The sequence below is a fragment of the Rhodococcus sp. BP-332 genome (assembly GCF_019836065.1).
In the GTDB taxonomy this organism is placed as follows: Bacteria; Actinomycetota; Actinomycetes; order Mycobacteriales; family Mycobacteriaceae; genus Rhodococcoides.
In genome coordinates, this window is sequence record NZ_JABUEC010000003.1 from 568,260 (window position 1) to 798,390 (window position 230,131).

At 69.1% G+C, this 230,131-nt stretch carries 209 protein-coding genes, 1 tRNA gene, 1 other RNA gene and 1 pseudogene (2 of these 212 only partly in view); 126 read left to right on the forward strand and 86 right to left on the reverse strand.

Annotated elements, in window-relative coordinates; translation table 11 throughout:
- From HQ314_RS13860 to HQ314_RS13870, 3 genes are all read left to right on the forward strand, one after another.
- A protein-coding gene (locus tag HQ314_RS13860; protein ID WP_222650347.1) for a Gfo/Idh/MocA family protein crosses the window boundary here: on the forward strand, positions 1-1,092 show its 3' portion. 90 nt of this gene lie to the left of the window's left edge; only the last 1,092 of its 1,182 coding nucleotides appear in the window; its start codon lies off the left edge, out of view; its stop codon occupies positions 1,090-1,092.
- 169 nt (positions 1,093-1,261) lie between these two features.
- Positions 1,262-2,320 (forward strand): ABC transporter permease, encoded by a 1,059-nt coding sequence (locus HQ314_RS13865; RefSeq protein ID WP_222627218.1) that lies wholly within the window; start codon positions 1,262-1,264, stop codon positions 2,318-2,320.
- An 8-nt stretch (positions 2,321-2,328) separates the two neighbouring features.
- Positions 2,329-3,141 (forward strand): ATP-binding cassette domain-containing protein, encoded by an 813-nt coding sequence (locus HQ314_RS13870; protein WP_027503733.1) that lies wholly within the window; start codon positions 2,329-2,331, stop codon positions 3,139-3,141.
- Positions 3,142-3,295: 154 nt separating this feature from the next.
- Here the strand turns inward: HQ314_RS13870 and HQ314_RS13875 are convergent, their stop codons facing one another.
- From HQ314_RS13875 to HQ314_RS13890, 4 genes are read right to left on the reverse strand one after another with little or no spacing between them, the layout of a single operon-like run.
- Positions 3,296-4,279: a Gfo/Idh/MocA family protein gene (locus tag HQ314_RS13875; protein WP_307093433.1), complete on the reverse strand. Its 984-nt coding sequence runs from the start codon at positions 4,277-4,279 to the stop codon at positions 3,296-3,298.
- Positions 4,276-5,172: a sugar phosphate isomerase/epimerase gene (locus tag HQ314_RS13880; protein WP_027503731.1), complete on the reverse strand. Its 897-nt coding sequence runs from the start codon at positions 5,170-5,172 to the stop codon at positions 4,276-4,278. Before HQ314_RS13880 ends, HQ314_RS13875 begins: the two co-directional genes overlap by 4 nt.
- Positions 5,169-6,209, reverse strand: coding sequence for a Gfo/Idh/MocA family oxidoreductase (locus HQ314_RS13885; protein WP_222638733.1), 1,041 nt, complete (start codon positions 6,207-6,209; stop codon positions 5,169-5,171). Before HQ314_RS13885 ends, HQ314_RS13880 begins: the two co-directional genes overlap by 4 nt.
- Positions 6,209-6,988: an SDR family oxidoreductase gene (locus tag HQ314_RS13890; protein ID WP_222650348.1), complete on the reverse strand. Its 780-nt coding sequence runs from the start codon at positions 6,986-6,988 to the stop codon at positions 6,209-6,211. The genes HQ314_RS13885 and HQ314_RS13890 overlap by 1 nt, the downstream gene beginning before the upstream one ends.
- Before the next feature lie 76 nt (positions 6,989-7,064).
- On the opposite strand from HQ314_RS13890, the gene HQ314_RS13895 reads away from it, so the two are divergent.
- Positions 7,065-8,087, forward strand: a complete 1,023-nt coding sequence (locus HQ314_RS13895) for a LacI family DNA-binding transcriptional regulator (protein ID WP_027503728.1) — start codon at positions 7,065-7,067, stop codon at positions 8,085-8,087.
- Here the strand turns inward: HQ314_RS13895 and HQ314_RS13900 are convergent.
- Positions 8,046-9,287 carry an MFS transporter gene (locus tag HQ314_RS13900; RefSeq protein ID WP_222650349.1) on the reverse strand — a complete coding sequence of 414 codons (1,242 nt, stop codon included), beginning with the start codon at positions 9,285-9,287 and terminating at the stop codon, positions 8,046-8,048. The two genes, HQ314_RS13895 and HQ314_RS13900, sit on opposite strands and share 42 nt — an antisense overlap.
- Positions 9,288-9,469: 182 nt before the next feature.
- Between HQ314_RS13900 and HQ314_RS13905 the strand changes: the two genes are divergently transcribed.
- Entirely contained in the window at positions 9,470-10,687 is a 1,218-nt protein-coding gene (locus HQ314_RS13905) for an acyl-CoA dehydrogenase family protein (RefSeq protein ID WP_222638730.1), read from the forward strand.
- A gap of 64 nt (positions 10,688-10,751) precedes the next feature.
- Here HQ314_RS13905 and HQ314_RS13910 read toward each other — a convergent pair whose 3' ends face one another.
- Genes HQ314_RS13910 through sdhC form a run of 4 tightly spaced genes read right to left on the reverse strand, consistent with a single transcriptional unit; the run spans position 10,752 to position 14,170 of the window.
- On the reverse strand, positions 10,752-11,534 hold the full coding sequence (locus tag HQ314_RS13910) for a succinate dehydrogenase iron-sulfur subunit (protein WP_027503726.1): 783 nt from the start codon (positions 11,532-11,534) through the stop codon (positions 10,752-10,754).
- Positions 11,534-13,285, reverse strand: coding sequence for a succinate dehydrogenase flavoprotein subunit (sdhA, locus tag HQ314_RS13915; protein ID WP_027503725.1), 1,752 nt, complete (start codon positions 13,283-13,285; stop codon positions 11,534-11,536). Before sdhA ends, HQ314_RS13910 begins: the two co-directional genes overlap by 1 nt.
- Positions 13,286-13,297: 12 nt before the next feature.
- Positions 13,298-13,759, reverse strand: coding sequence for a succinate dehydrogenase hydrophobic membrane anchor subunit (locus HQ314_RS13920; protein ID WP_222650350.1), 462 nt, complete (start codon positions 13,757-13,759; stop codon positions 13,298-13,300).
- Between the two features lie 3 nt (positions 13,760-13,762).
- Complete coding sequence (gene sdhC / locus HQ314_RS13925; RefSeq protein WP_081821085.1) at positions 13,763-14,170, reverse strand: succinate dehydrogenase, cytochrome b556 subunit; 408 nt, start codon at positions 14,168-14,170, stop codon at positions 13,763-13,765.
- A 252-nt stretch (positions 14,171-14,422) separates the two neighbouring features.
- On the opposite strand from sdhC, the gene HQ314_RS13930 reads away from it, so the two are divergent.
- From HQ314_RS13930 to HQ314_RS13950, 5 genes are all read left to right on the forward strand, one after another.
- Positions 14,423-14,857 carry a cytidine deaminase gene (locus HQ314_RS13930; protein WP_027503722.1) on the forward strand — a complete coding sequence of 145 codons (435 nt, stop codon included), beginning with the start codon at positions 14,423-14,425 and terminating at the stop codon, positions 14,855-14,857.
- Positions 14,850-16,133: a thymidine phosphorylase gene (locus HQ314_RS13935; RefSeq protein ID WP_222650351.1), complete on the forward strand. Its 1,284-nt coding sequence runs from the start codon at positions 14,850-14,852 to the stop codon at positions 16,131-16,133. Before HQ314_RS13930 ends, HQ314_RS13935 begins: the two co-directional genes overlap by 8 nt.
- Before the next feature lie 43 nt (positions 16,134-16,176).
- On the forward strand, positions 16,177-17,634 hold the full coding sequence (locus HQ314_RS13940; protein WP_222650514.1) for an ABC transporter permease subunit: 1,458 nt from the start codon (positions 16,177-16,179) through the stop codon (positions 17,632-17,634).
- On the forward strand, positions 17,631-18,407 hold the full coding sequence (locus HQ314_RS13945) for an amino acid ABC transporter ATP-binding protein (protein ID WP_056447689.1): 777 nt from the start codon (positions 17,631-17,633) through the stop codon (positions 18,405-18,407). Before HQ314_RS13940 ends, HQ314_RS13945 begins: the two co-directional genes overlap by 4 nt.
- Positions 18,408-18,515: 108 nt before the next feature.
- A complete protein-coding gene (locus HQ314_RS13950; protein ID WP_261781724.1) occupies positions 18,516-19,586 on the forward strand; it encodes an adenosine deaminase in 1,071 nt (356 codons plus the stop codon).
- Between the two features lie 31 nt (positions 19,587-19,617).
- On the opposite strand, the gene HQ314_RS13955 is transcribed toward HQ314_RS13950, so the two are convergent.
- Genes HQ314_RS13955 through HQ314_RS13965 form a run of 3 tightly spaced genes read right to left on the reverse strand, consistent with a single transcriptional unit; the run spans position 19,618 to position 22,006 of the window.
- A complete protein-coding gene (locus HQ314_RS13955; RefSeq protein WP_222650353.1) occupies positions 19,618-20,505 on the reverse strand; it encodes a dioxygenase in 888 nt (295 codons plus the stop codon).
- Entirely contained in the window at positions 20,502-21,575 is a 1,074-nt protein-coding gene (locus HQ314_RS13960; RefSeq protein ID WP_222650354.1) for a maleylacetate reductase, read from the reverse strand. Before HQ314_RS13960 ends, HQ314_RS13955 begins: the two co-directional genes overlap by 4 nt.
- Before the next feature lie 29 nt (positions 21,576-21,604).
- Positions 21,605-22,006, reverse strand: a complete 402-nt coding sequence (locus HQ314_RS13965) for a nuclear transport factor 2 family protein (protein WP_222650355.1) — start codon at positions 22,004-22,006, stop codon at positions 21,605-21,607.
- A gap of 392 nt (positions 22,007-22,398) precedes the next feature.
- Here HQ314_RS13965 and HQ314_RS13970 point away from each other — a divergent pair, with 392 nt between their 5' ends.
- The 5 genes from HQ314_RS13970 to HQ314_RS13990 are packed head-to-tail and all read left to right on the forward strand — an operon-like array spanning position 22,399 to position 28,848.
- Positions 22,399-23,382: an ABC transporter permease gene (locus tag HQ314_RS13970; protein ID WP_261781654.1), complete on the forward strand. Its 984-nt coding sequence runs from the start codon at positions 22,399-22,401 to the stop codon at positions 23,380-23,382.
- Between the two features lie 47 nt (positions 23,383-23,429).
- Complete coding sequence (locus HQ314_RS13975) at positions 23,430-24,515, forward strand: substrate-binding domain-containing protein (protein WP_222650357.1); 1,086 nt, start codon at positions 23,430-23,432, stop codon at positions 24,513-24,515.
- A gap of 5 nt (positions 24,516-24,520) precedes the next feature.
- On the forward strand, positions 24,521-27,037 hold the full coding sequence (locus tag HQ314_RS13980) for an ATP-binding cassette domain-containing protein (RefSeq protein WP_222650515.1): 2,517 nt from the start codon (positions 24,521-24,523) through the stop codon (positions 27,035-27,037).
- Positions 27,038-27,076: 39 nt separating this feature from the next.
- On the forward strand, positions 27,077-28,051 hold the full coding sequence (locus HQ314_RS21765; RefSeq protein WP_222650358.1) for a zinc-binding dehydrogenase: 975 nt from the start codon (positions 27,077-27,079) through the stop codon (positions 28,049-28,051).
- A gap of 26 nt (positions 28,052-28,077) precedes the next feature.
- Complete coding sequence (locus HQ314_RS13990; RefSeq protein ID WP_222650359.1) at positions 28,078-28,848, forward strand: SDR family NAD(P)-dependent oxidoreductase; 771 nt, start codon at positions 28,078-28,080, stop codon at positions 28,846-28,848.
- A 21-nt stretch (positions 28,849-28,869) separates the two neighbouring features.
- On the opposite strand, the gene HQ314_RS13995 is transcribed toward HQ314_RS13990, so the two are convergent.
- Entirely contained in the window at positions 28,870-29,586 is a 717-nt protein-coding gene (locus HQ314_RS13995; protein WP_222650360.1) for a helix-turn-helix domain-containing protein, read from the reverse strand.
- 209 nt (positions 29,587-29,795) lie between these two features.
- Here HQ314_RS13995 and HQ314_RS14000 point away from each other — a divergent pair, with 209 nt between their 5' ends.
- From HQ314_RS14000 to HQ314_RS14025, 6 genes are all read left to right on the forward strand, one after another.
- A complete protein-coding gene (locus tag HQ314_RS14000; protein WP_222650361.1) occupies positions 29,796-30,842 on the forward strand; it encodes a zinc-binding dehydrogenase in 1,047 nt (348 codons plus the stop codon).
- Between the two features lie 8 nt (positions 30,843-30,850).
- Positions 30,851-31,936, forward strand: coding sequence for an SDR family oxidoreductase (locus HQ314_RS14005; RefSeq protein WP_308119405.1), 1,086 nt, complete (start codon positions 30,851-30,853; stop codon positions 31,934-31,936).
- Positions 31,933-32,703 carry an SDR family NAD(P)-dependent oxidoreductase gene (locus tag HQ314_RS14010; RefSeq protein ID WP_222650363.1) on the forward strand — a complete coding sequence of 257 codons (771 nt, stop codon included), beginning with the start codon at positions 31,933-31,935 and terminating at the stop codon, positions 32,701-32,703. Before HQ314_RS14005 ends, HQ314_RS14010 begins: the two co-directional genes overlap by 4 nt.
- 38 nt (positions 32,704-32,741) lie before the next feature.
- Positions 32,742-33,815 carry a 2,3-butanediol dehydrogenase gene (locus HQ314_RS14015; RefSeq protein WP_222650364.1) on the forward strand — a complete coding sequence of 358 codons (1,074 nt, stop codon included), beginning with the start codon at positions 32,742-32,744 and terminating at the stop codon, positions 33,813-33,815.
- Positions 33,812-34,714 carry an NAD(P)-dependent oxidoreductase gene (locus HQ314_RS14020; protein WP_261781655.1) on the forward strand — a complete coding sequence of 301 codons (903 nt, stop codon included), beginning with the start codon at positions 33,812-33,814 and terminating at the stop codon, positions 34,712-34,714. Before HQ314_RS14015 ends, HQ314_RS14020 begins: the two co-directional genes overlap by 4 nt.
- Before the next feature lie 61 nt (positions 34,715-34,775).
- Positions 34,776-35,117, forward strand: coding sequence for a DUF2200 domain-containing protein (locus HQ314_RS14025; RefSeq protein ID WP_222650365.1), 342 nt, complete (start codon positions 34,776-34,778; stop codon positions 35,115-35,117).
- 15 nt (positions 35,118-35,132) lie between these two features.
- Here HQ314_RS14025 and HQ314_RS14030 read toward each other — a convergent pair whose 3' ends face one another.
- The 4 genes from HQ314_RS14030 to HQ314_RS14045 are packed head-to-tail and all read right to left on the reverse strand — an operon-like array spanning position 35,133 to position 38,242.
- Positions 35,133-36,404, reverse strand: a complete 1,272-nt coding sequence (locus HQ314_RS14030) for a primosomal protein (protein ID WP_222650367.1) — start codon at positions 36,402-36,404, stop codon at positions 35,133-35,135.
- A 10-nt stretch (positions 36,405-36,414) separates the two neighbouring features.
- Entirely contained in the window at positions 36,415-36,930 is a 516-nt protein-coding gene (locus HQ314_RS14035; RefSeq protein ID WP_222650368.1) for a hypothetical protein, read from the reverse strand.
- Positions 36,927-37,922, reverse strand: coding sequence for a C40 family peptidase (locus HQ314_RS14040; protein WP_222650369.1), 996 nt, complete (start codon positions 37,920-37,922; stop codon positions 36,927-36,929). The genes HQ314_RS14035 and HQ314_RS14040 overlap by 4 nt, the downstream gene beginning before the upstream one ends.
- Positions 37,919-38,242: a type VII secretion target gene (locus HQ314_RS14045; protein ID WP_222627192.1), complete on the reverse strand. Its 324-nt coding sequence runs from the start codon at positions 38,240-38,242 to the stop codon at positions 37,919-37,921. The genes HQ314_RS14040 and HQ314_RS14045 overlap by 4 nt, the downstream gene beginning before the upstream one ends.
- A gap of 148 nt (positions 38,243-38,390) precedes the next feature.
- Here HQ314_RS14045 and upp point away from each other — a divergent pair, with 148 nt between their 5' ends.
- Positions 38,391-39,014 carry a uracil phosphoribosyltransferase gene (gene upp, locus HQ314_RS14050; RefSeq protein ID WP_056448013.1) on the forward strand — a complete coding sequence of 208 codons (624 nt, stop codon included), beginning with the start codon at positions 38,391-38,393 and terminating at the stop codon, positions 39,012-39,014.
- Here upp and HQ314_RS14055 read toward each other — a convergent pair.
- The 3 genes from HQ314_RS14055 to HQ314_RS14065 are packed head-to-tail and all read right to left on the reverse strand — an operon-like array spanning position 39,011 to position 41,668.
- Complete coding sequence (locus HQ314_RS14055) at positions 39,011-40,615, reverse strand: phospho-sugar mutase (RefSeq protein WP_222650370.1); 1,605 nt, start codon at positions 40,613-40,615, stop codon at positions 39,011-39,013. The genes upp and HQ314_RS14055 overlap by 4 nt on opposite strands.
- Positions 40,612-41,499 carry a purine-nucleoside phosphorylase gene (locus HQ314_RS14060; RefSeq protein ID WP_373425290.1) on the reverse strand — a complete coding sequence of 296 codons (888 nt, stop codon included), beginning with the start codon at positions 41,497-41,499 and terminating at the stop codon, positions 40,612-40,614. The genes HQ314_RS14055 and HQ314_RS14060 overlap by 4 nt, the downstream gene beginning before the upstream one ends.
- A 16-nt stretch (positions 41,500-41,515) precedes the next feature.
- The gene (locus HQ314_RS14065; RefSeq protein WP_197027699.1) at positions 41,516-41,668 is read right to left on the reverse strand and encodes a hypothetical protein; all 153 of its coding nucleotides are present in this window, start codon (positions 41,666-41,668) and stop codon (positions 41,516-41,518) included.
- Between the two features lie 89 nt (positions 41,669-41,757).
- Here HQ314_RS14065 and HQ314_RS14070 point away from each other — a divergent pair, with 89 nt between their 5' ends.
- Genes HQ314_RS14070 through HQ314_RS14080 form a run of 3 tightly spaced genes read left to right on the forward strand, consistent with a single transcriptional unit; the run spans position 41,758 to position 44,808 of the window.
- Positions 41,758-42,459 carry an enoyl-CoA hydratase/isomerase family protein gene (locus tag HQ314_RS14070; RefSeq protein ID WP_222650371.1) on the forward strand — a complete coding sequence of 234 codons (702 nt, stop codon included), beginning with the start codon at positions 41,758-41,760 and terminating at the stop codon, positions 42,457-42,459.
- 13 nt (positions 42,460-42,472) lie between these two features.
- Positions 42,473-43,645, forward strand: coding sequence for a M20 family metallopeptidase (locus HQ314_RS14075; RefSeq protein ID WP_222650372.1), 1,173 nt, complete (start codon positions 42,473-42,475; stop codon positions 43,643-43,645).
- Positions 43,642-44,808: a M20 family metallopeptidase gene (locus HQ314_RS14080; protein ID WP_027503703.1), complete on the forward strand. Its 1,167-nt coding sequence runs from the start codon at positions 43,642-43,644 to the stop codon at positions 44,806-44,808. Before HQ314_RS14075 ends, HQ314_RS14080 begins: the two co-directional genes overlap by 4 nt.
- A gap of 20 nt (positions 44,809-44,828) precedes the next feature.
- Here the strand turns inward: HQ314_RS14080 and HQ314_RS14085 are convergent, their stop codons facing one another.
- Complete coding sequence (locus tag HQ314_RS14085) at positions 44,829-45,296, reverse strand: gamma-glutamylcyclotransferase (RefSeq protein ID WP_027503702.1); 468 nt, start codon at positions 45,294-45,296, stop codon at positions 44,829-44,831.
- 161 nt (positions 45,297-45,457) lie between these two features.
- Between HQ314_RS14085 and HQ314_RS14090 the strand changes: the two genes are divergently transcribed.
- From HQ314_RS14090 to HQ314_RS14100, 3 genes are all read left to right on the forward strand, one after another.
- Positions 45,458-46,861: an NAD(P)H-quinone dehydrogenase gene (locus tag HQ314_RS14090; protein ID WP_027503701.1), complete on the forward strand. Its 1,404-nt coding sequence runs from the start codon at positions 45,458-45,460 to the stop codon at positions 46,859-46,861.
- A 176-nt stretch (positions 46,862-47,037) separates the two neighbouring features.
- Complete coding sequence (locus tag HQ314_RS14095) at positions 47,038-48,225, forward strand: PLP-dependent aminotransferase family protein (protein WP_222650373.1); 1,188 nt, start codon at positions 47,038-47,040, stop codon at positions 48,223-48,225.
- Between the two features lie 46 nt (positions 48,226-48,271).
- Positions 48,272-49,240, forward strand: coding sequence for a diguanylate cyclase (locus HQ314_RS14100; RefSeq protein WP_222650374.1), 969 nt, complete (start codon positions 48,272-48,274; stop codon positions 49,238-49,240).
- A 5-nt stretch (positions 49,241-49,245) separates the two neighbouring features.
- Here the strand turns inward: HQ314_RS14100 and HQ314_RS14105 are convergent, their stop codons facing one another.
- Positions 49,246-49,461 (reverse strand): DUF2945 domain-containing protein, encoded by a 216-nt coding sequence (locus HQ314_RS14105; RefSeq protein ID WP_222650375.1) that lies wholly within the window; start codon positions 49,459-49,461, stop codon positions 49,246-49,248.
- A 205-nt stretch (positions 49,462-49,666) separates the two neighbouring features.
- On the opposite strand from HQ314_RS14105, the gene HQ314_RS14110 reads away from it, so the two are divergent.
- The 3 genes from HQ314_RS14110 to HQ314_RS14120 are packed head-to-tail and all read left to right on the forward strand — an operon-like array spanning position 49,667 to position 53,244.
- Complete coding sequence (locus HQ314_RS14110; protein WP_222650376.1) at positions 49,667-51,250, forward strand: serine hydrolase; 1,584 nt, start codon at positions 49,667-49,669, stop codon at positions 51,248-51,250.
- Positions 51,247-52,554 carry a serine hydrolase gene (locus HQ314_RS14115; protein WP_222650378.1) on the forward strand — a complete coding sequence of 436 codons (1,308 nt, stop codon included), beginning with the start codon at positions 51,247-51,249 and terminating at the stop codon, positions 52,552-52,554. Before HQ314_RS14110 ends, HQ314_RS14115 begins: the two co-directional genes overlap by 4 nt.
- A 36-nt stretch (positions 52,555-52,590) precedes the next feature.
- A complete protein-coding gene (locus HQ314_RS14120; RefSeq protein WP_222650379.1) occupies positions 52,591-53,244 on the forward strand; it encodes a PadR family transcriptional regulator in 654 nt (217 codons plus the stop codon).
- 13 nt (positions 53,245-53,257) lie between these two features.
- On the opposite strand, the gene HQ314_RS14125 is transcribed toward HQ314_RS14120, so the two are convergent.
- From HQ314_RS14125 to HQ314_RS14135, 3 genes are all read right to left on the reverse strand, one after another.
- Positions 53,258-54,037, reverse strand: a complete 780-nt coding sequence (locus tag HQ314_RS14125; protein ID WP_222650380.1) for a DNA-formamidopyrimidine glycosylase family protein — start codon at positions 54,035-54,037, stop codon at positions 53,258-53,260.
- Between the two features lie 3 nt (positions 54,038-54,040).
- Positions 54,041-58,600 (reverse strand): ATP-dependent helicase, encoded by a 4,560-nt coding sequence (locus HQ314_RS14130; RefSeq protein ID WP_222650381.1) that lies wholly within the window; start codon positions 58,598-58,600, stop codon positions 54,041-54,043.
- 136 nt (positions 58,601-58,736) lie between these two features.
- Positions 58,737-59,339 (reverse strand): hypothetical protein, encoded by a 603-nt coding sequence (locus HQ314_RS14135; RefSeq protein ID WP_082544656.1) that lies wholly within the window; start codon positions 59,337-59,339, stop codon positions 58,737-58,739.
- 71 nt (positions 59,340-59,410) lie between these two features.
- Here HQ314_RS14135 and HQ314_RS14140 point away from each other — a divergent pair, with 71 nt between their 5' ends.
- From HQ314_RS14140 to HQ314_RS14150, 3 genes are all read left to right on the forward strand, one after another.
- Entirely contained in the window at positions 59,411-60,565 is a 1,155-nt protein-coding gene (locus tag HQ314_RS14140; protein ID WP_056447708.1) for an NAD(P)H-binding protein, read from the forward strand.
- 69 nt (positions 60,566-60,634) lie between these two features.
- Positions 60,635-61,345, forward strand: coding sequence for a CPBP family intramembrane glutamic endopeptidase (locus tag HQ314_RS14145; protein WP_056447710.1), 711 nt, complete (start codon positions 60,635-60,637; stop codon positions 61,343-61,345).
- A 34-nt stretch (positions 61,346-61,379) separates the two neighbouring features.
- Positions 61,380-61,844 carry an Lrp/AsnC family transcriptional regulator gene (locus tag HQ314_RS14150; RefSeq protein ID WP_027503691.1) on the forward strand — a complete coding sequence of 155 codons (465 nt, stop codon included), beginning with the start codon at positions 61,380-61,382 and terminating at the stop codon, positions 61,842-61,844.
- Here HQ314_RS14150 and HQ314_RS14155 read toward each other — a convergent pair.
- Genes HQ314_RS14155 through HQ314_RS14165 form a run of 3 tightly spaced genes read right to left on the reverse strand, consistent with a single transcriptional unit; the run spans position 61,832 to position 66,745 of the window.
- Positions 61,832-64,534 carry a molybdopterin-dependent oxidoreductase gene (locus tag HQ314_RS14155; protein WP_222650383.1) on the reverse strand — a complete coding sequence of 901 codons (2,703 nt, stop codon included), beginning with the start codon at positions 64,532-64,534 and terminating at the stop codon, positions 61,832-61,834. The genes HQ314_RS14150 and HQ314_RS14155 overlap by 13 nt on opposite strands.
- Complete coding sequence (locus HQ314_RS14160) at positions 64,531-65,343, reverse strand: xanthine dehydrogenase family protein subunit M (RefSeq protein ID WP_222650384.1); 813 nt, start codon at positions 65,341-65,343, stop codon at positions 64,531-64,533. The genes HQ314_RS14155 and HQ314_RS14160 overlap by 4 nt, the downstream gene beginning before the upstream one ends.
- Positions 65,344-65,347: 4 nt before the next feature.
- Entirely contained in the window at positions 65,348-66,745 is a 1,398-nt protein-coding gene (locus tag HQ314_RS14165) for an 8-oxoguanine deaminase (RefSeq protein ID WP_308119407.1), read from the reverse strand.
- Between the two features lie 113 nt (positions 66,746-66,858).
- Here HQ314_RS14165 and HQ314_RS14170 point away from each other — a divergent pair, with 113 nt between their 5' ends.
- On the forward strand, positions 66,859-68,412 hold the full coding sequence (locus tag HQ314_RS14170) for a PucR family transcriptional regulator ligand-binding domain-containing protein (protein ID WP_222650386.1): 1,554 nt from the start codon (positions 66,859-66,861) through the stop codon (positions 68,410-68,412).
- On the opposite strand, the gene pucL is transcribed toward HQ314_RS14170, so the two are convergent.
- Genes pucL through HQ314_RS14190 form a run of 4 tightly spaced genes read right to left on the reverse strand, consistent with a single transcriptional unit; the run spans position 68,394 to position 72,083 of the window.
- Positions 68,394-69,314, reverse strand: coding sequence for a factor-independent urate hydroxylase (pucL, locus tag HQ314_RS14175; protein WP_222650387.1), 921 nt, complete (start codon positions 69,312-69,314; stop codon positions 68,394-68,396). The genes HQ314_RS14170 and pucL overlap by 19 nt on opposite strands.
- Positions 69,315-69,318: 4 nt before the next feature.
- Positions 69,319-69,642 carry a hydroxyisourate hydrolase gene (gene uraH / locus HQ314_RS14180; RefSeq protein WP_027503685.1) on the reverse strand — a complete coding sequence of 108 codons (324 nt, stop codon included), beginning with the start codon at positions 69,640-69,642 and terminating at the stop codon, positions 69,319-69,321.
- Positions 69,639-70,148 carry a 2-oxo-4-hydroxy-4-carboxy-5-ureidoimidazoline decarboxylase gene (gene uraD, locus HQ314_RS14185; RefSeq protein WP_027503684.1) on the reverse strand — a complete coding sequence of 170 codons (510 nt, stop codon included), beginning with the start codon at positions 70,146-70,148 and terminating at the stop codon, positions 69,639-69,641. The genes uraH and uraD overlap by 4 nt, the downstream gene beginning before the upstream one ends.
- 30 nt (positions 70,149-70,178) lie before the next feature.
- Entirely contained in the window at positions 70,179-72,083 is a 1,905-nt protein-coding gene (locus HQ314_RS14190; RefSeq protein WP_222650388.1) for a solute carrier family 23 protein, read from the reverse strand.
- Between the two features lie 202 nt (positions 72,084-72,285).
- Between HQ314_RS14190 and HQ314_RS14195 the strand changes: the two genes are divergently transcribed.
- The 3 genes from HQ314_RS14195 (at position 72,286) to HQ314_RS14205 (ending at position 74,309) form a co-directional block, all read left to right on the forward strand.
- Positions 72,286-72,927, forward strand: a complete 642-nt coding sequence (locus HQ314_RS14195; RefSeq protein WP_056447722.1) for a pyridoxamine 5'-phosphate oxidase family protein — start codon at positions 72,286-72,288, stop codon at positions 72,925-72,927.
- A 287-nt stretch (positions 72,928-73,214) separates the two neighbouring features.
- A complete protein-coding gene (locus HQ314_RS14200; RefSeq protein WP_027503681.1) occupies positions 73,215-73,754 on the forward strand; it encodes an NTP transferase domain-containing protein in 540 nt (179 codons plus the stop codon).
- Positions 73,755-73,796: 42 nt separating this feature from the next.
- Complete coding sequence (locus tag HQ314_RS14205; protein WP_222650389.1) at positions 73,797-74,309, forward strand: bifunctional 2-polyprenyl-6-hydroxyphenol methylase/3-demethylubiquinol 3-O-methyltransferase UbiG; 513 nt, start codon at positions 73,797-73,799, stop codon at positions 74,307-74,309.
- On the opposite strand, the gene HQ314_RS14210 is transcribed toward HQ314_RS14205, so the two are convergent.
- From HQ314_RS14210 to HQ314_RS14265, 12 genes are all read right to left on the reverse strand, one after another.
- The gene (locus HQ314_RS14210) at positions 74,288-75,013 is read right to left on the reverse strand and encodes a haloacid dehalogenase type II (RefSeq protein ID WP_222650390.1); all 726 of its coding nucleotides are present in this window, start codon (positions 75,011-75,013) and stop codon (positions 74,288-74,290) included. The genes HQ314_RS14205 and HQ314_RS14210 overlap by 22 nt on opposite strands.
- Before the next feature lie 115 nt (positions 75,014-75,128).
- Entirely contained in the window at positions 75,129-76,922 is a 1,794-nt protein-coding gene (locus HQ314_RS14215; protein WP_222650391.1) for an acetyl/propionyl/methylcrotonyl-CoA carboxylase subunit alpha, read from the reverse strand.
- An 89-nt stretch (positions 76,923-77,011) separates the two neighbouring features.
- Positions 77,012-78,469, reverse strand: coding sequence for a condensation domain-containing protein (locus HQ314_RS14220; RefSeq protein WP_222650393.1), 1,458 nt, complete (start codon positions 78,467-78,469; stop codon positions 77,012-77,014).
- Between the two features lie 102 nt (positions 78,470-78,571).
- The gene (locus HQ314_RS14225) at positions 78,572-78,991 is read right to left on the reverse strand and encodes a SufE family protein (protein WP_037186768.1); all 420 of its coding nucleotides are present in this window, start codon (positions 78,989-78,991) and stop codon (positions 78,572-78,574) included.
- Entirely contained in the window at positions 78,988-79,875 is an 888-nt protein-coding gene (locus HQ314_RS14230; RefSeq protein ID WP_222627152.1) for a sulfurtransferase, read from the reverse strand. Before HQ314_RS14230 ends, HQ314_RS14225 begins: the two co-directional genes overlap by 4 nt.
- Before the next feature lie 82 nt (positions 79,876-79,957).
- Positions 79,958-80,638: a Maf family nucleotide pyrophosphatase gene (locus HQ314_RS14235; protein ID WP_222638696.1), complete on the reverse strand. Its 681-nt coding sequence runs from the start codon at positions 80,636-80,638 to the stop codon at positions 79,958-79,960.
- Positions 80,635-80,892 (reverse strand): acyl-CoA carboxylase subunit epsilon, encoded by a 258-nt coding sequence (locus HQ314_RS14240; protein WP_027506905.1) that lies wholly within the window; start codon positions 80,890-80,892, stop codon positions 80,635-80,637. Before HQ314_RS14240 ends, HQ314_RS14235 begins: the two co-directional genes overlap by 4 nt.
- Before the next feature lie 36 nt (positions 80,893-80,928).
- Positions 80,929-82,317 carry a condensation domain-containing protein gene (locus tag HQ314_RS14245; protein ID WP_222650394.1) on the reverse strand — a complete coding sequence of 463 codons (1,389 nt, stop codon included), beginning with the start codon at positions 82,315-82,317 and terminating at the stop codon, positions 80,929-80,931.
- Positions 82,308-83,738, reverse strand: coding sequence for a condensation domain-containing protein (locus HQ314_RS14250; RefSeq protein ID WP_222650395.1), 1,431 nt, complete (start codon positions 83,736-83,738; stop codon positions 82,308-82,310). The genes HQ314_RS14245 and HQ314_RS14250 overlap by 10 nt, the downstream gene beginning before the upstream one ends.
- On the reverse strand, positions 83,735-85,195 hold the full coding sequence (locus tag HQ314_RS14255) for a condensation domain-containing protein (RefSeq protein ID WP_222650397.1): 1,461 nt from the start codon (positions 85,193-85,195) through the stop codon (positions 83,735-83,737). Before HQ314_RS14255 ends, HQ314_RS14250 begins: the two co-directional genes overlap by 4 nt.
- Positions 85,196-85,253: 58 nt before the next feature.
- On the reverse strand, positions 85,254-86,129 hold the full coding sequence (locus HQ314_RS14260) for a glycosyltransferase family 2 protein (RefSeq protein ID WP_222650398.1): 876 nt from the start codon (positions 86,127-86,129) through the stop codon (positions 85,254-85,256).
- Positions 86,126-87,463: a glycosyltransferase gene (locus HQ314_RS14265; RefSeq protein ID WP_222650399.1), complete on the reverse strand. Its 1,338-nt coding sequence runs from the start codon at positions 87,461-87,463 to the stop codon at positions 86,126-86,128. Before HQ314_RS14265 ends, HQ314_RS14260 begins: the two co-directional genes overlap by 4 nt.
- Before the next feature lie 443 nt (positions 87,464-87,906).
- Between HQ314_RS14265 and HQ314_RS14270 the strand changes: the two genes are divergently transcribed.
- From HQ314_RS14270 to HQ314_RS14280, 3 genes are read left to right on the forward strand one after another with little or no spacing between them, the layout of a single operon-like run.
- Complete coding sequence (locus tag HQ314_RS14270; RefSeq protein ID WP_222650400.1) at positions 87,907-89,202, forward strand: glycosyltransferase; 1,296 nt, start codon at positions 87,907-87,909, stop codon at positions 89,200-89,202.
- Positions 89,199-90,545, forward strand: coding sequence for a hypothetical protein (locus HQ314_RS14275; protein ID WP_222650401.1), 1,347 nt, complete (start codon positions 89,199-89,201; stop codon positions 90,543-90,545). The genes HQ314_RS14270 and HQ314_RS14275 overlap by 4 nt, the downstream gene beginning before the upstream one ends.
- Complete coding sequence (locus HQ314_RS14280) at positions 90,532-91,929, forward strand: hypothetical protein (RefSeq protein ID WP_222650403.1); 1,398 nt, start codon at positions 90,532-90,534, stop codon at positions 91,927-91,929. Before HQ314_RS14275 ends, HQ314_RS14280 begins: the two co-directional genes overlap by 14 nt.
- A gap of 3 nt (positions 91,930-91,932) precedes the next feature.
- Here the strand turns inward: HQ314_RS14280 and HQ314_RS14285 are convergent, their stop codons facing one another.
- Positions 91,933-93,594, reverse strand: a complete 1,662-nt coding sequence (locus HQ314_RS14285) for an acyl-CoA carboxylase subunit beta (protein ID WP_261769639.1) — start codon at positions 93,592-93,594, stop codon at positions 91,933-91,935.
- Between the two features lie 77 nt (positions 93,595-93,671).
- On the opposite strand from HQ314_RS14285, the gene HQ314_RS14290 reads away from it, so the two are divergent.
- From HQ314_RS14290 to HQ314_RS14310, 5 genes are read left to right on the forward strand one after another with little or no spacing between them, the layout of a single operon-like run.
- Complete coding sequence (locus tag HQ314_RS14290; RefSeq protein ID WP_027506897.1) at positions 93,672-94,526, forward strand: biotin--[acetyl-CoA-carboxylase] ligase; 855 nt, start codon at positions 93,672-93,674, stop codon at positions 94,524-94,526.
- A 26-nt stretch (positions 94,527-94,552) separates the two neighbouring features.
- Complete coding sequence (locus tag HQ314_RS14295; protein WP_222647010.1) at positions 94,553-95,095, forward strand: PH domain-containing protein; 543 nt, start codon at positions 94,553-94,555, stop codon at positions 95,093-95,095.
- 9 nt (positions 95,096-95,104) lie between these two features.
- Complete coding sequence (locus HQ314_RS14300) at positions 95,105-95,788, forward strand: response regulator transcription factor (protein WP_027506895.1); 684 nt, start codon at positions 95,105-95,107, stop codon at positions 95,786-95,788.
- 12 nt (positions 95,789-95,800) lie between these two features.
- Entirely contained in the window at positions 95,801-97,126 is a 1,326-nt protein-coding gene (locus tag HQ314_RS14305; RefSeq protein WP_222650404.1) for an ATP-binding protein, read from the forward strand.
- Between the two features lie 27 nt (positions 97,127-97,153).
- Entirely contained in the window at positions 97,154-97,711 is a 558-nt protein-coding gene (locus tag HQ314_RS14310) for a TetR family transcriptional regulator (protein ID WP_222650405.1), read from the forward strand.
- 33 nt (positions 97,712-97,744) lie between these two features.
- Here the strand turns inward: HQ314_RS14310 and HQ314_RS14315 are convergent, their stop codons facing one another.
- Entirely contained in the window at positions 97,745-100,186 is a 2,442-nt protein-coding gene (locus HQ314_RS14315; RefSeq protein WP_222650406.1) for a cytochrome P450/oxidoreductase, read from the reverse strand.
- A gap of 165 nt (positions 100,187-100,351) precedes the next feature.
- Positions 100,352-100,942, reverse strand: a complete 591-nt coding sequence (locus HQ314_RS14320; RefSeq protein ID WP_037186749.1) for a GtrA family protein — start codon at positions 100,940-100,942, stop codon at positions 100,352-100,354.
- Between the two features lie 54 nt (positions 100,943-100,996).
- On the opposite strand from HQ314_RS14320, the gene HQ314_RS14325 reads away from it, so the two are divergent.
- The 5 genes from HQ314_RS14325 to HQ314_RS14345 are packed head-to-tail and all read left to right on the forward strand — an operon-like array spanning position 100,997 to position 104,030.
- On the forward strand, positions 100,997-102,289 hold the full coding sequence (locus HQ314_RS14325) for a 5-(carboxyamino)imidazole ribonucleotide synthase (RefSeq protein WP_222650407.1): 1,293 nt from the start codon (positions 100,997-100,999) through the stop codon (positions 102,287-102,289).
- Positions 102,282-102,800, forward strand: coding sequence for a 5-(carboxyamino)imidazole ribonucleotide mutase (gene purE / locus HQ314_RS14330; RefSeq protein WP_027506889.1), 519 nt, complete (start codon positions 102,282-102,284; stop codon positions 102,798-102,800). Before HQ314_RS14325 ends, purE begins: the two co-directional genes overlap by 8 nt.
- Entirely contained in the window at positions 102,797-103,237 is a 441-nt protein-coding gene (gene crcB / locus HQ314_RS14335) for a fluoride efflux transporter CrcB (RefSeq protein WP_222650409.1), read from the forward strand. Before purE ends, crcB (HQ314_RS14335) begins: the two co-directional genes overlap by 4 nt.
- Positions 103,234-103,620 (forward strand): fluoride efflux transporter CrcB, encoded by a 387-nt coding sequence (crcB, locus tag HQ314_RS14340; protein WP_222650410.1) that lies wholly within the window; start codon positions 103,234-103,236, stop codon positions 103,618-103,620. The genes crcB (HQ314_RS14335) and crcB (HQ314_RS14340) overlap by 4 nt, the downstream gene beginning before the upstream one ends.
- Positions 103,617-104,030, forward strand: a complete 414-nt coding sequence (locus tag HQ314_RS14345) for a hypothetical protein (protein WP_308119410.1) — start codon at positions 103,617-103,619, stop codon at positions 104,028-104,030. Before crcB (HQ314_RS14340) ends, HQ314_RS14345 begins: the two co-directional genes overlap by 4 nt.
- On the opposite strand, the gene HQ314_RS14350 is transcribed toward HQ314_RS14345, so the two are convergent.
- Entirely contained in the window at positions 104,011-104,724 is a 714-nt protein-coding gene (locus tag HQ314_RS14350) for a TIGR03089 family protein (protein ID WP_222650411.1), read from the reverse strand. The two genes, HQ314_RS14345 and HQ314_RS14350, sit on opposite strands and share 20 nt — an antisense overlap.
- A gap of 27 nt (positions 104,725-104,751) precedes the next feature.
- Entirely contained in the window at positions 104,752-106,188 is a 1,437-nt protein-coding gene (locus HQ314_RS14355; protein WP_027506885.1) for an LCP family protein, read from the reverse strand.
- A gap of 267 nt (positions 106,189-106,455) precedes the next feature.
- Between HQ314_RS14355 and rfbD the strand changes: the two genes are divergently transcribed.
- Genes rfbD through HQ314_RS14370 form a run of 3 tightly spaced genes read left to right on the forward strand, consistent with a single transcriptional unit; the run spans position 106,456 to position 109,368 of the window.
- Positions 106,456-107,364 (forward strand): dTDP-4-dehydrorhamnose reductase, encoded by a 909-nt coding sequence (rfbD, locus tag HQ314_RS14360; RefSeq protein WP_285188816.1) that lies wholly within the window; start codon positions 106,456-106,458, stop codon positions 107,362-107,364.
- Positions 107,365-107,374: 10 nt separating this feature from the next.
- A complete protein-coding gene (locus HQ314_RS14365) occupies positions 107,375-108,265 on the forward strand; it encodes a glycosyltransferase family 2 protein (RefSeq protein ID WP_222650413.1) in 891 nt (296 codons plus the stop codon).
- Between the two features lie 26 nt (positions 108,266-108,291).
- On the forward strand, positions 108,292-109,368 hold the full coding sequence (locus HQ314_RS14370) for a sugar phosphate nucleotidyltransferase (RefSeq protein WP_027506882.1): 1,077 nt from the start codon (positions 108,292-108,294) through the stop codon (positions 109,366-109,368).
- 54 nt (positions 109,369-109,422) lie between these two features.
- Here the strand turns inward: HQ314_RS14370 and HQ314_RS14375 are convergent, their stop codons facing one another.
- Genes HQ314_RS14375 through cofD form a run of 3 tightly spaced genes read right to left on the reverse strand, consistent with a single transcriptional unit; the run spans position 109,423 to position 112,302 of the window.
- The gene (locus tag HQ314_RS14375) at positions 109,423-109,980 is read right to left on the reverse strand and encodes an NUDIX hydrolase (protein ID WP_056447758.1); all 558 of its coding nucleotides are present in this window, start codon (positions 109,978-109,980) and stop codon (positions 109,423-109,425) included.
- 10 nt (positions 109,981-109,990) lie between these two features.
- On the reverse strand, positions 109,991-111,349 hold the full coding sequence (locus tag HQ314_RS14380) for a coenzyme F420-0:L-glutamate ligase (RefSeq protein WP_308119412.1): 1,359 nt from the start codon (positions 111,347-111,349) through the stop codon (positions 109,991-109,993).
- Positions 111,346-112,302: a 2-phospho-L-lactate transferase gene (gene cofD, locus HQ314_RS21415; RefSeq protein WP_027506879.1), complete on the reverse strand. Its 957-nt coding sequence runs from the start codon at positions 112,300-112,302 to the stop codon at positions 111,346-111,348. The genes HQ314_RS14380 and cofD overlap by 4 nt, the downstream gene beginning before the upstream one ends.
- Positions 112,303-112,905: 603 nt before the next feature.
- Between cofD and HQ314_RS14385 the strand changes: the two genes are divergently transcribed.
- Positions 112,906-113,136 (forward strand): WhiB family transcriptional regulator, encoded by a 231-nt coding sequence (locus tag HQ314_RS14385; RefSeq protein WP_197027846.1) that lies wholly within the window; start codon positions 112,906-112,908, stop codon positions 113,134-113,136.
- A 50-nt stretch (positions 113,137-113,186) separates the two neighbouring features.
- On the opposite strand, the gene HQ314_RS14390 is transcribed toward HQ314_RS14385, so the two are convergent.
- Positions 113,187-113,609 carry a metallopeptidase family protein gene (locus HQ314_RS14390; protein WP_051613606.1) on the reverse strand — a complete coding sequence of 141 codons (423 nt, stop codon included), beginning with the start codon at positions 113,607-113,609 and terminating at the stop codon, positions 113,187-113,189.
- A 167-nt stretch (positions 113,610-113,776) separates the two neighbouring features.
- On the opposite strand from HQ314_RS14390, the gene HQ314_RS14395 reads away from it, so the two are divergent.
- The 14 genes from HQ314_RS14395 (at position 113,777) to secA (ending at position 132,524) form a co-directional block, all read left to right on the forward strand.
- Complete coding sequence (locus HQ314_RS14395; protein ID WP_027506876.1) at positions 113,777-114,184, forward strand: DUF3499 domain-containing protein; 408 nt, start codon at positions 113,777-113,779, stop codon at positions 114,182-114,184.
- 136 nt (positions 114,185-114,320) lie between these two features.
- Positions 114,321-115,691, forward strand: coding sequence for a phosphomannomutase/phosphoglucomutase (locus tag HQ314_RS14400; RefSeq protein ID WP_222650415.1), 1,371 nt, complete (start codon positions 114,321-114,323; stop codon positions 115,689-115,691).
- A gap of 56 nt (positions 115,692-115,747) precedes the next feature.
- Positions 115,748-116,902 carry a tobH protein gene (locus HQ314_RS14405; RefSeq protein ID WP_222650416.1) on the forward strand — a complete coding sequence of 385 codons (1,155 nt, stop codon included), beginning with the start codon at positions 115,748-115,750 and terminating at the stop codon, positions 116,900-116,902.
- 49 nt (positions 116,903-116,951) lie between these two features.
- Positions 116,952-118,199 (forward strand): mannose-6-phosphate isomerase, class I, encoded by a 1,248-nt coding sequence (manA, locus tag HQ314_RS14410; RefSeq protein WP_222650417.1) that lies wholly within the window; start codon positions 116,952-116,954, stop codon positions 118,197-118,199.
- A gap of 178 nt (positions 118,200-118,377) precedes the next feature.
- Positions 118,378-119,805, forward strand: a complete 1,428-nt coding sequence (locus HQ314_RS14415) for an amino acid permease (protein ID WP_222628507.1) — start codon at positions 118,378-118,380, stop codon at positions 119,803-119,805.
- A gap of 154 nt (positions 119,806-119,959) precedes the next feature.
- Positions 119,960-121,120 (forward strand): alkane 1-monooxygenase, encoded by a 1,161-nt coding sequence (locus HQ314_RS14420; RefSeq protein ID WP_222650418.1) that lies wholly within the window; start codon positions 119,960-119,962, stop codon positions 121,118-121,120.
- Between the two features lie 114 nt (positions 121,121-121,234).
- A complete protein-coding gene (gene ahcY, locus HQ314_RS14425; protein WP_037186733.1) occupies positions 121,235-122,746 on the forward strand; it encodes an adenosylhomocysteinase in 1,512 nt (503 codons plus the stop codon).
- A 40-nt stretch (positions 122,747-122,786) separates the two neighbouring features.
- Complete coding sequence (locus HQ314_RS14430) at positions 122,787-123,470, forward strand: dTMP kinase (protein WP_222638677.1); 684 nt, start codon at positions 122,787-122,789, stop codon at positions 123,468-123,470.
- Between the two features lie 5 nt (positions 123,471-123,475).
- Positions 123,476-124,153 carry an MtrAB system response regulator MtrA gene (gene mtrA, locus HQ314_RS14435; protein ID WP_027506869.1) on the forward strand — a complete coding sequence of 226 codons (678 nt, stop codon included), beginning with the start codon at positions 123,476-123,478 and terminating at the stop codon, positions 124,151-124,153.
- Between the two features lie 28 nt (positions 124,154-124,181).
- Positions 124,182-125,867 (forward strand): MtrAB system histidine kinase MtrB, encoded by a 1,686-nt coding sequence (gene mtrB, locus HQ314_RS14440; protein ID WP_027506868.1) that lies wholly within the window; start codon positions 124,182-124,184, stop codon positions 125,865-125,867.
- An 11-nt stretch (positions 125,868-125,878) separates the two neighbouring features.
- On the forward strand, positions 125,879-127,648 hold the full coding sequence (gene lpqB / locus HQ314_RS14445; RefSeq protein ID WP_027506867.1) for an MtrAB system accessory lipoprotein LpqB: 1,770 nt from the start codon (positions 125,879-125,881) through the stop codon (positions 127,646-127,648).
- A gap of 48 nt (positions 127,649-127,696) precedes the next feature.
- Positions 127,697-128,359, forward strand: a complete 663-nt coding sequence (locus HQ314_RS14450) for a ComF family protein (protein WP_222650520.1) — start codon at positions 127,697-127,699, stop codon at positions 128,357-128,359.
- Positions 128,360-128,805: 446 nt separating this feature from the next.
- On the forward strand, positions 128,806-129,393 hold the full coding sequence (gene hpf, locus HQ314_RS14455; protein WP_027506865.1) for a ribosome hibernation-promoting factor, HPF/YfiA family: 588 nt from the start codon (positions 128,806-128,808) through the stop codon (positions 129,391-129,393).
- Between the two features lie 218 nt (positions 129,394-129,611).
- Positions 129,612-132,524 carry a preprotein translocase subunit SecA gene (secA, locus tag HQ314_RS14460; protein WP_222650421.1) on the forward strand — a complete coding sequence of 971 codons (2,913 nt, stop codon included), beginning with the start codon at positions 129,612-129,614 and terminating at the stop codon, positions 132,522-132,524.
- 30 nt (positions 132,525-132,554) lie between these two features.
- Here the strand turns inward: secA and HQ314_RS14465 are convergent, their stop codons facing one another.
- Positions 132,555-133,106, reverse strand: coding sequence for an Rv3235 family protein (locus HQ314_RS14465; RefSeq protein WP_222650422.1), 552 nt, complete (start codon positions 133,104-133,106; stop codon positions 132,555-132,557).
- Between the two features lie 253 nt (positions 133,107-133,359).
- Between HQ314_RS14465 and HQ314_RS14470 the strand changes: the two genes are divergently transcribed.
- From HQ314_RS14470 to HQ314_RS14490, 5 genes are all read left to right on the forward strand, one after another.
- Positions 133,360-134,784: a wax ester/triacylglycerol synthase family O-acyltransferase gene (locus HQ314_RS14470; RefSeq protein ID WP_222650423.1), complete on the forward strand. Its 1,425-nt coding sequence runs from the start codon at positions 133,360-133,362 to the stop codon at positions 134,782-134,784.
- Positions 134,785-134,832: 48 nt separating this feature from the next.
- A complete protein-coding gene (locus tag HQ314_RS14475) occupies positions 134,833-135,348 on the forward strand; it encodes a hypothetical protein (protein WP_222650521.1) in 516 nt (171 codons plus the stop codon).
- 100 nt (positions 135,349-135,448) lie between these two features.
- Complete coding sequence (locus HQ314_RS14480) at positions 135,449-136,564, forward strand: ferredoxin reductase (protein ID WP_027506861.1); 1,116 nt, start codon at positions 135,449-135,451, stop codon at positions 136,562-136,564.
- A gap of 143 nt (positions 136,565-136,707) precedes the next feature.
- On the forward strand, positions 136,708-137,973 hold the full coding sequence (locus HQ314_RS14485) for a fatty acid desaturase (RefSeq protein ID WP_056447798.1): 1,266 nt from the start codon (positions 136,708-136,710) through the stop codon (positions 137,971-137,973).
- A gap of 79 nt (positions 137,974-138,052) precedes the next feature.
- Positions 138,053-139,303: a fatty acid desaturase gene (locus HQ314_RS14490; RefSeq protein WP_027506859.1), complete on the forward strand. Its 1,251-nt coding sequence runs from the start codon at positions 138,053-138,055 to the stop codon at positions 139,301-139,303.
- Positions 139,304-139,322: 19 nt separating this feature from the next.
- On the opposite strand, the gene rsgA is transcribed toward HQ314_RS14490, so the two are convergent.
- From rsgA to HQ314_RS21420, 4 genes are read right to left on the reverse strand one after another with little or no spacing between them, the layout of a single operon-like run.
- Positions 139,323-140,300, reverse strand: coding sequence for a ribosome small subunit-dependent GTPase A (gene rsgA / locus HQ314_RS14495; RefSeq protein ID WP_222650424.1), 978 nt, complete (start codon positions 140,298-140,300; stop codon positions 139,323-139,325).
- An 8-nt stretch (positions 140,301-140,308) separates the two neighbouring features.
- Positions 140,309-141,595, reverse strand: coding sequence for a 3-phosphoshikimate 1-carboxyvinyltransferase (gene aroA, locus HQ314_RS14500; RefSeq protein WP_308119414.1), 1,287 nt, complete (start codon positions 141,593-141,595; stop codon positions 140,309-140,311).
- A gap of 2 nt (positions 141,596-141,597) precedes the next feature.
- Complete coding sequence (locus tag HQ314_RS14505) at positions 141,598-142,107, reverse strand: aminoacyl-tRNA deacylase (RefSeq protein WP_222638672.1); 510 nt, start codon at positions 142,105-142,107, stop codon at positions 141,598-141,600.
- Between the two features lie 26 nt (positions 142,108-142,133).
- Positions 142,134-142,262: a hypothetical protein gene (locus HQ314_RS21420; protein ID WP_261781656.1), complete on the reverse strand. Its 129-nt coding sequence runs from the start codon at positions 142,260-142,262 to the stop codon at positions 142,134-142,136.
- A 288-nt stretch (positions 142,263-142,550) separates the two neighbouring features.
- On the opposite strand from HQ314_RS21420, the gene HQ314_RS14510 reads away from it, so the two are divergent.
- Both HQ314_RS14510 and rsrA read left to right on the forward strand, forming a co-directional pair.
- Positions 142,551-143,177: a sigma-70 family RNA polymerase sigma factor gene (locus tag HQ314_RS14510; protein ID WP_037186858.1), complete on the forward strand. Its 627-nt coding sequence runs from the start codon at positions 142,551-142,553 to the stop codon at positions 143,175-143,177.
- Entirely contained in the window at positions 143,174-143,446 is a 273-nt protein-coding gene (rsrA, locus tag HQ314_RS14515; protein ID WP_027506855.1) for a mycothiol system anti-sigma-R factor, read from the forward strand. Before HQ314_RS14510 ends, rsrA begins: the two co-directional genes overlap by 4 nt.
- 64 nt (positions 143,447-143,510) lie before the next feature.
- On the opposite strand, the gene HQ314_RS21865 is transcribed toward rsrA, so the two are convergent.
- A complete protein-coding gene (locus HQ314_RS21865; protein WP_110293457.1) occupies positions 143,511-143,585 on the reverse strand; it encodes a 50S ribosomal protein bL37 in 75 nt (24 codons plus the stop codon).
- 139 nt (positions 143,586-143,724) lie between these two features.
- Between HQ314_RS21865 and HQ314_RS14520 the strand changes: the two genes are divergently transcribed.
- Positions 143,725-143,940 carry a biotin/lipoyl-binding carrier protein gene (locus tag HQ314_RS14520; RefSeq protein WP_027506854.1) on the forward strand — a complete coding sequence of 72 codons (216 nt, stop codon included), beginning with the start codon at positions 143,725-143,727 and terminating at the stop codon, positions 143,938-143,940.
- A gap of 52 nt (positions 143,941-143,992) precedes the next feature.
- Positions 143,993-145,507 (forward strand): sensor histidine kinase, encoded by a 1,515-nt coding sequence (locus HQ314_RS14525; RefSeq protein WP_222627108.1) that lies wholly within the window; start codon positions 143,993-143,995, stop codon positions 145,505-145,507.
- A gap of 76 nt (positions 145,508-145,583) precedes the next feature.
- On the opposite strand, the gene HQ314_RS14530 is transcribed toward HQ314_RS14525, so the two are convergent.
- On the reverse strand, positions 145,584-145,838 hold the full coding sequence (locus tag HQ314_RS14530; RefSeq protein ID WP_027506852.1) for a WhiB family transcriptional regulator: 255 nt from the start codon (positions 145,836-145,838) through the stop codon (positions 145,584-145,586).
- Between the two features lie 259 nt (positions 145,839-146,097).
- Entirely contained in the window at positions 146,098-147,063 is a 966-nt protein-coding gene (locus HQ314_RS14535) for a diacylglycerol kinase family protein (protein WP_027506851.1), read from the reverse strand.
- Positions 147,064-147,150: 87 nt separating this feature from the next.
- Here HQ314_RS14535 and HQ314_RS14540 point away from each other — a divergent pair, with 87 nt between their 5' ends.
- Positions 147,151-147,573 carry a hypothetical protein gene (locus tag HQ314_RS14540; RefSeq protein WP_027506850.1) on the forward strand — a complete coding sequence of 141 codons (423 nt, stop codon included), beginning with the start codon at positions 147,151-147,153 and terminating at the stop codon, positions 147,571-147,573.
- A gap of 27 nt (positions 147,574-147,600) precedes the next feature.
- Here HQ314_RS14540 and HQ314_RS14545 read toward each other — a convergent pair whose 3' ends face one another.
- The gene (locus HQ314_RS14545; protein ID WP_081821426.1) at positions 147,601-148,260 is read right to left on the reverse strand and encodes an acid phosphatase; all 660 of its coding nucleotides are present in this window, start codon (positions 148,258-148,260) and stop codon (positions 147,601-147,603) included.
- Positions 148,261-148,433: 173 nt separating this feature from the next.
- On the opposite strand from HQ314_RS14545, the gene HQ314_RS14550 reads away from it, so the two are divergent.
- Positions 148,434-150,005, forward strand: coding sequence for a DHA2 family efflux MFS transporter permease subunit (locus tag HQ314_RS14550; RefSeq protein ID WP_222650426.1), 1,572 nt, complete (start codon positions 148,434-148,436; stop codon positions 150,003-150,005).
- 96 nt (positions 150,006-150,101) lie between these two features.
- Positions 150,102-150,896, forward strand: coding sequence for a ParA family protein (locus tag HQ314_RS14555; protein WP_222627106.1), 795 nt, complete (start codon positions 150,102-150,104; stop codon positions 150,894-150,896).
- 3 nt (positions 150,897-150,899) lie between these two features.
- Here HQ314_RS14555 and HQ314_RS14560 read toward each other — a convergent pair whose 3' ends face one another.
- Positions 150,900-152,132, reverse strand: coding sequence for a PQQ-binding-like beta-propeller repeat protein (locus HQ314_RS14560; protein ID WP_222650428.1), 1,233 nt, complete (start codon positions 152,130-152,132; stop codon positions 150,900-150,902).
- A 16-nt stretch (positions 152,133-152,148) separates the two neighbouring features.
- The gene (locus HQ314_RS14565; RefSeq protein ID WP_222650429.1) at positions 152,149-153,819 is read right to left on the reverse strand and encodes a DEAD/DEAH box helicase; all 1,671 of its coding nucleotides are present in this window, start codon (positions 153,817-153,819) and stop codon (positions 152,149-152,151) included.
- Positions 153,820-154,139: 320 nt separating this feature from the next.
- Between HQ314_RS14565 and HQ314_RS14570 the strand changes: the two genes are divergently transcribed.
- Positions 154,140-154,871 (forward strand): ferritin-like fold-containing protein, encoded by a 732-nt coding sequence (locus tag HQ314_RS14570; protein WP_051613614.1) that lies wholly within the window; start codon positions 154,140-154,142, stop codon positions 154,869-154,871.
- Positions 154,872-154,980: 109 nt separating this feature from the next.
- Positions 154,981-155,214 (forward strand): DUF3107 domain-containing protein, encoded by a 234-nt coding sequence (locus HQ314_RS14575; protein WP_027506844.1) that lies wholly within the window; start codon positions 154,981-154,983, stop codon positions 155,212-155,214.
- An 83-nt stretch (positions 155,215-155,297) separates the two neighbouring features.
- Here HQ314_RS14575 and HQ314_RS14580 read toward each other — a convergent pair whose 3' ends face one another.
- The gene (locus HQ314_RS14580; protein WP_027506843.1) at positions 155,298-155,948 is read right to left on the reverse strand and encodes a TetR/AcrR family transcriptional regulator; all 651 of its coding nucleotides are present in this window, start codon (positions 155,946-155,948) and stop codon (positions 155,298-155,300) included.
- Positions 155,949-156,097: 149 nt separating this feature from the next.
- Here HQ314_RS14580 and HQ314_RS14585 point away from each other — a divergent pair, with 149 nt between their 5' ends.
- The 3 genes from HQ314_RS14585 to HQ314_RS14595 all read left to right on the forward strand — a co-directional run bounded on the left by HQ314_RS14585 (position 156,098) and on the right by HQ314_RS14595 (position 159,246).
- Positions 156,098-157,111 (forward strand): DUF3152 domain-containing protein, encoded by a 1,014-nt coding sequence (locus tag HQ314_RS14585; protein ID WP_051613603.1) that lies wholly within the window; start codon positions 156,098-156,100, stop codon positions 157,109-157,111.
- Between the two features lie 19 nt (positions 157,112-157,130).
- A complete protein-coding gene (gene moeB, locus HQ314_RS14590; protein WP_222647036.1) occupies positions 157,131-158,309 on the forward strand; it encodes a molybdopterin-synthase adenylyltransferase MoeB in 1,179 nt (392 codons plus the stop codon).
- Between the two features lie 82 nt (positions 158,310-158,391).
- Complete coding sequence (locus HQ314_RS14595) at positions 158,392-159,246, forward strand: TIGR02569 family protein (protein WP_027506841.1); 855 nt, start codon at positions 158,392-158,394, stop codon at positions 159,244-159,246.
- On the opposite strand, the gene HQ314_RS14600 is transcribed toward HQ314_RS14595, so the two are convergent.
- Positions 159,243-159,938, reverse strand: coding sequence for a FadR/GntR family transcriptional regulator (locus tag HQ314_RS14600; RefSeq protein ID WP_222650431.1), 696 nt, complete (start codon positions 159,936-159,938; stop codon positions 159,243-159,245). The two genes, HQ314_RS14595 and HQ314_RS14600, sit on opposite strands and share 4 nt — an antisense overlap.
- A gap of 87 nt (positions 159,939-160,025) precedes the next feature.
- On the opposite strand from HQ314_RS14600, the gene HQ314_RS14605 reads away from it, so the two are divergent.
- From HQ314_RS14605 to HQ314_RS14640, 8 genes are all read left to right on the forward strand, one after another.
- Entirely contained in the window at positions 160,026-161,342 is a 1,317-nt protein-coding gene (locus HQ314_RS14605; protein WP_056447820.1) for an MFS transporter, read from the forward strand.
- Between the two features lie 134 nt (positions 161,343-161,476).
- Positions 161,477-162,949, forward strand: coding sequence for a nitrate/nitrite transporter (locus HQ314_RS14610; RefSeq protein WP_373425225.1), 1,473 nt, complete (start codon positions 161,477-161,479; stop codon positions 162,947-162,949).
- Positions 162,946-165,111, forward strand: coding sequence for a molybdopterin oxidoreductase family protein (locus HQ314_RS14615; RefSeq protein ID WP_222650432.1), 2,166 nt, complete (start codon positions 162,946-162,948; stop codon positions 165,109-165,111). Before HQ314_RS14610 ends, HQ314_RS14615 begins: the two co-directional genes overlap by 4 nt.
- Positions 165,108-166,640 (forward strand): FAD-dependent oxidoreductase, encoded by a 1,533-nt coding sequence (locus tag HQ314_RS14620; RefSeq protein WP_222650434.1) that lies wholly within the window; start codon positions 165,108-165,110, stop codon positions 166,638-166,640. Before HQ314_RS14615 ends, HQ314_RS14620 begins: the two co-directional genes overlap by 4 nt.
- 47 nt (positions 166,641-166,687) lie before the next feature.
- A complete protein-coding gene (nirB, locus tag HQ314_RS14625; protein ID WP_222650435.1) occupies positions 166,688-169,201 on the forward strand; it encodes a nitrite reductase large subunit NirB in 2,514 nt (837 codons plus the stop codon).
- Between the two features lie 101 nt (positions 169,202-169,302).
- Positions 169,303-169,758 carry a nitrite reductase small subunit NirD gene (gene nirD, locus HQ314_RS14630; RefSeq protein WP_051613601.1) on the forward strand — a complete coding sequence of 152 codons (456 nt, stop codon included), beginning with the start codon at positions 169,303-169,305 and terminating at the stop codon, positions 169,756-169,758.
- Entirely contained in the window at positions 169,758-170,963 is a 1,206-nt protein-coding gene (locus tag HQ314_RS14635; protein ID WP_222628501.1) for a uroporphyrinogen-III synthase, read from the forward strand. The genes nirD and HQ314_RS14635 overlap by 1 nt, the downstream gene beginning before the upstream one ends.
- Positions 170,960-171,688: a sirohydrochlorin chelatase gene (locus HQ314_RS14640; RefSeq protein ID WP_081821423.1), complete on the forward strand. Its 729-nt coding sequence runs from the start codon at positions 170,960-170,962 to the stop codon at positions 171,686-171,688. The genes HQ314_RS14635 and HQ314_RS14640 overlap by 4 nt, the downstream gene beginning before the upstream one ends.
- Here the strand turns inward: HQ314_RS14640 and HQ314_RS14645 are convergent.
- Both HQ314_RS14645 and HQ314_RS21425 read right to left on the reverse strand, forming a co-directional pair.
- Positions 171,630-173,426 (reverse strand): NTP transferase domain-containing protein, encoded by a 1,797-nt coding sequence (locus HQ314_RS14645; RefSeq protein WP_156380533.1) that lies wholly within the window; start codon positions 173,424-173,426, stop codon positions 171,630-171,632. The genes HQ314_RS14640 and HQ314_RS14645 overlap by 59 nt on opposite strands.
- Positions 173,427-173,459: 33 nt before the next feature.
- Positions 173,460-173,594 (reverse strand): hypothetical protein, encoded by a 135-nt coding sequence (locus HQ314_RS21425; RefSeq protein ID WP_261769634.1) that lies wholly within the window; start codon positions 173,592-173,594, stop codon positions 173,460-173,462.
- 75 nt (positions 173,595-173,669) lie between these two features.
- Between HQ314_RS21425 and HQ314_RS14650 the strand changes: the two genes are divergently transcribed.
- Complete coding sequence (locus HQ314_RS14650; RefSeq protein ID WP_056447838.1) at positions 173,670-175,151, forward strand: PLP-dependent aminotransferase family protein; 1,482 nt, start codon at positions 173,670-173,672, stop codon at positions 175,149-175,151.
- Positions 175,152-175,158: 7 nt separating this feature from the next.
- On the opposite strand, the gene HQ314_RS14655 is transcribed toward HQ314_RS14650, so the two are convergent.
- Positions 175,159-175,461 (reverse strand): MGMT family protein, encoded by a 303-nt coding sequence (locus tag HQ314_RS14655; protein ID WP_027506835.1) that lies wholly within the window; start codon positions 175,459-175,461, stop codon positions 175,159-175,161.
- Positions 175,458-176,279, reverse strand: coding sequence for an alpha/beta fold hydrolase (locus tag HQ314_RS14660; protein WP_222627086.1), 822 nt, complete (start codon positions 176,277-176,279; stop codon positions 175,458-175,460). Before HQ314_RS14660 ends, HQ314_RS14655 begins: the two co-directional genes overlap by 4 nt.
- 112 nt (positions 176,280-176,391) lie before the next feature.
- On the opposite strand from HQ314_RS14660, the gene HQ314_RS14665 reads away from it, so the two are divergent.
- Both HQ314_RS14665 and HQ314_RS14670 read left to right on the forward strand, forming a co-directional pair.
- Positions 176,392-179,781: an ATP-dependent DNA helicase gene (locus tag HQ314_RS14665; RefSeq protein WP_261781657.1), complete on the forward strand. Its 3,390-nt coding sequence runs from the start codon at positions 176,392-176,394 to the stop codon at positions 179,779-179,781.
- Entirely contained in the window at positions 179,778-183,134 is a 3,357-nt protein-coding gene (locus HQ314_RS14670; RefSeq protein ID WP_222650438.1) for an ATP-dependent DNA helicase, read from the forward strand. Before HQ314_RS14665 ends, HQ314_RS14670 begins: the two co-directional genes overlap by 4 nt.
- Here the strand turns inward: HQ314_RS14670 and HQ314_RS14675 are convergent, their stop codons facing one another.
- The gene (locus tag HQ314_RS14675) at positions 183,135-183,566 is read right to left on the reverse strand and encodes a hypothetical protein (protein WP_222650439.1); all 432 of its coding nucleotides are present in this window, start codon (positions 183,564-183,566) and stop codon (positions 183,135-183,137) included.
- Positions 183,567-183,725: 159 nt separating this feature from the next.
- Between HQ314_RS14675 and HQ314_RS14680 the strand changes: the two genes are divergently transcribed.
- A complete protein-coding gene (locus HQ314_RS14680) occupies positions 183,726-184,796 on the forward strand; it encodes a TrkA family potassium uptake protein (protein ID WP_027506830.1) in 1,071 nt (356 codons plus the stop codon).
- An 87-nt stretch (positions 184,797-184,883) separates the two neighbouring features.
- Positions 184,884-185,759, forward strand: coding sequence for an NAD(+) diphosphatase (gene nudC, locus HQ314_RS14685; protein WP_222650522.1), 876 nt, complete (start codon positions 184,884-184,886; stop codon positions 185,757-185,759).
- A 20-nt stretch (positions 185,760-185,779) separates the two neighbouring features.
- On the opposite strand, the gene HQ314_RS14690 is transcribed toward nudC, so the two are convergent.
- On the reverse strand, positions 185,780-186,007 hold the full coding sequence (locus HQ314_RS14690) for a mycoredoxin (protein ID WP_037186837.1): 228 nt from the start codon (positions 186,005-186,007) through the stop codon (positions 185,780-185,782).
- 136 nt (positions 186,008-186,143) lie between these two features.
- On the opposite strand from HQ314_RS14690, the gene HQ314_RS14695 reads away from it, so the two are divergent.
- The 3 genes from HQ314_RS14695 to HQ314_RS14705 all read left to right on the forward strand — a co-directional run bounded on the left by HQ314_RS14695 (position 186,144) and on the right by HQ314_RS14705 (position 189,116).
- Positions 186,144-188,273 carry an ATP-dependent DNA helicase UvrD2 gene (locus HQ314_RS14695; RefSeq protein WP_056695803.1) on the forward strand — a complete coding sequence of 710 codons (2,130 nt, stop codon included), beginning with the start codon at positions 186,144-186,146 and terminating at the stop codon, positions 188,271-188,273.
- 89 nt (positions 188,274-188,362) lie between these two features.
- Positions 188,363-188,620 carry a hypothetical protein gene (locus HQ314_RS14700; protein WP_222647049.1) on the forward strand — a complete coding sequence of 86 codons (258 nt, stop codon included), beginning with the start codon at positions 188,363-188,365 and terminating at the stop codon, positions 188,618-188,620.
- A gap of 151 nt (positions 188,621-188,771) precedes the next feature.
- Entirely contained in the window at positions 188,772-189,116 is a 345-nt protein-coding gene (locus tag HQ314_RS14705; RefSeq protein ID WP_156380535.1) for a WhiB family transcriptional regulator, read from the forward strand.
- Positions 189,117-189,139: 23 nt separating this feature from the next.
- On the opposite strand, the gene HQ314_RS14710 is transcribed toward HQ314_RS14705, so the two are convergent.
- The 3 genes from HQ314_RS14710 to HQ314_RS14720 all read right to left on the reverse strand — a co-directional run bounded on the left by HQ314_RS14710 (position 189,140) and on the right by HQ314_RS14720 (position 192,916).
- Positions 189,140-190,450 (reverse strand): AarF/ABC1/UbiB kinase family protein, encoded by a 1,311-nt coding sequence (locus HQ314_RS14710; RefSeq protein ID WP_027506825.1) that lies wholly within the window; start codon positions 190,448-190,450, stop codon positions 189,140-189,142.
- A gap of 82 nt (positions 190,451-190,532) precedes the next feature.
- Positions 190,533-191,414, reverse strand: a complete 882-nt coding sequence (locus tag HQ314_RS14715; RefSeq protein ID WP_222627077.1) for a hypothetical protein — start codon at positions 191,412-191,414, stop codon at positions 190,533-190,535.
- 122 nt (positions 191,415-191,536) lie between these two features.
- On the reverse strand, positions 191,537-192,916 hold the full coding sequence (locus tag HQ314_RS14720) for a zinc-dependent metalloprotease (RefSeq protein ID WP_027506823.1): 1,380 nt from the start codon (positions 192,914-192,916) through the stop codon (positions 191,537-191,539).
- 133 nt (positions 192,917-193,049) lie between these two features.
- Here HQ314_RS14720 and HQ314_RS14725 point away from each other — a divergent pair, with 133 nt between their 5' ends.
- The gene (locus HQ314_RS14725; RefSeq protein ID WP_222650441.1) at positions 193,050-194,075 is read left to right on the forward strand and encodes a PDZ domain-containing protein; all 1,026 of its coding nucleotides are present in this window, start codon (positions 193,050-193,052) and stop codon (positions 194,073-194,075) included.
- Between the two features lie 17 nt (positions 194,076-194,092).
- On the opposite strand, the gene HQ314_RS14730 is transcribed toward HQ314_RS14725, so the two are convergent.
- Entirely contained in the window at positions 194,093-194,731 is a 639-nt protein-coding gene (locus HQ314_RS14730) for a PPA1309 family protein (protein ID WP_231476446.1), read from the reverse strand.
- A gap of 178 nt (positions 194,732-194,909) precedes the next feature.
- Between HQ314_RS14730 and HQ314_RS14735 the strand changes: the two genes are divergently transcribed.
- A complete protein-coding gene (locus tag HQ314_RS14735) occupies positions 194,910-197,906 on the forward strand; it encodes a UPF0182 family protein (RefSeq protein WP_027506820.1) in 2,997 nt (998 codons plus the stop codon).
- A 401-nt stretch (positions 197,907-198,307) separates the two neighbouring features.
- Here the strand turns inward: HQ314_RS14735 and HQ314_RS14740 are convergent, their stop codons facing one another.
- Positions 198,308-198,832 carry a transglycosylase family protein gene (locus HQ314_RS14740; protein WP_222650442.1) on the reverse strand — a complete coding sequence of 175 codons (525 nt, stop codon included), beginning with the start codon at positions 198,830-198,832 and terminating at the stop codon, positions 198,308-198,310.
- A gap of 462 nt (positions 198,833-199,294) precedes the next feature.
- Between HQ314_RS14740 and HQ314_RS14745 the strand changes: the two genes are divergently transcribed.
- Positions 199,295-199,371: transfer RNA gene (locus tag HQ314_RS14745), tRNA-Met, on the forward strand.
- Positions 199,372-199,470: 99 nt separating this feature from the next.
- On the opposite strand, the gene HQ314_RS14750 is transcribed toward HQ314_RS14745, so the two are convergent.
- The 4 genes from HQ314_RS14750 to HQ314_RS14765 all read right to left on the reverse strand — a co-directional run bounded on the left by HQ314_RS14750 (position 199,471) and on the right by HQ314_RS14765 (position 203,317).
- Entirely contained in the window at positions 199,471-199,680 is a 210-nt protein-coding gene (locus tag HQ314_RS14750; RefSeq protein ID WP_037186691.1) for a hypothetical protein, read from the reverse strand.
- 102 nt (positions 199,681-199,782) lie between these two features.
- Positions 199,783-201,003, reverse strand: coding sequence for an acyl-CoA dehydrogenase family protein (locus HQ314_RS14755; protein ID WP_056447862.1), 1,221 nt, complete (start codon positions 201,001-201,003; stop codon positions 199,783-199,785).
- Between the two features lie 31 nt (positions 201,004-201,034).
- Entirely contained in the window at positions 201,035-202,453 is a 1,419-nt protein-coding gene (locus HQ314_RS14760; RefSeq protein ID WP_027506817.1) for an acyl-CoA dehydrogenase family protein, read from the reverse strand.
- Positions 202,454-202,492: 39 nt separating this feature from the next.
- Entirely contained in the window at positions 202,493-203,317 is an 825-nt protein-coding gene (locus HQ314_RS14765) for an inositol monophosphatase family protein (RefSeq protein ID WP_051613595.1), read from the reverse strand.
- Positions 203,318-203,374: 57 nt separating this feature from the next.
- Here HQ314_RS14765 and prfB point away from each other — a divergent pair, with 57 nt between their 5' ends.
- From prfB to HQ314_RS14840, 15 genes and pseudogenes are all read left to right on the forward strand, one after another.
- Positions 203,375-204,490, forward strand: coding sequence for a peptide chain release factor 2 (gene prfB / locus HQ314_RS14770; protein WP_027506816.1), 1,116 nt, complete (start codon positions 203,375-203,377; stop codon positions 204,488-204,490).
- A gap of 66 nt (positions 204,491-204,556) precedes the next feature.
- Positions 204,557-205,381, forward strand: coding sequence for a mechanosensitive ion channel family protein (locus HQ314_RS14775; RefSeq protein WP_081821432.1), 825 nt, complete (start codon positions 204,557-204,559; stop codon positions 205,379-205,381).
- Positions 205,378-205,830 (forward strand): hypothetical protein, encoded by a 453-nt coding sequence (locus HQ314_RS14780; RefSeq protein WP_222650444.1) that lies wholly within the window; start codon positions 205,378-205,380, stop codon positions 205,828-205,830. The genes HQ314_RS14775 and HQ314_RS14780 overlap by 4 nt, the downstream gene beginning before the upstream one ends.
- Positions 205,831-205,883: 53 nt before the next feature.
- Entirely contained in the window at positions 205,884-206,573 is a 690-nt protein-coding gene (ftsE, locus tag HQ314_RS14785; RefSeq protein ID WP_027506813.1) for a cell division ATP-binding protein FtsE, read from the forward strand.
- A gap of 69 nt (positions 206,574-206,642) precedes the next feature.
- Positions 206,643-207,548, forward strand: coding sequence for a permease-like cell division protein FtsX (gene ftsX / locus HQ314_RS14790; protein WP_027506812.1), 906 nt, complete (start codon positions 206,643-206,645; stop codon positions 207,546-207,548).
- Between the two features lie 87 nt (positions 207,549-207,635).
- Positions 207,636-208,109 carry an SsrA-binding protein SmpB gene (smpB, locus tag HQ314_RS14795; RefSeq protein WP_027506811.1) on the forward strand — a complete coding sequence of 158 codons (474 nt, stop codon included), beginning with the start codon at positions 207,636-207,638 and terminating at the stop codon, positions 208,107-208,109.
- Complete coding sequence (locus tag HQ314_RS14800) at positions 208,106-208,975, forward strand: DMT family transporter (RefSeq protein ID WP_222650523.1); 870 nt, start codon at positions 208,106-208,108, stop codon at positions 208,973-208,975. The genes smpB and HQ314_RS14800 overlap by 4 nt, the downstream gene beginning before the upstream one ends.
- Before the next feature lie 69 nt (positions 208,976-209,044).
- A complete protein-coding gene (locus HQ314_RS14805) occupies positions 209,045-210,562 on the forward strand; it encodes an SDR family oxidoreductase (protein WP_051613594.1) in 1,518 nt (505 codons plus the stop codon).
- 62 nt (positions 210,563-210,624) lie between these two features.
- Positions 210,625-210,995, forward strand: a transfer-messenger RNA (tmRNA) gene (ssrA, locus tag HQ314_RS14810).
- A 122-nt stretch (positions 210,996-211,117) separates the two neighbouring features.
- Entirely contained in the window at positions 211,118-211,774 is a 657-nt protein-coding gene (locus tag HQ314_RS14815) for an alpha/beta hydrolase (RefSeq protein WP_222638647.1), read from the forward strand.
- A 59-nt stretch (positions 211,775-211,833) separates the two neighbouring features.
- Positions 211,834-213,132: an NAD(P)/FAD-dependent oxidoreductase gene (locus HQ314_RS14820; protein ID WP_027506808.1), complete on the forward strand. Its 1,299-nt coding sequence runs from the start codon at positions 211,834-211,836 to the stop codon at positions 213,130-213,132.
- A gap of 41 nt (positions 213,133-213,173) precedes the next feature.
- Positions 213,174-213,800: pseudogene (locus tag HQ314_RS14825) on the forward strand (DUF1365 domain-containing protein); the annotation flags it as partial.
- Between the two features lie 156 nt (positions 213,801-213,956).
- Positions 213,957-215,231 carry a cyclopropane-fatty-acyl-phospholipid synthase family protein gene (locus tag HQ314_RS14830; protein WP_056448067.1) on the forward strand — a complete coding sequence of 425 codons (1,275 nt, stop codon included), beginning with the start codon at positions 213,957-213,959 and terminating at the stop codon, positions 215,229-215,231.
- Positions 215,228-216,523 (forward strand): cyclopropane-fatty-acyl-phospholipid synthase family protein, encoded by a 1,296-nt coding sequence (locus HQ314_RS14835; RefSeq protein ID WP_222650446.1) that lies wholly within the window; start codon positions 215,228-215,230, stop codon positions 216,521-216,523. The genes HQ314_RS14830 and HQ314_RS14835 overlap by 4 nt, the downstream gene beginning before the upstream one ends.
- Complete coding sequence (locus HQ314_RS14840; protein WP_056447886.1) at positions 216,520-217,314, forward strand: DUF1295 domain-containing protein; 795 nt, start codon at positions 216,520-216,522, stop codon at positions 217,312-217,314. The genes HQ314_RS14835 and HQ314_RS14840 overlap by 4 nt, the downstream gene beginning before the upstream one ends.
- A 79-nt stretch (positions 217,315-217,393) precedes the next feature.
- On the opposite strand, the gene treY is transcribed toward HQ314_RS14840, so the two are convergent.
- The 4 genes from treY to HQ314_RS14860 all read right to left on the reverse strand — a co-directional run bounded on the left by treY (position 217,394) and on the right by HQ314_RS14860 (position 223,673).
- Positions 217,394-219,742 carry a malto-oligosyltrehalose synthase gene (treY, locus tag HQ314_RS14845; RefSeq protein ID WP_222650448.1) on the reverse strand — a complete coding sequence of 783 codons (2,349 nt, stop codon included), beginning with the start codon at positions 219,740-219,742 and terminating at the stop codon, positions 217,394-217,396.
- A 9-nt stretch (positions 219,743-219,751) separates the two neighbouring features.
- Positions 219,752-222,070 carry a glycogen debranching protein GlgX gene (gene glgX, locus HQ314_RS14850; protein ID WP_222638642.1) on the reverse strand — a complete coding sequence of 773 codons (2,319 nt, stop codon included), beginning with the start codon at positions 222,068-222,070 and terminating at the stop codon, positions 219,752-219,754.
- A gap of 80 nt (positions 222,071-222,150) precedes the next feature.
- The gene (locus HQ314_RS14855) at positions 222,151-223,080 is read right to left on the reverse strand and encodes an NAD(P)/FAD-dependent oxidoreductase (RefSeq protein WP_222650449.1); all 930 of its coding nucleotides are present in this window, start codon (positions 223,078-223,080) and stop codon (positions 222,151-222,153) included.
- Complete coding sequence (locus HQ314_RS14860) at positions 223,077-223,673, reverse strand: TetR/AcrR family transcriptional regulator C-terminal domain-containing protein (RefSeq protein WP_222650451.1); 597 nt, start codon at positions 223,671-223,673, stop codon at positions 223,077-223,079. The genes HQ314_RS14855 and HQ314_RS14860 overlap by 4 nt, the downstream gene beginning before the upstream one ends.
- Positions 223,674-223,739: 66 nt before the next feature.
- Between HQ314_RS14860 and HQ314_RS14865 the strand changes: the two genes are divergently transcribed.
- Positions 223,740-224,315: a DUF2567 domain-containing protein gene (locus tag HQ314_RS14865; protein ID WP_222647060.1), complete on the forward strand. Its 576-nt coding sequence runs from the start codon at positions 223,740-223,742 to the stop codon at positions 224,313-224,315.
- Between the two features lie 113 nt (positions 224,316-224,428).
- Positions 224,429-225,505, forward strand: a complete 1,077-nt coding sequence (locus tag HQ314_RS21770; RefSeq protein ID WP_222650452.1) for a GGDEF domain-containing protein — start codon at positions 224,429-224,431, stop codon at positions 225,503-225,505.
- Here HQ314_RS21770 and HQ314_RS14875 read toward each other — a convergent pair.
- On the reverse strand, positions 225,498-226,253 hold the full coding sequence (locus tag HQ314_RS14875) for an NUDIX hydrolase (protein WP_082544651.1): 756 nt from the start codon (positions 226,251-226,253) through the stop codon (positions 225,498-225,500). The genes HQ314_RS21770 and HQ314_RS14875 overlap by 8 nt on opposite strands.
- An 80-nt stretch (positions 226,254-226,333) precedes the next feature.
- Here HQ314_RS14875 and nadA point away from each other — a divergent pair, with 80 nt between their 5' ends.
- The 4 genes in view from nadA to HQ314_RS14895 are tightly spaced (at most 37 nt apart) and all read left to right on the forward strand, a layout consistent with a single transcriptional unit that may run on beyond the window.
- Positions 226,334-227,371, forward strand: coding sequence for a quinolinate synthase NadA (gene nadA / locus HQ314_RS14880; protein ID WP_222650453.1), 1,038 nt, complete (start codon positions 226,334-226,336; stop codon positions 227,369-227,371).
- On the forward strand, positions 227,368-229,008 hold the full coding sequence (locus tag HQ314_RS14885) for an L-aspartate oxidase (RefSeq protein WP_222650454.1): 1,641 nt from the start codon (positions 227,368-227,370) through the stop codon (positions 229,006-229,008). Before nadA ends, HQ314_RS14885 begins: the two co-directional genes overlap by 4 nt.
- On the forward strand, positions 229,005-229,874 hold the full coding sequence (nadC, locus tag HQ314_RS14890; protein ID WP_056447907.1) for a carboxylating nicotinate-nucleotide diphosphorylase: 870 nt from the start codon (positions 229,005-229,007) through the stop codon (positions 229,872-229,874). Before HQ314_RS14885 ends, nadC begins: the two co-directional genes overlap by 4 nt.
- Before the next feature lie 37 nt (positions 229,875-229,911).
- Positions 229,912-230,131: the 5' end (the start) of an SRPBCC family protein gene (locus HQ314_RS14895; RefSeq protein WP_027506797.1), read on the forward strand. Its footprint extends 248 nt past the window's final position; 220 of the gene's 468 nt are visible here — the first part of the coding sequence; it begins with the start codon at positions 229,912-229,914; the stop codon falls past the right edge of the window.

The window sequence follows — 230,131 nt, forward strand, 5'->3', positions numbered from 1 at the left end:
CGTCACCACTACCCCGCGCTCCGACCCCTGCCCGTTCTCGCGACCGTGGCCGACGAGGTGCCCGGCCGCGCCGCCGAGGCTGCCGAGCAGTTCGGCTTCGGCTCGTCCACCGAGTCGTGGCGCGACGTCGTGGCCGACCCGTCCATCGGTGCCGTGTCGGTGACGTCGCCGAACTTCCTGCACCGGGAGATGGGCGTCGCGGTGGCCGAGGCCGGGAAGCACCTCTGGATCGAGAAGCCCGTGGGACTGTCGGCGGACGATGCCCGTGCAGTGGCGATCGCCGCGGAGAAGGCAGGCGTGCAGACGGCAGTGGGCTTCAACTACCGCAATGCACCGGCCGTGGAGCAGGCGCGCGGCATCATCGCGTCCGGCGAACTGGGCGAGGTGACGCATGCACGCTTCCGGTTCTTCAGTGACTACGCGGCCCACCCGGACGGCGCACTCAGTTGGCGTTTCGAGCGTGAGCGCGGCGGCAGCGGCGTGCTCGGCGATCTGGCGTCCCACGGCGCGGATCTGATCTGGTACCTGCTCGGCGACATCGCCTCGCTGGTGGCGGACACCGCCGTCTTCATCCCGCAGCGTGCCAAGCCGACGGGGGTGACCAGCGGCCACATGCGCGCCTCGGGCGGTGAGCAGGGCCCGGTGGAGAACGAGGACTTCGTGTCCGCGCAGCTGCGCATGGCGACCGGCGCCCGGTGCGTCCTCGAGGCCAGCCGCGTGGCGGTGGGTGACCAGAACTCCTACGGGTTCGAGATCCACGGGACCAAGGGCTCGGTCTCGTGGGACTTCCGTCGGATGGGGGAGCTGCAGCTGGGCCTGCGGGCGGCCGGCGAGGATCAGCCGCTGTATCAGGACCAGCCGCAGTCGACGCTCTTCGTCGGTCCGGGAGCGGGCGAGTACGGCGTCTTCCAGCCGGGGTCCGCGTCCGCGATGGGGTACGACGACTTGAAGGTGGTCGAGGCGGCGCGCTTCCTGCAGTCGATCGCCGAGAACGCCTCCGTCGGCGCGACCGTGCGGGATGCTGTCCGCAGCGCCTCGGTGCTGGACGCGATGACGGAGTCGGTGGAGTCGGGAAGGTGGGTCACGCTCTAGCGGGTATGTCCGGCTGCAGTCCTAATGTCCGAACAAAGTATTGACTTATGGCTGTGATGCGTATTACATCGACATCACACGGAACGTTCGCCGCTCGCCTCCCTCACGGGGTGTCATCCGAACGAATGCTCCGCCAGCGCAGAGAATCCCCCGTCAGGTAAGGAAGTCCATGTCCACTCAGGCAGATCTCGATCTCGCCACGCATACCGTCGTGACCGACGAGCGGGTGAAGAAGCAGAAGCCGTTCCAGCGTCTGCTGGTCCGTCCGGAGATCGGTGCCCTCTTCGGCGCCATCATCATCTTCGTGTTCTTCGCCATCGTCGCCCCGCCGTTCCGGAGCCCCGAGGCCCTGGCCACCGTGCTGTACGCCTCGTCGACCATCGGCATCATGGCGTGCGGCGTGTCGGTCCTCATGATCGGCGGCGAGTTCGACCTGTCGACCGGTGTGGCGGTGACGTTCTCCTCGATCGCCGCGTCCATGCTGGCCTACAACCTCCACCTCAACGTGTGGATCGGCTCGGTCCTCGCCCTGGTGCTGGCACTGGGGGTGGGATTCCTCAACGGGTACCTGGTGATGAAGACGAAGATCCCGTCGTTCCTCATCACCCTGTCCTCGTTCCTGATGTTGACGGGCATCAACCTCGCGGTGACCAAGCTCGTCACCGGCCAGGTCGCGACGCAGTCCATCTCCGACATGGACGGGTTCGAGTCCGCCAAGAAGGTCTTCGCCTCGTCGTTCTCGGTCTTCGGTGTCTCGGTCCGCATCACCGTCCTGTGGTGGCTCGTCTTCACGCTCATCACCACCTACGTGCTGATGAAGACGCGCGTCGGCAACTGGATCTTCGCGGTCGGCGGCAACCAGGACTCGGCTCGCGCCATCGGTGTGCCGGTGACCAAGGTCAAGATCGGCATGTTCATGTTCGTCGGCTTCTGCGCCTGGTTCGTCGGCATGCACCTGCTCTTCGCCTTCAACACCGTCCAGTCCGGCCAGGGTGTCGGCAACGAGTTCCTCTACATCATCGCCGCGGTCATCGGTGGCTGCCTGCTCACCGGAGGTTTCGGTACCGCCATCGGTGCGGCCATCGGCGCCTTCATCTTCGGTATGACCAACCAGGGCATCGTCTACGCCGGCTGGAACCCGGACTGGTTCAAGTTCTTCCTCGGTGCGATGCTGCTCTTCGCCGTCATCGCCAACAACAGCTTCCGTTCCTACGCTGCGAAAAGGTGACACCTGACATGAGTGCAACCATCGAGACTCCCCTCGAATCGAACAGTGGCGGCAAGACCCCGCTGATCGAGCTGAAGAACGTCGGCAAGAGCTACGGCAACATCATCGCCCTCGGCGGGATCAACCTGCGCGTCGGCGCCGGCGAGGTCACCGGTGTGCTCGGCGACAACGGTGCCGGCAAGTCGACACTCATCAAGATCATGGCCGGCCTGCACCAGCAGACCGAGGGCCAGCTGCTCGTCGACGGCGAGGAGGTCAAGTTCTCCTCACCCAAGGACGCGCTCGACAAGGGCATCGCGACGGTCTACCAGGACCTCGCCGTCGTGTCCCTGATGCCGGTGTGGCGCAACTTCTTCCTGGGCCAGGAGCTCCGGAAGAAGGGTGTCTTCCGCACCCTCGACGCCGCCGCGATGCGCGCGACGACCAAGGAGGAACTCCACAAGATGGGCATCGATCTGCCCGACGTGGACGCCCCCATCGGCTCGCTCTCCGGCGGTCAGCGCCAGTGTGTGGCCATCGCCCGCGCCATCTTCTTCGGCGCCCGTGTCCTCATCCTCGACGAGCCGACCGCCGCGCTGGGCGTCAAGCAGTCCGGCATGGTGCTGCGCTACATCTCGGCAGCCAAGGAGCAGGGCTTCGGCGTCGTGTTCATCACGCACAACCCGCACCACGCGTACATGGTCGGTGACCACTTCGTGCTGCTCAACCGTGGCCGCCAGAAGCTCGACTGCTCCTACGACGAGATCAGCCTCGACGATCTCACCAAGGAGATGGCCGGCGGCGACGAGCTCGAGACGCTCACCCACGAACTGCGCCGCTGACGCTCGACTCCCGGGCCCCGCACCTCACACGAGGTGCGGGGCCCGTGTCGTGTCGGAACGCGCGCGCGAGTGCTCGTGAGCAGAACTGCACCGACGACGACGGCCCCGCACCCCGGGTTTTCGCTCATGGGTGCGGGGCCGTCGTTCTCGGGGTCTAGCGGAGAGGGAGACCTGCCGCCGTGTACGCGGCATCGACGAGCTCCATGGTGGCCACCGCGTCGTCGGCGTCGAGGGGGATCGGAGCGCCGCTCTGCACGTGCGCCGCGAAGGCCTCGAGCTGGTACTCGTACGACGGGCGGGTGCCGAGGTGCTCCACCGTCGTCCCCGACGCATCCGTGACGGAGACGCGGTCGTCGGTGTTCGGCTTGATGTGGTTGTGCGCGAACGCCGTTCCCTCGGAGAAGCTCAGCAGCACCGTGAACTCGTGCTCGGCGTGCTCCATCGAGTTCGTCACGGTGCCGGTGGCGCCGTCGGGGAACGCGAGTTCGATGGTCGACGTCGCGTCGACGCCGGGGTCACGTTCGGTGGCGACGGCGGAGACCACGCGGGGAGGCCCGCCGGCGACGTCGGCGAGCAGGCGGTGCACGTGGAGCCCGTAGCAGCCCAGGTCCATGACGGAACCGCCCGCGAGGTCGAGCGACCATCGCGGATCGTCGTCGGCGGGTGCGGGCATGGCCATGACGACCTCGACCCGCGTGAGGCGACCGAGGGTGCCGTTCGCGGCGATGTCCAGCAGCCGCCGCGTCACCGGGTGGAAGAGGTAGTGGAACCCCTCGACGATCACTGCGCCCGTCTCGCGAGCCACATCGCGCACTGCCCGCGCCTCGGCGGCGTTGCGTGCGAACGGCTTCTCCGTCAGGACGGCCTTGCCGGCGCGCAGCGCGCGCATGTTCCACTCGGCGTGCAGGGCGTTGGCGAGCGGGTTGTAGACGGCGTCCACCTCGGGATCGTCGATCACCGCGTCGTAGTCGTCGGCGACGCGCTCGACGCCGTACCGCTGTGCGAAGGCCTCGGCGCGGCCGCGATCGCGAGCCGCGACGACCACCAGTCGATGACCGAGTGCGTGAGCCGGTCCGATGATCGCCTGCTCCGCGATGCGCGACGCGCCGAGGACCCCGATGCGCAGAGGTGCCGTCACACCGCGGCCGTTCGGGCGGCGACGATGTCGTGGAGGTGCTGCACGCTGGCGACGACGTCCGTCACCGGGCCGCCCACCTCGCCCGGCTCCTCGGACAGGATGGTGTCCTGCTCGAGCACGAACCAGCCGGTGTATCCGGCGTCGAGGAGCGAGTCGACGACGCCGCCGATGCCCACGTCCCCGGTTCCGAGCGGCGTGTACATGCCGGCGCGGACCGCGTCGGTGTAGGTGAGCTCGCCGGCCTGGACCCGTGCTGCGAGGGCGGCGTCGACGTCCTTGAGGTGAGCGTGCGCGATGCGATCGGCTGCCGCGGTGGCCAGTTCGGCCGGATCGGTGCCGCCGATCATGAGGTGCCCGGTGTCCAGGCACAGCGGGATGGAGGAGCCGTCGAGCACGCGGTGCACCTCGTCGCGCTGCTCGATCATGGTGCCGACGTGGGGATGCACGACGGCGAGGATTCCCCGCTCGGCGGAGGCGGCGGCGAGACGATCGAGGTTGCGCAGCAACACGGTCCACTGATCGGCGGTGAGCGTCGGGCGGGCGTCGTAGCCCTCCTGGCCGGTGGACGCGGCGAGGACGATGACGTCGGCGTTCGCGGCCACGAAGCCGTCGAGCAGCGAGGCGATGGTCGGCACCGGATCGTGCGACTCCTCGTGCAGCAGAACGGGAGCGAAGCCCCCGACGGAGGTGAGGTCGTGACCGGCGAGCACTGCGGCCAGGGATGCCGGATCGGCCGGGAGAAAGCCCTCGGGACCGTTCTCCGTCGCGGTGAGTCCGGCGCCGCGCATCTCTCGGAGCACGCGGTCGTTGTCCATCTGGTATCCCCAGCCGGGGACCTCGCAGACGCCCCACGAGATGGGTGCTCCGGCGATACGTACGGGTGCGGCGGTCATGAGCGGACCTCTTCCAGGGTGACGGGTGCGCCGCGGCGCAGGGATTCGGTGGCGGCCTCGGCGATCCAGGCGACCTCGAGGGCGTCCTGCGCGGTGCAGGGGGACGGGCGGGTGCCGGCGCAGACCTCCAGGAACGCGGACAGCTCGGCGCGGTAGGATGCGGCGAACCGGTCCATGAAGAACCCGTGGGGAGTGTCCGACGGGAACAGCTCGCCGTGCGGGAAGAGCTGGGGCGCTTCCATGTTCCGGACCGGGGTGTGGGGATCCCAGCCGGCGACGACCGTGTCGTCCCGGCCGTGGACCTCGAGCCGGCAGTCGTAGCCGCGGCCGTTGTAGCGAGAGTTCGACACGACACCGACGGCGCCACCCTCGAACGTGAGGAGCACGGTGGCGGAGTCGACGTCGCCGGCGGCGGCGAACGCGGGATCGCCCTGGTTCGAGCCGGTGGCGAACACGGACACGACCTCGCGGCCGACGATCCAGCGCACGACGTCGAAGTCGTGGACGCTGCAGTCGCGGAAGATGCCGCCGGACTCCGCGATGTACGCCATCGGCGGGGGAGCGGGGTCGAGAGTGGTGGACCGCACGGTGTGCAGGAACCCGAGATCCCCACTGCGCACGGCACGTTCGGCGGCCGCGACGGCCGGATCGAACCGCCGGTTGAACCCGATCTGGACGGGCACGTCGGAGGTCGCGATGCCGTCGACCACGGCCTTGCTCTCGGTGGCGGTGAAGGCCAACGGCTTCTCGCAGAAGACGGGGATCCCGGCGTCCACCGCGGCCAGCAGCAGCGAGGCGTGCGCGGGCGTGGCGGCCGCGACGACGATGCCGTCCACGCCGGCGGTGAGCATCGCGTCGACCCCGTCGACCTTCTCCGCGCCGTACTTCGCGGCGACGGCGTCGGTGACCTCCGGCCGTCCGTCGGTGACCACGAGGCTCGAGACCCCGTCGAGTCCGGCGAGAGTCTCGGTGTGGAACGCACCGATGCGTCCCAGTCCGACGACTCCGATTCGCTGGTTCCGAACGTCGTTGCCCATCAGTCCTGCCCTCCTACTACCTGTTGATCCCATTCGATGACCGAGCCGGTGACGACGCCGCTGCGCGGCGACAGCAGGAACACCACCATGTCGGCGATCTCGTCGGGCTGTCCGAGCTTGCCCATCGGCATGCGCGCGGCCGCGTCGGCGGCCCAGTCGTCCGGCGCGTCGTGGAACGTCCTCTGCGTCACGGCTTCGCCCTCGGTCTCGGTCCAGCCGATGTCGAGTGCGTTGATGCGGATCCGGTCGAACCGGTGAGCGTGTGCCGCGTTCTTGGTCAGCCCCGACAGGCCGGCCTTCGCCGCCACGTACGGGGCGAGGTACGACTGCCCGCCGCGGCCGCTCACGGAGCCGATGTTCACGATGGTGCCGGGAGCCGAGCGCGAGAGCATGTCGCGGACGGCGGCCTGCATGACGAAGAACGGTCCCCGCAGGTTGACGGCCATGTGCTGGTCGAACAGCTCGGGGGTGGTGTCGAGCAGTGACCCTCGGGAGGTGAGTCCGGCCGCGTTGCACACGGCATCGACGCGGCCGTAGTGCTCGACGGTGCGCTCGACGCTCGCGATCGCCTCGGTGGGGTCGGCGATGTCGGCGCGCACGAAGGTCGCGTCGTGGCCGTCGGCACGCAGCTCGCGTTCGTACGAGGTGCCCACCTCGTCACGTCGGCCGCTGAAGGCCACGCGTGCGCCCGCGGCGAGGCTCGCTCGCACGACGGCGGCGCCCACACCGGACGTGCCGCCGCTGACGAGAACGACGGTGTCGTCCAGAAGAGTGCCCACACCGGGAAGTCTTGCGGTCCCGGCGCCGGTGATCAACACTCTGAACGCATCAAAAACACCTCGAGAGGACACTGCTGTGGGACATCGCTACAAAGTGCGGGAGATCGCGCAGCAGTCGGGCCTGAGCGAGGCGACCGTGGACCGGGTGCTGCACGAGCGGCCCGGTGTCCGGGAGGACACCCGAGCGGAGGTGCGCCAGGCCATCGCCGACCTCGACAAGCAGCGCACCCAGTTGCGGTTGTCGGGGCGCAAGTTCTTCGTCGACGTGGTCATGCAGGCACCCGAGCGGTTCTGTTCCCAGGTGCGGTCCGCCCTCGAGGCCGAGTTGCCGATGCTGTCACCGGCCGTGGTCCGGTCGCGGTTCCACTTCCGGGAGACGGAGTCGGTGCCCGCGATGCTCGAGACGCTCGACGGCATCCGCGCGCGCGGCTCGCACGGACTGATCGTCAAGGCGCCGGACGATCCGCAGGTGTCCGACGCGCTCGACGCCGTCGTGGCAGCCGGCATCCCGGTGGTGACCTACGTCAGCGACGTGCCGTCGAGCGCGCGCACCGCGTACGTGGGCATCGACGACGGCGCCGCGGGCGCCACCGCGGCGTACCTCGTCGATCAGTGGCTGGGGGAGTCGACGTCGAGCGTGCTGGTCACATTGAGCCACGACACGTTCCGCAACGAGGGTGAACGGGAGATCGGGTTCCGTCGGGCCCTGCGCCGCACGGCGTCCGGGGTGCCGCGGGCCGTGTTCGACATCGCCCGCAGCAGCGGACTCGACGACACCGTCGAGGACCTGGTGGTCGAGGCGTTGACGCAGCACCCCGACATCGAGGCGGTCTACTCCATCGGCGGCGGCAACGTCGCCACCGTGCGGGCCTTCGAGCGGGTGGGTCGTCGGTGCCGGGTGTTCATCGCCCACGACCTCGACGCGGACAACCGTCGGCTGCTGGCCGAGCGCTCCATCTCGGCTGTGCTGCACCATGATCTGCGTGCCGACGCGCGGTCGGCGTGCCGGTTGCTCATGCAGGCCGCCGGTGCCCTGGACGGTGTTCGGGACGAGCCGTCACCCGTGCACGTGGTCACTCCGCACAACACTCCCCGATGACGCGCTCCGGCCGAGGAGCCAGATGGCGAGTGCGGCGAGGGAGATCGCTGCCCCGGTGAGGCACAGCACCGCCCACCCACCGACGGAATAGCTGACGGACGCAGCGACGGAACCGAGGACGCCGCCGCCGAAGTAGCTCACCATGTACGCGGTGTTGAGACGGCTTCGCGCCGGCGGATCCAGGACGAACACGACGTTCTGATTGCTGATGTGCGCGCCCTGGGTGCCCAGGTCGAGAGCCATGATGCCGACGATCAGGACGACGACGGCCCACACGGCGGAGCTGCCCGATCCGAGGAAGAGCAGCGCCCAGCTGGCCAGCAGGATCGTCAGGCACAGCGTCGTCGCGCGCCGTCCGTGTCCCTTGTCGGTCATGCGCCCGGCGATGGGTGCCATCAACGCACCGGCGACCCCGGCGATGCCGAACAGGCCGATGACGGCGTCACCGTAGGAGAACGGCGGAGCCGCGAGCAGGAACGCGAGCCCGGTCCACAGCACCGAGAACGCGGCCATGAGGAGCGCGCCCAGAGCCATGCGCAACCGGAGCTCCCGGAGTTCGCGTACGAGCGTCAGGATGGAGCCGAGAATGCCGCGGTAGGTGTCGGTCACCACCGGGGTCGACACCGGGACGTACTTCCGCAGCACCACCGCGAGCAGGGCGATGGCCACGGCGGCCACCCCGTAGACCAACCGCCAGCCGCCCAGTTCGGACAGGAACCCACTGACGGTGCGGGCGAGCAGGATTCCGGTGAGCAGGCCGCTCATGACGGTGCCCACGGTGCGTCCGCGATCCTCCTCCGCGGCGAGGGCCGAGGCGAGCGGGACGATGACCATGGCGGCGGACGCTCCCACCCCGGCGAGGACGAGGGCGGCGGCGAGCATCGGGAAGCCGGGGGACACCACGGCGATGCCGTCCGCGACGGCGCAGATCAGGGCGGCGGTGACGATGAGGCGCCGCCGTTCGATCAGGTCGCCGAGCGGGACGAGGAACGCCAGACCGATGGCGTAGCCGATCTGCGCGGTGGTGACGAGGATCCCCGCCGTGCCCTCCTCGATGTCGAAGGAGCGGGCGATCGTGTCGAGCAGCGGTTGCGCGTAGTACAGATTCGCGACCAGGACACCGCAGGTGACGGCCAGCAGGAGGACCAGCCCGCGGCCGATGGTGGGTTCGGTCGTCGAGCTGCCCCCGGGTTCTGTCACCGCTCAACTATGGCCCCACCTCGTCGAGACCGCACAGCGGGGACGCCGGATACCTCGAGAACACCTCGAGATCCGTTCGACGGGTTCGACTGATCTCGGGACAGTCGGGGTATCCGTGCAGCACGGTGACAGACACAGGCGTCACCCGACCACTCGCCGGACGACCGACACAGGAGTCGCACATGAGCAAGCACGAACCGCTGGGACCTCTCTCGAAGGGGTTCCTCGCCGCGGACATGTTCGGCTACCAGGGCATTCTGACGGACGAGGAGTCGGAGACGGTCGGGGTGGTGCGTCGCTTCCTCGAGGACGAGGTCGCCCCGCGCGCGAACGAGTTCTGGGAGAAGGCGGAGTCACCGGTCCATCTGCTCCCGCGCCTGGCCGATCTCGGGATCGTCGGTCTGGAGTACGAGTTCGACGGTCGCGCGCCCGCACGCAAGGTCTTCACCGGGTGGCTGGGCATGGAGTTCTCGCGGGTCGATCCGTCCACGGGCACCATGTTCACCGTCCACAGCGGGCTCGCGATGAGCAGCATCGCCATCCTGGGCTCGGACGAGCAGAAGGAGCGGTGGCTCCCGGCCATGCGCCGCATGGAGAAGATCGGCGCCTTCGGCCTGTCCGAGCCGCACGGCGGTTCCGACGTCGCCGGCGGGTTGGAGACCACGGCGCGTCTCGACGGCGACCACTGGATCCTGAACGGCAGCAAGCGGTGGATCGGCAACGCCACCTTCGCCGACCTGATCATCGTCTACGCGAAGGACGAGGCGGACGGTGAGGTGAAGGGCTTCGTCCTCGAGAAGGGGGACGACGGCTTCCCCGAGGGGTTCCGTGCGGAGAAGATCGAGCGCAAGTACTCGCTGCGCGCGGTCGAGAACGCAGATCTGTACTTCGAGGACTGCCGGGTGCCCACCGCGAACAAACTCGAGCACGCGAACTCGTTCGCCGACACCGCCAAGGTCCTGTCCCTCACCCGCGGCGGCGTCGCGTGGGGCGCGGTCGGAGTGATGATCGGCGCCTTCGAGAAGGCGGTGGCCTACGCACAGGAGCGCGAGCAGTTCGGGGCGCCCATCGCGTCGTTCCAGTTGATCTCGGACCTGATCGCGCGCATGGCCGGCAACATCACCGCGTGCCTCGGGATGGCACTGCGGGTGTCGCAGCTGCAGGACTCCGGGGTGCAGCACGACGAGCACGCGGCACTGTCCAAGAGCTACACCACCACGCGATTGCGTGAGGTGGTGGGCTGGGCCCGAGAGATCATGGGGGGCAACGGCATCGTGCTCGACTACGACGTGATCCGATACTTCACCGATGCCGAGGCGCTGTACTCGTACGAGGGCACGTCGCAGATGAACAACCTCATCGTCGGCAGGGGGGTGACGGGGTACTCGGCGTTCGTCTAGTCCGAAGCGCACGAGAGCCCGCTCCTGCAGTGCAGGAGCGGGCTCTCGTGGTGGTGCGCGAGGATCAGCGTGCGAAGAGCAGTGCGCGCTTGACTTCCTGGATCGCCTTCGTCACCTGGATGCCACGGGGGCACGCGTCGGTGCAGTTGAAGGTGGTGCGGCAGCGCCACACACCCTCGACGTCGTTGAGGATGTCCAGGCGCTCGGGAGCGCCCTCGTCACGGCTGTCGAAGATGAAGCGGTGTGCGTTGACGATGGCGGCGGGACCGAAGTAGCTGCCGTCGTTCCAGTACACGGGGCACGAGGTGGTGCAGCACGCGCACAGGATGCACTTGGTGGTGTCGTCGAATCGCGCGCGGTCGGCGGCCGACTGGATGCGCTCACGCGTGGGCTCGTTGCCGGACGTCATCAGGTAGGGCTTGACGGCGCGGAACGCGTCGAAGAACGGCTCCATGTTCACGATGAGGTCCTTCTCCACGGGCAGACCGCGGATGGGTTCGATCGTGATGGTGAGGGACTTCGAGGAGTCCTTCGGGAGCATGTCGCGCATCAGGACTTTGCAGGCCAGACGGTTGACACCGTTGACACGGACCGCGTCGCTGCCGCACACGCCGTGCGCGCACGAGCGGCGGAACGAGAACGTGCCGTCCAGGTAGTTCTTCACGTACAGCATCAGGTTGAGAAGACGGTCGGTCGGCAGGGTGGGGACCTGGAAGCTGTCCCAGTGCGAACCCTTGTCGTCCTCCGGGTTGAAGCGAGCGATCTTCAGTGTGACCATCACTGCTTCGTCCGGAACCGCAGGCAGACCGCCCTTGTCTTCGGACTTGTCGATAGCGGGTGCGCTCATCAGTACTTACGCTCCATCGGCTCGTAGCGGGTCTGCACCACGGGCTTGTAGTCGAGGCGGATATCGGAGAGCAGACCCTCGCCCACCTTGTACGCCATGGTGTGGCGCATGAAGTTGACGTCGTCGCGCTCCGGGTAGTCCTCGCGGGCGTGTCCGCCGCGAGTCTCCTTGCGGTTGAGAGCACCGGCGACGGTGACCTCCGCCATCTCCAGCAGGAAGCCGAGCTCGACGGCCTCGAGCAGGTCGCTGTTGTAGCGCTTGCCCTTGTCCTGCACGGTGATCCGGCCGTAGCGCTCCTTCAGTCCCTGGATGTCGCTCAGGGCCTGCTTGAGGGTGTCCTCGGTACGGAAGACGGACGCGTTGTTGTCCATCGACTGCTGCAGCTCGGTGCGGATGGTCGCGACCTTCTCGTTGCCGTGATCCGAGAGGATGAGTTCGAGCCATTCCTCGACCATCTTCTGCGGAGCCTCGGGCAGCGGGGTGAAGTCGACGCTGTTGGCGTGCTCGGCGGCAGCGATGCCGGCGCGACGGCCGAACACGTTGATGTCGAGCAGCGAGTTGGTGCCGAGACGGTTGGAGCCGTGCACGGACACGCAGGCGCACTCGCCGGCGGCGAAGAGGCCGGGAACGACGTCGTCGTTGTTGCGGAGCACCTCACCGCGGATCTTGGTGGGGATGCCGCCCATGACGTAGTGGCACGTCGGGTACACGGGCACCAGCTCGGTGACCGGGTCGACGCCCAGGTACGTGCGGGAGAACTCCGTGATGTCCGGGAGCTTCTCCTCGAGGACGTCGGCGCCGAGGTGGGTCACGTCGATGTAGACGTAGTCCTTGTTCGGTCCGGCACCGCGACCTTCGAGCACCTCGAGCACCATCGAGCGGGCGACGATGTCGCGCGGCGCGAGGTCCTTGATGGTGGGGGCGTAGCGCTCCATGAAGCGTTCACCGTCCGCGTTGCGGAGGATTCCGCCCTCACCGCGCACGGCCTCGGAGATGAGGATGCCCAGTCCGGCGAGGCCGGTCGGGTGGAACTGGTGGAACTCCATGTCCTCGAGCGGCAGGCCCTTGCGGAAGATGATGCTCATGCCGTCACCGGTGAGGGTGTGGGCGTTCGAGGTGGTCTTGTAGATACGACCCGAACCGCCGGTGGCGAACACGATCGACTTCGCGTGGAACACGTGCAGCTCGCCGGTGGCCAGCTCGTAGGCGATGACGCCAGTGGCCACGGGGCCCTCGTCGGTCTCCGTCAGCGCGATGTCCAGTGCGTAGAACTCGTTGAAGAACTCCACGTCGTGCTTGACGCACTGCTGGTACAGCGTCTGGAGGATCATGTGACCGGTGCGGTCGGCGGCGTAACACGCACGGCGCACGGGCGCCTTGCCGTGGTCACGGGTGTGCCCGCCGAAGCGGCGCTGGTCGATCTTGCCCTCGGGCGTGCGGTTGAACGGCAGGCCCATCTTCTCGAGGTCGAGGACCGCGTCGATGGCCTCCTTCGCCATGATCTCGGCAGCGTCCTGGTCGACCAGGTAGTCGCCGCCCTTGATCGTGTCGAAGGTGTGCCACTCCCAGTTGTCCTCCTCGACGTTGGCGAGGGCAGCACACATGCCGCCCTGCGCCGCGCCGGTGTGGCTGCGAGTGGGGTAAAGCTTCGTGAGCACCGCGGTGCGGGCGCGCGGACCGGCCTCGATCGCCGCGCGCATACCTGCACCACCGGCACCGACGATCAGTACGTCGTAACGATGTTCCTGCATGTGCACTCTCCCCTAGCTGCCGGTGATGTTGGGGTCGAACGTGAAGATGACGTACGTGCCCAGACCCATGATGAGGATCATCGAGAGCACCAGAAGCGTGGTGAGCCAGAACCGCGTGGAGTCCTTGCGCGAGTAGTCGGCGATGACGGTCCGCAGACCGTTGCCGCCGTGCAGCTGCGCCAACCAGAGCATCGTCAGGTCCCACACCTGCCAGAACGGGCTCGACCAGCGGCCGGCCACGAAGGCGAAGTTGATGCGGTGAACACCGTCGTCGAGCAGCAACATGATGGACATGTGGCCGAGGACGAGGACGACGAGCGCGAGTCCGGAGAAGCGCATGAACAGCCATGCGTAGAGCTCGAAGTTGCCGCGGTTCTTCCGGCGCGGTGAGCGCGGATTGTCGAGGCTGGCGGGACGGTCGTGAGACGTTCCCAGCGTGCGTGCCTGCTTGGCACCTGCGTCGGTGGTCGCCATGGCTCAGTGCCCCCCGGTGAAGGTGTTGTAGAGGATGCGTGCCGCGCCCGGGATCATGACGACGAACCAGATGCCCAGGATGACCCACAGCATGAGGCGCTGGTACTGGGTTCCCTTCGACCAGAAGTCGACGAGCATGACTCGGATGCCGTTGAGTGCGTGGTAGAGCACCGCGGCCACGAGGCCGAGCTCCATCAGGCCGACGATCGGCGTCTTGTACGTGTCGATCACGTCGTTGTACGCCTGGGGATCGACGCGGACGAGCGCCGTGTCCAGGACGTGCACGAACAGGAAGAAGAACGTGACGACACCGGTGATCCGGTGCAGAACCCAGGACCACATGCCAGGGTCTCCGCGGTACAGAGACCGCGTGCGCTCCCGCGTCGGGGCGGCTTCGGTCGTGCTAGCCATCGAGTGCAGTGCCTCCAACATCATTGATGGACGCGACGAGCGAAGACGCCCGGAGAGATACCGGAGAAATCCAGCTCGATCGTGTGTGTGAAACGACTTCTTCGAACTCTAATCCCATGCTCGGACACGCACTAATTCGCGTTGGGCCTGGCGTTTCCCTGCCGACCGGAAGTTAGGTTTGCCTGTCCAATGACCTGGTGGGTCGCTCGGAGTTGCCTGCAGTGGCAGCCTCGACGTGACAGGATCGCCCCCATGCCGGAAGTCGACTGGAAATCCTTGCGCGACAGTGCTCGTGAGGCTATGACCCACGCCTACGCGCCCTATTCGAACTACCCCGTGGGGGCCGCTGCGACAGTGGACGACGGACGCATCGTCGCCGGATGCAATGTGGAAAATGTCTCATACGGTCTCGGGCTCTGCGCCGAGTGCGGACTGGTGTCGGCGCTGAATGCGAGCGGCGGCGGACGCCTGATCGCGTTCTCGTGCTGCGACAGTCGAGGCTCGATCCTGCTGCCGTGCGGCCGTTGTCGGCAGCTTCTGTTCGAGTTCGGCGGAGGCGATCTGCTGATCGACACGGCGTCGGGTGTGCGTCCACTGAGCGACCTCCTCCCCGAGGCGTTCGGCCCCGACGATCTCGCCGCCGGGCAGGTCTCGAACACCGCCGAGAAGGCGGTGACCGATGCCTGATGCCGTATCGGTGATAGCCACCAAACGCGATGGCCACATCCTTTCTTCGGACCAGATCTCGTGGATGGTCGACGCGTACACCCGTGGCGACGTGGCGGACGAGCAGATGTCGGCCCTCACGATGGCCATTCTGCTGCGCGGCATGACACGCGTGGAGATCCGTCAGTGGACCGACGCGATGATCGCGTCGGGCAGCCGCATGGACTTCTCGTCCATCTCGCGTCCCACCGTCGACAAGCACTCCACGGGCGGTATCGGGGACAAGATCACGCTCCCGCTCGCACCCCTCGTCGCGGCGTGCGGTGCGGCGGTGCCGCAGCTGTCGGGACGCGGTCTCGGCTACACCGGCGGCACGCTGGACAAGCTGGAGTCCATTCCGGGCTGGCGGGCCGATCTCACGGCCGACGAGATGACCCGACTCCTCGACGACCCCGCTGTCAGCGCGGTGATCTGCGCTGCGGGTGCGGATCTGGCCCCGGCGGACAAGAAGCTCTACGCCCTGCGCGACGTCACCGGCACCGTCGAGTCGATCCCGATGATCGCCGCGTCGATCATGAGCAAGAAGATCGCCGAGGGGACGGGCGCACTGGTTCTGGACGTGAAGTGCGGATCGGGTGCGTTCATGAAGTCGCTGGATCAGGCGCGCGAGCTCGCCGCGACGATGGTCGAGCTCGGCACCGACTCGGGCGTCAACACGGTCGCCCTGGTCACCGACATGTCCACCCCGCTCGGCCTCACCGCCGGCAACGCTCTCGAGGTGCAGGAATCCCTCGACGTCCTGGCCGGCGGCGGCCCCGCGGACGTCGTCGAGCTGACTCTCGCGCTGGCGCGCGAGATGGTCGCGGCCGCCGGACTCGACGGTGTCGATCCGGCCGACAAACTGCGCGACGGCACGGCCATGGACCGGTGGCGGTCGATGATCGCCGGACAGGGTGGCGATCCCGATGCGCCGCTGCCCGTGGCACGACATACTCACGACGTCGTGGCCGACCGCGACGGCGTGGTCACCCGTGTGGACGCCATGGCGGTGGGTATCGCCGCCTGGCGGCTGGGTGCCGGGCGCGAGCGGCAGGGCCAGCAGGTCCAGGCAGGAGCAGGGGTGCGCATGCATGTCAGACCGGGAGAGCGGGTGTCCGCCGGGAGTGTGGTCTTCACGCTGCACACGGACACCACGGAACGGTTCGACGGTGCGCTCGAGGCACTGACGGACGGATGGGCCGTCGGCGACGACGCTCCTGCCGTCTCGCCGCTGATCCTGGATCGGATCGGTACGTAGTGTGACGCGCGCTCGGTGGTCCCTCGTCACGCTGGTGGGGGTGATGCTCGCGATCCTGCTGGGCGCGTGCGGGTCGTCCTCGGACGAGCCGTTGATCGACACGGTCACCGACAACGGTGTGCTCGTGGTCGGCACGGAGGGCACGTACAGCCCCTTCAGTTTCCAGGGGTCCGACGGTGACCTGACGGGGTACGACATCGACGTCGTCCGCGCGGTCGGGGAGAAACTCGGCGTACGCGTCGAGTTCGTCCAGACGCCGTTCGACTCGATCTTCGCCGGTCTCGAGTCCGGCCGGTTCGACCTCATCGCAAACCAAGTGACCGTCAACGACGAACGGCAGGCCAAGTACGACCTCTCGCGGCCGTACACCGTCTCCGAGGGCGAGATCGTCGCGCGGGCCGGGGACACGTCGATCACCTCGCTGGCGGATCTGGCCGGCCGGACCACGGCGCAGTCGTCGACGAGCAACTGGGCCGAGGTGGCCACCGACGCCGGCGCTCAGGTGCAGGCCGTCGAGGGATTCGTCCAGGCGGTGACGCTGGTCAAGGACGGCCGTGTCGACGCCACCGTCAACGACTCGCTCGCCATCGCCGAGTACTTCGCGCAGACCGGGGACACGGGTGTCGCCGTCGCCGCCCAGACCGGGGACACCAGCCTGCAGGCCTTCGCCGCCCGCAAGGACAGCGGTCTGATGGAGCAGGTGAACACCGCGCTGGCGGAGCTGCAGGACGACGGCACGCTGGCGGCGGCCTCGGAGCGCTACTTCGGGTCCGACGTCGCGGTGCCGGATCCGCAGACCGCCGCGGCCACCGCCCCCACCGTCGAGGCAGGGGCCACCGAGTCGACTCAGGAACTGATCACCCGCAACCTGGTGCCGATGCTGAAGGCCACCGTCACCACGACGTTGCCGCTCACCGCGATCAGCTTCGTCATCGGTCTCGCGATCGCGCTGGCCGTGGCACTGGCCCGGATCTCCTCGATCCGACCCCTGTCGCTGCTCGCGCGCTTCTACGTCTCGATCGTCCGCGGCACGCCGTTGCTGCTGCAGCTGTTCATCGTGTTCTACGCGTTGCCGCAGTTCGGGGTGGTCATCTCGCCGTTCCCGGCGGCGGTGGTGGCGTTCAGCATCAATGTCGGTGGGTACGCGGCCGAGATCGTGCGGGCGGCCATTCTCGGCGTGCCCAAGGGCCAGTGGGAGGCGGCCGAGACCATCGGCATGGGGTACCGCACCACGCTGCAGCGCATCGTCCTGCCGCAGGCGCTGCGCACCGCGGTGCCGCCGTTGTCCAACACGTTGATCTCGTTGGTGAAGGACACATCACTGGCGTCCACGATCCTGGTCACCGAGCTGCTCCGCGTGGCGCAGCTCGCGGCGGCCCCCACCTTCGACTTCTTCGCGCTCTACTCGGTGGCCGCGGTGTACTACTGGATCATCTGCATCGTCCTGTCCTCCGTGCAGGGCAGACTCGAGACCCGACTGGACAGGTACGTGGCGCGATGACCGAGAAGCCCTTGATAGAGGCGACGGGACTGCGGAAGTCGTTCGGCGACAACCACGTCCTGCAGGGAGTCGACTTCACCGCCGACCGCGGCACGGTCACCGTCGTCGTGGGTCCGTCGGGCTCCGGCAAGACCACGCTGCTGCGCGGGCTCAATGCGCTCGACCCGGTGGACTCCGGCACCGTGCGCATCGGCGACGTGTCCGCGGACTTCGGTGAGCTGGCGTCGGCTCCGCGTGGCCGCGTCCGGTCGGCGACGGCAGCGCTGCGTGCACAGAGCGGCATGGTGTTCCAGAGCCACAACCTGTTCCCGCACAAGACGGTGCTGCAGAACGTCGTCGAGGGTCCCGTGATCGTGCAGAAGCACCCGCGGGCGGAGGCCGAGGCGGCGGGCAGGGAACTGCTCGCGCAGGTCGGTCTCACCGGCAAGGAGGACCAGTACCCGTTCCAGCTGTCGGGTGGCCAGCAGCAACGCGTCGGGATCGCCCGCGCACTCGCCCTGGCACCCGAGCTCATGCTGTTCGACGAGCCCACCTCGGCGCTCGATCCCGAGCTCGTCGGCGAGGTGCTGTCGGTCATGAAGAACCTCGCGAGCGAGGGCTGGACCATGGTCGTGGTCACTCACGAGATCCGGTTCGCGCAGCAGGTGGCCGACCAGGTGCTGTTCGTCGACGGGGGAGTCGTGGTCGAGCGAGGCACCCCCACCGATGTGCTGACGCACCCGGCGCAGGAGCGGACGCAACAGTTCCTCAAACGCATCCTCGACCCGCTGTAGGCGAGGGGCGCGAGGCGCGGCCGCGAACACTACAGTCGGGACATGGATGACGATCTGACGGTTGCTCCGGACAGCGCGGCACGACTGAGCGGTCCGGCACCCCTGGACATGCAGAACATCGCCCGCGCGCCGAAGGCGTTGTTGCACGACCATCTCGACGGCGGGCTCCGGCCGTCGACCGTGCTGGAACTGGCGAGCGAGTGCGGGTACGACGGGCTTCCCGCGTCGGATGCGGAGAGCCTCGGCCGGTGGTTCCGCGACGCCGCCGACAGCGGCTCCCTGGAGCTGTATCTCGAGACGTTCGCGCACACCGTCGCCGTCATGCAGACGGCCGAGGGCCTGCAGCGCGTGGCGCGCGAGTGCGCCGAGGATCTGGCCGCCGACGGCGTCGTCTACGCCGAGGTGCGCTACGCGCCCGAGCAGCACCTGGAGAAGGGGCTGACACTGGACGAGGTGGTCGAGCACACCCTGGAAGGGTTCCGCCAGGGCGAGAGCGCCGCCCGTGCGGCCGGTCGACCCATCGTCATCGGATGCCTCCTCACCGCGATGCGGCATGCCGCCCGTTCCCGCGAGATCGCCGAACTGGCAGTCCGGTACCGCGACCAGGGTGTCGCGGGCTTCGACATCGCCGGCAAGGAAGCGGGCTTCCCCCCGAGCCGGCACCTCGACGCGTTCGAGTACATGCGGGCGAACAACGCGCACTTCACCATTCACGCCGGCGAGGCGTTCGGCCTGCCTTCCATCCACGAAGCGATCGCGTTCTGTGGCACGGACCGGTTAGGCCACGGTGTGCGCATCGTCGACGACATCACCACGAACGCCGACGGCGCCCGCGAACTCGGTCAGCTCGCGAACTACGTGCGAGACAAGCGCATTCCGCTGGAACTGTGCCCCAGCTCCAACGTCCAGACGGGCGCCGTGGCCAGCATCGAGGAGCACCCCTTCGACATTCTGGCCCGCTTACGGTTCCGCGTCACCGTGAACACGGACAACCGGTTGATGAGTGACACCTCGATGAGCAAGGAGATGTACCGGCTCGCCAGGGCCTTCGGCTACGGGTGGTCCGACCTCGAGCGGTTCACGATCAATGCGCTGAAGTCGTCGTTCCTGCCGTTCGACCAGAGGTTGGCGTTGATCGACGACGTCGTGAAGCCTGGGTACCGGGTGTTGTTGGGGTAGGGGTGACGAGCAGTCGCCGGACGACCGGGCCTCATGTCCGCGCAGGTGCGAGCACAATGTCGAACGTGACGCGGGACCACGTGTCGTCCCCGAGATCGCGCCCGTCCGGCGTGGGTGTGCCGGCCGGTTGCTCGACGAAGTCCTTGATCAGCGAGTCCTTCACGCCGAACACGGAATCCCGGTCCAGTAGCTCGTCTCCGCTCACGAAGATGTGAGTGATCAACGTGCGTTTGCCGTCTGCGGTGACCATGAAGTGCAGGTGCGACGCGCGCATGGGTGATCGCCCGACGGCGTCGAGCATCCGGCCTACCGGGCCGTCGTGAGGAATGGGATACGGGGTCGGAGTGAGGCCCCAGAATGCGTATCGCCCCTCGGCGTCGGAGAACAGATGCCCGCGCGCAGCCACTCGTCCGTCGGAGTACTGCACGTCGTAGAAGCCGTCGTCGTCCGCTTCCCAGACTTCGATCCGCGCGTTCGGTACCGGCTTGCCGTCGGTGTCGGTCACGGTGCCCTCGACCCAACATGCCTGTCCCGGTGCGCCTCCGGAGATGTCACCGCCCGGGGGAGTGGCGGGTGCGTCGTCGACGAAGAAGGGCCCGAACACAGTCGCTTCCGTCTCGTGGGCGACGGCCTCGTTGTTGACCGTGACGGTCTGCATGGACGCACCGAAGACATCGGAGAGAAGAATGAATTCTTGTCGTTTGTCGTCGGTGATGTGCCCGACCCGAGTGAGGAACTCGATGGCGGTATTCCACTCCTCCTGAGTCAGGCGCACGTCACGTATGAAGGCGTGCAGGTGCTCGGTGAGCGACGTGAGCACGTCTCGCAGCCGAGGATCGGGCGCGTCGGCGAAGCTGGCGACGACCTTGTCCGTCAGCTCGCGTTCTCTCTGCTGCTGTTCGATCGACGTTTCGGTCATCGGGTGGCCTCCAGATCCGTCGACGTTCCCGCCCATGCGTCATGCAACAGAGCGGTCAACGACTCGGCGGTCACCGGTCGCGGGTTGGACGGGGGGACCGCCTCGAGAACGAGGTTCGCGGCGTCCGGTAGGTCCTTCTCGTTCAGACCGTAATCGCGAAGCGCGCGAGGAGCATCGAGGTCGGCGCGAAGTGATGCCAGGCCTTCTACCGCTGTCGCCGTGGAGAGGGCGGCGGCGATGCGCCTCTCGGCAACCGTTGCGTAGGGAGCGTTGAACTCGAGTACGTGTTGCAGAACCACGGCGTGGGTCTGGGCATGAGGCATGTCGTACGCCCCACCGAGGACATGGCAGATCTTGTGGTGCAGACCCGAACCGGCCGAGGCGAATGCCACGGCCGACAGGTAGGCCCCGTACAGAGTCTGCTCGTGGCCGTCCTGACTCGTGGAGTCCCGCTTGATGTGTCGTAGTCCGCCCGACAGTGCGCTGATGGCCTCGACGGCCAGTGTCGAGTTGATCGGGTCGGCCCGCGGCGCCCACATCGAATCGATCGAATGTGCCAGGGCGTTGAGACCCGACGCGACGCTCAGCTCCACCGGAAGCGTGAGTAGCGACATGACGTCGTAGATGACGGTCGTGGGGAGAACCCGCGCGTCGACACCCGTCGTCTTCCGTGACGCCTCCGTCATGCCCCAGACGTTCGTGGCCTCGGATCCCGCATAGGTCGTCGGAATGGCGACGATCGGTATCCCGGTGGTGAGGGCCACCGCCTTGGCGAGGCCGGTGGTCGAACCGCCACCGATACTGACCAGGAGGTCGACGTCGTGGTCAGCGGCCGCGGCACGCGCCTTCTCGGCTTTCTCGACCGGAACATGCGGTGCGACGTCGGAGTACATCAACCGCGGGGTGATCGATCGACAAACCTCGACGGCCAACTCGGCCTCCGCGGGTCCGGCGATCACCATGACGGAGTTCGAGCGCAGTCGCTCGACCTCCGAGGCGAGGTTGGATGCAGCTCGTCCTGCGCCGAACAGAACTCGTTGAGCGAGTGTGTCGTGGTCGAACTCGAGCACGGGTGCCTCCTGATGTCGTGGGAGTTCGGTCAGGATGCCGGTCGCGGCGTGGGCTGGTACGCCAGGAGAAGCCACGAGCCGTTCTCGCGCACCCACACGGCGATGCAGTTGTTGACCAGGTCCTTGTCCTTGCCGTTCGCAGTGATGCTCGCGTTCATCTCGCCGACCACGATCGCGGTGTCCCCGGACACCAGAACGTCGTCGGTGGGGTGGTCGATGCGGTGATAGACGTAGAACCCGGATTCCACCTTCTCCAGATACGACGCTACGGAATCGCGGCTTCCGTCGGAGTGGGTGTACACGAGATCGGGGTGGCACAAGCTACGGAAGGTGTCGAAGTCACCGTCGACCACTGCCTGGTAGCGGCGGTCCTCGAGGTCGAGTATCTCGGCCTTGACCGTGTCGATGTCCAGTACCCGGGGTTCGGTCATGGGGTTCTCCTAGAAGTCGTGCGGCCGAAACGATGCCGATGGTTGTCGACGTTATGGATCCGACCGACAAGTGTCAACTGTCACAGAACACCCGATTTCTGCCGCGTTCACCTCGCAGAGACAGGCCGACGATCTCCGTCCCGACGAACAACTTCAGAAAACTGCACTACAGATGCCATACGAACTGGTGAGAGTGACTGGTTACCCAAGCTCCTTGACAAGTGACTCAACGCACAGTTCAATCAGCACAGGACACGACATGCAGCGTTACTGGACACGCGTTCGTCGGAGCTCGACTCACTCACTCGCTCGATCAACGGAGACTTCTCGTGACATCAGACGATCAGTCGGGCACCGGCCCGCCGCCGGCCGGAGGACTTGTCAGGTCCGCCATGAGCGGACGCGCTCGGGGTGCTGTCGCGATAGGCATCGCCACGGTCGTGCTGTTCGTCATCAGCGCGATCGTGGCACCTCAAAGCGTCAGCGGTGGAGCCATTTCCGCGATGCTGCCCTTCGCGGCCATCCTGGCGGTCGTCGCCATCGGTCAGACGCTCGTCGTACAGCAGGGCGGTATCGACCTGTCCGTGCCGGGCGTCTTCTCGTTGTCCGTCGTCGTCGTCACCAAGGTGGCGAGCAGCGGGACGACGGGAGCGATCGTGATGGCACTGGTTGCAGCATTGGTCATCGCGGCGGGTGCCGGAGCAGTATCCGGTTTCGTCGTGGCGCGTTTCGACGTCGCTCCCATCGTGGCGACTCTCGGTGTCAACGCACTGTTGATCGGGGCCACCTGGGCGGTGTCCGGCGGAGCCGCTCGCCGTACCCCGAACGGTCTGTCCGACGTCATCGGATCCTCGTTCGCCGGCATTCCCGTGACCGTGCTGGTCGCAGTCGCTCTGACCGTCGTCGTCGGACTGTTCGTGCGGCTCACACCGTCGGGACGCAAATTCGAAGCCGTGGGTGCCAGTCCCCGCGTCGCCACCGCCGCAGGCATCAGGCCGCTCGGATACACCCTGAGCGCGTACTCCGGCGCGGCGGTTCTCTACGCGATCGCCGGAATCCTGTTGACAGGCATCGTGAACACACCGGGCATCACCGAGGGCAACACGTATCTGCTGCCGTCCGTCGCCGCCGTGGTCCTCGGCGGTACGTCGCTCCTCGGGGGCAAGGGCAGCGTGCTCGCCTCCTTGATCGCAGCGCTCTTCTTCACCCAGGTCGACCGTCTCGCGTCGACCCTCGGGCTCAGCTACGGCTGGCAGATCGTGATCCAGGCACTCGCTCTGGGTCTCGGCGTGGCCTTCCACAGCGGTCTGAATCCCGGGGTCCTCCGCAGACGCCGCACCGAAACAGCACCACGAGATCTGGTGTCGTCCGAGTGACACGACCGACCGCCGAACCGCTCACCCGCAACTCGAGGACGAATGCGATGACGTACAGAAACTCAGCCACCCGAGCACTGACGCTCGCCTGCGCCGTATCCATGGTGGCCGGCTGCTCGGTCGGCGGATTCGACACCGTGTCCGCCGACGAACCCCGGCCGACTTGGTGCGGCCCCGACTCCGCCATCATCGGCTTCGCCGACGGTAGCGGCGGAAACAGTTGGAAGAGAACCAACATCGAGGAGCTGAAGGACGAACTCGCCAAGTGCTCGTCGGTGACGGACTTCATCACCACGGACGCTCAGGGCGACACCCAGAAGGCGATCGCCGATATCAAGAGTCTCGGGGCCCAGGGCGTCGACGGCATGTTGGTGTTCCCCGATTCCGGTAAAGCGGTACTGCCCGCACTCCGCTACGAGTACAAGTCGGGAGTCGCCGTGGTTCCGTACCGTGTCTCTCCCGGCGGCTCGGAGGGGTCGGAGTACACGACGTTCGTCGCCGCGGACTTCAACGAGATCGGCCGGATCTACGGTGAATGGCTGGTCGAGTCGTTGCCGAACGGTGAAGGCAACGTCCTCTTCCTCGGTGGGCCACCCGCGAACTCGCAGGATCTCGCGGAATACGAGGGACTGCAGCAGGTTCTGGTCGATCATCCGGGAATCAAGCTGATCGGTGACCAGCCGTTCACAGTCACCAACTGGACTCCCGCAGAGACCCAGCAGGCTACGTCGACCATGCTGTCGCGCTTCCCCCAGATCGATGCGGTGATGACCGACTTCGCCGCCACCAGCATCTTGACCGCATTCCAACAGGCCGGTCGGCCACTGCCACTGTTGGCATCGGCGGATGTGAACGGATTGTCGTGCCAGTACGAGCAGTTGAAGGACGCGAATCCGGAGTTCCAGCTGTTGACCGTCACATCACAGACCTACATGGTGCGACTGGCTGTGCAGCACGTGGTGGCGGAGGCCACCGGAGGAGTCGCTCCCGAGTCGAAGATCGACGTGCCGAGGGCCTTCGAGGACTCGATCAGCGGTACTCCCTCCGCACCCGTATGCGACCCGACACTCCCCGAGGATGCCCTCCTCTCCAGCTCGCTCGATCCGCAACGTATCGGAGAGGTACTCCAGTGACCGACATGATCCATGCGAACTCCGCCACCCTGGCCACCCCGTATCTGCAGGTTCGCGGAGTCGGGATGACCTTCGGACCCGTCACCGCTCTGTCCGGCGTCGACATCGACGTCGTGCCCGGCCAGGTTCATGCCCTGCTCGGTGAGAACGGTGCCGGCAAATCCACACTCATGTCGATCATCTCCGGGACACTCACGCCCACATCGGGTTCGGTGAGTGTCGGTGGGATAGAGCGCACGGGTCTGACACCGGCCGAAGCACTGGAACTGGGAATCTCGATCGTCCATCAGACTCCGGCCCTGCTGCCTGACCTGACGGTCTCCGAGAACATGGCACTCGCCATTCCTCGCAGTCTCCGGCCGTCCGTCTTCGAGATCGGTCCCTGGGTCACCGAGAAGTTGGCCGCCGTGGGGTGCGTCGTCCACCCGGACACCAAGTGTGGTGATCTGCCGATCGCCGAGCGTCAGTTGATCGAGATCGCGAAAGCCCTTGCCACCGAGACCAAAGTGCTCATTCTCGACGAGCCCACGGCGCCGTTGGTCCAGGACAAGGTCGACCTTCTGTTCGAGCGGGTACGCAGTGTGGCTGCTGCGGGGGTGGCCGTCGTCTACATCACGCACCGCATCCCCGAGGTCCGAGAGTTGGCCGACACCATGACGATCCTGCGCGACGGACGCGTGCGCGGATCCTACGACCCGCAGACGCTGACGGACGACGAGATCATCACCCTCATCGCCGGACGCGACGTCGACGCGGTGTTTCCTCCGAAGCGACAAGGCCCGGCCGGTGACGGCCTGGTCGTCGACGCGCTGTCCGGCAGAGACTTCGACGACATCTCGTTCTCGGTCGGTGCGGGGGAGATCGTCGGACTTGCCGGCGTCGCCGGCAACGGGCAGGTGTCCCTCCTCCGTGCGCTCGCCGGTCTGACGCCGTCGACCGGTTCCGTCCGCCTGGGCGGTACCGAATTGTCGTTGACTTCCTCCGCGAACGCCCACAGAGCAGGAGTCGCCTTCATGCCTGCCGATCGTGCGGGCGAAGGTGTCCTTTCCGAGTTCTCGATTCGCGAGAACGCCGCGCTCGGAGCTTTCGGTCGCTTCCTGCGGAACGGCATCATCGATCGCGGCCGCGAGAGCCGGCTGACCACCGAGATGTCCTCGGCTCTGACCGTGAAGGCGCCGAGCGTCGAGACGCTGGTCGGAAACTTGTCCGGTGGTAATCAGCAGAAGGTGGTCCTGGCCAGAGCGCTTCTGGCACAGCCCACCCTGATTCTCGCCGAGGAACCCACGCAGGGTGTCGACGCCGGTGCACGCGCCGAGATCTACGCTCAGTTGCGGGCGGCCGCCGACGACGGCATGGCCGTCGTGGTCCTGTCCTCGGACGCACTGGAACTCGAGGGTCTCTGCGACCGTGTCCTCGTGATCTCACGCGGAACCATCGTCGAATCGCTGAGCGGTGACGACCTCACCGAACGCAACATGATGTCCGCGATGGTCTCGTCCACGGGACATCGAACCGAGAAATCCGAGTCCGACGACGCACGCGGCAGGGGATCCGTTGCGACGGCGCCGAGCCGTGTCGCACGATCCCTCCCGAGCTACATCCTTCTGGGGGCAGTAGTCCTGCTGGCGTTGATCGCGACCACACAGAACGTCCGCTTCCTGGGCGAGGCCAACATCTCGTCGATACTGCTCACGACAACTGCCCTGGGTTTCATCGCGCTGGGCCAAATGCTGGTGGTGATGACGGGCGGGATCGACCTGTCTGTCGGCCCTCTGACCGGACTCGTCCTGGTGATCATGTCGTTCTTCTGGTACGACGGCGCGTCGGTGACCCGGTTGCTCGGCGGCATCGTCATCGCGGTCGCCGCGGCGATCGTCGTCGGTGCGATCAACGGTGGTCTCATCCGCGGATTGAAGTTCACGGCCGTAGCCGCAACGTTGGTGACCTACATCGGTATCCAGGGTGTGTCGCTGCTGCTCCGCCCCGAGATCGACGGATACGTCGACTTCACCATTCTCGACGTCATCAACTACAGCCTCGGCCCTGTCCCTGTCGCCTCCGTGATAGTGGTGCTCGCCGCCGTCGGCCTCGCTGTCGCGTTGCGGTACGCACGGCCCGGTATCGCGTTGCGCGCCTCCGGATCGAACGCGTCCATCGCGGAGAAGTTCGGCGTCCGGACCGGCGTCACCGTCACCGCGGCGTACGTGGGGTGCTCGTTGCTGACCATGCTCGGCGGCATCATGCTGGTCGGCCAGGTGGGCGTGGGCGACCCCAATCAGGGGATCACCTTCACCCTTGCCAGCATCACGGCCGTCGTCGTTGCCGGAACGTTGCTGCGCGGTGGTAGCGGTTCTCCGATCGCTGTGCTGTTGGGAGCGCTTCTTCTGCAGGTGATCCTGGCGATGGCGAACTTCCTGCGGCTCGGCACAGCGTGGCAGTACTGGCTGCAGGGCGGGATCGTCATCATCGCGGCCGTGCTCTACATCGGCCTACAGAAGCGCCAGGCAACCCGTCACCACTGACACCGCACCCCACTCGATATTTCCCGAAAGGCATGTGACGTGAAAGCACTCAGATTTGTCGCAGAGAACACGGCCGAGGTCCAGAACATCGACGTTCCGCAGATCGCCGCCGACGAGGTTCTCATCGCGGCCCGATCCGTCGGTGTGTGCCATTCCGACATCGAACTGCTCGAAGGTCGGTACATCATTCCGTTCGAGTATCCCGTCATCCCCGGGCACGAGTGGTCCGGTGAGGTGGCGAAGGTCGGCGCGGATGTGACCGAATTCGTCGTCGGAGACCGGGTGGTCGGCGAATGCGTCATCGGTGAGGACCACTTCGGGTTCTCGATCAGTGGTGCGGCGGCGGAGTTCTTCGTCGTGAAACCTGCCTGGCTGCACAAGCTTCCGGACGAGGTGTCCTTCACCAGCGGGGCTCTGGTGGAGCCGTTCAGTTGTGGCTACTACGGGCTGATGCGCGCTGGGAACGTCAATGCCAGCGATGTGCTCGTCGTCCTCGGTGCCGGACCGATCGGCCTCGGCGTCGTCGCCGGTGCGGCAGCGCTCGGCGCCACGACCATCGTCGTCGAGCCGTCCGACGCGCGACGTGCGGCAGCGCTGGAACTCGGTGCGGCGCAAGCGGTGACACCCGAAGACGTCGAGCGTGTCCTGCGCGAGGAAAGCCGGGGACGGGGAGCCGACGTGGTCGTCGAGGCTACCGGCCGCCCGGAGGTCATGGCCACCGCGCTCGAACTCGCCGGCCACCGTGCACGGTTGGTGTACATCGGTATCGATGTCGGACGTTCCGCGCCGGCGAAGCTCGGCCTCATCCAGTCCAAGGAACTCGACATCAGGGGGGCGATCGGATCACCGGGGGTGTGGCCGGCCACCCTGCGCTTCATCGCCAGGAGCGGCATCGACCTCGGTCGACTGGTCACCCGGGAATTCTCGGCCGACGACGCGGTGACCGCACTCGCCGAGTCGCGCAAGACTGCCGAGAACATCAAGGTGCACATCACCTTCGACGCCACACTCTGACCATTCGACCGACCGAGGGACTGCTCATGCCACGCCTGCACGGAAAAATTGCGATCGTCACCGGGTCGGGGAACGGAATGGGTCGTGCGATGGCCGTTCTGTTCGCCGCCGAGGGAGCCGCCGTCGCCGTCACCGACGTCTCGGAGAAGGACGGTCTCGAGACCGTGCGCCTCATCGAACAGAGCGGAGGGCAGGCGAAATTCTGGTCGCTGGACGTGAGTTCGGAGGACTCCGTGTCCGCCGTGTTCGACGAGGTGCGCCGTCACTGGGGAAAACTCGACATCCTGGTCAACAACGCCGGGATCTCAGGAGTCGACAAGCCCACCGACGAAGTCACCGAAGCGGAATGGGACGCGGTGTTCGCCGTCGACGTGAAAGGTGTCTTCTTCTGCACCAAACATGTCATCCGACATCTGCGCGACAACGGTGGCGGAAGCATTGTCAACATCTCGTCGATCTACGGACTCGTGGGCTCGCACGAGATGGCGCCCTACCACGCAGCCAAGGGTGCCGTGACGCTCATGACCAAGAAGGATGCCGCGACGTACGGTCGTGACCACATCCGGGTCAACTCCGTGCATCCGGGAACTATTCTGACGCCGTTCGTCCGGGATCTCGCCGAGCGCAGTGAGGGCGGATTGCGCGGATATCTCGACATCATGGAGCCCAAACACCCCATCGGACATGTGGGTGAGCCGGAGGACGTGGCACAGGCGGTGTTGTTCCTGGCCAGCGACGAAGCACGCTTCGTACACGGCTCCGCGCTGGTCGTCGACGGCGGTTACACCGCCGTGTGACGCTCGGGGGGTGTCAGCGTTTCAGTGCTGGCGCCCCACGACGAACCACATCGCGATGCACGTCTCGGCGTGCGGGTTGCTGAGCCGGTGAGGGATCGACGAATCGAAATGGAGACTGTCGCCCGGCCCGAGTACCTGGCGAGCGAACGCCACCTGGATCTCGAGCTTGCCCGAGAGGATGTGGATGTACTCCTTACCGCCGTGGTTCATCAGGTTGTCCGGGGGACACGATTCCGTGTTCGGCGGATACGTCACCCGGAGGAACTCGACATTCGGATCGTCGTCGGGCGTCAGGCGTTCCCACCGCACGCCGCCCAGATAGAGCTCGGGCCGCTCGTCGGCGCGTTGGAGCCCGGGGAGTGACCCGACTTCCGGCAGCGGGACGACACGGGAAGCGGGTGCGCTTCCGAGCGCGTGACTGACGCCGTGTCGGTCGTCCTCGACCGGAGTCGGTTCGGGCTCGGCGCTTTCCATGTCGCGCGGCGCGACGTCTTCCGCCATCAGTGAGTCGAGCGACAGCCCGAGTTCGGTCACGATGGCATAGAGGGTGCCGACCGAGGGAGCTGTGCGGCCCAACTCGACCTGTGAGATGAAACTGGGGGAGAGGTTCACGCGTCGAGCCATTTCACGCAGCGACATTCCCGCGCCCTCGCGGGCCCCGCGCAACCGCAGACCCATCTGGACGTTCATCTGTGCTGCTGTGTCCGAGGTACCGACTTCGATCGCCGTGTCGCTCATCGCACGCCTCCCCTTCCAGATCCGCGGGCACTGCTGCCATGTGTGTGTCCACTGGACGCACGACGCTTGTACCTGAGTATTGCACTCGTTTCCTGTTTTATCTCTGACGAACACAGGTGCTTTGCGGTGGACATGTGCAGTGTTACTCTACAAACACAGTTGCTTGCATCACACTTCGAGCACGTCGAGGAGTCTCCTTGTCTCAGACCATGAAAGCCGCCGTGTATCACGGTGCGCGCGACATCCGCATCGAAGACGTTGCAGTCCCCGATCCTTCGAGTGGCGACGTTCTTCTCCGCGTGTTGCGGTCGGGAATATGCGGGACGGATGCCTCCGAGTGGGTCGCCGGCCCGAAGACGTTCCCCGTCACGCGCCGTCATCCCATCAGCGGGCACATCGGACCGTTGATTCTCGGACACGAGTTCGTGGGTGAAATAGTCGATGTTCCGACGGGTTCGTCCTTCGCGGTGGGTGACCTCGTGGCGACCGGCGCGGGCATCTGGTGCGGCGGATGTCAACGCTGCCTGGAGGGCCGGACGAATCAGTGCTCGACGTACAGAACACTCGGGTTGAACGTGAACGGTGGGATGGCCGAATTCGCCGCGGTACCGTCGAAGACGTTGCGCGCGTTGCCGGCCGGGCTGTCCGTGGACCATGCCGGTCTTGCTCAGCCGCTGGCAGTGGGAATCCATGCGGCCCGCAGGTCCGGCGCGCGCGACGGCGACAACGTCGTCGTCATCGGTGCCGGCGCGATCGGTTCGTTCGTCCTCGCCGGCCTGAAATACCTGGGCGACGTGAACGTCACGGTCGTCGACTTCCCGGGTCCTCGTCTCGAGCGCGCAACGCGGCTCGGGGCCGATCGCACCCTCGGCGCATCGGACGACATCGCCGCCGACGTCGTCGAGGCGCTGGGCGGCAAGCCCGATGTCGTGATCGAAGCGAGCGGTGCACCGGGCCAGCTGGTGTCCGCGCTGCAGATGGTCACCGACGGCGGGCGCGTTCTCGCCGTCGGCATCCCCAAGGAGAAGCCTGCTCTCGACATGCACTCGATCGTGTTCCGCGAGATCACCCTCGAGAGCACATTGGCCCACGTCTGCGACACGGATCTGCCTGCCGCCCTCGACATCCTCGCGACCGGTCGGCTCGGCCGCGAACTCGCCGAGGCGCCCGTCGGGCTGTCCGACCTTCCCTCGTCCCTCGATCGTCTGTCCACAGGCCAGGTCGAGGGCAAAGTCCTGATCGACCCAGCGAAATGAGTTCACCCGTGTCAGAAGAGAACCACGCACGCACAGCACTTGTCGTCGGTGCTACCGGTATTGCAGGACAGACGGTCTCACGCCGACTCGTCGAGTCGGGATGGACCACGTACGGACTCTCCCGCGGATCGAAGAACCCCGTCGACGGCGTCATCCCCGTTGCGGGAGATCTTCTCGACCCCGAGTCCCTGGCCACGGCCCTCCAGGGCGTCGACCCCGAGATCGTCTTCATCACGGCGTGGATGAAGCAGGACTCCGAGCAGAAGAACATCGAGGTCAACAGCGCCACGGTGCGCAACGTCCTCGCGGCACTGAAAAGCAGCGGATCCGTACGGCACGTCGCGCTGCTCACCGGGCTCAAGCACTATCTGGGCCCCTTCGACGACTACGCCACCGGTGTCATGGCCGAGACGCCGTTCCACGAGAACGAGCCTCGACTGGACAGCCCGAACTTCTACTACGCGCAAGAAGATGAGCTTTTCGCTGCAGCGTCCGAGCAGAATTTCACGTGGAGCGTGCACCGCGCTCACACCGTGTTCGGCTTCGCCGTCGGTAACGCCATGAACATGGTGCTGACCCTCGGCGTCTACGCCGAGATCTGCCGCGAGAAGGGCGAACCCTTCGTGTTTCCCGGTTCGCAGACGCAGTGGGACGGCTTGACCGACATCACGGATGCCGACCTGCTGGGTGAGCAGATGATCTGGGCGGCAACCCATCCGGAAGGTGAGAACGAAGCCTTCAACATCGCGAACGGTGACGTCTTCCGGTGGCGATGGATGTGGCCGAAGATCGCCGCGGTGTTCGGCGTCGAGCCTGTCGGGTACGCAGACAGTCCCAAGCCTCTGGACGATCGCACCGAGGACGCACCGAAGATCTGGGCGGAGATCGCCGCCCGACACTCCTTGGCAGAAGACGACGTCGACCGACTGGCGTCGTGGTGGCATACGGACAGCGACCTGGGCCGCAACATCGAGTGCCTGACCGACATGACCAAGAGCCGTCAGGCGGGCTTCCTCGGATTCCGCTCGACATTCGACAGTTTCGTCGAGAAGACCGACCGGTACCGCGCCGCCTCGATCCTGCCGACGCGATGAGTGAGGCATCCTTCGCCGGGAAAGGCGCCGTCGTCACCGGAGCGGGCAGTGGAATCGGACGGGCGGTGGCCTTGCGGCTCGCCTCGGCCGGCGCGCGGGTGCTCGCCGTCGATCGTGATGGGGCGGGCGCGGAGCGTGTCGCATCGGAGTCGGTCGGCGACATCCACCCGTACCAGGCGGACGTATCCGACCACGCACAGGTCGAGGCGTACGCGAACGCCGCGACGACGCTGCTCGGTGACGTGCATCTGTTCTTCAACAACGCGGGCGTCGAGGGCGTGCACAAGTCGATCATCGACACCACGGAAGCAGAATGGCGTTCCGTCGTCGATGTCAATCTGTCGAGTATGTTCTTCGGCCTCAAGCACGTTCTGCCTCTGATTCGCAGGGCAGGCGGTGGTGCGGTGGTGAACACCGGGTCGATCCTCAGCCTGAAGGCGGCGCCCGATCGCTCGGACTACGTGGTGACCAAGCACGGCGTTCTGGGTCTGACCCGAACGGCCGCAGCGGAATCCGCTCCCTATGGCATCCGGGTCAACTGCATCTGTCCCGGACCCATCGATACCCCGCTCATGTCCCGGTCGGAAACGCTCGTCAACCCCGACGATCCGGGATTCGAACGGGAACGTTTCATGGAGGGAACGCCGCTACGCCGCTACGGCAGCGTGACCGAGATTGCGGAACTGGTCGCCTTCCTCCTCCGCGAGGATGTCGGCTATCAAACCGGCGCCGCGATCACCATCGACGGTGGCATCACCGCTGTGTGATGCACGAACGTCGACCACACCGAACACAGGAGAGAAAGATGCGCGCTGCCGTATTTCACCACCGCCACGACGTCCGAGTGGACGACGTCGCGCCGCCCGCAACGGTCGGGCCTAACGAGGTTCTGCTTCGGCCGTTCTTCTGCGGCATATGCGGAACGGACCTGCACGAGTACGCCTTCGGACCAATCGTCATTCCTACCGAGCCGCACGCGTTGACCGGCGCCAGCGCCCCGCAGATCTTCGGACACGAGTTCTCGGCCCGAGTGGTGAAACTCGGAGCGGACGTCACCTCGGTGGCGGTGGGTGACCGCGTCTCGGTGATGCCGCTGATCACGTGCGGCACGTGTTACTACTGCCGTCGCGGACTGAACCACCTGTGTGTGGTGATGGCCTGCACAGGTCTGAGCTGGGAAGGCGGCGGTATCGCCGAACTGGTCGTGGTTCAGGAGCGACAGGTATCGGTGTTGCCGGACGCTGTGAGTGACGTCCAGGGCGCGCTGATCGAACCCGCCGCGGTCGCTGCATACGGTGTCGACCGGACGGGGTTCGGTGCGGGTGACACGATTCTGATCACCGGCGCCGGACCTATCGGCGCCCTGTCGGCACTGTATGCCCATGCGGCCGGAGCCTCACGGATCTTCGTCTCCGAACCGAATGCCAAACGTCGTGCGCTGATCGAGGGGTTCGGCATCGCCGAGGTTCTCGACCCGATGGTGCAGGACGTGCCGGAGGTGGTGCGCGGACTGACCGGTGGAATCGGCGTCGACGTCGCGGCGGAATGTTCGGGCCACCAGAACGGTCTGACGGCAGCGCTGGACAGCGTGCGCTCGGCCGGCACGGTCTCGCAGGTAGGTCTGCACGTGAAACCGGCGACCATCGATCCGATGGCGCTGTCCAACAAGGACATCACCCTCGTGGGCACGTGGTGCTATCCCGTGCACGACTGGCCGCGCATCATTGCGCTGGTCGCTTCGGGCCGCTTCCCCGTGGAGAAAGTGGTCAGCGAGATCATCGACGTCGAGAATATCGTGGGCGACGGATTCGACCGACTCCTCGACCCCGAGGGTGACGCCCAGAAACTCCTGGTCCGAGTCGGCGGTGAGCCGTCATGACCACCATCGACGAAGGGCAACGAATGAATATCGGTTTCGCCGGCATCGGACGTATGGGCGCGCACATGGTCCGTCGTCTCCTCGAGGCCGGACACTCCGTGACCGCCTACGACCTGTACCTGTCCGCGGACGCCCTGCCCGGAGGATTGGAAGCGGTCACCGTCGCGTCCGGCCCGTCGGATCTGGCCCGAGCCGATGTCTCGTTCAGCATGCTCCCCGACGCCGCGGCCACCGACGACGTGCTGTTCGGCGAGGGCGGCATCGTCCCAGCCGCTGCTTCCGGCCATCTGCACGTCGTGATGGGGACGGTCGGACCCACCGCGGTCCGCGCCTTCGCCTCGCGGGCAGAGGCTGCCGGTGTCGCCGTCGTCGACGCTCCGGTGTCGGGCAGTGTCAGCCTCGCTGAGACCGGTCAGATCAGCACGATGGTGGGAGCCGATGCAGACCAGTTCAGGCGACTGCAGCCGGTGCTCGCCGCCATGACGAAGGCTCAGTTCCACACCGGGCCGGTAGGTACGGCGTCGGTGGCGAAGCTTGCCGTGAACTCGGTGCTGGCCTCGCTCAATCAAGGCATCGCAGAGGCGTTGCTCCTGGCCGAGGCCGACGGGCTGACCGCGTCGGCGTTCTACGACGTTCTCGGGTCGAGCGCAGTGGCAGCCCCGTATGTCGGATACAAACGTGACCATTTCCTGGATCCTGACGGGGCGGGTGTCGCGTTCCCGCTGTCTCTCCTGCACAAGGATGTGGGCCTGGGGTTGGAACTCGCTCGGCGCCACGACCTGAACCTTCCCCAGGCCGCGACGGTCGGGAACGTCCTGGACCGTGCGTTGGCTACTGGGCTGGGCGACAAGGACATGGCAGCCGTGCTCGAGTACCTGGGATTGTCGTACCAACCGTAGTGCTGCCTTCCGCGATGGCGATGGGTCACCCGATTCACCGCCGTCCGGATAAAATCCACCCGTGCACCGCATCTTCACCACCCCCGTCTCGTCCGTGTATCCGCTGTACGTGACCAAGGTGGAGCGCAAGGGTCGGACGAAGGACGAGCTCGACGAGGTCGTCCGCTGGCTCACGGGCTTCGACGACGCCGAGTTGGCGCAGCACCTCTCGGCGGACACGACGTTCCTCGACTTCTTCGAGGCCGCGCAGCTGAACCCGAACGCGCCGCTCATCACGGGGTCCGTGTGTGGGGTGCGGGTGGAGTCGGTGGAGGACCCGCTGATGCAGAACATCCGTCGCCTCGACAAGCTCGTCGACGAGCTCGCCAGGGGGCGACCGATGGCGAAGATCCTCCGCGCCTGATCCGCGCGCCGACCGTCAGGTGGTCGGACGCAACCGGGTCTCGAACTCGCGCTCGAGGGCGCGCCACGATTCCGCCTCCGCGTCGAACGGGGCGCTCGGTGCCATGCGTCCGTCCACTGGCTCGAGGATGTAGGAGATGAGCCAGCCGAGGGGAGTGGCCGGCGCCAGTGCCTCCTCGACGGACGCGTCCTTGGCGTAGTCGGCTGCGTCGGTGAACAGTTCGACGGCGAGGTCGAGCTGATCGGCGTCGACGGATTCCGGTCCGCGGGCCAGGTCGTCGGCGAGCCCGGGCAGCACGTACACGTTCTCGTCGGTCACCTCGACGTCGAGGGAACCGTCGACGGCAGCGGTGCGGACATCGTCGTAGGTGCTGACCGTCGTGAGGTCGTGGTCGTGATCGTCGGCCAGGTACCGGGCGAGCGCGCGTTCGCTGCCGAACACGAAGATCGCGCCGGAGCGTCCGAGGAACACCGGTTCGTCGTCGAGGTAGCAGCGCAGTGTGTAATACGTGTCCTCGGAGGTGATGATGCGGACCGGGTCGATTCCCACAGAGCCCCAGAAGGTCTCGTCCTCGTCCTCGTCGTCGGTGTCGACGGGGACAACGACTACGTCGGAGTCGTCCGAGGAGGTGTCGTCGTCCGTGTCGATGTCCTCGTCGTCCAGATCCTCTGCGTCCACGATGTTCTCGGCTGCGGCCGTGATCTCCGCATCGGCCACGGCGGTCGCCTCGGCATCGACGTCGGGAGTGGTCAGGACGGTGTCGATGGCGTCGAGGACGGCGTCCCACCCCTTCGCCACGACGGCACCGATACGGTTCCACAGCTGCGAGCCCTCACGCCCGACGAAGGCGTCGGCACCGCGGGACAGCACTCCGAGAAGCGCATTGGCAGAGAAGAAGCGAGTGACGGCATCCAGTTCGCAGACCTCGCCGAGGGTGCGTGCCATCTCGAGGGAGCGGGCCAGCTCGATGATGGAGTCCTCGTCCGGATCCCCCGCGGCGAGCTCCGGAACGCCCACGAGGTCGTAGACGTGGTCGTCGTCCGGCTCGATGTGCGCTGCGGAGAGCGCGACGACGGTGCGCCACTGCGGATGGTCGACGAGGTCGTTGTCGGTGTCGGTGCGGATGAACGCCGCCATCTCGGCCACCGACGGGAACGCGTAGAGATCGTCCTCGCGACCGAGGAAGGCCTCCCACTCCTCGCCGTCCTCACGCCACTCGGGCGCCCACAGGGTGACGAGGTCGCCGGCAGTCACACCGAGTTCGATCGGGACGATGTCTCCAGCCATGGCCGCGAGCCTATCCCAGCCGCCGGGCGTCCTCACTGGACGCCGTGTCGAGCCCCACACGCAGGGCGGCGTGGATGTCGGCACGCTCGAGAACGACGGCCAGAACGGCTGTGTTCACCGCGTGGACGATCGCCGCCTCGACCCGATGACAGCGCATCTCTCGGACGTCGTCCTCGACGGTGAGGCCGACCAGACGTCCGTGCGCGTCCACCTCGGCCCGGACGAGCGCGTCGTCCCTGTCGTTGCGGCCGCGCACGCGGGCCAGGTCGTCGAGAGTGCGGTGCAGCAGTGCGGACACACGTCGTGCCGAACCGGACGAGTCGGTCTCGAGGAAGTCGTCGTCGGCAGGGCCCGCCGCGGGCACCGGCGCCACCGGATGCGCGAGCCCGTGCAGCATCAGCACCGCGGCAGCCACCGCGGAACCCCCGAAGGCGAGCTCCCTACGTTCGAGCTCCAGGTCCACGATCTCGCCGGACGGCAGCACCACGATGCGTCCGGCGCGCGAGGTGGCGTGTCCGCCGGTCATGCGGTCGGCCGGTAGAAGCCGTGGAAGCTCATGCCGACGTTCGACGTCCGGACGGCACTGACGCTGACCGGGTCGCCCGCCTCCACCATCTGACCGTTCCCCACCACCATCGCGACGTGACCGTCCCACACGGCGAGGTCGCCCGGCATCAGGTCCTCGGCGCTCACCGGGCTGCCCACCGCCTGGTCGGCCGCGAGCCGCGGCAAGTCCACTCCGGCGGTGCCGTACGCGCTCTGCGTGAGTCCGCTGCAGTCCAGGCCCTGCCCGGGGGTGGTGCCACCCCATACGTACGGCGTGCCCTGCTGGGCGAGCGCGAAGCGGACGGCTCCGGCCGCGCGCTCGTTGGGCGCCATGGCGGTGCTGCCGTCGGGAAGCGTCACGAGCGTGCCGGTCCCGTCGGCGGCGGGCGACGCCGGATCGGCCGGCTGCTCCGGAGCCGTCGGCGCGAACAGTCCGCGGAGAGCCGCGTCCGGCGACGCGGGCAGAGACGGAAGCGCGGGAACCTCCGGCACGACGAGTGCGCCGACGCGGGCGGCCAGGGCATCGACCTCTGCTCGCACCCGAGCGTGGACGGCGAGAGCATTGTCGAGGTGGTGTGTCGCGTGGGCGATGAGTGCGGTCTGCCCCGGGGGAGTGAGGGCCGCGGGCGCGAGTGCCGCTGCGCCCGTGAGGAAAGCGGCCATGATGGTCTGCAGCTCGGCGACCCCACGCGCGACGCTCGCCTGCGCCTCGGCGGCGAGTGACTGCAGCGCGCCGGCGTGCTCGATCATCGACCCGGCCGCGGCGGCGCCGCGCACGGTGAGGTCGAGAGCGGCCTCGGACGCGGGTCCGGACCACGCGTCCGAGAGACCGGTGACTCCGTTGGTCACCTGTCGCGAGGCGTCGGACAGTGACGCGATGCCCGAGTCGAGGGAATAGGTGTCGGGGGACGGACAGCCGGTGCCGAGAGAGCGGATCAGAGTCTCGAGGGGCGCGGCCAGCAGATCGATCATCGCGGTGCACCGGTGCCGACCAGCACGTCGGACAGCGCGGTGTCGCCGTCGCCGTAGGACCGCGCTGCGGACTGCACGGACGACCCGAGGTGCTCGAACAGGTCGGACAGCGCGCCGAGGCCGTCGGCGTAGCGCGCCGCGGCACCGGCGAACGCGACTCCGAAGTCGGCTCCGACGAGGCCGAGCGTCGCCGCGGAGCCCGTTGCCGCCCGCGCCGCCGCGGACGCGTCCCGCACGAGGAGTGCGGCATCGGTCAAACGACCGGCACCGTCCTGCAGACCGTCCACTCGGACGTCGAATGTCGTACCGCTCTCGGCCACTGCAGTCCACCGTTCACTCGCGTGCTCGCACCGTCTCGAAGTCAGACGGTGCGGAGCGGCTCGCGGTTCCCCGATCACGCGGATCCGTTCGACCGGGAGTGGGCGCCGATCGCCGACTAGGGTGATCCCGGTGAACACCACGCCCGACATGGACACCCGCGTACTCGACCACCCCCTCGCGTCCGCGCTGCTGACCCAGATGCGCGACCAGTCGACGGACAACCCCGCGTTCCGATCCGCACTGCGCCAGCTGACGCAGATGCTGGTCTACGAGGCGCTGCGCGACGCGCCCGTGGTCGAGTTCGACGTCACGACGCCGGTCGCGGTGACCACCGGGACGCGCCTGAAGTCGCCGCCGCTGCTGGTGCCGGTGTTGCGCGCGGGCCTGGGCATGGTGGAGAAGGCCAGTTCGCTGATCCCGCAGTCGCGGATGGGCTTCGTCGGCATCGCGCGCGACGAGAAGACACATCAGCCGGTGCCGTACATGGAATCGCTGCCCGACGACCTGGCCGGTTACCCGGTGTACGTCCTCGACCCGATGCTCGCCACGGGCGGGTCGATGGTCCACACCATCGAGCTGCTGGTGCAGCGCGGCGCGGACGACGTCACGTGCATCTGCGTCGTGGCCGCCCCCGAGGGAGTGCAGGCACTCGCGTCGTCGGGACTGCCCGTGCGCCTCGTCACCGCGAGCATCGACGAGGGTCTGAACGAGAACGCGTACATCGTGCCGGGCCTCGGTGACGCCGGGGACCGCCAGTTCGGTCCCCGCTAGAGCGAGCGGGCGAAGTCGGCCAGGGACTCGAGCGTGTCGGCCGCGCGTGTCCTGGCCGGCGCCAGATCCTCCGCCGTCGCCACCGGTTCGACCACTTCCAGGTAGGCCTTCAGCTTCGGTTCGGTTCCCGACGGCCGAACGATGACGCGGAACCGTTCGCTGGTCAGTTCCACTGCATCGGTGCGGAGTTCGGCGTCGGGGGTGTTCAGGTCGCGTACGGTCACCGTCGCACCCGCCAACGTCGTCGGTGGGGCGGAACGCAGGCGCGTCATCATGTCGCCGATCTCCGAGAGGTCGGTGACGCGCCGCGACACCTGGGTGCCCACGCGTGCTCCGAACTCGCGGTCGAGATCGTCGAGGACGTCGAGGATCGTGCGTCCTTCCTCGGCCAGCTCGGCCGCGATGTGTGCGAGCAGCACGGCCGCCGAGACGCCGTCCTTGTCTCGCACCGCGTCCGGGTCGACGCAGTGTCCGATCGCCTCCTCGTAGGCGTACACCAGGCCGTCGCCGGCGCGCACGAGCCACTTGAAGCCGGTGAGCGTGCGCCGGTAGCGGGCACCGCGGGCCGGCGCGAGCGCCGAGAGCAGGCTCGACGACACGATGGTGCTGGCCACAAGTGATCCCGGCGGCGCCGACCGCAGGATGTGGTCTGCGATCACCGCTCCCGTCTCGTCGCCGGTGAGCATGCGGACACCGTTCGGTCCGCGCACGCCGATCGCGCACCGGTCCGCGTCCGGGTCCAGAGCGATGGCCAGTGCCGCGTCGACCTCGGCGGCGAGCGCCAGCACCTGGTCCGCCGCGCCCGGCTCCTCGGGGTTGGGAAAGGTGACGGTGGGAAAGTCCGGGTCGGCGTCGAACTGCGACGTCACGATGTGGATGTCGGTGACACCGCTGCGGCGCAACGCCTCCACGGCCACGGGCCCGCCGACCCCGTGCATCGGAGTGAGTGCCACACGGAGGGTGGAGTGCGACGGCCGCTCGGGAACGCGCTGTGCCACCCGGTCGAGGTACTGCTCGATCACGGGGTCCGCGGTGGGCGTGACGGCGGTGCGTGCGATCGAGGACGCACCCGGCGCCTGCCGGATGAACTCCTCGATCTCCCGGTCGGCGGGCGACACCAACTGGGCGCCGCCGTCGAGGTAGACCTTGTAGCCGTTGTCTGCCGCGGGATTGTGCGAAGCGGTGATCTGAATGCCGGCGACGGCGCCGCGTGACCTCGTGGCGAACGCGAGCACCGGGGTCGGCGCCGGGTCCGGGAGCAGGGTGACGCGGAAGCCCGCCGCGGCCAGGACCTCGGCCGCGGCGACGGCGAACTCCGCGGAGCCGTGCCGGGCGTCCCGGCCCACCACCACCTCGGAGCCTGTCGCGTGATGACGCGAGAGATACTGCGCCACACCGTGTGTGGCCCTCGTGACGACGGCGACGTTCATGCCACCGGGCCCGGCCTGCACGGGTCCGCGCAGACCCGCGGTGCCGAACGTGAGCGCACCGGCGAACCGCGAGGCCAGATCACTCGCGTCGAGATCGCGCAGTTCCGCCTGCGTCGCGGGGTCCGGATCGTCCTCGATCCACTGCCGGACGACGGCGTCGAGTTCTGTCACAGTTGCGGGACCAGCCGTCGCAGCAGAGTTCCCATCCGCTCGGCCGAGGCGGCGCCGGCGGCGATCACCTCGTCGCCGTCCAGGTGCTCTCCGGTCATCCCGGCCGCGAGGTTGGTCACCAGCGAGATACCGAGGACACGGGCACCCGCACCCCGAGCCGCGATGGTCTCGTGCACCGTGGACATGCCGACGAGGTCGGCGCCCAGCGTGCGGAGCATGCGGATCTCGGCGGGCGTCTCGTAGTGCGGGCCGGGCAGTCCGGCGTAGACGCCGTCGGTCAGGCTCGGGTCGATTCCTCGGGCCACCTCGCGCAGGTCGGCCGAGTACGCGTCGACCAGATCGACGAACTGGGCGCCGATCAGCGGTGACCGCGCCGTCAGGTTGAGGTGGTCGGAGATCAGCACGGGATCGCCGACAGCCATGCCCTCACGGATGCCGCCCGCCGCGTTGGTCAGGACGATGGTGCGAGCGCCGGCGGCGGCCGCCGTGCGGACGGGATGGACCACGCGGCCGAGATGATGTCCCTCGTACGCGTGGGTGCGCCCGAGCAGGATCAGGACCTGTGTGCCCTCGACGTCCACGGACCACATGGCGTTGGAGTGGCCCAGCGCCTTGGGTGCGGCGAAGCCGGGCAGCGAGGACATGGGAACGATGTGCTGGGGTGTGCCGAATTGCTCCGCGGCCTTCTGCCACCCGGATCCGAGGACCACTGCCACGGGATGCTCGGCGATGCCGGTGATCCGGGCCAGGGCGGCGGCGGCCGCCTCCGCGGCTCCGGTGGGATCGGTCTCGGGATCGACGAGTGCGTTCTCCGAGTCGGCCGGTACGGGGGGAGTGCTCACACGTCCGACCCTATCGCCGCGGGCGGGTGTTCGCTGCGGCAGGCGAGACGGCGGAGTGTCAGGTGTGGGCTCGGTAGAGACGCCAGAACCACACAGACGCGGCCGAGGCGATCACGGCGCCCGATCCGAACGCGCCGACGAACAACAGCATCGCGGAGAGGGCTGCGAGCAGCACGATCACACCGAGCTGGAGGATCGCCGCGAGAGCCATGACTGCACGGTCCTCCGGAAATCGGTTCCGCGCAACCGAGCGTCGCCGGCGTCGATCGGGGTCTGGTTACCGACGAGTACCATCCGTCCATGCCTTCACTCGATCGCCACGGAGACGTCTTCGTCCTCAGCCTCGCCCACGCCGACGGCGTCAACCCGGAGAACCGCTTCCACCCGGAGTGGATCGAGCAGGTGCACACGCTCCTCGACGAGGCCGAGGCGTCGGAGGGTCCGGCCGCGTTGGTGACCGTCGGCGGCGGCAAGTTCTACTCGAACGGCCTGGACACCGACTACCTGTTCAGCCACGCGGACTCCATTCCGGGGTACCTCGACCTGGTGCACACCGTCTACACCCGGCTGCTGCGCTTCCCGATGGCCACGGTCGCCGCCGTACAGGGCCATGCCTTCGGCGCCGGCGCGATGCTCGCCCTGTGCCACGACACGTCCGTCATGCGCGCGGACCGGGGCTTCTTCTGCCTTCCCGAGGTGAACCTCGGCATGCCGTTCACCGAGGGCATGTCGACGCTGCTGGCCGAGCGCCTGCCGAGTCGGACCATGATCGACGCGATGACCACCGGCCGTCGCTACGGCGGCGCGGACGCTCTCGAGTTCGGCATCGTGCAGGCCGTCGCCGGCGAGGACGAGCTGCTGTCCACCGCGGTGGCGCAGGCGGCCGAACGGGTGTCCACCCGCGGCGCCAACCTCACGTCCATCAAGGACAGCATCCACGTGCGCACCCTCGCCGCGCTGTCCGTCCCCACGGCGGAGAGCACCTTCTCACTGGGGCAGTGACACACTGAGTCCCGTGTCCTCGACCCTCGATTCCGTTCTCGACGCCGCGACCGGCGATCTCGTCGCCCTGTCGCACGCCGTACACGCGCGTCCGGAACTGGCCTTCGAGGAGCACTTCGCGTCGGCGGCGACGGCCGATCTGCTCGCAGGTGGCGGATTCGAGGTGCGGCGGGGCGTCGCGGGCCTGCCGACAGCGTTCGACGCGACCTACGGTTCGGGCGAGCTGGTGGTCGCCGTGTGCGCCGAGTACGACGCATTGCCGGAGATCGGCCACGCCTGTGGACACAACATCATCGCGGCGTCGGCGGTCGGTGCGGGGCTGGCCCTCGCGTCGGTCGCCGACGAGCTGGGGCTGACCGTCCGGGTGCTCGGCACCCCGGCCGAGGAGTCCGGCGGCGGCAAGGTCCTCATGCTCGACGCCGGGGTGTTCGACGACGTCTCGCTGGCGATGATGGTGCACCCCGGTCCGCTCGACATCGCCGCCGCGCGCTCACTCGCGCTGTCGGACATCGCCATTCGATACGCAGGGCGTGAAGCGCACGCCTCCGCGGCGCCCGAGTGGGGCATCAACGCGGGCGACGCCGTCACCGTCGCGCAGGTCGGTGTCGGCCTGCTGCGCCAGCATCTGCGTCCGGGTCAGCAGATCCACGGCATCGTCGGTCACGCCGGCACCGCCCCGAACATCGTCCCCGGATCGGCGGAGATGTTCTACTACCTGCGCGCGGACACTGCCGAGGCACTCGCCGATCTCGATCGCCGCGCGCGGGGATGTTTCGAGGCCGGAGCGGTGGCCACCGGGTGCACCCACGAGATCGTCACCGTGTCCCCGACCTACACCGAACTCACTCCCGATCCTTGGCTGGTGGCCGAATACCGTCGTGTCGCAAGCGCTCTCGGTCGCGCACTGGTTCCCGAGGAGTTCGAGACCTCGCGCCCGTTCGGCAGCACGGACATGGGCAACGTCACCGCGCGGATCCCGGGCATCCATCCGGTGATCGGTCTCGATTCCGGCGGCGCGGTCACTCACCAGCCGGGTTTCACCACGGCGTGTATCACCGAGTCGGCCGACCGCGCCGTCGTCGACGGGGCCCGCGCCCTCGCTCGGGTGGCCGTCGCGGCGGCCACCGACCCACAGCAACGCTCTCGACTCGTCGAGGGCACACACGAGAGGACGGTACGACGATGAATCCGGCCGACGCCTGGATCGCAGCACACGGGGCGGATCTCGTGACGTGGCGTCGACGGATCCACATGCACCCCGAGCTGGCCAGGCAGGAATTCGAGACGACCAAGTTCGTCGCCGAGACCCTCACCGCCGCGGGACTGTCCCCGGTGGTGCTTCCCAGTGGCAGCGGCGTCATCTGCGACATCGGCCCCGCCGGTCCGCGCGTCGCTCTCCGGGCCGACATGGACGCGCTGCCCCTGACGGAGTTCACCGGCGCCGAGTACTCGTCGACGGTCCCGGGTGTGTCCCATGCGTGCGGACACGACGCCCACACGACGGTTCTGCTGGCGACCGGGCTGGCGCTGGCCTCACTCGACTCGCTGCCGCACGGCGTCCGGCTGATCTTCCAGCCCGCCGAGGAAGTCATGCCCGGGGGCGCTCTCGACATGGTGGCCGCGGGCGCGCTGGAGAGCGTGTCGCAGATCTACGCGCTGCACTGCGATCCCCGTCTCGAGGTCGGACGCGTCGGCATCCGCGTGGGCGCGATCACCTCCGCGGCGGACACCGTGGAACTGCGGTTGGACTCGGCCGGCGGACACACCTCCCGTCCGCACCTGACGTCCGACCTGGTGTACGCGCTGGGCACGGTCATCACCGGTCTGCCGGGACTGCTGAGCCGCCGCGTCGACCCGCGTACCAGCACCGTCATGGTGTGGGGCGCCGTCGTCGCAGGTCAGGCTCCGAACGCCATCCCTCAGAAGGGGATGCTCACGGGCACGGTCCGGACGGGCGACCACGAGACGTGGGCACTGCTCGAGCCGCTGGTGCAGGAGATCGTCGCCGGCGTGCTCGCGCCCACGGGCGTGAAGTACGAGGTGCACTACCGCCGCGGCGTGCCGCCGGTGGTCAACGACGAACACGCCACCCGGCGCTTCGAGGCGGCCATCCGCTCGCTGGGCCCGGATGCCCTGGCCGACACCGCACAGTCCGGCGGCGGCGAGGATTTCTCGTGGTACCTGGAGCACGTGCCGGGCGCGATGGCGCGTCTCGGCGTGTGGTCGGGCGTCGGACCCCAGCTCGACATCCATCAGCCGACGTTCGACCTGGACGAGCGTGCGCTGGCCGTCGGTGTCCGCACGATGACGGCACTGGCGCTGGGACTGGGAGACGACCCCGTCGCCTGAGAATCAGAGCTGCCCGAGGATCAGAGCGACGAGGTGCCGGGGCCGACGTTGCGGCTGTTGCGAGTGCGCAGGTCGCGCACGTAGTCGGCCGGGGCGCCGGCGATCTCCGCGGCCTCGGCCATGACGCCGAGATAGCGCGCCGAGGGCAGCCCACCCTCGTAGGCGTCGAGCACGTAGAGCCACGCCAGGACGGGTTCGTCGTCCGTCTCGACGCGGAGGCGGATCTTGCGGTGGATGCCGAGCTCGGAACCCTCCCACCGGTCGAGGCTCTCCTCGTCCTCCGGTGAGACGTCGTAGAGCACGACGAACACCTTCGAGTCGGGGTCCTCCACGACGGTCGCGAGCGCGCCCTCCCAGCCGATGTCGCCGCCGCCGAAGGTCAGACGCCACCCCGGCAACCACCCGGTTCCGGCCGCAGGGGAGTGGGGGCACCGCTCGAGCATCTGCTCGGGGTGCATGTTGGAGCCGTAAGCGGCATAGATCGGCACGGCGATCAGCCTAAACCGTCGTACCCGATTCGCGCGGATCGAGGTGCCCACCGATATGGGCTCGGCCTGACGTGCAGCCGCGGCACCCCGTGGAATAGGTTTGATGCTGTGAGCAACCCTCACTCGCCAGGACTCTCCCGAAAACCCGCAACGGAGGACGAATGACCCGCATCGTGATCATCGGAGGCGGACCGGCCGGATACGAGGCCGCTCTGGTCGCCTCCCAGCACGGCGGGACGGTGACGCTCATCGACTCCGACGGAGTGGGCGGCGCCTGCGTCCTCTGGGACTGTGTTCCGTCCAAGACCTTCATCGCCTCGACCGGCATCCGCACCGACATGCGTCGCGCGTCCGACCTCGGTATCGAGCTCGACCCGACCTCGGCCACCATCGACCTGCCGCAGATCCACAACCGCGTGAAATCCCTTGCGCAGGCTCAATCCTCCGATATCCGTGCCCGTCTGCAGACGGTCGGCGTGACCGTGCTGTCGGGAACGGCGAAGGTGGTGGACACGCAGCCCGGCCTGGCCGCCCACCAGGTGGAGGCCACCCTGGCGGACGGGTCGACGCAGGAGATCGACGCCGAGGTCGTGCTCATCGCGACCGGTGCGAGCCCGCGCATCCTGCCCGGCGCCGAGCCCGACGGTGAGCGCATCCTGACCTGGCGTCAGCTCTACGACCTCGACTCCCTGCCCACCCACCTCATCGTGGTCGGGTCCGGCGTGACAGGTGCCGAGTTCGTCTCCGCGTACACCGAGATGGGCGTCAAGGTCACCGTCGTGTCCAGTCGCGACCGCGTCCTTCCCGGTGAGGACGCCGACGCGGCACTCGTGCTCGAGGACGTCCTGTCCGAGCGTGGTGTCACGTTGATCAAGAACGCACGCGCGGACTCGGTGACCCGCACCGCCGACGGCATCGTCGTGACGATGTCCGACGGCAAGACCGTCGAGGGTTCGCATGCGCTGATGACGGTCGGCTCCGTCCCGAACACGCAGAACCTCGGCCTCGAGAGCGTCGGCATCGAGCTCGACCGCGGCGGTTACCTTCGCGTGGACCGGGTCTCGCGTACCCGCGTGCCCGGCATCTACGCGGCGGGCGACTGCACGGGCCTGCTGCCACTGGCCTCCGTCGCCGCCATGCAGGGCCGCATCGCGATGTACCACGCGCTGGGCGAGGGCGTCAGCCCCATCAAGCTCAAGACGGTCGCCTCCGCCGTGTTCACGCGACCCGAGATCGCCACGGTGGGTGTCGGCCAGTCCGCCATCGACAACGGGGACGTCCCCGCGCGCACGGTCATGCTGCCGCTGAACACGAACCCCCGCGCCAAGATGTCCGGCCTGCGTCGCGGCTTCGTCAAGATCTTCTGCCGTCCCGCGACGGGTGTGGTCATCGGCGGAGTGGTCGTCGCTCCCACCGCGTCCGAGCTGATTCTCCCCATCGCCATCGCTGTGCAGAACAACCTGACGGTGAACGATCTCGCCGCCACCTTCTCGGTCTACCCCTCTCTCACCGGGTCGATCACCGAGGCGGCGCGCCAGCTCATGCGCCACGACGATCTGGACTGACACCCCCGCTCGACCGTGTTCCCACACTGTGAGACAGTGGTTCCACTGTGTGAGTCACCGCGCTACGCTACGAGAACGGTGCCCCACCCGCGGCACCGTTCTCGTCACGACCGACTCCGAGCCCACCCCGGTGAGCGCGCCGCGACGCCTCGTGTCCCACGATGCTCGGAGAATCCATGTCGTCCTCTGTTCTGCCACCCCTGTCCGTCCGCGCCTCGGCGATCACCGGATCGGCGATTCGTGACCTGCTCACGCTGACCGCGCGGCCTGACATCCTGTCCCTCGCGGGCGGTCTGCCCTCGTCGGACGTCATGCCGCACAGCGTCATTCGCGAGGTCACGCATCGAATACTGAGCGGCGACACCGCGGCCCTGCAGTACGCGGAGACCACGGGGGTGCGGCGGCTCCGAGACGTCATCGCGGCGCGGGAGTCGGCGCTCGTCCGGGACGAGGTGCCGTCCACCTCGGTGGTGGTGACGCACGGCTCCCAGCAGGCGCTCAGCCTGCTCGCGTCCGTGCTGGTCGATCCCGGCGACGTCGTCGTGGTCGATCGACCGGTGTATCCCGGTGCGCTGCAAGCGTTCCAGGCCGTCGGTGCCCGTATCGAGTCGGTCCCGGTCGATGCGGACGGCACCGACACCGATGCCCTCGAGCGACTGCTCGAGTCAGGAGTGCGCCCTCGCGCCGTGCACACCGTCAGCAACTTCCACAATCCTCGCGGGGGAGTGCTGTCGGTCGGGCGTCGCCGCGCCCTCGTCGACCTCGCGGAACGGTACGGCTTCTGGGTCGTCGACGACGATCCCTACGGCGACGTGTGGTTCGACGCACCCCCGCCGGGCCCCATCGCGTCCGATCGGGTGATCCGTCTGGGCTCGGCGTCCAAGATCCTGGCACCGTCCCTGCGCGTCGGGTGGCTCACCGCGCCCCGACCGGTGTGCGACGCCGTGGAGCGGATCAAGCAGAGCGCCGATCTGTGCGGGTCGTCGTTGACGCAGCTGGTCGCGGCGGACCTGCTCGCGGACGAGACGTGGCTGCGACGGCACCTGGACGACGTACGTGCGGTCTACTCGGCACGGGCGGAGGTGTTGGTCGGAGCACTGCGGAGCGAACTCGGTTCGGCGATCGAGGTCGATGCGGCCCGTGGCGGGATGTTTCTGTGGGTGCAGTTCACCGACGGCACGGACACGTCGGCGCTGCTGCCGGCAGCGCTGGACCGCGGCGTCGCGTACGTTCCCGGTCGCGCCTTCGATCCGGCCGGTGGCGACGAACTCGGTACCGCGTTGCGCGTCTGCTTCGCGACGTCGACCGACGACGAGCTGCGGGAGGCCGTGAGACGTCTCGCCACTGCGCACAGCGCGCGGTAGTCGCCTCCGATTCTCCGACTCCCGCCGAACCTGGCATCGTGTCGGCATGCGGTCCGCCGACGGCGTCCAGCCGCCTGAGGTTCGGCACGGAACCGCCCAACTCCGCACCCGCCTGCTGCGCCAGTATCTGCTGGTGACCACCTGCCTCTATGCGGTGGGGGTGACCGTCTCGCTGCTGCCGCACGGCGACCGGGTGACGTCACCGGTGGCGGGCGGCGTGGTGGCTGTCGTCCTCGGCGTGGCAGCGCTGCTCGTCCTGGCGGTCCGACCGCGCGGACGCACCGCTCTCGGCATCGCGGTGGGCGCCGCCATGATCGCGACGCCCGCCGTCATGGCCTTTCACGTCCTCGCCGCGTCGCAGTTCATGTGCCTCATCGCGGTGATGTTCCTGGCCATGTACATCCGGGCCTTCCATGGACGGACGGTGGCACTCGTTCTCGTGGTCGTGCTGGTGGTGGCCGTGTGTGGTGCCGCGGCGGCATCCCCCGCGACGCTGTATCCCATCAGCTACCTGGTCTTCGTGGTCGCGATCGTCGGAGCGGCCGAGGCGTTCGGATCGGTGACCAGGGCGCTCATCGACGCGTCCCACACGGATCCGCTCACCGGTGTGCGGAACCGGGCGGGGTGGGAGATGGCCGTCAGCGAGGTGACGACGTCGTCGATCACCGTCGTCGCGCTGGACGTCGACGGCTTCAAAGCCATCAACGACACGTCCGGTCATCCCGCGGGCGACCGATTGTTGATCTCACTTGCTCGCTCCTGGTCCGATCTGGCACCACCGGGGACGGTGATCGCGAGACTGGGCGGCGACGAGTTCGCGGCACTCGTGCACGGAGCGTCTCCGACCGTGAGCCGTGCCTTCGTCGACGCGACCGCCGCTGCCTTCCCCCACGTCAGCGTCGGGTGCGCGTCGTCCGCGTTCCCCGGCGAGCCGGCGTCGGACGTTCTCGCACGCGCCGACACCGACCTCTACCAGGTGAAACGGAGGAGAGCCGGCGTCGACGAGCAGGCGTGAGTGGGTCAGTCCTTGGGATCGAGCGCGGAGGGCTTGTGCACCGCGTCCTTGCCGGACTTGTCACTCTCCACTCGGTACTGCGGGTCGTCCTTCGACGCCTTGACCTTCCGCCCACCGGCTTCGGTCTCGGAGGTGATCTTCTCGACCACCTCGCCTTCGGTCTTGGTGCCGTGCGTCTTCCACTCGACCTTGTCGCCCTTGCTGAACTCGTCCTTCGACATGTGTCGGTTCCTTCCGTCTGCCGATTCCTCTTGTCCGGTGTGGGGCTCATACCCGGGAAGTGCTGTCGGCACACACGACCGTCCGGTAGTCGATGGTGCAACTTGCATGGTGCAAAGTACACAGTCGGCGTAGGGTCTCGAACCGATCGGTCTTCGGCCCATGTTCGTGGGACGGGGACTCGGCACGTCGAACGGGGAAGACGAGATGGCCGCGAGAATTGCTGCGACGGTACTGACGCTGGCCTTGGTGGCAGCGGGATGCAGCTCGGAGGAGGCGTCGCCGGAGCCACTCGCGGACAGCCCGCCGGCCGTCCCTGCCGCCCAGATCGACCGCGCGGACGTCGACGCGGCCGTCGGCGATCTCGACGGTTACGTCGAGGCGATGATGGCGCGAACCGGGACGCCGGGAGTCGCGGCTGCCGTCGTGTACCAGGACGAGGTGTTGTACTCGCGCGGATTCGGTGTCCGGAAGGTCGGTACCGACGAGCCCGTCGACACCCACACCCGGTTTCAGCTGGCGTCGGTGTCGAAGCCGGTCGCGTCCAGCGTCATCGCTGCCTCGGTCGGAGACGGAGCGGTCGACTGGGCCGATCCCGTGGGGAGGTACGAGCCCGAATTCGCGGTGGCGGATCCGTATGTGAGCGAGCACGCGACGTTCGTCGATCTGCTCTCGCACCGATCGGGTCTGCCCGATCACGCCGGTGACGTGCTCGAGGACTTCGGCTACGACTACGACGACATCATGGGCCGCCTCGACCAGCTCCCGCTGGCGTCGTTCCGGGACAGCTACGCGTACACGAACTTCGGGTTCACCGCCGCCGGCAACGCCGCGGCCAAGGCGCAGGGCACCGACTGGCCCGAGCTGTCTCGTCGTCGCATCTACGAGCCCCTCGGCATGGCCAACACCTCGTCACGATTCGAGGACTGGGCGAACTCGCCCAACCATGCGGTGAACCACGTGCTCGCCGAGGGTTCGACCACCGAATGGGAAGCGAAGTACGTCCGCGAGCCCGACAACCAGTCACCTGCCGGCGGAGCGAGTTCGTCCGTCGACGACATGACGAAGTGGATCCGCATGGAACTCGGCGGGGGTGAGTTCGAGGGGCGTCGCATCGTCGACGCGGACGCACTGCAGTACACGCACACCTCGCACTCCCTGTCGGGCGCGTCCGGGACGGAGGGCGCGCGAGACTCGTTCTACGGGTTGGGATTCAACGTGGGCACTGACGACAAGGGGCGCGTCGAGCTGTCGCATTCCGGAGCGTTCGCCCTCGGGGCGAGCACCACCGTGTTCATGTTGCCGAGTGAACAGCTGGGCATCGTCGTCCTGTCCAACTCGGCACCGGTCGGGGGCTCGGAAACTGTTGCCGCGCAGTTCATGGACCAGGTGAGGAACGGTCGGCAGACCGTCGACTGGGCACCGTTGATCGCCGGGATCTTCGACGGGATCGCAGAGGAGGAGGCGTCGCCGATCGACTACGCGACACCGCCGGCCTCGGTGACCCCTGCTCGTCCCGCGACCGAGTACGTCGGAACGTTCGACAGCCCGTTCCACGGTCCGGCGCGGGTCTCGGCGGACGGTGATCGGCTCACGCTCACCGTCGGCAAGGACGGTCAGCTGACGTACCCACTGACCCACTACGACGGTGACACCTACTTCTTCGAGACGTCCGGCGAGAACGCGGTCGGTCCGACAGGGGTCACGTTCGAGATCGTGAACGGTGCTCCCGGCTCGTTCACGGTCGAATACCTCGACAAGCAGGGACTCGGAAGGTTCACACGCTCATGACTGTTCGCACTGTCTCTCGTTCCGTCGCTGTCGTGACGGCCTCTGCCCTGCTCTTCGTCGCAGCCTGCTCGTCGGGCAGCGGCGAGACGCCGGCACCGGCCACGTCGTCAGCGACCGAATCGGCTCTCCTGCCACTGGACCCCGCGGCTCTCGACGCGATGGTCGAGGACGTCGCCGCGACGTCGCGGGAGATCGGCATGGTCGTCCTGATCACCACGCCGGACGGTGAGTACGTCAAGACCTGGGGTTCGGTAGCGGCCGATCGGTCGGAGGTCCCGACTCTCGACACGAAGGTGCGGATCGGCTCGAACACGAAGACATGGACGGGCACGGTCATCCTGCAGATGGTGCAGGAGGGTTTGCTGTCGGTCGACGATCCGGTGAGCAAGTTCCGACCCGATGTGCCGAACGGTGATGCCATCACGATCGGGCAGTTGCTCGACATGCGCAGTGGGCTCTACAGCTACACCCAGACCGTGGAGCTCAACGAGGCACTCGACACCGATCCCGGCCGGGTGTGGACCGCCGAGGAGCTTGTCGCACTGGGGCTGAGCAACCCGCCGAACTTCCCACCGGGAGAGGGCTACAGCTACTCCAACACCAACACGGTGCTGCTCGGACTGATCGCCGAGAAGCTCGACGGCAAGCCCATCGCTCAGATCTTCCAGGACAGGCTCTTCGGTCCGCTGGCGCTGGCGGGGACGTCGTATCCCGCCACCACCGACACGAGCATTCCGGCGCCGTTCACCCGCGGCTACAGCTACAGCGGCAACGTCGAGACGCTCGGGGAGGGCAAGGAAGCGCTGTCACCGGACCGGATCGCTGCGATCGACGCCGGCTCGGTCCAGCCGAGGGACACGACGAACGACAACCCGTCGTGGACGAGCTCGGCCGGTCAGGGCATCTCGACGGCGAACGATCTGGCCACGTGGGTCCGGGCGCTGGTCAAGGGCGACCTGCTCGACGCGGACACCCAGACGTTGCGGATGGACAGTGTGCAGCCGACCGACCCCGACAACCCGTCCTCTGCCGGGTACGGCTACGGGCTCGCGCAGATGGGACCGATGTTCGGCCACATCGGCGAGATGCCCGGGTACAACTCCTTCATGGGGTACGACCCGGTCAACGACATGACCATGGTGGTCTGGGCGAACATGGCGCCCGGGACGGACGGGAGTGCGCCGGCGGCGGCGCTGGCCGGGTCGCTGGCGAAAGCCCTGTACCCGCAGCAGTCCGGGCCGTCTTCCGGCCCCGAGGACACAGCCGACGACATCGACGAGGTGGCGGAGGACACCGGCAAGTAGGCTCGCTACCGGGGGAGAAATCCAGAGGTGGAACCGGTGGCTCAGGGCGACCTCACCACGACGTCCTACGTCGTGCTCGGCATGTTGGTGTCGCGGGACCTCACCGCGTACGACATCTCGGAACTGTTCAGTCGTGGTGTGGGCGAACTGTGGCCTCGGGCGGGACGGCAGCACTACAACGCGCCGAAGAAGTTGCTCGAGCGCGGGCTCGTGTCAGCGAGAGCAGATGCCGTGGGCGCTCGTCCCCGCACCGTCTACTCGATCACCGACAAGGGGCGCGCAGCCCTGACGGCATGGTTGGCGCAGAAGTCTCGCCCGTCGGCCCTCGAGTTCGAGGGCATGATGCGGGTGCTGTTCGCCGAGCAGGGTTCCATCGAGGACCTGCGCGGCAACCTGCGGACGATGCGGGAGCAGGCCGACGCCACCCGCCGACTTTTCGGGCGGCACGCCGTCACGCTGCGAGACACCACCGTCGCGACGTTTCCGGAGCGTCAGCACCTGATGGCACTCGCCAATCGCTTCATGGTCGGACATTTCTCGCACATCGTCGAGTGGAGCGACTGGGCGTTGGCCGAGATCGAGGACTGGCCGGACACCACGACTCCGGCCACCTCGCACCGGGATCGGACCGAGACGATGCTCGACGCCTCGGCGCGGCTGGGTGCACCGGAGGTGTCCCACGAGCCGTGACCGGACAGTCGGTTCACGGAGCGGGTTGGCACCTCGGGCACCAGTAGATCTGCCGCTCTTCGAGCGGGTTGTCGCCGAGCAGCCCCTCGCGGATGCGCGTTCCGCATCGGCGGCACGGCTTGTTCTCCCGGCCGTAGACCCAGAAGTGCCGGCCCGCACGGAGATCACCGGTGAAGGTGCGCGCGTTGCGGTTCTTGTTGGCCGTGATCGTCCGGTGTGACAGATCGATCATCTTCGTCAGGTTCCCCGCCGCGGAGACCGGCGTGTGCGGGTCCACTCCGCGGAGGAACAGGATCTCGTTGCGGTAGACGTTCCCGAGACCGGCGATGACGCGCTGGTCGAGCAAAGCGAGACCGATCGGCCTGTCGGGCTCCGCTTCGAGGTTTCCGAGAGCGACGGCCGGATCCCACAGGGGCCCCAGCAGATCCGGCCCGAGATACCCGACCGCCTCCTCGACGGTATCCAGTATCTCGACGACACCGAGTTCGAAGCCGACTGCGACCCTGTCACTCGTCCCGAGCACGATGCGCGCTTGGTACGCGGGCCGTCGCCACGGTGTGTCCGGCTGGTAGACGTGCCACGCACCTTCCATCTTCAGATGGGAGTGAATGACTTTGCCGCCGACTTCGATGACGAGATGCTTTCCCGCCGACAGAACCGATTCCACTGTCTCGCCGGTGAAGTCGACCGTGGCGTAGCGCGGCACGCGCACATCACACGTGGTGAGGACCTTGCCGTCGAGTGCGTCGCGCAGACTGTTGGCCGTGCGCCAGACGGTGTCGCCTTCGGGCATGGATCAGGCCCTGATCCGCAGGCCACGCGGCGTCGCCGAGAAGCCCGCCTCGGTGAGGATCGTCGCGAAGACGGAGCCGTGGATGTCGCTCCCGTCGGTGCGTTCGATCACCAGCTTGTCCACCGAGCGGGTGGTGACCAGCGCGGCGAGCGCCGACGCCGCGGTGACAAGCACGTCGCGCTCCTCGGTGAAGGTGAGCACCGTCTTGCCGCCCCGCTCGACGTACAGCACGAGTTCGCCGTCCACCATGACGACGAGGGCACCGGCCTTGCGTCCGGGGCGGTGGCCCGAGGCGGCGTCTACAGGACTCTTGGGCCAGGGCAGTGCGGCGCCGTACGGGTTGGCGGGATCGGTCGCGGCAAGTGCGACGGCTCCGACAGGACGTTCCGACTCGCTGCGCAGTCGGTCGACGACGTCCGAGGTGGAGAACTGGGCGCCGCCGAGCGAGTCGACGAAATAGCCGCGTCGCGCCCGGCCGCTGTCCTCGAAGCCGGTGAGCACCTTGTAGACACCGCCGAAGCCGCCGGGGACGCCCTCGTTCATGACGGACCCTCGGGTGACGACGCCGTAGCGCTCGAGCAGGATGTCCGAGGTTGCATGTGCCCGGATGGTGGGGTCCGACTCGGCCTCCGGAAGTAGGGCCCACCGGCCACCCGCGGAGGGTGGTCCCGTGCGCGTCGGTAATGAGGGCCGCGCGAACCGCTGGTAGGACCGCGCCCGCGGCGAGCGCCGCGCGGGGCGGTGGCTCGGCGCCGAACGGGCGGTGCCGTGCAGCAGCGCTCGCAGCGGGGCGAACGTGTCGTTGGTGAGGTGCCCGGTCCACACCAGATCCCACAGTGCCGCAACCAGAGTCGTGTCGTCGGCCGGGGCGCCGGACTCGGTCTGGTGCAGCTGCCCGACGGTGTCGGACAGCTGTCGGAAGAAGTACGCGCCGCCGCCCGAGAGCACTTGCAGCACGGTCTGCTGCAGGTCCGTCAGTTCGTCGTCCTTGGCGGGCGGCAGCGTCACCGGGGCGGCGTCGGCGGGATGGAGGCAGATCCACCCGTCCTTCGAGGAGATCGCGCCGTGGCCGGACCACACGACTTCGCCGGTAGCGGTCAACTCGTCGAGCATCGCGGGGGAGTAGTCCCGGACACGCTGGGGCAGGATCAGCGATTCCCAGGCCGAGGCGGGCGCGGGGACGCCGGCGAGCTGGTCGATGACCGTGGCCACACCGTCGAGTCCGCGCAGGGTGCCACCGACGTGCTGCCAGCGCGGAAGGAAGCGGCCGAGGACGCCGGTGGACACGGGTTCGACGTCCTGGCGTGCGGCGGCGAGCGAACGCCGGCGGAGCCTGCGCAGCACCTCGGCATCACACCACTCGCTGCCGGAACCGCCGGGCCGGAATTCACCTTCCACCACCCGCTTCTGGGCGACGAGGCGCAGCAGCACGTCACGGGCGACCGCCGACCCGATGCCGAAGCGGCCAGCGACGTCCGCGACGGAGAACGGACCGTGGGTGCGCGCGTAGCGGCTCACGAGGTCCCCGAGCGGATCCTCGACCGGCTCGATGAACGCCGCCGGGGTGCCGATGGGCAACGGGACACCCAGCGCATCACGCAGTCTGCTGGCGTCCTCGATGGCGACCCACCACTGCGACCCGGCGAACGAGACCTCGAGGGCGCGGCGCGCCGCGGTGAGCTCGCCCGCCCACTGCGCTGCGGAGCCGGGCGACTCGATGCGTGCCTCGATCTCCGCCGTCGTGAGCGGGCCGAGCAGGCGCAGCAGATCGGCCACGCCCTCCGCGTCACGTGCCTTGCGGTCGTCGACAAGGCGCTGCAGTTCGAGCTCGGTGTCGGTGACGACGTCGCCGTCGAGCAGGTCGCGCAGTTCGACACGTCCGAGCAGCTCCGCCAGCAGCGAGGCGTCGAGAGACAGTGCAGCAGCGCGACGTTCGGCCAGCGGAGAGTCGCCCTCGTACATGAACTGGCCGACGTAGCTGAAGAGCAACGAGGTGGCGAACGGTGACGGGGAGTCGGTCTCGACGTCGACGATGCGGATCTGGCGACGCGCGATCCGCACACACAGGTCCTCGAGTGCGGGCAGGTCGTACACGTCCTGCAGGCACTCGCGCACCGTCTCGAGCAGGATGGGGAACGTGGGGTACTTCTTGGCCACGTCGAGAAGCTGCGCGGCGCGTTGACGCTGCTGCCAGAGCGGCGCTCGCTTGCCCGGATTGCGGCGGGGCAGAAGCAGTGCGCGCGCCGCACATTCACGGAACCGCGACGCGAACAGAGCGGAGCCACCGACCTGCTCGGTGACGATGTCGGTGATCTCGTCCTTCTCGAAGACGAAAAGTTCGGGTCCCGGCGGCTCGTCGTCGGTGTCCGGGAGCCGCACGATGATGCCGTCGTCGGACGCCGTGGGCTGCGAGTCGATGCCGTACCGCTCGATGAGGCGCGCGCCGATGGCCAGGGCCCACGGTGCGTGCACCTGCTGGCCGTACGGGGAGTGCAGCACCAGACGCCAGTCGCCCAGCTCGTCGCGGAACCGTTCGACGACCAACGTGCGATCGGTGGGCATGTGGCCCGTCGCGGTGCGCTGCTCGGTGAGCAGCGCGGACAGGTTGTTCACCGCGTTGACGTCGAGTCCGCTCTCCTGCAGTCGGCCGCGTAGGGCGTCGTCGTCCGACGACTCGCGCAGGAATGCGCCCAGTGCCTCGCCCAGTTCGGCCGGACGGCCGAGGCCGTCACCGTGCCAGAACGGCAGTCGGCCGGGCTGACCGTAGGCCGGGCTGACGAGGACCCGGTCGTGGGTGATCTCCTCGATGCGCCAACTGGTGGCGCCGAGGGCGAAGACGTCGCCGACGCGGGATTCGTAGACCATCTCCTCGTCGAGTTCGCCGACACGGCTGGCCTTCTCGCCGACCATGAACACGCCGAACAGTCCGCGGTCGGGAATGGCGCCGCCGGAGGTGACCGCCAGGCGCTGGGCGCCGGGGCGACCGGTGAGCGACCCGCCGTCGCGGTCCCAGACCAAACGTGGCCGCAGCTCGGCGAACTCGTCGGACGGGTACTTTCCCGACAGCAGGTCCAGCGTGGACTCGTAGGCGGACCGGGGGAGCGACCCGAAATTGCCGGTGCGCCTGACCATGTCGAACCACTCGTCGGCGTCGATGGGTTCGAGCGCGCACGCGGCGACCGTGTGCTGGGCGAGGATGTCCAGGGGATTGGCCGGCACCTTCAGCGCCTCGATGTGCCCGTCTGTCATCCGCTGCACGGTGACAGCACAGTGGATCAGGTCGGTGCGGTGCTTCGGGAACAGTACGCCGCGGGAGATCTCGCCGACCTGGTGGCCGGCGCGACCGACGCGCTGCAGACCGCTGGCCACGGACGGCGGCGCCTCGACCTGCACCACCAGATCGACTGCGCCCATGTCGATCCCGAGTTCGAGGCTGCTGGTGGCGACTACGCATTTCAGTCGGCCGGACTTCAGGTCGTCCTCGATGAGCGCGCGCTGATCCTTGCTCACGCTGCCGTGGTGTGCCCGTGCCAGCAGTGGTTCGGCGCCGTGGACGACGTCCCCGGAGGCACCGATCTGGGACGGCGGCGCGTGATCGACGGGGGCGCCGTCACCGAGGCGTTCGGCGTAGATCTCGTTGAGGCGCGCGGTGAGTCGCTCCGAGAGCCGTCGAGAATTGGCGAAGACGATGGACGACCGGTGCTCCAGGACGAGGTCGACGATCTGCGCCTCGACATGCGGCCAGATGGACCCCTGCTGCGGAGCGGCGGAGGCCGACCCCTCCTGCGGCTCGGTGGTGCCGAGTTCCGTCATGTCCTCCACCGGAACGCGCACCGAGAGGTCGAACGTCTTCGGCGACGGCGGGCACACGATGCTGATGGGTGCCGACCCGGTGAGGAAGCGTCCCACCTCCTCGTGCGGACGGACGGTGGCGGAGAGCCCGATGCGCTGAGCGGGCTTGTCCAACCTCGCGTCGAGCCGCTCCAGCGACAGCGCCAGGTGCGCGCCGCGTTTGGTGCCGGCGACGGCATGCACCTCGTCGACGATGACGGTGTCGACGCGTTCGAGGGATTCGCGTGCCGCGGACGTCAGCATCAGGAACAACGACTCGGGTGTCGTGATGAGGATGTCCGGCGGCGTCTTGAGCATCAGACGACGATCGGCGGGGCTGGTGTCGCCGGAGCGCACGCCCACCGAGATCTCCGGCGGCGCGACGCCCTGCAGCTTGGCCGTCTGCGTGATGCCGACCAGGGGAGCGCGCAGGTTGCGCTCGACGTCCACCGCGAGCGCCTTCAGCGGCGAGACGTACAACACGCGGGTGCCCGGTGCCGTGTCCTCGGGATCACGGCTGACCAGCTTGTCCAGCGCCCACAGGAACGCGGACAGGGTCTTGCCGGAGCCGGTCGGGGCGACGACGAGGGTGTGCGCGCCGCTGGAGATGGAGTCCCACGCGCCGAGCTGAGCGGCGGTGGGAGCGGGGAAGGCACCGTCGAACCACGCCCGCGTCGGAGCCGTGAACCGCGCGAGCACGTCCTCGGGCGACGGAGCGGTGGGGTTCTTCACCTCTCCATAGTGCACGGACCCACCGACACGGTCGCCGGATGAGCGTCCCCACCCCTGCGAGTACGTCGAGAATGTCGCTGAGAAGGCCGGGATCACAGCACTCTGGACGTACTCGCGAGGTGTGGCGGCGCGACGATCAGTCGTGCAGACGTTCCTCGCCGCGATTGCGGAAGAACTTGAACCCCGGGATTCCGATGACGGCCTTGCGCACGTCCTTGGTCACCTCGAGCAGTTCGTGGATCTCGGGGGAGACCGTGTCGAGCGTCGCGAGGATCGGCATGATGCCCTCCATCCGCTGCACCAGCTCCGGCAGCTGGTCCACGAGCTTCACCGCCGCCTCCACCTCGGCTTCGGAGAAGTTGTCGACGAAGGTGCGGCCCAGCGGGATCGCGCGCGCGGTGATGGGTTCGAGCTCGGAGATCATCGCCAGCGCCTTGGACGAGGCGGACTCCGCTCCGACGATGACGCCCTGCGCGTCCTCGGTGGTGGCCGAGACCTTGCCGATGACCGTCTGGGCCTGGTCGGTGATGCGCTCGATCGCGGCGATGACCTCGTCGACACGAACGAACAGGTCGTCGATCCGCCGGGGCAGCTGAGCGACGAACGCGACGGTGTCGAGCGACCAGAGAACGGTCCCGCGGGCGAGTCCGAGCATGTTGCCGAGTGACGGTACGGGCAGCCGGACGGTACGCACCGACAGATCGTTGTCGGGTGCTCGGTGTCGATCCACGTCGGCCATGAGCACAGTCTGCACGGTGACGCCCCTCACGCGGCGGTATGCGAGCGCACCGCACCCGTAATGTCGAGAACATGACTGCTTTCGTGACCGGGGCCAGCGGCTACATCGGTTCTCGCCTCGTCGACGCGCTCGTGTCGGCCGACGAGAGCGTCGTCGTGGGCTCGCGCACGCCGGAGAGGCTGACCGCCTTCGACTGGCACGACGACGTGCGGGCGGTGCGACTCGATGTGACCGACGCCGACTCGTGCGCCGAGGCGCTGTCCGCGGAGGACATCGACGTCGCGTACTACCTGGTGCACGCCATCGGGGAATCCGGCTACCGGGCCACCGACCTCGCGTCCGCCCGGCACTTCGCCGAGGCGGCACGCGCCGCGGGTGTCCGCCGCATCGTCTACCTCGGTGGCTTCGTCCCCGAGGGCGAGAAGCTGTCCGAGCACCTCGCGAGCCGCGCCGAGGTGGGCGAGGCGCTCACCATCGACGGCATCGAGGTGGTGTGGCTGCGCGCCGCCATCGTCATCGGCGCCGGATCGACGTCCTTCGAGATGATCCGGTACCTCGCGGACCGGCTGCCTGTGCTGCCGCTCCCGAGCTGGTTGAGCAAGCCGGTGCAGCCGATCGCCGTCGACGACGTCGTGCACTATCTCCTCGCGTGCGCGTCACCCGACGTGCCCGCCGACGCGTACGACATCGCGGGCCCCGAGATCCTTCCGTACAAGGACCTCGTCTTCGCCTACGTCCGCGCCGCCGAGCTGCATCGTCTGGGTGTGCCCACCCCGGGCATCCCGACCAAGCTCGCGGCTCTCGTGATCGGCCGACTGATCCCGGTTCCGGGACTGCTCGCCGACGACCTGGTGCAGTCTCTCGTGAACTCGATGACCGCCTCAGAGAACCGCATCTCGGAGTTCGTCCCCGAGCCCGAGGGCGGTCTCACCGACGTCGACGACGCCATGCGCCGAAGCCTGCTCGGCGCGAGCGCCACCCGCGGCCTGGCCACGACGCCCGACTCGCTGCGCCTGGTGTCCTCGGACGCGGAGTGGACCGGCGGCGACGTCCGCAGCATTCGCCGCCGCGGCGCCGAACTGCTGAGCGAGGACGGGTGGAAGCTCGCCGAGGCACTCGGCATCGGCGCGGTGCTCTACTCGTGGCCCGTCGCTCCGGTCGTCCGGACCAATCTGGACGTGGTTGCCGCGGTCTCGTCCCGGGTACGGTCTCTTCTGAAGTTCTAGTCGGTCTCTCGTTCACAGACCGCAAGTTCCGACACGACCGACAGGTTCGACGAGCCGGAGGAGTACTTCATGGTGTCCTGGCAGATGAGGGCCGAATCCATCGTGCGCAACGCGCTGGTGGACAAGGTCGACCGCGACCATCACGAGACCGATCGCGCCTTCCTACGGCGGCGCATCATCGTGGCGGTCGTGCTCGTCGTGGGCGCGACGCTGCTGGGAGTGTCGCTGTCGACCGAGCCCGGCGACCCCATGTTCTACACGCTGACCATCGCGCTGGCATTGGTGTGGATCGTCGGCGGGTTCCTGTCCGGGCCACTGCACCTCGGTCGCATCAACTTCCGCGGGACCCTGCGGCGGCCGATCATCACGCCGATCGCGATCGGTCTGGCCGCAGGTGGCGTGTTCATCCTCGGCGCACTCGTCGTGCGGGAGATCCCGCCGCTGCGGGACTTCACGGCCAACGTCCTCGATCACGCGCGCGTCGGACCGCTCGCGCTCATCGTCTTCATCACGTTGTTCAACGGGGTCGCCGAGGAGATCTTCTTCCGCGGCGCTCTGTTCTCGGCCATCGGCGTGAAGCGGCCGGTCGTCATCTCGACGATCGTCTACACCATTGCCACTCTGGCCACGGGCAACCCGATGCTCGGCTTCGCCGCCATCACCCTCGGTTTCGTGCTGGGACTCGAACGCCGGGCGTCCGGCGGCATTCTCGCGCCGATCCTGACGCACGTCGCGTGGTCGACGGTCATGGTCTTCGCCATGCCACCACTGTTCGCCTGACGCTGCCCGATCGGGACGTGGCAGGGTAGCGCCCATGACCGGTGCACGAGGCAAGTCCGTCCGCTCGGACGATCTGGACGCCACCGATCGCGTGCTGGTGGAGGAACTGATCACCGACGGCCGCGCGACTCTCGCTCACCTCGCGGAGCGGGCGGGCCTCTCGGTCTCGGCCGTGCAGTCACGAGTGCGCAGGCTCGAGTCGTCCGGGGTCATCCTCGGATACACCGCGCGCGTCGATCGGGAGGCCATCGGCCAGCCACTGTCGGCGTTCGTGGCCATCACCCCCTTGGATCCGACGGCGCCCGACGACGCGCCCGCGCGTCTGCGGCCGCTGCCCGAGGTGCAGGCGTGCCATTCCGTGGCGGGGGAGGACAGCTATGTGCTGCTGGTCCGCGTCGCGTCACCGCGGGATCTCGAGCGACTCCTGCAGCAGATCCGGACCACTGCCAACGTGCAGACCCGCAGCACCATCATTCTGCAGACCTTCTACGACTCCTGATCGCGCTGCAGCATTCTCCAGACGCGGTCCGCCGACATCGGCAGTGCGTGCGGCCGTACGCCGACGGCGTCCGTGACGGCATTGGCCAACGCCGGTGCGACGGGGTTGTACGGAGACTCGCTCATCGACTTGGCACCCAGCGGCCCGAGCGCGTCATAGGTGTCCGCGAACAACACTCGGGTCGTCGGAACGTCGGCGAGTTGCGGGATGTGGTAATTCCGTAGCGACGCTGTGGTCACGTGCCCCGTCTCGTCGAGCCTTATCTCCTCGTACAGTGCCGCGCCCAGCGCTTGCGCCACACCACCTTCCACCTGCCCACGGCACTGCACCGGATTCATCACCGTGCCGGCGTCGACGGCCTGCACGGAGTCCAGGATCGCGACGCGGCCGCTCCCGGGGTCGACCGCGACCCGAAACCCGTGGACGTTGAACACCACCGAGCGAGGCGATCCGCCATGGTACCCGTCCGCCGCCAACGGTCCGTCGTGGGCCGCGACGATCTCGTCGAGGGAGCACAGTGCGCCGTCCACCGTGACGCCCTCCGGACCGAGCACGCCCTGCGCCGGCAGCGATCCGGTCAGGCTCGATGCGGCACCGATGATGCTCTCGCGCAACGACTCCGCGGCGAGTGCGACAGCCTTGCCGGCGACCACCGTGCCCGCCGACCCGAAGGCGCCCGTGTCGTGGGAGGTGACGTCGGTGTCCGACTGTGTGATCTCGATGCGGTCGACGGTCGTGTTCAGGATCGACGCCGCGATCTGACCGTGCACCGTCGTGGTGCCGTTACCGAACTCGGCGGTGCCGACGCGAACCAGGTAGCGCGCTCCGGGCAGAGCGGTGATCGACGCGTCGGAGACGTGGCCGCGCGGCGGCACGGTGGCATTCATGCCGATGGCCACGCCGACGCCCACCTGCCATCCGTCGGGCGCCGGCGATCCGGGCTCGGTGAGTGCCTCGTCCACGAGATCGAGGCACTGGTCGAGTCCGTAACTGCCGAACAGGAGGTCGCCGTCGAGGACGTGCGCGGCGACGAACGGATCACCCGGCACGACGACGTTGCGACGCCGGAACTCGATCGGATCGATGTGCAGTCGGTGCGCCAACTCGTCGAGCGCCGACTCGACGGCGAAACCGGTCTGCCCGACGCCGTATCCGCGGAACGCGCCGGACGGAATCGTGTTCGTGTACACCGCTCTCGCCTCGACGCGCTTGGCCGCGCAGCGGTAGAGGGCGATCGAGTCGGTGGAATGGTGCAGCACACCGGGACTGTGGTTGCCGTAGGCGCCGGCATCGCTCAGCACGTCGAGGGTCAGCGCGGTGAGCGTGCCGTCGGACGTGGCGGCTGCGGTGACCGACACCTCCATGGGATGCCGACAGGGCGCGACGGTGAACTGGTCGGCACGGGAGAACTCGAGCTGTACCGGTCGACGCACCGTCAGAGCGGCGAGCGTCACGAGATCCTCGGTGAGCATCTCCTGTTTGGCGCCGAACCCGCCACCGACCCGCGTCGTGAACACCCGAACGGTGTCGGGATCGAGGTCGAAGATGTGACACAGCTCGTCCCGTACGAGGAACGGGACCTGCGAGCTCGTGCGGACGGTCAGGCGCCCGTCCTCGGCGAACCAGGCGATCGCACCGTGCGTCTCGAGGTGAGTGTGCTGCACGCGGGCGGTGCGCCACGTTCCGGTCACCACGGCGTCCGCGGCCGCCAGGCCCGCCTCGACGTCGCCGGTCGTACCGCTCACCTCGGCCACGACGTTGCGCTCGACGTCCGCGATCCTGGCCTCGGGACCCTTGCCGGCGTGGACGATCGGGGCTCCCGGTGCGAGCGCGTCCGCGGGATGCAGCACGGCGGGCAGCACCTCGTACTCGACGACGAGGCGCCGTCTGCCCTCCTCCGCGGCGGCCACCGACTCGGCGATCACCGCCGCCACCCGCTGCCCGACGTAGCGGAGCTCGCGATCCAGAACGAGAGTGTCGTCGGGATCGTCGTCCCGTGACTCGTGGCGTGCGGTGGAGAAGGCGACGGGCGGCGCGTCCTCGTGGGTGAGCACCGCGACCACACCCTCGACGGCCAGCGCGGCCGACGTGTCGATCGAGACGATGCGCGCACGGGCGTGGGGGCTCCCCAGCACCGACAGATGCAGTAGACCCGGCATCGCGACGTCGAGCGTGTAGGGCTCCGTTCCCGTGACGACGCGAGCGCTGGCCGGTGCGGCGACGGAGCGTCCGCACGCCGGTCCCTCGGTGGACTTCTCGATGGTGCGCACACCCGTGACCGCGTCGGTGATCGCCCGATACCCGGTGCAGCGACACAGGTTTCCCTTGAGTGAGGTGTCCAGATCCTCGGTCTGCTCGTCGGTGAGGGCGGCGGCGGTGACGATCATGCCGGCCGTGCAGAAACCGCACTGGAATCCGGCGGCGTCGACGAATCGCTGCTGCATCGGATGCAGGTCGTCCGGCGTGCCCAGCCCGGCCACCGTGGTGACCTCCCGACCTTCGGCGCGGTAGGCCGGAACGATGCACGACTGGACGGCGGCACCGTCCAGCAGCACCGAGCACGCGCCGCAGTCGCCCGCGTCGCACCCCTTCTTCACCTCGAACCGTCCGATGTCGCGCAGGGCCGTGCGCAGGCACTGGCCCGGTCGCGGCGACATCTCCACGGTCTCCCCGTTGACTCCCACTCTCATGCCAGCTCCTCGCAGATCTGCTGTGCCAGAACGCCGCTCACGTGGCGTCGCCAGTCCGGCGCCCCGTGCACGTCGTCGTACCACTGGTCGGCGGGTATCGCGGCGTCCAGCAGCGCGGCCACGTCCTCGGCGTGCGGCACTGCCTCGAGTCGCAGCTGGTGTGGGCGGCACGTCGATGCGGTGACGGTGAGGACGCACGATCCGTCGGCGTCCCGGCGACCGATCACGACGGCGCCGGAGCGCCCGCGAGGTGCCAAGGACATTCTGCGGCAGGCGAATCGGGAGCGCAGAACGGCGTCGTCGATCTCGATGCTGCGTATCACCTCGCCCGGTGCGAGCGACGTGCGCTGGGGTCCGGTGACCAGCGCCGCGACGGGCACGCGCCGTTCGTGACCGTCGGGGGTCCAGATCACCGCGACGCCGTCGAGCGCCGAACAGAGCGAGGTCATGGATCCCGCGGGAAGTCCGAGGGCGATGTTCCCACCGACCGTGGCGAACTGCTGCACCTTGAACGACGCGAGCAACGCGTCGGAGCAGAGGGCCACCAGCGACTCGAGGTCCGGCCACCGCGGCGGCCACGACATCCGACGCAGCGTGTCCACGGTGCACGTCGCGGCGATCTCCAGCCCCTCACCGACGACGACGGGTTCCCAGCCGAGGTCCGTCAGATCGACCAGTCGGTGCACCCCCACCTGTGGTTCCGAGAAGACCCACGTCCCACCTGCCACCACGGCGGTGCCGTCGTCGATGACCGAGAGATCGCCCCGCGTACGAGCCCGGACGACCTCGCGCACGGTGTTCAGGTCCACGGAATCACCGCCCGGCCTTCGTGAGCAGCGCCGTGTGCGCCGCCGCCACGTCCCGGGCCACCGTCTCCTCGTCGACGGTGACCACCACCCCGTTCTCGACCACCACCCGCCCGTGCACGAGGAGCCGTTCGAGGGGCGGCCGGTCGCCCAGTACCAACGCGGCGACGGGGTCGGTGATGCCGGCGTGGGCGGCGCCGTCGATGCGCCACAGCGCCAGATCGGCGAGCTTCCCCACCTCCAGCGAGCCGATCTCATTCTCGCGCCCGAGGACTCGGGCACCGCCGAGTGTCGCGAGGTCGAGGCTCTCGCGCACGGTCATGGCCCGGGGTCCGCCGCGCGCCCGTGCGAACAGTGCTGCGTGGTGCGCCTCCTCGAGCATGCTGCAGGACTCGTTGCTGGCGGCACCGTCGACGCCGAGCCCCAGGGGAACCCGCGCGTCGATCAGATCGCGCGCTCGGGCGATACCGGCGCCCAGCCGCGCGTTGGACGTGGGGCAGTGGGCCGCCCCGGTTCCGGTGGCCGCCATGGTCGCGATCGCGGCGTCGTCGAGATGCACGGCGTGCGCGTACCAGACGTCGTCGCCGACCCAGCCGACCGATTCCATGTACTGCACGGGCGTCATGCCGAAGTTGCTGCGGCAGAACTCCTCCTCGTCCAGGGTCTCGGCGAGGTGTGTGTGCAACCGGACGCCCAGCTCGCGCGCCAGCATCGCCGATTCGCGGAGGAGGTCGCCGGTGACGGAGAACGGCGAGCACGGTGCGAGAGCGATGCGCAGCATCGATCCGAAGGACGGGTCGTGCCAGCGGTCGACCGCGGCGCTGCTCGCGGCCAGGATCGCATCGAGCGACTCCACGACGCTGTCCGGCGGCAGACCACCCTGACTGTGTCCCAGGTCCATCGATCCCCGCGTCGGGTGGAACCGCAGACCGACCGTCCTCGCGGCGTCGATCTCTGCGCCCAACACGTCGCCGCCGTCGTGGGGGAAGACGTAGAGGTGGTCGGTGGTGGTGGTGCATCCGGTCGCGGCCAACCGAGCGAGCCCACCCGTCGCTGCGACGCGGACCGAGTCGGCGTCGATGCCGGCCCACACGGGATACAGCGTCGTCAACCACTCGAAGAGCGTCGAGTCCGCAGCCAGACCGCGGGTGATCCACTGATAGAGATGGTGGTGCGTGTTCACGAGGCCGGGAGTCAGGACGCAACCGCGGCCGTCGATGACGGCGACCTCCGGACCGTCGGGACGCGGCGGCGGTGTCCCGTCGCCGAGCGCCGCGATGAGCCCGTCCTCGATCAGGACCCAGCCCGCCGCCCACTCGGAGCGGGCGGGATCCACGGTGATCACGTGGGCGCCCGTGATGAGAATGCGGTCCGGCACGTCGTACTCCTGTCCTCGCTGTGTCACCGAGTCAACACCGTGTCGGCCACCCGCGCAGGGCGCGCGCCGACGAAACGTGGCCGAAACGAGCGCCGCCTACTGTCGGATCCTCCAACGACGATGCGGGCGGGTGAACGGGTGTGCTGATCCAGGACGTGCTCGACGTACCGGAACTCGCGCTGCGGCGCCTCGTCGGCACCGACGACCAACTCGGTCGGACCGTGCGGTGGGCCTTCGCGACCGATCTGCCGGACCCGTCGCGCTACATCGTGGGCGGCGAGCTGGTCGTCACCGGCATGGTGTGGCGCCGCGCGCCGGAGGACAGCGATGCCTTCGTGGCGTCGGTCGTCGCGGCGGGCGCTGTGGCGCTCGCGGCGGGCGACGAAGTGTTCGGTTCCGTCCCCGACGACGTGGTGCGTGCGTGCGAGAAGTACTCGCTACCGCTGCTCGCGGTGCCGTCGGCGGTCGCGTTCGCGGACGTCATCGATGCCGTCACCAGCCGGGTGACCGGCGATCGGGTGGCGCGGCTCTCCGCCAGTCTGGCCCGCCAGCACCGATTGCTCACCGCGGTCACCGACGGACGCGCGCTCGCGGACCTCACGCACGAGACGGCGCGGGACACGGGCGTGACCTGCCGGATCATCACCGCGGTGGGCCGGCCCGTGGTGTCCGCCGAGCCGTTGGCCGCGGAGGTGGTGGACGCTCTCGTCCGCACTGCGGCGCAGGGTGTTCCGTGCCGCGTGGTCACCGAGAACACGGTACGGTCCGTGCTGCCCGTCGGATCGAGTTTCGGTCACCGTGCGACTGCGTGGTACCTCGTCGTGGACGGTGACCACGAGTGCCTGGACGGGCAGGTTCTCGATGCTCTCGGTCAGCTGTCGAGCATCGCGGCCCTCGATCGCGTGCGCGTGGACGACGGCGCGCGGGTGCTGCGCACCATGGCCGACCGCGCGGCCGAACTCCTCGTCGACGGATCCGGAGAGCAGGCGCTGGAACGCATTCGACAGATCGGCGTCGACGTGACAGGAGACGTCGTCGCGCTGGCCGCCACCGCGGATCTGCCTGTCGAGGTCCTGGCCGCGGTACTCACCGACGCGGTGCGGGAATCGGTCGACGGTGCGGTGAGTGTGGGAGTCACCGGCGGAGACCTCGTGATCGGCGTCGTCGGGCTACCTCCCGGTCGGACGTCCACCCGCATGGCCGCCGATCTCGCCCTTGCGCTGCGTCGACTCGCGGACACCGTGACCGGACGGATCGCCGTGGGCGTGGGTACGGCGGTGGAGGCCGCGGCCCTCGTCGGATGTGTGCGGTCGGCACAGCATGCGCGTGAGGTGGCGGCGGCATCGGCCGACCGGATCGCCGTGCGGACCAGCGCGGACACAGGGTCGGCCGCCGTCCTGCTCTCGGTGGTGCCGGACGGACTGCGCGCTGCCTATGCCCGGCGGGTGCTCGGCTCGGTACTCGACCACGACAGCCGCACCGACGCGGGACTGCTGGACACGCTGCGGGCGTACCTGCACCACGACGGTTCCTGGAGCCGCACGGCGGACGCCCTCCACGTGCACGTCAACACGGTGCGCTACCGCATCGGACGGGTGGAGGCGCTGACGGACCGAGACCTGGGGACGACGGAGGACCGCACCGACGTCTTCGTCGCGTTGGCCGTGCTCGGGCCTCAGCCTACGACGCTGTAGGTCCGCCAGGCGGATCCCGCGTCGGGGGCGTCCTCGCGTTCGACGGTCGCCTGGATGAGCCCGTAGGGACGGTCGTCGGCGTGGAAGACCTCGCCGTTGTTCTCGACGCCGAAACGGTCGAGGTCGTACAGGAAGTGATGCTTGTTCGGCGCGCTCATCCGGATCTCCGCGATGAACGGGAATGCCTCCAGCGCAGCGCGTCCCATCGCGAAGAGTGTCTGTTGCAACGCGAGCGACTGGAGTGTGGCGAACTGCTCGATCATCACTGCCTTGACGCCGGCGTACACCTCGTCCCAGTCGACGTCGGTGGTGGTGTAGCGCCACCGGGCCTCGAGCGAGGTGGCCATGACGCGGTCATGAGTCGGGGCGAGCACGGTGTAGGAGTCCTCGAGGAAGCCGGCGAACTCGGAGCCCGTCGACTTCAGGATGATCAGATCCTTGAAACCCGCGGTGACCCAGGTCTTCTGCTCCGCTCCGGAGCCGCCCACGGTGACCGAGGCGACCCGCGTCTCCTGGCCCTTGCGCACCCACGTGTGATCGTGGGGGCGGCCGTCCACGGTGACACGCTCCCACGCGTACTCCTCGAGTTCGACCCGCGCCTCCGTCACCGGCTCGACGTCGTCGACGAAATGCCGTGCCAGATCCAGGCCGTACGACTCGAGATGCAGCAGGCCCTTTTCCTTCGCGTAGGCGTACGCGGTCTGCTTCTGGGTGTCCGTCGGCAGGACCGCGCCTTGGTCACCGACGAGATGGGCGGCGGAGAAGTCGCCCCGCAATGCCGACGACACGGAGATGTCCCGGATCTCGTGGCGGGCGGTGTCGCGATAGATGCGCACCACCCGGTTCTCGGCCTTGCCGTACTGGTTGGCTCCCAGGACGATGTTCCCGGTCAGATCGGTCATGGGGTCAGCTTCCTCGATAGGTGGAGTACGCGAACGGGGACAGCAGCAGCGGAACATGGTGGTGCGCATCGACATCGAGGACGGTGAAGGTGATGGACACCTCGGGGTAGAAGGTCTGCGTCCCGGACTGCTCGAAGTACGCGGCGGTGTCGAACACGAGTGTGTAGACACCGGCCACAGCGTCGTCCGGGAGCAGTTCCTTGGCGCGCCCCTCCTCGTCGGTGATGCCGGTGGTGACCACGTCGCCGTGCTCGTCGACCACCGCGAGACCCACCCCCGTCGCCGGTGTCCCGTGCACCGCGTCGAGGACGTGGGTGCTGACGCTCACAGTTCGGTCCGCTCGGTGAGCATGCGGGTCAACCTGATTCGATTGATCTTCGCCAGTTCGGTTCTCATCACGCGCCTCTCCGTCTCCGGATCGTTGTCGAGCCTCTCGGTGAGGATAGCGAGAAGCTCCGTCGCAGGGCGGCCCGTCGCACACACCAGGTAGACGTGGCCGAACTTCTCCTCGTAGGTCCGATTCCCCGCCGCGAGCGCGTCCTTGACGCCCTGGTCCGCCTCGCTCACGGCCGCTTGCTCGCGCTGCGACGACGAGCCGGCGGTCACCGAGGCGCCGATACGTGGATGACCGTCGAGTGCGCGGTCGATCTCCGTCTCGGACAGTTCCGCCAACTCGCTGTCGGCGCGTTCCAGGAGGGCCTCGGCGCTGTCGAAGGGGCGACCGACGGCCACCCGGCGCGCCCAGATGGACGACGAGCAGCACTCGAACAAGGCGTGCATCGCGGCGCGATCGGACAGCCGATTGAATCCGTCGAGCCCGAGTGCTTCGTGCAGGAACACGAGCGTTCCCTTCTGTGGTGGGGATCAGGACAGGTCGTTCAGTCTGCCGAAACGCGCCGCGGCAATGGGATTCGCATCGGCGACCAGGTCGTCGAACCGGTGGTTCGCGATCTTCGCGACCTCGATCATGGCGAACGACCGCTCCGCACCCGGTGAGTTCTCCATCCGCGACCACCCGTTGGCGAGCACCCGGTCGTAGTGCTCGGTCTCGGCCGCGCAGATGACGAGGGGGAAGCCGAAGTGATCCCGGTAGGCGGTGGCCAGGTCGACCACCGAGCGGTGCTCCTCGTCGCCGAGGTACGCGAGCGAGACGTGGTCCTTGGCGAACGCGGTGCCGGTGTCGTCCTCGCTGCCCAGATCGGGGAAGGCGCTGATCAGCTCGACCTGCTCCTCCGTGGTGCCTGCGAGCAGGGAATCCTGGAACGCCTCCCGCAGTGCATGAGCATCCGCGTAGGGCCGCTGCTCGTACGCGCGACGCACCACCCAGTCCGATCCCTGCACCACGTCGCCGAACGTCGTCGAGAACTCGTCGAGGCTCATCTCGTTGACGGCGTCGAGGGTTATCGAGTCGCCGGGGGAGCCCGCCACCGTCGCCCCGCGCGAGCCACCCACGTGGAAGAACAGGATGTTGAGGGCGATCGCGGTGAACGCACCCAGCACGATGCCGCTCGAGAACAGCAGCTCGAGCCAGCTCGGGACACCCTCCGAGACGGTCGGCTGGATCGTGACCAGCAGGGCCAGACCGAGACTCGTCGCGACGATGATGAGGTTGCGGTGGTCGGTGAAGTCCACCTTGGACAGGGTCTGGATGCCCACGACCGCCACGGTGGCGAAGAGCGCCAACGCGGCGCCGCCCAGGACGGGTGACGGAATGGACGCGACCACCGCCGCCGTCTTCGGCAGCAGGCCCAGGACGATCATGATGACACCGGCGGCAGCAACCACCCACCGGCTGCGCACGCGAGTCAGGCGCACCAGGCCCACGTTCTCCGAGAACGCCGTGTACGGGAACGAGTTGAAGGAGCCGCCGATCACGGTGGCCACGCCGTCGGCACGCAGGGTGGCGGCGATGTCGTCCTTCGTGATCCGCTTGCCGACGATCTCACCCGTCGCGAAGACGCTGCCCGTCGACTCGACCGCCGTGATCATCAGGACCACGATCATCGAGATGATGGCGATGACACTGAACTTGGGCGCGCCGAACAGGAACGGCTGCGTGAACCCGACCCACGACGCCTCGGAGACACCGTCGAACGTCATGTCGCCCAACATGTACGCGGTGGCGCTGCCGATGACGAGTCCCAGCAGCACGGCGATGGTGGCGGTGAAGCCGCGGAAGAATCGTTGGATCAGCACGATGATCACCAGGGTGCCGATCGCGTAGGCCATCCAGCGGCCGTTCGTCGGATCCTGCTTGTGCGTCGCAGGATTGGTGACGGCGTCGTTGACGGCCACCGGCAGCAGCGCGATACCGATGATGGCGATGACCGTGCCGGTCACCACCGGTGGGAAGAACCTCAGCAGCCTGCTGAACCAGGGTGCGATGAGAAACGTGAACAGGCCCGCCACGATCACGGCGCCGTACACGTACAGCAGGCCCTCGGTCCCGCCGCCGTTCGCCATCGCGATCGCGATGACCGGGCTGACACCGGCGAAGGTGACGCCCTGCAGGAGCGGCAGCTTCACACCGATCTTTCGGAAGCCGACCGCCTGGATGATCGAGGCGATGCCACACGTGAAGAGGTCGGCGTTGATCAGGTGGATCAACTGCTCGTTGGTGAGGCCGATGGCCCCACCGATGATGATCGGGACCAACACCGCCCCGGCGTAGAAGGCGACGACGTGCTGGAACCCGTAGGCCGCCAGCTTGTGGGCGGGGAGAACCTCGTCGACGGGGTGACGCCGCGTGACGGCGGAGCGAACAGTCATGAGTGGACCTGGTTCCAGGCGAGGGCCGAAAAGGCCTGAGGCGGTGCCCTGCGACGGTGCAGGGCGGCGAGTGACCGGAGTGCGGTGCGATCAGACTCCGCCATGCGGGGCGACCCCGCCAGTCGAGACCGCACAAAGTCGGGGCACCGGTCCGCGCTGGTCGTTGGGTGATCCGCCAACAGGTGGTGAAGAGTGAGGGGCGATGAGCAACCACTATCACCACCTGGTGTTCGGACCCTCGGCGCTGGCGCGGCAGCGCGCGAAGGGCAGCTACACGGCCTACGGTGCGCAGACGGAACGCGGCGACGACGGACCCGACGCACTCGACGGCCGCGAGAAGGTGATCATCCGCGCCGCGGACCAGTTCTACCTGTCGACGGTCACCGAGACCGGATGGCCCTACGTCCAGTACCGCAGCGGGCCGGCCGGGTTCCTGCAGGTGCTCGACGACCACACACTCGCGTTCGCCGACTTCGCCGGGAACAACCAGTACGTGACGGCCGGCAATCTCGACGCGAACGACCGCGTGGCGCTGATCGTCGTGGACTACCCGCGCCGCCAGCGCGTGAAGATCTACGGGCGCGCGACGGTGGTCGAGGGAAGTGCGGACCCGGCGTTGCTCGAGCGACTCCGGCAGGTGCCCGGCGGCACCGTCGAGTCGCGGTGCGAGCGCAGCGTCGTGATCTCCGTCGAGGCGATCGACTGGAACTGCACCCGCAGCATCATTCCGCGCTACGACCAGGACTATGTGAGCCGGATGGGTGCGCTGTACGAGCGCGACGCCGCGGCGCGGGAGAAGGTGCTGCTCGACCGCATCGCCGAGCTCGAGGCGCGGCTGGAGTAGGCGTGGCGTGGGGTGTTCCACTCGCGGGCGCTGGGGGCGGGTTCCCGCGAGTGGGCGCCGAAAGTGGGACGTGGCGCCCGGGAGGTGGAGTTTCTGCTCCCCTCGGCGGCGGATGGGGCGGGATCCCGCGCCATTCCGCGTCGAGGGGAGCGTCACGTGCACGGGGTGTTCCACTCTCGGCCAGTGGGCGCGGGTTCCCGCGCGTGGGTGCGGAAAGTGGGTCGTGGCTCCCGGGAGGTGCTCGGCGCGCACTGGCGCCGGGGACGCAGCCCGTGCAGGGTGGTCGCATGACGACGGTCGGCGTGGTGCTCGCGGCGGGTGCGGGCACCCGGTACGGCGCCCCCAAGATCCTGGCGCACGACGGGCTCTGGTTGGACCTGGCGGTGCGGGCGCTGCGCGATGGCGGGTGCGACGAGGTCCTGGTCGTCGTGGGTGCCGCGGCGCCGGAGATGCCTCCCGGCGCGCAGGCCGTGGTGAACGACGAGTGGCGCACCGGCATGGGCAGCTCGGTGCGGGTGGGCCTGCAGGCATGTGAGACGACCGACGCCGACCTCGCGGTGCTGCACCTGGTGGACACCCCCGACATCGGCGCCGAGGTGGTGGGGCGGGTTCTCGACCACGCCGCGAGCACTGGAATCGCGCGGGCCACCTTCGATGACACTCCCGGTCACCCCGTGGTGCTCGCGCGCCGGTGGTGGGCGGAGGTCGCGGAGGCGGCGACGGGGGATCAGGGCGCCCGCACCTTCCTCCGCGGCAACCCCGACGTGATCACCGTCGAGTGCGGGGACCTCGCGACGGGTCGCGATCACGACCGCCCGAGCCCCTGACGATTACGCCGAGGCCCGGCTGGGCACAGGACAGTCATGCCGATGAGTTCGTCCGAAGGTAAGTCCTGGACCCGCGACCGTGTCCACGCCCTGGGGTCCGAGCGACCCGTCTCCGTGCTCGACATCGGACCGGGGGTGGGGACCTACGCGAAACTGCTTGCAGGGCCGCAGCTCTCCCGCATCACCGGTGTCGAGATCTGGGAGCCGTACGTGGAGACCTACCGCCTCCACGAGTACTACGACGAGATCATCCTCGGTGACGCGCGCACGGTGGACCTGCCGACGGCGGACGTGGTGATCATCGGCGACGTGGCAGAGCACATGACCGAGGCCGACGCGGTGGCGCTGTGGGCCAAGTGCTGTGCGGCCGCGACGCGGGCGGCGTACCTGTCGATCCCGATCGTCCACTACCCGCAGCACGAGATCGAGGGCAATCCGCACGAGATCCACGTCGACGAGGACTGGAATCACGAGCGCGTGCTGTCGTCCTTCGAGGGCATCGGCGCCTGGGAAATCGGGTCCGAGGTCGGCGTCTACGAACGACTGCTCGCCTGACCGGACCGGAGAAGCCTGCCCAGTTCCTCGAGGTCGTCGACGACGAACTCCCAGTCGTCGGTGGGTTCGGACTCGGTCTGCTGCGGTCCGTGCTCGTGCGGGCGGCGCACGAAGGCGGTCTGTAGTCCGCACCCACGGGCGGCGGCGAGATCATCGTTGTGTGTCGCGACCATCAGGCACTGGCCGGGAGCGAGATCGAGCAACTCCGCCGTCCGCAGATACGACTCGGGAGTCGGCTTGTAGGCCTGCACCACCTCCGCGCCGAGCACCGCGTCCCAGGGGATGCCGGCACGCTTGGCCATGTCGAGGAGCAACGACACGTTGCCGTTGGACAGGGGTGCCACGATGACGGACTCGCGGACGGCTGCGATACCGGCGACCGAGTCCGGCCACGGCGGCAACCGGTGCCACGCCAGAGTCAGATCGTCGACCGCCTCGGTGGGGAGCACGTACTCCGCCAGCAGTTCCACGAGACTCTCGCGGTGCAGCGCGTCGAGCTTGGTGAAGGGGCGCTCACCGGTCCGGATCGGTTGCATCGAGGGCTGGTACCTCGCACGCCACCGGTCCGCGAAGTCGCCCGGATCGATGTCGTCGCGTTCGGGGGCGTACTCGTCCAGCCAGCGCCGCACCTCCTCGGCGATACCCCCGCGCCAGTCGACGACGGTGCCGAACACGTCGAAGAGAGCGGCCCGGACCTCTGTCACGACGCGTGCCCGTACGAGCCGGGAGACGGGAACGCCCGCCCTCGTCGATCGGTTCTCACGTGCGGACTGTCGTCGGCCATGAGAGGAGCGTAACGGGGGCGGGCGTCCGGCCGGCTCACTTCAGTTCTGCGAGAACAGTTCCCTGGGTGATGGCGGAGCCGGGCTCCACGGCGAGTCCGGTGACGACGCCGTCCTTGTGGGCGGTGACGGGGTTCTCCATCTTCATGGCCTCGAGGACGGCGATGAGGTCTCCGGCGACGACTTCCTGGCCCTCGGTGACGGCGACCTTGACGACGGTGCCCTGCATGGGTGCGGTGACGGCGTCACCGGACGCGGCTGCGCCGCCGGCGCCGCCGCGGGTGCGCGCCTTGGGCTTGCGACGAATGACGTTGCCACCGGCAGCAGCGTTGCCGCCGAGCGAGAACTGGCCGGGCAGGGACACCTCGACACGGCGCCCACCGACCTCGACGACGACGTTCTGTCGAGGTCCGTTCTCGTCGTCCTCGATGGGGGCGCCGGCGGTGAACGGTTCGACGGTGTTGTCCCACTCGGTCTCGATCCACCGGGTGTGAACGTCGAAGGACTGACCGTCGCCGATGAAGGCGGGGTCGGAGACGACGGCGCGGTGGAACGGGATGACGGTGGCGAGGCCCTCGACGCGGAACTCGGCGAGGGCGCGGCGGGAGCGGGCGAGGGCTTCCTCGCGGGTGGCGCCGGTGACGATGAGCTTGGCGAGCATGGAGTCGAACTGGCCGCCGATGACGGAGCCGGACTCGACACCGGAGTCGACGCGCACGCCGGGGCCCTCGGGGGCGATGAAGGTGGTGACCGGTCCGGGGGCGGGGAGGAAGCCGCGGCCGGCGTCCTCACCGTTGATGCGGAACTCGAAGGAGTGTCCGCGCGGTGCCGGGTCCTCGGTGATGGAGAGTTCGTCGCCGTTGGCGATGCGGAACTGCTGCAGCACCAGGTCGATGCCGGAGGTCTCCTCGGTGACGGGGTGTTCGACCTGCAGGCGGGTGTTGACCTCGAGGAAGGAGACGAGTCCGTCCTGGCCGACGAGGTACTCGACGGTGCCGGCGCCGTAGTAGCCGGCTTCCTTGCAGATGGCCTTGGCGGAGGCGTGGATCTCGGTGCGCTGGTCGTCGGTGAGGAACGGTGCGGGAGCTTCCTCGACGAGCTTCTGGAAGCGGCGCTGCAGGGAGCAGTCGCGGGTGCCGGCGACGACGACGTTGCCGTGCTGGTCGGCGATGACCTGCGCTTCGACGTGGCGGGGCTTGTCGAGGTAGCGCTCGACGAAGCACTCACCGCGGCCGAAGGCGGAGACCGCTTCGCGGGTGGCGGAGTCGAAGAGCTCCGGAATCTCCTCGCGGGTGCGGGCGACCTTCATGCCGCGTCCGCCGCCGCCGAAGGCGGCCTTGATGGCGATGGGGAGGCCGTGCTCGTCGGCGAAGGCGAGGATCTCGTCGGCGTCCTTGACGGGCTCGGACGTGCCGGGCACGGAGGGGGCCTTCGCGCGGGTGGCGATGTGGCGGGCGGTGACCTTGTCGCCGAGGTCGCGGATGGACTGCGGGGACGGTCCGATCCAGATCAGGCCGGCGTCGAGGACGGCCTGGGCGAAGTCGGCGTTCTCGGAGAGGAAGCCGTAGCCGGGGTGGATCGCATCGGCGCCGGACTTGGCGGCGGCGTCGATGATCTTGTCGATCGCGAGGTAGGACTCGGCGGAGGTCTGACCGCCGAGGGCGAAGGCTTCGTCGGCGAGGCGGACGAAGGGCGCGTCGGCATCGGGTTCGGCGTAGACCGCGACGGAGGTGTAGCCGGCGTCGGCCGCTGCGCGGATCACACGTACCGCTATCTCACCGCGGTTCGCGACGAGAACCTTGCTGATGCGGGCAGTGGCGTGGCTGGGCACGAAGCCTCCTGTGAGGTCGGGTGGGCCGTCGCGTGGTGTCGCTCCGGCGGACGAGCACGGGCCTTCGCCCGCGCCATCGGTTGGTCATCCTAGTTTCGGAGTGTAGGGGTGAGGTCACTCCGGGCCCGCACGAGGTGTGTCCCGGTGGTCACGACGTCGCTGAGCACGGTCCGCAGTTCTGCCACGAACCGGTGGACGGCAGCGGTGGCGACCTCGCTGCTGGGGAACCGGGCCGAGATGTTGACGCCCTGCGGAGTGCGATGCACCCACAGGTAGACGTCGTGGTCGTACTTCCTGCTCCGCAGTGCGCGCGCGTTGACGTCGGGCCACGTCCGCGCGTCGGGTGCGAAGCGCACGTCCATGAAGGAGACGACGAAACGCGGGGTGTCGTGCAGGTCGATCGCTTCGGCGACGAGATCGAGGGGGACGCGCGAGATCGGACGGGTGCGTGCGATCTCGGCTCCGGCGCGCACGACGACGTCTCCGAACGACTCGCCGTCCGCGACGTCGAACGCGAGGGGAGCCACGCCGACGAACCAGCCGAGGGACGCGGCCCACGACGGGTCGTGACGGGTGTGCATCGGGGTGACCGTGCGGAAGCGCCCCGCACCGGACACGGCAGCCGCCGCAGCGCCCATCGAGGCCATGAGGCCGGCGGAGAAGCCCGGACCGGCGCGGCGGCACGCCACGGTGAACGCGTCCGCCTCCTCGGGCGAGAGGATCCACGCGGACAGTCCGGCCTGCGGGATCGGCACCTCCGGGACAGGTCCGATGTCGAGCGGGAAGGACGGGAATCGTCGCCCGTCCTCGGCGAGGAAGTTCGCCCACTCCACGGCGGCGTCGTGCGTCCGGTCGACCCCGCTGCAGAGGGTGCGCTCGAGTTCGCCGAAATCGAGGTAACTGCCGGTGGGGAAGAGCCCTGCCGGGGCGCCGGTGGTCTCCTGCTCGTAGAGGCGGGTGAGTTCGTGCGCGATGAGCACGATGGACAGCCCGTCGATGATCGAGTGATCGGCGGCGAAGAACACGGTGAAGTGGTCCGGTGCCGCGTCGCCGCCGGAGTGTCCGGTGGGTTCGAGAGTGACGAACGCGTACGACGGCCACACCAGCGGCGACGTGTACTCGTCGAACAGGTGCTGAAGATGCTGGTACACCTCGCCGGCCTGCGTGCACGCGTCCTGCTGAATGACCCAGATGTCGGTGGCACCGACCGGGGCCGTCACGCGCGAGAGCAGGCCCGTGTCGGGGTCGACGGTGGCGTTGGACCGCATGCCCTCGTGCCGGTCGATCCACGCCAGCACCGCGCGCCGGAACGCGGCGGTGTCGAGCGGGCCCGCGATGTCGAACGCGGTGCCGAGCCACGACTCGCGACCGGCGGACGGCCGGGCCAGGGTGCGACGCAGGTGCGCCTCGTGCACGTAGGAGGTGGGCCGATCGTCGGGCAGCCACCCCGCGTCCTCCGGCGTCGATGCGTGCGGACCGACACTCGGGATCCATTCGGTGAGGGTGCCTGCCGGAATCGGGTAGTCGACCAGTTCGGTGAACTCCACGATTCGGCTGTCCTTCCACACCGGCGCGACGCCCCGTCCGGACGCCGCTCTCGGTACCTCAGTCTACCGCCGAGAGCGACATTGTCCGAACAAAGCGGCGAGTCAGGACCGCAGGTGCTGTTTGACGCGGCTGAGCATCGCCGACATCCCGCGCAGCCGTAGCGGACTCACGGCCGCCGCGAGTCCCAGCTCGGTGTAGAAGTCGTCCGGGACGTCGAGGATGTCGTCGGCGGGAAGACCGTCGAGCCCCTGCGCCAGGATCGACGCGAAGCCGCGCGTGGTCGGTGCCTCCGGCGGGGCGCTGAAGTACAGGCGCACCGCAGACCGGTCGGACGAGTCCACCGACAGGAACAGCGGTGACTGGCACTCCGGGACGGGCTCCATCGCGGCCTGCTCGAGACCTGCGGGCAAGGCCGGCAGCTCCTTGCTGAACTCGAGCAGCATCGTGATCTTGTCCTGGCCCTCGACTGCCGCGAAGTCGTCGACGATCTCGGCCAGCGGCGCGGGCAGTGTTCCGCTCATTGCAGGGCTCCGGGCTCCTCGCCGCGCGCGATCGGTGTGCGCACGGCGTTGCCCCACTCGGTCCAGGAACCGTCGTAGTTCCGGACGTTCTCGTAGCCGAGCAGATGCGTCAGCACGAACCACGTGTGCGACGACCGCTCGCCGATGCGGCAGTACGCGATGACGTCGGCGTCGGAGGACACGTCCCCGTAGACCTCGTCGAGCTCGGTGCGGGACTTGAACCGGCCGTCGGGTGCCGCGGCCTTCGCCCACGGGATGCTCAGCGCTGTCGGGATGTGTCCACCGCGCAGCGCGCCCTCGTCGGGGTAGTCGGGCATGTGGGTGCGCTCGCCGGTGTACTCGGCGGGGGACCGCACATCGACCAGCGGGCCGGATCCGAGGTGTGCGAGGACGTCGTCCTTGAACGCACGGATGGCTGCGTCGTCGCGCTCGACGACGGGGTAGTCCGCCCCGGAGATGTCGGGGACGTCGAGTGTGGTGTCGCGGTTCTCGGCGAGCCAGGCGTCGCGTCCACCGTCCAGCAGGCGCACGTCCTCGTGGCCGAACAGGGTGAAGACCCACAGCGCGTACGCGGCCCACCAGTTGCTCTTGTCGCCGTAGATGACGACGGTGTCGTCGCGCGAGATGCCCTTGCGGTTCATCAGGTCGGCGAACTTCTCGCCGTCGACGTAGTCGCGCGTGACGGGGTCGTTCAGGTCGAGATGCCAGTCGATCTTGACCGCGCCGGGGATGTGGCCGACGTCGTAGAGGAGCACGTCCTCGTCGGACTCGACGACCTTGAGTCCGGGTGTGCCGATGTTGGCGGAGAGCCACTGCGTCGTGACGAGTCGTTCGGGGTGCGCGAACGACGCGAAGGCGGGGTGGGGATCTGGCGCGACGGACACGTGCGTCTCCTGAGGTTGTCAGACGGGGGGTCGAACTGATTGTGCGTGACCACACGATCCTAGGGCGCGCGTCGGGACGGCGTCAGACGCTGGTGTCGTCGATCCCGTCACGATGCGCCGCGGCGCTCTCCCACAGATCGGCGATGCCGACACCCACCTCGGCGAGCAACCGGCGTACCAGCGGCAGCCCGATACCGATGACGGACGACGGGTCACCCTCGATGCCGTCGACGAACCAGCCACCGAGACCGTCGAGGGTGAACGCGCCCGCGACGGCGAGTGGCTCGCCCGAGCGAAGGTATGCCTCGAGGTCCCGCTCGGTCGGCGAGGAGAAGTGCACCGTGGTCCCGCAGTGGGCCGCGCCGCGTGCGGTCACTCGGCCGTCGTCGAGCCGTAGGACGCAGTGACCGGTGAGCAGGTCACCGCTCGCACCGGCCATCGCCGCCCAGCGTTCGCGAGCGACGGCGACGTCTCGTGGTTTGCCCACGAGGTCGCCGCCGATCGACAGCATGGAGTCGCAGCCCACGACGACGACGGTGCCGGTCGACAGCTCCGGATCGTGGGCGAGAGCCTCTGCGATCACGGCCGCCTTGGCCGCGGCCAGCTCGGTGACCACCACCTCGTGGGGGGAGTCGGAGGGCAGTGCTGCGGCGACCGCGTCCTCGTCGACGTCCGAGACCCGGACGATCGGATCCACCCCGGCTGCCCGCAACACGGACAGGCGGGCGGGCGAGCGCGACGCGAGTACGAACCGGACCGTCACCGCGGTCCGGTGACCCCGGTGGTGAACGAGTAGGGCGAGAAGGCCGTGCCCGCGCGGTGCATGGTGGACGGGCGACCCCAGTGATCGAGCACGGGGATCTCGGTCGGCCCGGCGTCGGCCGTGGCGGCGGACAGGACGGCCACGAGGGCGGCGATCTCCTCGTCGGTCGGGTTGCCCGACTCGACGCGCAGGAAGGGCGCCGAGGGAGCGGTCTCGTCCGTACCGGACTCGGTCCGGTCGTCGGCTGATGTCACGAAGCGTCTCCTCCAGGTGCAGGTGTTCCCCGAACTCTAGGGGACGGTGACCGGCGCGTCGGCCGCGGTCCGGGTGTCCACCGCGAACCGTAGGGCGGCCTCGCACGGCTGGGCGACGAGTGCGAGGTGGTCCGTGACGGCGGCCACGAAGGCCTCGATCGTGATGCGGGCGGTCGGGTTGTCGGGGAACCGGCTCCGCAGTGCGAGACCGTCCGCGGTGCGGGAGATCCAGAACTGCGCGTCGTCGGAGACGGTGACGTTGGAGATGTGGTGAGCGTCGATGCTGCGCAGCAGGTCGTGTCCGGGGGCCGACCGGTAGTCGACGTAGGACACCATGAAGACGTCCTTGCGCGGGCGCCGGAGTCCGCCCGCGGCCTCGACCACGCGGGCGATGGGCACCTCGCCCAGCGCGACCGCGCGTCGCACCGCCGAACCGGCCGAGCGGATCGTGGCCCTCAGGTCGCTCTCGGTGACGACCTCGAGCGGCGCGTTGGTGACGAACCAGCCGACGGACGACCGCCACGCCGCGGATCGACGGGTGTGCAGCGGGAACAGCAGTGGAACCGTGGCGCCACCACCGAGGTCGCGTACCGCGTGCGCCATGGCCGCGAGCACACCGGCGTAGAGGCTGGCCCCGTCGGCCCGGCACCCGGTCTCGGCCGCGTCGGCCTCCCGTGCGGTGAGCAGGGTGTCGACGCGGACCGCACAGCGGTCCGTGCGCCCGTGCGGGACTCCGAGATCGAGAGGGAACTGCGGCGGAGCGCCGGCGCCCGCGTGCAGGAAGTCGACCCACGTGCGGAGCCGGTCGTCCTCGAGGTCGATCGGCGTGCCCGCGGACTCGGCTGCGCAGTAGTCGACGAAGTCACCCGGATCCGGCGCGGTCTCCGGCTCGCCGAGATAGCCCCGACGGACGTCGTCGATGACGACCGCCAGCGAATACGCGTCGACGTGCGCGTGATCGAACCCGCACACCACCGTGGAGACGTCCGGACGATCGATGGCGAGGAAGGTGTAGGCCGGGGCGGAGAAGGGAGCGCACGCGGCGTCGAGCGCGCCGCGCACGACGCGGTGTGCCTCCGGGACGGACGGGACCGCGATGTCCGGTCGTCGTCGGAGGGTGAGCGCACCCTGCGGATGGTTCACGCGTGACGGACCGGAGTCGGACCGCACGAACCCGGTCCGGAGCGAACCGTGGCGTGCGACCAACCGCTCGAGAGAACGCTCCAGGGCATCGGTGTCCAGCGGCCCCGGGACGTCGAACGATGCTGCGAGCCAAGTGCTGCCGTCGTCGACGTCGGCGAGGTGCGCACTCTGGTTGAACGACGGCGGGACCGACGACGGGACGGGTTCGGCGTCGGAACGCACGAGCCACTGCAGGACGACGCCGGGGCGCGGGGCCCAGGCGTCCACTCCGATCACGTGCACGCGCCACCACCGACGACGCGGTTCCCGTCCCGCGCGACCGTCTGCAGGACCTCCCGCAGGTGCTGGTGGTATCGCGCCACCTGCCGCTGAGCCTCGGGCGTCGCGGGAGTCTGCGACCCGAGATAGAAGTGGCGATCGTCCCGGTTGAACCACATGGACGCGTTCGCGGTGCGGCCCTCGCCGGTGAACAGGATCGCGTCGTCGTCGGCCTCGGAGCCGTGGCCGGGGAACCAGCGGAAATCGATGTAGGACAACAGGTGCGGGCTCGATGCCAGTCCGGCGCCGCCGACGCCGGACTCGAAGAGCAGCTGCAGCACCTTCCCGATCGGCGCTGCCGCGGTGGCCTTCGTGCGGGCGTAGGCCTCGCTCGCTCGACCGACGAGGGTGCGGAAGTCGCCGACGCCCGCCACGGGGAACGTCACGGGCGCGAAGTTGCAGAACCAGCCCTGGGACAGGGCGAAGTCCCCGAGGTGGCGGGTACCGAGCACGGTGATGCCGGCGTAGTCGTCGCGGCCCGCGAGCTCGTGATCGGTGATCGCGACCGCAGCGAACAGGCCCGTGACGAACTTCCCACCCGCCTCCCGGCACGCGGCGTCGAAGGCCGCGGTGTCGTCCGCGCCCAGCAGGTCCATCTCGATCGGTTCGACGGGAGCGGTCTCACCCGGTGCGAGTCCGAGGTCGAGCGGGAAGGACGGCATCGCGCCGCCGTGGGCTCGCACGACGTCGATCCACTCGGCCAGCTCGGGGGAGTCGGCGTCGACGGCCTCGGCCCTCTCGTTCTCGATCGCGACGTGCTCGAGGAAGCTTCCGGTCCACGCCGAGATGTCGGTGGGTGCACGGTTCGACTGCGCCGCGCGATAGAGATCGATCAGCTCCGCCAGGACCAGGACCTGAGAGGCGCCGTCGGAGAACGCGTGGTCCGCTCCGTAGTAGAGCGTGAATCCCCCCGGTCGCGCCACCGCCCCGAACGCCACGGCGGGCCAACTCAGGGGCGTGGCGTCCCGCGAGAGCCGATCGCGCACGTAGTCGAGGAACTGGTCGGGCGCCGAGCACTCGCCCGCGGAGACGGCCCGCAGGCGCGCGGCCGCCGGGGGAACGCGGCGCCGCACGACCGCGCCGCCGTCCGTCTCGAACCACGTCTGCAGTCCCTCGTGGCGCAGGAGGAACTGCTCGAAGGCGAGGGTCAACGCGGCGACGTCGAGATCTCCGGCGACCTCGGTCGCGGAGCCGAGGTACGCGGTGTGCGTGCCTCCCCGGTCCGCCACCGCGCGCACACCGCGAACATGGTTCTCCTGCAGAAACGACGGCGGGGTGGGATCGACCGGTGCGGACTCGACGAGCGGCCGTGCGTCGTCGACCGGATGCCACTCGAGCAGTTGGCCGGGTGCGGGTTTCCAGTTGCGCATCGCCGTGATGATCATGCGTGCACCGTCCTGTCCGCCCCGCTCTCGACGACGGCGCCGGCGGACTCGCGCAACACCTCCTGGAATCGGGCGAGGTAGGCGTGCACGTTGCGGACCGCCTCCTCGTGGCCGGGGAACCGGGCCGCGATGCTGAGGCCGAGCGGCGTGCGGAGAATCCAGAAGTAGACCTCGTCGCGGGAGGCGGTGGCACTGCGGAGTGTGCGCGTGTTCCACAGCGGCCACGACTCGGCATCGGGGGTGTGCCGCAGATCGAGATACGACACCACGAACTGCGGCACCGAGTCCACGTTCAGCAGCCGCGCGACACGGGAGTACGGCTGGCGTGCATAGCCCTTGACGGCGTCCAGGCCGGCGGCGGCGCGGCGCACGGCGTCGTCCACGTCCGAGCCGGGGTCGACGTGGACGTCGACCGGCACCACTCCCACGTACCAGCCGACCGATTCGGCGTACTGGGGCTCGAAGCGCGTGTGCATGGGCATGGTCACACGCAGTCGGCGTTCACCCGCGAGGTCGCGGGAGGTCAGTGCCAGCGCACCGACCACGGCCGCGGTCATGGACGCACCCCGCGCGCGGGTGTGTGCGGCGAGCGCGTCGGTGTCCGCCGCACTCAACAGGTACCGGGAGAGACTGCTCTGCCGCTCGGGACCGTGCTCGTCGTCGGCGCCGACCGGGAGGGGGAACGGGGGGAAGCTGCCGTCGGAGAGGAAGGACGACCAGGTGCGGACCACCTCGTGGTCGGGGGTCAGGCAGTCACCGGTCTCCCGGTCGACGACGCTGAAGTCGAGATGACTGCCGATCGCCGCCAGCCGTGGATCGCGCGCGTGGATCTCGAACTCGTACAGCCGGCGGAGTTCGCTGACGGCCAACAGCATCGAGTAGGCGTCCATGACGGAGTGATCGGCTCCGAAGATGAGCAGGAACCGGTCCGTCTCGTCGTCCTCCTCGGTCGACGAACTCGGGGCGATGTCCTCGACCGTGGCGACCACGCAGTGCGGCCACCGGAACGGCGACAGGGTGCGGGCGAAGAAGTCCGAGACGTCGGCGTGCACGTCGGATCCCGCGCGCCGACGCCCGAGTACACGCGGAACCACGTCCACCGCATCCTCCGGGACGGTGGAGCGGGCGAGACGGGCGCCGCCGTCGGCGTCGACGCCGTCCGTCGTGACCGTCGAGCGGAAGGTCTCGTGGCGAGAGGTCCACGCGCGCAGAGCACGACGCAGCGCCTCGGCGTCGTACCGGTCGTGGATCTCGAACACCGCCCCGATCCAGGCGGCGCCGATCTCGTCCGAGGATCCCGTGGCAGCCTTGGCGAGGCTGTGACGGCAATGTTCCTCGTGCGTGTAGGCCAGTGGTCGGTCGTCCCGATACCAGCGGTCGGTCGCGGTGACGGTGGGGATCCACTCGGTCACCACGCCCCGGGGGAGCGGGTGATCGGCGAGCTCGGTGAATTCCATCTTCGGTCTCACGTCCGTTCGGGTCGAGATCGCAGGGTCGGGAAGTGGAGCGGTGCGCTCAGGGCATTCCGCGATCGGTGCGGCGGCGCAGGAGATGTCGCGCGGAGAAGGATCCGCTGTCGCTGTCGTAGGCGCGGATCATCACGAGTCGGCAGGCGTGGAGCGCGGACACCCCCGGCACGTACAGCACGAGCGCTGCCGCCGCGAGCGCGTGGCGTCGATGCAGTCGCAGGGTTCGGGGGAGGCACGCCATGTAGCGGACGAAGGACCGCATTCCCGATTCCATTCGCCGCGGCGACACTCCCACGGTGAGGGAGGGCAGAAAGGCGTTGCGCCCGCCCGACTCCTGGACGCAGAGCCCCATGTCGACGTCCTCGAAGACGTCGCGGCGCAGCGAGACGTCCTCGCGGATCAGCTTCCACGTCTCGCGGCGCAGGATCATGTTGGAGCCGTACAGGACCGGAACGTCGCGGACCTCCGGCGTGGACGGCGACCGCCGGGCGAGCGGGGACCACCGCGCCTTGATGCGGGCGGCCGCGTCGCCGTAGGGCAGCTCGTACGCCTCACCGCGTCCGCACGCGGCGGCCCAGTGCTGATCGACGTCGGCGGCGAAGAAGTCGAGAATCGTTGCCGCCCAGTCATCGGGCACGCGGGTGTCGGCATCGATCCGGGCGACGAGATCCCCGGACGCCGCATCCATACCGGCGTTCCGGGCGAAGACGAGGCCCTGCTGCTTCTCGGTCACCACGCGGATCTCGGGGTGGTCCGTGGCATGTCGTCGCACGATGTCACGGGTGCCGTCCGCGGAGTTGTTGTCCACGACGATGATCTCGGTGATGCAGTCGAGCTGGGTGCACAGCAGGTCCAGGCACGCGCCGATGCACTCCTCCTCGTCGAATGCCGGGACGACGACGGACAGGGACAGTCGGTTCATCGGGAGGTCTCCGTTCGCGAGGCGGTCGGGTGCAGCGGCGCCGTGCGGCGCTGCGCTGCCGCCTCGACGAGGTCGGCGCACCGCCGGACCGCATCGGTGGGCGAGACGAGGGAATCCGCGAGACGCTCTGCAGCAGAACGCGTCCGTGGGTGGAGCACCCGGGCCAGAGCGGCATCGAGCGAGGCGGAGGACGCCGATCGTGCGGCGACGCTCGCGCCGACTCGCGAGGCGACGACGCGTCGTCCCCACAGGGGTTGATCGGCACCGACATGACACACGAGAGTGGGTCGACCGGCGCGCAGACCGGCGGCGGTGGACCCGGCGCCGCCGTGGTGGACGACGGCCTCGCACTGCGGGAGCACCGCGGTGTGGTCGACGGCCGATACCGAGAGGACATCGTGCCCGAACTCGCCGGAACCGGGGGCGTTCTCGCGCAGCAGCCGGTCGTCCCAGCCGCCGACGAGCAGAACGCGTCGCCCGGCACGCCGGACGGCAGCGACGAGTTCGTCGAGAAGAGCCGCGCCGCCGGGGACCGTCATGCTGCCGAACCCGATGTACACCGGTGGTGTGCCCGCGCGGAGCCAGGAATCGAGACCGTCGGTGACCGGGGCAGCTCGCTGCACCGCGGCGCGAGTGCGGGCGTCGGGATGCAGGAAACCGGTGAGCGGTCGCGCCGGGCCCCATTCCTCCGTGAGCCCGGGGAACAGCGCCGCGTCGTACGCCTGGATCTCGGTGACGCCCGAACGCGCCAGCGCCCCAGCGACACTGGATGTCATGGGCGGAAGTCCGAGTTCTGCTCGGAGGGTGGTGTGCGCACCACGGGAGGCGCGCCACAGTGTGGTGTCGAGCGCCCACCACGCCGCGCGGTGCACGAACCCCGGGAGGGCCGACGGTACCGGGACGACGGAGGCGACGCCGTTGCTGCGAACCGGGCAGAAGTGCAGGGGTGCGTAGGGGATCGAGTGCACCTCGGCCACGTCGTACGCGCTCTCCTGACCGACGGACGACCCCACGAGGACATCGCTGCCGGCGGCCAGGTCGGTCAGCGCGGCTCGCGCGGCGCGACCTCCCGCGACGGTGACGGCCGTGATGGCTGCCAGCCGGCGGCGCGGGTTGCGCGAGGCCATGTCTCGGGTCACGAGGGGCGAGGTGAGCAGCTCCGCGGTGTCCACACCGCACGGGCGAGCATCGAGTCCGGCGGACGCGGCGAAGGCGACGAGGTTCGGCGGAACGGCGAGCACCACCCGGTGTCCACGTCGTTCCAGCTCGGTGGCCAGGACGACGCCGGGCTGCACGTCGCCTCTACTTCCCTGAAATGCCAACGTGACCTGCATGTCTCACCCCCTCGATCGTTGCTCCGCGACCCCCGCGCGCCGAGCGTCCGCAACTGATGACCTCCGCGAACTGTTCGTGGAACGACCATTGCAGACATGGTGGGACTCCGCCAATCGTGACGTCCTACGCCACACCGACACGCCAGGGTGACGAGTGTCTCGCTGTCCGAGTTGCGATCGGGCCCGTCGTGACATCCCACGCCGCTGCGCCGACCCGACCTCCTTGTTCGGCGTATTCTGCTGTCAGCCTTGACAAGTCGACTGCGGCGCTGCTTGTGACCAGCGTGCGTTCCCGACCTCGAGGTCTGTCCGTGGTCCAGTTCTCGGATCGGCACCACGACATGCCGTCCCGTGCGTCGAATGGTACGAACAAGTGACACAAGCGGACGAGACGCCATTTCCGGCGCACTCCACATCAGGTATGTCCGAGGGGGAACCGAGTCGTGCGCATCGTCATGGCCGTCAGCGGAACGCGAGGCGACGTACAACCTGCCGTCGTCCTGGGTTCGGATCTGGCGGGCCGGGGCCACCACGTGGTCATGGCAGTTCCGCCCAACCTCGTGCACCTGGCCCGCGGGGTCGGACTCGAGACGGTGCCGTTCGGGTACGACACCCGCGAGCACATGAACTCGGACCTGGTCCGTCACGGCCTGTCCCGCGGGTCGGTCGCCGACCGTGCGCGGGCGCTCGCCGCACTGTGGAACTTCGGGTGGGACCAGATGGTGACGGAACTGCGCGACGTCGTCGACACCACGGCGCCGGACGTGCTGCTCACCGGCATCACCACCGAACAGATCGCGCTGCCCCTCGCCGAGGCGCGCGGGATCGGTCTCGTCGCGCTGCATCACGCGCCGGTGCGCGCCAACCCGCGGTACTCACCTGTGCCCGGCATCGACGGTGCGCCGGCTGCGGTCGTCGGACTGGCCTGGACCGTGCTGGACCACGTCCTGTGGACGGCGACCCGGCGGCGCGAGAACACGCTGCGCCGCTCCCTGGGCATCACCACGGTGTCGTCACCGCTTCCCGGCCGCATGGCCCGTCGCCGGACCGTCGAGATCCAGGCCTACGACCGGGTGTTCTGCCCCGGACTCGCCGTCGACTGGGACGGCACGCGTCCCCTCACAGGTTTCCTCGAGGTGTCCCCGGAGCTGCGGGCACGGATGGATCCGCAGCCGTCCGACCCCTCCCTGGACGAGTGGATCGACGACGGCCCCCCGCCCGTCTACGTCGGCTTCGGATCCATGCCGGTGACGAACCCGGCGGCCGTACTGGCCGCCGTCGCGGATGCCGCGGCGCGCGTGGGCGAACGAGTTCTGCTGTGCGCCGGCTGGAACGACGTCGACTCCGCAGACGCGCTCGGTGATCACGTCCGTGTGACCGGCGCCGTCGACCACGCCGCGGTCTTCCCCCGGTGCCGCGCCGTCGTGCACCACGGCGGCGCGGGGACCACCGCGGCGGGACTGCGGGCCGGGCGGCCGACGGTGGTGTGCTCGGTGTCGTCGGATCAACCCTTCTGGGGTCGGCGGGTCGTCGCCCTGTCGTGCGGCGCCGCGATGTCCGCCTCCGACATCACGGCGCAGTCGTTGGAGAAGGCGTTGCGCCTCGCTCTGACGCCCGAGGCGGCCGCGGGCGCAGCCGCCGTGGCCGCCGCCATGACGAGTCCCGCGGAGGCGGTCCGCCGCGCGTCCGACCTCGTGGAGTCGGCCCGCCCCGCACCGACGGACGCGGTGGTCGCATGACGGCGCGGCTTCAGGATCAGGACTTCACCTACTGGTTCCTCTCCGAGGCGTTCGGGTGGGACGTGGTCCTGCAACTCGTGTGGCGCTTCGACGACGCGGTGCCGGACGCCGACGTGACGGCGATGGCGGTGGGACTCGCGCGCGGAGCACTGCATCGACGCATCGTGCGACCGTCGATTCCCGTCGCCCGCCCGGGCTGGGTCCGGTCCGACCGGGCTCCCGCCGTTCGGCTCGACGACGAGTCTGTGACACCGGACGAGGTCCTCGACTGGGCGACGCGCGATCTCGAGACCGTCGACCTCGACGCCGAGGAGGGTCGCTGCTGGGCGCTGCGGTCCACCCGGACGACCACCGGTGGATCGGCGCTGTCTCTCACCTGCTTGCACCTCGTCGCGGACGGCCGAGCGATGACGGCGGCCGCAGTGGCCGCCGTCGCCTACACGGCCGGGGTGCGCGACGACATCGGCGCCGCGCCGACCGGGCCGGCCGCACTCGTCGGGGACGTCGGCGACGCAGCACGTCAGGTGGTCGGAGCCGTGGCCGGCGTGGCACGGACCGCCGTCGCGGTGGTGTCCGATCTCCGCTCGACCGACTTCGGCGTCGCACGTCCGGCCTCCGTCACCCCGCGCACTCCCGCACACACCCGTGCGCCGCTGGCTCGTCCGTCCTGGGCGACGGTCACGGTGCCGGTGGCGGAGTGGGACGCCGTCGCGCAGCGTCACGGCGGGACACGGAACTCGTTGTTCGTCGCGGTACTCGCCGGTGCGCTCGTCGCCACCGGCTACGCAGACGACGGGCTGCCCGTGAAGGTCGGCATCCCGATGAGTCTGCGCCGGGGTGACGACGATCAGCGCAGCAATGCCACCGGGGGCGTGTCGATCTCACTCGCCGAGCGCGTGGTTCCGGGCTCCGATCTGGGCGGTGTCCGCGCGCTGTGCCGAGACGCGTTCGCGGCGCTGTCCGCCGGACGCCGGCCGGCGATGATTCATCTGCAACCGCTGCTCCAGGTACTCCCGCTGTCCGTCGTGACGTCCGTGGTGACGGGCGGCGGGTCCGGTATGCCCGACGTGGTCGCGTCGAATCTCGGGTCCTTCGACGGTCTCCGCCGGGTCGGCGGCCGTACCGCCACGGACGTCGCCTTCCGGGGAACAGCGCACCACGTCGACCCCGCCGGCACGCAACGCTTCGGCGAGGGCGTGCAGTCCTGGTACCTGGAGACGGACGGTGCGGCGACCTTCGCCGTGGCCGGGTTCGACGAGACACGCGTGGGTTCCGCGCAGGCGCTGACGGCAGCCCTGTCCGCGGAGCTCACCGGATGGGATGTGCCGCATGAGTTCTGGTGACGTGACCACTGCTCAGGTCCGCCCGGCAGACCGCGTGGCGGGTGCCGACGAGTCGTACGCGTTGGCGGAGCGACTCTTCGGATGGACGGCGCCGATCCAGTACCTGTGGATCTTCCCGGCCGACCCGGGTGCGGACGCCGTTGCGACGCTCGCCGACCGGCTCGCGTCGGGATCGTTCGACCGCCGGGTGGTCCCCACCTCCGTGCCGTTCGGCCACGACCGATGGGTGCGGGCCGAACGCCCCGCCACGGTGTACACCGAACCGGGCACCATCGCGGATGACGCGGTGGGGGACTGGGTCGATGCGCGGCTCCGTGCGGCCGATCTCGACCCGTCTGCCGGACGCGGTTTCACGCTCGAGTGCGCGCACACCGATAGCGGGAGAACCGTTCTGGCACTGCTGGTCTCGCACATGATCGCCGATGGCCAGGCCGTGTACGCGGCGCTCGATGCGGCTCGCCGGGGGCCGACGCGCTCGGCACTGCCCACCGGGCGTGACGTCGCCGGGTGGGCCGGCGTGCGGGGCGATCTCCGTGACGCGGGGGCGCAGATTCCGGCGGTGGCGCGGGCTCTCGCGGTGATCGGGAAGGCGGCGGCGACGGCCGGCGCGACGGCGCTGCGGACGGCGATCACGCGATCCGACGAGACTGCCCCGACCGCCGCGCCGGTCGAGGCTCGCGCGGACGAACCCACTCCGACCGAGTCCGACACCACTCTCGCCGTGGTGGATCTCGATCGCCGTGAGTGGATCGCCCGCGCGGCGGAGCACGGTGGTACGCCGAACAGCCTCTTCACGGCCGTCATGGGCGGGGTTCTGCGTGCGTCCGGCCACCCGACGGGTCCCGAGGGCACGCGCATCTGCATCGCGGTGAGCAACCGCGCCGACGGCGACGACAGAGCGAATGCCTCCGGGGGCGTGTGGATCCGGGTGCCCGGGCCGATCGGACCCGAGGTGGGGCTCGGCGAGATCCGCGCGCTGAGCAAGGCGGCGTTCGCGAAGTACGCGGCCACGGACGACGCGGTCACCGACCACCTGCAGGCGGTGGCCAGGTTGCTTCCGGACCGGGTGCTCGGGCGGATGATGACGTCCATCGCCGGGCCGGACACCACGGTGTCGAACCTGGGCGCCGCGCCGCAGAGCGCCCTCGAACTCGGTGATCAGGTCGCGGAGTCGTTCGGTATCCGCGCGATCATGCAGGGCCGCGACGCGGCCGCCCGGCGTCGACAGGGACCGGCGATCGCCGCGTGGGCGGTGGAGTACGGCGACAAGGTGACGGTCACCGTGTTCGGCATCCACCCCGAGTACGCGGGAGACACCGGCCGGCTCCGCGAGACGGTGTCCGCGGAGCTCGACCGGTGGTCACTCGAGCACTCGTTCTGGTGAGGTCTAGAGCGGGATGTTGCCGTGCTTCTTCGGAGGCAGGGTGACCATCTTGCGTTCGAGCAGGCGCAGTGCGGTGACGATCTGTCCGCGGGTGTGGCTCGGGGGGATCACCGCGTCGACGTAGCCGCGTTCGGCGGCGACGTACGGGTTGACGAGGGTGTCCTCGTACTCGTTCTGCAGCTCGAGGCGCAGTGCGTCGACGTCGTCACCGTTCTTGGCGGCCTCGAGGAGACGTTTGCGGTAGACGAAGCCGACGGCGCCGGAGGCGCCCATGACGGCGATCTGCGCGGTGGGCCAGGCGAGGTTGAGATCGGCGCCCATGTGCTTGGACCCCATCACGTCGTACGCGCCGCCGTACGCCTTGCGGGTGATGACGGTGATCTTGCCTACGGTGGCCTCGCCGTAGGCGTAGAGCAGTTTCGCGCCGCGGCGGATGATGCCGTTGAACTCCTGATCGGTGCCGGGCAGGAAGCCGGGGACGTCGACGAGGGTGATGATCGGGATGTTGAAGCAGTCGCAGGTGCGCACGAACCGGGCGGCCTTCTCGGAGGCGTCGATGTCGAGGGTGCCGGCGAACGCGGTGGGCTGGTTGGCGACGATGCCGACGCTGCGCCCGTCGACGCGGCCGAACCCGACGATGATGTTGCGGGCGCGCCCTTCCTGCACCTCGAGGAACTCGTCGTCGTCGAGGATGCGGCGGATGACCTCGTGCATGTCGTACGGGGTGTTCGGCGAATCCGGGATCAGGGTGTCGAGTTCCAGATCCTCGGCGGTGAGGGAGTCGGCGATGGCCCCGTCGATGGGGTCCGAGGGGGCAAGGCGGGGCGCGGTGGCCTGGTTGTTGGAGGGGAGGTAGCCCAGGAGTTCGCGGACGTAGTCGAGGGCGTCCTGCTCGCCGGAGGCGACGTAGTGGGCGACGCCGGACTTCTCCATGTGGGTGTGGGCGCCGCCGAGGTCCTCCATGGTGACGTTCTCGCCGGTGACGGTCTTGATGACGTCGGGTCCGGTGACGAACATCTGGGAGGTCTTGTCGACCATGACGACGAAGTCGGTGAGGGCGGGGGAGTAGACGTGCCCGCCCGCGGCCGGTCCCATGATCAGCGAGATCTGGGGGACGACGCCGGACATGCGGACGTTGCGGTGGAAGATCTCGCCGTAGAGGCCGAGGGAGACGACGCCTTCCTGGATGCGGGCGCCGGCGCCCTCGTTGATGCCGACGAGGGGGCGTCCGGTCTTGAGGGCGAGGTCCATGACCTTGACGATCTTCTCGCCGTAGATCTCGCCGAGGCTGCCGCCGAAGACGGTGGCGTCCTGGGAGAACACGCACACGTCGCGGCCGTCGACGGTGCCGTAGCCGGTGACGACGCCGTCGCCGAAGGGGCGGTTGTCGGCGAGGCCGAAGTTGACGGAGCGGTGGCGGGCGAGGGCGTCGAGTTCGACGAACGAGCCCTCGTCGAGGAGCGCGGTGATGCGTTCGCGGGCGGTGAGCTTGCCCTTGGCGTGCACCTTCTCCACGGCCGCCTCGCCCATGGGCTTCTCGGCCTGGGCCTGGCGGGCGGCGAGCTCGGCCAGCTTTCCGGCAGTGGTGTGGATGTCGGGTGCGGCAGCCCCCGTCTCTTCTCGAGCCACTGATTCCTGCGCGGACGCATCCTGAACACTCGTCATAGACCAGCACTGTATCGACGCCGCGCCGCCGGACGTGGCAGGGGTGGTGCGTCGGCCGCGTCTCTATGCTCGGCCCCATGTGGGAGAACCTGGACAGACCGCCGCTCGACGGGCGTGCGCTCACGCGCGCACTCGTCGACGGACCCCGCGGATCGTGGTCGCGTGTCGACGTCGTGGCGCGGACCGGATCGACCAACGCGGACCTGTTGGCCGTCGCAGACACCGCCGGTGACCGCACCGCGCTGATCGCCGACGTCCAGGACGCGGGCCGCGGACGGCACTCGCGGTCGTTCACCGCTCCCGCGCGGTCGCAGGTCATCGTGTCGGCGCTGGTCAAGCTGCCCGGCGTGCCGCCCGGATCGGTGGGGTGGCTCCCGCTGCTCACCGGTGTCGCGGTGGTCGACGTGCTGCGCACCGTCACCGAGGTCGACGCGGTGCTCAAGTGGCCCAACGACGTCCTCATCCGCGGCGACGAGTCGTCCGGCTACGCCGGAGGCAAGGTGGCGGGCATCCTGGTGGAGGTGGCCTCGACCCATCCCGTCGTGACGGCGGTGTCCGGAGTCGGCATCAACGTCAGCCTCACCGAGGCGGAGCTGCCCGTCCCGACGGCGACGTCCCTGCAACTGGCCGGCGCGGCGGTGATCGATCGCGGCACCGTGGTGCGCGCCTTCCTGCGGGCCATGGGTTCGGCACTGGACGAGTGGCGGGAGTCGGGGTGGGACACCGCGCCGATCGCGGAGCTGTACCGCTCCCGGTGCGATACTCTCGGCCGCCGCGTGCGGGTCACGATGCCGGGCGACACCGAGCTGGTGGGCGTCGCGACCGACATCGACGAGCACGGTCGGGTGGTGATCGTGCCCGAGTCGGGGGACACCACGCCGGTCGCCGTCTCGGCGGGCGACGTCACTCACCTCCGCGCGCTCGACGCCTGACCGCCCCTTCCCCTCAGGAGAATCGCATGTCGTTTCCGCAGGACGCACTGGGGCACGAGGAGGACCTGATCCTGCATCGGCACCCGCACTGGAAGATGCTCGTGCTGCCGGTGCTGACGTTCCTCGTCGCGACACTTCTCGCGGGCTTCCTCGTGGGTCTGATCGGACGGTCGCTGGAGTCCACGGCGCGGTCCGCCGCGCTGATCGCCGTCGCGGTGGTGTGGCTCGGGCTGATCGCCTGGCGCACCGCTGTCCCCGTACTGCGGTGGCGGTCCACACATTTCGTCGTGACCGACCGACGCGTCCTCGTCCGCCAGGGTGTGCTGTCGCACTCGGGCATCGACATCCCGGTACGCCGGGTGTCCAACGTGCAGTTCCGTCACGGTCTTCTCGACCGGCTCCTGAAGACCGGCACCCTGGTGATCGTGGCGAGCTCCGACGACCCCCTCGAGTTCGACGACATCCCCGACGTCGAGCGGGTCCACTCCCTGCTGTACCACCAGGTCTTCGACTCCCAGAATCACGGCTGGGACGACGGAGACGATCTCGGTCCGGCGCGCACTACGTAGGGTGGTCCGGTGACCGAAGTCCTGCTCGCCGAAGACGATGAAGCCATCGCGACCCCGCTGTCCCGCGCACTCGGACGAGAGGGGTACACGGTGACGGTCGAGCAGACCGGCCCGGCAGCGCTCTCGCGCGCCCTGGAAGGCTCGTTCGATCTCCTGATCCTCGATCTCGGGCTCCCCGGGATGGACGGCCTCGAGGTGTGCCGGCAGATCCGCGCCACCAGGTCCGACCTCGCCGTCCTGATGCTCACCGCACGCACCGACGAGGTCGACTTCGTCGTCGGTCTCGACGCGGGAGCCGACGACTACGTGAGCAAGCCCTTCCGCGTCGCCGAGCTCATGGCGCGGGTCCGGGCCCTGCTCCGGCGCCGCGGCGCGGCCTCCGAGGACGGCACCATCGAGGTGGGCGGCCTGCGCCTCGAACCCGCCGCACGGCGCGTCCTGCTCGACGGCCACGAGATCCCCCTCGCCAACAAGGAGTACGAACTTCTCAAGATCCTGCTCGATCATGCCGGTCAGGTGGTCTCGCGCGAGACCATTCTGCGCGAGGTGTGGGGCGACGCCGAGCTGCGCGGCTCGAAGACGCTGGACATGCACATGTCCTGGCTGCGCCGCAAGATCGGCGACGAGGGCTCGGTGGCCGAACGACGCATCGCGACCGTGCGCGGCGTCGGCTTCCGGATCAACACGGACTGACCGGGCCACCGCATGAGGCGTCGGATCCTGCAGTCGATCCTCGCGGTCGTCATCCTCACCGGCATGCTGCTCGGCATCCCGTTGACCTACACCGCCTGGCTGTGGGTCGAGGACTTCACTCGCGGCGACCTGCGCACCCGGCTCGAGCGCATGGCGTCCGAGATCATCGATCAGGAGGGCGGGGACGGCCGCGTGGACGGCGGCCTCGACACCGCCTCGCTGCGTCTCGTCGTGCCCATGGGCGGGCGCCTCGTCGTCGTCTACCCCACTCCCGAGAACCCGGCGTCCCGCATGGACATCGGCGCACCGTCCGTCGAGGATCCGATCGAGGAGTCCCTCTCGATGGGCACCTCCGGGTCGCTGCTCCTCGAAGTGCCGTCCGACGAGATGCGCACCGCCCAGAAGCAGGCCGTCGGCGCGGTGGCGCTCGTCGTCCTGGCCTCGATCGCGGCCGGCACCGTCGTCGCCGTCCTCACGTCCCGTCGACTCTCCACGCCCCTGCAGCACGTCGCGGGGCGGGCCGCCCGGCTGGCCGAGGGCGATTTCCGCAAGGACCCCACCCGCCACGGCATCCCCGAACTCGACCGGGTGTCCGACGTGCTGGACTCCGCATCGGTGGAGATCGTGGGGCGCCTGCAACGCGAACACTCCCTCGTCGCGGACGTCTCCCACCAGTTGCGCAGCCGTCTCACCGCGGTGCGCCTGCGTCTCGACGAGCTGTCCGGCCACCCCGATCCCGAGGTGGTCACCGAGGCCAACGAGGCGATGGCCCAGGTCGACCGGCTGACCACCGCGATCGACGACCTCGTGCGATCGTCCCGCAGTGACGGCGCGGCCGACGCCTCGACCGTGCGCGTACGCGGCGAACTCGAACCCGTCATCGACGACTGGCGCGGGCCGTTCGCCGATGCCGGGCGCGACCTCGAGCTGCGCGGCGACTCGTCGGTCACCGCCCTGGTCACGGGTTCCCGGCTCCGCGAGGCGGTGTCGGTGCTGCTGCACAACGCGCTGGACCACGGCGGCGGGCGCTGCGTCGTCACGGTGCGCCTCGTGGGGGAGTCGCGTGCACCCGCGCAGGACGGACCACGGCCGCCCGTGGTCGTGGAGGTCTCCGACGAGGGAACCGGTGTCAAAGACGAACTCGCGCCGCACATCTTCGACCGCGGCTTCTCCGGCGCCGGATCCACCGGGGTGGGCCTCGCCCTCGCCCGCGCGCTGGTCGAGGCGGACGGGGGACGACTCGAACTGCAGCGCCGACGTCCGGCGCTCTTCGCGGTGTTCCTGCCCGCGGCACGCGTGGACCAGATGATCCCGGCCGGGATGTCCGAACCGCGCTGACCGGCTCGGCTCACCTAGGCTCGCGACGTGACTGCGCCCGACTTCTATTCCGAACTGCGGACTCTGCGACTCGAGCGGGTGCTCGACGCCGGGGTGGAGATCATCGCCGACCGCGGGTGGGACGGCCTGAGCATGACCGAGGTCGCGAAACGTTCCGGGGTGCCCCGGCAGAGCCTCTACAAGGAGGTGGGTACCAAGGACGACCTCGGTCGCGCCGTCGTGGACCGCGAGGTCGAGCGATTCCTGGAGCAGGTGCGCACCGGGCTGGCAGCGCATCCCGACAGCTTCGAGGACGGCATCTCCGCTGCCGTTCGGGGCGTGCTCGAACACGGTCGGGCCAATGTCGCTCTCGCAGCCGTTCTGCGGCCGGGGCACGATTCGGGTCTGCTCGCCCTGGTCACGGTCCACCCCGACGCCGTGTTGGGCCACGCGAACGGTGCCGTCGGTGCGTTGGTGGGCGAGCGAGCGCCGGACGCGTTGGTGGACTGCGTGGTTCGACTGACGCTGAGCCATCTGGTGCAACCGTCCGTGGACGTGGACGAGGCGGTGGATCGCATCGACCGGGTGGTCCGCGGGTTCGCCTGAGCGGACTCGGCTCGGTCCCACCGGCTCGGCGCACTACAGGTCGAGCACCAGCTTCGACGACAGCGACCGCGAGACACACATCATGACCGTGTCCCCGCGTTCGCGTTCGCGACGCGACAGCACGGAGTCGCGGTGGTCGGGAGTGCCGCTCAGGACGTCGGCCTCGCACGTCCCGCAGATGCCTTCCATGCACGACCCGATGACGTCGGCACCGGCCTTCTCGACGGCGTCGAAGATCGACGTGCCGTCGGGGACGGTGACGGTCACCCCCGAGCGCGCGCACTCGACCTCGAACGAGTCGAGCGCGTCGTCGGGTGCCTCGACGGTCTCGGCCGCGAAACGCTCCAGGTGCAGGCTCCCGTCCGGCCACGCCGCGCACGCGTTCTCCACGGCATCGAGGAGCGGGCCGGGCCCGCAGCAGTAGATCAGGGTCTCGGGCCGGGGCTCACCCAGCACGGTGTCGAGATCGACACGCTCGCCGCGTTCGTCCTTGGCCCAGACCGTCACGCGGTCGTCGCCGTCGAACTCGTCGAGGAACGCCATGGACGAACGAGATCGACCGGCGTACACCAGGTTCCACTCGGCGCCGCCGGCTCGGGCAGCGGCGATCATGGCGCGGATCGGTGTGATGCCGATGCCGCCGGCGATGAAGAGATAGCTCGGTGCGGGATCGAGTGCGAAGTGGTTGAGCGGCCCTCGTGCTCGCAGAGTGGCTCCCTCCGGCAGGTGGTCGTGCACGTGCGCCGAGCCGCCGCGGCCGTCCGGCTCCCGCAGGACCGCGATCGTCCACGAGGACTCGTCGGCGGTGTCCCCACAGAGTGAGTAGTGCCTGACCAGGTCGGGGCGCAGCATCAGTTCGACGTGCGCGCCGGGCGTCCAGGACGGCAGCGATCCGCCGGCGGCATCGGTGAGGACGAGTTCGACGACGCCCTCCGCCGCGGTACGCCGGTGCGCGACCCGCACATCGAGCTGCGTCCGCTCTGCGCCGTCGCCGTCGCGGCGCTGCCGAGGGGGCGTGACGGTGGACGTGTCCACCACGGGAGCGGCGCCGGCGGCCTTCCGGTCGGTGCGGTAGGTGCCGTGCCGTCGACGCTCCCCGCCCTTCGGTGTCGTCGTCACCATCATGGAGCTGTAGCCACGAACGAAGTTGGACTGCACGCGCGTCGGCTCCGCGAGGACCTCGATGTCGTCGAAGCGCGTCAGCAGCTCCTCCCAGAGGATCCGCAGCTGCATCTCCGCGAGCCGACTTCCCATGCAGCGGTGGGTGCCGATGCCGAACGCGAGGTGATGCCGTGCGTTGCGCCGGTCGATCACGAAGCTGTCCGGGTCGTCGAACGTGCGCTCGTCGCGGTTGGCCGAGGCGTACCACATGACGACCTTGTCGCCCTCGCGGACGAACTGACCGTTCAGGACGGTGTCTCGAGTCGCGATGCGGCGCATGTAGGCGAGGGGCGTCTGCCACCGCAGGATCTCGTGGACCATCTTCGGTACCAGGCCCGGATCGGCGCGCAGGCGATCGAACTGCTCCGGGAACTGGTTCAGGGCCAGCAGTCCGCCCGTCATCGAATTGCGGGTGGTGTCGTTGCCGCCGACGACGAGCAGGACTATGTTGCCCAGGAACACCATCGGGCGGTCGATCAGGTCCTTCGTGTCCTCGGAGAGCTGCATGAGGGTGATGAGGTCGTACCCGGGCTTCTCGCCGGCTGCGAGGCGCGCCGCCTTGTCGTGCCACAGCGCACTGAAACTGCGCGCTGCTTCCGCCGCGGCCCGATACGCCGCGTCCGTGTCGGTGGACCCGCCGGTGGCCGACGCGCTCGCGGCCACCAGATCGGTCCACTCGACCAACTTCCGACGTTCCTCGTACGGGAAGTCGAGCAGCGTCGCGAGCATCCGCGAGGTCAACTCGATGCTGACCCGGTCGACCCAGTCGAAGGGCTCGCCCACCGGGAGCTCGTCGAGGACCTCCGCGACCCGCGAGCGGATGAGACCCTCCATCTCCTCCAGATTCCGAGGTGCGACGACGCCTTGCACCGCGGCGCGCTGCTGATCGTGGCGCGGCGGGTCCATCGCGATGAACATCTCGATGTCGAGACCCTCCGGCGGTGTGCCCAGGATGATCTGCGGTTCCGCCGAGAACGTCTCGAAATCCCGGTCGACTGCGACGATGTCGTCGTAGCGCGTGACGGACCAGAACGGCCCGAACGCGCTGTCGGCCCGGAAGTGCACGGGCGACTCGTCTCGCAGTCTCCGGAAATAGGCCTCCCACGATCCCTGCCGCCACAGGAACGGGTTGCTGACATCGATCTCGGTCAGATCCAGCTCCGCCACGTCGGGGATCGCGGACTCACGGAAGTGTGGCTGCCCGTCGCTCACCACGAGCCTCTTCGCGCGCTGCCACAGATGCAGTCCCTGGATCTGACGCTCCATCGGGACCAGTGCCTGTGTTCTCGTGATGATCGTGTCGCGAATGCTCATGACGTCTACCGCCTCGGTGCTGGGATGGTTCTGACGAGTGGGATGACAGAACTAAACCATGTGTATCCGAAGATGACAATAGTCGACGTATTGTCGCCGCTGAGCGGCAGCGCACCAGCGGGCCCGTCGCCGGGTGAGTGAGGAGAGGGGGCCTGACGCGTCGCGTCAGCTGTGACCCATGAACTGCGTCTGCTCGTCGTCCGGGTCGACGTCGGGATCGAGATCGGGGTCCGGCTCGTCCTCGATCAGCGGATTCGCGATGATCCCGCGGCCGTTCTCGTCCGGGAACGCGAAGCGACGCAGTGCCCAGAATCGGAAGACCATCTGCAGCAGATTGCCGATGACGTAGTTGAGGACGAAGTCGATGATGATCAACGCGGTGAGGGTGGTCTGTCCCTCGCGGATGTCGAAGACGTTGTTCGCGATCCAGAGCGGAGCGGCGGCGAGGATGACGCCGATACCACTGATGGTGAAGAACAACAGTGCCTCGTGATGACGCTCGCGGCCACCACGGTTCTTGAACGACCACTCGCGGTTGAGGATGTAGCTGAGAATCGTCGCCATCACGCCGGAGAAGATCTTGGCGACGACGGGCTTCGACTCGAGCACGGTGAGGCTCAGTGAGTAGAAGATCGCGAGGTCGAACACCATCGTGGTCGCGCCGACGATCGCGAACTTGATCAGTTCGGAGTGGCGGAGGGCGATGCTTCGGAACGGCTGCGGGATACCGGCAACCACACGGTCGATCAGAGGCACGGTGACCCACTTTACGAAGAGCAGTGACCAAACACTAATCGGACTCGTGACACGATGAGCGACGTGACAGCAGGAGACACCGTGAATTCGGACATCCCCCAGCAGACCCCGCGCACCGACCCGCCGCGGCAGCGCACCTCGTCCCTGCCCGTCGTCGCGATGGTCGGCGGAGGACAGCTCGCACGGATGACCCACCAGGCCGCGATCGAGCTGGGTCAGACCCTGCGCGTGCTCGCGGCCGGGGAGAACGATCCGGCGGCTCGGGTGAGCGCCGACGTGGTGCTCGGCGAGCACACCGATCTCGCGGCACTGCGTGCGGTCGCCGCCGGTGCGGACGCGCTGACGTTCGATCACGAACACGTCCCCACCGAGCATCTCGACGTCCTCGTCGCCGAGGGCGTCAACGTCCAGCCGCCTCCCGAGGCGCTGATCTTCGCGCAGGACAAGCTGCGGATGCGCGTTCGCCTGCGGGAACTGGGACTACCGGTACCGGATTTCACGGAGGTGGCCTCCGTCGAGGACGTCGTCACCTTCGGTGACGCCCACGACTGGCGCATCGTGATCAAGGCCGTGCGCGGCGGCTACGACGGTCGCGGCGTCTGGATGCCCGACGACGCCGACGAGGCGCGCACCGTGGTGTCCGACCAGCTCGCCGCCGGAGTGCCGCTGATGGCGGAACAGCGTGTCGACATGGCGCGCGAACTCTCGGCGATGGTCGCGCGGTCCCCGTTCGGGCAGGGAGCGACCTGGCCCGTCGTCGAGACCGTGCAGCGGTCCGGACAGTGCGCCGTCGTCATCGCACCCGCTCCCGGCCTGTCCGAGGACCTGGCTGCGGACGCCGAGCACATCGCGCTCCGCATCGCGTCCGAGCTGGGTGTGGTGGGAGTCATGGCCGTGGAGCTGTTCGAGAAGGTCGACGGCACCCTGTCGATCAACGAACTCGCCATGCGCCCGCACAACTCGGGCCACTGGACGCAGGACGGTGCCCGGACCTCGCAGTTCGAGCAGCACCTGCGCGCGGTACTCGACTATCCCCTCGGTGACTGCGCGCCTCTCGCGCCGGTGTCCGTCATGGCCAACGTCCTCGGCGCCGAGGAGCAGCCGTCCTCGACCATGGACGAGCGGGTGCATCACCTGTTCGCGCGGATGCCCGACGCCAAGGTGCACCTCTACGACAAGGGTGAGCGCAAGGACCGCAAGATCGGCCACGTCAACATCGTGGGCCCGCGGAACGGCTCCGCGTCCGATGCCGAGCACGTCGCCGAGGTCCGGGAGCGTGCCGAGCGTGCCGCGCACTGGCTCTCGCACGGCGTCTGGACCGACGGATGGGATCCGCATCATGGATGAGAACAGCAACAGCACGGCCGTCCGGGTCGGCATCATCATGGGCAGCGACTCGGACTGGCCGGTGATGGAGGCCGCCGCCCTGGCGGTCGCCGAGTTCGGCGTCCGCTTCGAGGTGGGCGTGGTCTCCGCGCACCGGACGCCGCAGCGCATGCTCGACTACGCGCGGGACGCGGCGGACCGCGGAATCGAGGTGATCATCGCCGGCGCCGGCGGTGCCGCTCACCTGCCGGGCATGGTGGCCTCCGCGACGCCGCTCCCCGTCATCGGTGTCCCGGTTCCCCTGAAGTACCTCGACGGGATGGACTCGCTCCTGTCGATCGTCCAGATGCCGGCGGGGGTTCCCGTCGCGACGGTCTCCATCGGCGGCGCACGCAACGCCGGTCTGCTCGCCGTGCGCATTCTCGGTGCCGCCGATCCGCAGCTGCGTGGACGGATGGCCGAGTTCCAGCGCGGACTCGAGCAGATGGTGCTGGACAAGGACGAGGCGCTGCGTCGCAGTCTGCTGGAATGACCGCGTCCGCGGACTCGGTCCGTCCTCTGCACCGCACGCCCGCTGCCCTGGCCGCGGTCGTCGTCGGCGGTGCCGCGGGGACGGGTGCCCGCTACGCGGGGGAGTCCTGGGTGCCGCACTCCGGAACGGGATGGCCGTGGGCCACGTTCCTGATCAATCTGAGCGGTGCGTTCGTCCTCGGTCTGCTGCTGGAAGCGTTGGCGCGCTCGGGACCGGACGTCGGGCGGCGTCGGTGGGTGCGCCTGGTGGCGGGCACCGGCTTCTGTGGCGCGTTCACGACCTACAGCACGTTCGCCCTCGAGACGGTCGAGCTCGTCCGGGACGGCGCACCGACGACTGCACTGACCTACGCCGCCGTCGGAGTCGTGGCGGGACTGATCTGTGCCTGGGCGGGCATCGTGACCGGTGGCACCCTCCATCGGAGGCCACGCACATGACGGTCGCCGCGTTGCTGCTCGCGGGGGCGCTCGGGGCGGTGGTCCGCTTCGTCGTCGACGGCGAGGTGACGGCTCGTTTCGGTCGGCCGTTCCCCCTGGGGACTCTGATCGTCAACGTCAGTGGGTCGTTCCTTCTCGGCATCCTGGCCGGGCTCGTGCTGTTCGCCGGCCGGCCCGCCGAGTGGCAGGCCGTCGCCGGCACCGGGTTCTGCGGCGGGTACACCACGTTCAGCACCGCGAGCGTGCAGACGGTCCGACTCGTGCAGGAGGGTCGGCACCGGGCGGCCGCGGCGAACGCGGGGACCACCGTGATCGCCTCCGTGCTGGCCTGCGCCGGTGGACTGGCTCTCGTGTGGGCGGCGTCGGGTGGGAGCTCGGTGTGACGTCCTCCGGTCCGCGGGGGTCGAGCCCGCTGCGACGGGTGTCGCGCGGCAGCATCCAGTCGCTCGTCGTCACGGCCACGGCGCTCACCTGGGCTCGTGTGTGGCGCTCGCGGATCTCGTACGACGCGTCGTCGAACCTGATCGTGTGCGAGGCGATGCGAGGCGGATACGCCCGCGGCGGAACGTGTTTCGGCGGAGTGTTCCTCACCGGACACGCGCTCGTCGATCCCCGTCGACGGCGGGCGATGCTGCGCCACGAGTCCGTGCACGCCGACCAGTGGGCCCGCCACGGGTTCTCGTTCGCGATCCGGTACCTGGTGGAGGAGATGCGCCGGCCGGGCGCCGCCAACCGCTTCGAGGTGGAGGCCGGACTCGGCGACGGGGGCTATCTCACTCGAGGACCGTCGTGACCTTCTCCGTGGCGACGCGGCGATCGAGTGCCGCCGGGTCCAGCGCGGTCACCTGAACCAGTGACGCGCCGGCCGCGAGCACCGCGACGAGACCGTCGAGCAGTCCGTCGGCGTCGTCCCACGACCCGGTCGCGAGAACCCGGTCCGTCGCCGACAGTCCGCGCGCTGCGGCGCGGCCCTGTGCATCGGTCAGGACGTCCTGGACGGAGCGACCCTCCAGGGCCGGCCCGGCGCCGACGGGAACGAACTGATCGCCGTGCACGCGAACCGACGTCGCGTAGTCGGTGACTCCGAGGGGGAGGTCGTCGACGGGCCGACCGAACGGGTCGAGCGACAGTGCGGCCACCTCACCGGCGTCGGCGGTCTTCACACCCGAGGCGGTCACCAGGGCGACCGCCGCGTCCGTATCGGGCCGGAGAGTCACCTCGGCGCCGGCCCACCACGCGCCGAGCAGCACCGAGGCGGTCTGCCAGTGCGCGGGGAGCACGACGCTGACGACGTCGCCGGGCGACACACCGAGCTCGTCTCTGAGGAAGTTGGCCGTCTTCGCGGCCCAGTTGGCCAGAGTCAGCGCGGACAACTCGATGCGCTCACCGGTCGAGTCGTCGTAGTAGGTGATGCGCGGTCCCGCCGCGTCCGCCGCGAGGATGGGTCCGAGAAGCGCGTCCGTGAGCGTCGTGCCACCTGAGGTCATCGACGACATTCTTCCGAACGGGCCCGATCAGTTGACGCACTGGGGGCCCGTGGACCCGGCGTCGATCGGGTCCGCGGCCGCAGGAGCCGGGGTGGCGGTGTCGCCTGCGGGCGAGACACCGGCCGGAAGCGATCCCGCCGCTGCGGGAGCGGAGTAGTCGGAGGCCAGCACGACGCGCACGGTCCCGGACGGCAGCGAGTCGTCGGTCTCGGTCCGGTCGGTGCCGACCCGCGCGGCGACGGCCGCCGCGGCGTCACCGTCCGACGACGCGGCGTACACGGTGGTCCGGTCGACGCTCGCACCCTCGTTGTTGCCGACCTCGCCCGGAACGAAGCCCTCGCCCGACAGAGTGTCGGAGACCGAGGACGCCAGACCGTCGACGCCGCTGTCGTTCGCGACGTCCACGGTGACACTCGAGGCGTCGATGTCGGGAACGGTGGGCGTCGGCGTCACGCTCTCGGACGGCGCCGCGTCGCCGATCAGGCCTCGCACCCACGTCTGGACCTCGACGGGGTCGACCGCGACGATCGACTCGCCGTAGTCGGTGACGCCGTTGATGTCCGCGACGGGAATGGTGTCGAAGGTGACCGCGCCGCCGGCGACGTCCTGCAACTTCGTGGCGAAGTCGAGGACGTCCCAGTCGTCGTCGATGGTGACGGAGCGCTGCACGGCCGACCCGAGCTGCCCCAACGTGCCGGGGTTGCTGAGCGTGCGGGCGCTGAGCACCTTGCGGACCAGCGACGCCATGAACACCTGCTGACGGACGATGCGGTCGAGATCGCCACGGGGGAGATCGTGGCGCTGGCGCACGAAGCTGAGTGCGTCGGCACCCGAGAGCGTCTGCTGCCCGGCCGCGAAGCGCGCGCCCGAGAGGGGCTCGTCGACCGGCGCGTTCAGACACACGTCGACGCCGCCGACGGCATCGGTGAGCAGGACGAATCCGAGCAGCCCGACCTCGGCGTAGTGATCGACCGTCACGCCGGTGAGGCCCGCGACGGAGTCGATGAGCGCCTTGCGGCCCGCGAGCGTCGACTCGCTGTCGGCTTCGGCGTCGGGCACCCCGCTCTCGACGAGTTCGAGGCGCTTCTCCTCCTTGGTGGCTCCGTACGCGGCGTTGATCTTGCTGTCGCCGATGCCGGGCACGTTCACGTAGGCGTCGCGCGGGATGGAGATCGCCGACGCGGACGATCCGTCGTTGGGAACGCGGATCAGAATGATGGTGTCGGTGTTGTTGGCCACCTCGTCGCCGGCGCGGAGCGAGTCGAGCTCGTTCTGCGAGAGCGCGTTGCCGTGCGCGTCGGTCCTGCTGTCGGTGCCCACGAGCAGGATGTCGACCGCACCGTCGGCCCCGTCGCCGAGATCGAGGTTCGACACCGTCGCGAGGTTGCTGCGCAGCGAGTCGATGCTCTGCCATGCCACGCCCGTCACCAGCAACGCGCCGGCGGAGAACAGAGCGACGGCTATCCGGCCGGCGTTGGAGTGCCCCGGTGTCCGCGAGGGGCGGTGGCTGGTCGGAGGTCGACGCCCCCGGTCGGAGCGGGTGGAGGCGCGCCGCGCACCCGGTTCCGACTCGCGAGAATCGGTTCGCCGCTGCGCACCGCGCTGTGTCCGAGGTCTGTACGGATCGCGCGGTGTCCCGGGGCCCGTCACAGAATCCGTCACGATCCCCAGGCTAACGGCAGGGTCGCCGTGCTCCGCGCAACCCGCCACGGCGTGCCACACTCTGTCGCTGTGACCACCGACGCAGAGCAGAGTTCGGACAGGACGATCGTGGTGACCGGAGCCGGAGGTCAGCTCGGTCGCCGACTCGTCGACCGCGCGCGGGACGGGTACCGCGGGGCCCGCGTGCTCGGCTTCGGATCGGCCGACCTCGACATCACAGATCCGGAGTCGATCGCCGCCGCCGTGGTGCCGGGCACCGTGGTGATCAACTGCGCAGCGCACACGGCGGTCGACGCGGCGGAGACCGAGGAGGACCGCGCCGCACTGCTGAACGAGGTGGGGCCGCGCCTGCTCGCCGAGCGGTGCGCCGAGGTCGGTGCAGGTCTCGTGCACGTCTCGACCGACTACGTGTTCGCCGGAGACGCGCGGACCCCGTACGAACCCGACGATCCCACCGCGCCGGCGACCGCCTACGGGCGCACCAAGCTGGCAGGGGAACGGGCGGTCCTGGAGGCGTTGCCGTCCGCGACGATCGTGCGGACCGCGTGGGTCTACACCGGCACCGGCTCCGACTTCGTCGCCACGATGCTCCGGCTCGAGGCCGAGCGGGAGACCCTCGACGTCGTGAACGACCAGGTGGGTTCGCCGACGTACTCGGGTGATCTCGCGGACGCGCTCCTCGAGGCGGCGACGTCGCCGCGAGCGCTGCCGCAGATCCTGCACGCCACCAACGCCGGCACGGCGTCCTGGTTCGATCTCGCTCGGGCGACCTTCGAGACCGTGGGCGCCGATCCCGACCGTGTTCACCCGTGCGGCAGTGATCGCTACGTGCGGCCGGCGCCGCGTCCCGCCTACTCGGTGCTCTCGCCCGCGGCCTGGAAGGGTGCCGGGCTGACCCCGCTGCGGCCCTGGCGCGACGCCCTGACGGCCGCGCTGGCGGCTCGGGCGGTCGCGGACCCGCCCGGAGCCGCCCAGTAGGGTGACCGGCGTGAGTGCCCCCCTGGCCGTCGTGACGGTGACCTATTCGCCCGGCGAGCACCTCGACGCATTCCTCGAGTCCCTACGGGATGCGACGACGCGGCCGGTGTCGGTGATTCTCGCGGACAACGGGTCCACCGACGGCGCGCCCGAGGCGGCCGAGGCCGCGTACGACCACGTCCGATTGCTGCGCACCGGAGCGAACATCGGCTACGGCGGCGCCGCCAATCGCGCTGTCGCCGAGGTGAATCCGGCCACCGAGTTCGTCATGGTCGTCAATCCCGACGTCCAGTTCGGCCCCGGGTCGATCGACGAGCTGCTGGCGGCCGCCGAACGGCATCCGCGGGCCGGGTCGCTCGGGCCCCTCATCCTCGAGCCGGACGGTTCGCGCTACCCGTCCGCCCGCCGCGTTCCCGATCTCACGTCCGGGTCGCTGCACGCACTGCTCGGTTCGGTGTGGCCGTCGAATCCGTGGACGCAGCGCTACCGGCAGGACAACGACGAGGTCAGCGAGCGGTCGGTCGGGTGGCTGTCCGGCTCGTGCCTGTTGCTGCGCCGTGCCGCGTTCGACTCGGTGGACGGGTTCGATTCCCGGTATTTCATGTACATGGAGGACGTCGATCTCGGAGATCGCCTCGGACGAGCGGGCTGGACCAACATCTACGTGCCCACGGCCGTCGTGACGCACGCCAAAGGTCATGCCGCGGGGCGTCATCCGGAGTCGATGTTGCCGGCGCACCACCGCAGCGCCTACCGCTTCCAAGCTGATAGACACCCGCGGAGATGGCAAGCTCCTCTCCGGTGGACGTTGCGCGCCGGACTGGCGTTGCGGTCCAGGGTGGTCGTGACTGCTGCACTGCGGCAACGCGACGACACGGTCGGGTCAGGTTCGAGCTCGTGAGAAGTTTCTGAGAAAGGCGATACGCGATGACTGCTCCGGCGACCGATGCCGTAGTTCTGGTCGGAGGAAAGGGCACGCGACTGCGTCCGCTCACGCTCTCCGCCCCCAAACCGATGCTGCCCACGGCAGGTCTGCCGTTCCTCACCCATCTCCTGGCGCGCATCAAGGATGCCGGGATCGATCACGTGGTGCTCGGCACGTCCTTCAAGTCGGAGGTGTTCGAGCAGCACTTCGGTGACGGCAGCGCACTCGGCCTCGAGCTCGAGTACGTGTTCGAGGAGGAGCCGATGGGAACCGGCGGTGGCATCCGCAACGTCCTGCCCCGGCTCCGCGCCGACAACGTCATGGTCTTCAACGGTGACGTGCTGGGCGGTACCGATCTGCGCGGCGTGCTCGACACCCACCGCACCACCGAGGCGGACGTCACCCTGCACCTCGTCCGCGTCGGTGACCCGCGCGCGTTCGGCTGCGTGCCCACCGACGAGTCCGGCCGCGTCACCGCGTTTCTCGAGAAGACCCAGGATCCGCCGACGGACCAGATCAACGCCGGCTGCTACGTGTTCAAGCGGGAGATCATCGAGAAGATCCCGTCCGATCGTCCGGTGTCCGTCGAGCGTGAGGTGTTCCCCGCACTGCTGGCCGAGGACAAGCGAGTCTTCGGACACGTCGACGCCGCCTACTGGCGCGACATGGGTACGCCGGAGGACTTCGTGAAGGGCTCCGCCGACCTCGTGCGCGGAATCGCACCGTCGCCTGCGCTGACGGGGACGCGGGGCGAGTCGCTGGTCCATCCCGGCGCGGGCGTCGCTCCCGGCGCGCTGCTGATCGGCGGCACGGTCGTCGGACGCGGCGCCGAGGTGGGAGCGGGCGCCCGTCTCGACGGTGCCGTTCTCTTCGACGGTGCCGTGGTCGAGGCCGGCGCGGTGGTCGAACGATCGATCCTCGGATTCGGTGCGCGCATCGGACCGCGGGCACTCGTGCGCGACGCCGTCATCGGCGACGGAGCCAACATCGGCGCGCGGTGCGAGCTGCTCCGCGGCGCCCGAGTGTGGCCCGGAGTGACGCTGCCCGACGGTGGAGTGCGCTTCTCGACCGACGTCTGAGGATCCAGGGCGTCCGACAATTCAGGGCGCCCGAGAATTCAGGACGTCCGAGGCTCAGCGAGCCGCCGCGCGGGAGATCATGTCCTGCAACGCGTCTCGTTCGGCGCCCGCCTCCCCGTCGGGGAGGTCGTCGACGGGCCACCACCGCAGGTCGTTCGACTCCGCGCTGCGGACGATGTGTGCACCGTCTGCGGCGCGTACGACGAAGCGCAGGTCGAGGTGGCGCGTCGGCTCGCCGAGCGAACACGTGATCGGGTGCGTGTGAACGGAGAGCAGCTCCGGCTCGAGAACCAGGTCGTCGATGCCGCTCTCCTCACGCGCCTCGCGGAGTGCCGCGTCCCGGACGGTCTCGTCGTCGACCTCGCAGTGTCCGCCCAGTTGGAGCCATCGTCCGACCCGCGGGTGCAGCGTCAGGAGCACGTGGCACCCACTCCGATCGAGCACCAGCGCCGACGCGGTGACGTGACCGGCCACGTTCTCGCGGAGACAGCCACGCGGCGCACTGTCGAGGAACGCCAGCATCGTGTGGCGCATCGAGTCGTCGTGCGGCTCGGTGGTCGACCAGGAACGGAGCAGTTCTCTCGCGGATTCGTGGAGGCTCTCGGCGCTCACGGACGGTTCCTCACAGTTCTCGGAACGCGGAGCCGGGCGGCGTCGGCGCGCGGGGCGACGGGGGAGTGAGCGGGTGTCCGACGGCGACGGCCCCGACGGGATGCCAGTCGGCGGGTAGATCGAGCGTCTCGCGCACGGTGTCGGCGGCGAAGATGGTCGACCCGACCCAGCAACTGCCGAGGCCGCGCGCCGCGAGGGACACCAGGAACGCCTGCACCGACGCGCCCGCCGCCACCGTGAACATGACGGTCTCCGCGGACTGCCGTTCCGCGTCCGGATAGTCGTGCGCCTCGTCGAGCACCGCGAACGCCAGAATCAGTTCCGGCGCGGTGCGCAGCAGATCACCGCGTGCCAGACGGGCTTCGATCGAGTCCGCGGTCCGTCCGTCTCGCCCGAGATCGGCGCGCCACCGCGTTGCCATCGCATCGAGCAGTGCGGTGCGCACCGCCGGCGTCCGGACGGCGACGTAGCGCATCGGGTGAGAGTGATGGGGAGCCGGCGCGGTGACGGCGTCCGCCACGGCGGCCTCGACGACAGCGGGATCGACCGGGGCCGAGTCGAACTCGCGTACCGAGCGACGGGCGGGTACCGCGCCGAGTGCACCTCGTCGCAGCGCCTCCTGCGTTCCCAACCAGAAGAGGTCGTCCTCGCCCGGACGCACCAGATCGCGGGCGGAGGAGCCGTCGTCGGCGTAGTGCAGACCCCGGACCACGGCGACGGGAACCGAGCCGAGCTTGCCCTTCACCAGATCCCCAGCGGATGCCAGCTCGTCCGCGAGCGCGACCTCGGTGACCATCAGCTCGTTGCCCTGCGCGTCGCGACCACCGGCGTACGCGTGCAGGACGGGCAACCCGGCCGATCCGATCGCGTTGTCCGTCTGGCCGTTCCGCCACGCGCGGCCCATCGTGTCGGTGACGACGACGGCGACGGCCACGCCCAGCGAACGGCGTACACCGTCGCGCAGTGCCCGGGCGGACGCGTCGGGATCCTCGGGGAGCAGGGCCAACTCGTCCGTCGACACGTTGGATCCGTCGATGCCGGACGCGGCCTGCACGATGCCGAGGCGGTTCTCGGTGATGAGCGTGCGACCGCGCTGGGCGAGTACGCGCACGGCCTCCTGCTCGACGAGGATGCGGCGCAGTGAGTCCCGCGCCTCCGGGTCGGTCGGCGCGGTCACCAGGCGTCCCTCGACCTTGGAGACGATCTTGCTCGTGACCACCAGGACGTCGCCGTCGGCGAGCCACGGTGCTGCCGTGACGACTGCTGCCACCAGGTCGTCGCCCGGCCGGAACTCGGGGAGTCCCGCGACGGGAATCACCTCGATCGAACCGCCCGGTGCATGATCGCCGGGACCGTCGGATCGGGTCACAGGACGCCCGCTGCCTCGAGCGCGGCGCGCGCCATCCGTGCGGTCACCGCGGGCTCGGTCATGAGCAGAGGTACCGCGCGCACGTCCACGCCGGGAACGTCGGCGGTGTCGGTCTCGTGGATCAGCCAGGCGTCGAGGATGCCGGCCGCCGAGCGGGCGCCGTAGTGGCGGCCGATGGCCTCGGCCGTCGTCTCCACACCGATGACGGACAGGCACTCGTCGGCCATGCCGCGCAACGGCTTGCCGTCGATGACGGGGGAGAGCCCGACGACCTTCGCGGGTGTGGTGCGCAGTGCGGAGCGGATGCCGGGCACCGCCAGGACGGCGCCGATGCTGACCACCGGGTTGGACGGTGCGAGCAGTACCGCGTCCGCGGTCTCGATCGCCTCGACGACGCCGTCCGCCGGGGTCGCCTTGTCCGCTCCGACGTACGCGAAACTGTGAGTCGTCACAGCAGCGCGGTAGCGCACCCACCACTCCTGGAAATGAACGGCCTTGTCGGTGCCGTCGTCGGGATCGGTGATCACCACGTGGGTCTCGCTGCGGTCGTCCGTGACGGGCAGCAGGCGGACACCCGGAGACCACCTGTCGCACAGGGCCTCCACGACTGCGGACAGCGGGTACCCGGTGCGGAGCATGCGCGTCCGGATCAGATGCGTCGCGATGTCGCGGTCCCCGAGCCCGAACCAGTCCGGGTGGGCCCCGTACGCCGCGAGTTCCTCCTTGACGCTCCACGTCTCGTCGCGTCGACCCCAGCCGCGCTCGGTGTCGATGCCGTCGCCGAGCGTGTACATGCAGGTGTCGAGGTCGGGTGTGATGCGCAGGCCGTGCATCCAGACGTCGTCGCCGACGTTCACCACGGCCGTGACGTCGCCGTCCGGCCCCAGCAGTTCTCGAACCCCCTGGAGGAACCGCGCGCCACCGACGCCGCCCACCACCACAGTCACCTTCATGACCCTCGACCCTAGGCGGTCGCCGTCGGCGCGATCGGGCCGGTGGGCGCGAATCACGGCGTGTCCGACGCGAAACACCGGGGAAGTCTCGCCTTCCGGGAAAACCGGAGATCGGATGGTATTGCAAATCGAGCGGTCCGCTTGACCGCGACACACCGCGGCGTGTCTAATCACAGTCATGTCATTAACGGTTCGAACAGCGGAATCGCTTGTAGCGAACCACCGTTCGAACACGTGTTCCCATGAGTCGACACGAGTTCGCGCGCTGCGTTCCGCAGCGTCACGTCCCATGGTGACACGAGGCTTCGCTCTTCGATCCGGCTTCGCGGTCGATCATCGACACAAGTGACCGACAACAACTGCGCTCGAACAGGTGAGGAGGCGGACGTGATGCCGGAACAACACCACGACCTCGGTCGACAGGAGTCCCCCGTCGGGGAACTCGACGACGTACTGCACGTGGATGCCGTGACGGAGGACGCCCCGGCGGACCCCGTGGACGGGATCGACCCGGAGGACGTCTCGGTCGACGACGTCGACCCGCCGCTCACGAGCCTCGGAATGCCTGCGCCCGCACTGCATCTGAGTCTGGTGCCGGGCGACATGGATCCGCTCGAGGATCAGTGGCAGGAGCGCGCTCTGTGCGCTCAGACCGATCCCGAGGCATTCTTCCCGGAGAAGGGCGGCTCGACGCGCGAGGCCAAGCGCATCTGCCTCGGGTGCGAGGTGAAGGACGACTGCCTCGAGTACGCCTTGGCGCACGACGAGCGGTTCGGCATCTGGGGTGGGCTGTCCGAGCGCGAACGTCGCCGCCTCAAGCGCGGCATCATCTGACGCGTCGCGTCACCGCAGCCGCCGAACGACGCGCTGCAGGCGCCGGGGTGTCAGTCGTCCTCGGTGTCGGGGTCGACCACCTCGGGCGTGACCCCCAGGTAGGTCGCCACCTGCTCCACCAACACGTCGTGCACCAGGTCCGTCAGCTCCAGCGAGTCGTGTGCTCTCCGCTCGAGGGGCCGACGGAACAGCACGATCCGAGCCCGCGTCGTCGCTCCGCGCGTGTCCACTCCCGCCGGAACGAGTCTCGACAACGGCACCGGGCCCTCGGCCACGACCTCGGGTGGCCAGTTCACCGATTCCGGGTCCACCGCACGGATCTTCGGCACGTCGTCGACGGCGATGTCCAGTTTCGTCAGCCGGTCGTGCCACTTGCGGTCGATCTCGGCGAACGCGTCCAGCACCGCCGCATCGAACTTCTCGGCGCGAGACCTGCGTGCGGGCACCGTGTCGGGGAACAGGGTGCCGCGCATTCCGCGACCCCGCCGCGCCGCGGACCGCGAGCTGGACGCCCGATGTTCCCGTCCGGGACGGCCGCCGGCGCGGCCGCGGGGTTGAGAGGATCCGGTGAACGACACGCGCCCATGCTACGACCGTGTCCTGCGAGGCACGCCGGAGGACACGCGCTAGGGTTCGACCTGTGAGAGCTGTGCGGGGATGCTGCCGACCGGGATGCAAGAGACCGGCCGTCGCGACGTTGACGTACGTGTACTCCGACTCGACCGCCGTCGTCGGACCTCTCGCCACCGTGGACGAGCCCCATTCCTGGGATCTGTGCGAGGTGCACGGTTCGTCGATCACCGCCCCCAAGGGGTGGGAGATGGTGCGCTACGAGGGTGGGTTCTCCACGTCCAGCCCCGACGACGACGATCTGACCGCACTCGCCGAGGCCGTCCGCGAGGCCGGTGCGCGTGAGCGTCCCGCTCCGTCCCTCGGTCGACGTGGTTCGTCGTCCGACACGCGCACCTCCGCCGACGTCCCGGCCGCCGCGCCGACACGCACGGGTCGACGCGGACATCTGCGCGTTCTGCCCGACCCCACCAGCTGAACGACTGTTCCGGCGCGCGGCGTCGGGCTGCAGGACTGCTCGCGCGTCGCCCCCGGGCACTAGGCTCCCAGCATGGTCTCGCCGACTCGCCGTCGTGCGTGATCCGTCCGGTTCGTCCCAGATGCAGGAGTGTGCAGTGGCCCGACCAGCTGACCTGGTTCACAGCGTCATCAAGGCGTACGACGTGCGCGGTGTCGTCGGAGAGCAGATCGACGAGGACTTCGTCGCCGACGTGGGGGCCGCCTTCGCGAGACTCGTACGCGGCGAGGGCGTCTCGCACCGCGTCGTGGTCGGGCACGACATGCGCGACTCGTCTCCCGCGCTGTCGGCCGCCTTCGCGCGAGGGGTGACCTCACAGGGTCTCGACGTCGTTCTCATCGGCCTCGCGTCGACCGACCAGCTCTACTTCGCCTCCGGTCGGCTCGACTGCCCCGGTGCGATGTTCACCGCCAGCCACAACCCGGCGAAGTACAACGGGATCAAGCTGTGCCGGGCCGGCGCGAAGCCCGTCGGCCAGGACTCGGGACTCGCCACCATCTCGGCCGAGATCATCGACGGCGTCCCGACGTTCGACGGTGCGCCGGGCACGATCAGCGAGCAGGACGTGCTCGCGGACTACGCCACGTTCGTGCGCGACCTCGTGGACATCAGCGACATCCGTCCGCTGTCGGTCGCGGTGGACGCCGGCAACGGCATGGGCGGGCACACGGTGCCCGCGGTCCTGGACCCGACGTCGGTGACCGTGCACCCCCTGTACTTCGAACTCGACGGCACGTTCCCCAACCACGAGGCGAACCCGCTGGAGCCGGCGAACCTCGTCGATCTGCAGAAGTTCGTCACCGAGACGGGCGCGGACATCGGCCTCGCGTTCGACGGCGACGCGGACCGCTGCTTCGTGGTGGACGAACGCGGCGAGCCCGTCTCACCGTCCGCGATCACCGCACTGGTGGCCGAGCGGGAGCTGGGCAAGCACCCTTCCTCGACCATCATTCACAACCTCATCACCTCACGGTCGGTGCCCGAGTTGGTGGAGCAGCTCGGCGGTACCGCCGTGCGCACCCGGGTCGGCCACTCGTTCATCAAGGCACTGATGGCCGAGACCGGCGCGGTGTTCGGCGGCGAGCACTCGGCGCACTACTACTTCCGCGACTTCTGGGGCGCCGATTCTGGCATGCTCGCAGCGCTGCACGTGCTCGCCGCGCTCGGGACACAGGACGAGCCGTTGTCCGCCCTGATGCGCAAGTACGAGGTGTACGCGGCATCGGGCGAGATCAACTCGACGGTGGCCGACGCTCGTGAGCGCACCGCCGCGGTGGTCGCGGCGTTCGCCGATCGCACCGTCTCCACCGACGAGCTGGACGGTGTGACGGTCGATCTCGGTGACAGCGCGTGGTTCAACCTCCGCGCCTCCAACACCGAGCCCCTGCTCCGACTCAATGTCGAGGCACGCACCCCCGAGGACGTGGACCGCCTGACGACGGAGATCCTGAGCATCGTCCGCGCGTGACGGTTGCGGACTGTCATAGTGGGGGATACGGAACGAGAGAGGCGGGTGAGGTGCCCATGACTGCTCCTTCGGCGTACGTCGATCTCGACGACGCGAGCGCGATACTGGCTGCGGACTCGTTGGGCGCACTGCACTCCGCCGCGCTGGCCGGCGCACAGATCCGCGCCACCGCGTCCGCTGTCCGCGAGGGCCTGCTGGCGCCGCTGGACGGTCTGCGTCCCCGCAGTGTCGTGCTCGTCGCCGCGTCCGGTCCCGCCCGGAGGGCGTCGGCGCTGGTCGCCGCGGTCCTCGCTCCGACCGCCGGCGTGCCGGTCGTCTCGCTTCCCGCGACCCCGCCGTGGGTCGGACCCCTGGACGTCGTGGTCGTGGCCGGCGACGACGCCGGCGATCCGGCAATCGCGGAGTCCGTCGCCGCCGGGGTACGTCGGCGTGCAGAGGTCGTGGTGGCCGTACCGGACGAGGGTCCTGTCGCGGACGCCGGCGCCGGCCGGGTGGTGTCCTTCCCGCCGCGAGTCCGTGTCCTCGATCGCAACTCCTACGCCCGGCACGTCGCGGTGATGGCCGCGGTGCTCGCTGCGGTGGACCCGGCGTCGTCGGTCGGTGACCTCGACGCGGTGGCCGATGCGGTGGACGCGGAGGCCATGCGACACCACGCGTCCGTCGAGGTGTTCCAGAATCCCGCGAAAGGTCTGGCGTCCCGAATGGCGGGTCGTCGGGTCCTCATGACCGGTGACGGCGTGGCGGCGACCGAGGTTGCCCGGCACGGAGCCGCGTCCCTGCTGCGTGCCGCGGGCGTCGTGGCGGCGGCCACCGAACTCTCCGATGCCGTCGGTGTGATCCACGACCTCGGCGCGATTGGTGGGGACTCCGCCGAGAGCGGCAGTGTCGACTACGACCCGCTGTTCCACGACGACCAACTCGACGGTCCACCCCCGGCCGATCCCGTTCGGGTGTTCACCGTGTCGACCGACCCCGACGACAGTCTGGTCCGCCGGCGGGTGGCCGTCCTGGGTGAGGTCGACGTGGTTCGCGTCGACGACGACGGTGGTCCCCGCACGGATCTGGAGGCGCCCGCGCCCGCCGCGGTGCCCGGTCCCACGACGCCGGTCGGGGCGTCGCTGCGCAGGGCGCTCGTCCTGGCGGTGCGGATCGAGGCCGCGGCGGCCTATCTCCAACTCTCGAATTCTCAGGCCTCGGGAGGCAGGGAGTGACCCCAGCCGTGTCCGGGTTCGCAGCGATGACGACGGCAGGTGGTGGTCGGTGAATCTCCTCGACGGAACAGCACGGTCCTACGCGTGGGGTTCGCGCACGGCTCTCGCCGAACTGCGCGGCGTGCCCGCACCCACCCGGCATCCCGAGGCGGAGTTGTGGTTCGGTGCTCATCCGGGCGACCCGGCGCATCTCGTCACGCCGCGCGGTCGGGTCTCGCTGCTCGAGGCCATCGACTCCGATCCGACCGGACTGCTCGGAACCGGTGTGGTGGAGCGGCACGGTCCGCGCCTGCCGTTCCTCGTGAAGTTCCTGGCGGCCGAGGAGCCGCTGTCGCTGCAGGCTCACCCCTCCTCGGACCAGGCGCGCGAGGGTTTCCGACGGGAGAACGCCGCGGGCGTGCCCCTCGACGCCTCCGTCCGGAACTACAAGGACGCCAGCCACAAGCCCGAGCTCGTGGTCGCCCTGACGGAGTTCGACGCGCTCGCCGGGTTCCGCAGTCCCGCCGAGACGGTGGAGCTGTTCGGTCGGCTCGATGCGGACGAGCTGCGTCCCTACACCGAGATGCTTGCCGCGCAACCGGATTCGAGCGGCCTGCGCACCCTCTTCACCTCGTGGATCACTCTGCCGCAGCGGGCGTTGGACTCCGTGCTGCCGGCCGTTCTGGACGCGTGCGTCCGCGCTCTCGAACGTGCCGAGCAGACCGGGGACCGCACCTTCGTGCCGGAACTGCGCACCGCACTGGAATTGGGGGAGTACTACCCCGGCGATGCAGGCGTGCTCGCGGCGTTGCTGCTCAACCGGGTCACGCTGCAGCCGGGCGAAGCTCTGTACCTGGACGCCGGAAACCTCCACGCGTACCTGCGCGGAACCGCGGTGGAGATCATGGCCAACTCGGACAACGTGTTGCGTGGGGGACTCACGCCCAAGCACGTCGACGTCCCGGAACTGTTGCGGGTGCTCGACTTCGAGCCGCTCGACTCACCGGTCCTCGTCGCCGACACCAGCCGTCCGCACGTGGTGCGCTATCCCACGCCGGCACCGGAGTTCGCACTCGTCGGTGTCGAATTGTCCGCGGCGTCCGGCGACGGTGAGCCGTGGACGCTCGCGCACGACGGTGACGCCGCGCCGCGCATCGTCCTGTGTGTCGACGGTCGGGTACAGGTCTCCTCGGGTGAGTCCACCCTGGTCGTGGAGCGGGGAAGTGCCGTCTGGATCGCCGCGTCCGATCCGGACCCGCAGCTGTGTGCTCTCACCGACTCGGCTCGCGTGTTCGTGGCGGGCGTCGGCGGGATCTGACGGCCCCGACACGCTGGCGGATACGTCCCGCCTAGTTCAGTGTTCGTGTGACGATGACCTCGGGCGGTCGACGGCCGCCCGGAGGACGTGAGGAGTTTCGACGGTGACCATCGACGGCAAGGACGCACCCGGTTCGCGCAACACCGGTCTGCGCAGAACGAAGTCCATCGAGCAGTCGATGCGCGACACGGACGAGCCGGACACGAAACTTCGCAAGAGCCTGTCATCGTGGGATCTCACCGTCTTCGGTGTCGCGGTCGCCGTGGGTGCGGGCATCTTCACCCTGACGGCGCGCACCGCCGGGAACGTCGCGGGCCCGTCCGTCTCGCTCGCCTTCGTGTTCGCCGCGATCGCGTGCGGACTCGCCGCGCTCTGCTACGCCGAGTTCGCCTCGACGGTGCCGGTCGCGGGCAGCGCGTACACGTTCTCGTACGCCACTTTCGGAGAGTTCGTCGCGTGGATCATCGGCTGGGACCTGATCCTGGAGTTCGCCCTCGCGTCGGCCGTCGTGGCGAAGGGCTGGTCCCTGTACCTCGGTGAGGTACTCGGGACGTCGTCGCCCGTGGTGTCCATCGGCGGACTCGACGTCGACTGGGGTGCCCTGGTCATCGTCGCGGTGCTCACCGTCCTGCTCGCGACGGGTGTGAAGATCTCCTCGCGCGTCTCCCTCGTCATCACCGCGATCAAGGTGGGCGTCGTGCTGCTCATCGTCGTGGTCGGAGCGTTCTACATCAAAGCGGCGAACTACTCGCCCTACATCCCGCCCGCCGTCCCCGCCGAGAAGGAGTCGGGCCTCACCCAGTCGCTGTTCTCCTTCGTCACCGGCGCCGAGGGCAGCAACTTCGGCTGGTACGGACTCCTGGCCGCCGCGAGTCTCGTGTTCTTCGCGTTCATCGGCTTCGACGTGGTGGCCACCACGGCCGAGGAGGCGTCCGATCCGCAGAAGGCCCTGCCGCGCGGAATCCTGGGCTCGCTCCTGATCGTCACGATCCTGTACGTCGCGGTCACCCTGGTGCTGACCGGAATGGTGAAGTACACCGAACTCGGTGGCGAGGGCGCGACCCTGGCCACGGCGTTCGAACTTAACGGCATCACCTGGGCGTCGAAGGTGATCTCCTTCGGTGCGCTGGCCGGACTCACGACCGTGGTCATGGTGCTCATGCTGGGACAGTCGCGCGTGCTCTTCGCGATGTCGCGCGACGGTCTGATGCCGCGTCGTCTCGCGAAGACGGGGAGCCGTGGCACCCCGGTGCGCATCACCGTGCTCGTCGGCATCGTGGTCGGCCTTCTCGCGGCGTTCTTCCCCATCGGGACGCTCGAGGAGATGGTCAACATCGGCACCCTGTTCGCCTTCGTCCTGGTCTCCATCGGTGTCGTCGTCCTGCGTCGAACCCGTCCCGACCTGAAGCGCGGCTTCCGCGTCCCCCTGGTTCCGCTGGTGCCGATCCTCGCCGTGCTGGCCTGCGTGTGGCTGATGCTGAACCTGTCGGTGGAGACGTGGCTGCGGTTCGTCGTCTGGATGGCGCTCGGAGTCGTGGTGTACTTCGGCTACAGCCGCCGCCACTCGGTGCTCGGAGCCCGGCAGCATGCGGATGACACCCACTAGTCACCATATTTCGCGCCGATAACGGACCGATCTCACCATTCGGATCGTCGGACCGTCGCGCTACTTGCTCTACACTCGGATTCGAGACCGGAAGTTTGTTTCTGCGGTGGGCACGAGTCCGCCGCGGAGTCCACTCGATGTCGAGGAGTGACGTATGGCGCGGCGGTGGCACGACCCGAAGAAGCTGCTCTGGCTACTGGGGATCTTGGCGCCCGCCTCGGCACTGCTGCCGTCCCAACTGGTTCTGCACACGGGGGTGTCGGCCTTCTGGTGGAGCGGCGCGATGCTGTTCTTCCTGGTCATCCCCGTGGTCGACGCGCTGGCGGGGGAGGACGGCAACAATCCGTCCGACGCGCAGGTGCAGGACCTGCAGCACGACCGTTTCTACCGGTGGTGCACGTTCCTGTTCCTTCCGGTGCAGTACGCGGGGCTCGGTGTCGCGTGCTACCTCGTCACCTTCGGCACCCTGTCCGCCGTCGACAAGATCGGGTACGCGGTCAGTGTCGGTCTCGTCGCCGGCATCGGGATCAACGCGGCGCACGAGCTCGGTCATCGGGTGGAGAGCACCGAGCGCTGGCTGGCCAAGATCGCTCTGGCGCAGAGCCTGTACGGCCATTTTCACGTCGAACACAACCGCGGACACCATGCGCGTGTCGCGACGCCCGCCGACCCGGCCAGCGCGCGCATGGGCGAGTCCCTCTACCGGTTCCTGTCCCGCAGTGTCAGCGGCGGCCTCGTGTCCTCCTGGGAGCTGGAGAAGCAGCGTCTCGAGCGCAAGGGCAGCGGCGTGTGGACGATCCGCAACAACGTGCTCAACGCGTGGGCGATGTCCGCTGCACTCTTCGGTGTCCTGGTCGCCGTCTTCGGCGTCGGCATCCTGCCGTTCCTCGTGCTCCAGGCGGTGGTCGGCGTGATGACCCTCGAGTCCGTCAACTACATCGAGCACTACGGGCTGCTCCGGGGACGGACACCCACGGGCCGGTACGAGCGGTGCGCGCCGCGGCACAGCTGGAACAGCGATCGGATCGTCACCAACATCTTCCTGTACCACCTGCAGCGGCACAGCGACCATCATGCGAACCCGGGCCGCCGGTTCCAGACGTTGCGCACCTTCGACGAGGCGCCGCAACTGCCGGCCGGCTACGCGACGATGGTCGTCCTCGCGGCCGTCCCGCCCCTGTGGCGTCGCGTGATGGACCCCAGGGTCGTCGCGCACTACGACGGCGACGTCACCCGCGCGAACCTGCAGCCGAGCGCCCGCGCTCGACTGGAACGGCGCTGGGCGACCGTTCCCGAACGCGCCGCCGCCGCCTGACCCGTCGGCGCGAGACGACGGAACCGGACACGTCGTGGCCCCGACCCACCCGCGGGCAGCCGTGAGCCGATAGCCTGGAAGCCGATCATCAGCCGACAGGAGTGGCATCACACAATGACGACATCGACATCCCCCGACATTTCGAGCACCGAGGCGCTGCAGGCGGACATCCGCGGTGGCATCGAGTTCAAGGTCGCGGATCTCTCGCTGGCTGAGTACGGCCGCAAGGAGATCGGCCTCGCGGAGCACGAGATGCCCGGCCTCATGTCCCTGCGTCGCGAGTACGCCGACGTGCAGCCGCTGAAGGGTGCACGGATCTCCGGGTCGCTGCACATGACGGTCCAGACCGCCGTCCTGATCGAGACGCTGGTCTCGCTCGGAGCCGAGGTGCGGTGGGCATCGTGCAACATCTTCTCCACCCAGGATCACGCCGCCGCCGCGATCGTCGTCGGACCCCACGGCACGCCCGAGGATCCGCAGGGAATCCCGGTGTTCGCCTGGAAGGGCGAATCGCTGGCCGAGTACTGGTGGGCCGCCGAGAAGATGCTGACCTGGCCGGTCGCCGAGGACGGCACTCCCCGCCACGCCAACATGATCCTCGACGACGGCGGAGACGCCACGATGCTGGTGCTGCGCGGTGCGCAGTTCGAGAAGGCCGGCGTCGTGCCGCCCGTCGACGAGGACCGCGACTCCGACGAGTACAAGGTCTTCCTCGGACTGCTCCGCGAGTCGCTCGCGCAGGACGCCACCAAGTGGACGAGCATCGCCGAGTCGGTCAAGGGTGTCACCGAGGAGACCACCACCGGCGTGCTGCGCCTGTACCAGTTCGCCGCGGCCGGCGAGCTGACCTTCCCGGCGATCAACGTCAACGACTCGGTCACCAAGAGCAAGTTCGACAACACCTACGGCACCCGCCACTCGCTGATCGACGGCATCAACCGCGGCACCGACGTGCTGATCGGTGGCAAGAAGGTCCTGATCTGCGGCTACGGCGACGTGGGCAAGGGCAGTGCCGAGTCGTTGGCCGGCCAGGGCGCGCGCGTCCAGGTCACCGAGGTCGACCCGATCAACGCGCTCCAGGCGCTCATGGACGGGTTCGACGTCGTCACGGTGGACGAGGCGATCGGCAAGGCCGACATCGTCATCACCGCGACGGGCAACAAGGACATCATCACGCTCGACCACATGCGGTCGATGAAGGACAAGGCCATCCTCGGCAACATCGGCCACTTCGACAACGAGATCGACATGGCCGGTCTCGAGCGGTCCGGTTCGACACGCATCAACATCAAGCCGCAGGTCGATCAGTGGATCTTCTCCAGCGGCAAGTCGATCGTCGTCCTCTCGGAGGGTCGTCTGCTGAACCTCGGCAACGCCACCGGTCACCCGTCGTTCGTCATGAGCAACAGCTTCTCGAACCAGGTCATCGCGCAGATCGAGCTGTGGACGAAGCCCGACGAGTACGACAACGAGGTCTACCGCCTGCCGAAGCACCTCGACGAGAAGGTCGCCAAGATCCACGTCGAGGCTCTCGGTGGCACGCTGACCAAGCTCAGCAAGGAGCAGGCCGAGTACATCGGTGTCGACGTCGAGGGCCCGTACAAGCCCGAGCACTACCGGTACTGACACTCGGTCCCGTAGGCCTCGACAGGCAGGAGTGGAGTCGATGGGCACTCTCATCGCGATCGAGGGCGTCGACGGAGCAGGCAAGTTCACGCTCTCGTCCCGCCTCACGCACGCGTGGGAGGCCGCCGGGGTGGACGCCGTCCGCGTCGGCTTCCCCCGCTACGGGGAGTCGATCCACGCCGACCTGGCCGCCGAGGCGCTGGCCGGTGAGCACGGCGATCTCGCCGCCGGGGTGAACTCGATGGCAGTGCTGTTCGCCCTCGATCGTGCCGGTGCGGTGTCCGACCTCCGTCGGATGCTGCACCGGCACGACGTCGTTCTGCTCGATCGCTACGTCGCGTCCAACGCGGCGTACTCCGCCGCGCGGGTCCACCAGGACGCGGACGGTGCGATGGTCGAGTGGGTGCGCGCGCTCGAGTTCGATCGCCTCGTCCTGCCGCGTCCCTCCGCCCAGATCCTCCTCGACGTTCCGGTCGAGGTCGCGGAGCATCGCGCGCGTGGTCGGGAGCAGGAGGATCCGTCGCGGGCCCGCGACGCGTACGAGCGCGACGGTGGTCTCCAGGCCCGTACCGCGGCGGTCTACGCGGGACTCGCGGCCTCGTCGTGGATGTCGCCGTGGTTCGTCGTGAACGGCGCGCAGGCGGACGGTGAGCAGGTCGACGTGACGAGACTCGCCGCCGAACTTCTCAATCAGACTGCGGAGTACGACGGGATGACACGATAGTCGTCATGAAGCCACGAATTCTGGTCGTCGACGACGATACGGCTCTTGCCGAGATGCTCACCATCGTGTTGCGCGGTGAGGGATTCGAGCCGTTCGTGGTGGGAGACGGCACCCAGGCGCTGTCCGCCGTCCGGGAGAACCGACCGGATCTGGTGCTGCTGGACCTGATGCTCCCCGGTATGAACGGCATCGACGTCTGCCGCGTGCTGCGGGCGGACTCCGGTGTGCCGATCGTGATGCTCACCGCCAAGACCGACACGGTCGACGTCGTGCTGGGACTCGAGTCCGGCGCCGACGACTACATCATGAAGCCCTTCAAACCGAAGGAGCTCGTGGCGCGCGTCCGTGCGCGCTTGCGACGCACCGAGGAGGAGCCGGCCGAGCTCCTGTCGATCGGCGACGTCGTCATCGACGTTCCGGCGCACAAGGTCACCCGCGACGGCTCGCTCATCTCGCTGACGCCGCTCGAGTTCGACCTGTTGGTGGCGCTGGCCCGCAAGCCTCGACAGGTCTTCACCCGCGAGGTGCTGCTCGAACAGGTGTGGGGATACCGGCACGCCGCCGACACCCGTCTCGTGAACGTGCACGTCCAGCGACTGCGCGCCAAGGTGGAGACGGATCCGGAGAACCCCGAGGTGGTTCTCACCGTGCGCGGTGTCGGGTACAAGGCCGGCCCGCCGTGATCGGAGCCGATCGACTGCGGGACGGTCGGTGATCTTCACGTCCCGCTCCCGTCGACGCATCAACGGAACCTTCTCGCCTCTGGTGCGATGGTCCCGGTCCATGTGGGCTGCCGCCGGTCACGCGTGGCGTCGGTCGCTGCAGTTGCGCGTCGTCGTGTCCACGCTGACGCTCTCCCTCATCGTGATCACGATCCTCGGCGTCGTGCTCACGAGTCAGATCACGGATCGACTTCTCGACACCAAGATCGACGCCGCCACGAAGGAGCTCGATCGCGCGCGTGCGTCCGTCGAGAGCCAGTTGGCGGGCGACGACTCGACGTCGATCTCGAACCGTCTGGAGCTCGCTCGGTCCGGTCTGACGAGCCGGGACACCGAGAGCGGCGCGGACAGCACGTCCGCCGGCACGTTCGACCCCGTGCTCATCGTCCCCGGCGACGGAGCCCGCGACGAGCTGTTCACCGGTCCCGCCGACCAGATCCCGCAGACGTTGCGCTCGTTCGTCCAGGCCGGCCAGGTGAGCTACCAGTACGCGACCGTGTCGGAACCGGACGGCTACTCGGGTCCGGCCCTCATCGTCGGCAGTCCCACCGCGTCGGACCTCTCCACCCTCGAGCTGTACCTGGTGTTCCCCCTCGCGGGAGAGGATCGCAGCCTCGCCCTCGTGCGCGGAACCCTGCTCATCGGCGGTGCGGTCCTGCTGGTGCTGCTCGCGGCCATCTCGATGCTGGTCGCCCGGCAGGTGGTGGTCCCCATCAGATCGGCGTCGCGCATCGCGGTGCGCTTCGCGGACGGCCGGCTCAAGGAACGGATGCCGGTGCGCGGCGAGGACGACATCGCCCGGCTCGCCATGTCGTTCAACGAGATGGCCGAGAGCCTGTCGAAGCAGATCACCCAGCTCGAGGAGTTCGGAAACCTGCAGCGCCAGTTCACGTCCGACGTCTCGCACGAGCTGCGAACGCCGCTCACCACCGTCCGCATGGCCGCCGAGCTCATCCACGACGCCAGTGAGAGTCTCGATCCGCTGCTCAAGCGCTCGTCCGAGTTGCTGGTCGCCGAGCTGGACCGTTTCGAGACACTGCTCAACGATCTGCTCGAGATCTCCCGCCACGACGCGGGCGTCGCCGAACTGGCGTCGGAGCAACTCGATCTCCGTATGTGCGCCCGCGCCGCGGTGTCCACCGTGCGGCACCTCGCCCGCGAGACGGGCACCGAGCTGATCGTCGACATGCCCGACGAGCCGGTCAACGCCGAGGTGGACCCGCGCCGTGTCGAACGCGTGCTGCGCAACCTGTTGGCGAACGCTCTCGACCACGGGGAGGGCAAGCCCGTCCTGCTGCGCCTGCGCGCGGACGACGACGCCGCCGCCTTCGTCGTGCGGGACCAGGGTGTGGGACTGCGCCCCGGTGAGGAGAAGCTCGTGTTCAACCGCTTCTGGCGGTCGGATCCGTCCCGCGTGCGACGTTCGGGCGGTACAGGCCTGGGGCTCGCCATCAGTCTCGAGGACGCCCGCCTGCACGACGGCAAGCTCGAGGCCTGGGGCGAACCGGGCCAGGGCGCCTGGTTCCGCTTCACGCTGCCGCGCGTGCGTGGTCGCAAGGTCGTGTCCAGCCCACTGCCGCTGCGACCCGCGGGCCGCAGGTACGCACAGGGACAGCCGCTTCCGGCGGCGCGCCCGACGAGTGTCGGCGCCACGGCGGGGGAGCAGCGACCGTGAGAGACCGCACCGTGCCGCGGCGACGAGCCGCCCTCGTGGCGTGCGTGGCCGCGCTCGCGCTCGTCGCGTCCGGATGCGCGTCGTTGCCCGCGTCGTCTGCGCCGCAGGCCATCGGCACCGTCGCGCGGGGGCCCGTCGAGCAGGAACTCCCCGTTCCCGCCGCGGGTCGTGAACCCAATCTTCTGGTCCGCGATTTCGTGAAGGCCAGCACCGATCCGGCGGACGACCACGCGGGTGCACGTCAGTTCCTGACGGCGAACGCCGCCTCGGAGTGGAACGACGGCGCCAGCGCGATCGTCGTGGACAAGGTGGACGTCCTCGAGGACTCTCGGTCGAGTGACGCCGCGCAGTACACGATCCGAGCCAACCGGGTGGGGCAGCTCGATCAGGGTGGGCAGTACCGCGCCGAGCAGGGATCGTTCGAGACCCAGGTGACGCTGGCCCGCGAGGACGGCGAGTGGCGGATCGACGAGCTGCCGTCCGGAGTCGTCATGGACCGCACCCAGTTCCTCACCTCCTACCAGCGCAAGTCGCTGTACTTCGTCGATCCCACCGGCACCGAACTGGTGCCCGATCAGCGTTGGGTGAACACCACGCAGGACCGGATGACAGAGACCCTGACGGCACTGCTGCAGGCGGGTCCGCGACTGTCGCTGGAGCCGGCGGTGCGCAACGTGTTCAACGGTGTCACCACAGCCGGTCCCATCACAAAAGCCGACGGGCGTACCTCGGCCGTCGGCATCGGTCTCGGCGGTGTCCGCATCGACTTCCGGGGCGCCGGTGCGCTGGACCGCGCGACCCGCGAACTACTTGCCGCGCAGATCATCTGGACACTGGCCGAGGCCGAGGTGTCGGGTCCCTACGTCCTGCTCTCGGACGGCGCGCCGTTGGACCCGAACTATCCGGACGGCTGGACCACCGCCGAGGTCGCAGAATTCGATCCGTTGGCGGTGACGGGTGCCGACGTGGGCCTGCACGCACTGCGCAACGGCGGGCTCGTCCGCATCGGAACCGACGGCGTGACACCGGTTCCCGGCTACTTCGGCACCGTCAACAACATGCGGTCCATCTCGTTGTCCAGCGACGGAACGCTCGTGGCGGCCGTGTCGGACACCGGTCGTGCGGCGCCGCAGCCGCCCGACGCGCTGCTCATCGGCTCCTACGGCGGCAACGCCTTCCCGGTCGCGGAGGGTGGCTCGATCACCCGGCCCACCTGGGGTCCCGACCGAGACGCCGTGTGGGCCGTCGTGGACGGCACCGTGGTCAAGCGCGCCGTCCGCGACCCGGCCACCGGACAGGTGTCGGTGGTGGACGTCGATTCCGCCGACATCGCCGAGCTCGGCGGCCAGATCACCGAACTTCGGCTCTCCCGCGACGGGGTGCGAGCGGCTCTCATCGTGGACGGCGCCGTCTACGTGGCGGTGGTGGTGCGGCGCGCCGACGGCACCTACGCACTCCGCGAGCCCGAGGCGGTGGCCAACGGTCTGGCGAGCGCGGCGCTGTCCCTGGACTGGAGCACCGGTGACACGGTGGTCGTGGCCCGAGCGGCGACCGACATCCCGATCGTGCAGGTGGCCGTCGACGGCTCACGTCTCGACGGGCTGCCCAGCCGCAACCTCACCGCTCCCGTCGTGTCCGTCGACGCCTCCGCGTCGAGCACCTACGTGGCCGATTCGCGCGCCGTGTTCCAGATCGACGACAGCGACCCGGCGAGTGACCGCTACTGGCGCGAGGTGCCCGGCCTGACCGGCACGAAGTCCGTGCCTGTCCTGCCGGGCTGACGAGCGGCGAACTCTGTCGGAGCCCCGCGACACAGTGTGCCGGTGCCGATGACCCTGCTGGACCTCATCCTGCCCCGCGAGTGCGGCGGCTGCGCCCGTGTCGACGCCTCGTGGTGCCCCGCCTGCGCCTGCGCGCTCGACGCGGCGCCGGGGTCGGTGCGGCCGCGTGTCGATCCCGGGGTGCCGTGCTGGGCGCTCGGCCCGTACGCCGGCCCGCATCGTGCGTCGATCCTGGCGATGAAGGAACGCGGTCGCCGGGATCTCGCGGCACCGCTCGGGGTCGCCCTCGCCGCCGCCGTGACGCGCCTGCGCGACGCCGGGGAGATCGATCCACCCGAGCTGTCGGCCCTCGTGCTGGTCCCGGCCCCGTCCCGACGCCGCGCGGCACGGGCGCGCGGTGGTGATCCGATCCTGCGTACCTGCCGCCGTGTCGCGCGGGTGCTCGCACCGGAGGACGTGCGCGTCGTGTCGGTGCTGCGGGTGGACGCGCAGGTGCGTGACTCCGTCGGTCTCACCGCCGACGAGCGTGCGGACAACCTGCGGGGGCGGGTCCGTGTCCGGAGCGGGGGCATCGCCGCGATCGGTCGCGGACCGGTGCTGCTCGTCGACGACGTGGTGACCACCGGAACCACCGCCGCGGAGTCGGTGGCGGCACTGCGACGGTCCGGTGTCGGTGTCGACGCGGTGCTCGTTCTCGCCGCCGTGCGCTGACGTCGCAGTGCCTGTCCCGGTGCCGGAATGGGAGCCTGAAAAGGTCCCGTGAATATCCCGTGAACAGTGGCAGACCATCCGGGGAGCGACTACGGTCAGGGCCACGATCGATCCTCGCTACCGGGTCTGGAGGTGATGCCTCACCACCGAAGGCGCCGGGCGGTCCGCGCTCCGGTGTCACCGTTCTTCCGCTGCGCCAGAAGCGATCTCGGCGCGGCCTCTATCGGGAGGTACGTATGACGACAACGTCACCAGTGACGACTGCACACACGAGCACCCACCGGGTGCACGCGCATCCCCGCGAAGCTCACGCCCATGGTCCGGAGCAGAACGACTCCACCGCCCTCGACTCGACCGACGCCACTGCGGATCCCGTCTACTTCGACGATGCACCCAGTGCCGTCCCGGCCGACGACAGCTCGAGCGCCGAACCCGCCGCCGAGGTCGTGGTCAAGGGTCGCAACGTCGAGATACCCGACCACTTCCGCCTGTACGTCTCCGAGAAGCTCGCTCGCCTCGAGCGCTTCGATCCCACCATCCATCTGTTCGACGTCGAGCTGTTCCACGAACGCAACCGTCGTCAGTCCAAGAGTTGCCAGCGAGTCGAGATCACCGTGCGGGGCAAGGGCCCCGTCGCGCGTGCCGAGGCCTGCGCGGACAGTTTCTACGCCGCCCTCGAGTCGGCGACCACCAAGCTCGAGAGCCGTCTCCGACGGACGAAGGACCGCCGCAAGGTCCACTACGGGGAGAAGCGGCCCGTGTCGGTGGCCGAGGCGACCGCCGCGCTCGTCGAGGAGGCCGTCACTGCCCCCGTCGAGGAGGCGCCCGCCGTCGACGACCACGCCACCGAGGGCCCGGGCACCGTGGTGCGCGTCAAGGAACACCCGGCCGTGCCGATGACCGTCGACGACGCCCTGTACGAGATGGAGCTCGTGGGCCACGACTTCTTCCTGTTCCACGACAAGGAGTCCGACCGGCCGTCGGTCGTCTATCGCCGCCACGCGTTCGACTACGGACTGCTGCGTCTGTCCTGACGCTCGCACCGCCGCGCCGACCACATCGGGCGTCCGCTCCGGCGGGCGCCCGGTGTCGTGCGCGGAACATCCGGTGTGCCTCACAGCGCGCTGTCAGGCTCGACGCCTACGATGGTTCCGCCGGGAGACCGACGAGGTCTCTTCGCATCGAACTGCGCCCCCCGTGTGGACGGGCTCGGTTCACGCCCCACGTACCCGATATTGAGGACGAATAGCCCGTGCCGACGTTGTCGTTGTCCAAGTTGCTCCGTGTCGGTGAAGGTCGCATGGTCAAGCGGCTGAAGCACATCGCCGACCACGTGTCGTCCCTCTCGCCGGACGTCGAAGCCCTGTCGGACGCCGAACTGCGTGCGAAGACCGACGAGTTCACGAAGCGGCACCAGGACGGCGAGAGCCTCGACGAACTGCTGCCCGAGGCGTTCGCGGTCGCCCGCGAGGCGTCCAAGCGGGTGCTGTCCCAGCGCCACTTCGACGTCCAGGTCATGGGCGGTGCCGCGCTGCACTTCGGCAACGTCGCCGAGATGAAGACCGGTGAGGGCAAGACCCTCACCTGCGTCCTCCCGGCGTACCTGAACGCGCTGTCCGGTGACGGCGTCCACGTCGTCACGGTCAACGACTACCTGGCCAAGCGTGACTCGGAGTGGATGGGCCGCGTTCACCGCTTCCTCGGACTGAGCGTGGACGTGATCCTCTCGGGCATGACGCCCGCCGAGCGGCGTGCCGCCTACGCGGCCGACATCACGTACGGCACCAACAACGAGTTCGGTTTCGACTACCTCCGCGACAACATGACGCACTCGCTGGACGACCTGGTCCAGCGCGGACACAACTTCGCCGTGGTGGACGAGGTGGACTCGATCCTCATCGACGAGGCCCGTACCCCGCTGATCATCTCGGGCCCCGCGGACGCGTCGTCGAAGTGGTACCCCGAGTTCGCCCGCATCGCCCCCATGATGAAGAAGGACGTCCACTACGAGGTGGACATCAAGAAACGCACGGTGGGTGTGCACGAGGCGGGCGTCGAGTTCGTCGAGGACCAGCTGGGCATCGACAACCTGTACGAGGCCGCCAACTCGCCGCTGGTGAGCTACCTGAACAACGCCATCAAGGCGAAGGAGCTCTACCAGCGCGACAAGGACTACATCGTCCGAGACGGCGACGTCATCATCGTCGACGAGTTCACCGGCCGCATCCTGGTGGGGCGCCGCTACAACGAGGGCATGCACCAGGCCATCGAGGCCAAGGAGAAGGTGGAGATCAAGGCCGAGAACCAGACCCTCGCCACGATCACGCTGCAGAACTACTTCCGTCTGTACGACAAGCTCTCCGGCATGACCGGTACCGCCGAGACCGAGGCGGCCGAGCTGCACCAGACGTACTCGCTCGGTGTCATCCCCATTCCCACCAACCGCCCGATGGTGCGTGTGGACAACGGCGACCTCATCTACAAGAGCGAGGAAGCCAAGTTCAGTGCCGTCGTCGACGACGTCGTCGAGCGGCACGAGAAGGGTCAGCCGGTTCTGATCGGTACCACCAGCGTCGAGCGCTCGGAGTACCTGTCCAAGCAGTTCACCAAGCGCGGTGTCGCGCACAACGTGCTCAACGCCAAGTTCCACGAGCAGGAGGCGACCATCATCGCCGAGGCCGGCCGGTCCGGCGCGGTGACGGTGGCCACCAACATGGCGGGTCGAGGAACCGACGTGGTGCTCGGCGGCAACCCGGACATCATCGCGGACCTCGCGCTGCGCGGGCAGGGGCTCGATCCCGTCGAGTCGCCGGAGGAGTACGAGGCGGCGTGGGAGCCCACGCTGGAGAAGGTCAAGGACCAGGTCCGCGAGGACGCGGACAAGGTCCGCGACGCGGGCGGTCTCTACGTCCTCGGTACCGAGCGGCACGACTCGCGCCGTATCGACAACCAGTTGCGAGGACGCTCGGGTCGTCAGGGCGACCCGGGGGAGAGCCGGTTCTACCTGTCGCTCGGCGACGAGCTGATGCGCCGATTCAACGGTGCCGCTCTCGAGTCGATCATGACGCGACTCAACCTCCCGGACGACGTCCCGATCGAGGCCAAGATGGTCTCCAAGGCCATCAAGAGCGCGCAGACGCAGGTCGAGCAGCAGAACTTCGAGATCCGCAAGAACGTCCTCAAGTACGACGAGGTGATGAACCAGCAGCGCACCGTCATCTACGAGGAGCGTCGCCGCATCCTCCGCGGAGAGGACATGGAGGGCCAGGTCGAGCAGATGATCACCGACGTGGTCACCGCGTACGTCGACGGCGCCACCTCGGAGGGCTACGTCGAGGACTGGGACCTCGAACAGCTGTGGACCGCGCTGAAGACGCTCTACCCGGTGGGCGTGCAGCACACCGACCTCGCAGCGGAGAACGAGTTCGGCGAGAAGGGCGACCTGTCGCGGGACGACCTGCGCGAGGCGCTGCTCGAGGACGCCCGCGCGGCCTACGCCACGCGTGAGGCGGAGATCAACGAGATCGCGGGCGAGGGCGGTATGCGCGAGCTCGAACGACGGGTGCTGCTGTCCGTGCTCGACCGCAAGTGGCGTGAGCACCTCTACGAGATGGACTACCTCAAAGAGGGCATCGGTCTGCGCGCGATGGCGCAGCGCGATCCCCTCGTCGAGTACCAGCGCGAGGGCTACGACATGTTCACCGGCATGCTCGACGGGTTGAAGGAGGAGTCCGTCGGGTTCCTCTTCAACCTGCAGGTCGAGGCGGCGGCGCCGAGCCCCGCGGCCTCCGCGGGCCTGCAGGTGGGCGCGGGACTGCAGTCGCCCGTCGCAGCCCGACCGGCGCCGGCAGCGCAGGCCGCCCCCGCAGCGCAGGCCGCCCCCGCCGCGCCGGCGCAGCATAGACCCGAACCCACTGCGGAATCGGCGCCCGAACCGCGGCCCGCCGCACCTGCCGCGCTGCGCGCCAAGGGGCTGGACGACGAGTCGACCGGTCGCCTGACGTACTCCGGTCCCGACGAGACGGGCGGCACCTCGGTCCGCCGCGCCGGGTCGGGGTCGCCGACGGGCGAGTCGAGCTCCGGCACTCGACGCGAGCGCCGCGAGGCGGCTCGGGCCGGGGTCAAGCCGGTCAAGCGCGCACCGAAGGCCAAGCGGCGCAAGTGATCTGCTCGTCCGGGGGCGGCGACCGCCGCCTCAGGACAGGCGCAGGCTCGTGAGCACCCAGGCCGGACCGGTGGTGTTGCGCCGTGCCGTCAGTCGTGCCGCGACGGCGAACACGCGGTCACCACGCGAGTAGGTGCCGAAGACCTCGACGTCGCCGTGCCCGGCGCCGTCTGGCACCGGACCGGCGGCGCGCACGTGCACGGTCCGGACGACGGCGACACCGAGTGTTCGGCCCGGCACGGCCGCCGTCGACAGGGCCGTCGCCATTCCGACCATGGCCGGTGACAGCACCGCGCGCAGGGACGCCGCGGGTCGGCGGCGGTCCACCACCTCGAGTGTCAGACGCAGGACGCGATCGGCGACGTGCCGCGCCGCGGCGGCGGTGCGCGCGTCGGCCTCCGACGGTCCGACGACGGGCGGGGTCGGTCGCGAGGTCGATCGTCCCGAGTGCGGGCCGGGGCGCGGCGACGAGAGCGCTCGGCCCGCGGACCGGGTCGTCGGGCGTGCACGCGTGGGAGTCGCGCCGACCTCGGGTGGCTCGGATCTCGGCAACCGCGCCACGTGAACGACCTCCGATGTCATGCGTTCTCCTCCATGCTCGTACCTGTGCGGCCACGGCCGGTGTGCGGCGAGTGTCGCACGCACGGACGCGGTTCCGGCCCGTCGAGGCAGACGCGGGGCGTCGTCACACCGCAGCCCGTCAGGGTCGGTGAATTCCGACGAGGACGACGGGGAACCGACACGGCGCGGACCACGAGGACGATCGTGAGCGTGGTCGGTCTCATCTGTCGTGCGAGACTGGGACCCGTCACACTCGACCGAGGGGATTCGCGCGTTGGCCACCAGACTCACCACTCAGGACGCGTCCTTCTACTTCCTGGAGGCCAGTACGACTCCCATGCACGTGGGGTCGCTCGCCATCTTCCGGCTCCCGCGCGGGGGCTTCACTTACGACGAACTGCTCACCCTCGTCGAGAGCCGGCTCGCTCTCGTTCCGCGCTATCGCCAGAAGGTGCGCGAGGTGGCCTTCGGCCTGGCTCGCCCCGTGTGGGTCGACGACCGCGACTTCGACATCACGTACCACATCCGGCGTTCCGCGCTGCCCAAGCCGGGATCCACCGAACAGCTGCACGACCTGGTCGCGCGACTCACCTCACGCCCTCTCGATCGCACGCGTCCGCTGTGGGAGATGTACCTGGTCGAGGGTCTGGCACGGAACCGGTTCGCGATCTTCACCAAGTCGCACTCGTCGATCGTGGACGGCGACAAAGCGCTCGAGATCAGTCAGGTCATCCTGGACGCCACCAAGGCTCCGACTCCGATGGCCGAGGAGCTGTGGATGCCCGCGCGGGAACCGTCGGAGAAGGCGCTCGTCGCCGGGGCGCTCGCCGAGATGGTGTCGCGGCCGGGGGAGGGCGTGGAGGCGGTGCGCGGAGCCGTCGGTGACGTCACCCGCGCCGCCGGCGAGGCGGTACGCGCCGTGGGCAAGTTCGCGGCGGTGGTCCGCACCGCGGCGCAGACGGCACCGACGAGTCCACTGAACACGACCATCTCCCGCAACCGCCGGTACTCGGTGGCCAAGACCGATCTCGACGACTACCGGATGGTGCGGTCGAAGTTCGGGGGGACGGTGAACGACGTCGTGCTCACGGTCGTGTCCGGTGCTCTGCGGAACTGGTTGCTCTCGCGCGGTGAGCCCATCGGCCCGTACACGACGGTGCGCGCGATGGTGCCCCTGTCGGTGCACGCGGCCGCCACGGGGAGGGGCGACGAGGGCGACGTGCCGCCCAACGAGGTCGAGTCCTTCCTCATCGATCTGCCCGTGGGCGAACCGAACGCCGTGGTGCGGTTGTCCCACGTGTCGCACGCGACGGAGGCTCACCTGGGACAGAGTCGCGGTGTGACGGCGTCGACCCTCATCACGCTGTCCGGGTTCGCGCCGGCCACGCTGCACGCGATGGGTGCGCGCGTCGGGTCGAGCCTGTCGCAGCGCATGTTCAATATCATCGTCACCAACGCCCCCGGCCCCCAGTTCCCGCTCTACGCGGGCGGTGCACGCATGCTCGAGATGTATCCGGTGCCGCCGCTCGTGCGCAATCAGGCGCTCAGCATCGGCCTGACGTCGTACGACGGCAACGTCTACTACGGTGTGAACGCGGACCGGGCAGCGATGCCGGACATCGACGTGATCACCACGTTGCTGCACGAGGCACTCGAGGAACTGGTCGACGCGGCGCGCGACGACAAGAACGTCCGCTGACGACGGTGAGGGAATGAGGCGCAGGTGAGGGTGTTCGTTCCGGCGACCATGCGGATGTTGCAGACACTGGTGGACGAGGGTGAGTTCTCGCCGATCAGTCGGACGGCCTTCGCCGTGACGCCGACGTTGCGGGAGGCGTACGTCTCCGGTGACGACGACGAGTTGGCCGACGTCGCGCTGCGGGAGGCCGCGCGGGCATCGCTGCGGCTGATCGGCGGTGAGCCGGAACTCGACTCCGACGATGACGGGGACGCCGACGAGGTCGCCGACGCCACTCCGAGCTTCCGCCGCGTCGTCATCGCCGCCGACGTCGATCCGGTGACCCTGCGTCCCGATCTCGACGACGCCGTGGTCCGCCTGCCGGCACCGCTCGCCCTGACGGAGGTGGCGGCGGTCCACGTCGATCTCGCGGCGGCCGAGTCCGCCGTGAGCGCCGCTGTCGCCGCGGTGGACGCGGCCGACCTGGGGGATCCCGACGCCGAGTTCGTGCTGGGCGACGTCGAGGATCACGAACTCGCCTGGTACGCACCGCAGGAGATACCGTTTCTCCTGGAACTGCTCTGACACCGGAACTGCTCTGACACCGGAACCGCTCCGACACCGCCCTGTTTCGTCGCAGTCGTCGACTGCGTCCGTGGTGGCCGCTCGACCGAGGAGATGTGACATGGGAATCAAGGACTGGCTCGAAGCCCCGGCCGCGAGTGTGTCGTCCCCGCGGCGGCCGTCGCTGAACGTGGTGCGCGGTGCGTTCGCGCGCATCACCACGCCGTTGATTCCCGACGACTACCTGCACCTGGCAAATCCACTGTGGTCCGCGCGCGAGTTGCGCGGCCGCATCGTGCGGATCGAGAAGGTGACCGGCGACGCCGCGACCATCGTCATCAAGCCCGGATGGGGCTTCGACTTCGACTACCGGCCGGGGCAGTACATCGGCATCGGCCTCCACGTCGACGGTCGGTGGCACTGGCGGTCGTACTCCCTGACGTCGCCGCCCGACTGGAAGGACAAGCAGATCTCCATCGCCGTCAAGGCGATGCCGGAAGGGTTCCTGTCCTCGCATCTCGTCGGCGGTGTGCCGTCGGGCACGATCGTGCGGCTCGCCGCGCCGAAGGGGAACTTCGCCCTTCCGGAGCCGCCGCCCGCCAAGATCCTGTTCGTCACGGCCGGCAGCGGCATCACACCGGTGATCGGCATGCTGCGCAGTCTCGACTCGCGCGGCCACATGCCCGACGTGGTGCACGTGCACTCGGCTCCCACGGCGGACGACGTGATGTTCGCCTCGGAGTTGGCGGCGCTCGACGCGAAGTACGACTCGGTCGTGTCCCACGTGCAGCACACCCGTTCGGACGGCAAGTTCGATCTGGGCTCGCTCGACGAGCACTACCCGGACTGGCGCGAGCGTCAGACGTGGGCGTGCGGTCCGGCGGCGATGCTCGACGACATCGAGAGGGTGTGGCGGGAGGCAGGCATCTCGGAGAACCTGCACACCGAGCGTTTCGAGATCGTGCGCACCGGCGCGCCGAGCGACGGCGGCACGGTCACGTTCTCCGTCTCCGACCGCACGGTGGCGGTGGACGGCGCCACCACGTTGTTGGAGGCCGGTGAGAAGGCAGGTGTGCGAATGCCTTTCGGCTGCCGCATGGGTATCTGCCAGACGTGCGTGGTGCCGCTGACCGACGGTCACGTCCGAGATCTGCGCTCGGGCAAGGAGCATGCGCACGGCGAGCGGATCCAGACGTGCATCTCCGCGGCTGCCGGGGACTGCACGCTCGAACTCTGACTCCGTCGGCCCCGGGTCGCGCCGCAGGGGTGATCGCACACACACCCTGCGCACAGGCTCGTCCGCTATTCTCGGAAAGGCCTGCCCGCCGATACCGAATCGGTGCGAGGAACGGCATACCGCGATCCGGGGAGTAGACCAGCATGGCCATCACGGACATCTTGGAGTTCGCACATCTGACCGACGAGGACATCGAGTCCCTCGGTCGTGAACTCGATGCCATCCGTCGGGACGTCGAGGACACCCGAGGACGCAAGGACGCGGAGTACATCCGCCGCACCATCGCGCTGCAGCGCGCGCTCGAGGTCGGCGGACGGCTCGCGATCATGGGTTCCCGCTGGCGCTCGGCCGCGCTGGTGGGCGCAGGTCTGCTGGCGGCCAGCAAGATCATCGAGAACATGGAGTTGGGCCACAACGTCTCTCACGGTCAGTGGGACTGGATGAACGATCCGGAGATCCACTCCACCTCGTGGGAGTGGGACCAGACCGGTCCGTCCGCGCACTGGAAGCGTGCGCACAACTACTCGCATCACACGTACACCAACATCGTCGGCATGGACCACGACGTGGGCTTCGGGATCCTCCGGATGACCCGCGACGAGAAGTGGCGGCCACGCAACCTGGTGCAGCCCCTGGGCAACCTGGTGCTGGCACTGACGTTCGAGTGGGGCATCGCTCTGCACGACCTGGACGCGGCGAAGCTCGAGGCCGGTGTTCCCGCGACGCAGCTGCTCTCGGAGCCGAACAAGGAGTTCGCTCGGAAGGTCGCGTCGCAGGTCGGCAAGGATTTCGTGCTCTTCCCGCTGCTCGCGGGTCCGGCGTGGCGTCGTGCACTCGGGGCGAACCTCACCGCCAACGTGGTGCGGAACCTGTGGGCGTACGCCGTGATCTTCTGCGGTCACTTCCCGGACGGCGCCGAGAAGTTCACGATGGGCCAGTTCGAGACGGAGACCCACGAGGAGTGGTACCTCCGGCAGATGCTCGGCAGCGCCAACTTCACGGCCGGCCCCACGATGGCGTTCATGAGCGGCAACCTCTGCTACCAGATCGAGCATCACCTGTTCCCGGACCTGCCGAGCAACCGGTACGCCGAGGTGGCCGTCCGGGTGCGCGCCCTGTGCGACAAGTACGACCTGCCGTACACCACCGGCAACCTGGCGACCCAGTACTGGAAGGCGCTGCGCACTATCTTCAAGCTGTCGCTGCCCGACCAGCTGCTTCGTCGCACGTCGGACGATGCGCCGGAGACCAGTTCGGAGCGCCGTTTCCAGAGCTCCGGCTCCTCCGTCGTGGACCGGGTGCGGTTCGATCCGGTCACCGGTCGCAAGCGCGGACTGCGGTCGGCCCTGCACGAGGCGCGGCTCGAGGCGCGTCAGGCAGTGAAGCGGGTCACAGATACGACGGCGTAACCTACGGGTGCGTAACTTCCGGTAGAGTAACCACGGTCAGGCCCACACGGGCATCGACCACCTGCCGAGGAGTGACCACATGGCGATTTCCGACGTCAAGGAATATGCCCACCTCACCGAGGCCGACGTCGAGGCGCTGGGCCATGAACTCGACGCGTTGCGTCGGGAGATCGAAGAGTCGCGCGGCGAGAAGGATGCGCGGTACATCCGCAACACCATCCGTTTCCAGCGCTCCCTCGAGGCCCTCGGCCGCACCACGATGCTCGCCAGCAACCACCGCGCCGCGTGGTGGGCCGGTAGCGCGATGCTCGGTGTCTCGAAGATCGTCGAGAACATGGAGCTCGGCCACAACGTCATGCACGGCCAGTGGGACTGGATGAACGACCCGGAGATCCATTCCACCTCGTGGGAATGGGACAACACCGGTCCGTCCGAGCACTGGAAGCAGACCCACAACTACATCCATCACAAGTACACCAACGTGCTGGGCATGGACGACGACGTGGGCTACGGCCTCATCCGCGTCACGCGTGACCGCAAGTGGGTCCCGTTCAATGCCGGCAACCTCGTGTACAACACGCTGCTGATGCTCCTGTTCGAGTACGGCGTGGCGGTACAGCATCTCGAGCTGGGCAAGGCCGTGAAAGGCCGTGTGCCCAAGGAGGAGACGCGACGCAAGCTGAAGGAGGTCGGCGACAAGGTCGGCCGCCAGATGCTGAAGGACTATGCGATCACGCCGGCCATCACGTCGCTGTCGCCCGCCGCGTCCTACCGGAAGACGTTGACCGCCAACATCATGGCGAACGTCATCCGTAACATCTGGACGAACGCCGTCATCTTCTGCGGTCACTTCCCGGACGGTGCGGAGAAGTTCACGCGCCACGACCTCCAGGACGAGACGCAGGGGCAGTGGTACCTCCGACAGATGTTGGGCAGCGCCAATTTCCACGCCGGACCGACCCTCGCCTTCATGTCAGGCAACCTCTGCTACCAGATCGAGCACCACGTGTTCCCCGATCTGCCGAGCAACCGGCTCGCCGCGATCAGTGTGCGGGTCCGCGAACTGTGCGAGAAGTACGACCTGCCGTACACCACAGGGCCTTTCCTCGCCCAGTACGGCAAGTCCTGGCGCACCATCGCGAAGCTGTCGCTCCCCGACAAGTACCTCAAGGCCACGGCGGACGACGCACCGGAGACGGCATCCGAGCGCAAGTTCGGGGGCAACGTCACCTCGACGGTCGATCCGGTGACCGGACGTCGTTCCGGTCTGCTGAGCGCGATCAAGCAGGGTAAGGGCGGCACGGGACTGCGAAAGCTGCTCTCGCGCTGATCGATCGGTCGGAGCTCCGTCAGTAGGAGTCGTTCGACATCACGGCCACCAACAGCAGGCGAACCGCGGCGACGCGGTTCGCCTGCTGTCCTGTCAGGGTGTCCAGAGCGCACTCCGGGTCGGCCGGCGGCCCGAGGTGTGTGCAGCCGCGCGGGCAGTCCTCGATGGTGACGGCGAGGTCCGAGAACGCCGCGACGACATCCTCCGGCGAGATGTGGGCCAGCCCGAAGGACCGGATACCGGGAGTGTCGATGACCCAGCCTCCACCCGGAAGATGCAGCGACACCGACTGAGTCGACGTGTGCCGTCCCTTGCCGACGCCGGAGACGATGCCGACGGCGCGATGCGCCTCCGGCACCAGCCGGTTCACCAAGGTCGACTTGCCCACCCCCGAGTGGCCGATCAGCGCGGACGACTTCCCAGTGATCATCGCCAGGAGCTCGTCCAGCGGACGGTCCCGGCCCACCAGCACCACCGGCACGTCGAGGTCGGCGAAGACGGCGGCGAACTCGTCGGACGACGCCAAGTCGTCCTTCGTCAGACACAGCACGGGTCGGAGACCACCCACGAACGCTGCCACCATCGCGCGCTCGACGAAGCCCGAGCGGGGTGGCGGGTCGGCCAACGCCACCATGATCAGCAGCTGGTCCGCGTTGGCCACCACGACACGCTCGTACGGATCCGTGTCGTCGGCGGTGCGCCGCAGAACCGTTCGTCGTTCGTCCACGCGGACGATGCGGGCCAGGGCGTCGACGCGTCCCGAGACGTCGCCGACGATGCCCACCGCGTCACCGACGACGATCGGGGTCCGGCCCAGCTCGCGCGCTCGCATGGCGACCACGAGGCGCTCGGGATCATTGTCGATCACGCAGCCCCACCGGCCGCGATCCACCGACACCACCATCGCGTCCGAGGCGTCGGCGTGGGTGGGCCGCGTCTTCGTTCGTGGGCGCGTGCCCTTGCCCGGCCGGACGCGGACGTCCGACTCGTCGTACACCCGCCGGATCAGCGTGCACCACCTCCGGCCAGCATGGCGCTCCAGAGGGTCGCGAACCCCGGCAGCGTCTTGGCGGTGGAGTCGATGTCGTCGACCTCGACGCTCGGGACGACCAGACCGATCACGGCGCCCGCCGTGGCCATGCGATGGTCGGCGTACGCCCGCCAGGGTCCGCCGTGCAGCGGCGCCGGCTCGATGATCAGGCCGTCCTCGGTCTCCTCGACACCGCAGCCCAGAGCGCCGAGTTCCGCCGTGAGTGCGGCGAGCCGATCCGTCTCGTGCCCGCGCAGATGGGCGATCCCGCGCAGTCGCGAGGGGGACCCGGCCAGGGCCGCCATCGCCGCGACCGTGGGGGTGAGCTCGCCGATGTCGTGCAGGTCCACGTCGACGCCCTCGAGCTTCTCGGGCCCCCGCGCCGTGAGCGACTCGGCAGTGAGCAACACCTCGGCCCCCATCGACGTGAGGATGTCGCGGAACGCGTCACCGGGCTGCGTCGTCCGGGCAGGCCACCGGGGCACGGTCACCTCACCGCCCGTGACGGCCGCCGCGGCGAGGAACGGGGTCGCGTTGGACAGGTCCGGTTCCACGACACGGTCGACCGGAGCCACAGCGCCGGGATGCACGCGCCACCGGTTCGGAACGCCCGAGTCCTCGGGAGTCTCCACCTCGATCCCGCTCTCGCGCAGCATCTCCACCGTCATGTCGATGTGAGGCATCGACGGCACCGGGGGACCGACGTGCTCGACGACGAGGCCCTCGTCGAACCGCGCCGCCGAGAGCAGGAGCCCCGACACGAACTGGGACGACCCGGACGCGTCCAGTCGGACCGTGCCCCCGCGGACCCGGCCCGTGCCGTCGACGACGAACGGCAACCGGTCCCCGCTCACGGGAACACCGAGGGCGCGGAGCGCGTCGAGAATGGTCTGCTGCGGGCGCGAGCGGGCGTGCTCGTCGCCGTCGAAGCGCGAGCGACCGGTGGCCAGCGCGGCGACGGGGGGAACGAAGCGCATGACGGTGCCCGCCAGCCCGCAGTCCACGTCGCCGCCGCGGCCGGGTCCGGGGGTGACCCGCACCGTCGTCCCGTCGTCGTCGGGGGACTCCACGACGGCGCCCAGGGTGCGCAGCGCATCGATCATCAGATCGGTGTCACGGCTGCGCAGAGCGCCGGTCACCGTCGACGGTCCGTCCGCGAGCGCCGCGAGGATCAGGGCGCGATTGGTGATCGACTTCGACCCCGGGAGGTCGACGGTCGCACGGACGGGCTGCGGGGCGAGGGGCGCGATCCAGGACGTCACGGTCACAGTCTCTCACTGGCGGACGCGCGTCGGATGTCCGCGACGGTCGCGGCGGTGGCCCGGACGAGATCCTGTGCGGAGAGTTCGATCTCCAGACCGCGCCGACCGCCGCTGCAGAAGAGGGTCGAGTGCCCGAGTGCCGACGTGTCGACGACCGTGGGCAGGGGCGTGCGCTGACCGAGCGGGGAGACGCCCCCCAGGACGTAGCCCGTCGACCGGCGCACGGCTGCGGGATCGGCCATCGACACCTTGCTCGCCCCGAGGGCGGCGGCGACGGACTTCAGGGCGAGCATGTCCGGCACGGGAAGAACGGCGACCGCCAACGAGGAGCCCGTCGACACGACCAGGGTCTTGAACACCCGATCCGCCGACACACCGAGGCCGGCGGACAGTGCGTCGACCGCCTCGTCGCCGTACTGCTCGGTGCCGCGGTCGTGCTCGTAGGTGTGGACGGTGAACTCGATTCCGAGCCGCGTCAGCATCGTCGTCGCGGGAGTAGCCGATCCGGCCATGGCGTCGTGGTCCCTTCCCACCGTGATCACCCGCCCCGCGAGTACGTCGAGAACGTCGTGATCGGCTGCTGGTACACGACATTCTGGCCGTACTCGCGGAGACGGTCCGGCAGCGGGGGGAACACGACGGCGGCCACGGCTGTTACACGCAGCATCAGGACGGCGCGCACTGTGCGCCGCCGCTCGACGGAGGAGGGCGTGTGAACGTCGTTGCACCGGAGCGCTCCGGAGCCGAGGGGCTCTCGGCGACGCTGACGAATGTGGTGGTGATCCCATCGGTAAAGTGGAGTCCGGACGACCACGGTGAGCTCACCGGTTCCCGGACGTCCGAGGTCGACACCTCGGAGGACGGGGCGGTCGCCGCGGGGCACACGAGAGGGGCCAGCGTGACGGATCAGCCACAGACCGAGACCGGCACCACGACGGGCGCCGTCGATCCTGCGATCCTCGAGACAGAGGACGGCATCCGCTCGCGGGAGAACGCTGCGGATCTGACGGCGCGGTTCGAGCGTGACGCGCTCCCGCTGCTCGACCAGCTGTACGGCGCGGCCCTGCGGATGACGCGGAACCCGTCCGATGCCGAGGACCTGGTCCAGGAGACGTACGTCAAGGCGTACACGGCGTTCAAGAGCTTCCGCGAGGGCACGAACCTCAAGGCGTGGCTCTACCGGATCCTGACCAACACCTACATCAACTCGTACCGGAAGAAGCAGCGCCAGCCGGCGCAGTACCCGACGGACGAGATCACCGACTGGCAGCTCGCGGCCACCGCTGAGCACTCGTCCACCGGTCTACGGTCGGCCGAGGTCGAGGCGCTGGACGCCCTGCCCGACGACGACATCAAGGCGGCGCTGCAGGCGCTGCCCGAGGAGTTCCGCATGGCGGTGTACTACGCCGACGTCGAGGGATTCCCGTACAAGGAGATCGCCGAGATCATGGGCACGCCCATCGGCACCGTGATGTCGCGGTTGCACCGCGGCCGCAAGCAACTGCGCAACGAACTGGCGGAGGTCGCTCGCGACCGTGGATTCAACCGGTCCGCCGCGGCGACCGAGGAGGTAGCACGATGAGCGGCAACGAGTTCGAGGACCTGGACTGCTCGGCCGTCATCGCCGACGTGTGGACGTTGCTCGACAACGAGTGCGACGAGGCCAGCAGGCAGCGCGTGCAGCGTCACCTCGACAGTTGCGGTTCGTGCCTCGCGCAGTACGGCATCGAGGAGAAGATCAAGTCTCTGGTCGGCCGCAAGTGCGGCGGCGAGCGGGCTCCGGAAGGCCTGCGGGAGCGCCTGACGCTGGAGATCCGGCGGTCGGTGACCATCACCGCCACCGAGGACTGACCGCCTACACGACGAAGGGCCGGAACGCTGTGCGTCCCGGCCCTTCGTCGTGTGGTGCTCGTGATCAGCTGTTGGGGCGCTTGCCGTGGTTGGCTGCATTTCCCTTACGGCTGCGCTTCTTGCGTCCTCGCTTGCCCATGGTGGATCTCCTTCCTGTTCCACCCAGTTTCTCATGTGTGGTTGGCTGTACGACGAGCGGCCGTGCCTCCGGCGTGGTCCGTTCACCGAACGAGTCGACACGCGCGTGCAGACGAGCGGAACGGAACAGGGGGACCGTGATGGCCGAGGACGTCCGAGCCGAGATGGTGTCGACGGTGTTCCAGATCGTCGTCGCCGAGGGTGATCACGTGAACGAGGGCGACGCCGTGGTGGTGCTCGAGTCGATGAAGATGGAGATTCCCGTGCTCGCCGAGTCCGCGGGCACCGTGACGTCCATCGGAGTCGCCGTGGGCGACGTCATCCAGCAGGGCGACCTGATCGCCGTCATCTCCTGATCCGGTCACCACTCTGATCAGCCGACGCCGCACCGGGACAGGGTGATTCGTCGTGTCCACGCTGTCCGAGATGCTCGCCGAGCACACCGACCTGCCGGGTACGGCGGTCGATCATCTGCAACGCGTCGTGGGGGAGTGGCAGATCCTCGCGGACATCTCCTTCGCGGACCTGCTGCTCTGGGTGCCCGTCGACCATCCCGGATCGCGTGCGGTGACGTCGTCGGACACGGCGACGGTGGTGTGCGTCGCGCAGTGTCGTCCGACGACGGCCCCCACGGTGATCCCGTCGGACACGGTCGGTGCGGTGGTCGGGGAGACCGAACATCCCGAGGTCGCGGAGTGCCTGCGCACGGCGTCGATCGTGCGCGGCGGTGGTCGCCTCCCCGACGATCAGGGTCCGCCCCACGACGCCGTTCCCGTGCGCGTCGACGGCCGCGTGGTCGCCGTGCTGACGCGTGACTCCGCGCCGGTCTCCGGCCGACCGCCGAGCTTGCTGGAGGCCGCGTACCGCGACTGCGCCCACCACCTCTCCGACATGATCGCGGAGGGGTCGTTCCCCTCGCCGTCGGAGAAGACGGACGTCAACTCGAGCCCACGCGTCGGCGACGGGTTCATCCGCCTCGACACCGCCGGCATGGTCACCTACGCGAGCCCCAACGCGGTGTCCGCCTACCACCGGATGGGGTTGACGGCAGATCTCCCCGGCCACGACCTCGCTGCGTCGACCCGGTCGCTCGTCACCGATCCCTTCGACGCGGAGGAGATCGCCGCCACCATCGGAGCGGCCGTCACGTCCGCCGGGGGACGACGGATGGAGGTGGACGCTCGCGGTGCCACCGTGCTGCTGCGCACGGTTCCGTTGCGCCCGGCCGGCACGTCCGTGGGCGCTCTGGTGCTGGTCCGGGACGTCACCGAGGTGAAGCGTCGCGATCGCGCGCTGCTGAGCAAGGACGCGACCATCCGCGAGATCCATCACCGGGTCAAGAACAACCTGCAGACCGTCGCTGCTCTCCTGCGTCTGCAAGCTCGCCGGACCGACAACGACGAGGCCAAGGTCGCGCTGAGCGAGTCGGTCCGCCGGGTCACCTCCATCGCCCTCGTCCACGACGTGCTGTCGACGTCGGTGGACGAGGTCGTCGACCTGGACGAGGTGGTCGACCGCCTGGTTCCCGTCATGGTCGACATCGGCTCGCTGTCCGCGGACGTCACCGTCGGTCGCGAGGGCAGCCTGGGCGTGTTCCCGGCCGAACGGGCGACCCCGCTGGTCATGGTGCTCACCGAGCTGGTCCAGAACTCGCTCGAGCACGGGTTCGATCCGGGTGCGCGAGGCCGTGTGACCATCGAGTCCCGACGGTCCTCCCGCATGCTGGAGGTCACCGTGCGCGACGACGGCCGTGGAGTCTCCGACGACTTCGACGCGTCGGCGTCCGACCGGCTGGGACTGCAGATCGTCTCGACACTCGTCACGGTGGAGTTGGGCGGCACCATCAGCGTCGCGGCCGGGCCGGACGGGGGAACCGCTGCCGAGCTCCGCGTCCCGCTCGGACGCCGAGAACCACGCGGCTGACACTGGCTGCCCCGTCGGACACACAAAAGGCCCGGCACCATGCGGTGCCGGGCCTGCGTGCGTCTTGCGAGCTGTGTCAGACCGCCGAGCGTGCGCGGGTACGCGCGTTACGACGCTTCAGCGCGCGACGCTCGTCCTCGCTCATGCCGCCCCAGACACCCGCGTCCTGACCGGACTCGAGAGCCCAGGACAGGCAGTCCGCGGTGACGGGGCACCGGTTGCACACGACCTTGGCATCAGCGATCTGTGCGAGTGCCGGGCCGCTGTTTCCCACCGGGAAGAACAGTTCCGGGTCCTCGTCGCGACAGATAGCCTTGTGGCGCCAATCCATCCTCTTACTCCTCACTGAGCGCACGACGGCGCTGTCGAATAACTGATCCTGGACTCTCGTCCGGATCGTGGGCTTGTTGTCCTGCAGTTCGCGAGCGCGGCAACCAATGTTTCCGCACTGTTACTTGTGAATGCTTTCACGAACCAAGCAGAAGTCAAGAGATGACGCGGTGCGGGTGGCCAAGCTCACTGGACCCGATTTGGTTTCACACCCGACGTCTGGTACCCGGATCGGGAGATGTGAAACACAGTAGCTTGGCCTACGGGGTATCGCCAGGTAAAGGCGCCACGACGGCGAGGGCGTCCGGTGCGGACGCGAATTCGACCTCGGTGCGTTCTCCCAGGTAGTCGCCGTCGACCTGCAGGCCGGTCGGTTCCACCGAACGCACGCGAATCCATTTCACGTCGTCCTCTCGGAGAAGCGCCCGAGAATGCGGACCGGACGTTCCGGACAGCATTTGCACGACCACTCGCAACGTCGTGAACACCTTCGTGGATCGCATTGCGAATATGCCGAGTCCGCTGTCGAACGAGGTGCCGGGGTTCGTCCGGACCGGGCGTGCGTCGAGGAACGTCCACGGATCGGAGTTGGTCACGAACGCGAAGTGAACGCCCGTCACGGCCTCGCCGGTGTCGGTCTCCACGGTGAGGTGCGGGTCGCGGCGCTTGCGGCGGAAGAACGTGGTGACCGCGGTCCGGACGTAGCGCGAGGGCGTGACCGCCTCGCCGCCCTTGCGGCCTCGATCGATCGCGTCGCACACGTCCGCGTCCCATCCGAGGCCGGCGTTGAACAGGAACCATGTCTTGTCGCAGTGCCCCAGGCCGATACGCCTGCTCGTTCCCGACTCCAGCAGATCGATGAGCTGGTTGGTGGCCTCGACCGGGTCCCGCGCGATGCCCAGCGAGCGAGCGAACACGTTGGCGGATCCGCCCGGGACGACCGCCAGCAGCGGCACGGGTCCCACGGTGACCGACTGCATGGAGGTCGGGGCAGGAACACCGAGAAGTCCGTTCACCACCTCGTTCACCGTTCCGTCGCCGCCGTGCACGATCACCAGATCGATACCGGCCCGGCGGGCCTCGGTCGCGAGTTCGCTCGCGTGTCCACGGTGCGTGGTGTGGAGCACTCTGAGCGACACCCTGCTCGCGAGCGCATGCGCCACCAGGTCTCGGCCGGCAGCCGTGGTGGACGTGGCGTTCGGGTTGACGATGAGGATGGCTCGCACGATCACTCAGAGTAGACGCGAGCGGCGGCGGCTCACGACCACCGGCGCGTGACCGTCGGCCACCTCGCGCGTGTGCTCTAGGGTGGCCTGGTGCGTCCGAAGCTGCCCGATTCCGGTGTTCCGGCACCGGTGCGCGCCGCGGGCCTGTTGGTGTCCGTGCAGGGCGCCACGGCGGTCGTGGTGGCACTCGTCCTGGTGATCCGCGGCGCCGCCGGCGCCGACGAGAGCGTCATCAACGGTTTCGGCACCGCGATCTGGTTCGCCGCACTCGGGGGCGCCGTGCTCACCGGTGGCATCGCCCTGATCCTCGGGCACCGCTGGGGCCGCGCCATCGCGATCGTCGCGCAGCTGTTGTTGCTCCCGGTGGTCTGGTCGCTCCTCACCGATTCCGGGCGGCCCGTGCTGGGCTCGTTGCTCGGCATCGTCGTCATCGGCGTCCTGGTCTGTCTGTTCAGCGGCCCCGCCACGAGGTGGCTCGCCGACGACTACGTCGAGACCGACGACGCCTGAGCGGCTCTCCGACCGACGCCGGGCAGCTCAGGAACCGAGGCGAGGATCCACGTTGTGGGTGTGGATCTGCCGGTACTCGTGCTCGTACCCCAGCACGGTGAAGCCGGCGGGCGCCAGCGCGAAGCGCTTTCCCTCTGTCACCGGTTGCTCGACCCACCGCGCGATGACCGACCTGGAGAAGTGGCCGTGCCCGACGAGCACGACGTCGCGCTCGGCGAGGGTGGGAACGACGACGGACAGGACGAGATCGGCCCGTGCGGACACGGCGTCGATGGTCTCGCCGGACGGTGACGGATGCGTCCAGACGGTCCAGTGCGGCGCGGTCTCCCGGATCTGCGGAGTGGTCAGGCCCTCGTAGTCGCCGTAGTCCCACTCGACCAGCGCGTCCCACACCCGATCGACGGTCAGTCCGGCCAGCTCCGCCGTCCGCAGCGCCCGCGATCGGGGGCTGCTGACCACCAGGGGACGTTCGAGCCCGAGCGCCGCGATGCGGTCCCCGGCGGCGCGGGCCTGGTCCTCCCCGTCGGCGGTGAGAGCGATGTCCGTCCGTCCGGTGTGTCGACCGCTCGCCGCCCACTCCGTCTGACCGTGACGGATCAACACCAGTCTGGCGTCGGAGCGCCGCGGCGACGTCCCGGACCCTCCGGACGATGCGGGTGCCGGGTCACGGGGGTCGGGGTCTGCCATGGCTCGATCATGCTCCCGGGTCGCGTCGCGTCGATGACGGAGGTCGACCCGGTGACGGAGGTCTCGTGAAATCCGCTGGTGATCGCCGCCGGTTGGGGTGTTTACTTCCTTGGTCCGATCACGCGACACCCGGCCTCGATGCCGGCGGATACAGATCAGCCAGGAGACTCCGCATGACCGATCAGAGCACCGAGCAGGGCGCGCAGGGGTCCCCGAACACCCCCGGGCAGGGTGGTGTCGACACCGGTCAGGGGCTGGACGCGGCCGTCCTCAAGATCGCGGCCGTCATCGTCATCGGCGCCATCATGTCGATCCTCGACGTGACCGTCGTGAGCGTGGCGCTGCCGACCTTCGCCTTCGAGTTCCAGACGTCCTACGCCAACGTCGCCTGGACCATGACCGGCTACACCCTCGCTCTCGCGACCGTCATCCCGCTGACCGGCTGGGCCGCGGACCGGTTCGGTACCAAACGCCTCTACATCCTGGCGCTGATCCTGTTCGTCGCCGGATCCATGCTGTGCAGCGTCGCGTGGGACATCACGTCGCTGATCGTGTTCCGCGTCCTGCAGGGCTTCGGCGGCGGCATGCTCATGCCGCTCGGCATGACGATCCTGACCCGCGCCGCCGGTCCCGAGCGCATCGGTCGTGTCATGGCCGTCCTGGGCGTACCGATGCTGCTCGGTCCGATCGCGGGCCCGATCCTCGGCGGGTGGCTCATCGACGCGGCGAGCTGGCACTGGATCTTCCTGATCAACGTGCCCATCGGCGCCGTGGCGCTGGTGGCCGCGTGGGTCATCCTCCCGAAGGACGCACCCGAGCCCTCGCAGTCCTTCGACTTCGTCGGCATGCTGCTGCTGTCGCCGGGCCTCGCGCTCTTCCTGTTCGGCGTCTCCTCGATCCCCGAGACCGGAACGGTGATGTCGGCTCGCGTACTGGTCTCCGCCGTCGTGGGGCTCGTCCTGGTCGCGGCGTTCGTGCGCCACGCCCTGCGGACCGAGCACCCGCTGATCGACCTGCGGCTGTTCGCCAACCGTCACCTGTCCGTCGCGGTGATCGCGATGAGCCTGTTCGCCATCGCGTTCTTCGGCGCGGGACTGATCTTCCCGAGCTACTTCCTGCAGGTCCGCGGGGAGACCACGCTCATGGCCGGCCTGCTGCTCGCCCCGCAGGGACTCGGGGCGATGGTGTCGATGCCCATCGCCGGACAGCTCGCCGACAAGATCGGGCCGGGCAAGATCGTGATCACCGGCATGGTGTTCGTGACGCTGGGCATGGCCGTCTTCACGCAGGTGGGATCCTCGACCTCGTACGTCGTCCTGCTCGGCGCCCTGTTCGTCATGGGGTTGGGACTCGGCGCGACGATGATGCCGATCATGACCGCCGCGCTCCAGACGTTGGACGACGCGTCCGTCGCCCGCGGTTCGTCGCTGATGAACATCATCCAGCAGTCGGCCGGGTCGATCGGTACGGCCGTGATCTCGGTGGTGCTCACCAACCAGCTGCTCGACCGGGCGGCTGCGGGACCCGCCATCGCGGCACAGCGTGACCCGGCGATCGCCGAGCAGATCGGGCCGAATGCCGTGCAGGCCGGACTGGCGCAGGCAGCCGACGCGTTCGGCGGCACCTTCCTGGTGGCCACGATCATCGTCGCGTTCACCTTCGTGCCCGCACTCCTGTTGCCGCGCAAGAAGTTCCAGCGTGCAGACCAGGGTGACGCCGTCGCGCGCGGTGCGATGCTGCACTGAGCTCGGCCTCCGTTCCACCCCGTTCGGCCCGGTGCGGCATCACGCCACGCCGGGCCGAACGTCGCTCGACACACCGAGTGATGCCAAGATCGTGCTGTGACGACGATCCTGGCAGTGGCCAACCAGAAGGGTGGCGTCGCCAAGACGACCACCGTGGCATCGCTGGGAGCGGCGCTCGTCGCTCTGGGCCGACGAGTACTCGTGGTGGACCTCGACCCGCAGGGAAGTCTGACCTTCTCGCTGGGGCACAACCCCGACAAGCTGGAGACCTCGATCCACGAGGTCCTCACCGCCGGGGTTCCCGTGGGCGACGCCGTGCTCGGCACGGACGAGGGTGTGGACCTGCTCCCGGCGACCATCGACCTGGCCGGCGCCGAGGCGCTGTTGCTCATGCGTCCAGGCCGCGAGTACACCCTCAAACGCGCCCTCGCGCCCCTCCTCGAGAACTACGACGTCATCGTGCTGGACTGCCCGCCCTCACTAGGCGTGCTCACCCTGAACGGGCTGACGGCCGCGACGAGCGTGCTGATCCCGCTGCAGTGCGAGACGCTCGCTCACCGCGGTGTGGGTCAGCTGCTGCGCACCGTCAGTGAGGTCCAGCAGATCACCAACCCCGATCTGACACTCCTGGGCGCCCTCGCGACCCTGTACGACGCCCGCACCACGCACAGCCGTGACGTCCTCGCGGACGTGTCCGGTCGGTACGACATCCCGGTGCTTGCGCCGCCGATCCCGCGCACCGTGCGGTTCGCGGAAGCGTCGGCGTCCGGCACCTCGGTGATCGCGGGACGTAAGAACAAGGGCGCTCAGGCGTACCGCGACCTCGCCGACAACCTGGCCGCGCACTGGACCGAGGGCGCACCCCTGGCCACGTACGACGCCGACGCCTGAGGCTCAGCCCAGGGCGACGGTCTCGGCACCGCGGCGCTCGAACACGCTGGTGCCGAGGACGGACAGTGCGACCGGTCCGGTGTACTCGCCGCGGTCCACCGCGATCGTGCGGGAGGCGACGCCGTTCTCCGGATCCACCACCGCGATACCGCCGGTAACCGGGACGAGGAGCTGACCGGCCATCACAGCACCCGCGCCGAGAGTTCCGGCGAGAACCCAGCGCTGTGACAGATCGGACTGCGTGAAGCCGACGGTGTCGGCGCCCGTCCACCAGGAGACGACGGAACCGGTACGCACGATGTCGGATGCGAGGGCGTCGGCGGACGGTGTGGTGACGTCGGCGGTCACGGCCTGCGCGGAGACGAAGTTGGCGGACCCGTCGAAGAGTGCCACCCGGGCGACCTCGCTCCCGGCCGGGGGGAGGTAGACCGCGAGGCGATCCCCGACCACCGCGAGGACGCGTGCTGCCGCTGCGTCCGCGGGGACGTCGGCCAGGATGGTCGAGCCGTACACGTCGGGCACCGTGTTGTCCTTCGGTGCGGGGTTCATCGACGTCAGGCGCAGGCCTTCCTCACCGGGACACCGTTCCAGCACGGCGAGGCGGGTGCTCGCGGACGCGCTCGACACGAGGTCGCATCCGGTGCGGGGTTGGCTGCGCGGGTTGACCGGGGCGTCGACACGCCCGTACTCGAGGGTGCGCACGAGGTCGGAGCGCCAGAGTTCGAGGCGCGTGGCGCCGAGTTCGGTCACGTACGTGCCGTCGAACGACAACCGGACCGGGTCGTCGGCGTCGTTGGTGCGCTGGTCCTCGCGCGCTCCGGTGGACCCGTCGAGCTCGGTGACCTGGCCGCATCCCCGGCCGTCCCGGAACACCGCCACCGCCGCGTCCCACGCCCCCACGACCGAGCAGAGGGCCCGGTCACGCGTGTAGGACCAGGACGGCGAGCCGGTGGCGGGATCGAGTCCGGTCACCGCGTCGCCGGTGGAGACGACGACGGCTCCACCGACGGTGGTCGGCGCCCCGGTCCCGGTGTCGTCGGCGCGCCAGATCTCCGAGAACGACTCGGGCACCGACAATGCCGACGCCGGGGCGGTGAGAGGCACGTCGGCGACCACGGACGTGGTGCCGCCAGCGTCGCTGCGGAACCAGATCACCGAGGCGCCCACCAGGACGACCACGACGATCACCACAGCGGCGATCACGTCGACGCGGGTGCGCCGTTCGGGAGCGAGCACGTCAGGTACGTGACGGTCAGTCGGACGTACCGGCGGACGACGAGGCCTCCGCCGACGCGCCGTTCTCACCGGCGTGCGCCGCGGACCCGGCGGACGACCGGCGTCGACGGCGACGACGGGGCTTGTCCGACGTGGATCCGTCACCGGACGCCTCGGCGGGACCTGTCGTGGCCGAACTGTCCGCGGTGGCGGCAGCGTCGGCGTGGCCCCCGCCGCGGGTGCGGCGACGCGACCGGCTCCGGCGCGACGTGGTGGTGGCCTCGCCGTCCGACGCCTGGTCGGAGTTCTCGCTCCGGGTCGAGCGGGTGTCCGTCTTCTCGGCGGCGGGAGTCTCGGCGCGCCGCTTCGCGATGCTGCCCGTGGTGCCGTGCGGGATGTCCAGTTCCGCGTACAGGTGCTCGGAGCTGGAGTACGTCTCCACCGGGTCGGGGATGTCGAGGCCCAGGGCCTTGTCGATCAGCTGCCAGCGGGGGATGTCGTCCCAGTCGACCAGCGTGACGGCGATACCGGTGCGGCCCGCACGACCCGTACGTCCGATGCGGTGGACGTACGTCTTCTCGTCCTCGGGGCACTGGTAGTTGATGACGTGGGTGACGTCGTCGATGTCGATACCGCGCGCCGCGACGTCGGTGGCGACGAGCACGTCGATCTTGCCGGAGCGGAACGCCGCGAGCGACTTCTCGCGGGCGACCTGCCCGAGATCACCGTGGACGGCGCCGACGGAGAATCCGCGCTCGGCCAGATCGTCGGCGACCTTCTGGGCAGTGCGCTTGGTGCGCGTGAAGATCATCGTGGCGCCGCGGCCCTCGGCCTGCAGCACCCGCGCGACCATCTCCGCCTTGTCCAGTGCGTGTGCCCGATAGACGTGCTGGGCGGTGCGCTCGTGGATCGCGGAGGACTCGGCCTCCTCGGCGCGGATGTGCGTCGGCCGAGTGAGGAACGTGCGGGCGAGCGTGATGATCGGCCCGGGCATGGTCGCCGAGAACAGCATGGTCTGACGCTTCTCCGGCACCATGCTCATGAGGCGCTCGATGTCGGGGAGGAAGCCCAGGTCCAGCATCTCGTCGGCCTCGTCGAGCACCAGGACGCCGACCTTGCCCAGGACGAGGTGGCCCTGTTTGGCCAGGTCGAGAAGTCGTCCGGGGGTGCCGACGACGACGTCGACGCCGGTCCGCAGGGTCTCGATCTGGGCCTCGTAGGGCCGTCCGCCGTAGATCGACATGACCTTCACACGACCGTTGGCCGAGTGCAGGTGCTTCGACGCGTTCTCCAGGTCGGAGGTGACCTGGACGCACAGCTCGCGCGTGGGAACGATGATCAGCGCACGCGGGGTGCCGTCCAGGACCGTGGTGCCCGAGCCGTCGGCCGGACCGGTGGCGAGACGGTGCAGCAGCGGGACGCCGAAGCCGAACGTCTTGCCCATGCCGGTGCGGGCCTGGCCGATGAGGTCGTCGCCCGCGAGTGCCAGGGGAAGCGTGAGTTCCTGGATCGCGAACGTGCGCTCGATGCCGATGTCGGTCAACCCACGGACGATCTCGGGGTGAACGCCCAGCTCGGCGAAGGTCGGGGGAGTGTGGGTGGTGTCCAGGGTGGCCGAGACGGTGGTCTCCGCCACGTCGTCGGTCTCGTGGTCCACAGTGATCTTGCTCAGTGTTTCGGCCTTTCTCGTCTCTCGCCTCGCACGCACGACGAGGGCCAGGCCGCTCCGCGGCCGGTGTCGAAACCCTCGATTCGTCGACAGGCGCGATCGGGGTCGGCCGCAGATGCGGCGACACGATCGGCGGCAGACACGAATCAGGTGCGCGCACAATGTCGTGAGCACGGCTCCCGGTGCTCGCCGCGATCGCCTCCGACAGAGGTGACCACGGTGCGTCGGGCCGGCGTGCGGACCGTCTCGGTCCCTGCTGCCGGCGCCGGTGGAGCGTGCTCGCGACCTATTCTACCTGGTCGGCACCCGACGCCGCGGTTCCGCTCGCGCGAGCCGTGTCGACGGTAGTCTCGGCAGCCATGCGAACAGATTCGGATCCACAGCACGGCGGGTCCACTCCGAACGTCCCGTCCGGGTCCGACGAGGGCCTTGCGACCGGGGGAACCGTGCCGGGTGATCACCCCGGAATCATCAGTCTCCTGGGCGTTCTCGCGTACGGCGAGATCTCGGCGTTCTACCGGTTGGTCGACGACGCTCGGATGGCCCCGACGCTCGGCGACCGCATCGCCATGGCGAGCATGGCGGCCGCCGAGATGAACCACTTCGAGGTGCTCGAGGCGGCCCTCGCGGAGCGCGGGCGGGACGTCCTGTCGGTCACCGAGCCTTTCGCCGCCGCTCTCGACGCCTACCATGCCTCGACGCTGCCCTCGACGTGGATGGAGGTGCTCGTCAAGACCTACGTCGCAGACGGCCTCGCCGCCGATTTCTACCGCGAGATCGCGCACAGCCTCCCGGACGACATCGCCGCCACCGTGCGCGAGGTGCTCGCCGAGACGGGCCACTCGGAGTTCGTCGTCACCGAGGTGGTGGCGCGTGTCGCGGCGAGTGCCGCGGACAAGGACCGGTTGATGCTCTGGGGACGCCGCCTGCTCGGGGAGGCCATCACCCAGGCGCAGTTCGTCCTGGCGCAGCGTGAGGAGCTGACCGAACTGGTCATGACGGCGTCGGGCGATTTCAACGGGATCGTGGCGCTGTTCGACCGCATGCAGGTCCGGCATTCCGAGCGGATGGCGATTCTCGGCCTCGTCTGACTCGTGTCGGTGTTCGCTGTGGGCGTGTGCGTCACGCACTCACCGGCGGCCGGTGCTGCTCTAACCTGAAGTGGACAGCAGGTTCGCGACAACGTTTCGGAGGTCGGCCGTGGAGGTCAAGATCGGAATTTCGGACAGCCCACGGGAATTGGTCATCAACAGCGCGCAGACGCCCGACGAGGTGGAGACCCTGGTCTCGAAGGCCTTCGGCGGCGAGGGTGTGCTGTCGTTGGTGGACGAGAAGGGCCGCAAGTTCCTGGTGCCCGCGGGCAAGCTCGCGTACGTGGAGATCGGTCCGTCCGACAGTCGTCGGGTCGGTTTCGCGTCGTCCGGCACCGCCTGACCGACGCGCCCACCGCGCACGAGGAACGGCCCCGCACCTGCTGGTGCGGGGCCGTCGTGGTTCGTGAGACCGGGGTGCGTCGCCTACTGGGACTGCAGGGGGACGTGCGAGAGTCCACCCCAGGCGAGGGTGACGGTGGTGTCCACCGCTTCCTCCTTGGTGATGGGGCGATCCGCCTCGAGCCAGTAGCGGGCGGTGAACTGGCTCGCGCCCACGAGGCCGACGGCGAGGATGCGGGCGCGGTGCGGGTCGAGTCCGGAGTCGTGGCTGACGAGGTCGAACACGGCGTCGACGCAGGCCTCGGTGGCCTGATCGACGCGGCTCTGCACCTGAGGGTCGCCCATGAGGTCCGACTCGAACACCAGGCGGAATCCCTGGCTGTCGTTGTCGACGAAATCGTAGAACGCGAGCACGGCGGCCCGGACGCGCTTGTGGTTGTCCGTCGTCGACCGCAGCGCCTGGCGCAGACCCGAGATGAGGCTGTCGACGTAGTTCTGCAGCACCGCGACGTAGAGGTCGAGCTTGCCGGGGAAGTGCTGGTACAGAACAGGTTTGCTGACGCCCGCGCATTCCGCGATCTCGTCCATCCCCGCGGCGTGGTACCCGCGGGCGACGAAGATCTCCCCGGCAGCGGCGAGGAGTTGGGCGCGGCGTGCATCACGGGGCAGTCGAGCACTGCGCCGGCCACTCCCGGTCCCGCCCACGGAGGAGCTTCGGTCGGCGACGTCTGTCATGTGTTTCGTGTGTCCCATCCGCCGCGACACCGGTGGACGAGGATCACTCAGACATCGGAACTACGCGGCATGAAAGTTCTTCCGGATCGTGACGACGATACCCCGGCGCGCCGACCGGAGGCCGCAGACGCGTGTGAGAACCTGGATCGGTGAGTGACCGACGGCAACCGCAGAGAGAGCCTGCGACGCGTGACGACCGTGCGCGACGCTCGCATCAGCCTCTGCGCGCCCAGTGGGATCCCACCGCGGTCGATCCCGGACGCACACGCGCCGCACGGCCGGAGCGCAGCGCCCGGAAGCAGAGCCGGCTGGGGCGGTTCACGTCGACCTACGGTTGGCGCGCCTACGCGATCCCGATCCTCGCGGTCGTGACGGTGCTCGTGGTCGTCGACGCGATACGCGATCCCGGAACCGCGTCCACGACGGACTCGGCACCCGGATTCCCCGCGCTGAGCAACACGACCGACGACACCGGCATCATCGGTGTCCCGCCGCAGGCCGACGGGAACTTCGCCGAGACGGTGTCCAGTGGTCAGCTGCCCGACGGCGGTCAGTTCGCGGTGCAGGGCGCAGGCACGTGGCGCGTGGTGCCGGGAGTCACCGACCAGGTGGGCCAGGGCACCGAACGCACGTTCACCTACACCGTCGAGATCGAGGACGGCGTGGACACGACGGGCTTCGGAGGCGACGAGTCGTTCGGTCGCCTCGTCGACCAGACTCTCGCCAATCCCAAGAGCTGGACGAACGATCAGCGTTTCGCGTTCCGCCGCGTCGACACCGGTGATCCGGACTTCCGGGTCTCGCTGACGTCGCAGATGACCATCCGCGACGCGTGTGGGTACGACATCCAGCTCGAGGTGTCCTGCTACAACCCCGGTATCGGCAGGGTGGTGCTCAACGAGCCGCGCTGGGTGCGCGGCGCCGTGGCGTTCCAGGGCGACATCGGGTCGTATCGGCAGTACCAGATCAACCACGAGGTGGGCCACGCGATCGGGTACCAGGCGCACCAGCCCTGCGAGACCGACGGTGGCCTGGCCCCGATCATGATGCAGCAGACCTTCGGCACGGCGAACGACGACATCGCGGTACTCGATCCTGCGGGCGTGGTGCCGATGGACGGCAAGACCTGTCGCTTCAACCCCTGGCCGTACCCCAGGGCCTGACCGGGGAGGTACGAGGAGCATGACGATCGTCGACCCGGTGGTGGAACCGGGCCCGGAGCTGAGCCGCGAGCAGGTCGCTCGGTACAGCAGACACCTGCTGCTACCCGACGTCGGAGTGCTGGGCCAGCGGCGTCTGCGCAACGCGAGAATCCTGGTGATCGGTGCCGGCGGCTTGGGTTCGCCCGTGCTGCTGTATCTCGCCTCGGCGGGCGTGGGCACCCTCGGCATCGTCGAGTTCGACGACGTGGACGCCTCCAACCTGCAGCGACAGATCATCCACGGCGAGGCCGACATCGGTCGGCCGAAGTCGGTCAGCGCCCGCGAGTCGATCCGGGCTGTGGACTCCACCATCGAGGTCCGGCTGCACCAGGTCCGGCTCGAGCCCCGCAACGCGGTGAACCTCTTCCGCCAGTACGACCTGGTGGTGGACGGCACCGACAACTTCGCGACGCGGTACCTCGTCAACGACGCGGCTGCCGTCGCCGGCATTCCCTACGTGTGGGGATCCATCTATCGCTTCGACGGGCAGGTGTCCGTGTTCTGGGACGCCGCACCCGGCGGTCTCGGCGTCGACTACCGGGACCTCTACCCGGATCCGCCCGCGCCGGGCACTGTGCCGTCGTGTTCGGAGGCCGGCGTGCTGGGCGTGCTCTGCGGGGTCGTGGGCTCGATCATGGCGACCGAGGCCGTCAAGCTGGTGACGGGCATGGGCGACACGCTGCTCGGGCGTCTGCTGGTCTACGACGCGCGCACCATGACCTTCCGTACGGTCACCCTGCGCCGGGACCCCGGTCGCGTGCGGGTGTCCGAGGTGGAGGAGGACTACGAGGTGTCCTGCGGTGTGGCCTCGCCCCTGCCGTCGGTGGACTCGGTGGACGGCGACCTCGATCCGGCGGCCGTGCGCGCGCTGCTGGACGGCGGTGCCCCGGTGGCACTGATCGACGTGCGGGATCCGGTCGAGTGGGACATCGTGCACCTCGACGGCGCAACGCTGATGCCTCTGCCGACGGTGGTGGCCGGTGACGCGGTCGCGTCGCTGCCGACGGACCGGCCGGTGGTGCTCTACTGCAAGACGGGTGTCCGCTCGGCCGAGGCACTCGCGGTCCTGCGGTCCGCCGGCATGGCCGACGTCCACCACCTGCGCGGCGGACTCGAGGCGTGGGCGCGCGACGTCGACCCCACCGTCCCGACGTACTGACACCGGGTTCGGTCACGCGTGCCGGGACACGCGCTCACCGGGGTCTGCGGACTCGCACCGCGGCGGCGGTACGGTGGCCGTCATGACATCGGCGGAACCTCCCCAGCACGTCATCGGCACGTTCGGGCTCCGAGACGTCGCGCCGGTGGCTCTGGGAGCGGACTGGGACGGCGGTTGGCGTCTCGGTGACGTCGTCCTGTCCCCGGTGGCCGATCACGCCCGCGGTGCCTGGTCGGCGAAGGTGCGCGAAACCCTTGCGGTGGAGGGGGTTCGGCTCGCGCGACCGGTGCGGTCGACCGACGGCCGCTACGTCGTGTCCGGATGGCGCGCGGACACGTACATCGAGGGGGTTCCCGAACCCCGCCACGACGAGGTCGTCTCGCTGGCGACCCGGCTGCACGTCGCGACGTCGCAGCTCGAGAAACCGCGGTTCCTGACCCAGACGCCGGTCGCGCCGTGGAGTGACGTGGACGTGTTCGTCGCCGCTGATCGTGCTGCGTGGGAACAGGTTCCGTTCCGCTCCGCCCGCGCCGGGGGAGCGGTGGAGCCGACGTCGCCGGACGGTGTGCGCAGTGTCGAGGTGATCGGTCAGCTGGCCACCCTGCGTCGGCCGGTGCGCGAGCCCGACCAGTTGGTGCACGGAGATCTGTTCGGCACGGTGCTGTTCGACGGCGTGCAGGCTCCCGGTATCACCGACATCACCCCGTACTGGCGCCCCGCATCGTGGGCCGCGGCCGTGGTGGTCGTCGACGCGCTCTCCTGGGGCGGCGCGGACGACGGGCTCATCGGCCGCTGGGAGGACCTCCCCGAGTGGCCGCAGATGTTGTTGCGGGCGGTGATGTTCCGCCTCGCGGTGCACGCTCTGCATCCGCGCTCGACCGCCGAGGCGTTTCCCGGTCTGGCCCGTACCGCCGATCTGGTGCGCCTGATCCTCTAGTCGGTCGGCAGTGCGTCGGTGTCCCGATCGTCGGCACCGTCCGCGGCGAGCTCGGTGAAGAAGCAGCGTGCGGCGGTGGCCGCCGCGTCGGCGTCCCCGGACACGACCGCTCGAACCAGGGCCGCGTGCTCCTCGTGGAACGCACGGTCGGAATCGGCGTCGTGGTCGAGGATGGTCTCCTCGATACTGGGGAGCAGGAAGTCGTAGACCTCCAGGTAGATGCTGTTGTGGCTGGCCGCGACGATGGCACGGTGCAGGGACACGTCGAGATGCAGGGCCCGGGTGCGGTCGACGTCCCACAGTGCGGTCCGATGCGCCAGGGTGTCCTCGAGCATCCGGACGTCCTCGTCGGTCCGCCGCTCGGCGGCCAGTGTGGCCGCGGTGATGTCGAGCGCCCGCCGCAGCTCCAGGACGTCGCGTCGCCGCGCGGACGAGAAGTACTTGCCGAGGGCCGACGGCATCTCCGACGACGCGAGCACGTAGGTGCCCGATCCCTGGCGCCGCTCGAGCATGCCCGCGTGCACCAGCGCCTGGACGGCCTCGCGAACGGTGTTGCGTCCCGTGCCGGTCAGCTCGGTCAACTCCGGTTCTGTGGGTATCCGCGTACCGACGGCCCACGTCCCGGACTCGATCTCGCCTCGTAACTGGTCGGTGACCTGCCCGATGAGGCTCTGTCGGCGTACGGGTTGCACGTCAGGGTCTTTCTCTCGTGTGGTGTCGGTCTCGGCCAGTCTAGTAGTCCTTTGCCAGACAGGTCGGATCATCCTATGATTCGTCCCATGACTGCGACCGCCACCACTGCCGAGCCCGGGTCACGCTCGACACTGCAGGGACGGCTGTTGGTGTTCGCGGCACTCATCCTGTCCGCGTTCACACTTCGGGCAGCGGTCACCTCGGTGTCGCCGCTGTTCCCCCGGATCGGCGACGACCTCGGGTTCGGCGCCGGCGCCATCGGGCTCCTCGGGATGCTCCCGACCGCGATGTTCGCGCTGTTCGGCGTGCTCACCCCGGTCATCGCGACTCGTCTCGGACTCGAGCGGACGGCACTCGCCGCGGCGGCTCTGACCGGTGTCGGCATCTTCGCGCGGGCGTTCGCCCCCGGGCTCGGGTCGCTGGCGCTGCTCTCGGCGGTCGCCCTGGCCGGTATGGGTATCGGCAACGTGGTCATCCCGCCGCTGGTCAAGCGCTACTTCTCCGACCGGCTCGCCATGATGAGCACCGTCTACATCTGCCTCCTGCAGCTGGGCACCATCGTCCCGTCGCTCACGGCGGTCCCCGTCGCCGACGCGGTCGGGTGGCGCTGGTCGCTCGCGATGTGGGGTGTGGCCGCCGTCGCCGCCGTGGTGCCGTGGACCGCCATCGTGCTGACGCGACGCACTCGCCCCGCCGCCCCCGCGGTGCGCGGTGCGGAGGCTCCGGCGCAGGACGCCGCCGTGGAGGCCGAGCTCGACGGGCCGCTCACCGAGCCGTCGGCCCAGCCGGTGGCGCCGCCCGTCCCGGTCTGGCGCACCTCGCTCGGCTGGGGGATGGCCGGCATGTTCGCGATGACGTCCATGGTCACGTACTCGATGCTGACGTGGCTGCCCTCCCTCCTGGTCGAGGCCGGCATCAGCGAGGGTGCCGCCGGTGCCTCGCTCGGGGTGTTCGCCGCGGTCGGTCTCGCAGGTTCCCTGCTCGCGCCGTCCTTCACCAGTCGGATGGTCGACCCCTATCCCATCGTCATCGGCTGCGCGGTCTGCTATCTCGCAGGTTTCGCGGGCCTGCTGTGGGCGCCCGCGACGGGCACGGTGCTGTGGCTGATCCTGGTCGGTGCAGGTCCGACGACGTTCCCGATGTCGCTCACGCTCATCAATCTGCGCACGCGCACGGCCGTCGGCTCGGCATCCCTGTCCGGCTTCACGCAGGGAGTCGGGTACACCATCGCCTGCGCCGGCCCCATTCTCTTCGGTGTGCTGCACGAGAACACCGGGGGCTGGGAGTGGTCGTTCGCGTTCCTCACGTGCGGCATCGCCGTGCTGCTGGTCGCCGCCAAGGCCGCCTGCCGTCCGCGCGTCCTCGAGGACGGGCCCGTCCGCCAGGCTCAGTCGCGACCCTGACCCTCACGAAGCAGACCCTCACCAACCCGGAAACACGGACGTGAGGTCAAGTTCACGCACGGGTCACAGCGTGCAGCGCCCCCGCAACATGGTTTTCCTATCTTTGGGCTTCCCCAGAGATCAGGAGGCCACTCGTGACCAGCTTGTCGGATACCGGCGCTGCCACGGCGCCCACCGGTGCCCCCGGTGCAGTCGCTCGTAAGCACCACATCACGAACTGGGACGCGGAGGACGTCGAGGCCTGGGAGGCCGGCGGCAAGCACATCGCCCGCCGCAACCTGATCTGGTCCGTCGTCGCGGAGCACGTCGGCTTCTCCATCTGGTCCATCTGGTCCGTGATGGTGCTCTTCATGCCGATGGCGCAGTACGGCATCGACCCGGCCGGGAAGTTCTTCCTGGTGGCCGTGCCGACACTGGTCGGCGCCATCCTGCGAATCCCGTACACGTTCGCCACCGCGAAGTTCGGCGGCCGTAACTGGACGATCTTCAGCGCCCTCGTGCTGCTGATCCCGACCGTGCTGACGTTGTACTTCATGATGAATCCCGCCTCGTACACGACGTATCTCGTCGTGGCCGCGTTCGCGGGACTGGGCGGCGGCAACTTCGCCTCCTCGATGACCAACATCAACGCCTTCTATCCCCAGCGTGAGAAGGGGTGGGCTCTCGGACTGAATGCAGGCGGCGGCAACATCGGTGTCCCCGTCATCCAACTCATCGGGCTCCTCGTCATCGCGACGGTGGGCAACACCGCACCCGAGATCGTGTGCGCCGTCTACCTCGTCCTGATCGCGGTCGCCGCCGTGGGCGCGGCCCTGTACATGGACAACCTGGACAACCAGAAGACCAACGGCCGCTCCATGATCGACGTGCTGCGTTTCTCCGACTCGTGGTGGATCGCGTTCCTCTACATCGGTACGTTCGGGTCGTTCATCGGTTACAGCTTCGCGTTCGGGCAGATCTTGCAGATCAACTTCCTCGCCGGTCTGGCCGACGGGGGTGCTGTCACCCCGGCCATGCAGGCACAGGCCTCCCTGCACGCCGCTCAGATCGCGTTCATCGGCCCGCTCCTCGGTTCCCTGTCCCGACCGATCGGCGGCAAGTTCGCCGACCGCGTCGGCGGCGGCCGCATCACGATGTACACCTTCGTCGCGATGATCTTCTCCGCCGGCATCCTCGTCGCGACGTCGATGACGGACGACGCCACGGCGGGAGCGGCGACCGGATCGATGATGGTGTTCTACGTCGTCGGCTTCATCCTGCTGTTCGTGCTCTCGGGGCTCGGTAACGGCTCCGTCTACAAGATGATTCCGGCGATCTTCGCGTCGAAGTCGACGTTGCTGGTGGGGATGTCGGCCACCGAGCAGGCCGCGTGGTCCCGCCGGATGTCCGGTGCGCTCATCGGTATTGCCGGTGCGATCGGCGCGCTCGGTGGAGTGGGCATCAACCTGGTCCTGCGCGCGTCGTACTCGGGCGCAGAGAAGTCGGCGACGTCCGCCTTCTGGGTCTTCCTCGTCTTCTACGTCCTCTGCGCCGCGGCCACGTGGGCCGTGTACCTCCGCCGATCCGGCGCGCGTACCGCGAACGAGCAGGACGTGGTCACCGTATGACCGTCGCTGCATCCGTGCCGGAGACCCTTCGGCCACCGGCCACCCGAGCAGGAACGGCGACGCACTGCCCGTACTGCGGGCTGCAGTGCGCGATGACCGTCACCGGCACGGATGCAGCGAGCGCCGGGATCGAGGCCCGCCAGTTCCCGACCAACAAGGGTGGTCTCTGCCAGAAGGGGTGGACCGCCGCCGAGGTGCTGCGAGTGCCCGGCAGGCTCACCACACCACTGGTGCGTGTCGCCGGGGAACTCGTCCCGACGACCTGGGATGCCGCACTCGACGCGGTGGCCACGACGCTTCGACGCGTCCGGGCCGAGCACGGCGCCGACGCGGTCGGGATCTTCGGGGCGGGCGGGCTGACCAACGAGAAGTCCTACATGCTCGGCAAGTTCGCCCGTGTCGCGCTGGGCACGTCGAACATCGACTACAACGGGCGGTTCTGCATGTCGTCGGCCGCGGCCGCCGGCAACAAGTCGTTCGGAATCGACCGAGGACTGCCGTTCCCGTTGGCGGACATCGGTTCCGCGCGGGCCGTGCTGGTGCTGGGCGGCAACGTCGCGGAGACGATGCCCCCCTTCGTGCAGCATCTCCGGACCGCCGCCGACGCGGGCGGGCTCATCGTCGCCGACCCACGGCGCACCGCGACGGTGGACCGGGCGCTGTCCGCCGGCGGAGTGCACCTGCAACTGTCACCGGGCACCGACCTGGCACTCGCGCTGGGCCTGGTGCATCTGGCGGTGGTCGAGGGGTACGCCGATCGCGACTACATCGACTCACGCACCGAGGGTTTCGACGAGTTCTGGACGGCGGCGGCGCAGTGGTGGCCGGAGCGGACCGAGCGCGTCACCGGCGTTCCCGTCGCTCGCCTGCGGGAGACGGTGCGGTTGCTGGCGCAGTCACGGGACGCGGGCACGGGCGCCTACGTGCTCACCGCCCGTGGCGCCGAACAGCACGCGTCCGGAACCGACACGGTCTCGGCCGTCATCGGACTCTCTTTCGTGCTGGGACTGTGCGGACGACACGGAACCGGATACGGCTGCATCACCGGCCAGGGCAACGGACAGGGCGGACGCGAGCACGGGCAGAAGGCGGACCAGCTTCCCGGATACCGCAAGATCACCGATCCCGCAGCGCGCGAACACATCTCCGCCCTCTGGGGTATCGAGGAGTCCGCACTCCCGGGTGCGGGACTGAGCGCCTACGAACTGCTCGACGCCCTCGGCACCCCCGGTGGTCCCCGCGCGCTCATGGTGCACGGCTCGAACATCGCCGTCTCGGCCCCGCGGGCCGGTCACGTCGTCGACCGGCTCGCCTCACTCGAGATGCTCGTCGTCACCGATTTCGTGCTCTCCGAGACTGCCGCGATGGCCGACGTGGTGCTGCCGACTCTGCAGTGGGCCGAGGAGGAGGGCACCATGACCTCTCTCGAGGGCCGCATCCTGCGCCGGCGCAGGGCCGTGGACGCTCCCGAGGGCGCGCGCGGGGAGCTCGACATCCTCGCCGATCTCGCCGTTCGCCTGGGCCAGCCCGCCGACCGCTTCCCCCGCGACGCACGGACGGTGTTCGAGGAGTTGCGCCGAGCGTCCCGCGGTGGCATCGCCGACTACTCGGGCGTGACCTACGAGCGTCTCGACGCCGGGGAGGCGCTGCACTGGCCGGTACCGTCGGAGACGCACGGCGGCACACCGAGACTGTTCCTGGATCGTTTCGAGACACCCACCGGGCGGGCGCGTTTCGTCACGGTCGACCAGGTCGGGCCCGCAGAACCCACCGACGCCGACTTTCCTCTCCTCGCGACGACGGGGCGGGTGCTCACGCACTACCAGTCCGGTGCGCAGACCCGGCGCGTGCCGTCCCTGTCGGAGGCGGCAGGCCCGATGTTCGTCCAGGTCCACCCGGACACCGCCGGTCGCGCGGGGCTCGAGGACGGCGACGACGCGGACGTCGTCTCGCGCCGCGGAACGGTCGTCGCCCGCGTGCGGTGCGACGCGTCGATGCGGCTCGACACGGTGTTCCTGCCGTTCCACTTCGCCGATGCGGCGCGCGCCAACCTCGTGACCAACCCGGCACTCGATCCCACCAGCCGGATGCCCGAGTTCAAGGTCTGCGCGGTGCGCATCGCCGCGCACCTGGTCGGCGCGACGGACGGGGAGACGGCATGAGTGCACCTCATCGCGTCGTCGTGGTCGGGAACGGCCTCGCCGGTGCCCGGTTGCAGGAGGAGATCCACCGACGCGACGCGGATGCGGCCCGCGTCCAGGTGGTCGTCTACGGCGACGAGAATCACGCCGCGTACAACCGCATCCTGCTCTCCAACGTGGTCGCCGGGCACCTGACCCCGAGGGACACTCGAATCAAGCCCGAGAACTGGTGCGAGCGCAACGGTCTGGAGACGCACATCGGGGTCGCGGTCACGTCGATCGATCGCGAGCGGCGCACGATCACGCGCTCGGACGGGTCCACGGACACCTACGACACGCTCGTCCTCGCCACCGGCTCGCGGTCCTTCCTGCCGCCCGCGCCCGGCATGACCGACGCGGACGGTCACCCCGCGGACGGTGTGGTGGCGTTCCGCACTCTCGCCGACTGCGACGCCATCACCGCAGCAACGGGACCCGGTTCCCGCGTCGTCGTGATCGGCGCCGGGCTTCTCGGCATCGAAGCCGCACGCGGCGCCCTCATGCGCGGATCGGACGTCACCATCGTCCACCCCCGCGCGTATCCGATGGAGAAGCAGATGGACGCCGGTGGCGGCGCCGTGCTGACCCGAGTGTTGCGAGAGCTGGGGATGGACGTGGCGCTGGGCGCTCGGGCCGAGGCTCTGCGTACCGCGCCCGACGGCGCGCGCGAACTCGTGTTGTCCGACGGCAGCGCGTTGCCCGCCGACCTGGTCGTCGTCGCGGCCGGGATCCGTCCGAACATCGACCTCGCCGTCGCGGCCGGGCTCGACGTCGACCGCGCTGTCGTCGTCGACGACGACCTGCGCACCTCCGACCCGCACATCCGCGCGATCGGCGAGTGCGCCCAGCACCGCGGTGAGGTCTACGGCCTGGTCCAGCCCGCCTGGGAGATGGCCGGGGTGGTCGCGGACCAGCTGTGCGGCAGCGCGTCCCGCGCCGAGTACCACGGCACCGCGCAGATCACCCGCCTCAAGGCGCACGACGTCGACCTCGCCTCGATGGGCGAGATCGACGTCGACCCGAACGACACCGAGTCCGAGGTCCTCGTCATGAGCGACCCCACCCGCGGCCGGTACGCGAAGGTCGTCGTCCGCAAGGACCGCCTGGTCGGCGCGGTGATGCTCGGCAACCCGGAAGTCGTCGGAACGCTCAGCCAGTACTTCGACGGCGGATCGCTCGTCCCCGTCGACCGTATGACCCTGCTGCTCGGGCACCTCGTCGGTGGCCCCACCGAGAGCGCCAACCCGTCGACCATGCCCGACGCAGCCGTGATCTGCCGCTGCAACACCGTCACCAAGAAGCACTTGGTCAGCGCGTGGCGCGGCGGTGCCCACACCCCCGAGGCCATGGCCGAGAAGACCCGCGCCACCACCGGTTGCGGTAGCTGCGTGGGCGTCGTCGACGGCCTCTGCGACTGGCTGCACCGAGCGGATCCCGTCCCCGACAGCGGCCGGCCTCCGGCCTTCCCGGTCACAGACGGCCGGCCTCCGGCCTTCCCGGTCACCGCATGACCGACCCGAGTCACACCACCCGTTCACCGTTTCCCGAGGAGATTGTCATGACCGACCAGACCGCTCACCGCACAGTCGTGGTGGTGGGACACGGAATGGTGGGCCACCGGTTCGTCGAGGCGCTGCGCGCACGCGACACGGCCGGCGAGTGGTCCGTCACCGTCCTCTGCGAGGAGGCCCTCCCCGCCTACGACCGCGTCGGGCTCTCGTCCTACGTCGGCGCCTGGGACCACAAGGAACTCGCGTTGGCGGGCAACGACTATGTCGGGGACACCGCGGTGACCCTGCGTACCGGCGTGCGGGCCGGGTCGATCGACCGCGACGCTCGGGTGGTCACCACCTCGGACGGTGCGGTGGTGCCGTACGACGCGCTGGTCATGGCCACGGGGTCCTACCCGTTCGTCCCGCCCATCGCGGGGCACGACCTCGATCGCTGCTTCGTCTATCGCACGATCGACGACCTGGATCGCATCCGCACCTGCGCCGACGCGGCCGGCCCCGGCGCAGTGGGAGTGGTCGTCGGCGGCGGCCTGCTCGGTCTCGAGGCCGCGAACGCCCTGAAGCAGATGGGCATGACGCCGCACGTGGTGGAATTCGCGCCGCGACTGATGCCGCTGCAGGTCGACGAGGGCGGCGGTGCGGTCCTGGCGAAGCTCGTCACCGAGCTCGGTGTCACCGTCCACGCCGGTGTCGGCACCTCGGCCATCGCCGAGAACGATCACGGCATCGACGTCACTCTGGCGGACGGCAGCGTCATCGATGCCGCCCTTCTGGTGTTCTCGGCGGGTGTCCGCCCGCAGGACGCTCTCGCCCGCACCAGCGGCCTCCCGGTCGGCGAGCGTGGTGGCATACTCACCGACATCGGTTGCCGTACCGAGGATCCCGCGATCTACGCCATCGGCGAGTGTGCGGCCATCGAGGGCCGGTGCTACGGTCTCGTCGCTCCGGGGTACTCCAGCGCGGAGGTCGTCGCCGATCGGCTCGTCGGCGGTACCGCCGAGTTCCCGGGCGCGGACCTCTCGACCAAGCTCAAACTGCTCGGTGTGGACGTCGCCAGTTTCGGAGACGCGATGGGCGCCACCGAGGGCGCACTCGAGGTGGTGCTCAACGATGCCGCGAAGGGCACCTACGCCAAGCTCGTGCTGTCGGACGACGCGAGGACTCTGCTCGGCGGCATCCTGGTGGGGGACGCGTCGGCGTACGCGACGCTGCGCCCGCTCGTCGGCCGCGAACTCCCGGGCGATCCGGCTGCACTGATCTCGCCGAGCGGCGAGAAGCTCGGCGCCGGAGCGCTTCCCGACGATGCCGAGGTGTGCTCGTGCAACGGTGTGGACAAGGGGACCATCTGCTCGGCCATCGCTGCGGGCGCCTGCGACATCGCCTCGGTCAAGTCCTGCACCGACGCCGGCACCACGTGCGGTGGCTGTCTCCCCACGATCAAGCAGTTGCTCGCCGCGTCGGGCGTGGTCATGTCGAAGGCCCTGTGCGAGCACTTCTCCCAGTCGAGGCGAGAACTGTTCGAGATCGTCGCCGGCGCGGGCATCCGCACGTTCTCCGGTCTCGTCGCCGCTCACGGCCGCGGCGCCGGCTGCGACATCTGCAAGCCGGTCGTGGCCTCGATCCTGGCGTCCACGTCCTCGGAACACATCCTCGACGGTGAGCAGGCTGCACTGCAGGACACCAACGATCACTTCCTCGCCAACATCCAGAAGAACGGCACCTACTCCGTCGTGCCGCGGATGCCGGGTGGAGAGTGCACTCCCGAACAATTGATCGTCATCGGTGAGGTGGCACGCGACTTCGGTCTGTACACCAAGGTGACGGGTGGTCAGCGCATCGACATGTTCGGCGCGCGCGTGGAGCAGCTCCCCGCCATCTGGAAGCGACTGGTCGACGCCGGCATGGAGTCGGGTCAGGCCTACGGGAAGTCGTTGCGCACCGTGAAGAGTTGCGTCGGGTCCACGTGGTGCCGCTACGGCGTGCAGGACTCCGTGGGCATGGCCGTCGACCTCGAGAAGCGCTACCGGGGTCTGCGGTCCCCGCACAAGATCAAGTTCGGTGTGTCCGGCTGCGCCCGCGAATGCGCCGAGGCGCGCGGCAAGGACGTCGGCATCATCGCCACCGAGAGTGGCTGGAACCTGTACGTCGGCGGCAACGGCGGGCAGTCGCCGAAGCACGCGCAACTCCTCGCGTCGGGGTTGGACGACACCACTCTCGTCCGGTACATCGACCGGTACCTCATGTTCTACGTGCGCACGGCGGACCGCCTGCAGCGCACGGCGCCGTGGGTCGAGAGTCTCGAGGGTGGACTCGACCACCTGCGCGCCGTCGTGTGCGAGGACAGCCTGGGTATCGCCGCGGACCTCGAGGCAGCGATGGCGTCGCACGTCGAGGGGTACCGGGACGAGTGGCGGGGTGTGTTGGAGGACGAGACCAAGCTCGCGCGCTTCGTCTCGTTCGTCAACGCCCCGGAGGAGTCCGACCCCACCGTCTCGTTCGACGAGTCCGGTGCCCGCAAGGTTCCGGTCCTGATGGGGATGCCGTCCGTTCCGGTCGGGTGAGTGGCCGGGAAGGCCGGAGGCCGGCCGAGATGTGGCCCGTCATGTCGCCGTAACGGCCGAGTAACACCAGCCCCGTAGAACTGTCCCCAGGGAGGACCACCATGACTGTCATCGACTCAGCACCTCGCCATTCCACGACCGTGACCAGCGGCGACACCGACGAGTGGATCACCGCGCTCGCACTCTCGGAACTCACTCCGGGTCGGGGAGTCGCCGTGTTGCTGCCCTCCGGGGCGCAGGTGGCGTTGTTCCGCACCGGCGACGAGGAGCTGTTCGCCGTGAGCAACATCGACCCCTTCGGACGGGCCGCCGTGATGTCGCGCGGACTGGTCGGGGACCGCGGCGGCGAGCCGACCGTCGCGTCGCCGTTGCTCAAGCAGGTATTCTCGCTGGTGGACGGCCGTTGCCTCGACGACCCGGACACGACCTTGGCGGTACACGAGGTCACCGTGATCGACGGCGTCGTCGCAGTGTCCGCCCAGCCCTCGGGCGCATCGACCCAGACCTCGGGCACATCCGTCCGGCCGAGAAGTGGAACGGAGACGACATCCCCGTGATCGATCAGCCGACCTCGTCCGACGCTCCCCTCGCGGGGTTCACCGTGGGCGTCACCGCGGCTCGACGCGCCGACGAACTGGCCTCGCTGCTGGTACGGCGCGGAGCGAACGTGGTGCACGCCCCGGCGATCAGGATCATTCCGCTGTCGGACGATGCGGAGCTCGGTCGTCGTACCCGCGAGATCATCGAGTTTCCGCCGGCTGTCACCGTGGCCACCACGGGCATCGGTTTCCGTGGCTGGATGGAGGCCGCCGACGGGTGGGGCGACGCCGAGGAGCTCACTCGGGCCCTCGAGGGCACCCGCATCCTCGCCCGTGGGCCGAAGGCCAAGGGGGCCATCCGTGCAGCAGGTCTGCGCGAGGAGTGGTCACCGGAGTCCGAGTCGTCCGCGGAGGTGCTGGAACATCTGTTGGCGGAGGGCGTGGACGGCGTCCGCGTCGCGGTGCAACTGCACGGCGCCACCACCGAGTGGGAGCCCGTTCCGGACTTCTGCGAGGTGCTGCGGCAGGCCGGCGCGACGGTCATCCCGGTTCCGGTCTACCGCTGGGTGCAACCCGACGACTCGGCACCGATGGACCGCATGATCGAAGCCGTACTGTGTGGTGACCTCGATGCGGTGACCTTCACCAGTGCCCCCGCCGTGGCCTCGATGTTGATGCGCGCCAAGGAGAACGGTGTGCTGGAACCGATGCTGCAGTCGTTCCGCGATCGGGTGCTCGCCGTGTGCGTCGGGCCCGTGACCTCCGCTCCGCTCGACGTACTGGGTGTTCCCACGACGGCGCCCGCGCGGGCGCGTGTCGGAGCTCTCGTGCGCCACGTCGCCGACGAACTTCCGCGTCGAGCGGGCATCGTCCGGGCCGGCGGTCACGAGTTGCGCGTTCTCGGCGCGTGCGTCGTCGTCGACGGCACACCCAAGGCTCTGTCACCCGCGGGCATGGCCGTGCTGAAGACTCTCGCTCGCCGTCCCGGACAGGTGGTCTCCCGCGAGGACCTGCTCGCCGCTCTGCCGGGTGGGGGCGGCGACACCCATGCCGTCGAGACGGCCATGGCGCGAGTGCGGTCCGCGCTCGGCGCACCCAGAGCGATCCAGACCGTCGTCAAGCGGGGATACCGCCTCGCCGTCGACGACAGCGCGGACGACCTGATCGACGCCGTGTCGAGTGTTCCGGGCGGCGGCCTCGGCCGGACGGGGGAGGCGTCGTGAGCGATCCTCGACTCGTCCTCGTCGCACACGGCACGCGCAACCCCGCGGGCGTCGAGGTGATCGCCGCGCTGGCCGACGCCGTGGCTTCGCACGTGGGCCCGGTGCGGGTCGCCTTCGTCGACGTGCTCGGACCCACTCCGTCGGAGGTTCTGCGCGATGTCGACGGTCCCGTCGTGGTCGTGCCCGCCTTCCTGGCCTCGGGCTATCACGTGCATGCGGACGTGCCCCGCGAAATCGCCGAGAGCGGTCACGACGACGTCCACGTCACCCGCGCACTGGGCCCGGATCTCGACCTCGCGCGGGTACTGCGTGACAGGCTCGAGCAGATCGGATGGACGACCGGCGATCGCATCGTCCTCGCCGCGGCGGGCTCCTCCGACGTGCGGGCCCTCGACGACGTGCACACCGCGGCGGATCAGCTCGCCGCCGTCACCGGATCGGCGGTCACCGTCGCCTACGTCGCCACGGGCGAGCCGCGCGCGGCGGACCTGGTCCCCACTCTGAAGGCCACCGGGGAGAAGGTCTTCGTCGCCTCGTACCTGTTGGCGCCCGGCCTCTTTCACACGAGGTTGCAGTCCGCTGGAGCGGACGGTGTCACCGAACCGCTGGGGCTGCACGGGGGAGTGGTGCAGCTGCTCGTCGATCGCTACCGCGAGGGTGCCGACGTCATCTCTGCGGCAGCGGCACGATCTCGACGGGAGCGCCCGGACTCCGGCCCGCAGTGACGACGGCGATGCCGTCACGGCCCACCAGCGCCGCGAGATGTGCTGTACGCACGGAGCTCTCGCACCGCCAGGTACCCGCACCGAGGTAGGACGCGGGCAGGGCTCGAGTGACGTCACCGGCATCGACCTCGGTGGCCAGTGTTCCGGTCAGCGGTATCGGGACGGACCGTCCGGTCAAGGCCGCGGCGATGGCGGGGCCGAGCAGCATCACCGTGGTGACGGCGGCATACGGATTGCCGGGCACACCCAGGACCACACGATGATCGGGCAGCTCCGAGACGGAGGCGGAACCGCCGGGACGACAGGCGAGTCCGTCGACGACACGGTGTGCTCCGGCACGTCGAAGTGCGTCGTCCAGTCGATCCGCGGCGCCGCCGCCGGTCGCGCCGATGATGACGACGACGTCCGGCGGTGCGGAGTCCGCACCGCCGTGGATCGCCGCGTCGAAGGCATCGTCGGTGTCGGCGCAGTGCGCGACGTCGGCGAGTGCGAACCCGCACGACCGTAGGTACGTCGGCATGACCGGCCCGATGGTGTCGCGGATGCGCCCGGCCACCGGCGCGGTGTCGTCGCCGATCTCGTCGCCCGTGAGAACGAGTCGGACGGTCGGGGCGGGGCGCGTCGACGCCCGGATCACGCCGGCAGAGAGCGCGGCCGACACGACGGCGGGGGAGATGACGGTGCCCGCCGGCGCGAGTTCGCTTCCGCCGTCCCAGTCCTCGGCGACACTGCGGGCGTCGTCGCGCACGGGTGCGCCGTCCGACCGGTGGAGCAGACCGTCGTCGTCGAGAACGACGAACTCGTCGCGTACCACGCCCGCCTCCGCCGGAACCGCTGCGCCGGTGGCGATGCGCACCGCGTGGCCGGTGTCGAGGACGACGTCGTCGGTGGCGCCGGCGACCACCACGGCGTCGTCGACGTGCCAGGGTCCGTCGCCGCGCACGGCGTAGCCGTCCATCGCGGACGTGACGAAGCTCGGAAACGGGCGTGCGGCGATCAGCGGCTCCGCGAGCGTGCCGCCGAGGCTGTCGGCCAGGGACGCGGTACGAGGTGTGATCGCGGTGAGTCTGCTCCCCACGAGGACGCGCGCCACCTCGACGGAGGGGCGTCTCGACGCGGTGCGGACGGCCGCGAGTTCGGTGGGCGTGTCCACGTCGTCGATGCCGGTGAGCGCCACGGTGCCCACGACGTCCGGCAGGGCGTCGCGGATGGACGGGCCGCGCTCGGCGTCCGCCGGACAGCGTGCGAGCGCGGCGGTGACGCCTCGAACGAGGGCGTCGCGACGCCAGGCGCCCACGAGGTACTGGGTGCGACCGGTCGAGTCGGTTCCGAACACTGCTTCGACTGTCGTGTCTCGCAGCAGTTCTCGCACGAGCAGTCGGAGTGCAGGCTCGGTGATGTACGGCAGGTCGGCGGACAGGGTCAACACGACGTCGTTCTCCCGCGGACCGTCACCGTCGTCGACGGTGACGGCCAGCCCGGCCGCCAACGCACGTACCGGGCCTCCGAACGGCGGGTCCTCGCGGGTGCGGCGGACACGCCTCGGTCCCGGCGGGTCGGCAGTCACGTCGTCCGGTCCGACGAGGACGGTGACGGTGCAGAACGACGTCGCTCCCAGCACCCGATCGACGAGGGTGACTCCGTCCACGAGCGCGGCAGGCTTGGTGGTTCCCTGCATCCGTGAGCTGCGTCCGCCGGCGAGTATCAGCGCGTCCGTGCGCGCTGTGCGTCCCGACATGTGATCCACAGTAGTGGAGGCGACGCGGCAGGCTCATCGACCGGTGGTGGACACGGGCCGACTGCGCGGTGGGCCCTCGAGAGAGTGGCGACCGCCGCCCGCGACGGCGACGGCGCCGAACCCGATGCTGAGAGTGGACAGGGCCAGAAGTGTTCCGATGACGATCATGGACAGAGTCTCGACCGGCGAGAGGCCTGATGGAGCAGTCCACTGGACTCGAGTGGACTGTGGCATAGTGGCGGCATGGCATCCACTCCCGCACGGCTGCGCGACGGGTTGTCGGCGCGCGCACTCGCCGCCGCGATCGACATGACCGCCGTCGCGCGGGACAGTCGGTCCCTGTACCTCGGACTCGCGCAGGAACTGCACCGTCTCGTCGAGGAAGGCGCGGTGGCCGCCGATGCCCGCCTGCCCGCGGAGCGCGTCCTCGCGTCGGTGCTGGGGGTCAGCCGTGTGACGGTCGCGTCGGCCTATCGCGAACTCCGTGAGCACGGCATCGCGGTGTCGGTGCACGGGGCGGGCACCTTCGTCGTTCCGCGCGGGGACAGTCAGCCGTGGGGCGGCATCCTGCGCGGCACCCAACCGGGCGTGCTCGAATTCGTCAACGCCGCGCCGCCGGCCTCGGCCCTGCTGGGACCCGCTTACGACGCTGCTGCCCGCGCGCTGAGCACGACGGGCCTGCACGTCGGCTACGTGCCCACCGGTGTGGGCCGACTGCGCGAGGCGATCGCCCGGTACTACTCCGCTCGCGGGCTCCCCACCAGCGCCGACCAGATTCTCGTGACCGCGGGCGCCAGCGATGCGTTGCACGCCGTGATCGACACCTTCGTCGAACAGGGCAATCGTGTGCTGACCGAACACCCGACCTACCCGGGTGCCATCGACATGGTGCGAGCCGTGGGTGGCAAGTGTGTTCCGGTGGCCATCGATCCGGATGATCCCGACACGTTCGTGGAGAACATGGACAGGGCTGCGCGGCAACATGATCCGGTACTGGCCTACCTGATGCCCGACCACTCCAACCCGTCCGGAGCGGTGTTGCCCGAGACGTCCCGGCGTCGGCTCGCGGCCACGCTGCATCGGCACGCCGTGGTGACCGTGGTGGACGAGGCGTCGGCCGACCTCCGTCTCGACGGCGACGCCGACGTCGAGCCGTTCGGCGCACCGGTCCCGGACCGCGCCTGCATCACGGTCGGATCGTTGAGCAAGACCGTCTGGGGCGGGCTGCGGGTGGGGTGGGTGCGCGCGGACCCGGTGCACCTGGCGCGCGTGGCCACGACCTACGCGAGGCGGCAGCTCTCGGTGTCGATGATGGATCAGTACACGGCCGTGGAACTGTTCGGCGAGTACGACGCGGTGGTGACGCACCGCGCCGATCAGCTGCGGGCGGGTCGCGACGCGGCGATGGCGGCCGTGACGCGGTCGCTGCCGGGCTGGACCTTCCACCGGCCGCGCGGCGGACTGTCGCTGTGGTGCACATTGCCACCGGGTGTCCGGTCGACGGACCTGGTGGAATCGGCCCGCGGGCGCGGACTGCTGCTCGCCCCCGGGTCACGCTTCGGGACGGGATACGCCTTCGACGAGTGCCAACGCATCCCGTTCTCCCGCAGCCCCGAGGAGATCGAGGACGCGGTCGCCGTCCTCGCGGAACTGGTGGGAGCGGGAGTCGATGCCGGGCCCCGCGAGAGCGTTCCGTCGCACGCCGTCCCCGAAGCGATGGTCTGACACTCGATCAGGGCTCGTGGCGGTACCGGACCGACGCCAGAGCGATGCGGCCGTCGACGGACGACACCCCCTCCTCGGCCAGCGCCGCGAGTTGACGTGTCACGAGGTGGGGAGCCGGGCGGCCGTCGGCACGGATGACCCGGTGCCACGGCAGATCGGAGGAGTCCGTCCGCATGATCCACGCGACGATGCGTGGGCTGGGCAGTCCGACGACCCGGGCGATGTCGCCGTACGTGGTGACACTGCCCGGGGGGACTGCGGCCACGACGGCGCGCACGGCCTCGACCTGTTCGTCGGTGATGCGGCTCACGACGTCGTCACGCGTCGGATCATCTCGTCGACCAGAGCTGCCGATTCGGGACCCTTCGCCTGCGGCACCATGTGGTCGCAGTCCAGGTCGACGATCCGCACGTCCGGCGACGAGCGGACGAGTGCGTCCCGGAACTCCGGTGTGAGGTACGGCGGGTCCACCCGCGCGGCGCGCACGACGGTGACCGGAATGTCACTGGGCGGCAGCACGAACGGGCGCGCGAGCTCGCCCCACGACGCGACAACGGCGGCCGTCGACGTCCGCCATCGCACTCGCCCGTCGTCGGTGTCCACCAGGTGTTCGGCGATCTCCTCGTCGACGAGAGCCGGGTGGACGTCGGACCACGCGCCGTGGAGCTTCTCCGAGCGTGCCTCCGCGGCATCGGTGTAGTCGTCGTACAGCACCGTCGACTGCGCCGTCTCCAGCATCGAGTCCGGCGACAGGCCGATGGCGGGATCGAGCAGCACCAGTCCCGCGACGAGCGACGGGAACGACCTCGCGAGATGGATCGCGAGCGCGCCCCCGTAGGAGTGGCCGACCACGACGACGGGCCCGGCCGAGTGGGCCCGTAGAACGTCGGCCAGCCGATCGACCTGGCGCTCGATCGACCACGGCGGAGTCCACGGTGCCCTGCCGTGACCCACCAGGTCCGGAGCGACGACGCGGGCCTCGGGCAGGTGCTCGCTCCACCGATGCCAGCGCCTGCCGTGGCCGGTCATGCCGTGGATCGCCAGGACCACCGGTCCGGACGCCGGGCCGTACACGGCGACGTCGTCGGCATCCGTCGTGGGGGCGGGGGATTCGGAGGTCGTCGGCATGGGGTCTCCTGAGCGGTCGAGTGTCGACGCGGTGGCGGAACCGAGTCGGTCTCGGAGAGGGGGCTGTGTGGGAACTGGGGGTGTGTCGGACTCCCATGATGCAATGCGCCTCATGAACGACGACGGCGCGGGCACCACCGGAGACGCGGCTGTCACCCGTGGCGGTATCCGGCTGGTGCGCCGGACGCACCGTGTCGCGCAGGTGCGCACGTGGCCGCAGGAGTGTGCGCCGCTGGTCGCGCCGAGTGAGCCCGGCGACTCCCGGCCGTGGCAGGTTCTGGGTGGTCCGGGCACCGGGAAGACCGCGCTCGTCGCCGATGTGGCGGTGGCGCGGATGACGGCGCCGGGAAGCGATCCGGAGTCGGTCCTGGTGCTCACGCACTCGCGTCAGGCGGCCGTCGACATGCGCGAGCAGATCACCGCCGGGCTGTTGGGCGTGTCCTCCGAGCCCCGCGCGACACGCGAGCCACTCGTACGCACGGTGCACTCGTACGCCTTCGCCGTGCTGCGGTTGCAGGCGTCCGCCTACGGCAATCCGCCGCCGCGTCTCCTCACCAACGCGGAGCAGGACTCCGTGATCCGCGAGATGCTCCGCGGTGAGATCGCGGACGGCGCCGCCCGGTGGCCGGAGCGCGTGCGCCCGGCGCTCGGACTGGTGGGCTTCGCGTCCGAGCTCCGTGATCTCGTCCTGCGCGCCGCGGAACGCGGGCTCGGTCCGGAGGACCTGATCGCGTGGGGGCGGAAGCACTCTCGGCCCGAGTGGGTAGCTGCGGGCAAGTTCGCCGCACAGTACGAACAGGCGATGTTGCTTCGAGGATCGGTCGGCGTCGAGACTCCGGAGGCCACGTCGCCCGGACTGGACGCGGCCGAGCTCGTGGGTGCAGCGCTCACGGCGTTCGCGACGGATCCGGACCTGCTCGTCTCCGAACGTCGGCGCATCCGCCACGTGCTGGTGGACGATGCCCAGCACCTCGATCCGCAGGCGGCCCAGCTGGTGCGGCTGCTCTCCGCCGGTGCGTCGTCCACCGTCGTCGCCGGCGATCCCGATCAGGCGGTCTTCTCCTTCCGCGGCGCGGACGCGCACTTCCTCACCGATCTGGACGACGGGCACGGTGGTCGTCGTGTCGTGTTGTCCCGCAACCACCGTTCGGACTCCGGTGTCGGCTCGGTGCAGCGGGCGATCACCGCGCACCTGTCCGGTCGGGTCGCACACCGTGTCGGCACGCAGTTCCGCGACGACAGGGCGGAGGACGAACACCCGTCGGCCGAGGAGGAGACCCGCGCGGTTCCGCCGGTGCGGGTGGTCGTCGCGTCCTCGACGGCGAAGGAGGCCACCGCCATCGCCGACACGTTCCGCCGCGCGCATCTCGCCGACGGCGTGCCCTGGTCGGAGATGGCCGTCGTCGTCCGCTCCGTTCCGCGGTCGCTGCCGTCCCTGCGTCGCGCGCTGCACGCCGCGGGGGTGCCGGTGGTGTCGTCCGCCACGGCCGTGCCCCTGCATCGGCACCGTGGTGCGGCTGCACTACTGCTCGCGATGCGGGCGGTCGCCGCTGCCCGGTGCGCACCCGATCGGTCGGCGGCGGTGTTCTCCGACGACGCTGCGTTGGCACTGCTCGAAGGTCCCATCGGAGGGGCGGATCCACTCGCCGTCCGCAGACTGCGTCGCGGGCTACGGCGGGGCGATGTGGCCGAGGGCGGCGAGCGGGACTCGTCCGTGCTGCTGCGCGCCGCGATGATCGGCTCCTCGGTCGACCCGCTCGTCGCACGTCTGTCCGACGTCGAGAAGGCACCGCTCACCCGCGTCCGTGCCGTGGTCACGGCCATCGCGAAGGCGGTGGGCCCGGCCGGTCGTCGCGTCGAGGACGCACTCTGGGCCGGGTGGCGTGCCACCAGGCTCGAACGCTGGTGGGTGGCGTCGTCCGCCCGGGGTGGGCCTCTCGGCGTGCAGGCAGATCGGGATCTGGACAGCGTCGTCGCGTTGTTCGACGCCGCGGCCGCGTACGTCGACGCACTCCCGCGCGGCACCCTGGGGGGGTTCGTCGAGTACGTCACCGACCAGGAGGTTCCCGTGGGCGACGGGCGGCGTCCCGCGATCGTTCCCGACGCGGTGCGGATTCTGAGTGCCCATGCCGCGGTCGGGCGCGAGTGGGACGTCGTCGCGGTGGCGGGCGTACAGGAGGGACTGTGGCCCGCGCTGCGCCCGCGCGGATCGCTGCTCGGGGTAGAGGCCCTGGTGGATCTCGCCGCGGGTGTCTCCGACGGCGATCGCGAGTTGGACGATCGGGTCTCGCGGACCGCACCGTTGCTCGCGGAGGAACGTCGCCTGTTCCTGGTGGCGTGCAGCCGCGCACGGTCGAGCCTGCTCGTCACCGCCGTCGACTCGGTGACCGGTGGCGCGGACACCGTGCGGTCGAGGTTCGTGGACGACCTGCTCGCGTCCGATGCCGTGCGGTACTCGGACGTCGAGGAGAGTGACTCCGGTGCCGGCCCCACCGCGCCTCTCGGCCGGGTGCTCGCGTTGCCCGCTCTGGTCGCCGAGCTGCGTGCGGTCGTGTGCGACCGTCGTGTCGCGGAGAACGACCCCGACCGCCATGCGCGCGCCGCACGGCACCTGGCGCGACTGGCGAGTGAAGGGGTGCGCGGCGCCCACCCGGACGAGTGGTACGGGCTGTCCGGAACCAGTACCGAGATGCCGCTGTGGGATCCGGCGGACGGGCCGGTGTCGTTGTCGCCGTCCACGGTGGAGGTGCTCACCGCGTGCCCGCTGCGGTGGGCTCTCGAACGCAACGGGGGCACCGAAGGCGACACCGTGCACGCGGTCACCGGAACGCTGGTGCACACGCTGGTGCAGGCAGTGGCCGGTCGGGTGCCGCCGGACGAGGTGCGCAGAGAGCTGGAGAAAGCTTGGGTGGCAGTCGATCTCGGATCTGCGTGGTTCTCGCGCAAGGAGCTCGCACGTACCGCCACCATGATCGAGACGTTCCAGGAGTGGATGTCACGCTCACGCGGCGAGCTGACGGAGGCCGGTGTCGAGGTGCCGGTGGACGGGGTGTTGGAACCGCGCACGCCGGACGAGCCCGCCGTCGCGCTGCGCGGACGGATCGATCGGCTCGAACGTGACCCCGACGGACGACCCGTGGTCGTCGACGTCAAGACCGGTAAGAACGCGGCGACGGCCGCGGCGACGGCCGAGCACGCGCAGCTCGCGACGTATCAGGTGGCACTCGCCGCCGGTGCGGTCGAGGGCGAACCGGCCGGCAGTCCCGGCGGCGGGCGGTTGGTCTACGTCGCCAAGCCGCACACCAGGACCGGTGCCACCGAACGAGCGCAGGCAGCACTCACGGGGGAGACCCTCGAGCAGTGGCGCACCGTCGTCGTCGACGCGGCGCGTGCCACGCGGGGCCCGGTGTTCGAGGCTCGCGTCAACGACGGCTGTCGGCACTGCCCGATAGCGTCGTCCTGCCCGGCACAGGACAGAGGCAGGCAGGTGACCGAAGGATGAGAGACGTGGCCCGAGTGAGCCCCGCCGAGGTCGCCGTCGCTCTCGGCCAGTTCCCGCCCACCGACGAGCAGTCGGAGATCATCGCGGCTCCGCGCGGTCCGTTGCTGGTCGTCGCCGGCGCCGGCGCCGGCAAGACGGAGACCATGGCGGCGCGAGTGGTCTGGATGGTGGCCAACGGTCTGGTCCGGCCGGAGGAGGTGCTGGGCCTGACCTTCACGCGCAAGGCCGCTCAGCAGCTCACCACGCGCATTCGCCAACGACTGGCCCGATTGGCCGGGTCCGACCTGCTGCGGCGTCTCGATGCGTCCGGTGAGCTGCGGCGCACCGTCTTGTCGGGCGAGCCCGAGGTGAGCACGTACCACTCGTACGCGGGCCGACTACTCCAACGCCACGGCATGGTGCTGCCGCTCGAACCGTCCACGACCCTCGTGTCGGAGACCGAGCTGTGGCAGCTGGCCCACCGCGTGGTGGCCGCATGGGACGGCGACGTCCCACTGGACCGGGCACCGGCGTCGATCACGGAATCCGTGCTCGCCCTGTCCGGTCAGCTCGCCGAGCACCTGGTCGAACCGGGCGACCTGGGAGAGGCCCACACAGAGCTCGAGAAGCTGATCCACCATCTGCCACCGGGCCCGAAGCAGAAGAGCGGCGGTCCCACCAAGGACCTGCTGGGCATACTGCAGGTGCAGGAACACCGGCTCGATCTGCTGCCCCTGGTGGCGCGGCTCCACGAGGTCATGACCCGTGACGGACTGCTCGACTTCGGGCGGCAGATGTCCCTGGCCGCCCGTGTCGCGGCGGACCACCCGGACGTGGGCCGCGACGAGCGCACGCGGTGCCGGCTGGTGCTGCTGGACGAGTACCAGGACACCGGTCACGCGCAGCGCGTCCTGCTGTCCTCGCTGTTCGGGGGTGGCCGTGACTCCACTCTGACGGTGACGGCCGTCGGCGACCCGATGCAGTCGATCTACGGCTGGCGCGGTGCGTCCGCCGCGAACCTTCCCCGGTTCGCTACCGACTTCCCACGCTCGGCGCGCTACCCGGCCCCGGTGCGTCAGTTGTCGACCAGCTGGCGCAACCCGCCCGAGGCGCTCGCGCTGGCCAATGCGGTGGCTGCCCCGTTGCGCATGCGCGGTGTCGCGGTGGACGAGTTGCGCGCGCGTCCCGGTGCGGTGCCCGGCGATGTCCGGCTCGCGCTGACCACCACGGTGGACGACGAGCGCCGGTGGATCGCCGAGGCGATCGCGCGGGAGTACCGCACGGCGCGGGAGGACGGGCGCACTCCGCCCACCGCGGCGGTCCTGGTGCGGCGCAACGCCGATGCGGGGCCGATGGCCGAGGTTCTGCGCGGCGCAGGCCTGCCCGTCGAGGTCGTCGGACTCGGTGGGCTGCTCCGGACGCCCGAGGTCGCCGACCTCGTGGCGATGCTGCGGCTGGTGAGCGACCCGCTGGCCGGCAGCGCCGCCATGCGCGTTCTCACCGGCTCGCGCTGGCAACTGGGTGCCGCCGATCTGCGTGCCCTGTGGAGGCGAGCGCGGGAGATCGCGGCGCACACCGGCCGCGGGCGGACGGGCACGGTCACCGACGCCGAGGAGTTGGGGCGCGCGCTCGAGGACGGCATGCCCGGGGAGCGATCGGAACAGTCCGGGCTGGTGGACGCCCTGGCGGATCCGGGCGACCCGTCGCGCTACTCCGAGGCGGGACATCGGCGCATCCTCGCCCTCGGCGGGGAACTGCAGTCACTGCGCCACCGGCTCGGTCAGCCACTTCCCGATCTGGTCGCCGACGTCGAGCGAGTGCTCGGGATCGACGTGGAGGCGGGGGCGCGTCGTCCGTCGGGGGACGCGGGCGGGCGCGAGCATCTCGACGCCTTCGCCGAGGTGGTCGCGGAGTACGGCGATCAGCAGACGGCGACTCTCACCGGGCTGCTGTCCTTCCTGTCCGCCGCCGAGTCCGTCGAGGACGGCCTCGCGCCCGGCGAGGTCGACGTCGACCCGCACCGGGTGCAGGTGCTCACCGTGCACTCCGCGAAGGGTCTGGAGTGGGAGGTCGTGGCGGTACCGCACGTCTGCGAGAGCGTGTTCCCGTCCACCAGGTCGTCCGCGTCCTGGTTGGGCTCGGTGGCCGAGCTACCGCCGTCCCTGCGCGGTGACAGGGCGATTCCGGGTGACGACGCCGGGGGCGTCCCCGTTCTCGATCTCGAGGGCGCGACGCACCGCGGCGACATCGCCGACGCCGTCACCGAACACAAGGCTGCGCTCGCACGTCGCCGACTCGACGAGGACCGACGGTTGTTCTACGTCGCCCTCACGCGCACCGAGCGGGTGTTGCTGGTCTCGGCGCACCACTGGGCTCCCGGCGCCTCGTCGCCGAAGGGTCCCTCGTCGTTCCTCGCCGAACTGCACGGCCTCGTCGAGACCACCTCGGCGATCGGCGGCGCGGAGATCGGGACCGTGCAGCACTGGGAACCCACTCCGCCGGACGGAGCCGACAACCCCTACGCGACAGTCGAACTGACGGCACTCTGGCCGGCCGATCCGCTGGGTGCCCGCCGTGAGGACGTGATCATGGGGTCTGCAGCCGTGCGTGCCGCACTCGTCGAGTCGGCATCGGTCGAGGAATCGTCGTCCGAGAATTGGGACGACGACGATCCCGACGGGTGGGCGCGTGACGTCGAACTGCTTCTCGCCGAACGTGATGCGGTGTGGCGGCCGGAAACCGACGTCGTCGTGCCCGACACCATGTCGGTGAGCCAGGTGGTCCACCTGGTCGCGGATCCGGACGCCCTGGCATCGACGCTGCGGCGACCGGTCCCGTTCGCGCCCAACCCCTTGGCGCGTCGCGGCACCGCGTTCCACGCCTGGGTCGAACGACGCTTCGGGGCGACCCGCCTGCTCGACCTGGACGAGCTGCCCGGCGCGGCGGACGGCGCCTCGGCCGCCGACACGGACCTCGAGGAGCTGCAGCGTGCGTTCGACGCGTCACCGTGGGCGTTGCGCAGTCCCGTCGAGGTGGAGGTCCCGTTCGAGACGTCGGTCGGTGGAGTCGTGTTGCGGGGACGGATGGACGCCGTGTTCGCGGACTCCGACGGTGGCTGGACGGTGGTGGACTGGAAGACCGGCGCGCAGCCGACACCGGCCGAGGAACGTGCTGTGGCGATCCAGCTCGCCGCCTACCGGCTCGCCTGGGCGGAGCTGATGTCGGCGACCCGCTCCGAGCCGGTGCCCCTCACCACGGTGCGGGCGGCCTTCCACTACGTGCGATCGGGAATCACCGTCTCTCCGACGGATCTCCCGGACGCGGAACGGTTGGCGGAGATCATCTCCACGGCGGGCGCGGACCCGGCGACGTGATCAGCGCGCGTCGCGGTGCACCTTCCAGGACTGCGTGATCAGCGGGATCTGCAGCGGCAGTCGAGCCACGACCCCCACCTTCATCGCGGTCGAGGTCTTCTCGCTCTGCAACCACGACGCGGCCATCTGCAGGTTGGCCGGGAACACGGCCACGAAGAAGGCGGCGGCCGCGGCGCCGGCCAGGCGACGAGTGCGGGGAACGATCAGTCCGGCCGCCAGTCCGAGCTCCGCCACTCCCGACACGTACGTGTACGTCCGCGGTGATCCGGGGAGCACGTGCGGCACCTGGGAATCGAACGGCGCCGGTGTGACGAAGTGCAGGACACCGGCTCCGCCGAGGAGGACCGCGAGTCGCTGCGCCGCCCTGTCCGCCGCCCGTCGGCGCGACGGGAATCGAACGGAATCGAGCAGCGGCAAGGTACGGAGCGTCATGGTCGCAGCCTGCACCATCGTCTGCTCGTTGCCAACAGGACGGTGGAGCACCGGAGTTCTGCAGCGACTGATGGGGGTCGGCGGCTCGATGCTCCGATACAGTCACGGCAGCCGACGAGGCGGATCGACGACCACGAGCGACGAACGAGGACCACATTCATGGCAGGACGGTTGCGGAATCGGCTGCTGAACACCGACACCGGACTCACGGATCGCCCCGACTTCGCACTGGTGGGTGTCCTGCGGATCCCGGAGTTCGAGCAGAGCCCCTGGCGGGCGATCTACCAGCGCATCATCATCGCGCTCGCCACGCTCTTCGTGGCCGCCATGGTCGTCTACGTGGACCGGGACGGGTACGCCGACAACCAGGACAATCAGCTGTCCTTCCTCGACGCTTTCTATTACACGACCGTGTCGCTGTCGACCACCGGCTACGGCGACATCGCGCCCATCACCCCGTCCGCGCGCCTGGTGAACATCCTGGTCATCACGCCGCTGCGCGTCTTCTTCCTGATCCTGCTCGTCGGCACCACCCTGTCAGTGCTCACCGAACGTTCGCGCCAGGCGTTCAAGATTCAGCGATGGAGGCGCAACGTGCGCAATCACACCGTGGTCGTCGGGTACGGCACGAAGGGTCGCACCGCGATCGCCGCGATGCTCGGAGACGGGGTGTCGGCCTCGGACATCGTGGTCGTCGACACCGATCAGTCGTCCCTGGACGCGGCGAGCAACCTGGGCCTGGTGACCGTGCAGGGCTCGGCCACCCGGTCGGACGTCCTGCGCCTGACCGGTGCTCAGTACGCCGCGTCGATCATCGTCGCGACCAACCGGGACGACACCGCCGTGCTGGTGACGCTCACGGCGCGGGAGATCGCGCCCAAGGCGAAGATCGTGGCCGCGGTGCGCGAGGCGGAGAACGTGCATCTCCTGCGCCAGTCGGGCGCCGATTCCGTGGTGGTCTCCTCGGAGACCGCCGGGCGACTGCTGGGTATCGCGACGACCACGCCGAGCGTCGTGGAGATGATGGAGGATCTGCTGACCCCCGAGGCGGGCTTCGCGATCGCCGAGCGCGAGGTCGAACGCGACGAGGTCGGCGGATCGCCCCGCCACCTGTCGGACATCGTGCTCGGTGTGGTCCGTGACGGTCGCCTGGTGCGGGTCGGTTCGCCCGAGGTCGATGCGATCGAGGCGGACGACAGACTGCTCTACATCCGACGCGTCTCCAACTGACCAGCCGCACTGCGGTGCACCGGATCTGCCGCCGTCGGACCCGGTCAGTAGGGTCGTGACGTGTCCTTCCGACTTCTGTCCGAGCCCATGCTCTCGCGTTCCCCGATCGACCGCGCCGAGGAATTGCGTCGCGACGACGCGGCACTCGCCGCAGGGTGGCCCACCGCACGGCTGTTGCGCGTGGACAGTCAGGGTCGCGTGCCGGTCGAGGACGGTCGAGTGGCGCTCGTACCGGCCGTCGACACGGCGGACTCGCCGCCGGAGGACGCGGTGTTCCTGGGAGTCGTCGACGACCACCACGTCTGGGCGGTCTCCGTCTCCGCACTCGCCGGCGAGGTGACGGATCTGCGGTCGTTCGGCGACGTCCTCACGGAGTCGTCGGCGGGGCTGGTCGTGACGGCGGTGGCGTTGTTGAACTGGCACCGGTCAGCGGCGTTCAGTGCGCGCGACGGATCACCGACCGTGCTCTCGTCGGCGGGGTGGTCCCGCACCAGCACCCTCACGGGCCACGAGGAGTGGCCTCGGTCCGACCCGGCGATCATCGTCCTCGTGCACGACGGGGCGGACCGCGTCCTCCTCGCACGCCAGCCGATGTGGCCGGAGCGTCGGATGTCGGTGCTCGCCGGTTTCGTGGAGGCGGGGGAGTCGCTCGAGACGTGCGTGAGCCGCGAGGTGGGCGAGGAGGTCGGTCTCGACGTGTCCGACATCACCTATCTCGGCAGTCAACCCTGGCCGTTCCCGCGCTCGGTGATGATCGGGTTCGCGGCGCGCGCGAACGCCTCACAACCGCTGTCGTTCAACGACGGTGAGATCGCGGAGGCGCGATGGTTCACCCGTGACGAGGTACGCACCGCCCTCGTAGCCGGGGACTGGAGCGCCTCGGAGGACGCTCCGCTCCTGCTTCCGGGAAGCATCTCCATCGCCCGCGCGATGGTGGAGTCGTGGGCGGCGCTCGAGTCCTGACGAACGCGAGCGCCCACGCCTCAGTTCAGGCCGATGGCCTTCTTGACCTGCGCGAGGCTGGGGTTGGTCGCAGTGGAACCGTCGGCGTACTTCAGAGTCGGCACGACGTGGTTTCCGTTGTTGACGCTCCCGACGAACTCGGCGGACGCGGGATCCTTCTCGATGTCGATCTCCGTGTAGGCGATGCCGTTCTCGTCGAGCTGCGTCTTGAGACGTCGGCAGTAGCCGCACCAGGTCGTCGAGTACATCGTCACTGCGGGCACGTGGGCTGCGTCTTTCTGCTGTGCTGTGGTCACGGAACTTTCAACGCGGAGTCATCGACGGTTGTTCCGATCGGGCGGTGGGCGCGCCGGCGGTGTCGGTGCGGGCTGACATGATGGCCACGTGAACGACAGGGATGCGGTGGAGGGTCTCGACCCCGAACAGTCGGCCGCCGTGCTCGCGCCGCGAGGCCCCGTGTGTGTGCTCGCGGGTGCAGGAACCGGCAAGACCAGGACGATCACCCGTCGCATCGCCCACCTCGTCGCGGACGGGCACGTCAAGCCGAGTCAGGTCCTCGCCGTCACGTTCACCGCGCGGGCTGCGGGGGAGATGCGCGAACGGCTCCGCGTCCTCGGTATCCGGGGGCAGTCGTCCGACGGGCAGGTGCAGGCGCGCACGTTCCATGCCGCCGCGATGCGGCAGCTCAAGTACTTCTGGCCGCAGGTCGTGGGAAACACGGACTGGCGTCTGCTGGATCGCAAGTTCGGCGTCGTCGGGCAGGCCGCCTCCGCTGCCGGCGTCTCGACGTCCACCGACAGTGTCCGCGACCTGGCGGGTGAGATCGAGTGGGCCAAGGCCTCGCTGATCGCGCCCGAGGACTATCCGGCCGCCGCCGCACGGCTGCACCGCGACACGCCGACCGACGCGGATCGTGTCGCCGCGGTCTACGAGGGTTACGAGGAACTCAAGAACCGCGATCCCGATGCTGTGCTCCTCGACTTCGACGATCTGCTGCTGCACACGGCGGCGGCGCTCGAGAACAGCCCGTCCGTCGCACAGGAGTTCCGCGAGCGGTACCGGTGCTTCGTCGTGGACGAGTACCAGGACGTCACTCCACTGCAGCAGCGTGTGTTGGACGCCTGGCTGGGCGATCGGGACGACCTGACGGTGGTCGGCGACGCCAACCAGACCATCTACTCCTTCACCGGGGCCACACCGCGGTTCCTGCTCGACTTCTCGCGGCGGTTCCCGGAGGCGACGGTGGTGCGCCTGGAGCGCGACTACCGGTCCACTCCGGAGGTCGTCGGGCTCGCCAACAAGGTCATCGGCGCGGCGAAGGGGCGCATCGCGGGGACACGGCTCCAGCTCATCGGACAGCGCGCGGCGGGACCGGACCCCACCTTCGTGGAGTACGACGACGAGGTGTCCGAGGCAGCGGGAGTCGCGCGCACCGTTCAACGGTTGATCCGTACCGGCACGGCGCCGTCCGAGATCGCTGTGCTCTATCGCATCAACGCTCATTCCGAGGCGCACGAGAAGGCGCTGACGGATCTGGCAATTCCGTATCAGATCCGCGGCGGCGAGAGCTTCTTCCAGCGGCAGGACGTCCGGTCGGCCGTCGCCGCCGTTCGATCGAGCGCCGCCCGGGACGACCTGCCGTCCGACGCACGCAGCGGGGCCGGCCTGCCGCGGCTCGTGGAGGCGGTGCTGGCTCCACTGGGACTGTCGGCGACGGAACCCAACGGAGCTCAGGCGCGGGAGAAGTGGGCTGCGTTGCGGGCTCTCGTCGCGCTGACCGAGGATCTCGTCGTCCAGGTACCCGATCTCGATCTCGAGGGACTGGTGCGTGAGTTCGCGATGCGCGCGGAGGCTCGGCACCCTCCGGTGGTGGAGGGGGTGACGCTGGCGTCACTGCACGCCGCCAAGGGACTCGAATGGGACGCGGTCTTCCTCGTCGGTCTCACCGACGGCACGCTGCCCATCAGTCACGCTCTGGGAGACAACAACTCGTCGCCCGACGAGGCCGCGGTGGAGGAGGAGCGTCGCCTGTTGTACGTGGGTGTGACGCGCGCCAGGGAGCACCTCGAACTGTCCTGGGCGCTGGCCCGTAACGAGGGCGGTCGCAAGTCGCGTCGGCGTTCGCGGTTCCTGGTCGACCTGGTTCCCGAGTCGTCGCCCGCATCGCGCATCGCCGCACCCACCGTCCACAAGAAGCGGCCGGTCTGCCGTGTGTGCGGCAAGCCCGTCATCGGCACGGTGGCCACCATGCTCGGCCGGTGTGAGAACTGCCCGTCCGACGTCGACATCGCTCTGCTCGAATCCCTGCGGACCTGGCGGTCGGAGACGTCGAAGGCGCTCAAGGTTCCTGCCTACGTGGTCTTCAGCGACAACACGCTGACCGCCATCGCGGAGCAACGGCCACGCGACGATCGCGGGCTCGTCGCGATCCCGGGTATCGGGGCGAAGAAGCTCGAGCGGTTCGGAGCCGACGTCTTGGCGCTCGTCGACGCCCGTCTCTCCGCCACCGAGTGAGCGCATCTCCGCAGGTCGAAAAAGGGTTGTGCGGTCTGAGGCAGCCGTTTACTGTGTATTTCGTACCGCGCGCCCCGTGGGGGTTTCCGGTGCGTGACCTGCTCGATTCCGACTCGCCGCCGAAGGAGGTGTCACCCGTGGAGATCTACACCACCGCAGCGCTTCTGCAGCAGAAGTCTGCCGTCTGCAGCACCGGCATGAACAAAGCCGGCGCAGGAGCAGTCGCCGAAGCAATCGCACTGAGCACGACCGGTTTCGGAGTGGCACCCTTGCCGCGCCGTCACCGCGAGCGCTGGGCGCATCGCGCATCCGTGGGCACCGGAGTCGATCGGGACATCACTCGATAGGCACCGCACAGCATTCCTTCGTCGAAGGCCACGGATTCGCACCTGCGAACCGTGGCCTTCGTCGTGGGACACCCCTCGACGCCGTTCACGGATCTCGCCAGATCTGTCGAGTTCGACACCACCGTGAATCGCAGCAGAAGAGGAGAACGACGTGTCACCCGCCACCACCCGGACGACATGCCGCACCGACGACACCACGACCGACCGGTCCGTGGCCGCCATTGACGACTTCGTCGCAGATCAGTTGCCGTGCCGCCGAGCCGATCCGGATCTCTGGTTCGCCGAGTCGCCCGACCGTCTCGAACGCGCCAAGCAGCTGTGCGCACACTGCCCCATCAGGTCGGGGTGCCTCGACGCGGCGCTCGATCGTGCCGAGCCGTGGGGAGTGTGGGGCGGCGAGATCTTCGATCAGGGAGTCGTCATCGCGCGCAAGCGGTCTCGCGGCCGTCCCCGCAAGAACCCGGTCACACCCGCACCGTCCGTCGTCTGTGCTTGACGGTCGGTGCGGGTGTCGCCCGGCTACTCGGCGAACCCGGGCATCCACTCGGTGAGAATCGCCATGTACGGAGCATTCGCGTCGAGCTGGGCGCAGATGCCCACCGATCCCAGGAGAACGCGGAAGATCACCGCGTACCGCGGCGGCAGATTGAGGGACCGGGCCGTACGGAACTGCGGACCGTTGAAGTCCGCGGCCTTGCCTGCCGTGCCCTGCAGCCACTTTCGAGTGAAGTGGAACGACTCGGTCTTGATCGGATCGGTGAAGGGGCGGAGATAGTCGGCTATCTCCTGCTCGGTGACCTCGCGGCCGGGAATCACGAATCCCGTCTCGCGCAGCAGTTCCGTCAGCTCGTCGAACTCCTCGTCGCGCGAGAGTCGCACCATCCGACCGAGTTCCGGGGGCAGACCGTCGGGGAGAGTGAGGCACGCACCGAAGTCGATGACGCCGAGCCTGCCGTCGGCGAGCAACTTGAAGTTGCCGGGGTGCGGATCGCCGTGGATGCGGCGGACGCGCTCCGCCGATTCGAAGTGGAAGCGGGCCAGGTTCTCGCCGGCGGTGTTGCGCTGCTCCGCGGTTCCGGTGGCGATGACGGAGGAGAGGGACGTTCCTTCCATCCACTCCGTGATGACCACCTTGGGAGCACTCGCCACGACACGAGGCACGGCGAATCTCTCGTCCCCGTCGTAGACCGCGGCGAACGCACGCTGGTTCTCGCCTTCGATCCGGTAGTCGAGTTCCTCCTCCGTGCGCGCCGACATCTCGTCGAGGACGGCCTTCACGTCGGTACCCGGCACGATGGTGCCGAGGATGCCGACGAAACGCGACAGCGTCTTGAGGTCGGCCTTCAGCGCCTCGTCCGCACCCGGGTACTGAATCTTGACCGCCACGTCGCGACCGTCGGACCAGGTCGCTCGGTGCACCTGCCCGATGGAGGCCGACGCGGTGGCCGTGTCGTCGAAGTCGGAGATGCGCGAGCGCCACCCGGTGCCGAGCTGTTGATCCATCACCCGATGGACCGTCGCGATCGGCATCGGGGGCGCCTCGGCCTGCAGCTTGGTCAGCGCCTCGCGGTAGGGCTCTGCCATCTCCTCGGGTACGGCCGCCTCCATGACGCTGAGAGCCTGACCCAACTTCATCGCTCCGCCCTTGAGTTCGCCGAGGACGGCAAACATCTGCTGGGCGGCCTTGGCGCTGAGTTCGGCGTCGATCTCCGCACGATTTCCGCCCGCGAGTTTGCGTCCGAAGCCCATCGCTGCGCGGCCTGCCATCCCGAGGGGGATGCTGGCCAGCTTGGCTGTCCGGGCGGAACTGCTGCGGGGGATGTCGGGCATGACTCCATCATGTCTGACGATCGGCCGACGCGCCGCGACGGCCGAGACCCGGCCGCGCATCCGTGACACGTCACACCGTCCGTCACCGACGAGCGCAGGTGCACAACAGGTGACGCGGCCATCGTCGACGGCGGGTGGCCGCGGCGACGAGGTCCACCTCCAGGCTGTGCCCGACGGTCATCGGTGCGGGCGAGTCCGCGTGTGCGTCGAGGAACTCGGTGACCTGCGCGACCGCGAACGCCGCGGTGGCGGCGATGGTGGCGCCGCTCGCGGACCCGACGGTGCCGAGTAGCTGCGCGGCGAGGTGCGGCCATTCCCGGTCGTAGTCGCACCGCGTCAGCTCGACGCACTCGAGGCAGGGCGTGTGTCCGGGCAGGACGAGCGGACCCACCACGCCGACGCCGTCGCGCAGCCGCACGGGAAGGTGCGGGATGCCGTCGTCCATGAGCACCCGGGAGACCTCGGGGGCACAGAGCACGGTGTCCGCCACGACCACGCAGTCGACGTCCGCGTGTCTGTGGGGGAGTGACACGTGCCGGCGCTGGACGCGGCCCGTCGGGGACAACCCGATGGACACTGCATCCGACAGGGGACCGCGTCCCAGAACGAGGACCGTGCGGACGGCGGACGACCGCGGACGACGACGTCCGAGTACGCCCAGTCGTTCGAGTTCGGCCTGCACCGCGGTGAGCACTGCCGCGTCCACGCCGAGTTCGGCTGCACGCCAGTACACGTCGGGTATCGACCGCCGTCCGTCCAGGAGACGTAGCACCGAGGCCATGACGGCCGGTGTCACGCCGTCCGGCGGGGTGAGGACCACCCGGCGCTCGGGATGCCAGCCGACCTGCAGCCGACCGTCTCGGCGCACGAGGAGCGTGACCGATTCGGCCAGGTGCGGGAGGCCGTCCCGGTCGGCGCGCGTACGGGCGATCTCGGGCGAGCTCGCGTGGCGTGTCTCCGTCATGCGCAGACGATGGCACGCCCCACACTGCGGACGGGGTGTCTCGCGCCGTTTGTCCACAGGCGTACGACGCTCAGAGCTGCGACGCAGTCACGCGGGCGTCGGGAAGTCCCAGGTCGGCGGAATCAAACGGGGGCGGGGCCCTCGTCGTCTCCCTCGGCCTTCTTCTCGGCCGCGCGCTTGCGCTCGAACTCCTCGAGCTGAGCGATGGGGTCGTCGAAGGACCCGGTGTCCCCGCCCACGATGCGATCGATGAAGGACGACGAGTCGTCGAGGTCCGCGGTGTCGGGCAGCAGATCGGGGTGGGCCCACACACCGTCGCGGCCGTCGATACCCGCAGCGTCGGTCAGTCGACGCCACAGATCGGCTGCTTCACGCACCTTGCGCGGCCGCAATTCGAGGCCGATGAGCGTCGCGAAGGTCTGCTCGGCCGGGCCGCCGGACGCGCGACGGCGCCGCATCGTCTCCGACAGCGCGGACGCTCCCGGCAGCCGCTCGCCCAGAGCGGTGGTCACCACCGTGTCCACCCACCCCTCGACGAGGGCCAGCAGTGTCTCGAGGCGCTCCAGGGCCGCCTTCTGCTCCGGGGTCGTCTGCGGCTCGAACGCACCCTGCTGCAGGATCTTCTCCAGCTGGCTCGGGTCGGTGAGCGCGGACGGATCGATACCGCGGGCCGCCTCCTCGATGGCACCGAAGTCCATCCGAATGCCGCGCGCGTACTCCTCGACGGTGGCCAGAACGCGCTGACGCAGCCACGGCACGTGCGAGTAGAGACGGTGGTGGGCGACCTCGCGCGCGGCCAGGAACACCAGCACCTCGCGCTCGGGCAGCTCGGTGCCCTCGCTGAACACCGCGACGGCGTCGGGAAGCAGCGCCGCAGTGTCCGAGGGGCCGAGCGGCAGGCCGATGTCGGTCGAGGTGAGGACCTCCTTGGCCAGCTGGCCCAGGGCCTGGCCCAGCTGTGAGCCGAACGCCATACCGCCCATCTGACCGAGCATGCCGATCATCGGACCGACCATCTGTTGCGCCTCCGGCGGCAACGCGGAGGTCCACATGCCGGAGATCTGCTCGGCGACGGGATCGCACAACCGCTTCCACGTGTCGAGCGTGTTGTCCAACCATTCCTGCGGAGTCCACGCCTCGGTGCGTACCGCGCCGGCCGGGAGGATGGTGGCCTCGTTCAGCCACTGCTCCGCCAGGTGCGCCGCGTCGACGACGGCGGACTTCGATCCCTCCCGCACGGGGGTGGTGGACCCGATCTGCTGGAGGGCCAGCTTCTTCGCCAGGTCGTAGTTCACCGGTCCGGACGTGGCACCGGATCCCATCCCGCTGAACATCTGACCCATCTGCGTGAACATCTGGCCGAGCGCCGCCGGATCGAAACCCTCGGCGCCGAAACCGAATCCGCCGGCACCACCTCCGGGCGTGCCGGAGCCGCCGCTCGACCCCTCGTTCTTGTCCGGGTCGTCGTCGGAATTGGAGAATCCGAAAGGCGTGTTGGTCATGGTTCAACGGTACAAGCCGAACACGGGTTCGGCGGCGATGCCGAGTGCGCCGAGCGCGAACACAGCGACGCCGCGGGCGACGTCGACGCGTCTCCCCGACAGCGTTGACGGTGTCGTTCTCTACTGTGGTGACGTGAATCGAAGGATCGCGACGCTCCTGGTCGCTCTGTTGCCGGTGGTCGTCCTCGGAGTTCTGGGATCTGCGGTCACCGTTCCGTTCGCGGCCCTCGGGCCCGGACCGACGTTCGACACACTCGGTGAGGTGGACGGCAAGCCCGTCGTGGACGTCCAGGGCACCGACGTCGATCGGCCGTCCGGCCACCTGAACATGACGACCGTGGCGGTGCGGGACGAGTTGACGGTGTTCGACGCCCTCGGCCTCTGGCTCAGCGGCAGGCAGGGGCTGGTCCCGCGCGACGAGATCTACCCGCCCGATCGCAGCCGAGAAGAGGTCGAGAACGCCAACCAGGCGGACTTCGCGGAATCCGAGGACAGTGCGGAACTCGCCGCCTTGGATCACCTCGGACTGCCCACGGTGCTCACGGTCGCGCAGATCGGCGACGACAGCCCCGCGGCGGGCGTCCTCGAGGAGGGTGACCGGGTGACCGCGATCGACGGCGCGCCCGTGTCCACTGTGGCCGACGTCCAGAAGGCTGTCGGTGCCGTGAATCCCGGCACGACCATCTCGGTGGACATCACGCGGGACGGCGCGACGACGACGGAGAACGTCACCGTCGCCGCCCGTCCCGACGACGCCGAGCGCGGCTACCTCGGCATCACGCCGGAGGAGACACCGGACGTGCCGTTCACCGTGGAGTTCAATCTCGCCGACGTCGGCGGCCCGTCCGCCGGACTGATGTTCTCGCTGGCGGTGGTGGACAAGCTCAGTCCCGGCGACCTCAGCGGCGGTGCCTTCGTCGCCGGCACGGGAACGATCGACGCCGACGGCGTGGTGGGTCCCATCGGCGGGATCCCGTACAAGTTGGTCGCCGCACGCGAGGCCGGCGCGTCGATCTTCCTCGTTCCCGCGGACAACTGCGCCGAGGCGGCGCCGCGGACGCCGGAGGGGCTACGCCTGGTGAAGGTCACGAGCCTGGACGATGCGATCGGGTCGCTCGATGCGCTGGCCGGTGGGGGAGACGCCCCGTCCTGCTCGTGACGATCCGGGTGCGAACGTCAGTAGTCCTCGTCCTCGGGATCCGCGTCGAGCGTGGCGTGCAGCGCCGCGACGACGTTCGGCGCCAGGTTCTCGTAGGTCAGTAGCTCCGGCGCCTCGTCGAAACTGCTGTCGTCCTCGTTCTCGGGACGCAGCTGCAGCAGGGCGATGGACGGACCGTCCCGAAGTACGGCGACGATGAGCCGCCCGTCGCGCCGGTCGGGGTGCTCCTCTGCCGTGAGGCGCGCGGCCTGGTCCGCCGCGTCGCGATCGGCCAGGAGCGGAGCGAGGGCGCTGTCGAGATCCGATTCGGCCTCGGGCGGCAGAACGACGATCTCCTCGACCAGTGCGCACCCGGCGACCGAGGCCGGCCAGGTGGTCGTGCCGAGGAACTCGTCGAGCGCGTGCGATCCGCCCGCGACGTCGGCGGGCAGCCGCTCCTGGGCGACAGGGGTCAGGTCGGCGCCGTCCTCGAGCTGGTCGAGCAGGCTGGGCTCCGCGGCCGCCAGATCCTCGGTCGGGACCAACGCGAACAACTGAGGCCCCTGGTCCCACCCGCCGGCGTCCACGTAGTCGACGACCTCGCGCACACAGCGGGCGAGGGCGCGTTCGGCGCGGGCGTCCCCGGATTCGGGATCGAACCACTCGCTCCCGGTCACGATGCATCCTCGTTGTCACTCACCGATCCATCCTCGCATCGAGGGCTAGAGTCGTGGACGTCGCCACGGCGGGACACTCCGCGTTCGAGGGTGTCCGTACAGTGGTCGAAAACGGACATGTGGTGTCGTCACGGTGGTGTCACGAGGCGACGGCGCGCGAGATCTTGGAGTGTGGCACGTGGGCATGAGGCCCCCAACCGGTTTGCCGTCGTTGTCGAGACGGAGCCGTACGTTACTGGTCCTGGCGTTGGTTCTGGCCGCGCTGTTGCTCATCGGTCCCCGGTTGGTGGACACGTACACGGACTGGTTGTGGTTCGGGGAGGTCGGCTTCCGCAACGTCTTCACGACGGTGCTCCTCACTCGCGTGATCACGTTCCTCGTCGTCGCTCTGCTGGTGGGCGGCACGGTGTTCGGTGCTCTCACCGTCGCCTACCGGTCGCGTCCGGTCTTCGTGCCCACGGCCGGACCGAACGATCCCATCGCTCGCTATCGCACCACCGTCATGTCGCGTCTGCGCGTGTTCGGTATCGGCATCCCGGTCGTCATCGGCCTGCTCTCCGGCCTTGTCGCACAGGGCAACTGGGTCACGGTGCAGATGTTCCTGCACGGTGGATCCTTCGGCGTGCAGGATCCGCAGTTCAACCTGGACGTCGGCTTCTACGCCTTCGATCTGCCGTTCTACCGGTCGATCCTCAACTGGCTCTTCGTCGCCGTCGTCATCGCCTTCTTCGCGGCGCTGGTCACGCACTACATCTTCGGCGGCCTGCGCCTCAGCGGCCGCGAGGGTGCGCTGACCAAGTCGGCGCGCATCCAGTTGGCCGTGCTCGCCGGCACCTTCGTCGTCCTCAAGGCGGTGGCGTACTGGTTCGATCGTTACGCACTCTTGTCGAGCAGCCGTAAGGAGCCCACGTTCACGGGCCCCGGCTTCACCGACATCAACGCCGTCCTGCCCGCGAAGCTCATCCTGCTGGCCATCGCTGTCATCTGTGCGGGTGCCTTCTTCGCGGCGATCTTCCTGCGCGATCTGCGGATCCCGGCACTCGCCACCGCACTTCTCGTCCTGTCGTCGATTCTCGTCGGCGCCGTCTGGCCGTTGGTCGTCGAGCAGTTCTCGGTGCGCCCCAACGCTGCAGACAAGGAGCGGGCGTACATCGAACGGAACATCGAGGCCACCCGAGCCGCCTACGGCATCACGGACGACACCGTGACCTACGAGGACTACACGGGCGTCGGTTCCGCATCGCCTCGGGACGTCCCCGCGGACCAGACCACCATCGCCAACACCCGTCTGCTCGATCCGAACGTGCTCTCGCGCACCTTCACCCAGCAGCAGCAGCTCAAGAACTTCTACGGGTTCCCGTCCACGTTGGACGTCGACCGCTACGAGATCGACGGGCAGCTCCAGGACTACATCGTCGCGGCGCGTGAGCTGTCTCCCAACAGCCTCACCGGCAACCAGACCGACTGGATCAACCGCCACACGGTGTACACGCACGGCAACGGTTTCGTGGCGGCCCCGGCCAACCGCGTGAACGCCGCCGTGCAGGACGCGACGAGCACCGAGTCGAACAGCAACTCCGGGTACCCGATCTACACCGTCAGCGACCTCGCGTCGCAGGCCGCGGACGACCAGGTCATTCCGGTCGAGCAGCCCCGCATCTACTACGGCGAGGTCATCGCGTCGTCCAACCCCGACTACGCCATCGTCGGTGGCAGCGAAGGCTCGGACGGCCGCGAGTACGACACCGACACCTCGCGCTACACCTACACCGGTTCGGGCGGCGTCGGCATCGGCAACTGGTTCAACCGGTTGGCGTTCGCGGCGAAGTACACCGAACGCAACATCCTCTTCTCGGGCGCCATCGGCGACGACTCGAAGATCATCTTCAACCGCGATCCTCGTGAGCGCGTGCAGAAGGTCGCACCGTGGCTGACCGCGGACGGCAACTCCTACCCGGCCGTGGTCGGTGGAAAGATCGTCTGGATCGTCGACGCGTACACCACGCTGGACCAGTACCCCTACGCGCAGCGCAGTTCGCTCGAGGGACTGGTGCAGGACAGCATCGACGCCAACACCGGTCGACTGCTTCCGCGTGACGAGGTGTCCTACATCCGCAACTCGGTCAAGGCCACCGTCGACGCCTACGACGGGTCCGTGAATCTGTACCAGGTGGACGACAACGATCCCGTCCTCGCCGCGTGGATGGGCGCGTTCCCGGGTGCGGTCCAGCCCGAGTCGGCGATCTCCGACGAACTGCGTCAGCACTTCCGCTACCCCGAGGACCTGTTCAAGGTCCAGCGCGAGATGCTCGCCAAGTACCACGTCAACGATCCCGGCGAGTTCTTCACCAACAACGCGTTCTGGTCGGTTCCCAGTGACCCGACCGTCGAGGGTGGCACCAACCTCAACCAGCCGCCGTACTACGTCCTGATCGGTGATCCGGACACGGGCCAGCCGTCGTTCAGGTTGACCAGTGCGATGGTGGGCTTCAACCGAGAGCTGTTGTCCGCGTACATCTCCGTGCGCTCCGATCCGGAGGGTTACGGCGAGTTCACGGTGCTGCAGTTGCCCACCGACACGCAGACTCAGGGTCCGCAGCAGGCGCAGAACTCGATGACGTCGGACACCCGTGTGGCGTCGGACCGAACGCTGCTGCAGCAGTCCAACAGGATCCAGTACGGCAACCTGCTGACACTGCCCATCGCCAACGGCGGAATCCTGTACGTCGAGCCGCTGTACACCGAGCGCAACACGACGAACACCTCCACGTTCCCGCAGTTGTCCCGCGTACTCGTGAGCTATCGCGAGCCGGGTGCGGGCGGGGGTGTCCGCGTCGGGTACGCGGCGACGCTGGCCGAGGCACTGGACCAGGTGTTCGGCTCGGGTACGGGCAGCGTGGCGACCGCGCCGGGCGGTGAGGCGACAGAGCCCCAGCCGGACAACGGCTCGTCGACCGGCACCACCCCGGCACCCACCGAGGGGTCTGCCACCACGCCTCCGTCCACGTCGGCCGCACCCGCTGCGCCCGTCGACCGGACGGCCGCGGTGAACAACCTCAACAGTGCGCTGGCAGCAGTGCGGACCGCGCAGCAGTCGGGTGACTTCGCCCAGCTCGGTACCGCGTTCGACAACCTGCAGCGCGCGATCGACCAGTACAACAGCACCGGCGGTTAGTCGGCTCTGCTCCACGCGACGCCCCGCCCTCGATTCACGAGGGCGGGGCGTCGCTGTGTGGCGGCTTGGCTGCGCGCGCACCCTGTTGTGGTGGCCGCGCACCCTTTCTAGTCGGCTGCTGGGGGTGTGCGGTGCGCGGAGGGGGTGTGCGCTCCCCGTGCAGTGCCGGAGCGTGGTGGCTCGGCGGGGGCGCGCCGCCCGGTCCGGCCGAGCGCACACCTGTTGTGGTGGCCGCGCACCCTTTCCAGTCGGCTGCTGGGGGTGTGCGGTGCGCGGAGGGGGTGTGCACACCCCGTGCAGTGCCGGAGCGTGGTGGCGCGACAGCACGCACCCACCGCACACGACGAAGCGGGCGCACCCGATGATCGGGTGCGCCCGCTTCGGACGTTCGAGAGGATGCTCTAGCGAGCGAGGCCCGCGAGGACGCCGGAGTTGGCGGCCACGAAGTCCTGGTACTGCTGGCCGACGCCGTACTGCTGGGCCAGTGCTGCGCCCTGCTCGACGGCGGACTGCACGGGTGCCGGTGCGGCGGGTGCAGCGGGAGCGGGTGCCGGCGCGGGCGCCTCGGCGACCGACGTGGTGCCCGACGAGAGGTACTGGCCGCAGGTGGGCCATGCGCCGACGCCCTGGGTCGCGAGAACGTTCTCGGCGACGCGGATCTGCTCGGCCTTGGAGGCGCTGGACGCGGTGCCGGAGCCGCCGTTGGCCGCCCAGGTGCTCTGCGAGAACTGCAGGCCACCGTAGTAGCCGTTGCCGGTGTTGATGCCCCAGTTGCCGCCGCTCTCGCACTGTGCGACGCCGTCCCAGTTGTGGGCGGGTGCTGCGGAGGCGGTTCCGGTGCTCAGGACGAGCGGTGCGGCGACGACGGCGCCGGTGACGGCGGCCCATCCGAGCGCGCGGGTGGTGAAGTTACGTGCAGTGGTCATGCGGGGTAGATCCTCTCAGCGCTGGTCGACGTGAGCGCGCAGGCGAGTGACGCCTGCATTCGCTCGAATCCCTGCCCCCATCGAGTCGGGTCTCCGATCCCGCGGGGCAGAAGAATCCAGCGGCGGGTCGGCCTGGCCCTTGTTTCGGGCCGAGCGCGACGGTAACGAAACAATCACGAGCCGTCACCCGGCCCTCTGGCGAGGTCGGAAACGGGCGAGATGGTGGGTTCGCGACATCTCTGCAGGTCATGACGGATGACAACCGTCTCGCGTCCTCTTCGTGACCCCATCGTTATGTGAGGGGGAACACGGGTGAAAAGAGACCGCGGTCACCCTCCGAGGCTCGATCTCGTTGCTCAGCAGGCGATTTGCAATTCACCGACGCCGTCCGGTAACTTCTTGTTCAGCAAGAACGCAGTACAGCTTGCACCGCAGACGGAGCCGAAAGGTTCTCGATGCTGACGCGGGGTGGAGCAGCTCGGTAGCTCGCTGGGCTCATAACCCAGAGGTCGCAGGTTCAAATCCTGTCCCCGCTACCACCACGAAAGGCCCGACAGTCTCAGACTGTCGGGCCTTTCGCGTTGCCGCGGGCACCGGCGTCGACTCGATCGGATCAGAGCGACGTCGGTGCCTGGTGCTCAGTGAGAGATGTCTGGATCCGCCGACGTCATGCCCGTGCTGGGCGCGTCGTTCTCGTCGACGTCCCCGCCGGCGTCCGTACGGTCCCCCGAGTCGTCCGTCTCGTCCAGATCGACGGCGTCCGCACCCTCGAGGTGGGTGAGGCCCACCTCGGCCTCCGCGACGAGGCCCTTGGCTTTGTCCTCGATCTTCTTCGCCCAGTCCGACATGGCAGTCTCCCTCGTGTTCGCCGTGCTTCGTCCGTTCCAGCTTGCCAGAACAGCAGAAAGGCCCGGCACATGTGCCGGGCCTTTCTCAGGGTCGTGTGACCGTCACTTCAGCTCGGCGGACGTCTTCCCGAGCACGCGGCGAGCCACGATCAGCTGCTGGATCTGCTGGGTGCCCTCGAAGATGTCGAGGATCTTCGAGTCGCGTGACCACTTCTCGAGCAGCAGGTGCTCGGAGAAGCCGAGCGTGCCGGCCAGTTCCACCGCCTTGAGCGTGATGTCGGTGGCGCTACGGCCTGCCTTCGCCTTGGACATCGACGCCTGCAGCGAGTTGGGCTCCTTGTTGTCCGCCATCCACGCAGCGCGGAGAGCGAGCAGGTAAGCAGCCTCCCAGTCGGCCTCGAGCCGGATGTACTCCGCAGCAGCGGCCGACTGGCTGTAGGTGGCAGCGTCGTAATCGATGACCACTCCGGCGTCGGTCAGGATCGACCGGAGCTCCTCGAGCGCTGCACGGGCGACTCCGATGGCCATGCCGGCGACCAGAGGACGGGTGTTGTCGAACGTCTGCATGACGCCGGCGAAGCCCTTGTCCGTGTCGACGTCCGGGGAACCCAGGAGGTTGTCCTTCGGGATGCGGCAGTTGTCGAGGAGCAGGGCTGCGGTGTCGGACGCCTTGATTCCCAGCTTGTGCTCGAGGCGTGCGACGGACAGGCCCGGCGCGTCCCGCGGGACGACGAAGGACTTGATCGCGGCGCGGCCCTTGGTCTTGTCGACGGTGGCCCACACGACGATGTGCGTGGAGCGCTCGCCGGCCGTGACGTAGATCTTCTCGCCGTTGAGGACCCACTCGTCACCGTCGAGTACCGCGGTGGTGCTCACGGCGGCCGAGTCGGAACCGAACGAGGGCTCGGTGATGGCCATCGAGGCCCACACCTTGCCGAAGCGCTCGAGCTGCTCGTCGGTGGCGACGGCGGCGATGGCGGAGTTGCCGAGGCCCTGGTAGGGGATGGACAGGGTCAGACCCACGTCGCCCCAGCAGGTCTCGATGACGTTGACCAGAGCGGACATGTTGCCGCCGTTGGCATTCGCGGTCTTGCTCGGCTTCGGAGCGTCGCCCTTGGCCTCACGGCCGCCCTTGGCGCCGCCGATCTCACCGCCGGCGTCGCTCATGCCCTCGATCATGGCGGCCATGGTGTCGAGCTCGACCGGGTAGGCGTGCTCCGCCAGGTCGTACTTGCGCGACACGGGGCGCATGATCTCGGCCGCGACCTGGTGAGCCTGGTTGGCCGACGCCCTGAGCTTGCGAGGAAGTTCGAGATTGATCATGAGAGTTCCAATCGAAAGGTGGGGTGTCGGATCAGATCAGGACGATGCCCTCGGCAACGCCGACGGCGCGGAGATCGCGGTACCAGCGCTCGACCGGGTGCTCCTTGGTGAAACCGTGTCCGCCGAGAAGCTGGACACCGTCGAGGCCGATCTGCATGCCCTTGTCCGTCGCGAGTCGTCGGGCGAGCGAGGCCTCGCGTGCGAAGGACAGTCCCTGCTCCGCACGGGACGCACCACGCTGGATGACCAGGCGCAGACCGTCGAGCTCGATCGCGATGTTGGCCACCATGAAGGCGACGGCCTGACGGTTGCTGATCGGCTCGCCGAACGCGGTGCGGTCGTTGACGTAGGGGACCACGTAGTCCAGGACGGCCTTCGACGTGCCGGCGGCCATGGACGCCCAGCCGAGACGCGCGAGCCGGATGGCGTCGGTGTAGTCGGACACGTGGGCGTCCGCGTCGCCGTCGCCCAGCAGGTTGGCCTCGGGTACGGCGACGCCGTCGAGATGCAGTCGGCCGATGCCCGCTGCACGCAGACCCATGCTGGGGTCCGCCTCGACACTCAACCCGGCGCTGTCCGACTCGACGATGAAGAGCGCGGGACGGCCGTCGAGTTCGGCGGCGACGATGAACAGCTCGCAGGCGGCGGCCGACGGCACGAGGCTCTTGACGCCCGTGAGCTTGTAGCCGCTGGGGGAGCGGACCGCCTTGGTCTGCAGCGCGAACGGGTCGAAGAGCGCGCGCGGCTCGTTCACGACGAGAGCGGCACTGGGCACCTTCTCACCCGTGAAGGACGGCAGGTACGTCTTCTGCTGAGTCTCGGTGCCCCACTGCGTGAGCGCCACCGCCACGCCGCTGGGGGCGAGGATCGGCAGGGCCAGGCCCATGTCCCCGTACGCGAGCGCCTCGGCGACGAGGGCGTTGGTGACGGCGCCGCGCTCACTGGCCGCGCCCTCGAGGTTCTCGGGGACGTTGATGAGGGTGATGCCCAGTTCGGCGGCGCGAGCGACGAGGTCGTCCGGCGATGCCGCGGCCTCGTCGGCGTCGTGCGCTGCCGGGCGCATGATCTCCTCGGCGAACTCGAGCACCGTCTCGACGATCATCTTCTGCTCGTCGTCGGGAGTCAGGTCGAAGTAGTCGAGTCCCTTGGTGGAGGACTCGGGCAGACGCTCGGGCTTGCCTCCGCCGGACACCTTGGAGAAGGTCCGGGTGGCGGCACCGAGCGTCTTGAAGCCGGTCTTCGTGCTCTCGTACGTGACACGGTCGATCGTCTGGCGCAGGTTGTACTTCTCGGCCAGGTCGGAGCCGGAGAGCTTGGTGAGCACGCGCATCGCGGTTCCGATGGCGTCGCGTCGGATCGGGTTGAGCCCGACCGCTGACGTGTCGCGCACCGGGCGCCGAGACGCATCGGTCTTGGTCGTGGGGGCGCTGTCGTTCTTCGTCATGATCACCCAGCTGTTCTCGGTGTTCGGTCGTGGACGGGACCTATCTTACTCGCCGGTAAGTTCGGTGTCTACCGTCGAGTAAGGTCGGCGCGTCAGGCGCCCGAGGACGGCGTCGTGCAGAAGCGCGTTCGACGCCACCGCACTGCCTCCGTGCGGCCCCGCCGCACCGTCGAGAGCGGTGAAACGGCCGCCCGCCTCCCGTACCAGCACGTCGAGCGGAGCCAGGTCCCACAGTGACACTTCGGGCTCGGCGGCCACATCGATCGATCCCTCGGCGACCAGGCAGTACGAGAGGAAGTCGCCGTAGCCGCGGACGCGCCACACCTCGTCGGTCAGATCCAGGAAGTTCTCTCGCAGACCGGCGTCCTTCCACCCGCTGAGGCTGGAGAATCCCAGGCTCGCCGAGGACGGAGACGCCACCGACGACACCGACAACCGTCGCGGCTCGCCGGCACCGAAGCGTGCGAACGCTCCCAGCCCGTCGGCCGCCCACCATCGCCGCGCGAGAGCGGGAGCGCTGACCACTCCCACGACCGGCACGCCGTCGGAGAGCAGCGCGACAAGCGTCGCCCAGATCGGCACACCGCGGACGAAGCTCTTGGTGCCGTCGATGGGATCGAGCACCCACTGACGCCCGGAGAGGACGGCGTCGCCGCCGAACTCCTCGCCCAACACCGCATCGCCCGGTCGGACCTCGCCGAGCAGCCGCCGGATCTCGGTCTCGACGGCCAGATCCGCGTCCGAGACGGGTGTGAGATCCGGCTTGTCCTCGATGCGCAGGTCCACGGCCAGGAATCGCGCCGTGGTGATGGCGTCGGCCGCGTCCGCGAGACGGAGGGCGAGGGTGAGATCGTCGGCGAGGTCGGTCACGGCACAGGACGTTACTGCGGTGCGGGCCCGTCGGTCGTTGCCGGTAACCTCGGGCGCGTGCATCCTGACGTATCCGCTGACATCGCCGAACTCGACACCACCCTCAAGACCGTGGAGTCGGTGCTCGACATCGAGGAACTCCGTCGCCGGATCGACGAGCTCGAACACCAGGCTGCCGACCCCGAGCTGTGGAACGACCAGGACCACGCCCAGCAGGTGACCAGCGCGTTGTCGCACGCGCAGACCGAGTTGCGGCGGGTCGAGGCGCTGCGCCAGCGGCTCGACGATCTTCCGGTGCTGTACGAACTCGCCGAGGCGGAAGAGGGCGAGGCCGCCGCCGAGGCGCTCGCGGAGGCGGACGCCGAGCGCGTCTCCCTGCACACCGACGTCGAGCTGCTCGAGGTGCGGACCCTGCTGTCGGGTGAGTACGACAAGCGTGACGCGCTGGTCAACATCCGCTCCGGCGCCGGCGGGATCGACGCCGCGGACTGGGCCGAGATGCTGATGCGCATGTACATCCGCTGGGCCGAGAAGCACGGGTACGGCGTGGAGGTCTACGACACCTCGTACGCCGAGGAGGCCGGCATCAAGAGCGCCACCTTCGCGGTGAAGGCGCCCTACAGTTACGGAACTCTGTCGATCGAGCAGGGCACGCATCGTCTCGTGCGCATCAGCCCCTTCGACAACCAGGGTCGCCGCCAGACGTCCTTCGCCGAGGTCGAGGTGCTGCCGGTCGTCGAGACCACCGATCACATCGAGATCCCCGAGAACGACATCCGTGTCGACGTGTACCGCTCGTCGGGACCGGGTGGTCAGTCCGTCAACACCACCGACTCCGCCGTGCGGCTCACCCACATTCCGACCGGCATCGTCGTCACCTGCCAGAACGAGAAGTCGCAGCTGCAGAACAAGGTGTCCGCCATGCGCGTGCTGCAGGCCAAGCTGCTCGAGGTCAAGCGCAAGGAGGAGCGCGCCGAGATGGATGCCCTCAAGGGCGACGGCGGCAGCTCCTGGGGTAACCAGATGCGCTCGTACGTCCTGCACCCGTACCAGATGGTGAAGGATCTGCGGACCGAGTACGAGGTCAACAACCCGTCCTCGGTGCTCGACGGTGACATCGACGGCTTCATCGAGTCGGGCATCCGCTGGCGTATGCGTGCAGAGCAGGAGTAACAGGTGAGCGCCTTCTGGCCACTGCCTCCCGATTTTGTCTTCTGGCTCCAGAACAACTTCCTCGAGATGATCCTGTGGATCCTCGGCGGCATGCTCGCAGCGCGGGCGGTGGGGTGGGCCGGCGGCAAGATCACCGGTCGCATCGACCGGACCTACCAGCAGACCGACGCGCTCGTGCGCACCGAGGCGGCGAAACACCGCCACTCGGTGGCGCAGGTCGTCACCTGGGTGGTCGTGGCACTCATCTACGTGCTGGTCGCCATCAGGGTCCTGCAGCGCCTCGGCTTCCCGATCACCAGCCTCGTGGCTCCGGCGACCGTGCTCGGTGCCGCGCTCGGTTTCGGTGCCCAGCGCATCGTCCAGGACATCCTGTCCGGGTTCTTCATCATCACCGAGCGTCAGTACGGGTACGGCGACGTGGTCCAGCTCGCGATCACCGGCACCGCGGGCGACGCGATCGGCACCGTCGAGGACGTGACGCTGCGCGTCACGCGGGTGCGGTCGGCCGAGGGCGAGGTGATCACCGTGCCCAACGGGCAGATCGTCAAGGCGGTCAACCTGTCGAAGGACTGGGCGCGCGCGGTCATCGACGTGCCGGTGCCGCCGTCCGCGGATCTCTCGCGCGTCACCGAGCTGCTGAAGTCGGTGGGCGAGGAGGCCTACCGCGACGGTCGGCTCACCGAGTTGCTGCTCGACGAGCCCACCGTCATGGGTGTCGAGAGCATCGAGGTGGACCAGGTCAACCTGCGCCTCGTCGCCCGCACCCTGCCGGGAAAGCAGTTCGAGGTGGGACGCGAGCTCCGCGCGCGCATCGCTCTGACACTGCGTAACGACGGCATCACCGTCTCGCCCGAACTCTCCGCCGACCGTCCCGTGGGAGGCGAACAGTGACCTCGAACGAACCCGAGAGCCCGGCGACCGAGCACCCGGACGCTCCGCGATCGACGTTCCGCCCCGGGTGGATGTCGCGCATACCGGCGCGCATCCTCGGCCGTTTCCGCACGACCACCGTGGTGATGGTGCTCGCCTTCCTGGCAGTACTGGTGCTGTGGAACAACGTGCGCTTCGACCCGACCCTCAACGAGAACTCGCCGGTGTACGTCCCGCCCGCGCCGTCGTCGTCCGAGGCGCCGCCCCCGGCGGAGACCTACGCCCCGACGACCACCACGTTCCGGTCGACCACGACGCCCGTGCCGACCACGACTGATCCGGCCTCGCCGCAGGACGGTGTCACGACGACCGCGCCGGCGCCCACGACCACCACCGGCACGACGACACGCGCGCCAGGGTTCCAGCTGCCGACCATCCCCGGTCTGCCGTTGCCGAGCGGAACGAACTGACCCGCGCGTCGCTGTAGCGGCACCGTCGGGACGCGCGGCTACACTGGCGACCCGTGATCAGCGTGGAGAACGTCTCGAAGTCCTACAAGTCCTCGACTCGACCCGCGCTGGACAAGGTGTCGGTGAAGGTGGAGAAGGGCGAGTTCGTCTTCCTCATCGGGCCGTCGGGCTCGGGCAAGTCGACCTTCATGCGCCTGCTCCTGCGCGAGGAGATGCCGACCTCGGGCGACATCACGGTGGCGGACTTCCACGTGAACAAGCTCGCCGGGCGGCGCGTGCCGAAGCTGCGGCAGAGCATGGGATGCGTCTTCCAGGACTTCCGCCTGCTGCAGAACAAGTCGGTGTCGGAGAACGTCGCGTTCGCCCTCGAGGTGATCGGCAAGCCGCGCGGGGTGATCGAGCGGACGGTGCCGGAGGTGCTCGAGCTGGTCGGCCTGTCCGGCAAGGCGGATCGTCTGCCGTCCGAGCTGTCCGGCGGCGAGCAACAGCGAGTCGCCGTGGCCCGCGCCTTCGTGAACCGGCCGCTCGTGCTGCTCGCGGACGAGCCCACCGGCAACCTGGACCCCGACACCAGCCAGGACATCATGTTGCTGCTCGAGCGCATCAACCGCACGGGCACCACCATCCTCATGGCCACTCACGACAACCACATCGTCGACTCGATGCGTCGCCGCGTCGTCGAGCTCGACAACGGCCGGGTGGTCCGCGACGAGGCACGAGGGGTGTACGGCGTGGGTCGTTAGATCCCGCTCTCGGCTCCGTCCTCTGCTCGCGCCTCGGCGCAACGACCTCTCGAAGAAAGTGTGTGAACCGTGCGCGCTAGTTTCCTTCTCGGCGAAGTTCTCACCGGACTGCGCCGCAACATCACGATGACCATCGCGATGGTGCTGACCACCGCCATCTCCCTCGGTCTGTTCGGTGGTGGCCTGCTGGTCGTGCAGATGGCGGGGAAGACGCAGCAGATCTTCCTGGATCGCGTCGAGGTCCAGATCTTCCTGACCGACGACATCTCGACCACCGACCCGGACTGCACCTCGGGCATCTGCGCCGGCCTCCGCACGGACCTCGAATCGACGCCGTCCGTGGTGTCGGTGCAGTACCTCAACCGGGAGGACGCCGTCGCCGACGCCACCGATCGCGTCTTCAAGGATCAGCCGGAGCTGGCGTCCCTGGTGTCACCCGAGAGCTTCCCCGCGTCGTTCAAGGTGAAGCTCAGCGATCCCGAGCGGTTCGGCGTGATCAACGACGAGTTCGGGGCGCGGCCGGGTGTGCAGAGCGTGCTCAACCAACGCGAACTGGTCGACCGGCTGTTCAGCGTCCTCGCGGGCGTCCGCAACGCCGCGTTCGCGGTGGCTGTGGTCCAGGCCGTCGCGGCGGTCCTGCTGATCGCCAACATGGTGCAGATCGCCGCGTTCACCCGTCGGACCGAGGTGGGCATCATGCGCCTGGTCGGCGCCACGCGGTGGTACACGCAGCTGCCCTTCCTGCTCGAGGCCATCGCGGCATCGCTGGTGGGTGCGGTGCTCGCCATCGCCGGACTGTTCACCGCCAAGGCGGCGTTCATCGACTCGGTGCTGGACGACCTGTACCAGGCCAACATCCTGGCTCGGGTGACGACGAGCGACGTCCTGTTGGTCTCGCCGATCCTGCTTCTGGTCGGCGTCGGCATGGCCACGATCACCTCCTACATCACCCTGCGCCTGTACGTCCGGCAGTAGCGCACCCGGCACCCGGAACAAACGGGTGGACGGAGTCCTTATGGTTGTCAGAAGTCACGTCCACCCGCGCCCGAAGGAGTTCCAGCTGTGAAGGAGAAAGGTCGCAAGGCGATTGCGACCAATCGCAAAGCGCGACACAACTACACGATCCTCGACGTCTACGAGGCCGGAGTCGCCCTCGTCGGCACCGAGGTCAAGAGCCTGCGTGACGGGAAGGCGTCGCTGGCCGATGCCTTCGCCACCGTCGACGACGGCGAGGTGTGGCTGCGCGGCCTGCACATTCCCGAGTACATGGCGGGAAGCTGGACCAACCACGCGCCGCGGCGCAACCGCAAGCTTCTGCTGCACAAGCGGGAGATCGAGGTCCTCATCGGCAAGACGCGTGAGGGCAACATGACGCTGGTACCGCTCTCCATGTACTTCAACGAGGGCAAGGTGAAGGTCGAGCTGGCCCTGGCGAAGGGCAAGCAGGACTACGACAAGCGTCAGGACCTGGCTCGCCGAACGGCGGAACGCGAGGTCACCCGTGAACTCGGTCGTCGCATAAAGGGAATGCGCTGACCGCGATCGTCCTCGCGCTGATCGCGGCGCTCGGGTACGGCGTCAGCGACTTCGTCGGAGGAGTCGCGTCCCGACGCGTCGCCGCGCTGCGCGTGGTGATCGTCTCGTACCCGGTCTCGGTACTCGTCGTGGCGGCGGTGATGCCGTTCGTCGGAGGCACTCTCACCGCGTCGTCCGTGGTGTGGGGTGCGTTGTCCGGACTGGCCGGCGGTGTCGCCGTGTGGTGGTTCTACCTGGCACTCGCCGCCGGGCCGATGGCCGTCGTGTCGCCGATCACGGCCGTTCTGGTGGCCGGTGTACCGGTCGGCGTCGGCCTCGTCCTGGGCGAGCGACCCGGCGTCCTGGCATACATCGGCATCGCGTTGGCGCTGGTGGCCGTGCTCATGGTCAGCAAGGAGTCACCCGACGACGCCGCAGGTGACGTGGCCGGCGGACGGACTCTGCGATTCACGCCCCGGGTGGCATGGCTGACCGTCGGTTCCGGTCTGGCATTCGCGTTGACGTTCATCTTTCTCGACCGGGCCGGGGAGGACGACGCGGGTCTGTGGCCGTTGCTGGCAAACCGGGTCACCGCCACCGCCCTCGTGTGGGCGGTCGCCCTCGGCACCGGCATGTTCTCGTTCCCCCGTGGCGGCGTTCTGAAGCTGGCCGCCTGGATCGCTCTTCTGGACGTCGCCGCCAACGCCGCGTTGCTCTATGCCTTCCAGGGTGGGCTGCTGTCCCTCGTCAGCGTGATCGCCTCGCTGTATCCCGCCGCGACCGTGCTGCTGGCCATGGTGATGCTGGGGGAGCGGGTGGCCAATGTGCAGATCGTCGGCATGGTCATCGCCCTGGGCGCGGTCGGGCTGATCACCGCGGGTGCCTGACCACCTGGCGGTGGTCGCGCTCCGGGTGGGCGCCACACTCGAGGTGCTTCTCTGCTACGAATGGAATGCATGAACACCGAAGCAGGCGCCCGTGTCGTGGTCACCGGAGCGACGGGCTACATCGGCGGTCGACTCGCCCCGCGACTGACGGAGGCCGGCTACCGGGTTCGCGTCCTCGCCCGGTCGCCTCAGAAGCTTCGCGACGTGCCGTGGGCTGCGGACGTCGAGGTGGTGCAGGGCGATCTGAGTGATCGCGAGTCGCTGGACGACGCGTTCCGGGACGTCGACGTCGTCTACTACCTCGTCCACTCCATGGGGGGATCCGACCACTTCGCCGAGGCGGAGCGTCGGAGTGCGGAGAACGTGGCCGAAGCGGCGAAGGCCGCCGGAGTGCAGCGCATCGTGTATCTCGGCGGCCTCCACCCGGTGACCGGCGCGTTGTCCCCGCACCTCGAATCGCGTGCCGAGGTGGGCCGGATCCTCATCGAGTCCGGCGTCTTCACCGTGGTGCTGCAGGCGGGTGTCGTCATCGGCTCCGGATCCGCGTCGTTCGAGATGATCCGGCACCTCACCAATCGACTGCCCGTCATGACGACCCCCAAGTGGGTGCACAACCAGATCCAGCCGATCGCCGTCCGCGACGTGCTGCACTACCTGATCGAGTCGGCGACCGCTCCGTTCGAGACGTCCCGTACCTGGGACATCGGTGGGCCGGACGTCCTGCAGTACGGCGAGATGATGAACGAGTACGCGAGTGTGGCGGGTCTGCGCAAGCGTCGCATGCTGGTGTTGCCGGTGCTGACTCCCCGACTCGCCGGTCACTGGATCGGGTTGGTCACGCCGATCCCACGCGGACTGGCCATGCCCCTCATCGAGTCTCTTCAGTACGACGCCATCGCCCACGAACAGGACATCGACACGGTCGTCCCTCCGCCGGAGGGTGGATTGACCACATTCGCCGATTCCGTGCACCTCGCGCTGCGGCGCATCGAGGACGGGGAGGTGGAGACCACGTGGTCCAACGCGACCGATGCCGGCGCCCCCTCCGATCCGCTGCCGTCGGACCCCGACTGGGCCGGTGAGGTGGTGTACGTCGACGAACGCGCACAGGACTGCAACGCACCACCGGAACTGCTCTGGGACGTCGTCGAGGGCATCGGTGGTGAGAACGGGTGGTACTCGTTCCCCGCTGCCTGGGTCATCCGCGGCTGGATGGACAAGATCGTCGGGGGCGTAGGACTCAAGCGCGGTCGTCGGGATCCGCGTCGGTTGGTCAACGGCGAGGCACTCGACTGGTGGCGCGTCGAGGAGATCGAGCGCGGGTCGCTGCTGCGTCTGCGCGCCGAGATGAAGGCGCCGGGCGGTGCCTGGCTGGAACTGCGCGTCCTTCCGCGCGACGGCGGGACCCGCTCCCGCTACGAGCAGCGCGCGATCTTCTTCCCGCGGGGGCTGGGCGGACGGCTGTACTGGTTCGCCATCATGCCGTTCCACGGTGTGATCTTCCGCGGCATGCTCGAGAACATCACGGGCAAGGCCGAACGCGCGGCCGACACCGGTGACAAACGGGATGAAACCCGCGTCGGATGACGTTAGACTGATGTGTCCACCGGGAAGACCGGTGGGACGAGACTTCGCCACAGCGGAGGAAAGGGGCTGAACGGTTTCGACTGTGTGCGTCTAGTCAGGGGAAGCGTGCCGGTGCAGGCGAGAGACCACCGCAAGCGTCATCGCAAAAATATAAGCGCCGATTCCAATCAGCGCGACTACGCACTCGCTGCCTAAGTAGCGATTGCGTGTCTGTCAGTCCGATCTTGCCCTCGGGTCGGGTACTGGCATCAGCTAGAGGGCTCACCTGGTCACTCGGTCACGGAGTGATGTGGGACATCAAACAGTGGCTGGGATCGTCATCCAGGCTTGTCTGCGAGATCTGGAGATCCGAGTAGAGGCTTAGCAGACTGCGCACGGAGAAGCCCTGGCAAACCGACACAGGACCCGGGTTCGATTCCCGGCAGCTCCACCGAACGGCCGGACACCATCAGGTGTCCGGCCGTCGTCGTGTCACCCCCCTGACGTCCGGCAGTGAGGGCGCGACGTTCGCCACTGCCAGGCATCCAGCGGCCGGAGCGCCCCGAATCAAGAACCATGAGTGTTGACGACGTCGCGGCCCCGACTCTGCACGGGCTCCGGTCCGGGCCCGCAGACTCCGCGGTGCTGGTTCTGCACGGCGGCAAGGTGACCAGCCACGACCGTGCCCGTCCGTGGCAGCTGTCGGCCCTGCGCATGGTCCCCTTCACTCGCATGCTCCGGCGCGCGACGGGGCCATCGGTCGCGGTGACCCAGTTGCAGTACCGGTATCGCGGCTGGAACGGCGCCGACCGCAGTCCCGTCGCGGACGCGTGGTGGGCGTGCGAGCAGATCCGCGACACGTACGGACCGGGGACTCCCATCACCGTGCTCGGTCACTCCATGGGCGGTCGCACGGCAGCAGCGATCGCGGGGCACCCCGACGTCGTGGCTCTCGTCGCGCTGGCGCCGTGGTGGCCCGATGGCAGGGAGACCGACACCCTGCGCGCCGATCAGCGCCTGTTGGTCCTGCACGGCACCGTCGACCGGTGGACCGACCCCGTCGCGTCCCGCGCCGCGACCGAACGCGCCGCCGCGCGCGGTGTCGACGCCTCGTTCGTTCCGATGGCGGGAGCGGGTCACTTCATGCTTCGATCACCGCGGACATGGTCGCGGCGGGTACGGGAGTTCGTCGTCGACCAATCGCGCGAGGTGTCGTCTACGAAACCCGAGTGACACTGCGAGCGGTCCGACGCACAGCGGCCGGCCGATCGCATCACGTAGGGAGAAGACACATGGCTCACGATGCTCACACCGACCGGCGCATCGCCGTGGTCGGCGCCGGCGTCGCCGGCCTCACGGCAGCGTACGTGCTGTCGAAGACTGCTCGCGTCACGCTGTACGAGGCCGACGGCCGTCTCGGCGGTCACGCGGACACCCACGTCGTGTCCACCCCGCAGGGTGATCTGCCCGTGGACACGGGCTTCATCGTCCACAACGACCGGACATACCCGACACTGCAGCGACTGTTTCGCGAATTGGACATTCCGACACAGGAATCGGACATGAGCATGTCGATCCGCTGCGACGGATGCGGGCTCGAGTACTCGGGTGGGCAGGGCCTCTCCGGGCTGATCCCCGGCCCCGGCAGCGTGGTCCGCGGTCGCTACCTGCGGATGCTGCTCGAGGTCACCCGCTTTCACCGTGTCGCCCGTGCGCTGCTCGCGTCCGGCGACGACGATGCGACGGTCGCCGATGTGCTTGCCCGGCACGAGTTCTCGCAGTACTTCGAATCGCACTTCATGACGCCCCTCGTGTCCGCCGTGTGGTCGTGCGAGCCGTCTCGGGCCCTCGACTACCCGGCCCGGTACCTCTTCTCGTTCCTCGAGCATCACGGGATGCTCGGCGTCGGAGGTTCGCCGACCTGGCGCACCGTGACCGGTGGATCCGCCCGCTACGTCGAGCGTGTCGCCGAGACGATCGCCGAGATCCGTTCGGGCACACCGGTGGCCGCCATCCGTCGGGGCGACCGGTCGGTCGAGATCGAGGACGCCTCCGGGCACACGGAGACGGTCGATGCCGTCGTCGTCGCGACGCATCCCCAGCAGGCGCTGAAGATGCTGGCCGAGCCCACTTCGACGGAGCACCTCGTCCTCGGTGCCATGCCATACTCGCCCAACGTGGCTCGGCTCCACACCGACGAGAGCGTGCTCCCGCGTCTGCGGCGTGCCCGCGCCTCGTGGAACTACCGCATGCCGGCGTGCGATGCGGCGCCGGGCGGAGTGGTGGTCACCTATGACATGTCACGGCTGCAGCGGCTGCCCGACACCGGCTCCCGGTACCTCGTGACGTTGGGCGACGAGGACGATCCCACGGCCGAGGGTGCCGCACTCGACCCGTCCGCCGTGCTCGAGACGATGCGGTACGAGCATCCCCTCTACACGTCCGAGTCGGTCGCCGCGCAGGCGCGACTCGGCGAGCTCGACACCGACCTGGTCGCTTTCGCGGGCGCTTACCACGGGTGGGGCTTCCACGAGGACGGTGCGGCCTCGGGCCTGCGCGCGGCGGAACGTCTGGGCGGGGTCTGGGCATGACCGCCGTCGACACCCGCGCCGCTGCCGGTACTCGCACCGCCATGATCTACGAGACCTCCATCAGGCACGTGCGGCGCGAGCCGATCGAGAACGAGTTCACGTATCGCAGCTACTCGTGGTTCGTCGACATCGACGCACTCCCGTCGCTGCCCGGCCCGCTCGCGCCGTTCGCGAAGATCGACGCCGCCGACCACGTGGGCGATCCGTCGGCGACGCTGCGGGCCAACCTCGACGACTTCCTCCGGGCACACGGCCGGGTACCCGTCGCGGGGCGGATCACGATGCTGACCAACGCTCGTGTTCTCGGGTACGTCTTCAACCCCCTGACGGTCTACTGGCTGCACGATGGCACCGGCCGCGTCGAGCACGTGGTCGCCGAGGTGCACAACACCTACGGCGAACGTCACCGCTACCTGCTGGACACGGACGCGCGCGGGGCGGCGCGCACGCCCAAGGAGTTCTACGTCTCGCCGTTCAACGACGTCAGCGGGGAGTATGCGATGCGGCTCCCGGAGCCCGACGGCTCCCTCGCCCTGTCGATCACGCTGCTCCGGGACGGGCACCCCCCGTTCGTCGCGGTCATGTCCGGCACCGGACGCTCCGCGACGACGGGCCGCGTCCTGGGCGTTCTCGCACGAGCCCCCCTCGCCCCGCACGTGGTCACCGCGCGGATCCGGCGTCAGGGGATCGGGTTGTGGGCGCGTGGACTCCGCACGGTTCCGCGTCCGCCGGTGCGCGGCGACGTACCCGCCGTGGTGGACCGGCACGGTCCGCTCTCCACTCCGCTCGGCCCGGCAGTACCCCCTCGATCAGAAGGCACCAGGATGACTCAGTACGCCGTGGCATCGACCGTCGACGCCGAACGTTGGCCCTCCATCGCGACGGCGCCGGTCACCGTCAAGGCGCGCCTCGCCGCGCCCGTCGCCGACGCTCTCTTCCGCAGGGCGGCAGAACATCTCGCGATCCGGGTCGAGATGCCGAACGGCGTCGTCATCGGAGGTGGCGCGAACGATCCCACCGCCCCGGTGATGACGATCCACCGCCCACGCGACTTCGCGGCGCGCGTGGGGGAGAGTGGGCTCATCGGATTCGGTGAGGCCTACATGGCCGGCGACTGGGACGCGCCCGACCTCACGGCGGCACTCGGTGTCTTCGCCGAACGCATGGCGACCCTCATCCCGAAGTGGTTGCAACGCCTGCGCGGCCTGTACATCCCCAAGCAGCCGGTCTCCGAGACCAACACCACGAGCAACACGCGCTCGAACATCTCGCGCCACTACGACCTGTCGAACGAGATGTTCGAACTGTTCCTGGACGAGACCATGACCTACTCGAGTGCGCTGTTCCCGTCGCTGACCCCGCAGCCCGGATGGGACGACATCGCCGCCGCGCAGCGGTCCAAGATCGATCGACTGCTCGATCGCGCGGGGGTGACCGCGGGAACACGCGTTCTGGAGATCGGCACGGGCTGGGGCGAACTCGCCATCCGCGCCGCCGAACGCGGTGCCACGGTGCGGTCGGTGACCCTGTCCACCGAGCAACTGGAACTCGCGTGCAAGCGCATCGACGCCGCCGGCCACGCCGACCGGGTCCAGGTCGATCTCCTGGACTACCGGCTGGTCGACGGCGAGTACGACGCGATCGTGTCCGTCGAGATGATCGAGGCCGTGGGACACCAGTACTGGGGCGAGTACTTCCGCACCATCGACTCGTTGCTCGCCCCCGGAGGCAAGGTGGCGATCCAGGCCATCACCATGCCGCACGAGCGCATGCTGGCCACGCGCAACACGTACACGTGGGTACACAAGTACATCTTCCCCGGCGGGTTCCTCCCGTCGATCCGCGCGATCGAGAGCATCACCGAGAAGGAGACGACGCTGCGCGTGCGAGAGCGTCTGTCCATCGGCGACCACTACGCCCGCACCCTGCGCCTGTGGGACGAGCGCTTCCACGCGCACGCCGAGGAGGCCCGGATGCTGGGCTTCGACGACGTGTTCGCCCGCATGTGGCACTTCTACCTCTGCTATTCCGAGGCCGGTTTCGGCTCCGGCTACATCGATGTCCAGCAGATCCTGCTCGAACGAAGGAGCGACCGATGACCGGCACCCCCACCGTGGCCGCACGGCTCGAAGACCTGATCGCCCCCTTCGTCGGCGGCGCGCTGCCGGTGCACCTGACTGCGTGGGACGGCTCGACCGCCGGCCCCACCGACGCGCCGAAGGTGACGCTGTACAGCCCGAACGTCCTGCGACGGTTGCTGTGGAGCCCGGGTGAACTGGGTGCTGCTCAGGCGTACGTCACCGGTGAACTCGACGTGGAAGGTGACCTCGACGAGGCGCTGACGCACGTGTGGGACGTGGTGCGCACCCGTCGGCTGACGGCCGTGCGGCCCAGCCCGAAGGCGATCGTCGAGCTCATCCGCACCGCGGCGTCGCTCGGTGCCGTCGGGATGAAGCAGGCCCGTCCTCTTCCCGCCCCCGCCTCGCAGGCGGTCATCAAGGGCCGACTGCACTCGCTGGTGCGCGATCGCGCGGCGATCAGCCACCACTACGACCTGTCGAACGAGTTCTACGAGATGGTGCTCGACCCGCAGATGGCGTACTCGAGCGGCTACTGGACGTCGGACTCGCCCGACTACGGCCTCGAGGACGCGCAGCGCGACAAGCTCGACCTCGTGTGCCGCAAGATCGGCCTCGGCCGCCCCGGAATGCGGTTCCTCGACGTCGGGTGCGGATGGGGGTCGCTGAGCCTGCACGCGGCGGAACACTTCGACGCGCAGGTCGTCGGCGTCACCATCTCCCGCGAGCAGAAGGCCTTCATCGACAAGCGCATCGCGGACCGCGGCCTGCAGGACCGGGTGGAGATCCGCATCCAGGACTACCGAGAGGTGCCCGACGGCCCTTTCGACGCCGTCGCCTCCATCGAGATGGGCGAGCACGTCGGCGAGAAGAACTATCCGATCTATGCGAAGGCGCTGCACGACAACGTGGTGCCCGGCGGCCGGGTGCTGGTGCAGCAGATGTCGCGCAAGGCGGGGGACAACCCTGGCGGCGGTGCCTTCATCGAGTCGTTCATCGCCCCCGACATGTACATGCGGCCCGTGGGCGCGACGGTCGCCATGATCGAGGAGTCGGGTCTCGAGGTCCGCGACGTGCACGCCCTGCGCGAGCACTACGTCCGCACCGTCGACGCCTGGTACGCGACCTTCGAGAGCCGCTGGGACGATCTGGTCGCACTCGTCGGAGACGAGGTGGCGCGGGTGTGGCGTCTGTACCTCGTGGGCGGCGGAATGGCGTTCCGCGACGGCCGGATGGGTGTCGACCAGATCCTGTCCGTCCGCCCCGACGACCGCGGCGTGTCCTCGATGCCGCTGGTGCGGACGCACGGATGACGGACTTCTCCTGGTCCGATCTGGCCGTCGTGTCGGCGTTCTCCCTGCTGGCGGTGGCGGTTGTCCTCACCGTCACCGCGGTCGTCGGCTTCCGTATCGGTCGGCACAACGTGGTCGACGTGAGCTGGGGGGCAGGCTTCGTCGCGGTGGCGATCGCCGCGGCACTGGCCGGGTCCGGCGACGGGTGGCGGCGAGTGCTGATGCTGGTGCTCGTCGGAGCCTGGGGCACCCGTCTCGCGGTCTCGATGTTCCGCCGCTCACGGGGCAAGGGCGAGGACCCGCGGTACGAGAAGATGCTGTCGAACGCGCCGGGCAGCCCCGCTGTGTACGCGATCCGCAAGATCTATCTCACGCAGGGTGTCGCGCTGTGGTTCGTGTCGCTGCCGGTGCAGGTCGCCGCCGTGTCCGACGGATCGTTCGGCGTCGTCTCTGCGGTGGGCGTCGCTCTGTGGGTCCTGGGCATCGTCTTCGAGACGGTGGGGGATCGTCAGATGGACGCCTTCAAGGCGGACGCGTCCCGCAAGGGCACCATCATGGACCGGGGCTTGTGGCGGTACACGCGCCACCCCAACTACTTCGGTGATGCCTGTGTCTGGTGGGGCATCTTCCTGGTCTCCGCGGCGCACTGGCCCGGTGTGCTGACCGTCCTCTCGCCGGTTGCCATGACGTACTTCCTCGTGTTCGCGACGGGTGCGCGGCTGCTCGAGCAGCACATGGCGGAGCGGCCCGGATATCGCGAGTACCAGCAGCGCACCAGCTACTTCGTTCCGCTCCCGCCCCGCAAGGCCTGAGCGGGCCCGACTTCCGGTCACGCACGCAGCCCCGAGGAGGGGTGGTCTGCGCGCGTGACCGGTTCACCTCGAGATCAGGTCACCGTCGGACGAGGAGCGCGACCGGGAGCGCGGAGAGCAGTGAGGACACGGTGACCGTTCCGCTGAACGACCCACCATTCACGAGGTCGGTCCACTCACCGTCCGGCAACGCCAGCGAGGTGTCACCCCATCCGGCCTCGCCGAGGCGCATCGACCACCGCGTGGCGACGGCGACGACGTCGGCGTCACCGTCGGCGGGTCCACGACCGAACGCCACGACGTGGTCGGCGGCGGCGCCGGTCGCGAACACCGGAACGTAGGACCCGCCCACGAAGCTGTCCGGACGGTCGCGGCGCAGCCGTGCGGCACACCGGGTCACGTGGAACTTGGCGGCGCCGCTCGCGTCGAGCGCCGGCGTCCCGTCGATGTCCAGGAGAGCCTTGCGGGCGTCGTAGTCCACGTCCCGGCGGTTGTCGGGGTCGACGAGAGAGTCCTCCCACAGCTCCGTGCCCTGGTAGATGTCCGGGATGCCGGGACCCGCCAGGTGGAGGAGCTTCTGTCCGAGCGAATCGCTCCATGCGTGCGGAGCGATCTGCTGGACGAACGTCGTGAGCGAGGGAGCCACCGCTCCGTCGACGATGCCGTCGATCCACGTGTGGACGGCAGACTCGAAGTCCTCGTCCACGTCGTTCCAGCCGGTGTACGAGCCCGCCTCGCGGATGGCCTTCTCGGCGTAGGCGTGCAGTCGCTCGCGGTACTCGTCCGTGACCACGCCGTCGGTCGGCCAGGTGCCGACGATGTTCTGCCACAAGAAGAGTCCGGTGGACCCGTTGGGCGACGGAGCCTGCTCCTCCCAGTCGCTCAGGCACGCGCGCCACAGGTCGGGCACCTGAGACAGCACGCCGATGCGCGCCCGGACGTCCTCGCCGCGCTTGGTGTCGTGTGTCGAGAGGGTCGTCATCGCGGCAGGCCACAGCCGGGCCCGCTCGGACAGGCGGAGGTGGAACTCCGGCACCGACCGACCGAAGCGGGACGGGTCACCGCCGACCTCCTGGAGCGAGACCAGCCGCGACGTGCGGTAGAACATGCAGTCCTCGACGCTCTTCGCCATCACGGCGCCCGCGACCTGCTGCAGACGTCCCGACGCCTCGCCGCGTGCGGCCACGGCGGCCGCGACGACATCGAGGGCGGGAACCAGTTCGGGGCGATCCGCGGCGACGTCGCCGAGCAGGCGGGGCAGCATGCCGGCCAGCGGCGCGTAGTCGGAGCGGTACACCGGCATGCGGGCGACGATCTCGGTCACGGCCTCGCGGGCGAGGTCGGCGTCGAACGACGTTCCGGTGTCGCGGGCGATCGCCGCTACCAGGCGCCGCACCTCGGGAGCGAGCTGTGTGCTCGCCGTGTCGGCCTTGATGGTCCGCTCGGCCTCGTGCACCCAGTGTGCGTCCCCCGCGTGGCCGGTGACGTCCGACGACAGTCGCGTCAGCGGCTCCTCGCCCGACGGGTCGAGGAACACCCCACCGAGATCGGCGAGAGCGTCGTACCCGGTGGTTCCGTCGACGGGAAGGGTGACGTCGAGCGGCTCCTCGGCGGTGAGGATCTTCTCGACGACGAGCCACGAGTCGGGTCCGACGACGCCCCGCAAGCGAGCGAGATACTCGGCCGGTGCGGTGAGCCCGTCCGGATGGTCGACGCGCACACCGTCGACGAGACCGTCGCGGAACCAGCTGCCGACCTCGGCGTGCGTCGCGTCGAAGACCGCGGGGTCCTCCTGACGGAGACCGGCCAGGTCGCTGACGGAGAAGAACCGGCGGTACCCGATGCGCCCGGAGCGCCATCCGACCAGTTCGTAGGACTGCTTGTCGTGCAGTGCTTTCGCGTCGTCCCCGCCGTCGTCGGTCGCAGGGTCCACCGGGAAGCGGTTCTCGTAGTAGGCCAGCGTGGCCTCGTCTCCCGACCGGTCGACCGAGAGTTCGTTCACGTCGGCATCGTCGCCCAGCACGGGGAGCGCGATGCGCTCCGCACCGGCCCAGTCGATGTCGAACCACGAGGCGTACTGCGATGCGCGTCCGTGTCTCAGCACGTCCCACCAGAACGGGTTCTCCCGCGCCGTGGCCACACCGAGGTGGTTGGGCACGATGTCGACCACGACGCCCAGGCCGTGGGACCGGCACTCGGCGACGAGGTCCTCGAGAGCGGCTCGACCACCGAGTGCCTCGGAGACGGTGCGCGGATCGGTGACGTCGTACCCGTGGGTGGAGCCCTCTGCCGCCGTCAGGATCGGCGACAGATAGACGTGGGAGACACCGAGTTCGGCGAGATAGGGAACCAGCGACGCGGCATCGCGGAGAGTGAAGCGATCACCCCGTAGCTGGAATCGATAGGTCGAGGTGATCGCGTGGCTCATGTCGCTTCCTTACCCCGTTTTCCGTAGCACCAACAGTGACCGTGCTTGCACCTCGACAGCGGTGCCGGCGACGATGACTCGATCGTCGGCTCCGGTGGCCGAGGCGGTGTCGAGCGCGACGGTCCACTCGTCGGCGTACTTGCCGTCCAGTGTGGTGAAGTCGATCGGCTCGTGATGGGCGTTGAAGCACAGGTAGAACGTGTCGTCGACGACCCGGTTGCCCCGGTTGTCGGGCTCGGGGATGTTCTCGCCGTTGAGGAACACCGCCAGCGACTTGCCGAAGCCGCTGTCCCAGTCCTCCTCGGTCATCTCCTCGCCGGTCGGGGTGAGCCACGCGATGTCGCGCGTCTGCTCCGCCTTGCGGATCGGCCGGCCCTCGAAGAAGCGTCGTCGACGGAACACCGGGTGGTCGTTGCGGAGTGCGATCACGCGGGACGTGAACTCGACCAGATCGGCGTTCGTCTCCGCCAGCGACCAGTCCATCCAGGCCAGTTCGGAGTCCTGGCAGTAGACGTTGTTGTTGCCCTGCTGGGTCCGGCCCATCTCGTCGCCGTGCGCGAGCATCGGCGTGCCCTGGCTGAGCATGAGCGTCGCCAGCATGTTGCGGATCTGACGGGCGCGCAGCGACAGCACCTCGGGGTCGTCCGTCGGCCCCTCGACACCGCAGTTCCAGGACCGGTTGTGGCTCTCGCCGTCGTTGTTGTCCTCGCCGTTGGCCTCGTTGTGCTTGTCGTTGTAGGACACCAGATCGTGCATCGTGAAGCCGTCGTGCGCGATGACGAAGTTGATGCTCGCACCGGGGCGGCGACCCGTCGCCTCGTAGAGGTCGGAGGATCCCGTGAGCCGCGACGCGAACTCGCCGAGTGTCGCCGGCTCACCGCGCCAGTAGTCGCGGACGGTGTCGCGGTACATGCCGTTCCACTCGGTCCAGAGGCCGGGGAAGTTGCCGACCTGGTAGCCGCCCTCACCGACGTCCCACGGCTCGGCGATCAGCTTGACCTGGCTCACCACCGGGTCCTGCTGGACCAGGTCGAAGAACGCGCTCAGCTTGTCCACGTCGTGCAGTTCGCGAGCCAAGGTCGATGCGAGGTCGAAGCGGAAGCCGTCGACGTGCATCTCGGTGACCCAGTAGCGCAGGGAGTCCATGATCAGCTGCAGGGTGTGCGGGTGACGGACGTTCAGGCTGTTACCCGTGCCCGTGTAGTCCATGTAGAAATACGGGTCGTCGTCGACCAACCGGTAGTACGCGGCGTTGTCGATGCCGCGGAACGCGATGGTCGGACCCATGTGGTTGCCCTCGGCGGTGTGGTTGTAGACCACGTCGAGGATCACCTCGATGCCGGCTTCGTGGAACGAGCGCACCATCGTCTTGAACTCCGACACGGCCGAACCGGCCATGGGGGAGGACGCGTACTCGTTGTGCGGGGCCATGAAACCGAACGAGTTGTAGCCCCAGTAGTTGCGAAGTCCCTTGTCCACCAGTGTCTGATCCTGCATGAACTGATGCACCGGCATCAGTTCGATGGCGGTGACGCCGAGCTTCTCCAGGTGGCTGATCACGGCCGGATGGCCGAGACCGGCGTACGTACCGCGCAGATCCTCCGGGATGTCCGGGTGGGTCATCGTCATGCCCTTGACGTGGGCCTCGTAGATGACGGTCTCGTTGTAGGGGCGACGCGGCGAGCGGTCGTTCTGCCAGTCGAAGAACGGATTGACGACGACCGTCGTCATCGTGTGCCCCAGCGAGTCGTGCTGGGGGAAGTGGTTCTCGGGCTCGGGCTCGGGCTCTGGATCAGGCTCGGGTGCAACGGTTCTGGCAGTCGCGACGTTGGCGCGGGTCGCGTCGACGGTGCGCGACGCGGTGGCCGATCCCGCGGGGCCGGCGACGTGCGCCTCGCCGGGATGCACTGCGTCGTCGTTCTCCTGCGCTGCGGGCACGGGACGTTCGGGGATGTCGATGTCGTAACTGAAGAGCGAGCGGTCACCGTCGAACGATCCGACGAACGCCTTGCCGTACGGGTCGAGCAGCAGCTTGCTCGCGTCGCACCGCTGTCCCGCTCCGGGATTCCACGGGCCGTGCACGCGGTAGCCGTACCGCTGGCCGGGCTGGACCTGGGGGATGTAGGCGTGCCAGACGTACCCGTCGACCTCTTCGAGGCGGACGCGGGTCTCGTGACCGTCGGCGTCGATGAGGCAGAGATCGACGGCCTCGGCGACCTCGGAGAAGAGCGCGAAATTGGTTCCGGCGCCGTCGTAGGTGGCGCCCAGGGGATACGCGCTGCCGGGCCATACCTGGATCGATGGTTCGTGTGCATGGTCGACGGACATGCTCGGAACCCTATCCCGGCAGCGGCGAAGGACACCTGTCGGCGAGGTCCGTCGCAGGCCGGAGCGTCGGTCGCCCGGGCTCAGCCCAGCCGTGCGATCAGCGCGTGCCCGAGGTCGGTGCCCGATCGCCAGGCGCTCTCGACGCGGGGCGAGCCCTCCGGGCACCACTGATCCCCGGCGAAGCCGACCAGACGGTCTCCGTGCGAGACGATGTCGTGGCTTGCGTCGTGCTGGGAGGCGGGCTTGGCGAAGGTCCAGCGGTGGGCGTGCGTCCAGATCGGAGTGCCGATGCCCGTGAGCGCGGCGACGGCGTCGACGACGGCGGGGATCGCACCGGCGGGATCGTCGAGGTGTCGCCGGGCGCGCTGCGCGGACGTGTGGGCGACCAGGACCGCGGCTCCGTCGCCCCGGCGTGCGCCGTCGCGCGCGAGGAACTCGACGTCCGCGTCGTCGGACACGAAGGCGGCGTCGGGGAAGGGGAGTCCGGCGGCGTCGTCGTCGGCGAGCCCGAGGACCACCGCGACGACGGGGTCGTAGTCGACGGCGTCGGGCACGGTCACCAGGCGGGAGGCCTGCGGGTCGGGCATGGCCAGGACCACGTGTCCGTCGGGCAACGCCCGAGCCTCGGTGGCGTCGACAGGGATGCCGGACAGCAGGTCCTTGACCAGAGATCGCAGGCCCGCCGGCGTTCCCCACCGCGTGGGTCCCGATTTCTGTTCCGGCTCCGCCCCGGCCCGCACCACCGTGAAGGTGTCGGTCCACTCGTGCACGAGACCGCGAGAGGCCCAGTCGGACACGACGTCCCGGAACCCGTCGTCGCGGACGGTGAAGTAGCCGGCGCCCACATCGACTCGGCGTCCGTGCAACTCGGGGGACGACATCCGACCGCCGACGGCGCGGCCCCGGTCACGCAGCACGAACGGGACACCGGCGTCGCGGAGCACGCGAACGCACGCGGCACCGGCGATACCGGCTCCGAGGACGGTGACGGGAGAGGTCGAGGAGGTCACTCGTTCAGCGTACGGACGCGGCTCCGAACGCCGTCGACGAAGAGTTCGAGGCCGAAATCGAACCGAGCGGTGGCATCTCGATCGAGGTCACCGTCGTCGAGGTGTCGATCCGCGGCCAGCGCACCCGCGGACTCCATCTGCAGCCGGGACTGTTCGTCGCTCGTTGCACCCAGCACGTAGTAGAGCAGGGCGTCCGCGGCGTGTCCGGCGTCCTCCGGGGTCAGCCCGGTGGCGCGGAGATCGTCGACGACCGTGGTCCGCACGGGGTGCGTCACCGTGCGGGCGGCCAGGCTGGAGGCGACCACCTCGGCGCCGTCCCGGTGAGCCAGGAGAGCGTCTCGAAGTCCGTGAGCGCGGCCGCGCACGGCGTCCAGCACATCGGAGGTGACGGCAGCGGGCACGGTGTCCAGGCGGCTCAGGATGCGATCGGACACCGCGCCGAGCAGCGCCTGCTTGTTCGCGACGTGCCAGTACAGCGCGCCCGGCGCGACACCGAGCGAGCCTGCCAGTCGGCGCATCGTGAGGTCGGCGAGACCGTAGTCGTCGAGAATGGTCAGTGCGCCGTCGACGACGTCGTCTCTGCGCAACTGCATTCCGCACCTCTCCCGACTCGTGTCGCGGGCCCGTCGGCCACGCAGCGACAGCCTAGGCTGGCCGACGTGAGTGATGTCGACACGACGGGGTTCGCCTCGACCGCACCCGGGATCGGCGATGCGGGTCGGCCGTCGCGCGGCGCGTTCACCCGGCGTTCGATCCGGATCGTGCTCGCGACCGCGGTGGTCGGTGCCGTCCTCGGGATCCTGTGGGCTCTGCTCGCGCCCGTGGAGCACGTCGCCGCCGTCGGTGACGGCCGCGCGATCGTGTTGACCGGCGAGAGCGATCATCGCTTCGACGCACTGGCTCTGTTCCTCTGCGTGACCGCCGCGGCCGGGGTGCTGACCACGGTCGCCGTCTGGGCTCGCGTGGCCGAGCGAGGACCGCGTCTGGTCCTCGACATCGTGGTGGCGTCGGCGCTGGCGTCGGCCGCGGCGATCGGTGCCGGCCTCGCCGTGGGCGCGGTGCGGTATCCGAGTGCCGACGGCGCCCTTCGCGGCGATGTCGTCGCACTCGCCCCCGGTGTCTCGACGTGGCTGGCTCTGCTCGCGCAACCTCTGGCTGCGGCGGTCACGCTCGTTCTCGTCACGGCGCTGTCGCCGTCGGACGATCTGGGTCGGGACGAGTCCCCCGAGGAGTGATCCGTTCGGGTCTCGGACGCCGGGTTCGTCTGCTTGAATGAGCGCTCTCAGGGCGGCCCACGACGGGCCGCGGGCGGGGGCCGACCTCTGCGAACGGCGAGGGTCTCCAGGACGTGGCGAACACCATTCGGCGGTGGTTGACCAGACCCGTCGATTACGCGTGGACCGTCCACTACTTCGAGACGAACACCGCGCTCGGCTCGACCCGCGTCCTCATCGGTCTGTCCTGCCTCCTGTTCTCCGTCCTGTACGTCGTCGCCGGACTCGCCCCGCCGACCGCGCCGACGGGAGCAGCACTGACGATCGTGCTCGTGAACGCGGTGGGGACCGCCGGCGTCGGGCTCGCCTGGATCCGCGGACCGTGGCCCTCACGCCGGATGTCGACGGCCTTCGTCGTGTACGCAGACGTCGGACTCTCCGTGGTGCTTCTCTCGCTGTCCGACCCGCTCGCCGTGCTGCCCTGCGCGATCCTGTTCGGCGTCGCGAGCAGTTACGTGGCGACGTTCCACACGCCGCGGGTGTTCGCCGTCCACCATTCCCTCACCGTGGTGGTGTGCGTCGGGTTGTTCGTCCGAGCGATCGGCTCGGAGTCCGTGCTCGGAGCGGCGCGCACCTCGCTCGCCGTCACCTACGGATTGCTCATCGTGATGGTTCTCTTCCTCGCACCGATCTCCATCTACCGCCTGCAGTTCCTGCAACGCGGCGACGTCACCGCCGCGTACGTGGATCCGCTGACCGGCCTGCGCAACCGGCGGGGACTCACCGTCGCGGCGGGCGAACTGCTCGGCACCCGGAACGGTCTCGTCGCGGTGGTCATCGACATCGACCGCTTCAAGTCGATCAACGACCGCTTCGGACACCACCACGGTGACCTCGTCATCCGTCGGACGGCGGACACCGTCGACGAGATGTTCCCGTCTCCGTCGATCACGGCCCGCACCGGCGGGGAGGAATTCGCCGTCGTGACCGCGCTGCCGATGGACGAGGTGCTCGACCGGGCGCGGCGGCTGCGCAGCGCCTACACGGCGCGGTCGGACCACGAGTCGAGTCTGAGCATCGGGGTCGCTCGCGAGGAGCGGGTCGTCACCTCGCACGACGTGGAGGTGCTCCTCATCTGTGCCGATCGAGCGATGTATTCCGCCAAGGCGGACGGCGGCGATGCCGTCGTCGGCTACGGCACCCTCACGTAGGTGGTCGGAGCGCGGCGAACTCGTCGGTCACACGTAGTGCGCTGTCCCGGAAGCGGTACAGCGCGGCGGGACGTCCTCCGGACGGGCCCGGGGGAGCGGTGTGGCCGGTGGACTCGATGACGCCCCGCCGGGTGAGCACCCGTTGGAGATTGGTGGTGTCGACCTGGTAACCCAATGCGGCGCAATAGATGTCACGCAAGGTCGACAGGCTGAACTCGACGGGCGCGAGCGCGAAGGCGATGTTGGTGTAGGACAGTTTGGCCGCCAGTCTCGCGCGGGCGTGCGCCACCATCGTGCCGTGATCGAAGGCGGTCTCGGGGAGCGTCGCGACCGGGTGCCACGCAGTGTCGACGGGAAGTCGCGGGTCGCCGACGATGGGGACCAGACCGAGGAACGTCGAGGCGATGCGGCGATCGCCGGGGACCCGCCCGGGATCGGAGAAGACGGACAGCTGCTCGAGGTGGCGTACCTCGCGCACGTCGACCTTCTCCGCCAGCTGACGTCGCGCGGAGTCGGTCAGGTTCTCGTCGCCCCGGAGGAGCCCGCCGGGGAGTGACCAGGTTCCGCGTGCCGGGGCGAGTGCGCGCTGCCACAGCAGCACGCACAGTTCGGCAGGCTCGCGGGGCTGCAGCTCGCGCACCTGGAAGACGACGGACAGCACTTCGTGCACCGGTCGGGTGGCCGGATCGGGGGCACTTCCGGTCGGTCCGTAGGCGGCGGTGCTACGATGAATCACGTTTTCGATCATAAGTCGAAAACCCCGTCGGGTCCATTCCGGCGGATCGGCACCGGCGCACGCGAGCGCTGGACGCACGCGAGGAGCACGACATGGCGATCACCACCACGCGATTCGGCGGGAACTCCGCGGTCGTCGACGGACCGACGGGCTACGCCGGCGTCGATGCCGGCCCGGAGTGGGCCGAGGAGATCCTGCGCCTGGCAGAGGCGAAGAACGCGACGATCCTGGCGCACAACTATCAGCTGCCCGCCATCCAGGACATCGCCCACCACGTCGGCGACTCGCTCGCGCTCTCGCGCATCGCCGCCGAGGCGCAGGAGGAGACCATCGTCTTCTGCGGCGTGCACTTCATGGCCGAGACGGCCAAGATCCTCGCGCCGTCCAAGACGGTCCTCATTCCCGACGAGCGGGCGGGCTGCTCTCTCGCCGACTCCATCGACGCGGCCCAGATGCGCGAGTGGAAGGCCGAGCACCCGGACGCCGTCGTCGTGTCGTACGTGAACACCACCGCCGAGGTGAAGGGACTGACGGACATCTGCTGCACCTCGTCCAACGCGGTCGAGGTCGTGCAGTCCATCGACCCGGACCGCGAGGTGCTCTTCCTGCCGGACCAGTTCCTCGGGGCCCACGTCCGTCGGCAGACCGGTCGCACCAACATGCACATCTGGGCCGGTGAGTGCCACGTCCACGCCGGCATCAACGGCGACGAGCTCACCGCACGGTCGCAGGCGTACCCCGAGGCCGAGCTCTACGTCCACCCCGAGTGCGGCTGCGCGACGTCCGCGCTCTACCTCGCCGGCGAGGGATTCGTGCCCGAGGACCGCGTCAAGATCCTCTCGACCGGCGGCATGCTCGACGCGGCGCGCACCACGGGTGCGAAGCAGGTTCTCGTTGCCACCGAGATCGGCATGCTGCACCAGCTGCGCAAGGCGGCGCCCGGTGTCGACTTCCAGGCCGTGAACGACCGCGCGTCCTGCCCGTACATGAAGATGATCACCCCCGCGGCGCTGCTCCGGTGCCTCACGGAGGGCAAGGACGAGGTGCACGTCGACGTCGCGACGGCTGAACGCGCACGCGCGTCCGTCGAGCGGATGATCGCCATCGGCTCGCCCGGCGGCGGCGAGTGACCACTGCGGCCACTCCGGGCGCACGTGTCGCTGCCGCTCCGGGCGGAAGTGTCGCTCCGGGCTGGGAGGCCGCGGCCGATCTCGTCGTGGTCGGCGGGGGAGTCGCCGGTCTCGCCGCGGCGATCGAGGCGACCCGGTCCGGGCTGAGCGTGCTGGTGCTGAGCAAGGACGCGGCGGGTACGGCGACGCAGTACGCCCAGGGCGGCATGGCCGTCGCGATCGGCGAGGACATCGAGGCCCACGTGCGCGACACGATCGTCGCGGGCGCCGGTCTGTGCGACGAGGCCGCGGTGCGCTCGATCGTCGGGGCCGGCGCCGACGCGCTGAGTGTGCTCACCGGCATCGGTGCTCGGTTCGACAGCGGCGCGGACGGCTCCATGGCCCGCACCCGTGAGGGCGGCCACTCGGTCGGCCGCATCGTGCACGCGGGCGGCGACGCCACGGGGCGGGAGATCCAGCGCGCTCTGTCGTCCGCGGCGCCCGCGACGGTGAACGGCGCGACCGTGCTCGACGTCCTGGTCGGCGACCGCGGTGTGGCGGGCGTGCTCGTCTCGCTCTCGCCGGACGATCTCCACGCGAACCTCGGCGTGGTGCACGCACCCGCCGTGCTGATCGCCACCGGTGGCACGGGAATGCTGTACTCGGCCAGCACGAACCCGTCCGGCGCCACGGCCGACGGCCTCGCTCTCGCACTGCGGGCGGGCGCGGACGTGGCGGACGTCGAGTTCGTGCAGTTCCACCCGACCGTGCTGTTCCGCCCCGGCGGCCGCGGGCGGCTCCCGTTGGTCAGCGAGGCGGTCCGCGGTGAGGGCGCGCGTCTCGTCGACGCGGACGGCCGCTCGATCATGGCGGGCGTGCACCCGCTGGGTGATCTCGCTCCCCGCGACGTCGTGTCCCGGGCGATCGCCGCTCGGCTGGCCGAGAGCGGCGCCGATCACGTCTTTCTCGACGCGCGGTCCGTGCCCGACATGGCCCTGCGTTTTCCCACCGTCACTGCGGCCTGCCTCGCTCAGGACGTGGACCCGACGGAGCAGCCGATCCCGGTGGCCCCTGCAGCGCACTATGCATGCGGCGGTGTCGTCACAGACGAGTACGGCCGCACCTGCGTCGCCGGGCTCCACGCCGCGGGCGAGGTGGCCCGCACAGGACTGCACGGAGCGAACCGTCTCGCGTCGAACTCGCTGCTCGAGGGCGTGGTGCTGGGGACCCGAGTGGCTCGCAGCGCCCGAGACCGGGTGTCCGTAGGCTCCCTGACGTCCGGCGATCCGTCTGCGCGACACCGGGCGCCCCGGCTCGACAGGGACGTCCTCCAGTCCGCGATGACCCGTCACGTCGGCGTCGTCCGCGACGACACAGGTCTGCGCGAGGCAGCGGCGATCGTGGGAGCCGCTGTCCCGCGCGAGCTCACGTCGACCCACGACGTCGAGGACGCCGCACTGACACTGCTGGCGTCCGCGACCGCGTCGGCAGCTCTCGCCCGCACCGAGACGCGGGGTGCGCACACCCGCGCCGATCACCCCCGGTCCGACGACGCACAGCGCCGCAGCACCGTCTTCCGGCTGGCCGACGACGGCAGCCTCGCGATCGTGCGGAATGCCCGCAGCGCCGACCAGGTCGGCCCGATAGGAGTCTCATGACCACACCCGCCGCTGCTCTCGACCCCGTCGATCGGGACGAGATCCTCCTCGTCGTGCGCCGCGCGCTGGAGGAGGACCTCCGATACGGGCCCGATGTGACGAGCCTCGCCACGGTGCCCGAGGGCGCGCGCACCCGCGCCGCGGTCGTCTCGCGGGCACACGGCGTCGTGGCGGGCCTCGACGCCGCGCTGGCGGTGCTCGACGAGGTGATCGGCGACCACGTCGTGCTCTCCCGGATCGCCGACGGCACCCGGGTCGAGCCGGGTGACGTGGTGCTGTCGGTGGAGGCACCGACCAGGGCCCTGCTCACCGCGGAGCGGACGATGCTCAACATTCTCTGCCACCTGTCCGGCATCGCGACCGCGACCGCGGCGTGGGTCGACGCGGTGTCCGGCACGGGATGCGTCGTACGGGACAGTCGCAAGACCTTGCCCGGGCTACGTGCACTGCAGAAGTACGCCGTGCGTGCCGGCGGCGGGCAGAACCACCGCATGGGCCTCGGCGACGCGGCACTGATCAAGGACAACCACGTGGTCGCCGCGGGCTCGGTGGTGGCGGCTCTGCGCGCCGTCCGAGCCGCGGCGCCGGACATCGCGTGCGAGGTCGAGGTGGACACTCTCGAGCAGCTCGACGACGTGCTGGCCGAGGGCGTCGACCTGGTGCTGCTCGACAACTTCCCGCTGTGGCAGACGCAGATGGCGGTGCAACGTAGGGATCGAGCAGCTCCCGCGACGAAGCTCGAATCGTCCGGCGGGCTGTCCCTGGACTCGGCCGCCGAGTACGCGGGCACCGGTGTGGACTTCCTCGCGGTCGGCGCGCTCACCCACTCCGTGACGGTGCTCGACCTGGGGCTCGACTTCGAGTGACGTTTCGCGTGAGCGGGATCCGGGCACAGGACCGCACATGACATCTGTGAGCACTGTGGACCGCGGCGATCGGGTCATCGCCCGCCGCGTGACCGTGAACGCCCCTGCCGACGACCTCTTCGCTCAGGTGGCGGATCCGCACCGGCACGGCGAGCTGGACGGCTCCGGAACGGTGAAGGACACGGTGAAGGGTCCGACGACGCTCTCGCGCGGAGCGAAGTTCTCGGTGGGCATGAAGCAGTTCGGCGTGCCCTACC

Excerpts from the sequence above, each read along its gene's own strand:
- HQ314_RS13865 (WP_222627218.1), top strand. The coding sequence starts at position 1,262 with ATGTCCACTCAGGCAGATCTCGATCTCGCCACGCATACCGTCGTGACC.
- HQ314_RS13870 (WP_027503733.1), top strand. The coding sequence starts at position 2,329 with ATGAGTGCAACCATCGAGACTCCCCTCGAATCGAACAGTGGCGGCAAG.
- HQ314_RS13880 (WP_027503731.1), bottom strand. The coding sequence starts at position 5,172 with ATGACCGCCGCACCCGTACGTATCGCCGGAGCACCCATCTCGTGGGGC.
- HQ314_RS13885 (WP_222638733.1), bottom strand. The coding sequence starts at position 6,209 with ATGGGCAACGACGTTCGGAACCAGCGAATCGGAGTCGTCGGACTGGGA.
- HQ314_RS13905 (WP_222638730.1), top strand. The coding sequence starts at position 9,470 with ATGAGCAAGCACGAACCGCTGGGACCTCTCTCGAAGGGGTTCCTCGCC.
- HQ314_RS13910 (WP_027503726.1), bottom strand. The coding sequence starts at position 11,534 with ATGAGCGCACCCGCTATCGACAAGTCCGAAGACAAGGGCGGTCTGCCT.
- sdhA (WP_027503725.1), bottom strand. The coding sequence starts at position 13,285 with ATGCAGGAACATCGTTACGACGTACTGATCGTCGGTGCCGGTGGTGCA.
- HQ314_RS13920 (WP_222650350.1), bottom strand. The coding sequence starts at position 13,759 with ATGGCGACCACCGACGCAGGTGCCAAGCAGGCACGCACGCTGGGAACG.
- sdhC (WP_081821085.1), bottom strand. The coding sequence starts at position 14,170 with ATGGCTAGCACGACCGAAGCCGCCCCGACGCGGGAGCGCACGCGGTCT.
- HQ314_RS13930 (WP_027503722.1), top strand. The coding sequence starts at position 14,423 with ATGCCGGAAGTCGACTGGAAATCCTTGCGCGACAGTGCTCGTGAGGCT.
- HQ314_RS13935 (WP_222650351.1), top strand. The coding sequence starts at position 14,850 with ATGCCTGATGCCGTATCGGTGATAGCCACCAAACGCGATGGCCACATC.
- HQ314_RS13940 (WP_222650514.1), top strand. The coding sequence starts at position 16,177 with ATGCTCGCGATCCTGCTGGGCGCGTGCGGGTCGTCCTCGGACGAGCCG.
- HQ314_RS13945 (WP_056447689.1), top strand. The coding sequence starts at position 17,631 with ATGACCGAGAAGCCCTTGATAGAGGCGACGGGACTGCGGAAGTCGTTC.
- HQ314_RS13950 (WP_261781724.1), top strand. The coding sequence starts at position 18,516 with ATGCAGAACATCGCCCGCGCGCCGAAGGCGTTGTTGCACGACCATCTC.
- HQ314_RS13955 (WP_222650353.1), bottom strand. The coding sequence starts at position 20,505 with ATGACCGAAACGTCGATCGAACAGCAGCAGAGAGAACGCGAGCTGACG.
- HQ314_RS13965 (WP_222650355.1), bottom strand. The coding sequence starts at position 22,006 with ATGACCGAACCCCGGGTACTGGACATCGACACGGTCAAGGCCGAGATA.
- HQ314_RS13970 (WP_261781654.1), top strand. The coding sequence starts at position 22,399 with ATGAGCGGACGCGCTCGGGGTGCTGTCGCGATAGGCATCGCCACGGTC.
- HQ314_RS13975 (WP_222650357.1), top strand. The coding sequence starts at position 23,430 with ATGACGTACAGAAACTCAGCCACCCGAGCACTGACGCTCGCCTGCGCC.
- HQ314_RS13980 (WP_222650515.1), top strand. The coding sequence starts at position 24,521 with ATGATCCATGCGAACTCCGCCACCCTGGCCACCCCGTATCTGCAGGTT.
- HQ314_RS13990 (WP_222650359.1), top strand. The coding sequence starts at position 28,078 with ATGCCACGCCTGCACGGAAAAATTGCGATCGTCACCGGGTCGGGGAAC.
- HQ314_RS13995 (WP_222650360.1), bottom strand. The coding sequence starts at position 29,586 with ATGAGCGACACGGCGATCGAAGTCGGTACCTCGGACACAGCAGCACAG.
- HQ314_RS14000 (WP_222650361.1), top strand. The coding sequence starts at position 29,796 with ATGAAAGCCGCCGTGTATCACGGTGCGCGCGACATCCGCATCGAAGAC.
- HQ314_RS14010 (WP_222650363.1), top strand. The coding sequence starts at position 31,933 with ATGAGTGAGGCATCCTTCGCCGGGAAAGGCGCCGTCGTCACCGGAGCG.
- HQ314_RS14015 (WP_222650364.1), top strand. The coding sequence starts at position 32,742 with ATGCGCGCTGCCGTATTTCACCACCGCCACGACGTCCGAGTGGACGAC.
- HQ314_RS14020 (WP_261781655.1), top strand. The coding sequence starts at position 33,812 with ATGACCACCATCGACGAAGGGCAACGAATGAATATCGGTTTCGCCGGC.
- HQ314_RS14030 (WP_222650367.1), bottom strand. The coding sequence starts at position 36,404 with ATGGCTGGAGACATCGTCCCGATCGAACTCGGTGTGACTGCCGGCGAC.
- HQ314_RS14035 (WP_222650368.1), bottom strand. The coding sequence starts at position 36,930 with ATGACCGGCGGACACGCCACCTCGCGCGCCGGACGCATCGTGGTGCTG.
- HQ314_RS14040 (WP_222650369.1), bottom strand. The coding sequence starts at position 37,922 with ATGATCGATCTGCTGGCCGCGCCCCTCGAGACTCTGATCCGCTCTCTC.
- upp (WP_056448013.1), top strand. The coding sequence starts at position 38,391 with ATGGACACCCGCGTACTCGACCACCCCCTCGCGTCCGCGCTGCTGACC.
- HQ314_RS14065 (WP_197027699.1), bottom strand. The coding sequence starts at position 41,668 with ATGGCTCTCGCGGCGATCCTCCAGCTCGGTGTGATCGTGCTGCTCGCA.
- HQ314_RS14070 (WP_222650371.1), top strand. The coding sequence starts at position 41,758 with ATGCCTTCACTCGATCGCCACGGAGACGTCTTCGTCCTCAGCCTCGCC.
- HQ314_RS14080 (WP_027503703.1), top strand. The coding sequence starts at position 43,642 with ATGAATCCGGCCGACGCCTGGATCGCAGCACACGGGGCGGATCTCGTG.
- HQ314_RS14090 (WP_027503701.1), top strand. The coding sequence starts at position 45,458 with ATGACCCGCATCGTGATCATCGGAGGCGGACCGGCCGGATACGAGGCC.
- HQ314_RS14095 (WP_222650373.1), top strand. The coding sequence starts at position 47,038 with ATGTCGTCCTCTGTTCTGCCACCCCTGTCCGTCCGCGCCTCGGCGATC.
- HQ314_RS14100 (WP_222650374.1), top strand. The coding sequence starts at position 48,272 with ATGCGGTCCGCCGACGGCGTCCAGCCGCCTGAGGTTCGGCACGGAACC.
- HQ314_RS14105 (WP_222650375.1), bottom strand. The coding sequence starts at position 49,461 with ATGTCGAAGGACGAGTTCAGCAAGGGCGACAAGGTCGAGTGGAAGACG.
- HQ314_RS14110 (WP_222650376.1), top strand. The coding sequence starts at position 49,667 with ATGGCCGCGAGAATTGCTGCGACGGTACTGACGCTGGCCTTGGTGGCA.
- HQ314_RS14115 (WP_222650378.1), top strand. The coding sequence starts at position 51,247 with ATGACTGTTCGCACTGTCTCTCGTTCCGTCGCTGTCGTGACGGCCTCT.
- HQ314_RS14125 (WP_222650380.1), bottom strand. The coding sequence starts at position 54,037 with ATGCCCGAAGGCGACACCGTCTGGCGCACGGCCAACAGTCTGCGCGAC.
- HQ314_RS14135 (WP_082544656.1), bottom strand. The coding sequence starts at position 59,339 with ATGGCCGACGTGGATCGACACCGAGCACCCGACAACGATCTGTCGGTG.
- HQ314_RS14140 (WP_056447708.1), top strand. The coding sequence starts at position 59,411 with ATGACTGCTTTCGTGACCGGGGCCAGCGGCTACATCGGTTCTCGCCTC.
- HQ314_RS14145 (WP_056447710.1), top strand. The coding sequence starts at position 60,635 with ATGGTGTCCTGGCAGATGAGGGCCGAATCCATCGTGCGCAACGCGCTG.
- HQ314_RS14150 (WP_027503691.1), top strand. The coding sequence starts at position 61,380 with ATGACCGGTGCACGAGGCAAGTCCGTCCGCTCGGACGATCTGGACGCC.
- HQ314_RS14155 (WP_222650383.1), bottom strand. The coding sequence starts at position 64,534 with ATGAGAGTGGGAGTCAACGGGGAGACCGTGGAGATGTCGCCGCGACCG.
- pucL (WP_222650387.1), bottom strand. The coding sequence starts at position 69,314 with ATGACCGATCTGACCGGGAACATCGTCCTGGGAGCCAACCAGTACGGC.
- HQ314_RS14190 (WP_222650388.1), bottom strand. The coding sequence starts at position 72,083 with ATGACTGTTCGCTCCGCCGTCACGCGGCGTCACCCCGTCGACGAGGTT.
- HQ314_RS14195 (WP_056447722.1), top strand. The coding sequence starts at position 72,286 with ATGAGCAACCACTATCACCACCTGGTGTTCGGACCCTCGGCGCTGGCG.
- HQ314_RS14200 (WP_027503681.1), top strand. The coding sequence starts at position 73,215 with ATGACGACGGTCGGCGTGGTGCTCGCGGCGGGTGCGGGCACCCGGTAC.
- HQ314_RS14205 (WP_222650389.1), top strand. The coding sequence starts at position 73,797 with ATGAGTTCGTCCGAAGGTAAGTCCTGGACCCGCGACCGTGTCCACGCC.
- HQ314_RS14225 (WP_037186768.1), bottom strand. The coding sequence starts at position 78,991 with ATGAGCGGAACACTGCCCGCGCCGCTGGCCGAGATCGTCGACGACTTC.
- HQ314_RS14250 (WP_222650395.1), bottom strand. The coding sequence starts at position 83,738 with ATGATCATCACGGCGATGCGCAACTGGAAACCCGCACCCGGCCAACTG.
- HQ314_RS14255 (WP_222650397.1), bottom strand. The coding sequence starts at position 85,195 with ATGGAATTCACCGAGCTCGCCGATCACCCGCTCCCCCGGGGCGTGGTG.
- HQ314_RS14260 (WP_222650398.1), bottom strand. The coding sequence starts at position 86,129 with ATGAACCGACTGTCCCTGTCCGTCGTCGTCCCGGCATTCGACGAGGAG.
- HQ314_RS14265 (WP_222650399.1), bottom strand. The coding sequence starts at position 87,463 with ATGCAGGTCACGTTGGCATTTCAGGGAAGTAGAGGCGACGTGCAGCCC.
- HQ314_RS14275 (WP_222650401.1), top strand. The coding sequence starts at position 89,199 with ATGACGGCGCGGCTTCAGGATCAGGACTTCACCTACTGGTTCCTCTCC.
- HQ314_RS14280 (WP_222650403.1), top strand. The coding sequence starts at position 90,532 with ATGAGTTCTGGTGACGTGACCACTGCTCAGGTCCGCCCGGCAGACCGC.
- HQ314_RS14285 (WP_261769639.1), bottom strand. The coding sequence starts at position 93,594 with ATGACGAGTGTTCAGGATGCGTCCGCGCAGGAATCAGTGGCTCGAGAA.
- HQ314_RS14290 (WP_027506897.1), top strand. The coding sequence starts at position 93,672 with ATGTGGGAGAACCTGGACAGACCGCCGCTCGACGGGCGTGCGCTCACG.
- HQ314_RS14295 (WP_222647010.1), top strand. The coding sequence starts at position 94,553 with ATGTCGTTTCCGCAGGACGCACTGGGGCACGAGGAGGACCTGATCCTG.
- HQ314_RS14305 (WP_222650404.1), top strand. The coding sequence starts at position 95,801 with ATGAGGCGTCGGATCCTGCAGTCGATCCTCGCGGTCGTCATCCTCACC.
- HQ314_RS14315 (WP_222650406.1), bottom strand. The coding sequence starts at position 100,186 with ATGAGCATTCGCGACACGATCATCACGAGAACACAGGCACTGGTCCCG.
- HQ314_RS14325 (WP_222650407.1), top strand. The coding sequence starts at position 100,997 with ATGAGCGACGTGACAGCAGGAGACACCGTGAATTCGGACATCCCCCAG.
- purE (WP_027506889.1), top strand. The coding sequence starts at position 102,282 with ATGGATGAGAACAGCAACAGCACGGCCGTCCGGGTCGGCATCATCATG.
- crcB (WP_222650409.1), top strand. The coding sequence starts at position 102,797 with ATGACCGCGTCCGCGGACTCGGTCCGTCCTCTGCACCGCACGCCCGCT.
- crcB (WP_222650410.1), top strand. The coding sequence starts at position 103,234 with ATGACGGTCGCCGCGTTGCTGCTCGCGGGGGCGCTCGGGGCGGTGGTC.
- HQ314_RS14350 (WP_222650411.1), bottom strand. The coding sequence starts at position 104,724 with ATGACCTCAGGTGGCACGACGCTCACGGACGCGCTTCTCGGACCCATC.
- HQ314_RS14370 (WP_027506882.1), top strand. The coding sequence starts at position 108,292 with ATGACTGCTCCGGCGACCGATGCCGTAGTTCTGGTCGGAGGAAAGGGC.
- cofD (WP_027506879.1), bottom strand. The coding sequence starts at position 112,302 with ATGAAGGTGACTGTGGTGGTGGGCGGCGTCGGTGGCGCGCGGTTCCTC.
- HQ314_RS14385 (WP_197027846.1), top strand. The coding sequence starts at position 112,906 with ATGGATCCGCTCGAGGATCAGTGGCAGGAGCGCGCTCTGTGCGCTCAG.
- HQ314_RS14390 (WP_051613606.1), bottom strand. The coding sequence starts at position 113,609 with ATGCGCGGCACCCTGTTCCCCGACACGGTGCCCGCACGCAGGTCTCGC.
- HQ314_RS14405 (WP_222650416.1), top strand. The coding sequence starts at position 115,748 with ATGACTGCTCCTTCGGCGTACGTCGATCTCGACGACGCGAGCGCGATA.
- HQ314_RS14415 (WP_222628507.1), top strand. The coding sequence starts at position 118,378 with ATGCGCGACACGGACGAGCCGGACACGAAACTTCGCAAGAGCCTGTCA.
- HQ314_RS14420 (WP_222650418.1), top strand. The coding sequence starts at position 119,960 with ATGGCGCGGCGGTGGCACGACCCGAAGAAGCTGCTCTGGCTACTGGGG.
- ahcY (WP_037186733.1), top strand. The coding sequence starts at position 121,235 with ATGACGACATCGACATCCCCCGACATTTCGAGCACCGAGGCGCTGCAG.
- HQ314_RS14430 (WP_222638677.1), top strand. The coding sequence starts at position 122,787 with ATGGGCACTCTCATCGCGATCGAGGGCGTCGACGGAGCAGGCAAGTTC.
- mtrA (WP_027506869.1), top strand. The coding sequence starts at position 123,476 with ATGAAGCCACGAATTCTGGTCGTCGACGACGATACGGCTCTTGCCGAG.
- HQ314_RS14450 (WP_222650520.1), top strand. The coding sequence starts at position 127,697 with ATGACCCTGCTGGACCTCATCCTGCCCCGCGAGTGCGGCGGCTGCGCC.
- HQ314_RS14465 (WP_222650422.1), bottom strand. The coding sequence starts at position 133,106 with ATGACATCGGAGGTCGTTCACGTGGCGCGGTTGCCGAGATCCGAGCCA.
- HQ314_RS14475 (WP_222650521.1), top strand. The coding sequence starts at position 134,833 with ATGCGGATGTTGCAGACACTGGTGGACGAGGGTGAGTTCTCGCCGATC.
- HQ314_RS14480 (WP_027506861.1), top strand. The coding sequence starts at position 135,449 with ATGGGAATCAAGGACTGGCTCGAAGCCCCGGCCGCGAGTGTGTCGTCC.
- HQ314_RS14485 (WP_056447798.1), top strand. The coding sequence starts at position 136,708 with ATGGCCATCACGGACATCTTGGAGTTCGCACATCTGACCGACGAGGAC.
- HQ314_RS14490 (WP_027506859.1), top strand. The coding sequence starts at position 138,053 with ATGGCGATTTCCGACGTCAAGGAATATGCCCACCTCACCGAGGCCGAC.
- HQ314_RS14505 (WP_222638672.1), bottom strand. The coding sequence starts at position 142,107 with ATGGCCGGATCGGCTACTCCCGCGACGACGATGCTGACGCGGCTCGGA.
- HQ314_RS21420 (WP_261781656.1), bottom strand. The coding sequence starts at position 142,262 with ATGCTGCGTGTAACAGCCGTGGCCGCCGTCGTGTTCCCCCCGCTGCCG.
- rsrA (WP_027506855.1), top strand. The coding sequence starts at position 143,174 with ATGAGCGGCAACGAGTTCGAGGACCTGGACTGCTCGGCCGTCATCGCC.
- HQ314_RS14520 (WP_027506854.1), top strand. The coding sequence starts at position 143,725 with ATGGCCGAGGACGTCCGAGCCGAGATGGTGTCGACGGTGTTCCAGATC.
- HQ314_RS14530 (WP_027506852.1), bottom strand. The coding sequence starts at position 145,838 with ATGGATTGGCGCCACAAGGCTATCTGTCGCGACGAGGACCCGGAACTG.
- HQ314_RS14545 (WP_081821426.1), bottom strand. The coding sequence starts at position 148,260 with ATGGCAGACCCCGACCCCCGTGACCCGGCACCCGCATCGTCCGGAGGG.
- HQ314_RS14550 (WP_222650426.1), top strand. The coding sequence starts at position 148,434 with ATGACCGATCAGAGCACCGAGCAGGGCGCGCAGGGGTCCCCGAACACC.
- HQ314_RS14570 (WP_051613614.1), top strand. The coding sequence starts at position 154,140 with ATGCGAACAGATTCGGATCCACAGCACGGCGGGTCCACTCCGAACGTC.
- HQ314_RS14580 (WP_027506843.1), bottom strand. The coding sequence starts at position 155,948 with ATGACAGACGTCGCCGACCGAAGCTCCTCCGTGGGCGGGACCGGGAGT.
- moeB (WP_222647036.1), top strand. The coding sequence starts at position 157,131 with ATGACGATCGTCGACCCGGTGGTGGAACCGGGCCCGGAGCTGAGCCGC.
- HQ314_RS14595 (WP_027506841.1), top strand. The coding sequence starts at position 158,392 with ATGACATCGGCGGAACCTCCCCAGCACGTCATCGGCACGTTCGGGCTC.
- HQ314_RS14605 (WP_056447820.1), top strand. The coding sequence starts at position 160,026 with ATGACTGCGACCGCCACCACTGCCGAGCCCGGGTCACGCTCGACACTG.
- HQ314_RS14615 (WP_222650432.1), top strand. The coding sequence starts at position 162,946 with ATGACCGTCGCTGCATCCGTGCCGGAGACCCTTCGGCCACCGGCCACC.
- HQ314_RS14620 (WP_222650434.1), top strand. The coding sequence starts at position 165,108 with ATGAGTGCACCTCATCGCGTCGTCGTGGTCGGGAACGGCCTCGCCGGT.
- nirB (WP_222650435.1), top strand. The coding sequence starts at position 166,688 with ATGACCGACCAGACCGCTCACCGCACAGTCGTGGTGGTGGGACACGGA.
- nirD (WP_051613601.1), top strand. The coding sequence starts at position 169,303 with ATGACTGTCATCGACTCAGCACCTCGCCATTCCACGACCGTGACCAGC.
- HQ314_RS14645 (WP_156380533.1), bottom strand. The coding sequence starts at position 173,426 with ATGTCGGGACGCACAGCGCGCACGGACGCGCTGATACTCGCCGGCGGA.
- HQ314_RS21425 (WP_261769634.1), bottom strand. The coding sequence starts at position 173,594 with ATGATCGTCATCGGAACACTTCTGGCCCTGTCCACTCTCAGCATCGGG.
- HQ314_RS14650 (WP_056447838.1), top strand. The coding sequence starts at position 173,670 with ATGGCATCCACTCCCGCACGGCTGCGCGACGGGTTGTCGGCGCGCGCA.
- HQ314_RS14660 (WP_222627086.1), bottom strand. The coding sequence starts at position 176,279 with ATGCCGACGACCTCCGAATCCCCCGCCCCCACGACGGATGCCGACGAC.
- HQ314_RS14665 (WP_261781657.1), top strand. The coding sequence starts at position 176,392 with ATGAACGACGACGGCGCGGGCACCACCGGAGACGCGGCTGTCACCCGT.
- HQ314_RS14670 (WP_222650438.1), top strand. The coding sequence starts at position 179,778 with ATGAGAGACGTGGCCCGAGTGAGCCCCGCCGAGGTCGCCGTCGCTCTC.
- HQ314_RS14675 (WP_222650439.1), bottom strand. The coding sequence starts at position 183,566 with ATGACGCTCCGTACCTTGCCGCTGCTCGATTCCGTTCGATTCCCGTCG.
- HQ314_RS14680 (WP_027506830.1), top strand. The coding sequence starts at position 183,726 with ATGGCAGGACGGTTGCGGAATCGGCTGCTGAACACCGACACCGGACTC.
- nudC (WP_222650522.1), top strand. The coding sequence starts at position 184,884 with ATGCTCTCGCGTTCCCCGATCGACCGCGCCGAGGAATTGCGTCGCGAC.
- HQ314_RS14690 (WP_037186837.1), bottom strand. The coding sequence starts at position 186,007 with ATGTACTCGACGACCTGGTGCGGCTACTGCCGACGTCTCAAGACGCAG.
- HQ314_RS14710 (WP_027506825.1), bottom strand. The coding sequence starts at position 190,450 with ATGCCCGACATCCCCCGCAGCAGTTCCGCCCGGACAGCCAAGCTGGCC.
- HQ314_RS14715 (WP_222627077.1), bottom strand. The coding sequence starts at position 191,414 with ATGACGGAGACACGCCACGCGAGCTCGCCCGAGATCGCCCGTACGCGC.
- HQ314_RS14720 (WP_027506823.1), bottom strand. The coding sequence starts at position 192,916 with ATGACCAACACGCCTTTCGGATTCTCCAATTCCGACGACGACCCGGAC.
- HQ314_RS14740 (WP_222650442.1), bottom strand. The coding sequence starts at position 198,832 with ATGACCACTGCACGTAACTTCACCACCCGCGCGCTCGGATGGGCCGCC.
- HQ314_RS14750 (WP_037186691.1), bottom strand. The coding sequence starts at position 199,680 with ATGTCGGACTGGGCGAAGAAGATCGAGGACAAAGCCAAGGGCCTCGTC.
- HQ314_RS14755 (WP_056447862.1), bottom strand. The coding sequence starts at position 201,003 with ATGATCAATCTCGAACTTCCTCGCAAGCTCAGGGCGTCGGCCAACCAG.
- HQ314_RS14775 (WP_081821432.1), top strand. The coding sequence starts at position 204,557 with ATGATCCTGTGGATCCTCGGCGGCATGCTCGCAGCGCGGGCGGTGGGG.
- HQ314_RS14805 (WP_051613594.1), top strand. The coding sequence starts at position 209,045 with ATGAACACCGAAGCAGGCGCCCGTGTCGTGGTCACCGGAGCGACGGGC.
- HQ314_RS14815 (WP_222638647.1), top strand. The coding sequence starts at position 211,118 with ATGAGTGTTGACGACGTCGCGGCCCCGACTCTGCACGGGCTCCGGTCC.
- HQ314_RS14820 (WP_027506808.1), top strand. The coding sequence starts at position 211,834 with ATGGCTCACGATGCTCACACCGACCGGCGCATCGCCGTGGTCGGCGCC.
- HQ314_RS14830 (WP_056448067.1), top strand. The coding sequence starts at position 213,957 with ATGACTCAGTACGCCGTGGCATCGACCGTCGACGCCGAACGTTGGCCC.
- HQ314_RS14835 (WP_222650446.1), top strand. The coding sequence starts at position 215,228 with ATGACCGGCACCCCCACCGTGGCCGCACGGCTCGAAGACCTGATCGCC.
- HQ314_RS14840 (WP_056447886.1), top strand. The coding sequence starts at position 216,520 with ATGACGGACTTCTCCTGGTCCGATCTGGCCGTCGTGTCGGCGTTCTCC.
- treY (WP_222650448.1), bottom strand. The coding sequence starts at position 219,742 with ATGAGCCACGCGATCACCTCGACCTATCGATTCCAGCTACGGGGTGAT.
- glgX (WP_222638642.1), bottom strand. The coding sequence starts at position 222,070 with ATGTCCGTCGACCATGCACACGAACCATCGATCCAGGTATGGCCCGGC.
- HQ314_RS14860 (WP_222650451.1), bottom strand. The coding sequence starts at position 223,673 with ATGCAGTTGCGCAGAGACGACGTCGTCGACGGCGCACTGACCATTCTC.
- HQ314_RS14875 (WP_082544651.1), bottom strand. The coding sequence starts at position 226,253 with ATGATCGAAAACGTGATTCATCGTAGCACCGCCGCCTACGGACCGACC.
- nadA (WP_222650453.1), top strand. The coding sequence starts at position 226,334 with ATGGCGATCACCACCACGCGATTCGGCGGGAACTCCGCGGTCGTCGAC.
- nadC (WP_056447907.1), top strand. The coding sequence starts at position 229,005 with ATGACCACACCCGCCGCTGCTCTCGACCCCGTCGATCGGGACGAGATC.